Annotated in this window: 212 protein-coding genes, 16 tRNA genes, 1 rRNA gene and 5 pseudogenes; 175 read left to right on the forward strand and 59 right to left on the reverse strand. The window is 38.1% G+C overall.

The window, feature by feature from the left end; all coding sequences use genetic code 11:
* The 17 genes from rrf to BR30_RS0116340 all read left to right on the forward strand — a co-directional run.
* Positions 1-107 (forward strand): 5S ribosomal RNA (gene rrf, locus BR30_RS0116260); the annotation flags it as partial.
* A 19-nt stretch (positions 108-126) separates the two neighbouring features.
* Positions 127-201: transfer RNA gene (locus BR30_RS0116265), tRNA-Asn, on the forward strand.
* 5 nt (positions 202-206) lie between these two features.
* Positions 207-298, forward strand: a tRNA-Ser gene (locus BR30_RS0116270).
* 18 nt (positions 299-316) lie between these two features.
* Positions 317-391 (forward strand) — tRNA-Glu (locus tag BR30_RS0116275).
* 38 nt (positions 392-429) lie between these two features.
* Positions 430-505, forward strand: a tRNA-Val gene (locus tag BR30_RS0116280).
* 18 nt (positions 506-523) lie between these two features.
* Positions 524-597: transfer RNA gene (locus BR30_RS0116285), tRNA-Met, on the forward strand.
* A gap of 2 nt (positions 598-599) precedes the next feature.
* Positions 600-676: transfer RNA gene (locus BR30_RS0116290), tRNA-Asp, on the forward strand.
* A gap of 6 nt (positions 677-682) precedes the next feature.
* A tRNA-Phe gene (locus BR30_RS0116295) sits at positions 683-755 on the forward strand.
* Positions 756-802: 47 nt separating this feature from the next.
* A tRNA-Tyr gene (locus BR30_RS0116300) sits at positions 803-887 on the forward strand.
* Positions 888-892: 5 nt separating this feature from the next.
* Positions 893-966, forward strand: a tRNA-Trp gene (locus BR30_RS0116305).
* An 11-nt stretch (positions 967-977) separates the two neighbouring features.
* Positions 978-1,053: transfer RNA gene (locus tag BR30_RS0116310), tRNA-His, on the forward strand.
* Positions 1,054-1,082: 29 nt separating this feature from the next.
* Positions 1,083-1,157 (forward strand) — tRNA-Gln (locus BR30_RS0116315).
* A 4-nt stretch (positions 1,158-1,161) separates the two neighbouring features.
* Positions 1,162-1,236, forward strand: a tRNA-Gly gene (locus BR30_RS0116320).
* A gap of 8 nt (positions 1,237-1,244) precedes the next feature.
* Positions 1,245-1,318 (forward strand) — tRNA-Cys (locus BR30_RS0116325).
* A gap of 42 nt (positions 1,319-1,360) precedes the next feature.
* Positions 1,361-1,446 (forward strand) — tRNA-Leu (locus BR30_RS0116330).
* A gap of 27 nt (positions 1,447-1,473) precedes the next feature.
* Positions 1,474-1,555 (forward strand) — tRNA-Leu (locus tag BR30_RS0116335).
* Positions 1,556-1,933: 378 nt separating this feature from the next.
* A tRNA-Gly gene (locus BR30_RS0116340) sits at positions 1,934-2,007 on the forward strand.
* 87 nt (positions 2,008-2,094) lie between these two features.
* Here the strand turns inward: BR30_RS0116340 and BR30_RS0116345 are convergent.
* On the reverse strand, positions 2,095-2,766 hold the full coding sequence (locus BR30_RS0116345) for a B3/B4 domain-containing protein (RefSeq protein ID WP_026565890.1): 672 nt from the start codon (positions 2,764-2,766) through the stop codon (positions 2,095-2,097).
* Between the two features lie 110 nt (positions 2,767-2,876).
* Here BR30_RS0116345 and queG point away from each other — a divergent pair, with 110 nt between their 5' ends.
* From queG to yhbH, 6 genes are all read left to right on the forward strand, one after another.
* Positions 2,877-4,007: a tRNA epoxyqueuosine(34) reductase QueG gene (queG, locus tag BR30_RS0116350; protein ID WP_026565891.1), complete on the forward strand. Its 1,131-nt coding sequence runs from the start codon at positions 2,877-2,879 to the stop codon at positions 4,005-4,007.
* An 85-nt stretch (positions 4,008-4,092) separates the two neighbouring features.
* Positions 4,093-4,965 (forward strand): amidase domain-containing protein, encoded by an 873-nt coding sequence (locus BR30_RS0116355; protein ID WP_026565892.1) that lies wholly within the window; start codon positions 4,093-4,095, stop codon positions 4,963-4,965.
* A gap of 73 nt (positions 4,966-5,038) precedes the next feature.
* The gene (gene trmL, locus BR30_RS0116360) at positions 5,039-5,512 is read left to right on the forward strand and encodes a tRNA (uridine(34)/cytosine(34)/5-carboxymethylaminomethyluridine(34)-2'-O)-methyltransferase TrmL (protein ID WP_026565893.1); all 474 of its coding nucleotides are present in this window, start codon (positions 5,039-5,041) and stop codon (positions 5,510-5,512) included.
* 51 nt (positions 5,513-5,563) lie between these two features.
* Positions 5,564-6,313 carry an oxygen-insensitive NADPH nitroreductase gene (gene nfsA, locus BR30_RS0116365; RefSeq protein WP_026565894.1) on the forward strand — a complete coding sequence of 250 codons (750 nt, stop codon included), beginning with the start codon at positions 5,564-5,566 and terminating at the stop codon, positions 6,311-6,313.
* A 323-nt stretch (positions 6,314-6,636) separates the two neighbouring features.
* The gene (locus BR30_RS0116370; protein ID WP_026565895.1) at positions 6,637-8,532 is read left to right on the forward strand and encodes a PrkA family serine protein kinase; all 1,896 of its coding nucleotides are present in this window, start codon (positions 6,637-6,639) and stop codon (positions 8,530-8,532) included.
* Between the two features lie 279 nt (positions 8,533-8,811).
* Complete coding sequence (yhbH, locus tag BR30_RS0116375) at positions 8,812-9,978, forward strand: sporulation protein YhbH (RefSeq protein ID WP_026565896.1); 1,167 nt, start codon at positions 8,812-8,814, stop codon at positions 9,976-9,978.
* A 38-nt stretch (positions 9,979-10,016) separates the two neighbouring features.
* Here yhbH and BR30_RS37990 read toward each other — a convergent pair whose 3' ends face one another.
* Together BR30_RS37990 and nagE are read right to left on the reverse strand one after the other, a co-directional pair.
* On the reverse strand, positions 10,017-10,532 hold the full coding sequence (locus BR30_RS37990; protein WP_331280809.1) for a PTS sugar transporter subunit IIA: 516 nt from the start codon (positions 10,530-10,532) through the stop codon (positions 10,017-10,019).
* Positions 10,533-10,547: 15 nt separating this feature from the next.
* Positions 10,548-11,984: pseudogene (gene nagE / locus BR30_RS0116380) on the reverse strand (N-acetylglucosamine-specific PTS transporter subunit IIBC); the annotation flags it as partial.
* 306 nt (positions 11,985-12,290) lie between these two features.
* Here nagE and nagA point away from each other — a divergent pair.
* The 5 genes from nagA to BR30_RS33770 all read left to right on the forward strand — a co-directional run bounded on the left by nagA (position 12,291) and on the right by BR30_RS33770 (position 16,926).
* A complete protein-coding gene (gene nagA / locus BR30_RS0116385) occupies positions 12,291-13,490 on the forward strand; it encodes an N-acetylglucosamine-6-phosphate deacetylase (protein ID WP_026565898.1) in 1,200 nt (399 codons plus the stop codon).
* Positions 13,487-14,224: a glucosamine-6-phosphate deaminase gene (gene nagB, locus BR30_RS0116390; RefSeq protein ID WP_026565899.1), complete on the forward strand. Its 738-nt coding sequence runs from the start codon at positions 13,487-13,489 to the stop codon at positions 14,222-14,224. Before nagA ends, nagB begins: the two co-directional genes overlap by 4 nt.
* Positions 14,225-14,296: 72 nt before the next feature.
* A complete protein-coding gene (locus tag BR30_RS0116395) occupies positions 14,297-15,019 on the forward strand; it encodes a GntR family transcriptional regulator (protein ID WP_026565900.1) in 723 nt (240 codons plus the stop codon).
* 26 nt (positions 15,020-15,045) lie between these two features.
* Entirely contained in the window at positions 15,046-15,783 is a 738-nt protein-coding gene (locus BR30_RS0116400) for an SIS domain-containing protein (protein ID WP_026565901.1), read from the forward strand.
* Positions 15,784-15,924: 141 nt separating this feature from the next.
* Complete coding sequence (locus tag BR30_RS33770) at positions 15,925-16,926, forward strand: CAP domain-containing protein (RefSeq protein WP_026565902.1); 1,002 nt, start codon at positions 15,925-15,927, stop codon at positions 16,924-16,926.
* A 49-nt stretch (positions 16,927-16,975) separates the two neighbouring features.
* Here BR30_RS33770 and BR30_RS0116410 read toward each other — a convergent pair whose 3' ends face one another.
* The 3 genes from BR30_RS0116410 to BR30_RS0116420 form a co-directional block, all read right to left on the reverse strand.
* Positions 16,976-18,121, reverse strand: coding sequence for a HAMP domain-containing sensor histidine kinase (locus tag BR30_RS0116410; RefSeq protein WP_331280801.1), 1,146 nt, complete (start codon positions 18,119-18,121; stop codon positions 16,976-16,978).
* 250 nt (positions 18,122-18,371) lie between these two features.
* Positions 18,372-19,901 (reverse strand): sensor domain-containing diguanylate cyclase, encoded by a 1,530-nt coding sequence (locus BR30_RS35290; RefSeq protein WP_051633652.1) that lies wholly within the window; start codon positions 19,899-19,901, stop codon positions 18,372-18,374.
* 156 nt (positions 19,902-20,057) lie between these two features.
* A complete protein-coding gene (locus tag BR30_RS0116420) occupies positions 20,058-20,717 on the reverse strand; it encodes an FMN-dependent NADH-azoreductase (protein WP_026565904.1) in 660 nt (219 codons plus the stop codon).
* A 435-nt stretch (positions 20,718-21,152) separates the two neighbouring features.
* Here BR30_RS0116420 and BR30_RS0116425 point away from each other — a divergent pair, with 435 nt between their 5' ends.
* Together BR30_RS0116425 and BR30_RS0116430 are read left to right on the forward strand one after the other, a co-directional pair.
* Positions 21,153-22,562 carry an MFS transporter gene (locus BR30_RS0116425; RefSeq protein ID WP_026565905.1) on the forward strand — a complete coding sequence of 470 codons (1,410 nt, stop codon included), beginning with the start codon at positions 21,153-21,155 and terminating at the stop codon, positions 22,560-22,562.
* A gap of 259 nt (positions 22,563-22,821) precedes the next feature.
* Complete coding sequence (locus BR30_RS0116430; protein ID WP_026565906.1) at positions 22,822-24,201, forward strand: glycoside-pentoside-hexuronide (GPH):cation symporter; 1,380 nt, start codon at positions 22,822-22,824, stop codon at positions 24,199-24,201.
* A 60-nt stretch (positions 24,202-24,261) separates the two neighbouring features.
* On the opposite strand, the gene BR30_RS0116435 is transcribed toward BR30_RS0116430, so the two are convergent.
* Positions 24,262-25,458 (reverse strand): ROK family transcriptional regulator, encoded by a 1,197-nt coding sequence (locus BR30_RS0116435; RefSeq protein WP_026565907.1) that lies wholly within the window; start codon positions 25,456-25,458, stop codon positions 24,262-24,264.
* Positions 25,459-25,716: 258 nt separating this feature from the next.
* Here BR30_RS0116435 and uxaC point away from each other — a divergent pair, with 258 nt between their 5' ends.
* Both uxaC and gndA read left to right on the forward strand, forming a co-directional pair.
* Positions 25,717-27,120, forward strand: coding sequence for a glucuronate isomerase (gene uxaC, locus BR30_RS0116440; protein ID WP_026565908.1), 1,404 nt, complete (start codon positions 25,717-25,719; stop codon positions 27,118-27,120).
* A 155-nt stretch (positions 27,121-27,275) separates the two neighbouring features.
* Positions 27,276-28,688, forward strand: coding sequence for an NADP-dependent phosphogluconate dehydrogenase (gene gndA / locus BR30_RS0116445; RefSeq protein ID WP_026565909.1), 1,413 nt, complete (start codon positions 27,276-27,278; stop codon positions 28,686-28,688).
* Positions 28,689-28,793: 105 nt separating this feature from the next.
* Here the strand turns inward: gndA and BR30_RS35295 are convergent, their stop codons facing one another.
* Positions 28,794-30,050: a helix-turn-helix domain-containing protein gene (locus BR30_RS35295; RefSeq protein WP_026565910.1), complete on the reverse strand. Its 1,257-nt coding sequence runs from the start codon at positions 30,048-30,050 to the stop codon at positions 28,794-28,796.
* A gap of 186 nt (positions 30,051-30,236) precedes the next feature.
* Here BR30_RS35295 and BR30_RS0116455 point away from each other — a divergent pair, with 186 nt between their 5' ends.
* The 4 genes from BR30_RS0116455 (at position 30,237) to BR30_RS0116470 (ending at position 34,223) form a co-directional block, all read left to right on the forward strand.
* Entirely contained in the window at positions 30,237-31,124 is an 888-nt protein-coding gene (locus BR30_RS0116455; RefSeq protein WP_026565911.1) for a sugar phosphate isomerase/epimerase family protein, read from the forward strand.
* A gap of 2 nt (positions 31,125-31,126) precedes the next feature.
* Complete coding sequence (locus BR30_RS0116460; protein ID WP_026565912.1) at positions 31,127-32,287, forward strand: Gfo/Idh/MocA family protein; 1,161 nt, start codon at positions 31,127-31,129, stop codon at positions 32,285-32,287.
* Between the two features lie 68 nt (positions 32,288-32,355).
* Positions 32,356-33,360 (forward strand): Gfo/Idh/MocA family protein, encoded by a 1,005-nt coding sequence (locus BR30_RS0116465; RefSeq protein WP_026565913.1) that lies wholly within the window; start codon positions 32,356-32,358, stop codon positions 33,358-33,360.
* Between the two features lie 2 nt (positions 33,361-33,362).
* A complete protein-coding gene (locus BR30_RS0116470; RefSeq protein WP_026565914.1) occupies positions 33,363-34,223 on the forward strand; it encodes a sugar phosphate isomerase/epimerase family protein in 861 nt (286 codons plus the stop codon).
* 400 nt (positions 34,224-34,623) lie between these two features.
* On the opposite strand, the gene BR30_RS0116480 is transcribed toward BR30_RS0116470, so the two are convergent.
* Positions 34,624-35,805, reverse strand: coding sequence for an ROK family transcriptional regulator (locus BR30_RS0116480; RefSeq protein WP_026565915.1), 1,182 nt, complete (start codon positions 35,803-35,805; stop codon positions 34,624-34,626).
* Positions 35,806-36,041: 236 nt separating this feature from the next.
* On the opposite strand from BR30_RS0116480, the gene BR30_RS0116485 reads away from it, so the two are divergent.
* From BR30_RS0116485 to larC, 7 genes are all read left to right on the forward strand, one after another.
* Positions 36,042-37,310 carry a nickel pincer cofactor-dependent isomerase, group 22 gene (locus tag BR30_RS0116485; protein WP_026565916.1) on the forward strand — a complete coding sequence of 423 codons (1,269 nt, stop codon included), beginning with the start codon at positions 36,042-36,044 and terminating at the stop codon, positions 37,308-37,310.
* 24 nt (positions 37,311-37,334) lie between these two features.
* A complete protein-coding gene (locus tag BR30_RS0116490; protein WP_026565917.1) occupies positions 37,335-38,105 on the forward strand; it encodes an SDR family oxidoreductase in 771 nt (256 codons plus the stop codon).
* 86 nt (positions 38,106-38,191) lie between these two features.
* Positions 38,192-38,992 (forward strand): ATP-dependent sacrificial sulfur transferase LarE, encoded by an 801-nt coding sequence (gene larE / locus BR30_RS0116495; RefSeq protein ID WP_026565918.1) that lies wholly within the window; start codon positions 38,192-38,194, stop codon positions 38,990-38,992.
* Between the two features lie 145 nt (positions 38,993-39,137).
* Positions 39,138-40,610 carry a gluconokinase gene (locus tag BR30_RS0116500; RefSeq protein WP_026565919.1) on the forward strand — a complete coding sequence of 491 codons (1,473 nt, stop codon included), beginning with the start codon at positions 39,138-39,140 and terminating at the stop codon, positions 40,608-40,610.
* 26 nt (positions 40,611-40,636) lie between these two features.
* Entirely contained in the window at positions 40,637-41,395 is a 759-nt protein-coding gene (gene larB / locus BR30_RS0116505; protein WP_026565920.1) for a nickel pincer cofactor biosynthesis protein LarB, read from the forward strand.
* Entirely contained in the window at positions 41,392-42,282 is an 891-nt protein-coding gene (locus BR30_RS38465; RefSeq protein ID WP_026565921.1) for a nickel pincer cofactor biosynthesis protein LarC, read from the forward strand. The genes larB and BR30_RS38465 overlap by 4 nt, the downstream gene beginning before the upstream one ends.
* A 70-nt stretch (positions 42,283-42,352) precedes the next feature.
* Positions 42,353-42,829 carry a nickel pincer cofactor biosynthesis protein LarC2 gene (larC, locus tag BR30_RS38470; RefSeq protein WP_026565922.1) on the forward strand — a complete coding sequence of 159 codons (477 nt, stop codon included), beginning with the start codon at positions 42,353-42,355 and terminating at the stop codon, positions 42,827-42,829.
* Between the two features lie 59 nt (positions 42,830-42,888).
* On the opposite strand, the gene BR30_RS0116520 is transcribed toward larC, so the two are convergent.
* The 3 genes from BR30_RS0116520 to BR30_RS33785 form a co-directional block, all read right to left on the reverse strand.
* Positions 42,889-43,167, reverse strand: a complete 279-nt coding sequence (locus BR30_RS0116520) for a hypothetical protein (protein WP_026565923.1) — start codon at positions 43,165-43,167, stop codon at positions 42,889-42,891.
* 10 nt (positions 43,168-43,177) lie between these two features.
* Positions 43,178-44,458 carry an ArsB/NhaD family transporter gene (locus tag BR30_RS0116525; RefSeq protein ID WP_026565924.1) on the reverse strand — a complete coding sequence of 427 codons (1,281 nt, stop codon included), beginning with the start codon at positions 44,456-44,458 and terminating at the stop codon, positions 43,178-43,180.
* 153 nt (positions 44,459-44,611) lie between these two features.
* Positions 44,612-45,727: a metallophosphoesterase gene (locus BR30_RS33785; protein WP_051633653.1), complete on the reverse strand. Its 1,116-nt coding sequence runs from the start codon at positions 45,725-45,727 to the stop codon at positions 44,612-44,614.
* Between the two features lie 258 nt (positions 45,728-45,985).
* Between BR30_RS33785 and BR30_RS0116535 the strand changes: the two genes are divergently transcribed.
* From BR30_RS0116535 to BR30_RS0116545, 3 genes are all read left to right on the forward strand, one after another.
* The gene (locus tag BR30_RS0116535) at positions 45,986-46,663 is read left to right on the forward strand and encodes a hypothetical protein (RefSeq protein WP_035445709.1); all 678 of its coding nucleotides are present in this window, start codon (positions 45,986-45,988) and stop codon (positions 46,661-46,663) included.
* Between the two features lie 13 nt (positions 46,664-46,676).
* Positions 46,677-46,907, forward strand: a complete 231-nt coding sequence (locus BR30_RS0116540; protein WP_026565926.1) for a 4Fe-4S binding protein — start codon at positions 46,677-46,679, stop codon at positions 46,905-46,907.
* A 176-nt stretch (positions 46,908-47,083) separates the two neighbouring features.
* Positions 47,084-47,425 carry a cupin domain-containing protein gene (locus BR30_RS0116545; RefSeq protein ID WP_026565927.1) on the forward strand — a complete coding sequence of 114 codons (342 nt, stop codon included), beginning with the start codon at positions 47,084-47,086 and terminating at the stop codon, positions 47,423-47,425.
* A 60-nt stretch (positions 47,426-47,485) separates the two neighbouring features.
* Here the strand turns inward: BR30_RS0116545 and BR30_RS0116550 are convergent, their stop codons facing one another.
* Entirely contained in the window at positions 47,486-49,663 is a 2,178-nt protein-coding gene (locus tag BR30_RS0116550) for an MMPL family transporter (RefSeq protein ID WP_026565928.1), read from the reverse strand.
* Positions 49,664-49,850: 187 nt separating this feature from the next.
* On the opposite strand from BR30_RS0116550, the gene BR30_RS0116555 reads away from it, so the two are divergent.
* The 10 genes from BR30_RS0116555 to BR30_RS0116600 all read left to right on the forward strand — a co-directional run bounded on the left by BR30_RS0116555 (position 49,851) and on the right by BR30_RS0116600 (position 60,051).
* The gene (locus tag BR30_RS0116555) at positions 49,851-50,792 is read left to right on the forward strand and encodes a sugar-binding transcriptional regulator (protein WP_026565929.1); all 942 of its coding nucleotides are present in this window, start codon (positions 49,851-49,853) and stop codon (positions 50,790-50,792) included.
* A 150-nt stretch (positions 50,793-50,942) separates the two neighbouring features.
* Positions 50,943-51,617, forward strand: a complete 675-nt coding sequence (gene deoC / locus BR30_RS0116560; protein WP_026565930.1) for a deoxyribose-phosphate aldolase — start codon at positions 50,943-50,945, stop codon at positions 51,615-51,617.
* A 24-nt stretch (positions 51,618-51,641) separates the two neighbouring features.
* Entirely contained in the window at positions 51,642-51,812 is a 171-nt protein-coding gene (locus tag BR30_RS33790) for a DUF1427 family protein (RefSeq protein WP_035445710.1), read from the forward strand.
* 25 nt (positions 51,813-51,837) lie between these two features.
* Positions 51,838-52,236 (forward strand): cytidine deaminase, encoded by a 399-nt coding sequence (locus BR30_RS0116570; protein WP_026565931.1) that lies wholly within the window; start codon positions 51,838-51,840, stop codon positions 52,234-52,236.
* A 120-nt stretch (positions 52,237-52,356) separates the two neighbouring features.
* Positions 52,357-52,869, forward strand: coding sequence for a DUF3189 family protein (locus BR30_RS0116575; protein WP_026565932.1), 513 nt, complete (start codon positions 52,357-52,359; stop codon positions 52,867-52,869).
* A 14-nt stretch (positions 52,870-52,883) separates the two neighbouring features.
* Positions 52,884-53,687 carry a pyrroline-5-carboxylate reductase gene (proC, locus tag BR30_RS0116580; RefSeq protein ID WP_026565933.1) on the forward strand — a complete coding sequence of 268 codons (804 nt, stop codon included), beginning with the start codon at positions 52,884-52,886 and terminating at the stop codon, positions 53,685-53,687.
* Between the two features lie 244 nt (positions 53,688-53,931).
* Positions 53,932-54,354 (forward strand): response regulator transcription factor, encoded by a 423-nt coding sequence (locus BR30_RS0116585; RefSeq protein WP_026565934.1) that lies wholly within the window; start codon positions 53,932-53,934, stop codon positions 54,352-54,354.
* A gap of 1 nt (position 54,355) precedes the next feature.
* The gene (locus BR30_RS0116590) at positions 54,356-55,393 is read left to right on the forward strand and encodes a HEAT repeat domain-containing protein (protein ID WP_026565935.1); all 1,038 of its coding nucleotides are present in this window, start codon (positions 54,356-54,358) and stop codon (positions 55,391-55,393) included.
* Positions 55,394-55,396: 3 nt separating this feature from the next.
* A complete protein-coding gene (locus BR30_RS0116595) occupies positions 55,397-56,809 on the forward strand; it encodes a glycosyltransferase family 2 protein (protein WP_026565936.1) in 1,413 nt (470 codons plus the stop codon).
* A complete protein-coding gene (locus tag BR30_RS0116600) occupies positions 56,806-60,051 on the forward strand; it encodes a hypothetical protein (RefSeq protein WP_155928686.1) in 3,246 nt (1,081 codons plus the stop codon). Before BR30_RS0116595 ends, BR30_RS0116600 begins: the two co-directional genes overlap by 4 nt.
* A 54-nt stretch (positions 60,052-60,105) precedes the next feature.
* On the opposite strand, the gene BR30_RS0116605 is transcribed toward BR30_RS0116600, so the two are convergent.
* The 3 genes from BR30_RS0116605 to BR30_RS0116615 all read right to left on the reverse strand — a co-directional run bounded on the left by BR30_RS0116605 (position 60,106) and on the right by BR30_RS0116615 (position 62,440).
* Positions 60,106-60,693, reverse strand: a complete 588-nt coding sequence (locus BR30_RS0116605) for a YitT family protein (RefSeq protein ID WP_026565938.1) — start codon at positions 60,691-60,693, stop codon at positions 60,106-60,108.
* Positions 60,694-60,803: 110 nt separating this feature from the next.
* Positions 60,804-61,811, reverse strand: coding sequence for an inorganic phosphate transporter (locus tag BR30_RS0116610; RefSeq protein ID WP_026565939.1), 1,008 nt, complete (start codon positions 61,809-61,811; stop codon positions 60,804-60,806).
* A gap of 11 nt (positions 61,812-61,822) precedes the next feature.
* Entirely contained in the window at positions 61,823-62,440 is a 618-nt protein-coding gene (locus tag BR30_RS0116615; protein ID WP_026565940.1) for a DUF47 domain-containing protein, read from the reverse strand.
* 385 nt (positions 62,441-62,825) lie between these two features.
* On the opposite strand from BR30_RS0116615, the gene BR30_RS0116620 reads away from it, so the two are divergent.
* Positions 62,826-63,083: a GlsB/YeaQ/YmgE family stress response membrane protein gene (locus tag BR30_RS0116620; RefSeq protein ID WP_026565941.1), complete on the forward strand. Its 258-nt coding sequence runs from the start codon at positions 62,826-62,828 to the stop codon at positions 63,081-63,083.
* Positions 63,084-63,131: 48 nt separating this feature from the next.
* Here BR30_RS0116620 and BR30_RS0116625 read toward each other — a convergent pair whose 3' ends face one another.
* Positions 63,132-64,055 carry an RluA family pseudouridine synthase gene (locus tag BR30_RS0116625; RefSeq protein WP_026565942.1) on the reverse strand — a complete coding sequence of 308 codons (924 nt, stop codon included), beginning with the start codon at positions 64,053-64,055 and terminating at the stop codon, positions 63,132-63,134.
* Positions 64,056-64,162: 107 nt separating this feature from the next.
* On the opposite strand from BR30_RS0116625, the gene BR30_RS0116630 reads away from it, so the two are divergent.
* From BR30_RS0116630 to BR30_RS0116640, 3 genes are all read left to right on the forward strand, one after another.
* Positions 64,163-64,549 carry a YhcU family protein gene (locus tag BR30_RS0116630; protein WP_026565943.1) on the forward strand — a complete coding sequence of 129 codons (387 nt, stop codon included), beginning with the start codon at positions 64,163-64,165 and terminating at the stop codon, positions 64,547-64,549.
* Positions 64,550-64,742: 193 nt separating this feature from the next.
* Positions 64,743-66,485 carry a phospho-sugar mutase gene (locus BR30_RS0116635; RefSeq protein ID WP_026565944.1) on the forward strand — a complete coding sequence of 581 codons (1,743 nt, stop codon included), beginning with the start codon at positions 64,743-64,745 and terminating at the stop codon, positions 66,483-66,485.
* Positions 66,486-66,532: 47 nt separating this feature from the next.
* Positions 66,533-67,255, forward strand: coding sequence for an SDR family oxidoreductase (locus BR30_RS0116640; protein ID WP_026565945.1), 723 nt, complete (start codon positions 66,533-66,535; stop codon positions 67,253-67,255).
* A gap of 122 nt (positions 67,256-67,377) precedes the next feature.
* Here the strand turns inward: BR30_RS0116640 and BR30_RS0116645 are convergent, their stop codons facing one another.
* A complete protein-coding gene (locus BR30_RS0116645) occupies positions 67,378-67,632 on the reverse strand; it encodes a YhdB family protein (RefSeq protein ID WP_026565946.1) in 255 nt (84 codons plus the stop codon).
* A gap of 137 nt (positions 67,633-67,769) precedes the next feature.
* Here BR30_RS0116645 and BR30_RS0116650 point away from each other — a divergent pair, with 137 nt between their 5' ends.
* From BR30_RS0116650 to BR30_RS0116670, 5 genes are all read left to right on the forward strand, one after another.
* A complete protein-coding gene (locus BR30_RS0116650) occupies positions 67,770-68,756 on the forward strand; it encodes a M14 family zinc carboxypeptidase (protein WP_035445711.1) in 987 nt (328 codons plus the stop codon).
* Positions 68,757-68,847: 91 nt separating this feature from the next.
* Positions 68,848-70,263 carry a SpoVR family protein gene (locus BR30_RS0116655; protein ID WP_026565948.1) on the forward strand — a complete coding sequence of 472 codons (1,416 nt, stop codon included), beginning with the start codon at positions 68,848-68,850 and terminating at the stop codon, positions 70,261-70,263.
* A gap of 131 nt (positions 70,264-70,394) precedes the next feature.
* Positions 70,395-71,147 carry a GTP cyclohydrolase II gene (locus BR30_RS0116660; RefSeq protein WP_035445712.1) on the forward strand — a complete coding sequence of 251 codons (753 nt, stop codon included), beginning with the start codon at positions 70,395-70,397 and terminating at the stop codon, positions 71,145-71,147.
* Positions 71,140-72,246 carry a bifunctional diaminohydroxyphosphoribosylaminopyrimidine deaminase/5-amino-6-(5-phosphoribosylamino)uracil reductase RibD gene (gene ribD, locus BR30_RS0116665; protein ID WP_026565950.1) on the forward strand — a complete coding sequence of 369 codons (1,107 nt, stop codon included), beginning with the start codon at positions 71,140-71,142 and terminating at the stop codon, positions 72,244-72,246. The genes BR30_RS0116660 and ribD overlap by 8 nt, the downstream gene beginning before the upstream one ends.
* Positions 72,246-72,818, forward strand: coding sequence for a 5' nucleotidase, NT5C type (locus BR30_RS0116670; protein ID WP_026565951.1), 573 nt, complete (start codon positions 72,246-72,248; stop codon positions 72,816-72,818). Before ribD ends, BR30_RS0116670 begins: the two co-directional genes overlap by 1 nt.
* A gap of 57 nt (positions 72,819-72,875) precedes the next feature.
* Here BR30_RS0116670 and ald read toward each other — a convergent pair whose 3' ends face one another.
* Both ald and BR30_RS0116680 read right to left on the reverse strand, forming a co-directional pair.
* Complete coding sequence (gene ald / locus BR30_RS0116675) at positions 72,876-74,009, reverse strand: alanine dehydrogenase (protein ID WP_026565952.1); 1,134 nt, start codon at positions 74,007-74,009, stop codon at positions 72,876-72,878.
* Positions 74,010-74,138: 129 nt separating this feature from the next.
* Positions 74,139-75,377, reverse strand: coding sequence for a PucR family transcriptional regulator (locus tag BR30_RS0116680; RefSeq protein WP_026565953.1), 1,239 nt, complete (start codon positions 75,375-75,377; stop codon positions 74,139-74,141).
* 326 nt (positions 75,378-75,703) lie between these two features.
* Between BR30_RS0116680 and alaP the strand changes: the two genes are divergently transcribed.
* Positions 75,704-77,104, forward strand: coding sequence for an alanine permease AlaP (gene alaP, locus BR30_RS0116685; protein ID WP_026565954.1), 1,401 nt, complete (start codon positions 75,704-75,706; stop codon positions 77,102-77,104).
* 253 nt (positions 77,105-77,357) lie between these two features.
* Here the strand turns inward: alaP and BR30_RS35300 are convergent, their stop codons facing one another.
* The gene (locus BR30_RS35300; RefSeq protein WP_231507739.1) at positions 77,358-79,940 is read right to left on the reverse strand and encodes a substrate-binding domain-containing protein; all 2,583 of its coding nucleotides are present in this window, start codon (positions 79,938-79,940) and stop codon (positions 77,358-77,360) included.
* A 255-nt stretch (positions 79,941-80,195) separates the two neighbouring features.
* On the opposite strand from BR30_RS35300, the gene BR30_RS0116695 reads away from it, so the two are divergent.
* From BR30_RS0116695 to BR30_RS33810, 16 genes are all read left to right on the forward strand, one after another.
* Complete coding sequence (locus tag BR30_RS0116695) at positions 80,196-80,909, forward strand: LytR/AlgR family response regulator transcription factor (RefSeq protein ID WP_026565955.1); 714 nt, start codon at positions 80,196-80,198, stop codon at positions 80,907-80,909.
* Positions 80,910-81,038: 129 nt separating this feature from the next.
* Complete coding sequence (locus BR30_RS33800) at positions 81,039-81,983, forward strand: substrate-binding domain-containing protein (protein ID WP_231507740.1); 945 nt, start codon at positions 81,039-81,041, stop codon at positions 81,981-81,983.
* Positions 81,984-82,181: 198 nt separating this feature from the next.
* On the forward strand, positions 82,182-83,351 hold the full coding sequence (locus BR30_RS0116705; RefSeq protein ID WP_026565956.1) for a substrate-binding domain-containing protein: 1,170 nt from the start codon (positions 82,182-82,184) through the stop codon (positions 83,349-83,351).
* Between the two features lie 65 nt (positions 83,352-83,416).
* Positions 83,417-84,913 carry a sugar ABC transporter ATP-binding protein gene (locus BR30_RS0116710; RefSeq protein ID WP_026565957.1) on the forward strand — a complete coding sequence of 499 codons (1,497 nt, stop codon included), beginning with the start codon at positions 83,417-83,419 and terminating at the stop codon, positions 84,911-84,913.
* Complete coding sequence (locus BR30_RS0116715) at positions 84,894-85,874, forward strand: ABC transporter permease (RefSeq protein WP_026565958.1); 981 nt, start codon at positions 84,894-84,896, stop codon at positions 85,872-85,874. The genes BR30_RS0116710 and BR30_RS0116715 overlap by 20 nt, the downstream gene beginning before the upstream one ends.
* 212 nt (positions 85,875-86,086) lie before the next feature.
* Positions 86,087-87,265 carry a Gfo/Idh/MocA family protein gene (locus tag BR30_RS0116720; RefSeq protein ID WP_026565959.1) on the forward strand — a complete coding sequence of 393 codons (1,179 nt, stop codon included), beginning with the start codon at positions 86,087-86,089 and terminating at the stop codon, positions 87,263-87,265.
* A complete protein-coding gene (locus BR30_RS0116725) occupies positions 87,262-88,233 on the forward strand; it encodes a sugar phosphate isomerase/epimerase family protein (RefSeq protein WP_026565960.1) in 972 nt (323 codons plus the stop codon). The genes BR30_RS0116720 and BR30_RS0116725 overlap by 4 nt, the downstream gene beginning before the upstream one ends.
* Before the next feature lie 129 nt (positions 88,234-88,362).
* Positions 88,363-89,397 (forward strand): zinc-dependent alcohol dehydrogenase family protein, encoded by a 1,035-nt coding sequence (locus BR30_RS0116730; RefSeq protein WP_026565961.1) that lies wholly within the window; start codon positions 88,363-88,365, stop codon positions 89,395-89,397.
* Positions 89,398-89,452: 55 nt separating this feature from the next.
* Complete coding sequence (locus BR30_RS0116735) at positions 89,453-90,295, forward strand: sugar phosphate isomerase/epimerase family protein (protein ID WP_026565962.1); 843 nt, start codon at positions 89,453-89,455, stop codon at positions 90,293-90,295.
* A 261-nt stretch (positions 90,296-90,556) separates the two neighbouring features.
* A complete protein-coding gene (locus BR30_RS0116740; RefSeq protein WP_026565963.1) occupies positions 90,557-91,732 on the forward strand; it encodes a substrate-binding domain-containing protein in 1,176 nt (391 codons plus the stop codon).
* A gap of 41 nt (positions 91,733-91,773) precedes the next feature.
* Positions 91,774-92,943, forward strand: a complete 1,170-nt coding sequence (locus tag BR30_RS0116745; RefSeq protein ID WP_026565964.1) for a substrate-binding domain-containing protein — start codon at positions 91,774-91,776, stop codon at positions 92,941-92,943.
* A 131-nt stretch (positions 92,944-93,074) separates the two neighbouring features.
* A complete protein-coding gene (locus BR30_RS0116750; RefSeq protein ID WP_026565965.1) occupies positions 93,075-93,899 on the forward strand; it encodes a sugar phosphate isomerase/epimerase family protein in 825 nt (274 codons plus the stop codon).
* A gap of 1 nt (position 93,900) precedes the next feature.
* Positions 93,901-94,986, forward strand: a complete 1,086-nt coding sequence (locus BR30_RS33805; RefSeq protein WP_051633655.1) for a zinc-dependent alcohol dehydrogenase — start codon at positions 93,901-93,903, stop codon at positions 94,984-94,986.
* A gap of 74 nt (positions 94,987-95,060) precedes the next feature.
* Positions 95,061-95,894 (forward strand): sugar phosphate isomerase/epimerase family protein, encoded by an 834-nt coding sequence (locus BR30_RS0116760; RefSeq protein WP_026565966.1) that lies wholly within the window; start codon positions 95,061-95,063, stop codon positions 95,892-95,894.
* A gap of 32 nt (positions 95,895-95,926) precedes the next feature.
* Positions 95,927-96,226 (forward strand): putative quinol monooxygenase, encoded by a 300-nt coding sequence (locus BR30_RS0116765; protein WP_026565967.1) that lies wholly within the window; start codon positions 95,927-95,929, stop codon positions 96,224-96,226.
* A gap of 430 nt (positions 96,227-96,656) precedes the next feature.
* Positions 96,657-97,910, forward strand: a complete 1,254-nt coding sequence (locus BR30_RS33810) for an MFS transporter (protein ID WP_197032351.1) — start codon at positions 96,657-96,659, stop codon at positions 97,908-97,910.
* A 120-nt stretch (positions 97,911-98,030) separates the two neighbouring features.
* Here the strand turns inward: BR30_RS33810 and BR30_RS0116775 are convergent, their stop codons facing one another.
* Positions 98,031-98,243 carry a hypothetical protein gene (locus BR30_RS0116775; RefSeq protein ID WP_026565968.1) on the reverse strand — a complete coding sequence of 71 codons (213 nt, stop codon included), beginning with the start codon at positions 98,241-98,243 and terminating at the stop codon, positions 98,031-98,033.
* 450 nt (positions 98,244-98,693) lie between these two features.
* Here BR30_RS0116775 and BR30_RS0116780 point away from each other — a divergent pair, with 450 nt between their 5' ends.
* On the forward strand, positions 98,694-98,879 hold the full coding sequence (locus tag BR30_RS0116780; protein ID WP_026565969.1) for a hypothetical protein: 186 nt from the start codon (positions 98,694-98,696) through the stop codon (positions 98,877-98,879).
* 138 nt (positions 98,880-99,017) lie between these two features.
* Entirely contained in the window at positions 99,018-100,004 is a 987-nt protein-coding gene (locus BR30_RS33815) for a LacI family DNA-binding transcriptional regulator (protein WP_231507741.1), read from the forward strand.
* Between the two features lie 518 nt (positions 100,005-100,522).
* On the opposite strand, the gene BR30_RS0116790 is transcribed toward BR30_RS33815, so the two are convergent.
* The 3 genes from BR30_RS0116790 to BR30_RS0116800 form a co-directional block, all read right to left on the reverse strand.
* Positions 100,523-101,701, reverse strand: coding sequence for an NAD(P)/FAD-dependent oxidoreductase (locus BR30_RS0116790; RefSeq protein ID WP_026565970.1), 1,179 nt, complete (start codon positions 101,699-101,701; stop codon positions 100,523-100,525).
* A 40-nt stretch (positions 101,702-101,741) separates the two neighbouring features.
* Entirely contained in the window at positions 101,742-102,200 is a 459-nt protein-coding gene (locus tag BR30_RS0116795; RefSeq protein WP_026565971.1) for a helical membrane plugin domain-containing protein, read from the reverse strand.
* A gap of 290 nt (positions 102,201-102,490) precedes the next feature.
* Entirely contained in the window at positions 102,491-103,663 is a 1,173-nt protein-coding gene (locus BR30_RS0116800) for a M24 family metallopeptidase (protein ID WP_026565972.1), read from the reverse strand.
* Between the two features lie 307 nt (positions 103,664-103,970).
* Between BR30_RS0116800 and BR30_RS0116805 the strand changes: the two genes are divergently transcribed.
* From BR30_RS0116805 to BR30_RS35315, 16 genes and pseudogenes are all read left to right on the forward strand, one after another.
* On the forward strand, positions 103,971-105,005 hold the full coding sequence (locus BR30_RS0116805) for a LacI family DNA-binding transcriptional regulator (protein WP_197032352.1): 1,035 nt from the start codon (positions 103,971-103,973) through the stop codon (positions 105,003-105,005).
* Between the two features lie 17 nt (positions 105,006-105,022).
* Entirely contained in the window at positions 105,023-106,507 is a 1,485-nt protein-coding gene (locus BR30_RS0116810; protein ID WP_026565974.1) for a sugar ABC transporter ATP-binding protein, read from the forward strand.
* Between the two features lie 165 nt (positions 106,508-106,672).
* Positions 106,673-107,509 carry an ABC transporter permease gene (locus BR30_RS33820; protein WP_231507742.1) on the forward strand — a complete coding sequence of 279 codons (837 nt, stop codon included), beginning with the start codon at positions 106,673-106,675 and terminating at the stop codon, positions 107,507-107,509.
* Between the two features lie 115 nt (positions 107,510-107,624).
* A complete protein-coding gene (locus tag BR30_RS33825) occupies positions 107,625-108,719 on the forward strand; it encodes a substrate-binding domain-containing protein (RefSeq protein ID WP_051633658.1) in 1,095 nt (364 codons plus the stop codon).
* Between the two features lie 39 nt (positions 108,720-108,758).
* Positions 108,759-110,249 (forward strand): aldehyde dehydrogenase family protein, encoded by a 1,491-nt coding sequence (locus BR30_RS0116825; protein WP_051633659.1) that lies wholly within the window; start codon positions 108,759-108,761, stop codon positions 110,247-110,249.
* Positions 110,250-110,297: 48 nt separating this feature from the next.
* Positions 110,298-111,512: an iron-containing alcohol dehydrogenase gene (locus tag BR30_RS33830; protein WP_051633660.1), complete on the forward strand. Its 1,215-nt coding sequence runs from the start codon at positions 110,298-110,300 to the stop codon at positions 111,510-111,512.
* Positions 111,513-111,578: 66 nt separating this feature from the next.
* Positions 111,579-112,382, forward strand: a complete 804-nt coding sequence (gene iolB, locus BR30_RS0116835; protein WP_026565976.1) for a 5-deoxy-glucuronate isomerase — start codon at positions 111,579-111,581, stop codon at positions 112,380-112,382.
* Between the two features lie 87 nt (positions 112,383-112,469).
* Positions 112,470-113,972: a UxaA family hydrolase gene (locus tag BR30_RS0116840; protein WP_026565977.1), complete on the forward strand. Its 1,503-nt coding sequence runs from the start codon at positions 112,470-112,472 to the stop codon at positions 113,970-113,972.
* Between the two features lie 30 nt (positions 113,973-114,002).
* A complete protein-coding gene (locus BR30_RS0116845; RefSeq protein ID WP_026565978.1) occupies positions 114,003-115,475 on the forward strand; it encodes a tagaturonate reductase in 1,473 nt (490 codons plus the stop codon).
* A gap of 11 nt (positions 115,476-115,486) precedes the next feature.
* On the forward strand, positions 115,487-116,431 hold the full coding sequence (locus tag BR30_RS0116850) for a sugar kinase (RefSeq protein ID WP_026565979.1): 945 nt from the start codon (positions 115,487-115,489) through the stop codon (positions 116,429-116,431).
* Positions 116,432-116,441: 10 nt separating this feature from the next.
* The gene (locus BR30_RS0116855; RefSeq protein WP_026565980.1) at positions 116,442-117,116 is read left to right on the forward strand and encodes a bifunctional 4-hydroxy-2-oxoglutarate aldolase/2-dehydro-3-deoxy-phosphogluconate aldolase; all 675 of its coding nucleotides are present in this window, start codon (positions 116,442-116,444) and stop codon (positions 117,114-117,116) included.
* 36 nt (positions 117,117-117,152) lie between these two features.
* Positions 117,153-117,608, forward strand: a pseudogene (locus BR30_RS38000) (transposase); the annotation flags it as partial.
* 41 nt (positions 117,609-117,649) lie between these two features.
* Entirely contained in the window at positions 117,650-118,372 is a 723-nt protein-coding gene (locus BR30_RS33840; RefSeq protein WP_231507783.1) for a sugar kinase, read from the forward strand.
* Between the two features lie 773 nt (positions 118,373-119,145).
* Positions 119,146-119,304, forward strand: a complete 159-nt coding sequence (locus BR30_RS36800) for a hypothetical protein (RefSeq protein ID WP_155928692.1) — start codon at positions 119,146-119,148, stop codon at positions 119,302-119,304.
* Positions 119,305-119,496: 192 nt separating this feature from the next.
* Positions 119,497-119,793 carry a hypothetical protein gene (locus BR30_RS35310; RefSeq protein WP_051633662.1) on the forward strand — a complete coding sequence of 99 codons (297 nt, stop codon included), beginning with the start codon at positions 119,497-119,499 and terminating at the stop codon, positions 119,791-119,793.
* Complete coding sequence (locus tag BR30_RS35315) at positions 119,784-120,383, forward strand: ATP-binding cassette domain-containing protein (protein WP_269320632.1); 600 nt, start codon at positions 119,784-119,786, stop codon at positions 120,381-120,383. Before BR30_RS35310 ends, BR30_RS35315 begins: the two co-directional genes overlap by 10 nt.
* A gap of 379 nt (positions 120,384-120,762) precedes the next feature.
* Here the strand turns inward: BR30_RS35315 and BR30_RS0116885 are convergent, their stop codons facing one another.
* The 4 genes from BR30_RS0116885 to BR30_RS0116900 form a co-directional block, all read right to left on the reverse strand.
* A complete protein-coding gene (locus BR30_RS0116885; protein ID WP_026565982.1) occupies positions 120,763-121,800 on the reverse strand; it encodes a TRAP transporter substrate-binding protein in 1,038 nt (345 codons plus the stop codon).
* 48 nt (positions 121,801-121,848) lie between these two features.
* A complete protein-coding gene (locus BR30_RS0116890) occupies positions 121,849-123,144 on the reverse strand; it encodes a TRAP transporter large permease (protein WP_026565983.1) in 1,296 nt (431 codons plus the stop codon).
* Between the two features lies 1 nt (position 123,145).
* A complete protein-coding gene (locus tag BR30_RS0116895) occupies positions 123,146-123,784 on the reverse strand; it encodes a TRAP transporter small permease (protein ID WP_231507743.1) in 639 nt (212 codons plus the stop codon).
* A gap of 172 nt (positions 123,785-123,956) precedes the next feature.
* Positions 123,957-124,961, reverse strand: a complete 1,005-nt coding sequence (locus tag BR30_RS0116900; protein ID WP_026565985.1) for a LacI family DNA-binding transcriptional regulator — start codon at positions 124,959-124,961, stop codon at positions 123,957-123,959.
* A gap of 283 nt (positions 124,962-125,244) precedes the next feature.
* On the opposite strand from BR30_RS0116900, the gene BR30_RS0116905 reads away from it, so the two are divergent.
* The 3 genes and pseudogenes from BR30_RS0116905 to BR30_RS35320 all read left to right on the forward strand — a co-directional run bounded on the left by BR30_RS0116905 (position 125,245) and on the right by BR30_RS35320 (position 127,154).
* The gene (locus tag BR30_RS0116905) at positions 125,245-126,417 is read left to right on the forward strand and encodes a M24 family metallopeptidase (protein WP_026565986.1); all 1,173 of its coding nucleotides are present in this window, start codon (positions 125,245-125,247) and stop codon (positions 126,415-126,417) included.
* An 89-nt stretch (positions 126,418-126,506) separates the two neighbouring features.
* A complete protein-coding gene (locus BR30_RS38475; protein WP_269320620.1) occupies positions 126,507-126,635 on the forward strand; it encodes a hypothetical protein in 129 nt (42 codons plus the stop codon).
* 30 nt (positions 126,636-126,665) lie between these two features.
* Positions 126,666-127,154 (forward strand): annotated as a pseudogene (locus BR30_RS35320) (5-deoxy-glucuronate isomerase).
* Positions 127,155-127,234: 80 nt separating this feature from the next.
* On the opposite strand, the gene BR30_RS0116920 reads toward BR30_RS35320, so the two are convergent.
* On the reverse strand, positions 127,235-128,089 hold the full coding sequence (locus BR30_RS0116920; RefSeq protein ID WP_155928696.1) for a leucine-rich repeat domain-containing protein: 855 nt from the start codon (positions 128,087-128,089) through the stop codon (positions 127,235-127,237).
* A 347-nt stretch (positions 128,090-128,436) separates the two neighbouring features.
* A pseudogene (locus tag BR30_RS0116925) lies at positions 128,437-128,670 on the reverse strand (HAD family hydrolase); the annotation flags it as partial.
* Positions 128,671-128,734: 64 nt separating this feature from the next.
* On the opposite strand from BR30_RS0116925, the gene BR30_RS0116930 reads away from it, so the two are divergent.
* From BR30_RS0116930 to BR30_RS0116945, 3 genes and pseudogenes are all read left to right on the forward strand, one after another.
* Positions 128,735-129,040, forward strand: a complete 306-nt coding sequence (locus BR30_RS0116930; protein ID WP_026565990.1) for an alpha/beta fold hydrolase — start codon at positions 128,735-128,737, stop codon at positions 129,038-129,040.
* Between the two features lie 15 nt (positions 129,041-129,055).
* Positions 129,056-130,096, forward strand: a complete 1,041-nt coding sequence (locus tag BR30_RS0116935) for a 2,5-dihydroxypyridine 5,6-dioxygenase NicX family protein (RefSeq protein ID WP_026565991.1) — start codon at positions 129,056-129,058, stop codon at positions 130,094-130,096.
* 225 nt (positions 130,097-130,321) lie between these two features.
* Positions 130,322-131,476: pseudogene (locus BR30_RS0116945) on the forward strand (purine-cytosine permease family protein).
* Here the strand turns inward: BR30_RS0116945 and BR30_RS36805 are convergent.
* A complete protein-coding gene (locus BR30_RS36805) occupies positions 131,447-131,656 on the reverse strand; it encodes a hypothetical protein (RefSeq protein WP_197032354.1) in 210 nt (69 codons plus the stop codon). The pseudogene BR30_RS0116945 and the gene BR30_RS36805 overlap by 30 nt on opposite strands.
* Before the next feature lie 413 nt (positions 131,657-132,069).
* On the opposite strand from BR30_RS36805, the gene BR30_RS0116955 reads away from it, so the two are divergent.
* From BR30_RS0116955 to BR30_RS0117020, 14 genes are all read left to right on the forward strand, one after another.
* Positions 132,070-133,077 carry a LacI family DNA-binding transcriptional regulator gene (locus BR30_RS0116955; RefSeq protein ID WP_026565994.1) on the forward strand — a complete coding sequence of 336 codons (1,008 nt, stop codon included), beginning with the start codon at positions 132,070-132,072 and terminating at the stop codon, positions 133,075-133,077.
* A gap of 379 nt (positions 133,078-133,456) precedes the next feature.
* On the forward strand, positions 133,457-134,728 hold the full coding sequence (locus BR30_RS0116960; RefSeq protein ID WP_269320633.1) for a Gfo/Idh/MocA family protein: 1,272 nt from the start codon (positions 133,457-133,459) through the stop codon (positions 134,726-134,728).
* A complete protein-coding gene (locus BR30_RS0116965; protein WP_026565996.1) occupies positions 134,725-135,696 on the forward strand; it encodes a sugar phosphate isomerase/epimerase family protein in 972 nt (323 codons plus the stop codon). The genes BR30_RS0116960 and BR30_RS0116965 overlap by 4 nt, the downstream gene beginning before the upstream one ends.
* An 82-nt stretch (positions 135,697-135,778) precedes the next feature.
* On the forward strand, positions 135,779-137,056 hold the full coding sequence (locus BR30_RS0116970; protein WP_026565997.1) for an MFS transporter: 1,278 nt from the start codon (positions 135,779-135,781) through the stop codon (positions 137,054-137,056).
* 39 nt (positions 137,057-137,095) lie between these two features.
* Complete coding sequence (locus tag BR30_RS0116975) at positions 137,096-137,389, forward strand: putative quinol monooxygenase (protein ID WP_026565998.1); 294 nt, start codon at positions 137,096-137,098, stop codon at positions 137,387-137,389.
* Positions 137,390-137,498: 109 nt separating this feature from the next.
* Positions 137,499-138,299, forward strand: a complete 801-nt coding sequence (locus tag BR30_RS0116980; RefSeq protein WP_026565999.1) for an SDR family NAD(P)-dependent oxidoreductase — start codon at positions 137,499-137,501, stop codon at positions 138,297-138,299.
* A gap of 16 nt (positions 138,300-138,315) precedes the next feature.
* Entirely contained in the window at positions 138,316-138,480 is a 165-nt protein-coding gene (locus BR30_RS0116985; RefSeq protein ID WP_155928702.1) for a hypothetical protein, read from the forward strand.
* Positions 138,481-138,835: 355 nt separating this feature from the next.
* On the forward strand, positions 138,836-139,657 hold the full coding sequence (locus BR30_RS0116990) for a sugar phosphate isomerase/epimerase family protein (RefSeq protein WP_026566001.1): 822 nt from the start codon (positions 138,836-138,838) through the stop codon (positions 139,655-139,657).
* A gap of 22 nt (positions 139,658-139,679) precedes the next feature.
* A complete protein-coding gene (locus BR30_RS0116995; protein WP_026566002.1) occupies positions 139,680-140,867 on the forward strand; it encodes a levoglucosan dehydrogenase in 1,188 nt (395 codons plus the stop codon).
* Between the two features lie 145 nt (positions 140,868-141,012).
* Positions 141,013-141,996, forward strand: a complete 984-nt coding sequence (locus tag BR30_RS0117000; RefSeq protein ID WP_026566003.1) for an ROK family glucokinase — start codon at positions 141,013-141,015, stop codon at positions 141,994-141,996.
* 279 nt (positions 141,997-142,275) lie between these two features.
* Entirely contained in the window at positions 142,276-144,141 is a 1,866-nt protein-coding gene (locus BR30_RS35325) for a sigma-54-dependent Fis family transcriptional regulator (protein WP_051633664.1), read from the forward strand.
* A 209-nt stretch (positions 144,142-144,350) separates the two neighbouring features.
* Complete coding sequence (locus tag BR30_RS0117010) at positions 144,351-144,743, forward strand: hypothetical protein (RefSeq protein WP_026566004.1); 393 nt, start codon at positions 144,351-144,353, stop codon at positions 144,741-144,743.
* 15 nt (positions 144,744-144,758) lie between these two features.
* Positions 144,759-145,628 (forward strand): alpha/beta fold hydrolase, encoded by an 870-nt coding sequence (locus BR30_RS0117015; protein ID WP_026566005.1) that lies wholly within the window; start codon positions 144,759-144,761, stop codon positions 145,626-145,628.
* 130 nt (positions 145,629-145,758) lie between these two features.
* Positions 145,759-147,168 (forward strand): NAD-dependent succinate-semialdehyde dehydrogenase, encoded by a 1,410-nt coding sequence (locus BR30_RS0117020; RefSeq protein WP_026566006.1) that lies wholly within the window; start codon positions 145,759-145,761, stop codon positions 147,166-147,168.
* 584 nt (positions 147,169-147,752) lie between these two features.
* On the opposite strand, the gene BR30_RS0117025 is transcribed toward BR30_RS0117020, so the two are convergent.
* Both BR30_RS0117025 and BR30_RS0117030 read right to left on the reverse strand, forming a co-directional pair.
* Positions 147,753-149,924, reverse strand: coding sequence for an MMPL family transporter (locus BR30_RS0117025; RefSeq protein ID WP_051633745.1), 2,172 nt, complete (start codon positions 149,922-149,924; stop codon positions 147,753-147,755).
* A 122-nt stretch (positions 149,925-150,046) separates the two neighbouring features.
* Positions 150,047-150,679, reverse strand: a complete 633-nt coding sequence (locus BR30_RS0117030; protein WP_081825496.1) for a TetR/AcrR family transcriptional regulator — start codon at positions 150,677-150,679, stop codon at positions 150,047-150,049.
* Positions 150,680-150,855: 176 nt separating this feature from the next.
* Here BR30_RS0117030 and BR30_RS0117035 point away from each other — a divergent pair, with 176 nt between their 5' ends.
* Positions 150,856-151,650, forward strand: coding sequence for a 5'-nucleotidase, lipoprotein e(P4) family (locus BR30_RS0117035; protein WP_051633746.1), 795 nt, complete (start codon positions 150,856-150,858; stop codon positions 151,648-151,650).
* 73 nt (positions 151,651-151,723) lie between these two features.
* On the opposite strand, the gene BR30_RS0117040 is transcribed toward BR30_RS0117035, so the two are convergent.
* Entirely contained in the window at positions 151,724-152,089 is a 366-nt protein-coding gene (locus BR30_RS0117040) for a hypothetical protein (protein ID WP_026566010.1), read from the reverse strand.
* A 146-nt stretch (positions 152,090-152,235) separates the two neighbouring features.
* The gene (locus BR30_RS0117045) at positions 152,236-153,495 is read right to left on the reverse strand and encodes a DUF445 domain-containing protein (RefSeq protein ID WP_026566011.1); all 1,260 of its coding nucleotides are present in this window, start codon (positions 153,493-153,495) and stop codon (positions 152,236-152,238) included.
* Positions 153,496-153,693: 198 nt separating this feature from the next.
* On the opposite strand from BR30_RS0117045, the gene BR30_RS33860 reads away from it, so the two are divergent.
* Entirely contained in the window at positions 153,694-154,224 is a 531-nt protein-coding gene (locus BR30_RS33860) for a hypothetical protein (protein WP_051633665.1), read from the forward strand.
* Positions 154,225-154,331: 107 nt separating this feature from the next.
* On the opposite strand, the gene BR30_RS33865 is transcribed toward BR30_RS33860, so the two are convergent.
* The gene (locus BR30_RS33865; protein ID WP_051633666.1) at positions 154,332-154,643 is read right to left on the reverse strand and encodes a HesB/YadR/YfhF family protein; all 312 of its coding nucleotides are present in this window, start codon (positions 154,641-154,643) and stop codon (positions 154,332-154,334) included.
* A 285-nt stretch (positions 154,644-154,928) separates the two neighbouring features.
* Here BR30_RS33865 and BR30_RS33870 point away from each other — a divergent pair, with 285 nt between their 5' ends.
* Complete coding sequence (locus BR30_RS33870; protein WP_051633667.1) at positions 154,929-155,135, forward strand: CGCGG family putative rSAM-modified RiPP protein; 207 nt, start codon at positions 154,929-154,931, stop codon at positions 155,133-155,135.
* 150 nt (positions 155,136-155,285) lie between these two features.
* Positions 155,286-155,582 carry a hypothetical protein gene (locus BR30_RS0117065; protein ID WP_026566012.1) on the forward strand — a complete coding sequence of 99 codons (297 nt, stop codon included), beginning with the start codon at positions 155,286-155,288 and terminating at the stop codon, positions 155,580-155,582.
* Positions 155,583-155,649: 67 nt separating this feature from the next.
* Here the strand turns inward: BR30_RS0117065 and BR30_RS0117070 are convergent, their stop codons facing one another.
* The 4 genes from BR30_RS0117070 to BR30_RS0117085 form a co-directional block, all read right to left on the reverse strand.
* Entirely contained in the window at positions 155,650-157,002 is a 1,353-nt protein-coding gene (locus tag BR30_RS0117070) for a hemolysin family protein (RefSeq protein ID WP_026566013.1), read from the reverse strand.
* Between the two features lie 293 nt (positions 157,003-157,295).
* Positions 157,296-158,624, reverse strand: a complete 1,329-nt coding sequence (locus BR30_RS0117075; RefSeq protein WP_026566014.1) for a hemolysin family protein — start codon at positions 158,622-158,624, stop codon at positions 157,296-157,298.
* Between the two features lie 126 nt (positions 158,625-158,750).
* On the reverse strand, positions 158,751-159,326 hold the full coding sequence (locus tag BR30_RS0117080; RefSeq protein ID WP_026566015.1) for a GNAT family N-acetyltransferase: 576 nt from the start codon (positions 159,324-159,326) through the stop codon (positions 158,751-158,753).
* A 141-nt stretch (positions 159,327-159,467) separates the two neighbouring features.
* A complete protein-coding gene (locus BR30_RS0117085; protein WP_026566016.1) occupies positions 159,468-160,598 on the reverse strand; it encodes a histidine kinase N-terminal domain-containing protein in 1,131 nt (376 codons plus the stop codon).
* Positions 160,599-160,916: 318 nt separating this feature from the next.
* On the opposite strand from BR30_RS0117085, the gene BR30_RS0117090 reads away from it, so the two are divergent.
* The 7 genes from BR30_RS0117090 to BR30_RS0117120 all read left to right on the forward strand — a co-directional run bounded on the left by BR30_RS0117090 (position 160,917) and on the right by BR30_RS0117120 (position 170,269).
* Complete coding sequence (locus BR30_RS0117090) at positions 160,917-161,141, forward strand: FeoA family protein (RefSeq protein WP_026566017.1); 225 nt, start codon at positions 160,917-160,919, stop codon at positions 161,139-161,141.
* Positions 161,141-163,144 (forward strand): ferrous iron transport protein B, encoded by a 2,004-nt coding sequence (feoB, locus tag BR30_RS0117095; protein WP_026566018.1) that lies wholly within the window; start codon positions 161,141-161,143, stop codon positions 163,142-163,144. The genes BR30_RS0117090 and feoB overlap by 1 nt, the downstream gene beginning before the upstream one ends.
* A 21-nt stretch (positions 163,145-163,165) precedes the next feature.
* A complete protein-coding gene (locus BR30_RS36035; protein ID WP_081825497.1) occupies positions 163,166-163,321 on the forward strand; it encodes a FeoB-associated Cys-rich membrane protein in 156 nt (51 codons plus the stop codon).
* 110 nt (positions 163,322-163,431) lie between these two features.
* The gene (locus tag BR30_RS0117100; protein WP_026566019.1) at positions 163,432-163,887 is read left to right on the forward strand and encodes a helix-turn-helix transcriptional regulator; all 456 of its coding nucleotides are present in this window, start codon (positions 163,432-163,434) and stop codon (positions 163,885-163,887) included.
* Between the two features lie 206 nt (positions 163,888-164,093).
* Positions 164,094-166,061: a transglycosylase domain-containing protein gene (locus BR30_RS0117105; protein WP_231507744.1), complete on the forward strand. Its 1,968-nt coding sequence runs from the start codon at positions 164,094-164,096 to the stop codon at positions 166,059-166,061.
* 438 nt (positions 166,062-166,499) lie between these two features.
* Entirely contained in the window at positions 166,500-168,257 is a 1,758-nt protein-coding gene (locus tag BR30_RS0117115; protein ID WP_026566021.1) for an ABC transporter ATP-binding protein, read from the forward strand.
* Positions 168,254-170,269: an ABC transporter ATP-binding protein gene (locus BR30_RS0117120; RefSeq protein WP_026566022.1), complete on the forward strand. Its 2,016-nt coding sequence runs from the start codon at positions 168,254-168,256 to the stop codon at positions 170,267-170,269. Before BR30_RS0117115 ends, BR30_RS0117120 begins: the two co-directional genes overlap by 4 nt.
* Before the next feature lie 224 nt (positions 170,270-170,493).
* Here BR30_RS0117120 and BR30_RS0117125 read toward each other — a convergent pair whose 3' ends face one another.
* Positions 170,494-171,114 (reverse strand): NAD(P)-dependent oxidoreductase, encoded by a 621-nt coding sequence (locus tag BR30_RS0117125; protein ID WP_026566023.1) that lies wholly within the window; start codon positions 171,112-171,114, stop codon positions 170,494-170,496.
* A gap of 620 nt (positions 171,115-171,734) precedes the next feature.
* Here BR30_RS0117125 and BR30_RS0117130 point away from each other — a divergent pair.
* From BR30_RS0117130 to fumC, 21 genes are all read left to right on the forward strand, one after another.
* Positions 171,735-172,532, forward strand: coding sequence for a helix-turn-helix transcriptional regulator (locus BR30_RS0117130; protein WP_035445717.1), 798 nt, complete (start codon positions 171,735-171,737; stop codon positions 172,530-172,532).
* Positions 172,533-172,826: 294 nt separating this feature from the next.
* On the forward strand, positions 172,827-175,121 hold the full coding sequence (locus BR30_RS33875) for a copper amine oxidase (RefSeq protein ID WP_081825548.1): 2,295 nt from the start codon (positions 172,827-172,829) through the stop codon (positions 175,119-175,121).
* Positions 175,122-175,265: 144 nt separating this feature from the next.
* A complete protein-coding gene (locus BR30_RS0117140) occupies positions 175,266-176,735 on the forward strand; it encodes an aldehyde dehydrogenase family protein (protein WP_026566025.1) in 1,470 nt (489 codons plus the stop codon).
* Positions 176,736-177,058: 323 nt separating this feature from the next.
* Positions 177,059-178,384, forward strand: a complete 1,326-nt coding sequence (locus tag BR30_RS0117145; protein WP_026566026.1) for a phenylacetate--CoA ligase family protein — start codon at positions 177,059-177,061, stop codon at positions 178,382-178,384.
* Positions 178,385-178,478: 94 nt separating this feature from the next.
* A complete protein-coding gene (gene paaA / locus BR30_RS0117150) occupies positions 178,479-179,435 on the forward strand; it encodes a 1,2-phenylacetyl-CoA epoxidase subunit PaaA (protein ID WP_026566027.1) in 957 nt (318 codons plus the stop codon).
* Between the two features lie 25 nt (positions 179,436-179,460).
* Entirely contained in the window at positions 179,461-179,814 is a 354-nt protein-coding gene (gene paaB / locus BR30_RS0117155) for a 1,2-phenylacetyl-CoA epoxidase subunit PaaB (protein WP_026566028.1), read from the forward strand.
* Positions 179,811-180,623, forward strand: a complete 813-nt coding sequence (paaC, locus tag BR30_RS0117160) for a 1,2-phenylacetyl-CoA epoxidase subunit PaaC (RefSeq protein WP_026566029.1) — start codon at positions 179,811-179,813, stop codon at positions 180,621-180,623. Before paaB ends, paaC begins: the two co-directional genes overlap by 4 nt.
* A gap of 24 nt (positions 180,624-180,647) precedes the next feature.
* Positions 180,648-181,148 carry a 1,2-phenylacetyl-CoA epoxidase subunit PaaD gene (gene paaD, locus BR30_RS0117165; protein ID WP_026566030.1) on the forward strand — a complete coding sequence of 167 codons (501 nt, stop codon included), beginning with the start codon at positions 180,648-180,650 and terminating at the stop codon, positions 181,146-181,148.
* 15 nt (positions 181,149-181,163) lie between these two features.
* The gene (locus tag BR30_RS0117170; RefSeq protein ID WP_026566031.1) at positions 181,164-181,466 is read left to right on the forward strand and encodes an EthD family reductase; all 303 of its coding nucleotides are present in this window, start codon (positions 181,164-181,166) and stop codon (positions 181,464-181,466) included.
* A complete protein-coding gene (locus BR30_RS0117175; RefSeq protein WP_026566032.1) occupies positions 181,466-182,242 on the forward strand; it encodes an enoyl-CoA hydratase/isomerase family protein in 777 nt (258 codons plus the stop codon). Before BR30_RS0117170 ends, BR30_RS0117175 begins: the two co-directional genes overlap by 1 nt.
* A 15-nt stretch (positions 182,243-182,257) precedes the next feature.
* Positions 182,258-183,031: an enoyl-CoA hydratase-related protein gene (locus BR30_RS0117180; protein WP_026566033.1), complete on the forward strand. Its 774-nt coding sequence runs from the start codon at positions 182,258-182,260 to the stop codon at positions 183,029-183,031.
* Between the two features lie 15 nt (positions 183,032-183,046).
* Positions 183,047-184,564: an aldehyde dehydrogenase family protein gene (locus BR30_RS0117185; RefSeq protein ID WP_026566034.1), complete on the forward strand. Its 1,518-nt coding sequence runs from the start codon at positions 183,047-183,049 to the stop codon at positions 184,562-184,564.
* Between the two features lie 84 nt (positions 184,565-184,648).
* Positions 184,649-185,524, forward strand: a complete 876-nt coding sequence (locus BR30_RS0117190; RefSeq protein ID WP_026566035.1) for a 3-hydroxyacyl-CoA dehydrogenase — start codon at positions 184,649-184,651, stop codon at positions 185,522-185,524.
* Positions 185,521-186,726, forward strand: coding sequence for an acetyl-CoA C-acyltransferase (locus BR30_RS0117195; protein WP_026566036.1), 1,206 nt, complete (start codon positions 185,521-185,523; stop codon positions 186,724-186,726). The genes BR30_RS0117190 and BR30_RS0117195 overlap by 4 nt, the downstream gene beginning before the upstream one ends.
* A 67-nt stretch (positions 186,727-186,793) precedes the next feature.
* On the forward strand, positions 186,794-187,570 hold the full coding sequence (locus BR30_RS0117200; RefSeq protein WP_026566037.1) for an enoyl-CoA hydratase-related protein: 777 nt from the start codon (positions 186,794-186,796) through the stop codon (positions 187,568-187,570).
* A gap of 100 nt (positions 187,571-187,670) precedes the next feature.
* Complete coding sequence (gene paaX / locus BR30_RS0117205) at positions 187,671-188,570, forward strand: phenylacetic acid degradation operon negative regulatory protein PaaX (RefSeq protein ID WP_026566038.1); 900 nt, start codon at positions 187,671-187,673, stop codon at positions 188,568-188,570.
* Positions 188,571-188,716: 146 nt separating this feature from the next.
* Positions 188,717-189,670, forward strand: a complete 954-nt coding sequence (locus BR30_RS0117210; protein WP_026566039.1) for an NAD(P)H-dependent flavin oxidoreductase — start codon at positions 188,717-188,719, stop codon at positions 189,668-189,670.
* Between the two features lie 511 nt (positions 189,671-190,181).
* A complete protein-coding gene (locus BR30_RS33880) occupies positions 190,182-190,532 on the forward strand; it encodes a DUF485 domain-containing protein (protein ID WP_051633668.1) in 351 nt (116 codons plus the stop codon).
* Positions 190,532-192,082, forward strand: coding sequence for a solute symporter family protein (locus tag BR30_RS0117220; protein ID WP_026566041.1), 1,551 nt, complete (start codon positions 190,532-190,534; stop codon positions 192,080-192,082). The genes BR30_RS33880 and BR30_RS0117220 overlap by 1 nt, the downstream gene beginning before the upstream one ends.
* A gap of 149 nt (positions 192,083-192,231) precedes the next feature.
* Positions 192,232-192,693, forward strand: coding sequence for a PaaI family thioesterase (locus tag BR30_RS0117225; RefSeq protein ID WP_035445721.1), 462 nt, complete (start codon positions 192,232-192,234; stop codon positions 192,691-192,693).
* A 135-nt stretch (positions 192,694-192,828) separates the two neighbouring features.
* Positions 192,829-194,211, forward strand: coding sequence for a class II fumarate hydratase (fumC, locus tag BR30_RS0117230; RefSeq protein ID WP_026566043.1), 1,383 nt, complete (start codon positions 192,829-192,831; stop codon positions 194,209-194,211).
* 72 nt (positions 194,212-194,283) lie between these two features.
* Here fumC and BR30_RS0117235 read toward each other — a convergent pair whose 3' ends face one another.
* Positions 194,284-194,487, reverse strand: a complete 204-nt coding sequence (locus tag BR30_RS0117235) for an alpha/beta-type small acid-soluble spore protein (protein WP_026566044.1) — start codon at positions 194,485-194,487, stop codon at positions 194,284-194,286.
* Between the two features lie 357 nt (positions 194,488-194,844).
* Between BR30_RS0117235 and BR30_RS0117240 the strand changes: the two genes are divergently transcribed.
* Positions 194,845-195,087, forward strand: coding sequence for a hypothetical protein (locus BR30_RS0117240; RefSeq protein ID WP_026566045.1), 243 nt, complete (start codon positions 194,845-194,847; stop codon positions 195,085-195,087).
* Positions 195,088-195,124: 37 nt separating this feature from the next.
* Here the strand turns inward: BR30_RS0117240 and BR30_RS0117245 are convergent, their stop codons facing one another.
* The 8 genes from BR30_RS0117245 to BR30_RS0117280 all read right to left on the reverse strand — a co-directional run bounded on the left by BR30_RS0117245 (position 195,125) and on the right by BR30_RS0117280 (position 202,798).
* Entirely contained in the window at positions 195,125-196,225 is a 1,101-nt protein-coding gene (locus tag BR30_RS0117245) for an ABC transporter ATP-binding protein (RefSeq protein WP_026566046.1), read from the reverse strand.
* Between the two features lie 104 nt (positions 196,226-196,329).
* Positions 196,330-197,241 (reverse strand): helix-turn-helix domain-containing protein, encoded by a 912-nt coding sequence (locus BR30_RS0117250; RefSeq protein WP_026566047.1) that lies wholly within the window; start codon positions 197,239-197,241, stop codon positions 196,330-196,332.
* A 126-nt stretch (positions 197,242-197,367) separates the two neighbouring features.
* Positions 197,368-197,559: a hypothetical protein gene (locus BR30_RS0117255; RefSeq protein ID WP_026566048.1), complete on the reverse strand. Its 192-nt coding sequence runs from the start codon at positions 197,557-197,559 to the stop codon at positions 197,368-197,370.
* A gap of 82 nt (positions 197,560-197,641) precedes the next feature.
* Positions 197,642-197,851, reverse strand: coding sequence for a YheE family protein (locus tag BR30_RS0117260; RefSeq protein WP_026566049.1), 210 nt, complete (start codon positions 197,849-197,851; stop codon positions 197,642-197,644).
* A gap of 74 nt (positions 197,852-197,925) precedes the next feature.
* Complete coding sequence (locus BR30_RS33885) at positions 197,926-198,972, reverse strand: YheC/YheD family endospore coat-associated protein (protein WP_035445723.1); 1,047 nt, start codon at positions 198,970-198,972, stop codon at positions 197,926-197,928.
* Positions 198,969-200,333: a YheC/YheD family endospore coat-associated protein gene (locus BR30_RS0117270; RefSeq protein ID WP_026566050.1), complete on the reverse strand. Its 1,365-nt coding sequence runs from the start codon at positions 200,331-200,333 to the stop codon at positions 198,969-198,971. The genes BR30_RS33885 and BR30_RS0117270 overlap by 4 nt, the downstream gene beginning before the upstream one ends.
* Positions 200,311-201,396: a YheC/YheD family endospore coat-associated protein gene (locus tag BR30_RS0117275; protein WP_051633748.1), complete on the reverse strand. Its 1,086-nt coding sequence runs from the start codon at positions 201,394-201,396 to the stop codon at positions 200,311-200,313. The genes BR30_RS0117270 and BR30_RS0117275 overlap by 23 nt, the downstream gene beginning before the upstream one ends.
* A gap of 19 nt (positions 201,397-201,415) precedes the next feature.
* A complete protein-coding gene (locus BR30_RS0117280; RefSeq protein ID WP_026566052.1) occupies positions 201,416-202,798 on the reverse strand; it encodes a YheC/YheD family endospore coat-associated protein in 1,383 nt (460 codons plus the stop codon).
* A 178-nt stretch (positions 202,799-202,976) separates the two neighbouring features.
* Between BR30_RS0117280 and BR30_RS0117285 the strand changes: the two genes are divergently transcribed.
* The 3 genes from BR30_RS0117285 (at position 202,977) to BR30_RS0117295 (ending at position 205,258) form a co-directional block, all read left to right on the forward strand.
* Entirely contained in the window at positions 202,977-203,324 is a 348-nt protein-coding gene (locus tag BR30_RS0117285) for a YlbF/YmcA family competence regulator (protein WP_026566053.1), read from the forward strand.
* Positions 203,325-203,445: 121 nt separating this feature from the next.
* Positions 203,446-204,315, forward strand: a complete 870-nt coding sequence (locus BR30_RS0117290) for a Cof-type HAD-IIB family hydrolase (RefSeq protein ID WP_026566054.1) — start codon at positions 203,446-203,448, stop codon at positions 204,313-204,315.
* Positions 204,316-204,451: 136 nt separating this feature from the next.
* Positions 204,452-205,258, forward strand: a complete 807-nt coding sequence (locus tag BR30_RS0117295) for an enoyl-CoA hydratase (protein ID WP_442852983.1) — start codon at positions 204,452-204,454, stop codon at positions 205,256-205,258.
* Positions 205,259-205,326: 68 nt separating this feature from the next.
* On the opposite strand, the gene BR30_RS0117300 is transcribed toward BR30_RS0117295, so the two are convergent.
* Positions 205,327-205,512, reverse strand: coding sequence for a YhzD family protein (locus BR30_RS0117300; protein ID WP_026566056.1), 186 nt, complete (start codon positions 205,510-205,512; stop codon positions 205,327-205,329).
* A 124-nt stretch (positions 205,513-205,636) separates the two neighbouring features.
* Here BR30_RS0117300 and BR30_RS0117305 point away from each other — a divergent pair, with 124 nt between their 5' ends.
* The 6 genes from BR30_RS0117305 (at position 205,637) to BR30_RS0117330 (ending at position 213,440) form a co-directional block, all read left to right on the forward strand.
* Positions 205,637-206,536 carry an ABC transporter ATP-binding protein gene (locus BR30_RS0117305; RefSeq protein ID WP_026566057.1) on the forward strand — a complete coding sequence of 300 codons (900 nt, stop codon included), beginning with the start codon at positions 205,637-205,639 and terminating at the stop codon, positions 206,534-206,536.
* Positions 206,529-207,782: an ABC transporter permease gene (locus tag BR30_RS0117310; protein WP_026566058.1), complete on the forward strand. Its 1,254-nt coding sequence runs from the start codon at positions 206,529-206,531 to the stop codon at positions 207,780-207,782. The genes BR30_RS0117305 and BR30_RS0117310 overlap by 8 nt, the downstream gene beginning before the upstream one ends.
* 122 nt (positions 207,783-207,904) lie before the next feature.
* Positions 207,905-209,125: a metallophosphoesterase family protein gene (locus tag BR30_RS0117315; RefSeq protein WP_026566059.1), complete on the forward strand. Its 1,221-nt coding sequence runs from the start codon at positions 207,905-207,907 to the stop codon at positions 209,123-209,125.
* Positions 209,126-209,143: 18 nt separating this feature from the next.
* Positions 209,144-212,149, forward strand: a complete 3,006-nt coding sequence (locus BR30_RS0117320; RefSeq protein ID WP_026566060.1) for an ATP-binding protein — start codon at positions 209,144-209,146, stop codon at positions 212,147-212,149.
* 51 nt (positions 212,150-212,200) lie between these two features.
* Entirely contained in the window at positions 212,201-213,145 is a 945-nt protein-coding gene (yhaM, locus tag BR30_RS0117325) for a 3'-5' exoribonuclease YhaM (RefSeq protein ID WP_026566061.1), read from the forward strand.
* Positions 213,146-213,251: 106 nt separating this feature from the next.
* Positions 213,252-213,440, forward strand: coding sequence for a sporulation YhaL family protein (locus BR30_RS0117330; protein ID WP_026566062.1), 189 nt, complete (start codon positions 213,252-213,254; stop codon positions 213,438-213,440).
* Positions 213,441-213,485: 45 nt separating this feature from the next.
* On the opposite strand, the gene BR30_RS0117335 is transcribed toward BR30_RS0117330, so the two are convergent.
* The gene (locus BR30_RS0117335) at positions 213,486-214,358 is read right to left on the reverse strand and encodes a peptidylprolyl isomerase (RefSeq protein ID WP_026566063.1); all 873 of its coding nucleotides are present in this window, start codon (positions 214,356-214,358) and stop codon (positions 213,486-213,488) included.
* Positions 214,359-214,566: 208 nt separating this feature from the next.
* On the opposite strand from BR30_RS0117335, the gene BR30_RS33890 reads away from it, so the two are divergent.
* On the forward strand, positions 214,567-214,656 hold the full coding sequence (locus tag BR30_RS33890; protein ID WP_035445724.1) for a YjcZ family sporulation protein: 90 nt from the start codon (positions 214,567-214,569) through the stop codon (positions 214,654-214,656).
* 39 nt (positions 214,657-214,695) lie between these two features.
* Positions 214,696-214,788, forward strand: coding sequence for a YjcZ family sporulation protein (locus tag BR30_RS0117345; RefSeq protein WP_026566064.1), 93 nt, complete (start codon positions 214,696-214,698; stop codon positions 214,786-214,788).
* A 91-nt stretch (positions 214,789-214,879) separates the two neighbouring features.
* Here the strand turns inward: BR30_RS0117345 and BR30_RS0117350 are convergent, their stop codons facing one another.
* The gene (locus BR30_RS0117350; protein ID WP_026566065.1) at positions 214,880-215,059 is read right to left on the reverse strand and encodes a hypothetical protein; all 180 of its coding nucleotides are present in this window, start codon (positions 215,057-215,059) and stop codon (positions 214,880-214,882) included.
* Between the two features lie 246 nt (positions 215,060-215,305).
* Between BR30_RS0117350 and BR30_RS0117355 the strand changes: the two genes are divergently transcribed.
* Complete coding sequence (locus BR30_RS0117355; RefSeq protein ID WP_026566066.1) at positions 215,306-215,641, forward strand: DUF1878 family protein; 336 nt, start codon at positions 215,306-215,308, stop codon at positions 215,639-215,641.
* Positions 215,642-215,647: 6 nt separating this feature from the next.
* Here BR30_RS0117355 and BR30_RS0117360 read toward each other — a convergent pair whose 3' ends face one another.
* Complete coding sequence (locus BR30_RS0117360) at positions 215,648-216,223, reverse strand: HTH-type transcriptional regulator Hpr (RefSeq protein ID WP_026566067.1); 576 nt, start codon at positions 216,221-216,223, stop codon at positions 215,648-215,650.
* A gap of 322 nt (positions 216,224-216,545) precedes the next feature.
* Between BR30_RS0117360 and BR30_RS0117365 the strand changes: the two genes are divergently transcribed.
* A complete protein-coding gene (locus BR30_RS0117365) occupies positions 216,546-216,737 on the forward strand; it encodes a membrane protein YhzF (RefSeq protein WP_026566068.1) in 192 nt (63 codons plus the stop codon).
* A 56-nt stretch (positions 216,738-216,793) separates the two neighbouring features.
* Here the strand turns inward: BR30_RS0117365 and BR30_RS0117370 are convergent, their stop codons facing one another.
* Positions 216,794-217,321, reverse strand: a complete 528-nt coding sequence (locus tag BR30_RS0117370; protein WP_026566069.1) for a tryptophan transporter — start codon at positions 217,319-217,321, stop codon at positions 216,794-216,796.
* A gap of 147 nt (positions 217,322-217,468) precedes the next feature.
* On the reverse strand, positions 217,469-217,888 hold the full coding sequence (locus BR30_RS0117375; protein WP_026566070.1) for an HIT family protein: 420 nt from the start codon (positions 217,886-217,888) through the stop codon (positions 217,469-217,471).
* 595 nt (positions 217,889-218,483) lie between these two features.
* Between BR30_RS0117375 and BR30_RS0117380 the strand changes: the two genes are divergently transcribed.
* The 3 genes from BR30_RS0117380 (at position 218,484) to BR30_RS0117390 (ending at position 221,250) form a co-directional block, all read left to right on the forward strand.
* On the forward strand, positions 218,484-219,224 hold the full coding sequence (locus tag BR30_RS0117380) for an ABC transporter ATP-binding protein (RefSeq protein ID WP_026566071.1): 741 nt from the start codon (positions 218,484-218,486) through the stop codon (positions 219,222-219,224).
* A complete protein-coding gene (locus BR30_RS0117385; RefSeq protein ID WP_026566072.1) occupies positions 219,217-220,428 on the forward strand; it encodes an ABC transporter permease in 1,212 nt (403 codons plus the stop codon). Before BR30_RS0117380 ends, BR30_RS0117385 begins: the two co-directional genes overlap by 8 nt.
* 96 nt (positions 220,429-220,524) lie before the next feature.
* Positions 220,525-221,250 carry an EcsC family protein gene (locus tag BR30_RS0117390; RefSeq protein ID WP_026566073.1) on the forward strand — a complete coding sequence of 242 codons (726 nt, stop codon included), beginning with the start codon at positions 220,525-220,527 and terminating at the stop codon, positions 221,248-221,250.
* Positions 221,251-221,514: 264 nt separating this feature from the next.
* Here the strand turns inward: BR30_RS0117390 and BR30_RS0117395 are convergent, their stop codons facing one another.
* Positions 221,515-222,717, reverse strand: a complete 1,203-nt coding sequence (locus BR30_RS0117395) for a M20 family metallopeptidase (RefSeq protein WP_026566074.1) — start codon at positions 222,715-222,717, stop codon at positions 221,515-221,517.
* A gap of 148 nt (positions 222,718-222,865) precedes the next feature.
* Between BR30_RS0117395 and BR30_RS35330 the strand changes: the two genes are divergently transcribed.
* Positions 222,866-223,501, forward strand: coding sequence for a phosphatase PAP2 family protein (locus tag BR30_RS35330; protein WP_197032355.1), 636 nt, complete (start codon positions 222,866-222,868; stop codon positions 223,499-223,501).
* Between the two features lie 37 nt (positions 223,502-223,538).
* Here BR30_RS35330 and BR30_RS0117405 read toward each other — a convergent pair whose 3' ends face one another.
* Positions 223,539-224,939 (reverse strand): hypothetical protein, encoded by a 1,401-nt coding sequence (locus BR30_RS0117405; protein ID WP_026566075.1) that lies wholly within the window; start codon positions 224,937-224,939, stop codon positions 223,539-223,541.
* A 301-nt stretch (positions 224,940-225,240) separates the two neighbouring features.
* On the opposite strand from BR30_RS0117405, the gene hemE reads away from it, so the two are divergent.
* From hemE to BR30_RS0117430, 5 genes are all read left to right on the forward strand, one after another.
* Positions 225,241-226,287 carry a uroporphyrinogen decarboxylase gene (gene hemE / locus BR30_RS0117410; RefSeq protein WP_026566076.1) on the forward strand — a complete coding sequence of 349 codons (1,047 nt, stop codon included), beginning with the start codon at positions 225,241-225,243 and terminating at the stop codon, positions 226,285-226,287.
* Between the two features lie 163 nt (positions 226,288-226,450).
* Entirely contained in the window at positions 226,451-227,386 is a 936-nt protein-coding gene (gene hemH, locus BR30_RS0117415) for a ferrochelatase (RefSeq protein WP_026566077.1), read from the forward strand.
* A gap of 34 nt (positions 227,387-227,420) precedes the next feature.
* On the forward strand, positions 227,421-228,845 hold the full coding sequence (gene hemY, locus BR30_RS0117420; RefSeq protein WP_026566078.1) for a protoporphyrinogen oxidase: 1,425 nt from the start codon (positions 227,421-227,423) through the stop codon (positions 228,843-228,845).
* Positions 228,846-228,916: 71 nt separating this feature from the next.
* On the forward strand, positions 228,917-229,651 hold the full coding sequence (locus BR30_RS0117425) for an MBL fold metallo-hydrolase (protein WP_026566079.1): 735 nt from the start codon (positions 228,917-228,919) through the stop codon (positions 229,649-229,651).
* 16 nt (positions 229,652-229,667) lie between these two features.
* Positions 229,668-230,657, forward strand: a complete 990-nt coding sequence (locus BR30_RS0117430; RefSeq protein WP_026566080.1) for a lipoate--protein ligase — start codon at positions 229,668-229,670, stop codon at positions 230,655-230,657.
* Positions 230,658-230,686 lie beyond the last annotated feature (29 nt).

Genomic DNA, 230,686 nt, shown 5'->3' on the forward strand with positions numbered 1-230,686 from the left:
ATGGCGAGAAGGTCACACCCGTTCCCATACCGAACACGGAAGTTAAGCTTCTCAGCGCCGATGGTAGTTGGGACACGCGTCCCTGTGAGAGTAGGACGTTGCCAGGCTGTAATATTATTATATTATTCCGCAGTAGCTCAGTGGTAGAGCTATCGGCTGTTAACCGATCGGTCGTAGGTTCGAGTCCTACCTGCGGAGCCATATATGGAGAGCTGTCCGAGTGGCCGAAGGAGCACGATTGGAAATCGTGTAGGCGGGTAACCCTGTCTCAAGGGTTCAAATCCCTTGCTCTCCGCCATAACTTTTTAAACGATATGGCCCCTTGGTCAAGCGGTTAAGACACCTCCCTTTCACGGAGGTAACACGGGTTCGAGTCCCGTAGGGGTCACCAAATTTTTTCACGCAAATGAAAATAACTTTCATTATTATGGAGGATTAGCTCAGCTGGGAGAGCATCTGCCTTACAAGCAGAGGGTCGGCGGTTCGATCCCGTCATCCTCCACCATATTTACATTATTATTGTCGCGGGGTGGAGCAGTCCGGTAGCTCGTCGGGCTCATAACCCGAAGGTCGCAGGTTCAAATCCTGTCCCCGCAATTGGTCTGGTAGTTCAGTTGGTTAGAATGCCTGCCTGTCACGCAGGAGGTCGCGGGTTCGAGTCCCGTCCAGACCGCCATATGTTGGCTCAGTAGCTCAGTCGGTAGAGCAAAGGACTGAAAATCCTTGTGTCGGCGGTTCGATTCCGTCCTGAGCCACCTTTAGTTTTTGCTTGCACCAGATGAAGCAATATGAATATTATAGTGGAGGGGTAGCGAAGTGGCTAAACGCGGCGGACTGTAAATCCGCTCCCTCCGGGTTCGGCGGTTCGAATCCGTCCCCCTCCACCATTTATAGGGGTATAGTTTAAAGGTAGAACGAAGGTCTCCAAAACCTTTGGTGTGGGTTCAATTCCTACTACCCCTGCCAATTTTATAGTGGCGATTGTGGCGAAGTGGTTAACGCACCTGATTGTGGTTCAGGCATTCGTGGGTTCGATTCCCATCAGTCGCCCCATTATATAAAAATTCTAAATTAGTAAACATTGGGCTATAGCCAAGCGGTAAGGCATCGCACTTTGACTGCGACATGCGTTGGTTCAAATCCAGCTAGCCCAGCCAATTTGCGGAAGTAGTTCAGTGGTAGAACACCACCTTGCCAAGGTGGGGGTCGCGGGTTCGAATCCCGTCTTCCGCTCCAATATTTATGGCGGCATAGCCAAGTGGTAAGGCAGAGGTCTGCAAAACCTTTACCACCGGTTCGAATCCGGTTGCCGCCTCCATATTATTTGCCAAGTATGGATAAGAACAGGTAATAACATTTCGCCGGGGTGGCGGAACTGGCAGACGCACAGGACTTAAAATCCTGCGGTAGGTGACTACCGTACCGGTTCGATTCCGGTCCTCGGCATTGCTTTATCAAAACATTTTAATACGCGCCGGTGTGGCGGAATTGGCAGACGCGCACGACTCAAAATCGTGTTCCGTGAGGAGTATCGGTTCGACCCCGATCACCGGTATCAAATTGTTTTAAAAAAGTTGCTCATATTATTATGAGCAACTTTTTTTTGGCTAGTATTAGTAACGAATAACCCCTAATCGTTCCCTTAATTAAAGAAAAAGGCAGTTTACGGTAACGAATAGATACCAATCCTCAACCGGAACTGTAAAATTCATAAGAGGTAAGGATTAATAATCAGCTAGAAAAAATATTCAGTATAGAAGAAGCGTAATCGATCCATAATTCTGATTGAAGGCTGCTACAAATCAATAACCCTATTCCAATAATTATCCCCTTTATAAGTAATTTCGACAAAATTCGCTTTTTTCCCTTGACTATAGTAAAAATAGTGTGTAATATAATAAGGGTCAGTTGCTGATTCATTAATTCATATAATGCGGGTGTAGTTTACTGGTAAAACCTCAGCCTTCCAAGCTGATGTAGTGGGTTCGATTCCCATCACCCGCTCCATACATATTAACTAACGCAGTTTATCGTTACTTAGAGAACGATGAATTGCGTTTTTTTCTATATAAAAAATAAAGAAAAAAAGATGCCCTATGGACACCTGACTAATTGGAAAGTGGCTTCTCCTCCATGTATTTGAGTAAACATGTTCATCAATGACTCTGTTAGTCTCTTCGAGTTTTCAACATCGGTTGACGGTTGCAAATATATTATCTGCAGGGCATTTTTGGTAGCAAACGTTACTGGTGCTTTATCCGAATCGACGAAGGGACTTCCAAAGGGCCCCAGATTATCTGAAGATACAATCAGACGATTCAAAGAATTTTTCCGTCCATTCAACCCAGTATATTCTTCCCCCTCCGTTCCTAATCGAATGCTTACGGGTCCATTCAAATTAGACTGATCGTAAATTCCAATAGGCACTTGATATTGTAAAGAGAAAAAATTATTTATATCAATTGCACTTTGAATAGATGTAAGATAATTTTGTTTTTGAACTCTTCTGTATAACGCTTCGACTGAGGGGCGATATCGATTCGGGTCTTTCCCATACTTTTTAAAAATCGAACGCCATTCTTGAATGCCAGAGAGTTCGGTAACATTTCTATTTTCTAAATCAAAATAAATAGATTCTTGGAAAAGCTGAAGCCTTCCTCTAATCATTTGCGGCGACTCACCGACATTGATATTTTTATATTCAATTATCCCCACTTTAAAGCTAGGTATTAGCTCGATTATTTCCTCTGATAGTTTAATTTCCAACCATTCCACCTCCAAAAAGCAATGAAAATAGTTTATCATAAATGATGCGGAACTAATAATTTAACTATCCAAAATTTTAATAAATCACTTCAAAGGAAGGAGGGGACCAAATGAAGGTCATGGACTTAAAAGAAGAACTGATTGCTTATAGTAAAGAAATAGGAATTGATAAAATTGGTTTCACCACAGCTGATATGTTCACTGACTTAAAGAATCGATTAATAAGGCAGCAGGCACTTAACTACCAATCAGGATTTGAAGAACCAGATATAGAGAAACGAGTGACCCCTTCTTTATTGCTAGAAGAACCTCGTTCAATCATTTCTATTGCGATTGCTTACCCTTCCAAGATGAATCACCGTGTAGAAAGTAAAAAGGGTGAGCGGAGAGGGATATTCAGCAGGGCATCATGGGGTCTTGATTATCATCATGTGCTGAACGATAGGCTTAAAAAGCTAGAGGACTTTCTCACTAAAAAGGTACCTGAAGCAAGGTTAAAATCAATGGTTGATACTGGAGAGCTCTCAGATCGTGCTGTTGCCGAACGGGCTGGAATTGGTTGGAGTGGAAAAAACTGCGCCATTATTACACCTGAGTATGGGTCATATGTGTATTTGGGTGAAATGATTACAAGTATACCTTTCGAACCCGATACACCAATGGAAGATCAATGCGGATCATGCACCAAGTGTTTGGACGCTTGTCCAACGGGGGCATTGGTCCAAGGTGGACAGATAAATGCGCAGCGCTGTATTTCTTTTTTAACACAAACGAAAACAATCATCCCTGAAGAATTTAGAGATAAGATTGGAAATCGGATTTATGGTTGTGATTCTTGTCAAACTGCGTGTCCGGTTAACAAAGGGAAGAACTTTCATTTTCATGAAGAACTTGAACCGAGTTCGGAAGTTGCGAAACCCTTATTAAAGCCAATCCTAAAGTTAAGCAATCGGGAATTTAAAGCAAAATTTGGATCCGTGGCCGGTTCATGGCGGGGGAAAAGACCGATACAGCGAAATGCGATCATTGCCCTTGCTCATTTTAAGGATGAAACAGCCATTCCAGATTTAGTAGATATTCTAGAGAATGAGGGAAGTTCAGTTTCAAGAGGAACAGCAGCATGGGCCCTTGGCAAAATAGGCGGAAAGACAGCTTTTGTGGCCTTAAAAAAAGCTCAGGAGCATGAAAAGGATCTTGAAGTACAAAATGAAATAGAAAAAGCCTTAAGTTTTTATAGGTAAAAATGAGTGAACTCAATTAGTTCGCTTATTTTTTTTGATTAAACCCTGTCGTCCCTCATATGTATGAATGAAAGGGGTGGAGAATATGCTTCATTTGATACAAGAGTTATTTGAAAAAAGAGTAAATCAATTTGTTAGCGAAAATGGAACTCCTAAATTATTTTTTCCAAAGGCTGATATGAAGCAAAGCGCCTTTGCAAAAAGATCTGCTGAAATTGTAAAAGTAAAAGCTTCGGGCAGAATCATAGAAATAGATAAAGAGGATGAATTTCATAGGGTAAAATATCATGCCCATTATCAATATTTAATCAAGCAAAAGGGTTTACTGTATATGGAAGAAGAAGTTGAAGAAAGATTAGCTAAGTTTTATAAAGAGGCTTTAGTGATGGATGAGGAAATTAGCACTTACGAAGCTCAAGAAACCCATCAGCTACCAACAGAATTGGCTGTAAAGGATCAGGATGAACGATCAAGCTTTCAGTATAACAGATTAAAGGCTGTGCAATATGCTGAAAGGTGGTGGAATAGCTACAACCCTGCATATAAAAAGTTTGAAAATGATTGCACCAATTTCATTTCACAATGCCTTCATAGTGGCGGTGCACCTATGAGAGGCTATCCTAATCGGGCAGCAGGCTGGTGGCTTCAAAAAAGCAATTATAGCTATAGTTGGGCAGTGGCGCACTCTCTAAAGGGATACTTCGCTAATTCGAAAATTGGTTTACGGGCAAGGGAAGTGAACAGTCCGGATCAATTATTATTGGGAGATATAATTTGTTACGATTTTGAAGGAGATGGACGGTTTAATCATAATACGATTGTGACGGGTAAGGATGCAAATGGTATGCCGTTAGTTAATGCCCATACGTATAATAGTCGCATGAGGTATTGGGCATACGAAGATTCATCAGCCTATACCCCAAATATTAAGTACAGATTTTTTTCAATCATCGATTAAGGAGGCTGAATTATTGAAAGGGTCTATGATAATGGTATAATGGCATGTAGAGTTTTTACATGAGGTGAATTCCATGTCAATTAATGTTGTCTTATATCAACCGCAGATTCCTTCTAATACAGGAAATATTGCAAGAACATGTGCAGGAACAGATACAAATTTACATCTTATCCGTCCATTAGGCTTTTCTACGGATGACAAAATGTTAAAAAGAGCAGGACTCGATTATTGGGAACACGTTAATATCTTCTACTATGATTCTCTTGATGACTTTTATGAGAAGAATGCGGGCGGTGAATTTTTTTATATTACAAAATTTGGACAGAAGGCTTTTAGCAGTTTTGATTATAGTCAATCAGGCAAAGATTATTACTTTATTTTTGGGCGTGAAACAACAGGACTTCCGAAAGATGTCATTGAAAATAATAAAGAAGTCAGCTTGCGGATTCCTATGAATGAAAATATTCGTTCTCTAAATCTGTCCAATACAGCCGCCATTCTTATCTATGAAGCGCTAAGACAGCAAAACTATGCGCATCTACAATAATCCGAGGGGGCCTAAAGGGCCTCCTTTTAAGTAATGGAAAGGAAGATTGTTATGAATGAAGTTATCCAAACAATATTAAACCACCGCTCTCTTCGTCAATTTGAGGACAAGCAACTAACTGACGAACAAATTAAAACAATTGTTACTTGTGCTCAATCTGCATCCACATCTAGTTTTATTCAGGCTTACTCTATAATTGGTGTGAAAGACAAAGATAAAAAGAAAAAACTAGCAGAGATTGCAGGGCATCAGGAATATGTTGAAAAAAACGGCCACTTTTTTGTCTTTTGTGCGGATTTATACCGCCATACCATTATTGGGGAGACTGAACAGGTAAATGTAGCCCCTTCGATTGAAAGCACGGAAAAGTTTATGGTAGCCCTCATCGATGCGTCTTTAGCCGCACAAAATGCAGCGATTGCCGCAGAATCGATGGGGTTAGGAATTTGTTACATAGGTGGAATTCGAAATAATTTAGATGAGGTAACAAAGATTTTAAAAACACCAGAGCGGGTTATTCCTTTGTTTGGACTAGCAGTTGGGTTTCCGACTAAACTAAATGAAAAAAAACCGAGGTTGTCATTTGAACATGTTTATCATGAAGACGAATATGAACAAGATACAGAGGCTTACATTAGCCAGCTACAAAATTATGATAACTTAATTTCTAACTACTATGAAGAGCGGACAGGTGGGAAAAGAAAAGACCGTTGGACCGAACAAATGGCTAGGATGCTTGATAGGAAGAGTAGAATGTATATGAAGGAATTTATTCAAAAAAATAAACTGGATCTCCACTAAAAAAGCTGCCAATCGGCAGCTTTTATTTGGTTGAACCTGGTTTGTCATTATAACCTGATGTGAAGATTGCCGCTAAAAACGCGACCATTACTAAACAAACGATGAAAGTGTTCATATTTATGTAATCCTCCTTCGTCATACATTTTTCTATCTTGTCTCACATATAGTTTTATTATAGCCTATCTTATAAAAATGAAAAGAGGAAGATTCTTTTTATTGTAACAAAAAAGATAGACGCTAACCGCAATGGTTACGCATGTTCAATAGCTTATCAGCATAGAGTATATTAAATCGTCTCTGATTAACCTACGGGGGAGGGCCTTATGGATATTCTAAAAAAAATCGAGATGTTTCGCGAAGAAGAAGAAAAACTACGTTGGGAAGGGTCATTCGCAGATTATTTACAGTTGTTGAAAGAGAAGCCATGGGTTGCACAGTCGGCGCATTCACGGGTTTATAATATGCTTAAGGATGCAGGAATTACTGAAGAAAAAGGGACGAAGAAGTATGAATTTTTTAGCAATCAATTATTTGGTTTAGAGGAATCGCTTGAGAGGCTAGTAGAAGAATACTTCCATCCGGCTGCAAAAAGGCTGGATGTAAGGAAACGTATTTTATTATTAATGGGTCCTGTAAGCGGAGGGAAGTCCACTCTTGTTACCATGTTAAAAAGGGGGCTTGAAGCATACTCACTCACGGATCGAGGATCTGTGTTTGCTATTAAAGGATGCCCGATGCATGAGGATCCTCTCCATTTAATTCCACATCATTTACGAAAAGATTTCTATGATGAGTATGGCATTCGCATCGAGGGTAATCTTTCACCTCTAAACATGATGCGTCTAGAACAGGAGTATGGCGGGCGGATCGAAGATGTATTGGTTGAAAGAATCTTTTTCTCCGAAGATAAGCGAACAGGAATTGGTACATTCAGCCCTTCCGATCCGAAATCACAGGATATCGCCGATTTAACAGGCAGTATCGATTTTTCAACGATTGCGGAATATGGTTCTGAATCAGATCCACGAGCCTATCGATTTGATGGTGAGCTTAATAAAGCTAACCGTGGAATGATGGAGTTCCAGGAGATGTTAAAATGTGATGAAAAATTCTTGTGGCACTTACTGTCTCTCACACAGGAAGGAAATTTTAAAGCAGGCCGCTTTGCCCTCATTAGTGCTGATGAGTTGATCGTTGCCCACACGAATGAAACGGAATACAGATCCTTTATCTCCAATAAGAAGAATGAAGCACTCCATTCACGGATTATTGTTATGCCGATACCTTATAACTTAAAGGTGTCCCAAGAAGAAAGAATTTATGAAAAAATGATCAATGAAAGCGATGTTTCTGATGTTCACATCGCACCACATACGTTAAAAGTAGCTGCGATGTTTACCATTCTTACTCGTTTAAAGGAACCGAAAAAAGGCGATATTGATTTACTTAAGAAAATGCGCCTATATGATGGGGAAAGTGTGGAAGGCTTTAATACAGCTGATGTGGATGAACTGAAGAAGGAATATCCTGATGAAGGTATGAGTGGTATCGACCCTCGTTACGTAATTAACCGAATTTCATCGACAATCATTCGTAAAGAAATACCATCTATTAACGCACTTGATGTACTAAGATCATTAAAGGATGGACTCGACCAGCACCCGTCCATCACCGCAGAGTTACGGGAACGTTATATGAATTATATTTCATTAGCTCGGAAAGAGTATGATAATATTGCCAAGAAGGAAGTCCAAAAGGCATTTGTGTATTCGTATGAAGAATCAGCGAAAACCCTTATGGACAATTACCTTGATAACGTAGAGGCCTATTGCAATAAATCCAAACTGCGGGATCCACTCACTGGAGAGGAAATCAATCCAGATGAGAAGTTGATGCGCTCCATTGAAGAACAAATTGGTATTTCTGAAAATGCGAAAAAGGCCTTTAGAGAAGAAGTCCTTATTAGGATTTCAGCCTTTGCGAGAAAAGGAAAACGATTTGACTATAATTCCCATGATCGTCTCCGTGAAGCCATCCAAAAGAAATTGTTTGCCGATCTAAAAGACGTTGTGAAAATTACCACTTCATCCAAAACACCGGATGAACAGCAGCTAAAGAAAATCAATAACGTAGTTGCAAGATTAGTGGATGAACATGGCTATAATACAACGTCAGCTAATGAATTACTTCGTTATGTAGGAAGTCTATTAAATAGATAGGTTGGGGTTAAAATAGCAGGGACTGGCAGAAAGAAATCTGTCAGTCTATTTTTTTCCTTATTCAATTTCACGAAAAATCTGTAATGCTCTCACATTACCACTTGTCCAAATTCATAGGCGAATACACAATTGTCAAAATAATTTGTAAATTATTCTTTATTTCTGCATAGGATAAAGTAATCCATATTTATCTAATTTTTTTTCACTCGCGTTATCATATGTATTGGATGAAAATTTGTGCATTTTGGAACCAATTAAAATAATAAGGAGGGGTTTACATTGTCAACAAACAACCATCAATTTGTCATTTCAAGAGAAGATTGGTCCCTCCACCGTAAAGGCCACGATGACCAGCAAAGGCATCAGGAAAAAGTCCAGGAGGCAATTCGAAACAATCTTCCTGACTTAATTACTGAAGAAAGCATAATCATGTCTAACGGTCGAGATGTCGTAAAAATTCCTATTCGTTCATTGGACGAATATAAAATCCGTTATAATTATGACAAAAACAAACACGTGGGCCAAGGTGATGGTGACAGTCAAGTAGGTGATGTAGTAGCACGTGATGGTTCTAGCGGCCAGAAGGGACCTGGAAAAGGCCAAGGAGCTGGCGACCAAGCAGGTGAAGATTACTTTGAGGCGGAAGTATCATTAATGGAACTAGAGGAAGCATTATTTAAACAATTAGAGCTTCCAAATTTGAAAAGAAAAGAAGAGCAAGAACATCTGGTTGAAAACATTGAATTCAATGATATTCGCAAAACAGGGCTGATGGGGAATATCGATAAGAAACGGACGATGATGTCAGCTTTTAAAAGAAATGCGATGACTGGAAAGCCAGCCTTCCACCCGATTTACAAGGACGATTTAAAATTTAAGACTTGGAATGAAGTAATCAAACCAGATTCTAAAGCAGTAGTTATTGCCATGATGGATACAAGTGGATCGATGGGGATCTGGGAAAAGTATATGGCACGCAGCTTTTTCTTCTGGATGACTCGTTTTTTAAGAACCAAATATGAAACGGTGGAAATTGAATTTATTGCCCACCATACTGAAGCAAAGGTAGTTTCAGAGGAAGATTTCTTTTCAAAGGGTGAAAGTGGTGGAACTATTTGTTCATCCGCATACCGGAAAGCACTTGAAATCATTGATGCCAAATATAATCCACGGAAGTTCAACATCTATCCATTCCATTTTTCAGACGGTGATAATCTCACGTCGGACAACGCCCGCTGCGTGAAGCTAGTTGAAGAATTAATGAAAGTATCTAATATGTTTGGCTACGGTGAAGTAAATCAATATAATCGCCATTCAACGTTAATGTCAGCTTATAAAAACATTAAAGATGACCAATTCCGCTACTATATTCTTAAGCAAAAAGCAGATGTATTTCATGCGATGAAAAGCTTTTTCCAAGCAGAGGAATCGAAATTATTCGCATAACAAAAACGACTGGTGTCAGGCACCAGTCGTTTTTGTTGTTATTCAATTGATAGGATTCCATCTTGACCTTGGGATGAGTGTCCTTGTTTTATTACGTTTAATTTTGTTAAGTTTGTAAAGATAATTGGAGTAACTGTTGATGGTGCTGATTTTTTAATGAAATCTAAATCAAATTTTAGAATCTCCTGTCCTTTTGTAATCTTTTCTCCATCCTTTACAAGCACTGTAAAACCTTCGCCTTTTAAATTCACAGTGTCCATGCCGACATGGATGAGAATTTCATATCCTTGGTTTGACTTGATACCAATAGCATGTTTAGTAGGAAATACGCTCATGACTTCTCCGTCAACAGGTGAAACGACAGAGCCTTTAGATGGAACAATTGCAAAGCCATCGCCCATCATTTTTTGTGAGAAGACTTGATCGGGCACTTCAGTAATCGGGATAATTACCCCTTCGATTGGCATAACAAAATCTTTTTCAGATAGTGGAGAGAGTCCTTTAGATTCCACTGTAGTATAACTATCATTTTTGGTTGTATTAATTTTCTTCATCGCATTTGGATTATTACGAAGTTTTAAAATTTCGTCTGCTACGAATTGTACATTCGTTCCGACAATTACTTGAATGCTTTGCTTCCCAACGATATTAATTCCTGGTACACCAGTCGATTTAATTTTTTGTTGGTCGACTGCGTTCATGTCTTTTACTTCCATTCTTAAACGAGTTACACAATTGTCAACAGAGGTAACGTTGGCATCTCCACCTAATCCTTCATAAATCTGTGCAGCCATAACAGTAAATTTACTTTCACCTGTTGCAATATTGATTTCAGAAGATTCTTCATCATCCTCTTCACGTCCAGGAGTCATCAAGTTGAATTTCGTAATGATAAATCTGAATAAGAAATAATAGATTACCGCAAACACTAAGCCTTGAACCATTAACATGTAAGGATGGTTTGCTAACGGTAATCTAGAACTTAAAATAAAGTCAACTAGACCGGCACTAAAACCAAATCCAGCCGTCCAATGGAATGCAGCTGCAATGGCTAAGGAAATACCTGTTAAAATCGCGTGCACCACATAAAGCATTGGAGCTACAAACATAAAGGCAAATTCAATTGGCTCTGTTACACCAGTAAAGAACGCTGCGAAACCTGCTGCTAACATTAAGGAAGCCACAGCTTTTTTCTTCTTGTCCTTCGCAGTATGGTACATCGCTAATGCTGCTGCTGGTAAACCAAACATCATGACAGGGAAGAATCCTGCTTGATACATACCAGTAACACCTTTTGTTCCTTTACCAGCCCAGAAATTACCGATATCATTAATTCCGGCTACGTCAAACCAGAATACTGAGTTCAAGGCATGGTGCAGACCAGTTGGAATCAATAAACGGTTAAAGAATCCATATAAACCTGCGCCAAAAGCGCCTAAATGAGCAATACCTTTACCAAATGAAACAAGTCCTGTAAAGATAACGGGCCATAAGAAGAATAGTATTGCAGAAACAGCAAGCATAGATACCGCAGTCATGATTGGGACAAGACGCTTACCAGAGAAAAATGCTAAAGCATCCGGTAATTTAACATGGCTAAAGCGATTGTACATCGTGGAAGCAACAATACCAGAAAGAATACCAACAAAAGCATTTCCAATCTTTACAAACGCAGGATCTACCTCTTCTGGTTTAATCCCTTCAAGCAATGCCACTGAGCCTGGTGAAAGCAGGGTTGTCACAACTAAGTAGGCAACCAAACCACTTAACGCGGACGAACCATCTTTCTCTTTCGCCATCCCTAATGCTACCCCAACAGCAAATAGGATAGGGATATTATCAATAATCGATGACCCAGCTTTAATTAGGAAAGCCGCTAGCGGACTATCCGCCCCCCAACCCGTAGGGTCGATCCAATAACCAATACCCATCAAGATAGCTGCAGCCGGTAAAACAGCTACAGGTAACATCAATGAACGACCAATTCTTTGTAAATATTTCTTCATCACATTACCTCCTATAAACTTTTATAAAAAAATTAACTAAAAATGAATTATTCCATCAAAATAATCAATGTTGGTGTAAGCGCTTTTCCATTTCTAACTATATCACCAAATATTTATAGATGTCTATACCAATTTGATTATTTTATTAACAAATCTATTCTTCTAATATATGGAAGTATTAACATAACTTAGGTATTGAATAATAATTGTATTAGAATCTAACAATCACTTCTAAATAAATTGGTATAGACAACTATATAATGGTGATGCTAATATTTAGATATAACCTGAAAGGAAGTATCAAAGATGATTCCAAACGATAATCATATTTTGCTAAGTGGTATACGGGTTTATTCAGAAGAACAAATAATAGAAGATGGATATATAAAAATAAAAAATCAAAAAATCATTGAAATCGGTTCATTACATGAGCTATCTAATAAAGACAACTGCAATGTGATTGAAATTCCTGCCCATTTTAAGGCAGTTCCAGGCTTTATCGATGTTCATATCCACGGTGTAGCAGGTGCCGACACAATGGATGCAACCAAGGAAGCACTGGACACAATGGTAGCAGCATTGCCTGGAGAAGGTACAACTAGCTTTTTAGCTACTACAATGACCCAGGAAGGGAAACAAATTGAAAATGCCTTAATTAATGCTGGAAAATACATCAAAGAACAGCACGCTTCAGGACAATCTGAAATACTTGGCATTCATCTCGAAGGACCATTTGTGAATGGTAAAATGGCGGGGGCGCAGCCGATTCAACATATAATTGATCCTGACCTTGCTTTACTTAAAGAATGGCAAAAGCTCTCCAATGAAACGATTAAACTTGTCACTCTAGCCCCGGAACGGCCGAATGGATTAGACATGATTCGATATTTAAGGACGAATGGAATTGTTGCATCGATTGGTCACTCAGATGCCACCTATAATGAGGTTTGCGAGGCGATTGATGCTGGTGCCAATCACGTAACCCATCTTTTTAATCAAATGAGAGGACTGCATCATCGTGAACCTGGGGTTGTGGGGGCAGCCTTTTTAAGAGAAGAATTAAAAGCGGAGATTATTGTCGATGGCGTGCATAGTCGTCCAGAAATGGTTAAACTAGCTTTCAAGCAAAAACGAAGTGATGGATTGATTTTAATCACTGATTCAATGCGAGCAAAATGTTTGAAAAATGGCAGGTATGAACTTGGAGGTCAAGAGGTCTTCGTAAATGATGGAAAAGCTGTCCTAGAAGATGGAACCCTTGCTGGAAGTATCCTGAAATTGGGAAAAGCCGTTAAAAATATCATTTCTTATTCGGACTGTTCACTGGAGGACGCTATCGAAATGGCTTCAGTAAACCCAGCCAAGCAATTGAACCTTTATGATCGAAAAGGCAGTATTGCAGTTGGAAAAGATGCAGACATAGTTATTTTAGATGAGAATATGGAAGTTTATATGACATTATGTAGGGGAGCTCTTGCATTTAAAAGGGAGGAAAATTCCAAATGAAAATTATTGAAGTCAAAGATTATCAACAAATGAGTAACAAAGCAGCTGAATATATCATAAAAAAAATAGTTCAGGATCCAAATATTAACCTTGGTTTGGCAACAGGCGGGACACCTGTCGGAACATATAAATGCTTAATCGACGACCATCAAAATAATGGGACCTCTTATCAGAAGGTAACCACTTTTAATCTAGATGAGTACATCGGGCTATCAGGTGAAAATAAGAATAGCTACCGGTATTTTATGAATAACCAACTTTTTAATGGTATTGATATCAATAAAGAGAAAACAAATATTCCAAGTGGCACTGCTACAGATTTTCAAGAAGAATGCAATCGTTACGAAGATTTAATTACTAAGCTTGGCGGCATTGATTTACAAATTCTTGGGATTGGCAGTAACGGACATATAGGCTTTAATGAACCAGGAACTTCCTTTGCGTCCAAAACGCATATTGTAGAGTTAGCTTCTTCAACGATTCAAGCAAACGCAAGATTTTTTAACAACATCGAAGAGGTTCCTACTAAAGCCATAACGATGGGGATTTCCACCATTATGGAAAGTAAAGAAATTCTGCTCCTCGTATCAGGTGAAAAGAAAAGAGAAGCACTTTTTAGACTGTTAAATGGGGAGATTAATGAAAGTTTTCCTGCATCTGTGTTGAAAAATCATCCTTGTGTTACAATTATTGCAGATAAGGCGGCAATAGCAGATTTAAAGGTTCAATGCTAAAAGCGTATTGAGAATTCTCTTTCAACATTAAACCATTGTGCCAGTTTTAAGGAAAGGATGAAGCAGGAGGAAATGATTAATAAGAATTCTCCGATTCCAATTTATTACCAAATTGAAGAATATATTAAAGAACTAATTGAAAATGGCGAGTTGCGTCCCGGTGATGCGCTCCCACCAGAAAGAGAATATGCGGAAAAATATCAGATTAGCCGTATGACAGTGAGACAGGCATTTACTCAGTTAGTAAATGAAGGATTGTTATATCGATTGCAAGGAAAGGGAACTTTTGTTGCAGAAAGAAAAATTGAACAGCCCCTTCAAGGATTAACGAGCTTTACAGAAGATATGAGAGCAAGAGGATTCGAACCTGGAAGCCAATTACTTCATTTTGAAATTATTCCTGCAACTAGACAAATAGCAGGGCAACTTTTAATTTCTGAACATGGCCCTGTATATGAAATCAAAAGAATTCGTATGGCAGATAATGTCCCAATGGCGTTAGAAACCAACTATATTTCAGCCAACCTTATTAAAGGACTTACAGAAAGAATTGTAAATGATTCCCTGTATAAATACATTGAAGAGCAATTAGACTTAAAAATTGATAGTGCTTCACAAATCATTGAATCATCAGTGGCCAGTCAAAGCGAAGCTGATTTATTAAAAATCAGTAAGGGTGCGCCAGTTATGTTAATCCAAAGAAACACTTTTTTAAAGGACAATACCCCTGTTGAATTCGTTAAATCGGTATATCGTGCAGACCGCTACAAATTTATGATTCAAATGAAACGTTGAAGTCATAGCAATGGAGGTTATTTAGCATGTTCAATCATTATTTTCATAAGCTTCACGAATTATTAGGCTTAGTTGAAAAGGATGAATCTGATGGCCTCAAAGAAGCTGCTAAAAAGATAGCAGAATGTATCCAAAACGATGGAATTATTCATGTTTTTGGATGCGGGCATTCACATATCCTTGGAGAAGAACTATTTTACCGTGCAGGTGGACTAGTACCTATTAACCCTATCTTAATTGAGGACTTAATGCTTCATAAGGGGGCTGTTCGTTCATCTCAACTAGAAAAGGAAAATGACCTTGCAAAACAATTTCTTACTGGAGTGAAAATTCAACCTCAGGATATTGTTATTGTTGCATCAACCTCTGGCAGGAACCCTGTGCCAATAGATGTTGCGGAGTTTGCTAAAAATAAAGGCGCCTTTGTTATTGCAATCACATCATACGTTTATACAAAGGCCGTGACATCAAGACATAAAAGTGGTAAATATTTGTATCATACTGCTAACCTTGCTATTGATAATCACATTATGGTGGGTGATGCATTAATGGAGCACGAGTCTCTTGCTGTTAGCTTTGGTTCAGGTTCAACAGTCATTGGGACAGCGATTGTTAACGGAATAATGGTGGAGGCCATTAGCATAATGATCAGTAATAACTTTGAACCGCCAATTTTTAAAAGCGGCAATGCTGATGGTGCAGAAGAGCATAATCGTGCGTTGATTAACAAATATAAAGAACGAATTCCAATGTTGGAAAATTGAACGATTTAAACGAAACCGACAGTTACACTAGTTGGTTTTTTTTGTGTGAAAATAAAAATACGTTTATTTTCCACCAATACTTTCTTTGAAAATCTAGAAAAATAAAGGGGTAACATGATTTCTTCAAAGGAGGTATTTCGATTGATAAAAAAATCTTTTGGGTTAGCTTTAACAGCGGTTTTAACAATAGGACTTGCTGCTTGTAATAACAATGATAAAAATGACTTAAATGATCAGGATACTCGTGTTGGGATGAACAATAACATTAGAAATAACACCCCATATATGGATGTCCGTAATGGCAGAGATGATGGGATTGACCACAATGGTCCATTAACTGAGGACTACACGAACAATGATAACAATGATTCAGATCTTGATGTTAATCTATATAATAACAAACGAAAAAATAAGAAAAATTATAACAATAGGGATATGATTTCTGCATATCAGACATCTTTGAACAGTAGCCAATATCCTCATACAAGAGCGGTATTAATCCAAGATGCAAAATATCAGTACATGACTATGGACCCAAGAAACTGGGCGCTTCAACAGATTCAGCCATATCTACAGCAACAAATACCGTCAGGACAGGCACCAACGGGGCAGCAAGCACCAATTCAGCAGCCAGCACCAAAGCAAACAACACCAACACCAGCACCAAAGCAAACAGCGCCAGCGCCGGCACCAAAACAAACAACACCAGCACCAAAACAGCCAGCTACTACACAAAATAATGCACCAGCACCAACCACTGGAAATGTTAGTCAATATGTTCAACAAGTAATTGACTTGACTAATGCACAACGCAGTAAGAATGGTCTTCCAGCACTAAAGGCTGACACAAAACTTAATGGTGTAGCACAGAAAAAATCTCTGGATATGCAGCAGAAGAATTATTTTTCACATACAAGCCCAACATATGGATCTCCATTTGACATGATGAGGGACTTTGGTGTGACTTATAAATCTGCAGGTGAAAATATTGCCCAAGGACAACGTACACCACAAGAAGTAGTAACTGCTTGGATGAATAGTGAAGGCCATCGCAGAAATATCCTAAGTGCTAATTTCACTCATATTGGGGTAGGATATGAAGCTACAGGCAAACATTGGACGCAAATGTTTATCGGAAAATAATAAGATTATTTAAAAGTAACCGACAGTTAATTATCCTGTCGGTTTACTTTTAGTTTGATTCGTTTTTTAATATCATGGGAATGGTTGGGAATTTAAAATAAAAAGTGGTGCCTACTCCGACGTCACTCTCTGCCCAGACAGTACCAGCCATGGCACGGGCAATGCTGTAGACAACCATCATACCTAAACCTGTTCCATTTTTTCCTTTTGTTGAATAAAACGGTTCTCCTAATCGCTCAAGTTGCTCACTCGTCATTCCAATACCAGTATCATTTACAGCTATGGTTACATAATTTTTACTGAATTCAGTAGTAATGGTTAAATATCCGCCATTTGGCATGGCTTCAATTCCATTTTTGATGACATTCACAAAACATTGACGAAACTTCTGTCCATCTCCCTCAATAAAACCAATAACTGAGAAATCAGTAATAATTTCTACTGAATTTTGATTGGCCAAAGGCTGAAGAATATTAATTATTTGTCGCAGTTCACTTTTTACATTTAGTTCCTCGAGCGCTTCCAAGGATGGCTTGGCAAAAGTTAAGTAATCTTGAATAACACGTTCAGCAGAAATTAATTCTTCTTTAACAATCGATAGGTATTCTTTTCTTTTATGCCTTGAAAGATAATCATCTTGCAGGAGTTGGACAAACCCACTGGCAGCCGTTAGTGGATTTCGGATTTCGTGAGAGATAGCAGCTCCCATCTGTTCCACTGCTTTTAATTTTTCTGCTTTAATGAGCTCCTGCTGCATTTCGTTATTTCGTCTGACAAATTCAATCCCATATGAGATAATGCCAATTCCGAGAGAGGGAATAAATAGGAATGCAAACCAAGCATCCAGCCAATATGTATGGGTATTTTCGAAACTCATCCCAATAACCGTGACCACACCAAGAACCACACCTATGCATACCGTAACGAAAATGCGCCGTCCTGGAATTTGTCTTAAAAACCACGGATGTACTCGCCAGAAAATTACTCCCATGGGTACATAAAGTGCGACTGTTTGAAAAAAGCCCAAATCAAAGCCATAGAAGCCCCTTATGACTATAATGGCAACTGTAAGAATGGGTCCGATTCCGATATAAAGAGCCCCTAACACTAAAGGAATAATTCTTAAATCGTATCGGGCAGACGGAACTGGATTGTAAGAGAATTGAATACATAACCATAGCATGGCAATACACATGATAATTAGTGAGGATTTAGAAAGGGTAAATTTTTTTATATTATCGAAAAAAATTAAGCAGAAAAATAATAATATGATAAAAATTGAGAGGTTTAAAAAAAGATGTTTCGTTATGTCCATTAACGTCACCATCCAAAATAAGGCTGTTAGGGAAATTTTACATGTATTTTCCACATTATACAACAATATTTGCGCAATTTAGAAAAAATAAAATAGTGTTTTGAGGATAAAAAATAGGAAGGCTTGTTTGTTACAAACCTTCCAAACTTAATTGAGCAGACGAGATAGTATTTCTCCCTTTTGTCTTAGATACGTACAGGGCCTCATCAGCCATTTGTATTAACTCTTGTGGCATGATAAATCCAGAGGGGACAATGGTGGCAACTCCAATACTAAGTGTAATGATATTGGCGATGTTAGAACTTATATGGGGAATCGCTAGTAACCGAATGGTGTCTTGTATTTGTTTTGCAATTTTCATCCCTTCATCCATACCTGTGGAAGGGGAGATTAGCGCAAACTCTTCTCCCCCATAACGGCAAAAAGTAAAGTCAGAGTTAATGGTAGTAATCTGATTGTCTATGGCCAGAGCAATCGATTGTAAGCAAGCATCTCCTGTTAGATGACCGTAGGTATCATTGTATTTTTTAAAGTAATCAATATCAAACATAATTAAAGTGATTGGAGAATGGGTAGAAGAAGAATTTGAACAGTCTTTCACAAGTGTTTCATCAAAATATCTTCGATTAGCTATTCCGGTTAGACCATCCATATAGGAGAGCCGATTTAGAAGTTCATTGGCCTCTTGTAATTTTTGTTCAGTTAATTTACGTTCTGTTATATTCCTGGATACAATAATGACTTTTTTGCTGCCATCATCTTCAAAATGAACACTTTTGAGAGCAGATTCAATCCAAACATAGTTTCCCATTTTTGTACGAAAGCGGTAGGTCGAATTAGCAGTACCTTCTTCTAAAGCTTTCTCAAACATTTCATTTGTATGTTCAATATCATCAGGATGAATAAACATATACATATTACTATCTAGAAGTTCGGGATACTCATAATGAATAATTTCTTTAACAGCAGGTGAAATATATTTGTATTCTGCATTTTCGTTGTGCATGGTAATCATGTCACTTGAGTATTCAGCAATAAGTCGAAACCGCTCTTCCGTTTCTTTTAATTTCATTAAACTATGTTTTAATTGATTTTGTGCTTCATAAGAGTTGACTACAAAAACAAAGAAATGATAGGCTAAAAAACCGCCAATGAAAGAAATAAAATAATGCATCGCTAATACATTTTTAAGAATTTGAAGATCCTCAATTCTGATGATGAAAATTATGGAAACAAAAAACAAACCAATTAAATTCATGATAAAAGCCTTAAGGGTTCGTGAAATGTTAATATTTGAAATTCCCCCACAGAGTATTCCTGTGAAAAGTGCACCGATTGATCCGAGTATGGATGATTCATTAATTCCAAAAAGAAGAACTCTTCCTGCCGCAATAAGAACCGAAGATAATAAAGCAGGAATCATTCCACCAAAGGAAGCAGCAATAACAATAGCTAAATGGCGTAAATCGGCAATCGTGCTTGCATTTATTTGGATACTAAATGCCATTAGGATATTCCCCAAAATTCCAAAAGAAAGTCCCCAATAAAGTTTTGTTGATCGGGGAGAGTTAGTGTGTATTGGCTTATCTTTAAATAACACTCCCATTATAGAGAAGGAAGCAATTAATATTGCTGCATTTGAGACAAAATCTTTTAGCATGGATAATCTCCTGGCAAAGTGAATGAAGTTTTTGGTACTATTTTACAATAATAAAAAATGCATCTTTCTAATTATACTATGAATTAGATATTAATACCAAAAGTAAACAGTAAAAAAGGCCTCCCTTTAAAAGGGAAACCAAAGTTATTTTATATCTTAAACGGTAACAGGTTTAGGTGCGAAATCTTTAGCTGCAAGTCTGGCATTTTCTTGTCCTTGTTTAAGAATCTCAGGTACCTTTAGTGGATTAATATCAAAACCTTCTGTAATAACTGAATCAGCAACCTCAATCCCCAAGAATCGCAGTGCGATTTTTAAATACCGATCACCGGACTCCAATGCTTCCATTGGGGTCCCTGTGTATTGACCGCCTCTTGTTTGGAGGTGAATCGCCTTTTTATTCATTAAAAGTCCCTTTGGTCCGTTAACTGTATGGGCAAACGTTTTTCCAGCAATAAATAGATTATCGATATATGCTTTTAATATGGCAGGTGAGCTTAAATTCCACATAGGGGAGACAAAAACAAAGTAATCAAAACTGATAAATTCATTAGCGAGATTATGCATTTTTATTATTTTTTCTCTTTCTATGTCTGATAGTTGTTCTAAGGAATACCCGTAACCAGCTAGTTTCCCTCTTGCAGATACCAAATCTGCATCCATTTGCGGGAAATCTAAGGAAAATAAATCCACTTTCTTGATTTCTACATCAGGCCGAACTTGGTGAAAGGACTCAAGAAAAGCCGCCCCAATCTTTAGTCCTTTTGATTTCTCCAGTCCCTTCGGATTGGCAGCTATATAAAGTAACTTTTCCACAATATACACAACCTATCTAAACATATTTTTCACTAATTTTATTATAAAAAAAATACCATTGCTCAATCTTGAACATTAGGTGACGTTAATGAACATTACGTGTCAATCTATTAATTATCGGGTTTCTAGGAAGTACTTCGGATTACCAATAAATCCATCTCCTTGAGTATTAAAGAGGGGGTATAATAATTTGGATTTTTTTATTTAAACGCTTTCAAAAATCTATTGACTGATTATATCCTCGATGATAAGATACATCTATACTAATTAATTAGTTCATTAAACTAATTAATAGAAAATATTAACAGCACTATTTTCATTTTTTTTAAAGGGTTTTGAAAAGGGTTTCATAGTATTGAAGATTCAAAAGATTAATAGTAATTAAAGGTTTAGGGGTAAATTACAAAATACGGGATAGTTAATGGAGGGGTAGAAATGAGTCAATTAGCAAAAAAATCAGCTGTAGAATCAGTATCTGAAAATGGATTAAGAAAGTTTGGAATGAAAGATAAACTCGGTTATATGTTTGGTGACTGGGGGAATGATTTCTTCTTTATTCTAGTAGCCGCATTCTTAATGGTTTTCTATACAGATGTCTTTCATCTTAATCCTGCTGCAGTCGGTGGATTATTCTTCCTTGCCCGTTTATGGGATGCAGTAGCAGACGTTTCATGGGGCCGTTTTATTGATACAAGAAAAGCAGGGAAAAATGGCAAATTCAAGCCTTGGATCTTTAGAATGTCTTTCCCGCTTGTTATTTCTGGTGTTTTAATGTTTGTTCACATTCCAGGAATGTCAGATGGATTTTATCTTGCTTATGCATACGTAACATATATTATTTGGGGAACACTATATAGTACAGTAAATATTCCTTACGGATCAATGGCTTCAGTTATCACCGGCGATCCAGTTGAACGTACTGCTCTATCAAGTTGGAGAACATTAGGTGGAAACTTGGCTGGATTAATTATTAACGTAGTTGGACCGATGATTTTATTTGTTAACAACCGACCAGATGCTAATCGCTTCATTTTTGCTGCATTACTTTTCGGTGCACTTGCACTTGCTTGTTATATGGCTTGTTATAAATTATCGGTTGAACGGATTGTAATGGACGAAACAACTAAACCAAAAATGGACTTAAAACAAACAATGAAAGGTCTTGGAAAAAACAGACCATTAATTTGGTTCCTTATTGCTTCCTTATTGTTCCTTGTTGTCTTTATGTTAATTGGTGCAGTAAACGTATATTTATTTAAAGATTACTTCGGAAATGCTAAAGCATTAAGTATGGTTGGTCTTCTTCAATCCATTGCAGTATTTGTAGGTATGCCATTTGTTAAACCATTGGTTGCGAAATTTGGTAAAAAAGAAGTAGCTTCTGGTGGTCTATTACTTGCTGCTCTTGTATACGGTGTTCTATATTTCCTTCCTAACATAACAGCAACACAATTTATCGGAATTTTATCGGTTGGAATGTTTGGTTATGGTCTTTTCAACCTTGTCATTTGGGCTTTCGTTACTGACGTTATTGATTATCATGAGTATTTAACTGGTTTACGTGAAGATGGAACCGTTTACTCGATTTATTCAATGGCACGTAAAGTTGGTCAAGCAGTTGCCGGCGGTGTTGGCGGTGCAGCAATTGCAGCAGTTGGTTATAATCCAACTCTTAAAGCACAAACAGCGGATACGCTTCAAGGAATTCATACACTAGGTACCCTAGTACCTGCAGTCACACTTGCTGTGGTGTTCCTAATCATTGTATTCTGTTATCCATTAAACAAAAAGCGTACAGCTCAACTTGCAATTGATTTAGCAGAAAAGAGAAAAGGCAAAAATTAATTTATATATCACTTGAAAGAAGATAGCTAAGATCCGCTTAGCTATCTTTTTTTGTTTTGATGATAACCGCTTACAAATTATTATTGACGAAATTTGTCGATGGTGTTATTCTATCGGTGTAGCCAATTAGTTAGTTTACTGAACAAATTAAATAAACACACTTAGTAACCTCAAAATTTCATCCATACATTATTGGTAGTTTTGAAAAGGGTTCCAAGTAAACGCTTTTAAGTAAATAGGAAGGGAAGAGTGAGAAACAATGGAGAAGAATGGCTCAAAGAAATTAACCTTAAAAGAAAAATTTTCTTACGGTTTAGGTGATGTCGGTAATGGATTTATGTTCGATATGGGGCAAATTTATTTGTTAAAATTTTATACCGATGTTTTAGGGATTTCAGCTTATTGGGGAGGGCTGGTATTTTTAATATCGAAGATTTTTGATGCATTTGCAGATTCTGCCGTTGGTGCATTCATAGATAAGCGGAAGGTGGGGAAACGAGGCAAGTTCCGTCCGTTCATTTTATTTGGTTCGATTCCGCTTGCCATTATGACTGTTATTTCTTTCATGGCACCTGATTTTTCAGATTCAGGAAAAATAGCCTTTGCTTTTATTACTTATATGGCATTTGGGTTGTCCTATTCAATTGTAAATATCCCTTACGGATCACTTGCAGCTTCCATGACACAAGATTCTGTGGATCGCGCATCTCTTGGATCCTTCCGAGCGATTGGCAGTCAATTTGCACTGCTTATCTCGGGGATGGTTGTAATCCCAATTGTTTTATATTTTCCAAATGAAAAATTAGGATATATGGTAGGAATCGCTTCGATGGCGTTAGTAGGGGTAATCTTCCATTATATTTGCTACCGAAACACAACTGAAAACATTATTAGAGAGCCTCAAAAAGAAAAAGACAAGGTTCCGATGTCAAAACTATTCAAACTATTACTTAGTAACAGACCGTTAATTGCCCTTTGTTTCGTTTGTTTGTTTATGGTTGCTGGGAGTAACCTGCGCACGGCTGTTCAGTTATATTACTTACAGTATAATTTAAATAATCCGGGTCTTATGTCTTTGCTTTCTTTTACTAGTATTGGAATCGCTGTCATTGGTTCATTTTTTATCCCAGCACTTGTTAAAAGACTAGGAAAAAAGAAAACATTTATAATCGGTCTTTTAATTGGAATTACTGCGGATGTTGCTAACTTTCTTTTACCAGCAAACATACCGACTTTCCTAATATTGCTTACAATTGGAAGTTTGGGTCTTAGCTTTGCACTTGGTTTACCATGGGTAATGGTTGCAGATGCAGTGGACTATCACGAATGGAAAACAGGACAAAGGACAGAAGGGATTGTATACTCAAGTTACAGTTTCTTCCGTAAACTAGCGCAGGCACTTGCTGGTTTTATTCCTGGCGTGGCACTTGGGTTAATTGGTTATGTTCCAAATGCAGAGCAAACTGCTAGCACACTCCTTGGTATTAAAGGGTTAATGTTCCTTGTTCCAGCTGGACTAAACTTAATTGCAGCGATTATCTTAATTGTGCTGTATAATTTAACAGAGGATTTATATAAAAAGATTGTTGATGAACTTAAAAATAAACAAAAAGTTAATGATGGTTTAAAAAGCGCATAATGAGCACATATAAAAACCCCCTTTTAGCAATTGCTAGAAGGGGGTTTTTCGCTGAAAAGTTTATATTGTGAGGGCGCTTCCAACTTCATTGTCTTTTAGATTATATGGTAAATTTAGCATTGGGACATTTAGAAATTGTTTGATAGCAAGTGCACATGCTCCAAGAACACAAGATTTTTTTCCGATAGTAGAAATCATTAGTTCACGGTAATGACTAATTGAAGAATTTAGATTTTTGCTAATTTTATTGAGAGAGTCGGGATACATACGCAACAGTTCACTATCAAGCACGAGCACGTCAGGGTTATACATGTTAATCATATTATTCAATCCAATAGACAGATAAAAAAGAAAATGTTCCATCAATTGGTGTACTTCTTCATCGCCTTCATTAAGCCACTTTTGAATATGTTCGTAAGTTAGATTTTTAATCTGGCGTTTTTCAGATAAATGCTCAAAAATACTCGATTCCGAAGCATATTTTTCCCAACAGCCCTTATTTCCACAATTGCACGGTTTACCTTCTGGTACCACAATCATATGACCTATTTCACCGGCAAATCCGTCATGCCCGCGAAAAAAATCATTTTTCATCATCATGCCCAGGCCGATCCCCGAATAGAGGGTGGCACATAACAGGTTGTCTGTTTCATGGTGCACAAAGACCCTTTCGGCGAAAGAACTTAAATTTGCATTATTTTCAAGGTGAATTGCAATATCAATTTCTCTCTCTATATCACGCTTAAGATTAACTTCATGCCAATCAAACCGTGGAACATAGTGGATTTCTTCGTCTTTAGTAACCAGACCATGTATGGCGATAACAATTCCTACAATACCATAGCGGCTAGAAGTGTACTCTGCTTTAACCATTTTGATTTGTTGAATTAGAATAGGAAGAATCTCCTCATATTTTGTAGTATTTAATGGGATAATACTTGATGAAACAGGACAACCAAGAAGGTCTGATATTGTAAATGATATTTGACCATAATCAAGGTCAATACCAAGTGCATAGCCAGCCTCTCCGTTTAATGAGAGCATAATTGGTTTTCTTCCAACCGAATAATGCTCTAGGTGTGTTTCTATAATTAGCCCTTCTTCTAATAAGTCAGCAACTTGCGCTGAGATCGTTGCTCTTGTCAAATTAGTGGCTTTAGATAGATCTGCTCTTGAAATCATGCCTTCTTTAACAATTTCTCTAATGATTAAAGAGCGATTAATTTTCTTTATATATGCCGCATCACCGGTAACCATTTATATCCTCCATTTCGGGCATTGCTCTGTGTATATTCTTATTATATCAGTTCTTTCATTAAATGGCCGTTAATATTCTATTTATTCCTAAATAGTTAATTGACTAAACATATTAAACATGATAAATTATGTATGTAATTAATTTGTTTAATAAACAAATTAAAGTGAAACTAACTATTAGAGAATATTTATTTCTTTCTGTAACCCCTTACAGAAAGCGCATCTACGTATGAATTTTATTTTAAGGAGATGGATTAGATGAAAAAATTTATGGATCAACACTTTTTGCTAAATTCCGAAACTGCAGTAAAGTTGTATGAAACTGCCGCAGTATCTTCACCAATTTTTGATTTCCATTGTCACTTAGATCCGAAAGAAGTTTGGGAAAACAAGTCATATGAAAATATTACCCAAATTTGGCTTGGTGGAGACCATTACAAGTGGAGAACGATGCGCATGAATGGTGTTGGTGAACGCTATATTACAGGTGACGCTAGTGATTGGGAAAAATTTGAAAAGTGGGCAGAGACGGTCCCTCATTTACTTGGGAATCCTGTTTATCATTGGACACATTTAGAATTAAAAATGTTTTTCGGAATTGATAAAGTATTAAGCCCAGAAACAGCTCGTGAAATTTGGGAAGAATGTAATGAAAAATTACAGACATCAGAATTCAGTGCGAGAGCTTTAATTAAGAGGGCAAATGTAAAGTTTATTGGAACGACCGATGATCCAATCTCTACACTAGAATACCATCAATTTTTGAAAAATGATGACACCTTCGAAACGACAATTGCTCCAACATTCCGACCAGATGGTGCACTCTTTATTGAACGCCCAACTTTTGCGAGCTGGATTGAAAAACTGGAGGATGTTTCCGGGATAAAAACAGATTCCCTAGATGGCTTTTTAACAGCTTTGAAACAAAGAGTCGAGTATTTTCATGAAAATGGAGGCCGTGCCTCCGATCATGACATTCAAAAAATGGAATATGTAGAAACAAGCAAACAAGAAGTTGAAGCAATCTTTAATAAACGTATAAGCGGTGAACAGCTTACACATGATGAATTAATCGCCTATCGTATTTTCCTTTTAAAAGAACTTGGAAAAATGTATGCTGAAAAGCAGTGGGTTATGCAGCTTCACATGGGAGCGATGCGAAACAATAACACAAGAATGAAAGAATTGCTTGGGACAGATGTTGGTTTTGATTCAGTTGGAGAAGCTAATATGACTGAAGGCTTATCGAGATTCCTTGATTCTTTGGATCAAGAAAACGCACTGCCAAGAACAGTATTATTTAACTTGAACCAAAAAGATAACGTGACATTAGCTGGTATGATGGGGAACTTCTATGAAGAAGGTGTTCCTGGTAAGGTTCAATTAGGTTCAGGCTGGTGGTTTGTGGATCATATCGATGGTATGGAGAGACAAATGAAGGATTATGCAAATGTTGGATTACTCAGCCACTTTATCGGTATGCTAACAGACTCGCGCAGCTTCCTGTCTTATGCCCGTCACGATTACTTCCGCCGAATTCTGTGTAACATCCTTGGCGATTGGGCGGAAAAAGGGTTGGTACCAAATGACATGAAGCAAATGGAGCAAATGGTAAGGAATATTTCCTTTAATAATGCTGAAAGATATTTTTTAGAACGCTAAAAAGGACCGCTCTTTACATTTAATATTAAATGAACAAAGGATGGTCAAACTATTGATGTGTAGAATCCCATCTGAAGTTAAAAAGCACTTTTATTGTATTAATGTCAAAAATATGTTTATCTAAATAGGATTATTAATTAAGAAAGAGGGATTGTATGTCTAAACAACAAATTGGTGTAGTTGGTTTAGCTGTTATGGGTAAAAACCTTGCCCTAAATATCGAAAGCCGCGGTAATTCTGTCGCTGTTTTTAATCGTTCTTATGAAAAAACAGAAGAATTCTTAAAGAATGAAGCAGAAGGAAAAAACTTTGTAGGTGCACGTACTGTTGAAGAATTCGTTAATTCTTTAGAAAAGCCTCGTAAAATTTTATTAATGGTTAAAGCTGGTACTGCAACAGATGCTACAATTGACTCCTTGAAGCCATTTCTTGAAGAAGGTGATATCCTAATTGATGGTGGGAACACATTCTTCCAAGATACTATCAGACGTAATAAGGAACTAGAGACAGCAGGATTCCATTTCATCGGAACTGGCGTTTCAGGTGGAGAAGAAGGCGCATTAAAAGGTCCTTCTATCATGCCAGGCGGTAAAGAAGAAGCTTATAACCTTGTTAAACCTATCTTAGAAGCCATTTCTGCAAAAGTAGAGGGCGATCCTTGCTGTACGTATATTGGTCCAAATGGTGCTGGTCACTATGTGAAAATGGTTCATAACGGAATTGAATATGGAGATATGCAGTTAATTTGTGAAGCTTATTTTATTTTGAAAAATGTCCTTGGTTTAGATGCAAAAGAGCTTCATGAGGTCTTTGCTGAATGGAATAAAGGCGAATTAGACAGCTATTTGATTGAAATTACGGCTGATATCTTTACAAAAGTGGATGAAGAAACTGGTAAACCAATGGTAGATTTAATCCTCGATACAGCTGGTCAAAAGGGTACTGGTAAATGGACAAGCCAAAATGCTTTAGACTTAGGTGTTCCACTTCCAATTATCACTGAATCTGTATTTGCCCGCTTTATTTCAGCAATGAAGGATGAGCGTGTTAAGGCAAGTCAGGTTTTAAATGGACCAGAAGTTAAGGCGTTTGAAGGCAATAAAGAAGAATTAATCGAAGCTGTTCGTAAAGCATTATATATGAGTAAAATTGTTTCTTATGCACAAGGTTTTGCACAAATGCGTGCTGCATCAGAAGAATACGATTGGAATCTTCGTTACGGAGATATCGCAATGATTTTCCGCGGCGGCTGTATCATTCGTGCGCAATTCTTACAAAAAATAAAAGATGCGTATGATCGCGATCCTGAACTAAGAAACTTATTGTTAGATCCATACTTCAAAGAAATTGTTGAAAACTATCAACAGCCGTTACGTCAAGTTCTTGCTGTGGCAATTGAGCGTGGAATCCCTGTTCCATCTTTTGCAAGTGCGATTGCATACTATGATAGCTACCGTACAGAAACGCTTCCAGCGAATTTGTTGCAAGCGCAACGTGACTATTTTGGTGCACATACGTACCAACGTATTGATAAAGAAGGTATTTTCCATACAAACTGGATGGAATAATAACAGCAAGCAACAGAAATTAATATATGGCCAAAAGGGCTGTCTCAAAAGTGATAAATCACTCTTGGGACAGCCCTTTTTTTGAACTTAGCACTTCCACTTTTCTTAGTGCCTGACACCATCCAATCCTTTTCGGTATTCAGATGGAGTGATTCCATTGGTTTTTTTAAATACCTTTGTAAAGTAGTTGACGTCGTTAAAGCCTACTAATAAAGCAATGTCTGTGATGGACAGACTTTCATTCTCCATAATTTTTATGGCCTCATTAATCCTGAGTTTATTGATGTACTCTGTTATCGATTTACCCGTCTCTTTTTTAAATTGCCTAGAGAGTTCGTAACTGCTAGATTGGATGGCATTGGATATGGTATCTAGTCTTAAATCTTGATCTAGATTTAATCGAATATACTCGATTGCTTTTCGAATTAAACGATTGAAATTTTTTAGGGAGAGCTTTTTTACAGCATCACAATATTCATAGTACATTCTCATTTGAAGGTCTGAGAGCTGCTGAATGGAAGACGTCTTTTCTATTTGGATAGCAAATTTTTCTGAAATACTGTCGATATATATAGGATGAAGACCGCCTCTTTCAGCTGAGATTCTTAACACTGTATTGTTTACGAAAGCTAAATTCTTCCTGGATCGTAAAGGGTCATTCGGAATGCGATCAGGAATTTTCTCAAAGAGAAACATCTTTTCGTTTAATACTCTATCTAATTTTGCTCGATTTCCACTTTCTACAGCTGACATGAGTTCATTTTGAGTACGATATCTTTCTTCGATAGCAGCAATAGATGGCCTAGCTTTTATTTTAACGGCTTCGGAAATCATAGGATATTCAGAGTGCAACGAATAATTAATTTTACCTATCGTTATCTTTCGGGCGGAAGAATCATTCCGGTTAAAATTTGAGGAAAGATAAGCAAGAAATTCAGCAATTGTTTGTGCTTTGTAGGTACTTATTAAAGGCAGAGATAAATAAAACTGTTCCATTATATGGCTAAGTGAAATGGAGAATTTATTAGTAAAGAGTATGTCATGAATCATTAGGGAAGTAGGTTCCTCAAACAAAAAGGGTCCTACCAAAATACTCCCTATATAGTCCTCCTGGCTATAAAGTTTTGCAGAGATAAAATTAATCTTGTATGAACTAGAGTGAAATAGAACATCTGGTTTAGACGGTAAATCATGTAGATTCAATGAGCTATGAAAATTTCCAAAGTATTCTTCTAGAGGTTCGGGCACTTGATTGTGCCCAAACTCACTTATTATTTGAGATTTGTAATCGATAAAAATGGTATCAATATGGGAAAAACTGAAAGCAAAATTGCATAACTTTTCAAGTTCCTGATGAGGCATGCTAACACTTCCTGATTATCTTTATTATTTTCACTTTTTTATAAATATTTTACTACTATTCGCAAAATATTACGAGACTGAAAAAACGTTTACATTTATGATTAAAGCATAATCATCTAATCCTGATTTGTAGATGATAGCAAAAGGTCTGTTAACAACCTATAGAAATAAGGAGGAACAGTCTAAGTGAAAAATGATTTAATGATTTCGGGGTTTTCGGATGAAATTTCATCTGATTTTGATTCCCAGCTTACGGTTGTCTCAAATTTAGGTATGAAATATATTTCATTACGCGGCATTGATGGGAAAAATATAGGTGACTTTACTCTCGATGAATTTAAAGGGAATGTTCAACCAAGGCTTCAAAGGGCTAGAATAGGTGTTTCTTCTATCGGCTCACCAATTGGTAAAGTCTTCATCAATGATGAAGAAGGCTTTGCAAAGCAAAAGCTAATGTTGGACACACTTTGCCAAATTGCTAATTTATTAGATTGTAAATATATTCGTATATTTAGTTTTTACATTCCAAAGGGTAAAGACCCAGACCAATATAATGAAGAAGTGATTAGCAAATTAAAAGAGTTTGCGGCAATTGCGGAAAAATACAATGTTATCTTATTACATGAAAATGAAAAGGATATTTTTGGTGATATCGGTAGGCGCTGTCATGAGATTTTAACTGAGGTTGGTTCTCCTTACTTCAAAGGAATTTTCGACTTCGCTAATTTTGTACAGTGCGCGGAAGACACAGAGGAGTGTTACGATCTCTTAAAGGATGAGATTGTTTATATACACATTAAGGATGCTGTAACCGCTGAAAGTGAAAACGTTGTCTGTGGAACAGGAGAAGGTAAAATACCGGAAATCCTAGCTCAGTTTATTGAGAGCGGCTACAAAGGATTTTTAACTTTAGAGCCTCATCTCGTGCTATTCGATTCGTTAAAGGATTTGGAACTTGAGGATGCGAAGAAGATCATTAAAGATAACAAAGGGCTCGATGGTGCTGGCGGATATAAACTTCAATATGAAGCACTTCTAGACATTCTTAAAAAAATTGAAAGCGAGGGAATTTAATTATGGCAGATGTTAGATTAGGGATTATTGGATTAGGTGCAGAAGGTGGTATGTACGCTAATTTCATTTCTGAAGGAAAAGTTAAAAATATGGTGATTGGTGCGATTTGTGATAATGATCCTGCTAAAAAACAAGTAGCAGAAGAGAAGTATCCTGGTGTTCCTTTCTACGATAATTATATCGATATGCTTGAAAGTGGTAATGTTGATGCAGTTGTTACAACTGTTCCGCATTATCTCCATCCTGAAATGGGAATCGAATCACTAAAAAGAAACATTCATGCATTAGTGGAAAAACCAGCTGGTGTTTATACAAAACAAGTGAAAGAGTTAAACGACTTTGCAGCAACTAAACCTGAACTTAAGTTTGCAATCTTTTTTAACCAGCGTACAAATCCACTTTATAAAAAAGTAAAAGAACTTATTGATAATGGTGAGATTGGCAGCATTCGCAGTACCAATTGGATTATTACCACCTGGTGGAGACCTCAAGGGTACTACAATCAAAGTGAATGGAGAGCAACTTGGGGCGGAGAAGGCGGCGGTGTCCTTGTAAACCAAGCGCCACACCAAATTGACTTGCTTCAATGGATTTGCGGCATGCCGAAAAAGGTTTATGCAAAATTAAACTATGGCTATCAAAGAGATATTGTGGTTGAAGACGATGTAACTGCAGTATTTGATTATGGAAATGGTGCTACTGGTGTATTTGTAACTAAGACACACGATGTAGTGGGGACAGACCGTTTAGAAATCCATGGTGATAAAGGAAAAATCGTGGTAGACGATAGTAAGAAAGTAACCATCAAGCGCCTGAAACAATCTGAGAATGAAATGAGCAATTCCATGGATATGTCAGATGTTATGAAGCTGTTTATGGGCGGCGGTGCAGGTGATATTTTCACTGAGGAAGTACTTGATTTTGGTAATGTTTGGGGCGAACAGCACATTGCTGTATTAGAAGACTTTGCTTCTGCAATTGTAGAAGGTACCCCATTATTAGCTCCTGGCAGCGATGGAATTAATGGTGTTAGACTTGCAAATGCGATGCACCTATCAAGCTGGTTAGGCAAGGAAATAGAAGTACCATTTGATGAAGATTTATTCCTAGAAGAATTAAATAAACGGATTGCTGAAGAAGGTAAATATCCGGTTAGAAAGTAATCGATCACATGAAACGAACTCGGGCGCTAATGCGCTCCCGAGTTCGTTTCAAAAAAGGGGAGGAGCAAATGCTAAAAGTAGCGGTAATTGGACTTGGAGATATTTCTAAAATTCATATTCCAGCTATACAAGCTAACCCAAATGCCGAGTTGGCGGCAGTTTGTGATATTAATGAATCATTAAAAGATACCGTACCAGGGGTAAATTTTTATACGGATTATAACGAGATGCTTGAAAAAGAAAACCTTGATGTTGTCCATAATTGTCTGGCTCACTATCTCCATTATCCTGTAACAAGAGATTGTGTAGAAGCAGGAGTTCATGTTTTTCAAGAAAAGCCGTTGGGCTTGAACACTGAGGAAGGACAGGCACTTGTAAAACTAGAGGAAGACCATAGTGATGTTAAAATCGGTGTCTGTTTACAAAACCGTTATAATGAGTCGTTTGAAATGCTTATGGATATTGTCAAAGGCGGCGAATATGGCAAGGTCACAGGAGTTAAAGGGTTGGTGGCTTGGTATAGACCCAAAGCTTATTATGATGTGAAACCTTGGCGTGGAAAAATGGCATATGCCGGGGGAGGTTCCATGATCAATCAATCCCTCCATACACTGGATTTAATCCAACTTGTCGGCGGAAAAATAGAATCAATAAGAGGTTCAGTGGACCAATTATTGGATTATGGGATTGAAGTGGAAGATACTGCTTCCGCACATATACTCTTCGAAAACGGTGCTAGAGGATTATTTTTTTCAACCAATGCCAATCAAGAGAACTCCAGTGTGGAGCTTGAAGTATATCTTGAAAAGGGTAAATTCATCATTAAAGACAGCATTCTCACAAGAATAAATGAAGAGGGAAAAAATGAAGAATTGGTAGAAGATGCTAAGCTGCCAGGCACGAAATTCTATTATGGTGCCAGCCATGCGAAAACAATCAATCAATTCTATAACTGTATTTTACAGGGCACTCATGATTATGTTCATGCAAAGGATGCGGTCGTATCTATTCAAATGATTGATGCCATTCGACTTTCTTCAGAGACAAAACAAAGTATTAAGATGGAGGGGTAACCATGAAAAAGGGTAAAATCGGCGTGCAAATGATGATGCTAAAAGGCAAAGTTGAAGAACTTGGTGCCTATGAAACAATGAAAAAAGTAAGTGAGCTTGGCTATCACGCTGTAGAGGTATCACAGATCCCGATGACAGCTGAGAATGTAGCGGAATTAAGGAGTGCTAGTATCGACTTTGATATCAAAATAGTGGCTCTTTCAGCTGCATTAGAGCCCATGCTTCCTGGCGCGCCTGGCGAGACATTAACTAATGATTTTGAAAAAATCGTAAATGATTGTAAGACTCTCGACTGTAATTTTTTACGAATCGGAATGTTGCCGTTAACTTGTATGGGTCACAAAGATAGAATCATGGATTTTATTGAAAAAGCAGAAGCGATGGCCCACAGATTAGCTGAGCATGGAATTGAATTGTATTATCATACACATCACCTCGAATTCCAAAAATATGATGGTGAATATTTATTGGATATCATTAAAAACAACACAACTAAACTAGGTTTTGAGTTAGATGTTCACTGGATTCAAAGAGCAGGCGTAAATCCGGTCGAGTTTGTTAAACAATACGCTGGTCGCATTTCTTTAATTCACCTCAAAGATTACCGAATCGGACAAATGGATTTAAGTGAAGTAGACTTTAGTGATTTATCTAAATTCATGCAAGTCTTTACGAATACAATTGAATTTGCGGAACTTGGGGAGGGAAACCTTGATATCAAGGCAATTACTGAAGCAGGTCTAGAGAGTGGCGCACAATATTTCTTGGTGGAACAAGATGATACCTATGGCCGCGATCCATTCGATTGTTTAGAGATTTCAGCAAAACATTTGAGAAAATTAGGATTTAGTGAATGGTTTTAAATAAAATGGGTGTCAGGCACTAGGATGGTGTCAGGCACCTTTCTTTTATTTAACAAAAAAAACAATTCACATTTTATTTTTGTGAATTGTTTCTGACTGGTTCAGATAGATGAAATGGAATGTATTCACTATGTTTTTCAATTTGTTCAACTACTAAATTAATTAATTTCTTCATTACAATTCCTCCTAGTGATTTAATATTCATATTATCATTCATTATCGATATTTAAACAATCTTGTTGAAAACGGAAACAAACAGCATGAAAACGGGAACATCGGTTATGAAAGTGTTCACATCATCCTTTTTCTTATAATTACATCGATTTTCTCGTCTTTTCATTAATTACAAGTGAAAAAAGAAAAAGCCCACTGGAAGGCTTATAGTTACTTTTTGCTTATTCTATTTATCGAGAAAGCTTTCCTCGCTCAAAGTTAAACAAAGCTCTGAAACTCCTAAAAAGTTTTGAATGGCTAAAGCACAGGCTCCCATAATACATGCCTTTTTGCCAAATTCAGAAATCTGCAATACAGAATAATGGCTAATTGATGAAGAAAGATGGGCTTTTAGTTTATTAACTGTATCTGGAAATAATCGAAGTACTTCACTATTGACCACTAGGATTTCAGGATTATAAAGGTTAATTAAATTATTTAGCCCAATCGAAAGAAAATAAAGAAATTGATCTAGTTCTTCATTAAAAGCAGAATCATGTTCTTTAATCCGATGCTGGATATCTTCAAAGTTAAAAGGCAGATTTTTTTGTTTTTCAGCCATTTTGATAAATAGGCTCATTTCGGAAGCGTATTGCTCCCAGCATCCTAAATTTCCGCAACTGCAGGGCAGGCCATTCGGAACAATAATCATATGCCCAATCTCACCTGCATAGCCGTGGTATCCTTTGAATAATACACCATTAATAATGAAACCAATTCCAATTCCAGAATACAAACTAACTGATAATAAGTTGCTACATTGATGGTGTTTGTACACTTTTTCCGCAATCGAGCATAAGTTGGCATTATTTTCGATGTAAACAATGACTCCAATTTCATTCTCTAAGTCTTTTTTTAAGTTTTTGTTTTGCCAGCCATGTTGAGGGACATAATCAACCATTTCATCTTTATTGACAATTCCATGGATTCCAATCGCAATTCCAACAAGACCGTAATAAGAAGAGGAGAACTTAAGTTTATAACAATTAATTTGTTCAATTAATAACTTCAGAATGACATCATAAGCTGATACTGGCAGTTCAATTATTTCGGTACGAACGGAAGTACCGATTAAATCTGATATGGTAAATGTAATTGAATTTTTATCAAGGTCGATTCCAAGGACAAAACCTGCATCATGGTTAACAGAGAGCATCACTGGCCTTCTCCCTAAACTTTTGTGTTCCTGTTGTGTTTCAATAATTAATTTTTTTTCTAACAAATCTGATACCTGTACTGAGATTGTAGCTTTATTTAATCCCGTAATTTTTGCCAACTCTGCTCTAGATATCATTTTATGCTCAACAATTTTACTTAAGATTAACGATCTGTTCATTTTTTTGATAAATGCTGCATCTCCTGTGAGCATAAAGAACCTCCTTAGTTTTTTTAAAAGGAAAAAGTCTCATATTTATTGACGGAAATTGTCCATAATGTTATTATACAGATAATTAGTTTGTTTGGTAAACAAATTAAATAAAAATACTTTTTTTATACCTCTTTTGTAAGGGATTACAAGGGGATTACTTTTATAAATTTCATAAATACATGGAATAGGATCGAAAGAGGAAAACTTAATAGGTAAAAAAAAGGAGTGAAGCAAATATGGGTATCCTACAAGAATTATTAAAAAATATTCCGGTTCCTAAGATGGCAAAAGTCAAAGTTAATTTTGATAACCAAATGATCGATGACCTTGGTTCAACCCTGATGACGCAATTACAACGAGTAGATATTCAGGAAAAGGTTAAGCCTGGGATGGAAATTGCAATTGCTGTTGGCAGCCGGGGGCTCGATCGCCTCCCTGAAATGACCGCAGTGACAGTCCAGTTTTTAAAAGATTTGGGGGCCAAACCTTTCATTGTACCAAGTATGGGGAGCCACGGGGGAGCGACAGCAGAGGGACAGCGCGAAGTTTTAGCACATCTTGGGGTAACCGAAGAAAGTGTCGGATGCGAAATTCGCTCTTCAATGGAAGTAGTAAAGATAAGTGAGCTGCCGAATGGATTACCTATTTATGTGGATAAGTTTGCTTCAGAAGCAGATGGAATTGTGGTCATCAACCGTATCAAACCACACACAGCTTTTCGTGGTCCTGTTGAAAGTGGAATGATGAAGATGATTAGTATCGGATTAGGAAAGCAAAAAGGTGCAGAAGCTTGCCATCAAATGGGATTTAAGTATATGGCAGAAAATGTTCCAGCCATGGCGAAGATCATTATGGAAAGGACCCCTTTCCTGTTTGGGGTTGCATCCGTTGAAAATGCATTTGATAAAGTAGCCATCATTGAAGTACTTACTTCAGAAGAGATAATAAATAAAGAACCTGAGCTTCAAAAGAAAGCAAAAGAGTTGCTCCCAAAGCTTTTCTTTGATCAATTGGATGTCCTGGTCATTGATGAAATTGGCAAAAATATTAGTGGTGATGGAATGGATCCTAATATTACCGGACGTTATCCAACTCCATATGCTTCTGGTGGACCGGATGTAAACAAAATGGTGGTCCTCGATGTAACACATCAATCCGAGGGAAATGCCAATGGAGTAGGCACGGCAGACTTTACGACACAAAGGCTTGTAGACAAGATGGATAAAGAAGGAACTTATGCCAATGGCTTAACTTCAACCGTTGTTGCTCCAACTAAAATTGCTACAACTTTACCAAACGATAAACAAGCGTTCCAAGCGGCAATCAAAACATGTAATATCTTAGATTTTACAAACGTCAAATTAGTCCGCATTAAAAATACATTAGTATTAAGTGAAATTGAAGTATCGGAGCCTTTACTAGATTATGTGAGGCAGCATCCTAATATGGAACAATGTTCTGATCTTTATGATATTCCTTTCAATGAAAATGGAAATTTATTTTAATCGAAAAAAGGGAGAGAGTAAATAATGGCACAATTATTTGATTTAAGTGGAAAAGTTGCAGTTGCAATTGGTGGAAACGGTGTTTTGGGATCAGCTATGGCAAAAGGCTTGGCTTCCCACGGTGCAAAAGTTGCAATTGTAGGACGTAATCTTGAAAAAGCAGAAGAAGTTGCCAAGGAAATTAATGAGAGTGGCGGGGAAGCCAAGGCATTTTCTGCAGATGTTAGTTCAAAGGATTCCTTAGTTAACGCTGCGAATGAAATTGAACAATGGTCCGGCGGATGGGACATCCTATTAAATGCACCAGGTACAAATAGTGCCACACCATTTTTCGAACTTGGCATGGACGAATGGGACAAAATTATGGATATAAATTTAAAAGGTATTGTGTTAACCTGTCAGATTTTTGCGAAGAAAATGATTGAGCAGGAAAGAAAAGGAAGTATTATTAATATCTCTTCCGTTTCTTCAACAACCCCACTATCAAGAGTGTTTACGTATTCCGTATCAAAAGCTGGCCTTAACAGCGTTACTCAGTTTTTAGCACGTGAATTTGCACCAAATGGTATTCGTGTCAATGCAATTATTCCAGGATTTTTCCCTGCTGAACAAAACCGAAAAATTTTAGATAAAGAGCGAATTGAATCAATCATGAGACATACTCCAATGAATCGTTTTGGTGAGGCGGAAGAGTTACAAGGTGCTACGGTTTGGCTTGCCTCTGAAAAAGCGTCGAGTTTTGTTACAGGAACTCTTATACGAGTAGATGGCGGATTTGGCAGTATGACAATATAAATCCAGTGCACATAATTCTAAAGTCCATTAAATAAATTAACAATGGCTGACTTAAATTAGATATGGGATTGGGGGAGAAACGGACCATGCTAACAGAGAAATACAAAAAATTAACGTCTATTCTCCGAGATATGGAATCAGTAGTAGTTGCATTTTCAGGAGGAGTAGATAGTACTTTTTTATTAAAGGCTGCTGTAGATGCTCTAGGGGCTCGGCATGTACTCGCTGTAACAGCAGACTCTGAAAGCTATCCATCTAGTGAGCTTGAAGAGGCAAGAGTTCTTGCAAATCAAATTGGTGTCAGGCACCAAGTGATTGAAACATCCGAACTCGCTATTCCAGGATATGCGGAAAACAATAAAAATCGATGCTATTTTTGCAAAAGCAGTTTATTTGATCATTTGATTCCAGTCATGGAAGAAAAGGGCTTTCAAAATGTGGTTTATGGTGTCATAGCAGATGATATGAATGAATTTCGACCAGGTATGCAAGCCGCTAAAGAAAAGGGGATACGCGGTCCACTCCTAGAAGCTAATCTGTTTAAACAAGAAATCAGAGAACTCTCGAGAGAATTTGATTTGCCAACATGGGATAAACCATCATTAGCGTGTCTTTCATCAAGAATTGCCTATGGGGAATATATTACAAAAGAAAAGCTGACGAAGGTAGAAAAAGCCGAAGCCTATTTAAAGTCACTAGCTATCCATCAGGTACGGGTGCGAACACATCAGGAGATTGCAAGGATCGAAGTAGAACCTAATGAAATGAAGAAGATTCTTGAAAATCATGACTCAATCGTGAAAGCACTTCAAGGATATGGGTACAAATATATCACACTAGATTTAGTTGGATATCAGAGTGGAAGCATGAATAAGGTGTTGTCATAGAGCTTTCTGCTTTTCCAATGTGGTTTAGGAAAGTACTTTTAATAAAAAGGCTTTGGAATAATCCAGAGCCTTTTAATATAACGATTATAAAAATAGCAATAAATAATAATATTACTTATTGTTATGTGAAAAGGAAGAGGAGAACATGTCAAGAGAAGTTGTAATGGGACTTGATATCGGAACAACAAGTGTTAAAGCATGCGTATTTGACCTTCAAGGTAAATTAGTCGCCGAAGCTGAGAGAATGAACACATTCCATTATCCAAAACAAGGATGGGTCGAACAAAACCCAATGGAGATTGAGCAATCAGCTGTACAAGCAATACAAGAGGCAATACAGAAAGCTGGCATTGAGAAAAATGAGTTGATTTCAATTGGGTTTTCTTCTGCCATGCATTCCCTTATTTGTATAGATGAGAATGGCACTCCAATATCTCCAGCCTTAATTTGGGCGGATGGAAGAAGTTATCTACAAGCAGAATCAGTGATAGAAACAATGGGAAACGAGGTGTATTCAAACACAGGTACACCGGTTCATCCCATGACGCCATTTGTTAAGTTATTATGGATGAAAGAAACGAAATATGAACCTTACTTTCAAGCAAAATACTTTATGTCAATTAAGGAGTATTTACTTCAATGCTGGTTTAATCAGAGGGTTATAGATTATTCGATGGCATCTGCGACAGGGTTATTTAACCCTGACACACATACGTGGAATCGAACATTATTATCTCTAACGGGTATTCATGAAAATCAGCTTTCTAGAATTGTTCCCCCAACTGAGATATTAACAGGGATTAATCCTCTAAAAGCCGATGAAATGGGGATTGATTCTGAACTTCCTTTTGTCATCGGTGCTGCTGATGGCCAATTGGCTAACTTGGGAATTGGAGCGATTCTCCCTGGTGAAGTGGCGGTTTCAGTTGGAACTAGCGGGGCCATTCGGCAATTCACAAGTGGAGTTAAAATGAGTGAAAATCAAGAAACCTTTTGTTATTCTTTTACAAAGGACTTTTCTATCATTGGAGGTCCTACCAATAATGGCGGGAATGCCCTACAATGGTTAAAAGACCTTTTGAACGACTCTAGAGACTTCGCTGATTTCCTTGCAGATGCAGAAAAGGTGCCGCTTGGTGCCGATGGAATCATCTTTCACCCCTATCTAAATGGCGAAAGAGCACCACTTTGGAATCAACGGGCAAAAGGGAATTTCTTTGGATTATCTGTTACGCATAAAAGAGAACATTTTATTCGAGCGGTTCTAGAGGGTATTACTTTTAACCTCTTTCAAATTGGCAAGACTTTAGAGAGTTTAGCCGGGAAACATCAAAAGATTTATGTTAATGGTGGTTTATCCAGATCTCCATTGTGGCTGCAAATGATGGCGGATGTATTCGAGGCGGAAATTTATGTGCCGGAGAGCTACCACAGTGCAGCATGGGGAGCAGCTTGGACAGCATTAGTGGCCACTGATAAAGTTCATTCCTTTGAAGAGATTAAAAAGAATATCCCGATGGGTGAGGCAATCGTTCCAAATAAGGAGAATAGTGAAAAATATAGACTTATTTATGATAAATATGAAAAGTTGGCAAGTGGAATGTCTCAACATTTTTGAAGTTTATATAAATAGGGGGGAAATGAATGCTTGAGGATATTTTAGAGCAGGTTCAAAGAGGAACCCTAAGTGTCAAAGAAGCAAAAGAGCAACTAGCAACATTTGAAAATTTGGGTTTTGCTAAAGTTGACCATCATCGTAAGAAACGTCAAGGCTTCCCAGAGGTCGTATACGGTGAAGGGAAAACGACTGAACAAATTATTTCGATTATTCAAGTGTTAAGAGCTCGAAACAACCAAGTGCTCGTTACGCGTATTACCAAGGAAAAGGCAGAAATTGTCCAACGTTCTTGCCCTGACTTTATTTACAAAGAAGAAGCACAAATTCTTTTTTGGAAAGAGGACACTCTGTTTGAAGGAGAGTCACAAGGATATATTGCCGTAATTTGTGCAGGTACATCGGATTTACGGGTTGCCGAAGAAGCAGCGGTTACTGCCGAAGTATTAGGCAGCACAGTACATCGTATCTATGATGTAGGTGTTGCTGGAATTCATCGCTTGTTAAGTCACGCTGAGGAAATTCAAAATGCCACAGTCTCCGTTGTTGTAGCAGGTATGGAAGGGGCGCTTCCAAGTGTAGTTGGCGGGCTCGTTTCACATCCGGTTATTGCTGTGCCAACGAGTGTGGGGTATGGAGCAAATTTTAATGGATTATCTGCCTTATTAACGATGTTGAATTCATGTGCATCAGGGATTAGTGTTGTGAATATTGATAATGGGTTTGGCGGGGGATATAATGCAGTATTAATTGATCAACTAGCACGAAAAGGGGCCGGGAAATATTGAGAACACTTTATTTTGATTGTTTTTCAGGTATCAGCGGAGATATGGTTATTGGAGCTTTGATTGATGCCGGAGCAGATCCGAATCGTTTAGTAGAAGAATTAAAAAAACTTCATATTGATGATGAGTATATGTTGAAATGGACAAAGTTAGTGAAAAATGGGATTACAAGTACTAAATTTGATGTGATGTTGAAGAATGTTCATTCCCATCACCATCATCACGATCATGTACACGATCATGCACACGATCATGCACACGAACACGATCATGCACATGATCACAATCATGAACACGGTCACGATCATGAACACGACCATGAGCACCATCATGACCATCATAATCATAGCCATGAAAATGACCACCATCATCATCATGAACATCGGGCTTATAAAGATATTGTTGCATTAATTGAGGGTGCTGGTTTTGTTGATCCTGTGAAAAAAACGGCATTAAAAATCTTTAAAAGAATTGGTGAAGCGGAAGGCCATATCCATGGAATTCCCTTAGAAAAGGTCCATTTTCACGAAGTAGGGGCAGTAGATTCGATTATTGACATTATCGGTGCAGCTATCTTAATTCATCAATTAGAAGTAGACGTAATCAAATCATCACCCATTCCAGTGGGAACAGGTCGTATCCATATTGATCATGGTATATATCCTGTACCTGCACCTGCCACTCTTGAAATATTAAAAGGTGTACCAATTGAACAATCTGACATACGCTTCGAGCTCACCACTCCCACGGGGGCGGCGATTGTCGCTGTATTGGCAGAAGAATTTTGCCCGATACCATCCATGATGGTTACATCCATTGGTTATGGTGCTGGAACGAAGACCTTTAAAAATCATCCCAATGTGCTCCGTGTCATCATTGGAGAGGAATAAATAAACCTGAATCAGCGAACGTCCTTATCGATATCTAATGTCTCTTTTTGAAAAGAAAGGAAATGATTTAATGGTTTCTCATCTTCCTCCCAGTAATGAGCATATTGATGATCAGATGGTCAAAATGGAAGTTAATCTCGATGATATTCCTGGAGAATGGCTTGGCTATGTGATGGACTTGCTGTTTGAGGCCGGCGCAAATGATGTCTTCTATACTCCTATTTATATGAAAAAAAATAGACCAGGCGTATTACTTCAACTACTTTGCTCGCAGAAACATATAAATTCAATTAAGGAAATTCTATTTAAGGAAACTACCACACTAGGAATACGCTATTATCCGTTAATGGTACACCGGTTAGAAAGAATGTTTAGGAAGGTTACAACTGAATGGGGTCCTGTGACAGTAAAAGAAGGAATGTATAATGGACAAGTCGTTCAATGTGCTCCGGAGTTTGAGGAATGTAAAAGCATTGCACGACTTCATGACATTCCCGTGAAAAAGGTTTACGAAATGGTTTGGAGGACTTTAGGAAGAGAAGAATAAGCCCCTTAATGATTAAAACTTTAAAAATGGCTGCCATACAGAATAATGGCAGCCATTTTTTAAACCCATTTAATCTCTTCAACTATATGTTGTTTAAACAACTGGATGATAAATTCATTATAAAAGTCTTTTCTTACGATTATTTGAAGCCTATTATTTGGGTGAATATAAAAATGGATATCAGTTAGGATGTTATTTGTATCAAAATACTCACGAATTTCTTCGATTTTTTTCTTCCATTTGTTATCAACAAAAGAAAGTGTGAATTCAAAATCATTGCCGTTAGGGGTTTCCGTTAGTTCGAGAAGCTGTTCGTTATATTTATACTCTACTTTCATCATAACCCTCCTATATTAGATATCTTAAATATATGTAAACCGTACAAATAATAATTGATAAAATCATTAATGGAAAGGCAATCAACATGAATTTTCCAAATGTAATAGGATGGCCTTCCTTTGCGGCAAGACCCGCCACAATCACATTGGCACTGGCTCCAATTAATGTGCCATTCCCGCCAAGACATGCTCCTAGAGATAAACTCCACCAAAGAGGTTCTAAATTAGTAATACCAAGTTCCCCCATATCTTTTATCATTGGAATCATGGTGGCAACAAACGGAATATTATCAATAAACGCCGAGGCAATCGCGCTAACCCAGAGAATTAATATCGATGTGGATGTAACATCCCCTCCAGTTAGGTGTACTGAGTAATCTGCTAAAAGCGAAATTATCCCTGTTTCTATCAATCCTGATACCAATACAAACAGGCCGATAAAGAAGAATATGGTTGTCCATTCTACTTTTAAAAATGCTTTATCTAAATACTTTTCTCCTGTTAATAGAAGCAGGAGGAAGGCACCAGCTAACGCGACGGTAGCAGATTCAATATGAAAAAGCTGATGCAGGAAAAAACCCAAAATCGTTAGCGAGAGAGCAGTTAACGATTTAATTAGTAACTTGGTATCTGTTATTTCTTCCTTTTCATCTAAGTCCATTAAATTGGCCTTAAGATCATCCGTTGTTCGAAGCTGCTTCCGATAAATAAATGCTAAGATCGCTATATTAACAAATAAGATAAAGAATGTTATCGCTGTTAGATTATTAATAAATGCCATAAAGGTAAGCTCTTTTACGGCGCTGCCGAGCATGATATTCGGCGGGTCGCCTATCAGTGTGGAAGTTCCACCAATATTCGAGGCAATTACTTCGGTTATTAAAAAGGGAATCGGATTAACCCGTAATTGTCTCGTGATACTGAAAGTAACTGGAACCATTAATAGTACTGTTGTTACATTATCTAAAAAGGCTGACCCCAAGGCAGTAATAGTTCCGAGCACTAACAATATTTTTAATGGATCACCTTTCACTTTTTTTGCTGACCAAATCGCAATGTATTTGAACAGACCTGTCTCTGAAGTTATGGCAACGATGATCATCATACCGGTCAATAATCCGAGTGTATTGAAGTCGATATGGTGAAGCGCCTTTTCCTGCCCGACAATTCCTAGTAATACCATCATAATTCCGCCGCACATGGCAATGATCGTGCGATGAATCTTTTCAGTGACGATAAAGGCATAGGTAATTAAAAATACACCAAGTGCAATTAATGCTTGAGTTGACATGTAATAACCTCTTCTCCCAAGTTTTTAAATGGTCCATTTTAAAAAATGACAAAAAGGAGCCTGTTTGACAGACTCCCCCCAATAAAAACACCATTTATATTTTTAACTTTATTCTAAATAACTAAACTTTGAATGTAAAGAAAGTTTTAACTATTAAAGCCCTAATTTATCAATAAAATCAACAGTTTCCTGATGCTCTGGTTTAATTAACTGATAAAGACGTTTATCTCTCTTAACAAGGGAGGTCCCCGCATCATTAACAATGGGTCTTGTGAAGGAAGTCCCTTTTAATACGCCCCATTGGCCATTTGTTTTTTCTAGTCTAAGATCAATAATTCCAAGACGATTTCCAAAAGCCCCTGCCATTACGACAGGTTTACCATTAATTTGTCCCGTTTCTATGTTAGTGTCTGGAGAATTTTTATACACAGAACTTGGAAAGACATTATGAGAATGCCCTGCCAAAATGACATCGATGCCAGGAATTTTTGATAAATAATAGACCGCATTTTCCGATTCAGCGCTATATGTTCCGTAGCTGATTCCTGTATGGGCAAGGGCGACAATGATATCCGCTCCTTTTGATTTCATGATTGGGATAAATTCTTTTGCAGTATCAACAATGGGTTTAGCCATAACTTTACCTTCAAGATTTGCCTTATCCCATTTCATAATTTGTGTCGGCATAAATGCTATTACCCCAATTTTTAAACGATGTCTTCTCCCATTCTGATCAACCACTTTTCTTTTCAAAATAACATACGGAGTAAAGTAGGGTTTTTTCTTTTTAACAGAGAAAACATTGGCATTAAGGACGGGCATCTTTGCGCCTTTCACGGCTGCATTTAAGAATCCTAAACCATAGTTAAATTCATGATTACCTATGGCAACGGCATCATAATGTAAATAATTAAAGGCACGATAAACCGGATGAATTTTTCCCTTACGTATTCCTCGAATTCTCGCTAAATATTCTCCAAGAGGATTCCCCTTCAGGTGATCTCCATCGTCAAATAATAAAGAATTTTGTACTTCCTTCCTTGCCTTCCGGATAAGTGTCGCTGTTTTGATTAGGCCAATTCGATTGTCTACTTTTGTTTGATAATAGTCATAATTGACTAAGGATGCGTGCAAATCAGTTGTTTCCATGATACGTAAATCAACGACACCTGGCTGTGTTTGTACAGTTGCGGCCTTAAACGATAAGGCAGGATGAGAGAACTCAAAAAGTGAGAGGATGATAAGAATAATAAGCGTTTTTTTGTTCAATTAGAAAACCTCCTTCATAATCTTGCATTAAAGGTTTTCTTAGTATTCGTTTTCTAACTGGAATTATGATTAGTGATCATGTTACTTTCATTAAATTTATCATAAGTAGTTCTTCATTCTTTTTGATATCAAGTGAATTATGACGTAGATTAACGCAGTTGGCGTTTTATTTATCATATAATTAAGTGACTGATATTGAAGTATTTTTTGAAATTTGGCATTGGAAACGCTTATATGCTTTAAGGAGTGATTCTATTCATGAATCCAAAAAGAAAGATTTCCATTTTGTCTGGTCATTTTGGAAGCGGAAAAACAGAGATTGCTATTAATTTAGCCTTAGCAGAAAGACAAAGACATGAAAAAGTGGCCATTAATGATTTAGACATTATTAATCCTTATTATCGGTCTCGTGATGCAGCAAGTATTTTTTTACAACATGATATTGAATTAATTTCACCCAAGAGCCATCTTGCTACCTCAGATTTGCCAATTGTATCGGGTGAGATTTTTCGAGTATTGCACGATCATAGATACAGATTAATCGTCGATGCTGGTGGTGATAAAGAAGGAGCAACAGCTCTTGGACAATACTATCATGAATGGAAGGATTTTAGCCCAGAACTTCTTTTTGTTTTAAATAAGAATCGTCCGTATGTTAGTACCTTAGATGGGGCGTTGTTTACAGTGGAACAGATTGAAAGAGCCTCTAGGTTAAAAGTAACAGGGATTATCAATAATTCAAATATTGGGATGGAAACGACGATGCAAGATATTTTAAGAGGCTATGAGTTAGCCATTGAACTGGCAGAAAAACTTGAAATTCCATTTTTGTACACAACTATCTCAAAACATTTGAAATCTGAAGCACAAGAATTTATGAACAACCATGAAGGTGTATTCATTGAGAGATATATGAAATTGCCATGGGAAGTGTAGGAGGAGATTATACATGGAAAAAAGGGTCATTTTTAATGAGGATATTTGTAAGTCCTGTAGTCTCTGTGTGCAAGTATGCCCAACGAATGTTATTTTTCTTGCGGATTATTTGAATGGGAAAGGGTACTGGCCTGCATCGGTGATTGACCAAGAGCATTGTATCAGTTGTGCAAAGTGTGCACAAATATGTCCGGATTCTGTTATTGCAGTTTATCGACCAGTTAAAATATTGCAAACTGTGTGATTCGAAGGGAGCGTTATCAAATGGGGAAAGTGTTAATGAAAGGAAATGAATTAAGCTGGCTTTTTACTATTAATTTAAAGGTTTATCACATAATACATAAAGTGATAAGGATCACTTAATTGAAAATCATTTTCAATTACAATAAAAATTGAAGGATAAATTAGGAGGTATTATGAATGGAAAAGAATTCAGTTAAAGCATATATGGAATATAGCGAAGAGAAATTTACAAAAAGGATTATTTATAAAAAAGGTGAAACAACTGCTTTTGTGTTAAATTTTTTACCTAGCCAACAACTGCCCACTCATAAGCATCCAGGAACAGAAGTTTATATTTATGTTGTAACCGGTAATGGCACAATTAGTTTTGATGGGAAAGAATCAGGAGTCTCTGAGGCAGATTTAATCCATGTTCAAAGCGAAGAGGAAATGTCATTTAACAATACCGGGAAAGAACCAGTGAGCTTGTATGTAGTCCTAAGCAAAATACCGTCTGAACTTTATGCAAAGAACATCTAAGCAATGTTAAGAGCTGCTTATTATAGTGACTAAATACAAAAAAGTCAGCCTGTATTTAAATCAGGCTGGCTTTTTTCTGGTCATATCCCGTTTTCTAATTTTGATGCCAAAAAACCACCAGTTCCAATCGCCAAGTAGTTTCATGAGTGCTGGAACTAGCACCATCCTCACTATGGTTGCATCAATAAATATTGCTATAGCAATTCCTACTCCTAACTGCTTAACCGGCATGACGCCGGTAAAGGCAAATGCACCCGTAACGACAATCATAATGGCGGCAGCTGAAGTGATAATTTTACTAGTATAAGTCAATCCAGATATAGTCGCTTCACTATTATCTCCAGTTTTTAAGTAAAATTCCTGAATTCTCGAGATAAGGAACACTTCGTAATCCATCGATAGTCCAAAAACGAGAGTAAAAACAAATACAGGTAAAATTAACGCAATTTCTACAGGTGTGACGCCAAAATGCCCTTGCTGGAAAATCCAGACTAGAATCCCAAAGGTACAGCTCAGGCTTAATATGTTCATTACAATTGCTTTCACTGGTATAAGAATGGATCGGAATGCTGCCATTAAAATGACAAAAGTCGAAAGGACAATCAATAATAATCCATCTGGTGCCTTTTGGTAGATTTCGGAAAATATTTCTTGCTCAAATTTTATCGACCCGCCAAAGAAAGTGTTTAAACCTAAATCCTTATTAGACCAGTCACTTACCCATTGTCTTGCTTTAGCGGAATGTTCGCCAGTATTTAAATATACCTCTAAGAGCATTTTATTATCTCTAATAAAGTAGTCGATAATTGGGGCTGCCTTTGATGTTTTCCCAGAGGTGAGTACTTGATAAAGCTGGTTTACATCCTTTAATCCAGTCGCTGAAAAGGGTGAATGAACGGTATTTACAAGCGCATCGTTTTCAATGTTTTTAATCACGTTATTCACTATTCTTAGATTGTTCAAATCAAGAATGTTACCACTTGATTCAAGAACCACGATGACTTTTTTCTCATCTCGTTTTTCTTTAGCAACAAAATGGTCCTTATAGATTTCTAAGGCAGTTCTTGAAGGGTAATTTGGCGGCAGAGATTCTGTACCAGGGATTGCTAAAATCATTTGTTTAACAGGAATTAATCCTGCTAAAAGAATTGCAAGGGCTGCTACAGTCATAAGAATGGGGCGCTTCATGACAAATTTAGCAAACTTATGCCAAAAACTTTTCGTTTGCTTGTCCACTGCGGGTAAAATACTTAATTTATTAATTTTTGCTCCCAAAACACCAAGCAGTGCAGGAAGAAAGGTTAAGGCACATATGGCAGAAATGAACACAACAGTCATTCCGCCAAGCGCAACATTCTGAAAAATATCGATTCTGATAAACCACAATGCAGATAGACCAATAAAAACACAGAGTCCTGAAAAGATAATCGAACGACCGGCAGTAGAAACCGTTATCTCAAGAGCAGCCTTTATAGACTTTGTTTTCACTTCTTCTTTATATCGATTAATTAATAACAAGGCAAAATCAATACTTAACGCTAACCCAATCATCGGAACAATATTTAAAATAAAGATTGTTAAATCTGCACGATAGCTAAAAAAGTAAACGGTACCCATTGTACATAATATGGAAACTACGCCAATGACAATCGGGAGAGATGCAGCAATGAGTCCACCAAAGGCAAGGATAAGAACAACTAACGCGATCGGCAGACCAATCATTTCCGCTTTTGCTAAATCTTCTTGGCTTGCAGTATTAAGGTCTTGGACAATAATAGGTTCCCCGGTCATAGTGACTTTTAGGCCCTTTTTATTTACTAGTAAAGTCTTTAATTGGTTGATTTCTGAGCCAAGGTTTTCAGCATCCTTGTTAAAAGTGAGAAGCCCATAGGCATAATTCGCTTTTATCATTCCTTCTCGTTCCAAAGGTGAAATTATTTGCTCTGCATCATCAAAGCCCGTTAACCTTTCAAAATTGGCTAAAATGTATTGTCTGAAATCTTCATTACTAATGGCTTTGTCTTTTTCAAAAACAAGAATAATGGAGGATTTTGCATATCCAAATTCTTTTTCGAGAAGGTTGCGTGTTTTATTATATTCCCCGTTATATTCAAAACCATTTCCGCTTAGAACGGTAGGCAGTTTTAATGCAAAAAAACCTAAAAGTACAATAATGAGACCCCAAGTTACCAGAACCCACTTCCGCTTTTCGTAAATAAATCCGCCTAGTGATTGCATAATATCGCCTCCTCTCATAATAATTGTTCCCCATAAAAGAGGCTGAAAATTCATGTTCCTCGCTTAGATTCATATGCAATATATGAAATTATATTCATATTGAATTTTACAAATGTAAAATGAAAGTGATATTGTTTATTTTTTTTGTTACAATAAAGAGAAAATAATAAACGATAAGGTGATAATAGTGGATCGTGAAAAGTTAACGAAAGTAATTGAAGCAGCCAAGCTCTATTATCTGTTGGATTATAATCAAAACGAAATTGCCAAGAAACTAGGTGTTTCCCGTCCCACTGTGTCGCGTTTACTACAACAGGCAAAAAGTGATGGAATTGTCCAGATTAATATAATGGATCCGACGGAAGATGTTGAGAATCTAGCGAGACAACTTGAAAACAAGTTCAACCTGAAGAAGGCGGTTGTCGCTTCAATACCACAATATGAAGACCATATAATAAAAAATTATCTAGGGGAAAAAGCCGCCATTTATCTAAATCAAATTGTTAAGGATGATGACATAATTGGTGTGACATGGGGAACAACCCTTTACCATATTGCCATTGAATTAAAGCAGAAATTTGTAAAAGGGGTAAAAGTTGTCCAACTAAAGGGTGGTGTCAGCCACGCTGAAACTAATACGTATGCATCAGAGATTTTATATCTTTTTGGAAAAGCATTTCATACTACACCACACAATCTTCCACTTCCAGCAATCGTAGACCATGTGGTTGTAAAGCAGGCAATGGAGGCTGATCGACATATCCGAAAAATCCTTGAACTAGGTAGTCAGGCGAATATTGCTCTATTTACGATTGGACCAATTAAAACAGATTCATTACTATTTCAATTAGGATATTTTACAGAGAGTGACTTAGAATCTCTATATGGAAAAGCTGTGGGTGATATTTGCTCCCGTTTCTTTGATGAAAATGGGGAAGTTTGCAACGAGAGTTTGAACGAGAGAACACTTGGAGTAAAGTTGGATGATTTAAAGAAAAAGGATTATTCCATTCTTGTAGCAGGCGGGCCCAATAAAATTGAGGGAATTTACGGGGCATTAAAAGGTGGGTTTGCAAACGTGCTCGTTACGGACCAGTTTACAGCACAATTCTTGCTAGATAAGAACTAAATAAAGACAGTTTTTATAAAGGGTAAAAAAATTTTTTACATTTGTTCATAAAGGTATTTACAAATGTTCATTATATTTGATATAGTTACATTGTGATAATCGACAAAACCATTTTAATATAAAAATTTCATTATAAGGGAGACGAAGAATATGACACAGAATGTAGTAGGAATGATTGACCATACATTATTAAAGGCAGATGCAACTAAAGAAGAAATTGTGAAGTTAGTGGAAGAAGCAAAGGAATATTTATTTGCGTCGGTGTGTGTGAATCCAACTTGGGTTCGTACAGCAGCAGATATGCTGGCTGACACTCCAGAAGTGAAAGTATGTACCGTAATTGGTTTTCCACTTGGGGCAACTACTCCTGAAACTAAAGCATTTGAAACAAAAAATGCGATTGAAAATGGAGCAGATGAAATCGATATGGTTATTAATGTGGGTGCCCTAAAAGATAACCAAGATGACTTGGTGGAAAGAGATATCCGTGCGGTAGTCGAAGCTGCTAAAGGAAAAGCATTGGTAAAGGTAATCATCGAAACTTGTTTGTTAACAAAAGAAGAAAAAATTAGAGCATGCGAAATTTCTGTAAAAGCTGGGGCAGACTATGTAAAAACATCTACAGGTTTTTCAACAGGCGGAGCCACTGTCGAGGATATTCGCTTGATGCGTCAAACCGTGGGGCCAGATATTGGTGTGAAAGCTTCAGGTGGGGTTCGCAGCCGTGAAGATGCATTAGCAATGGTAGAAGCAGGAGCAACTCGTATTGGTGCAAGCTCTGGTGTTTCAATCAGTAAAGGTGAACTATCCTTAAGCAATTACTAATAAATCAATTGTGAGGTTAATTCGATGAGAGACGTAATAATGGCTTTAATTGCCGGTTTAATAGTTGGTATGTTGTTTAAATTTTTAAAGCTTCCATTACCTGCTCCCCCAGTATTCTCAGCAGTTGTCGGTGTTTTCGGGGTGTACTTTGGCGGCGTGCTTCTTGATTGGATTACTAAATTAGTTCAGCATTAAATTTCCTTGGCGGAGCGTGAATATGATGGAGAATAAAGACCTAATCGTTGAAGCAAATAAAGCAAGAGAGCTTGCTTATGTCCCATATTCTAATTTTAAAGTGGGTGCAGCACTTTTATCAAAAGATGGCCAAGTATTTCATGGCTGCAATATAGAAAATGCAGCTTATAGCATGACTAACTGTGCGGAGCGAACTGCTTTGTTTAAGGCCTATTCTGACGGGATTACACAATTTGCTTCACTCGTTGTCGTTGCAGATACTGAAGGGCCGGTTTCCCCTTGTGGGGCTTGTCGTCAGGTTATTTCTGAACTTTGTGATGCAGAAATGGAAGTTGTGCTTACCAATTTAAAAGGCGATATACAAAAAATCCTTGTAAAAGATCTACTACCAGGAGCTTTTTCACCAAAAGATTTAAATAAATAAGTATTCGAGAAGTTTATCCAATTGTGATAGACTTCTTTTTTATTTGGTGTGGGAAATCCCCTTGAATTGGAAAATACAATATTGAACATAATATACATAGCAAAAATAAAGGATGATTCCATGATTTATATCTATAATGATTTTGGCGGAACTCATACAACTTCTTTAGCAGCGGCCTACCATTTAAAACAATTACCACAATCCGAACGAAAACTGACAAAAGAAGAAATTTTAAATGTGAAATATTTCAATAAATTAACAAAAGCAGATTTTGGAAAGATTATTTTCCATGGAATGGATGAAGATGGAAACTCTGTTTATACGATTGGACGGAAAAGAAACAAATATGTGGTTCCTGCATTAAAAGAAATGAGTTTATTGCTGCAAGAAAAATTTAAATTTGATGAAAAAATTGTTTTCTCCAATACTTCACCAACAGTTCCTTTTGCTATGTCCATGGGCGGACTTTTTTCAAGGGGGCTAAAAATTGATTTTATTGGAGTACCGTTATTAGTTATAGGTGCTAAACAATGTTGTGATAATATATACAGGTTGGTGGAAAATACAAAAGAAATAGGGAAAACAACTTTTGCAGAAAACATCATTGTATTGGAGAATGAGATGTATAAATAGGTGGGGAGATTAAAGTGAAAAAGAAAATAGGTTTTATTGGGGCTGGAAAGATGGCTCAGGCAATGATAGAGGGTATGGTTAAATCATCAACTATTCCAAAAGAGAACATTATAGCTAGCGCTAGCACAAAAGAAACGACAAAAATGGTCGAACAAAAATATGAAATATGCACTTCATTAAATAATAGAGATGCAGCCCAATTTGCTGACATCCTTATTATTGCGGTGAAACCTGATCTACATTCAAAGATAATCGAAGAAATAAAGAATGATATAAAACAAGAGGCAATCATTGTAACGATTGCGGCTGGGATTACCTTGAGGAATGTTGAGCAGGCATTTGGCTTCCAAGTAAAGGTGATTAGGACAATGCCTAATACTCCCTCTTTAGTTGGGGAAGGCATGAGTGTGATCTGTGCAAATGATTACCTTACTGAAAATGAAATTGTTGAGGTAGAGCACTTGTTCCAGACCTTTGGAAAGACCGAGAGGCTAGAAGAGAAGCTAATGGATGCCGTTCCTGCTATCAGCGGTTCTTCCCCGGCATATGTGTATATGCTTCTAGAAGCTATGGCAGATGGTGGGGTAAGGCAAGGAATACCAAGGAATCAAGCTTATCGACTAGCTGCTCAAGCTGTTCTTGGTGCTGCAAAAATGGTCCTTGAAACCGGAAAACATCCTGGAGAACTCAAAGATAATGTGTGTACGCCAGGAGGGGCAACAATAGAAGCAGTTGTTACCTTAGAGGAAAAGCAATTTCGGGGATCAATTATGACAGCAATGGACAGTTGTACAAATAAAGTAAAAAAACTATTATAAATAGGAATCTTAGGATCCAGTTTTTGGATCCTTTTTTGTCTTTAGAACTCAAGAGAATTCGACAAGTGTTACTGTTTTTCGACTTTTTCTGCATTTTTCGCGTGACACAAGAATTTATTAATAATAAACTTTAAATACACTAAATCTGTTTAGAAAAAAGGGAATAGTAAAAGCAATGAATCAAAAATAGAGAAGGTCTGTCTATTCTTATTTGAAGGTTCGTCAGTCTGGGAAGTAGGTATTTATGGATTTAAATAATAAATTTATAAAAAAAACATTGTACGTTTCGGTCATTGATGATGATCCAATAATTCGAACTATGTTAATAAGATTACTTAAGGTTATGGATTTAAATCATTTTGAATTAGACATTGACACATTTGAAAATGGTCTTCAATTCTTTGAATCAAAACGCTTAGAGGGGAAGGGAGAACATTTTTTAATACTTGATGGTGTTATGCCTGTTATGGATGGTATCGAAATCCTGCAGAAAGTAAAAAGAATAGAAAATGGAAGAAATATTCATGTTCTTATGTTGACCGGGAGAAAAAGGGAAACGGATATGGAACAGGCATTAAAACTAGGAGCTGATGATTATATGACCAAACCTTTTAGTATTAAAGAACTTCAAGCTAGGATTGAACGGTTAATCAAAAGGATGAATTAGCATGCTGAAAAATGAATTATATTACCTGACAATATTAACGATTACCATTTTAGGCATTTTATTGGTGCTGCTAATATATCTAACAATAAGAAAAGCTATGGATATTAAAAACAGGAAACGGATTGAGCAATTTATTGAAAAATATCATTCCATTCTTTTTACTATGTTAATGGAGGGAGGGTATTCTAGGGGATTAAATCCTAAATCTGTTCTTGAACAAATAGCCATTGAAGAACTTCTAAGCAGATTTAGCAAAATTTTAGAAGGCGAGGATGAAAAGACACGATTAACAGAACTAGCATCAATGTATTTATTGGAGAGGTATCGTAAGAAACTTAAAAGTAAAAGGTGGAGTCAACGGATGAACACCCTCTATCATATTGAGGATTTCAAATTAACTCTCCTGAGGGACGATATCTACTTACTAACAAAGAAAAAAAAGCTTTCTCACGCAGAACTTATTCATTCATTAAGAATCCTTGCTTTATTTCAACACGAATTTTTATTTAATCTGTTAACAACCCACTACCAGAATTTCTCTGAATTTGAGTACCGCACAATATTAATCCGCCTTGAGCAACAACAATTTGAACAATTTATTCTTCATTTTCATAAAGGTAGTCAGCCATTACAAAAAGCAGTCCTAGATGTAATTTCAATAAAAAAGGAATTAAATTATCTTCCTTTTCTTGAGAATATCTTTTCGGTCTATAAAGGGGAAATCAGGCTCCGATCCTTAAAGGCATTATCGATTATGGGCCATGTGAAAGATTCAGAACCCTATTTAGAACTACTTTATTCTAGTAAATGGGAAGAGAGAATGGTTGCAGCAAAACTAATTGGTTCATTAAAAGAAGTCAAAGGAATATCAAGATTAATCGAACTTTTGCATGACCAAACATGGTGGGTTCGTTCTCAAGCAGGGCAAGCCATCCGCCAATTTCCAAATGGGCACCAGATATTGCGGGAAGTATTAGAAACTTCAAAGGATCCATTTGCTAAGGATATGGCATGGGAATGGCTACATAAAGGGGTATAGAAAATGGTGATTTTTGAGTGGGGAAATGTTGTAACGATTTTTGCTTGGTTTATCGCAATATATATGGTAATTGTCATTTCTTTTTACTCTGTTATCTTGGTGATTTCTTTTTTTCAGTTGCGCAAGGAATACCAACTTGACAGAGTTCAAGCCTATGAAGATTATTCGGATGAATTTTATACCAAACCTGTTTCAATTATTGTGCCCGCTTACAATGAAGAAGCAGGTATTATTCAAAGTGTCCGTTCCTTATTAAGCGTAGATTATCCAACCTATGAAGTGATTGTGGTGAACGATGGGTCAACGGACCAAACTCTCGCAAAAGTAATAGATCACTATGATATGCAGGAAATAAAAAAAGCGGTTAGAAAACAAGTGGAAACAAAACCGATTGTCCGGATTTATCAATCAGCAGTACTATCAAATTTGTTTCTTATTGATAAGGCAAATGGGGGAAAGGCAGATGCCCTTAATGTTGGTCTTAATTTCTCTCATTACCCATATTTTTGTTCGTTAGATGGTGATTCCGTTCTTGAGCAGGATGCATTTTTAAAGGTAATGAAGCCCATTATTGATTCAAATGAAGAAGTGATCGCTTCGGGTGGAAGTGTTCGAATTGCGAATGGCTGCCAAATCAAAAACGGCCAAATACAAAGAATCTGTTTATCAAATAAACCTTTGGTAGTTATGCAAATCATCGAATATTTACGTGCCTTTCTCATGGGGAGAATTGGATTGAGCCGGCACAACCTCCTATTAATTATTTCAGGTGCATTTGGCGTTTTTTCAAAACAATGGGTAATTGCTGCAGGTGGATATAAAACAGATACTGTCGGGGAAGATATGGAATTAGTCGTTAGGCTTCATCGACTGTTAAAGGAAAAAAATATCAAGAAAAAGATTGTCTATGTTCCGGATCCGGTTTGTTGGACAGAAGTTCCTGAGGAGATTACATTCCTTCGCAGGCAAAGAAGACGTTGGCATCGAGGGCTGCTTGAAAGTTTGTGGACTCATCGGAAAATCACCCTTAACCCTAAATACGGTTCCATTGGTTTAATATCGTTTCCTTACTTTTGGATTGTTGAATTTTTCGGACCAGTCATTGAGTTTTTAGGATACCTTTTTATGGTCCTTTGTTTATTCCTAGGGGGGATCTATATAGAATTTGCTATTTTGTTATTTCTGCTCTCCTGTTTATATGGGTCTATTTTTTCAATGGTATCGGTTCTATTGGAAGAATGGAGTCTTACAAAATATCCAAAAGTATCAGATATCATGAAGTTATTTGTATATTCTTTAACAGAAACTCTTTGGTACAGACCGATGACCGTATTTTGGAGATGTGAGGGAATATGGCAAATGCTCATCGGTGATCAAAGTTGGGGAGAAATGAAAAGAAAAGGTGTTTCCGAATGATCAAACCAATCAATTTAATTATTTATTCTGTTCTTTTTTTAATTATTATCACCTTTCCCTTTTGGCTATGGAAAATTCAACCCATAAAACAATTAAATGTGTTGATTGTTGATAAAACGGTTCCGAATCCTTCGTATCGGGAACATAAAGGTTTGGTTTGGATATTAAATAATGCAAAATATTTTAAAGATGGGAAAAAACCTTATTCAGTTACGGAGGATTATAAAGGATTTGAACCAAAGGAAGGAAAGAAATATTCGATCACTCCTTTACCCGAGGATTTAAAACCATACGATGTGATTTATTTAACGGATCAATATGGAGTATATAAAGAGGAGTTTTTCGGACAAAATCCATTAGGGAAACACTCTACAAAGATTTATGGCGGACTTCAAACTGATGAAGTCAATCAAATAAAAAAGGAACTAATTAAATCTAAAGGCAAAACATTAATAGCAGAATTTAATACGTTTGCAAGTCCTACATCAGAATCATCGAAAGCCGAGATCTCGAATTTGCTTAATGTAGAATGGACAGGCTGGATTGGTCGCTTTTTTTCCAACCTTAATAGTACTGAGGTACCAGAATGGGTAAAAGAGAATTATGAGAAGCAAAATAAAAAGTGGTCATTTACTGGAAAAGGATTTGTATTTGTCAGTAAAAACAATTATATCGTTGTAATTGGAGAAAAAGACGTTAACGACAAAGGTCTTCTGTTTGAATTGACTAGAAATGGAAAAAAACACTTTACTCAAAGTATTGATGGAAAGTACAGTTATTGGTTCGATATTATTGATGCCAAAGATGAGAAGGAAATATTGGCCGCCTATAAGTTGCCAATCACTAAGCAAGCAAAAGGAACTCTTAAAGGATATGGGATTCCAACTTCTTTTCCAGCCGTCATTTATCACCAAAATGCTAAGTATTCCTCTTATTATTTTTCAGGGGATTTTGCAGACGAAGCTGATGTTCCAGGAATTTATCAAACAAAGGGTTTGGATGCTTGGAAAAAGAGTGTTGGTTCGGGCGGTTCTTTCTATTGGGAAACCTACGTACCAATGATGAAGGATATTTTAAAGCATGGATTACACCATGTAACACCCCAAGAAAAAGTGGATGTAGTCGAACTTAATGGCATTAAATCCAACAGCAAAACTGGAAAATCTTATATTCAGATTCAGAAGGACGGGAAATGGGAAGATCTCTTAATTAAGGGTGTAAACATGGGGATAGGAAAACCTGGTTATTTTCCTGGGGAGACGGCGATTACAAAAGATGAATACTTTCGATGGTTTAAAGAAATTGGTGCAATGAATGCCAATGCGGTCAGAGTCTACACACTCCACCCGCCACAATTTTACGAAGCCTTTTATGAATATAACAAAATTGCTAGTAAGCCGCTATTCTTATTTCATGGGACGTGGGTTAATGAAGAGAATCTAATTCACACTCAAGACGCCTTTGCCAAAATAAATATAGATGATGCAAAACTTGAAATAAAAAATATGATTAATCTTATCCATGGAAAAGCAAACATACCAGACCGGCCTGGCCATGCGTCAGGTGAATATAAGTACGATATTTCGAAGTACGTTCTGGGAATCATTGTTGGCACGGAATGGGACCCTGCTATGGTCACAAACACAAATGAAAAGCATTCAAAAATTAGTCAATTTACAGGGGAGTTCTTTAAAACAGAAGCGGCCAATCCATTTGAAATCTGGCTGGCTGGTTTAATGGATTTTGCTGCGGATTATGAAGCGAAACACTACCAATGGCAGCATTCAATGAGTTTTACGAACTGGGTTACAACAGATATGTTGAAACATCCAACCGAACCACTGGAGAATGAAGATATGGTTTCAGTGAACCCCAATCATATTAAAGCATCTAAGGGGTTATCTTCAGGGTTATTTGCCTCCTATCATATCTATCCTTATTATCCTGATTTTCTTAACTTTGATAAGTCATATCTTAATTATGTAGATGGAAAGGGTAAGAAAAACAATTATGCTGGCTATTTAAATGAGCTCCGTGCTGCCCATCAAATGCCAGTTCTTGTTGCAGAATTTGGTGTTCCGGCTTCGAGAGGATTAACACATAAGAACGCTTATGGGATGAACCAAGGTTTTCATTCAGAAGAAGAACAAGGGTATATTAATAAGCATCTATATGAATCGATTGTTTCAGAAGACTACATGGGGGGACTTGTCTTCACCTGGCAGGATGAATGGTTTAAGCGAACATGGAATACCATGGATTTTGATAATCCCGATCGAAGACCATTTTGGAATAACATGCAAACAAATGAGCAGCACTTTGGCTTATTAGGATTTGAACCTGGGAAAAAGGAAAAAGAAATCATTGTGGATGGGAATGCATTGGATTGGGAGTTAGCGGGAGTCAAAAAGAGTTATTCTAGCAAAGATAAAAAGGACACTTTAAAGGAAGTACGGTTATCCTCTGACAATGGATATTTATATTTCCTTTTAAAATATAATCGTCCAGTTGATTTTCGCAAACAAGGAACCTTCCTGCTGCTTGATTCCATTAAGGAACAGGGACAAACCCAAATTCCATTAAACGATAATCTATCAATCAAAACAGACTTTGGGATTGATTTTTTAGTAAGTCTTACGGGGCCTGAGACTTCAAGTATCATGGTTGATAGTTACTATGACACCTTTTATTATCAATACGCCCATCTTCTAAAGATGATTGCTGAGGAACCGTATGCAAATCAAAAGAATAATGGTGAATTTCATCCCATCAGGCTTGCTCTTAATAAGAAATTAACGATTCCAACTACCAAAGAGGTGATTCCATTTGCTAGTTACGAGACAGGAAAACTAAAGTTTGGGAACGCTAACCCAAATAGTAAAGAATTCGACTCGTTAACAGATGTTAGCATTAGTAATGATAGAAAAGTAATCGAAGGAAGAATTCCATGGCAGCTCTTAAATGTGAAAGACCCTAGTTTAAAGGAAGTAATGGGGAATGTCTGGGAAAGTGGTTTATCTAGCAGTGTTGAAACGAATGGTATTCGGCTAGCCATAGTGACAACAGAACAAGGGAAGGTTATCCAGACATTACCTGAAAAAAAGCATAATATGCTTCATCAACCTGATACATTTTTATACAGTTGGAAGAAGTGGGAGGAACCAACCTTTTATGAACGATTGAAAAAATCCTATGGAATTATGAAAGAAACGTATCGAACAATTGATATAAATGGAAAGTAGTATTAAGGAAAGGAAAACGCTAGTGGTAAACCAGCGTTTTCCTTTCCTTTTGTATTAATAATAGGGAAAATGTTGATTATTGTTTCCTCTTACGGTTAGCGCCGTCATAAAACCAACACAGATGATGGTGAGAAGAGAATAAAAGAACTTCTCCAACCCAACAACCTGAATACCGCCTGTGATGACAAGACCATCTATTAAGAAGATGATAATCCCGATATTAATGGAAGTAAATTTAGTTAATAATTGGGCAAGTAAATCTGTCCCGCCTGTACTGGTTTCATAACGCAGCATAAGACCTATCCCTATCCCGACAAGCAATCCACCAATAATTGTACTTGGTAATATCCCTATTTCGATTTTACCATTAATAAATGATAGAAAATCAATACAAAAGGATGAGATGATAAGTCCATGGAGGCTGTAGTAGAAATAGCGTCTCTCAAAGAACCAGGCTAAAACATATAAAGGAAGACTTAACACAATAATACTTAGTCCAGTCGGCCATCCGTAAAAATAATGAATAATTAGTCCTAACCCGATGACTCCTCCATCAAGTAAATGATAGGGAACTAAAAATCCATTTACTCCAAGGCTTAAGAGCAAACTCCCGAGCAGCATTGCTGCTAATTTTTCCTTCATCATCCATCACTCCAAAACTTGTCCTCTACCATCAAAATATGTACAAGCGGTACATTTAGAAGTGATATAGTCAAAAAAAAACAACCAGAAGAATCTTCTGGTTGTCTTTATTAAAAGAAGATATTAAGGATGAAGTAGATGATACCAGCTAATAATGCAGTAATTGGAAGTGTAATTACCCATGTAACTAACATCCGTTGAGCCGTACCCCATTTTACTCCTTTAAGCCTATGTGCAGAACCTACCCCTAGTATCCCTGAAGAAATGACGTGGGTAGTACTGACTGGCAAATGGATATAAGTGGCTCCAAAGATGATTGCTGCACCCGTTAAATCTGCGGCAACACCATTAATCGGACGAATCTTCATAATTTTCCCGCCGACTGTTTTTATAATCTTCCATCCACCAATTGATGTACCTAATCCCATTGCAATTGCACAAGAGAGCTGTACCCAAAAAGGCACTTCATCCGTATGAAGATAACCATTAGCTAACAGAGCCATGGTGATGATCCCCATCGATTTTTGTGCATCGTTTGTTCCATGTGAATAGGATTGTAACGCGGCAGTAGCAATTTGGATTAAACGAAAGGAACGGTTGGTTTTAGTTAAATTAAAATTTTTAAAAACGACTTTAAAAATGCTGTAAACAATATACCCAACTGTGAAAGCTAAAATCGGTGATAGAATTAATGCTTGAATAATTTTTATAAAACCTTCAGCTTTAATTACTTCAAATCCTTTTGCAGCAATGGCTGCACCCGCAATAGAACCGATAATTGCATGTGATGAACTACTTGGAATACCGTAATACCAAGTGAGTAAGTTCCAAAAAATAGCTGCTAATAGTGCCGCAAAAATAACAATCGATCCAGTATGACCACCAGTAAGTGAGAATGGATCAACAATGTCTTTAGAGATAGTTTTGGCAACCCCAGTAAATGTCAATGCTCCTACAAAATTCATTACGGCTGCTAATATAATTGCTTGTCGTGGTTTAAGAGCTTTTGTGGATACAGAGGTTGCGATTGCATTTGCTGTATCATGGAATCCATTAATAAAGTCAAATGCAAGGGCACCAATGACAATTAAAATCGTTAAAATTAATACAACGCTCATATGTTTGCTCCTTAAGCATTTTTCATGATAATGGTTTCAAGTGTATTGGCAACTGTTTGGCAATAGTCGGCAATATCTTCAAGGTTTTCGTAAATTTCTTTGTATTGGATAATCCGAATCGGGTCTTTTTCGACCGTAAATAAATTTTTAATCGACTGGCGTAAGATATTATCGCAGTTGGATTCAAAATCTTTTATCTTAATGGCATGTTCTCTTATTTGCTGTAACTTTTTATTGGAAAGTAGTTCAACCGCTTTGTCAATTTCATGAACACTACCTTGAATTGCATCCACAAATTTCTTCATGAAATCATCTGCATTGGTAATAGAGTACATTTCAAATAATGCTGCACAACCTTCAAGCCCATCAAGTACATCATCCATACTCATCGCCAGGTGAAGGATGTCTTCCCGTTCAATTGGAGTGATGAAGGCATCATTCAATTCTTTAATTACTTCATGCACATATGTATCACCTTTTGTTTCAAGTTCCTTCATTTTCTCAGAGAAAATTTTCAAATCACTCACATTTTTTAATTTGTATTCAGTAAAGAAATTTGCACTTTCCTTTAAGTTTGCAGAAATATTACTAAGTAATGCTGAGAATTTATCGACTTTTTTAAATGCCATGTGAATACCCCCATTTTCAATTAAACAATTGTTGAATACTGACCTCAGTAATTTTATATGAAAAATGTCGAAAAAAGAAACATATTCTTTATAAATTTACAAAAACTTAACATTAGAATTTTTTGAATCGTTCATTCTATTGGAACATTTTCTATGTATGTTTACAAAATCTTTACATTATATGTTTTAAATAGTTCTTAAATAGAGACATTTTTACTTTTGCCTATATTTATGTATTTATGTACTTAGTTACCGAGTTAAGATTTTTTCTTTTCTGAGTATAAAAAAGAAATTAGGGTACTTTATAAATACAGGTAGCATGAAAATAAGTTACTTTTCCAACTGCCTGAGACAAATAATTGGTTACTAAAAAGGAGTGTACTGAATGAGTTTCATTTGGGCATTAATTATTGGTGGGATTATTGGATGGTTAGCCGGTCTTATCGTTGGAAGAGATATTCCGGGTGGCATTATTGGTAATATCATTGCAGGATTTGTAGGAGCATGGCTTGGAACTGCAATCTTAGGTAATTGGGGACCACATGTTGCTGATTTTGCAATAATTCCTGCAATTATTGGTTCGGCTGTTTTGGTCTTGTTAGTAAGTTTCATTCTTCGATCCTTTAGAAGAACCGATAGATAATATTTCTTACTTTAAAAAAGCCTCCAATGTTGGAGGCTTTTTCATGCTCTATAATGAAAAGATATCAATATCCTTAAAAATTACAAGTCGATCTACAAATGGAGCATGACAGACAATCTTTTCCTGAGTAAACGGATGAATGAATTCAAGTTTTGCCGCATGTAGTGCTTGTCTTTTCACAATAGGTTTTCCCCCATACAATGTATCTCCAACTAATGGATGCCCTAAATAACTTAAATGAACCCTGATTTGATGTGTTCTCCCAGTATCGAGCCAGCATTTTATATATGAAAGTTGTTTCTCTTTGTCCACTTTTACTACGGTGTAATGGGTAAGGGCAGCCTGACCAGTTGGAGAAACTCTCCTTCTTGTTGCATGATGGCGATCCCGGCCAATCGGTTCGTTAATGGACCCTTTTCTCTGTTTTACTAACCCGTGAACCAAAGCAATGTAGGTTCTTTTAATATTTCTCTTAAAAAGCATCTGATCCATAATAGCCCCTGCTAGTGAATGTTTAGCAAGGAGGATGGCACCTGACGTATCGCGATCTAATCGGTGAACTTGCCGGATGTTCCTATTTTCTCCTTTTGCTTGCAAATAAAATTGCACTGCATTAAGCAGTGTATCTTGATCTGTTAGAGGGTCATTTGGATGGCTATTCATGAAGGGTGGTTTGTTAATAACCAAAACATGTTCGTCCTCAAAAAGTACGTCTATATCTATATAATTAGCTGGAATTTCAATCTTTTCGTCCTCAAATAGTTTTAATTGTAACTTGGAACCCTTGACCAGAGGATTAGTCCAGTTCGCGCGTTCCTCATTAACTTTCACCTTATTCTCCATTCTAAAAGTGTGGGTTAATTTTTTAGGGGCTTCCCAGACATGCCGAAAAATATCCTCGATGGTTTTTCCATTCCATTCTAACGGGACGTCTATTTGAAACCATTCTCCCATTCGCATTGTGTTTAGCATTTAATTCTCCTTAAGGTTATAATTACCACCGTCAATACTGGCTTAGTTATGTTATTCTTATCATATACAATACGACAGAAATAAGCGATGGCAAAGGTGGGTTTTAAGTGAAAATTGTATTTGCCTCGACGCCAAGTCAAGAAAAAGAAATTAACGGACTGGTGAGGTACATTTATTCGAATATATTTCCGCTCTATTTTACGGATGAAGAGATTTGTCAGTTTGAGGAATTAAAGGTTCTGCATCCATCTGAAGAGTTCAATACATTAAAAGATGCCTTTCAGGTCATGACGAGTATTCAAACATTAATCTCCATTCTAGAGTCCTCTCAACCTGATGAACAGTATGCCTCATTATTTAATAAGAATGTTGAGACATTAACGGAGTTTGGTTTACTGTTTCCATTTCAATATGAACATTTTGAAGAAGCAAAAAGTATAAGAATTCCCATGCTTAGTATCTATTCTAAAGCGGATAATGAGTTACTAATCTAAGTAAGTAAAAGTCTGCAAATGCAGGCTTTTATTTTTTTTCTACTAATAATAGTGGTTTTTGAGGTAATATAGAAAAAGAACTGAATAAATGTAGTTCTGCGAAAATTGTCGTTTAATTTCATGAGATTTTTAAAGGAGTAACATAGTTGAAATTAGAAACAATAACAGTAGACAGAATTTGGAGGAGAACCCTATGGACTGGAAAAAGACAGCGAAAAGTTGGATGGAATTTGATGGATTGGATACTGAATTACAAGATCAATTAAAACAATTAATGAAGGATGAGAGGCAAGTAGAAGAGGCCTTTTATAAAAATTTGGAATTTGGTACTGGTGGTATGCGTGGAGAAATTGGGGTTGGCACCAACCGAATGAATCTTTATACTGTTCGCAAAGCATCAGCTGGGCTGGCAGCATACATACAAAACCATGGAATGGAAGCAAAACAACGTGGAGTTGTCATTGCGTATGATTCACGCCATAAATCTCCAGAATTTGCGCTGGAGGCTGCAAAAACATTGGCCACAAAGGGTATACAAACATATGTATTTGATGAATTAAGACCTACTCCTGAATTATCTTTTGCCTTAAGATACTTAAATGCTTTTTCAGGCATTGTGATTACCGCAAGCCATAATCCACCTGAGTATAACGGCTATAAAGTTTATGGGTCTGATGGAGGCCAACTGCCACTTGCTGCTGCGGACGAAGTGATTGCAAAGGTAAATGAGATTGAAAATGAATTATTGATTGAGATTGATAGTGAAGAAAAATTAAGAGCAGAAGGATTAATTAAAACAATTGGTTCGGAAATTGACCAAGCCTATACGGAGAAACTAATAACGATATCTGAGAATCCAACCCTTGCTCAAGAAACGGATATCAAAATCGTCTTTACTCCACTACATGGAACCGCTAATAAGCCTGTCCGTGCTGCACTTTTAGCATTGGGATATGAAAATGTAACAATCGTCAAAGAACAAGAACTTCCGGATCCAGAATTCTCAACGGTAAAAAGTCCTAACCCTGAAGAACATGCCGCCTTTGAACTAGCAATTCGAGATGGAAAAAGAATCGGCGCTGACCTATTAATTGCAACAGACCCGGATGCAGATCGATTAGGGATTGCTGTATTAAACCCTGAGGGAGAATATGTAGTTCTCACTGGTAACCAAACAGGGGCTTTATTACTGGATTACATCCTTACCCAGAAAAAAGAAAAAGGAACACTGCCAGAAAATGGAGTGGTATTAAAAACAATCGTAACATCGGAAATAGGCCGGAAGATTGCTGAAGCTTATCAATTAGAAACCGTTGATGTGTTAACAGGGTTTAAATTTATCGCTGAAAAAATCAATCAATATGAGACAGCGGGAAATCGTAAATTTTTATTTGGATATGAGGAATCTTACGGATATTTAATTGGTGATTTTGCACGAGATAAAGATGCGGTACAGGCTGCTCTCTTAGCAACGGAAGTTTGTGCTTTTTATAAGAAACAGGGCATGTCCCTCTATGAAGGGTTGATGCAGGTATTTGAAAAGTATGGATATTACCAAGAAGGCCTACGCTCCCTAACCTTAAAGGGAAAGGAAGGCGCAGAGACGATTCAACAGTTATTGGCGTCTTTCCGTGCAGAGCCAATTACCAGCCTTGGAGCATTGGCTGCATCCACTGCGGAGGATTATTTAACAAGTACTCGTGTAACGGACAAAGGGCAAGAACCAATTGATTTACCAAAATCAAATGTTTTAAAGTATACATTCGAGGATGGTTCATGGGTTTGTTTACGTCCATCTGGCACAGAACCAAAGGTGAAGTTCTATTTTGGTGTCAATAGTAAAAGTTTAGAAGAAAGCAAAGCAAAACTTAAGACTATTGAAAATGATTTTATGGCGTTAGTTGACCATAAAATGAAAATGGTTCAGGAAATTTAATTTCCTTCCTAGCCAACTAAGAACTGCATCATGAAAGGAAGTAAAACATGCTTAGAGATCAAATTGCCATTGTTACAGGCAGCTCTAGAGGAATTGGCAAAGAAATTGCCGTAAAACTAGCGGAGCAAGGAATGAAATTAACGATTGTGGGCAGTTCTTCACAAATTTCAGAGACAGCTGAAGACCTAAAAAAAATGGGCTATGCAAATGTATTGCCTGTTCAGGCGAATGTCTCAATTGAAGATGATATGAAGGCTGTCGTTGAACAGACAATTCAAACATATGGTTCCGTAGATCTTCTAGTTAACAATGCAGGTGTCGGCTTCTTTAAATTAACGGAGGAAGTATCCTTAGAAGAATGGAAAAAGGTATTTGAAGTAAATGTTCAAGGTGTTTTCTTAGCGACAAAGGCTGTATTACCGCATATGAAAAGCCGAAAATCAGGAACGATTATAAACATTTCATCTGACGTAGCCCGTTATACAATTCCGAATGGTGCGGCTTATACGGCAACAAAATATGCTGTTCAAGGATTCTCTGGTTCAGTTGCCCAAGAAGTTCGTGAATATGGAATTCGTGTAGGTACGGTCAATCCAGGAATGGTTGATACGTATTTTGCAGAGTCTACTCAAGGATTGCCTGAGAAAAAGGATTGGCTCAAGGTAGAAGATATTGCAAATGCAGTTGTGTACATGGCATCTGCTCCAAAGTATATGATGATAGATGAAATTATTTTACACCCGTTCGCTCAACAATATCCAATCGCGTAACTAAAATCATAAGACAGTTTTAAAACACGGCTTCCACTAGTGGAAGCCGTGTTTTTTGGTGGTGGAATTCTTTGGTCCGGTAGTAAAAAGTTTCTCAATTTCATTTGCATTCACTTGTTAAATTAGGAAAGACTATACATCGGTATCTCATTTGGGTCAGCTTCTACGGTTTCATTCGCATGGTCAATGTAGCGCAGCAGGTTATACAGTTTTGTTTCAATTACAGTGTAATCACGTTCAAAATTGTAAGCATGCAGGAATTGTTCAATTCTCTTAGATAAAAATTGGTCTTTTGTTCGTACCATTAAAATTAGTAAATTATCCCACTCTGAACGATGTGTATAATACAACGCTCGATCATAATCCATTTTATTCATTTGTTTTTATCTCCTCCTTATTAGGAGTTGAGATTATTGTATGATATTTTGACGATAACTTTCACAGAAAATGTTGGACATTCACTATTTACGCTGTTTTCAACATTTACCTGCATAATTTAACAAGTGGAGGTCATATGGCTAAAATTATAATCTGTATCATCGTTTTTTTAACAATTCAGCAGGAAAATGTGACAAGAGCAAAAATTGTTAAAGACAATAATCGTTATAGTTTTGAGATGTTGGAAGATGACCTTTCAAAAATAAACAAAAAATATAAAGAAAAAATAAAAGTCCAATCAATCGGTACTTCGCACTTTGGTCGTGATATTTGGGCAATCAAGCTTGGAACAGGTAAGAAAAATGTAGTCTTAATTGGTTCTCATCATGGTAGAGAATGGATGACTAGCCTAATGCTAATGAAAATGCTTGAGTCTTATGCATCGACATATAATGAAAGAAATTTTTTTGGTTTCAAGTCCAATCAAATTTTGAATGATGTCTCTATTTGGTTTGTACCTATGTTAAATCCTGATGGTGTAACCATCCAACAGAATGATTTGAAAAGTTTTTCATCTAATTATCAGGAGCTATTGGTAAAGATGAATGATGGATCAAAAGATTTTAAGCGATGGAAGGCTAATGGCAAGGGTATTGACCTAAACAGACAATACCCAGCAGGATGGGAAAGTCTCAATCAAGAACCAGCTTCTCCGTGGTATAAATTCTATAAAGGGAAAGAACCACTGGAATCCAAAGAAGTAAAATCCCTTACAAATTTTATTAAGGAAATTGACCCTACGATTGCCATTGCTTATCACACTGCTGGAAGAGAAATTTTTTGGAAATATAAAAATGGAGAAAATTTGAAACGGGATAGACGGATTGCGAAAAAAATATCGGATCTAACTGGTTATAAATTAGCAGTGCCGAATCAAAATGCTACGGGCGGCGGATTCACCGATTGGTTTATTACCACTTATCATAGACCGGCAATGACAATCGAAATAAGTTACTTAGTTGGTGAAACCAATCCGCCTTTATCTATTTTTCAAAAGGAATGGAAACGAAATCAATATGTAGGTATAAAAATAGCGAAAGAGGCAAAAAAAATATCAAATTAAAGCCATACTTGCCTATTGTTTTTTCTATCTTGTTTCATCATTCTCCTTTTTACTTCATACATTGTGGTAAGAGGAAAAGGGGGAATGGCAAATGAATGTGGAAGGACGTAATGCACTGGAATATGCAATCAGTGAAATTACTGAAATTGCAACCGGGTTTGGATTGGATTTTTATCCCATGCGCTATGAAATCTGCCCTGCTGAAATTATTTATACATTTGGGGCCTATGGTATGCCAACCCGATTTTCACATTGGAGCTTTGGAAAACAATTTCACAAAATGAAACTCCATTATGATTTAGGTCTTAGTAAAATTTACGAACTTGTTATTAACTCCAATCCATGCTATGCTTTTTTGCTTGACTCTAACACCCTTATTCAAAATAAATTAATTGTTGCCCATGTATTAGCACACTGTGACTTCTTTAAAAATAATGTTCGTTTTCAAAATACGAAACGGGATATGGTTGAAAGTATGGCAGCTACGGCTGAAAGGATTCATCAATATGAAATTCAATATGGCAAAAAAGAGGTAGAGACCTTCCTTGACGCAGTATTGGCCATCGATGAACACATTGACCCATCCTTGATGAGACCAAAGTTATCATGGTCCATTGGAGATGAAGAAAGTGATGATGGTCATGAAATTCAGGCGGTCACGCCATATGATGACCTATGGGGCTTGGATGAGAAGGATAAAAAGGAAACGAATCAACCAAGGAAACGGAAATTTCCTCCTAAACCAGAGAAGGACTTATTATTATTTATTGAAACCTACAGCCGTGAGTTAACAGATTGGCAGCGAGATATCTTGACAATGATGCGTGAGGAAATGCTTTACTTCTGGCCGCAGCTTGAAACAAAAATCATGAATGAAGGTTGGGCTTCTTTTTGGCATCAACGGATATTAAGAGAAATGGATTTAACAAGTGGTGAAGCCATCGAATTTGCTAAATTGAATGCAGGTGTGGTGCAGCCTTCCAAAACGGGAATCAATCCATATTACCTTGGAATCAAGATTTTTGAGGATATTGAAGAGCGGTACAATAATCCAACAGAAGATATGATAAAAAGGGGAGTAATACCAGGGTCTGGAAGAGAAAAGATATTTGAAGTTCGAGAAGTAGAGTCTGATATTTCCTTCTTGCGAAACTATCTAAATAAGGACCTGGTCATGCGAGAAGATATGTATCTTTTCCAAAAACAAGGCAGGGACTACAAAATAGTCGATAAACAATGGGAACAAGTTCGCGATCAGCTTGTCAATATGCGCGTAAATGGCGGTTTCCCTTATATTACGGTTAATGATGGAGATTATCTAAAAAATGGTGAACTTTATTTAAAGCATTGGTATGAAGGCGTGGAGCTTGATGTTAAGTATCTCGAAAAAGTACTTCCATATATCCAGCAGCTTTGGGGAAGACCTGTCCATATCGAATCGATGATCGAAGAAAGAAAAATGTTGTTCTCCTATGATGGGAAAGGGGTGCATCGTAAATATTTGTAATTTCTTGAGGCTATCTTGTACTATCAAGGTAGCCTATTTTTTATTTATGGACAATAGAAGACAGGAAAATCATTTCATGAATATATATTGTTTACTGAAGTGAACACTATGCTAAAAAGGGGATATATTTGATGAAACAAACGCTAAGCCCTAATGTGCTTTCTGTTTTAGAAGACAAAATTAAATTAATTAAATCACAAAAAGGAGCGATATACTTAGTCGGTCCGATTCGGCTTCCCGTTAATTTATATGGTGAAACCGTAGTTTTTAACTGGTACTGCTGGCTGAATTGTGATGAAGTAACGGAGGATTTTGAAAGAATTATTGAAAAATTATCTTCGGCTAATTTAGCGGAGTTCCAACAATCAAGTGTGTTGGTATACGGCGATTTTGAATATGAAGATGATGCGATCATAAGATTCCATTCGATATGCCATACAGGTGATATTTTTGGCAGCAAACGGTGTGATTGTGGTTTCCAATTAAAAAAGTCAATGAAGATGATCTCAGAACATGGTACAGGAGCACTTTTCTATTTAGCCAATCATGAAGGAAGAGGGATAGGTTTATTTAGCAAGGCAATGGCCTATGTTCTTCAAGAAAACGGTTATGATACGGTTGAAGCGAATGAAGGTCTCGGTTTTGTAGATGATTCAAGAAATTATGGAGATGCGATTTTAGTTCTTAAAGCATTACGATCAAAACCTGTAACACTTATGACAAACAACCCGAAAAAATTGGAAGCCTTAAAAAGTTCTGGTTTAGAGGTCTCAAGCCGACAGCCTTTGTGGGGAGATGTATCTGAGTATAACGAAAAGTACCTTCAGACAAAAATTAGACGTTCAGGTCATTTAAAAGATAAGGAGACTTGTCCAAATGACTAATCATGAATTCTATATGGATTTGGCTTTAAAAAATGCCAAAGCAATGAAAGGCCAAACCGACCCCAATCCACTTGTTGGAGCCGTAATAGTGAATGATAACCGTGTAGTCGGAATCGGTGCTCATTTAAAAGCAGGAGAGCCGCATGCTGAGATTCACGCACTACGTATGGCTGGTGAAGCGGCAAAGGGAGGGACTATTTATGTCACATTGGAACCATGTTCTCATTATGGCAGGACAGGCCCTTGTGCTGTCGCAATCGTTGAGGCCGGAATTAAAACAGTAGTTATCGCGACACTAGATCCAAATCCTGTCGTTTCAGGGAATGGTGTAAAGATACTAAAAGATGCAGGAATCGAAGTGATTACTGGTGTGCTTCAAGAGGATTCGCAAAAGATGAATGAAGTTTTTAATAAATTCATTGTCGAGAAAAAGCCATTTGTCACTTTAAAATCAGGTGTAACATTAGATGGGAAAATTGCTACCTACGCGTCAAACAGTAAATGGATTACTTCAGCAGAATCAAGAACGGATGTCCATCATCTTCGAAATGAAAATATGGCCATACTTGTAGGAGTAAATACGGTAATAGAAGATAACCCTGAATTAACGACGAGAATCCCAAATGGGAGAAATCCTATTCGGGTAATTCTGGATTCAACTTTAAAGATTCCTTTAGAATCAAAAGTTGTCACCGATAACCTTGCAGAAACTTGGATTTTTACAAGCCAGAATTATGATGAGGGTAAAGAGGAAACATTAAAGTCTTTAGGAATCAAAGTTTTTATCACTAATGGATCGGAAAAAGTAGATCCTAATGAAGTGGTCCAAATATTAGGTGAGAACTTGGTCTCTTCTCTATTAATTGAAGGAGGAGGCACCATTAATGCATCTTTCCTAGAAAATAAATGTATTGATAAAGTAATCCTATACTTTGCACCAAAATTAATTGGCGGAAAGCATGCACCTACTTTCCTTGAAGGAACAGGAATGGAGAAAATGGCTGATGCTGTAGATTTATTGGACACTTCAATCATTAAAATAGGAAAAGACTATAAATTTATTGGCTACCCAAGTTATTCAAAAGAGGGAATTATGTGATGAGATTTGGCTTTGATATTGATGATACATTAATCAATCTACGAGAACATGCTTTTACTATCTATAATAAAAAGTTGAATCAAAATGTTCCAATTGAAATTTTTCATAACCTAAAAAGAGTTGAAATACATGAACCTTTTGGATTGACTGATATACAAGGGAAAGAAATGTGGAAAAATTCATTAGAAGAAATTTATTATACGTCATGTCCAGCCTTTCCTGATGCTGTTGAAACTTTACAACAACTGGTGAAGAATGGGCACGAGATATACTATATAACAGCAAGACCTAAAGATCATGGTGAACGAACTAAGGAATGGATGAGAGAAAATGGCTTTCCTGTCAATGATGAAAGATTTTTTTATGGAATGCAGGATCATGAAAAGGTAGAAATCATTAAGAAGTTACACCTCGATTATTATTTTGATGATAAACCTGAAGTATTAAATACATTATTAAACGAATCCATTAAAATTTTTCTTCGCGATCAATCCTATAATCGTCATTTAAACTTACCACGAATTGTAAATTGGAGTGAACTTGAGGAAATAATAACAGAAAAAGTAAAATAATTGGTTACTTTAACAAAAAGAAGGCAGCTACTAAATAACTGCCTTCTTTTAATACTATTAAATTGAAGCAAGTTCTTTTTCTAATGCCTTTTCTACTGTTACATAATCGTAGCCAAGATCTTTTGCTACTGCATCATACGTAATTTCACCGTTGGCCACGTTAACGCCAAGATATAATGCAGCATTTTCAGAAATGGCTTTAAAAACACCTTTATTAGCGATCTGTAATGCATATGGTACCGTTACATTTGTAAGAGCCATTGTTGAAGTCCTAGGTACAGCACCAGGCATATTTGCAACTGAATAGTGGACAACACCATGTTTGATAAATGTTGGATTATCATGTGTTGTTACATGATCGATTGTTTCAACGATTCCACCTTGGTCAATTGCAACATCGACGATTACTGAACCAGGTTTCATTGATTTAACCATTTCTTCAGTAACCAGCTTAGGTGCTTTGGCACCAGGGATTAATACTGCACCGATAAGAAGATCAGCTTCAGCCACTGCTTCAGCAATATTGAAAGGATTAGACATTAATGTTTTGATTTGATTTCCAAAAATATCATCTAACTGACGAAGGCGATCTGCGCTTAAGTCAATGATTGTCACGTCTGCACCCAACCCGATAGCCATTTTTGCGGCATTGGTTCCTACAATACCTCCGCCGACAATGGTAACTTTTCCGCGGTTTACTCCTGGAACACCTGCAAGCAAAATGCCAAGTCCTCCATTATTCTTTTGTAAGAACTGTGCACCAATTTGTGCAGCCATACGACCAGCCACTTCACTCATTGGGGTAAGCAATGGAAGCGTTCGATTCACAGATACTGTTTCATAGGCAATCGCGATGACGCCTTTATCTTTAAGAGCTTGAGCCAAATCTGGCTCTGCTGCTAAGTGTAAGTACGTAAATAATATTAAACCTTGACGGAAGTACTTATATTCACTTGAAAGAGGCTCTTTTACCTTCATAATCATATCAGCTTTAGTCCATACCTGTTCAGCACTATCTATGATTTCAGCACCAGCTTTAGCATAAGCTTCGTCAGTGAAACCGCTTCCAATTCCTGCGTCCTGTTCAACTAATACTTTGTGGCCAGCATTTAGGAATGAAACCACACCTGCAGGAGTTAGTGCTACACGATTTTCATTATTTTTAATTTCTTTAGGTACGCCAATAAACATATATTTATTTCCTCCCCTAGTTACATGTAAGTGTTTAGCTATGGCTAAAGTATAGAATGTTTCCTAGAGAATTTCTTTGTTCAGAAAAGAGAAAGATTTTCACTCTTTTTGGGGATTTTCACAAAACGTTCAAATCCCCTGATATTTTTCCAGCTTTAAATCTAAGAAGAGAATCATCTTTTGATTAGGATCCCTGAAATTTACATCCCCAATTTCCGTGATACGTTTAAGCCGATAATTTAATGTATTAGCATGGACATTTAGTTCCTTTGCTGCATCATTTATGTTGTTATCTTTATTTAAGAAAACCTCTAATGTTTCGACTAAGTTGCTATTGTGTTTTTGATCATATTCATGAAGCCGTTTTAAGGCATAATTTTCATAGGCTTGGGTTTGTCTTTTTTCTAAAATAAGATCTACTATTTGATAAATTCCAAGCTTTTGATAGTTAAAAATATCCTTAGTCTCTAAAGGGAACTTTTCTTTAATTGCTAATACAGCTAATGTTTCTTTATAGGCCTTGTTTGTTTGTAGAAAGTCCTCATAAATACTGCTATAGCTTGGTTTGATCTCTTTGATTCCATATCTCTCACTCATTTGCAGAACAAAGAATTTTGAAAATTGATCCAGTTCATTGAAAGGGTTCTCAATATTTGTTGTGGATACCATTAGAATGAGTTGATTGCAGTCTATTGTGTAAAGAATAATTTTTATTCTTTGATTTGTTTTTAACAGATATGATATGGATTGCTCTACTTTGTTCGTGATATTCTCCTGAAACTGAAAAACAAGAACCGCAAAAGAAGTGGGTGGTGTTATTTGTAGTGAGTGGAAATGATCGAAAATCTCCTCTTTTACTTTAAGGTGACCTGTTAATAGTTTCCAAAAGAATTCTTGTGAACGTTCTTCTTTTTTGTTTTTTCTCGTCTGAAGCTGTAATAGTTTATTTTTTGCGGAATCTGCGGCTTTCTTTAAAAGAATAAAATCTCCTTCTGTTAAAACCTTATCAATTTCAATTGCCCAAATAAATCCAATCACTTCGTCTTGTTTCCAAATCGAAATGGCGACTCTATTGTTAAGCCCGATATCACTCATATTTTTCACACGAATCGGCTCTTGGGACTTTAGTAAAGCAGGAATTGTTCCTTCTTTCCATAATTGATTAATAACTTTTTCCGGCACCCTTCGTCCAATGATAGTAGAAATTCTCGCTGGATCTGTCCGTTCATCATGTGTACTGTAGGCAAGTAGACGGTGGTTTGCATCCTCAATTGTAATAGGGCACATTAGTACCTGACTAATAAAGTCAGCAAATTCATCTAAGCTTTCGAAGGAAGTCTTAAATGGATCAGGTAGTCTAGTATTCAAAATGATTACCCCCAGATTAATATATAATGATCTATGTCTTATTAAGTTTAAAGATCCCTTTGTTTAATTTTACAAAAAAAATATGATAATTTCATGTATTTTTACAAAATAAATACTATGCTATAATGGTAAAATGATTCCGAGTAATCCAAAAAGAGAAAATATTTTTATAATTACGTATTTGAAAGCGTTACCAATTAGGTCTTAAGGAGGAATAAGTAATAAAAGGCTTAAAAGTGAAGACTAAGATTGCTATAGTAAAAAAGCAAAGATGTTATTTCAATGGGATGAGGGAATTCTAACTTGTATTCATAAGGGGGATTTATATGAGTAAAAACACTCAGGGTAAAGAGCTTCATCGTGGTTTAGAAGAAAGGCATATCACCTTAATGTCTTTAGGGGCAGCCATCGGGGTGGGACTATTTCTTGGTTCTGCAACGGCAATAAAAATGGCGGGGCCAGGTATTTTGGTTGGATACGGGGTTGCCGGACTAATTATGTTTTTTATCATGCGTGCATTGGGCGAAATGGCGATTCAAAAACCTGTTGCAGGTTCTTTTAGTAAATATGCAAGGGATTATTTAGGACCACTTGCTGGTTATATCACAGGCTGGAATTATTGGTTTTTATGGGTTGTAACATGTATGGCTGAAATCACAGCTGTAGGAATTTACATGGAATATTGGTACCCAGATGTTCCACGTTGGATCTGGGCACTCTCAGCACTAGTGATCATGGCAGGAGTCAATTTTCTTGCTGTAAAAGCATATGGTGAATTAGAATTTTGGTTTGCGCTTATAAAAATTGTTACGATTATTGCGATGATTGCCATTGGTCTTGGAATGATTTTCTTTGGAATTGGCAACGGCGGTATTGCTACCGGCATTAAGAATTTATGGGAACATGGCGGTCTTTTCCCGAATGGAATTAAAGGTGTTTTATTATCATTACAAATGGTTATGTTTGCCTATTTAGGAATTGAAATGATTGGTGTTACAGCAGGTGAAGTTAAAAACCCTGAAAAGTCTCTTTCAAGAGCAATAGATTCGGTATTCTGGCGTATTCTTATTTTTTACGTCGGCGCATTATTCGTAATCATGTCCATATATCCATGGGAGGAAATTGGTACAAAAGGCAGTCCATTTGTACTTACCTTTGAACAAATTGGGATTCCGGGAGCAGCAGGTATTATTAACTTTGTCGTACTTACAGCAGCACTGTCATCGTGTAACAGTGGAATTTTTAGTACGGCACGGATGTTATTTAACCTAGCACAGCATGATGAGGCACCGAAGAATTTCGCGAAAGTAAATAAAAGTGGTGTTCCAGGTGTTGCAGTCATAGCTTCTGCAGGTGCATTATTGATTGGTGTTGTCTTAAATTATATTGTTCCTGCAAAAGTTTTTACATGGGTAACGAGCATCGCCACTTTTGGAGCGATTTGGACTTGGGGAGTCATCCTTTTATCGCAAATTCGCTATCGTAAAACTTTAAAGCCAGCTGAGGAGAAGGGTCTAAAATATAAGATGCCGCTTTTCCCTTTTACTTCTTATCTTTCCTTAGCCTTTTTAGCTTTTGTTATTGCTCTAATGGGGTATAATCCGGATACTCGGATTGCACTAATAATTGGACCTTTATTCCTAGTCTTCTTGGTTGCGGTTTACTATAAAAAAGGATTCCATAAGCGAAATTCCGGTCAGGATAAGGCAGAAGAACGAGTAAGTTAAAAAATATCAAAGATTACTATAAGAAAAAGCAGTGGGAGTTCATCCTAAAGGTTTCCGTTTTCGGGAGCACTCTTTTTAAAAGACTCAAGAATTGACGTATGAATTGGCATACGTCTTTTTCTTTATTTATTAAGGTTTCTACGAAATTTCATTGTCAGCATTATTATGTGGACAATGAGTATTGTACAATTAAAAAACTTCTGTCATTTGCAGTGCACTATTATTAAAAAATGAAGGTTGTTTTTTTTCTGTTTCATTTGTTTATTTCATTATTTAAATATCTTTGAATAACATCCGGAGCTTCCTGGTTATAAACTAATTTCCAAACATCAAGAACATTTTCTTTTGTTACCTTTATAGGGGGAACAGCTACATAGGATGGTGCAGGTTTTCCGAGCAGCGCATACCCTGCCAAAATGGCTTCAGCTACTCCTTGATGGAACGGCATCTGGGAACCTAATCCCTTGATAAGTCCATCTTTGGCCATTTCTTCGGCAGCATTGGTACCTAAATCAATCGTCGTGATGACTAAATCTTCTTTTCCTAGCCCACGAGCTGCTGACATAGCTCCAACCGCTAATACATCCCATACGACAAAGATTCCATTCAAATCCCAGTGTTCGGAAAGCATAGAGGCTGCCAGTTTTTCCCCCTCATTTGGACTCGTAAAACCGCTGCGTGCAATGATTTGAATGTCAGAATAGTTTTCTACTATTGTTTTTTCAAATGCTGTTAATCTTTGTTTCGTTACAAAAAAGTCAGCATCATGATAGATGACTCCAATCTTGCCTTTGCCGCCTAGTTTCTCCGCCATAATATCGGCTGCATGGACACCGTTACCATAATTATCAGCTGAAACAACACTTACATAATCCTGCCCATGCTGTAAATTGTTTGGTGTATTGTCCATAAATACAAGCTTTATCCCTAATTGCGCTGCTTTTTGAAAGGCGCTTGCCGTTGATACCGGATCTACAGGAAGACTCACAATGATATCCGGCTTTTTAGTTAAGATGGTTTCGATATCTCCCACTTGCTTTTCCTTATTAAATTGGGCATCTGTTACCGCTACTACCTCAATGCCCATTTTCTTAAAAGTTGTCTCTAATCCTTGGACTTGAGCCCTTGACCAATTATTCCCTGTATAGTGCATCGCGATGGCAGCCGTATAATTTTTTTCCCTTAGCTTTTTCAAGTCCTTCATGGATAACTGCAGTGTTTTGGCTGAAATAGCCTCCTCACCATGTGGGCCTGTACTTAATATTTTTTGTTCGGGAATATTTTGATTGATTGTACTCGTTAGAGTCTCGTTTACAGTTATCAAAAACTCTCTTACATTAATGGGTTTCGTTACATAATTATCAAAACCCTTGTCTACTGTCTGCTGGATGTCCTGAGGCATGGCATTGGCACTGACAGCAATAATCGCTATATCTTTCGTTTTTTCATCCTTTTTTATAAGGTCAAACACCTCATAGCCATGCATATCTGGGAGGTTAAGATCTAGTAGAATTAAATCTACTTTTTCAGTCCTAGCCAGTGCCAATCCTTCTTTTCCGGAACGAGCAGTTAAGATCGTATAGGATGGCTGGGATTTCAGGATGTTCTTCACCAAGTGTAAGTTAGATTCATTATCTTCTACATACAGCAAACCATAGTGATCTGACTTAGCATTCTTTGCTGGTAAATCCATCACTTCTTCCCCCCATTGCATCGCGGTCGTTAAATCATGGGGAAGGGGGAGGCTAAAGCAAAAATCGCTGCCGATTCCTTTTTGGCTCGCAACACTAATTTTTCCACTCATAAGTTGGACAAGTTGCTTTACTAAAGATAATCCAATGCCCGTACCTTCCTCTTGTGTCCCTTCAATCCGATAAAATGGGACAAACACTTTCGGATATTCTTCAACAGAAAGCCCGACTCCTGTATCCGCGATATGAATAACGGCCTCGTTTTGTTTCATATACGAGAAAATCATGACTTTGCCGTCTTCCCGGTTATATTTAATGGAATTATCGAGAAGATTAAGTAGGATTTGTTTCAGGCGAATCGGATCGGCAAGAACGGTTACGGTTTGCGAATGGTCCATTTGATTATGAATTGTAATTCTTTTTTTCATGGCAAGCGGCTGCACGATATTGATACATTCATTGATAATAGTCTGAAGTTCTACCTCCTCTATGGAAACTTTTAAATGGCCCGTATCAATTCTTGAGAGATCTAAGATATCATTAATTAAGCTTAATAGATGCTTTCCTCCGCTTAAAATCTCTTGGACAAAGTCCTGCTGCTCCTCATTTAAGGTTTCATCGATTTCTAATAGCTGTGCGAAACCAAGGATTCCGTTCAATGGTGTCCGGAGTTCATGGCTCATTTTGGACAGAAAGTCTGACTTAGTAAGGTTCGCTTTTTCCGCGGCTTCTTTTGCCTGAATGATCGTTTGTTCCATCTTTATTCGTTCGGTAATATCCGATATGGTCACAAGCGCGGCTTGTTCCCCGTCTTTATGTAATTTAAGTGGTTTTGAAGTAATGGAAAGCCATTTAGTCCCATTATTTCGATCGCTTACTCCCAAGACATAATCATGGAAAGGAATGCCCTGTTCGAGGGTGATAATTCCTGGCAATTCCGAATAGGGTAGGGGGGATCCATCTTCTTTTACATATTCTAATTGGCTTACATTGGATTCTGTTAATAAATCTGATGTAATACCTAATACCTTTTCAACATTTTCGTTAAGCGCAATCATTCTACCCGACTTTTTATGAATAATGACGCATTCAGACATGGTTTGTAAAACTTCTTTATATAAATTTTCGTTAGGGGTGATTTCCATTTTTATACCCTGCCTTCCGAAAGAATAGTCATGCATTTTCCTGAAGCCGTAGCTTTAGTATAGTCCACAGTAATTCTTCTTTAAAACTGCAAAAAACCGCTATACCTATTTAATATTAAAATACTTCCTATCCTGCTTAAACTGCCTTATACTGAGAGTAGTTAGTTTGACAGCGATTTCAAATAGTAGTATGTTATCTATTAATTTTTATATTAATGTTCCACTTAAAAGAAGCTTTTAATATGAGGTGATCTTTTGAAAGTTTTAATTGCAGAGGACCATGCACCATCCAGAAAACTATTGAAGCATCTCATTAAACCTTTGCAGAGTTATGAGATGGTTGGAGAAGCCGTTAATGGTGAGGATTTAATTTGCAAGGTGATGATAGAAAAGCCAGACATCATTTTGGTTGATATTAATATGCCATTGTTGAATGGGATGGAAGCGGTGAAATCTTGTAAAAAAGTAGTCCCGTCATTGCAAGTTATCTTTATCACCGGGCATGATGAGTTTGCCTTAGAAGCTTTTAGTGTAAATGCAATCGATTACATTGTCAAACCTATTGACCGTGACCGTCTTTATGCAGCGTTAGGGCGAGCAGCTGCACTTGCTAAGACTCCAGCCGAAAGCGAGCGCCGAACCGTTAAGAAGGATTTAATGGTTAAACAGTCCAATCAGTTTTCTTTTATACCGTTAGATGACATTATTTTTATTGAACGAGCAGACCGAAAGGCGGTCATCCATACAATCGATCAAAAAATAGAGGTAAATGAAGCATTAACGAATCTTGAAGAACTCCTTGATTCCCGTTTTGTAGCCTCCCATCGTTCCTATATTATTAATTTGCAATATTTAAAGAGGATTGAAACGGCAGGGCAAACGTACAAAGCATATTTTAAAAATTATGAGGAGACAGCAAAAGTTTCCAAGAATAAGTTAGCAGAATTACAAAAAAATAAATCGTTGTGAGGTCCGGGTTTACCGGACCTCAATTTTTTTGTTTTTTTAAAAAATTTATGATTTTATTGTCCGAATGAACGATTATTGCGTCCAAAAGGATAGAAAACGATTTCATTTGGAAAAAAACCTTGTCGGAAGATGATTAGACGACAATTTTGTAATCGATTACAATTCAAATATAGAAACAAGAAAGGACAAATAACAAAGATGGTAGGGATTGTAGATGTAGCAAAGAAGGAAATTGTTTCTGCTAAAACCATTCTAGTTGTTGTGCCTGACATTACAAATCCGTTTTTTTCAAAGGTGTTTAGGGGGATTGAAGCAGTAGCGGTTACAAATGGATATCAAGTTATACTCGGCGATACAGGCAATGATCTGGAACGAGAAAAGTGGTTTTTAAACCTTTTGCATCAAAAAAAAGCAGATGGAATGGCTTTATTAACTGCCCAAACGGATGCAGCAACCGTTGAAGAGGCGGCCCAAAGATTTCCGTTGGTCCTTGCGTGTGAGTACATGGAAGGTTCCAACATCACAACTGTTTCGATTGATAACATAAGCGGTGCCAGAAATGCAACGGAATATTTAATCGATTTGGGACACGAAAGAATTGGCTGCATTATTGGACCTCTCAATAGTGTCTTGAACCGAGACCGTCTCAAAGGATTTTATCAAGCAATGTCAAGCAACAACCTTATCGTGGATCCTGTGTTAGTCCAGGAAGGTGATTTCTCTTTTGAAAGCGGTTTTAACCTTATGATGAAGTTTTTTGCCATTGGTCAACTCCCATCTGCGATTTTCGCTGCAAATGATGAAATGGCAATGGGGGTCATTAAAGCCATTAAATCTAAGGGGCTTAAGGTGCCAGAGGATATTTCGGTTCTCGGTTTTGATAATCTTAAATTCTCGTCCATATTCGAACCAGGTCTGACAACGATTGCCCAGCCCGCGTTTGAAATTGGTGAGAAAGTGGCGGAATTACTATTGAGGCTCATCAACAAAGAGGAAATCAAACACGAGCAAATGTTTTTAGCAAACCAGTTGATTGTAAGACAGTCTTGTCAGCAGTATGTGAAAATTTTTTAGGAAAAAATGTAATCAATTACATTTTTTGGAGTGCGTAGAAGCCTGGTTTTATAACTTAAATGAATGTAATCCATTACTAGTAATATTCTATTAAGCTTACATTTATGAAAAGGGGGTGGTGCCACACTTATAGATTGTAAGGTGGTACCGACAAATAACGAGCTTCAACTAAATAACTACTATAGTGGAGGTAATCAAATGAAAAAGAGTTTTTTTATTACAGTTTTACTGTTACTTGTTTTAAGTGTTTTTCTTGCAGGGTGTGGCGGAAAAAAATCTACTTCTGAACCAGCGAGCACGAAAAAGAATGAAAACTACTCAGAAACAGCTTCAGGACCATTAACGATCAATCCAAAGATTCCTGATTTAGCGGTACAAGATAAAGGGCCGAACGGAGAACAGGCCGTTTCAGCTAAGACATTGCAGCTTACGCAAGATGAGCTAAAGAAGATTAAAGAAGGTCATTATAAAGCGGCGATTGTTATGCACTACTCTGGTACTGACTATATGAATGCCGCAGTTGGTGCGATGAAGGATACATTTAAGAAGATGGGCATCAAGATCGTTGCTGTTACAGATGCACAGTTCAAAGCGGAAAAGCAAGTAAATGATATCGAAACCGTTTTAGCGAAAAAGCCGGACATTATGATTTCTGTTCCAGTTGATGCCGTATCTACCGCACCAGCTTATAAAAAGGCTGTTGCCCAAGGCGTAAAGTTAGTATTCATGGATGGTGCTGCACAAGGTTTAGTTGCAGGTAAAGATTACATCAGTATTGTGTCTGGTGACAACATGGGTAACGGAGCAACCGCAGCAGACATTATGGCTGAAAAACTTGGCGGAAAGGGTAAAGTCGGCATTGTGTATCACGATGTAAACTTCTTTGTAACCAAAAACCGTTCTGATGCTTTTGAAAAAAGAATCAAAGAAAAATATCCAAATATTGAGATTGTCGCAAAAAGTGGGATTACTGGTCCAAATCAGGCAGAAGAAGTAGCATCTGCTATGTTGACAAGACACCATGATATTGATGGTATCTTCGCTCCATGGGATGTACCGGCTGAAGGTGTTATGGCTGCAGCAAGAACGGCTGGCAGGGATGACCTAGTTGTTACAACAGTTGACTTAGGTACAAACGTAGCAATCTCCATTGCACAAGATGGAATTGTTAAAGGTCTTGGAGCACAGCTGCCATATGACCAAGGTGTAGCACAAGCGATCCTTGCCGGCTATGCCCTATTAGGAAAAGAAGCACCACCGTATGTTGCTTCACCATCAATCAAAGTTACGAAAGAGAATGTATTAGATGAATGGAAGTTAATCTACGGAACAGAGGCTCCTGACACAGTAAAAAATGCGATGAAGTAATTTTAAAAAAAGGATAGAGGCTGCTTTTGAAAGCAGCCTCTAACATAAAAAGAAGGTGAACTTGGATGGAACAACCGATTCTCGAAATGAGAGGTATTAATAAAGCTTTTAATGGGATTACCGTTTTAAACGATGTTCATTTTTCCGTCAAAAAAGGTGAAGTTCACGCCTTGATGGGGGGAAATGGTGCCGGGAAATCGACGTTAATGAAAATCCTCACAGGCGTATACTCTGCAGACAGCGGCGAGATTTTAATTGAAGGAAAACCGGTAAGCATTAAAAGTTATGATGATGCTCAAAAGAATAATATATCGATGATTTTCCAAGAGTTTAGTTTAATTCCTACCCTTACCGTCGCCCAAAACATCTATCTTACTCGTGAGAAGAAAACATCATTAGGGCTGCTCGATGATAAGGATTGTGAGAAGAAAACAGAAAAATTGCTAGAAGAATTAGGCGTAGATATTAGACCAAATGATGTAGTTCAAAATTTGGGGGTTGGCTATTGGCAGATGACGGAAATTGCCAAAGCGCTTTCCCAAGAAGCAAAGATTCTGATTATGGATGAGCCAACCTCGTCCTTAACCAAAAATGAAACGGAAGTACTCTTTAGTTTTATTAACAAATTGAAAGCAAAAGGTTATTCCATCATCTATATTTCTCACCGGATGGATGAAATCTTTGAAATATGTGACAGAATCACGATTATGCGTGATGGCCGATATATCACAACAGAAAAATGCAGTGAAACCGATCTTGATACTGTAATTTCACATATTGTCGGTATGCAATTTGACCAAGCGTTTGAATGGAAAGAACGTTCCTACGCAACGGACGTGCCGCCGATTTTTGAAGTAAGAAACTTAAATGCCGAACATGTCCAGGATATTAATCTAAAAATTCAGCCGGGTGAAATCGTCGGAATTGCCGGGTTAATGGGAAGCGGCCGGACGGAATTACTTCGAAATCTCTTTGGGATTGACCCAATTAAGAGTGGAGACATCTACATCAATGGTCAAAAACAATCCATTAAGAATCCAAAGAATGCTATAGAAGCCGGACTTGCACTGATTCCGGAGGACCGCCGGATGCAAGGATTGGTCCTTGAACATAGTGTCAAGGATAATATGATTCTTCCAATTCTTTCGAAGGTGAAAAAAGGAGCTTTTATTGATAGTAAGAAATCCAATGAGATTAGTAATGAATTTGTAAGGAAGTTAAATATTAAAACAGATAATATTTTTAAAAAGGCCGGGTTGTTATCGGGCGGTAATCAGCAAAAAATCGTTCTAGCCAAATGGCTGGCCAACGACCCTACTGTCTTGATGTTGGATGAACCAACAATTGGTGTGGATATAGGTGCAAAAACAGAAATTGTGGAAATTATTCGAGCTATGGCCGAAAACGGCAAGGCGATCCTTGTGGTTTCCTCCGAGCTCCCAGAACTGCTTGCTTTGAGTGACCGTGTGATCGTCATGCATGATGGGAAAATCAAAAAGGAAATGACCCGCAGGGAGATTAAATCAGAGGAGGAATTACAATATGCAATCCAAGGTTTCTAGTATTCAAAAGCCAGCAACTTCTGCGTTGAAAGGATTCGAGTGGCGTAATTATATTGTCTATTTTGCCTTCGTGGGCGTATTAATCTATTTTTCTATCAGCTTAAGTGATGAAGGGTTTTTAACTTCAGGGAACTTATTAAACATTGTTAGACAAACAGCGACGATTTCTTTGATGGCGTTAGCAATGACATTTGTTATTAGTACAGGAGAAATCGACCTTTCTGTCGGTTCCATCGCTGCCCTTTCTTCTCTGGTAGGTGCATTAGCCATCCAAGCTGGTTATGGCATCATTGGTGGACTTATAGGCGGTGTTGGTACAGGTCTTGTGGTTGGATTAATCAATGGTCTGCTTGTAACAAAAGTAGCGATTCCTTCCTTCTTGGTAACACTGGGAACGATGGGAGCCATTAAAGGTGCTGCGATGTGGGTTACAGATACTGCTCCAGTTCCGATTGTAGACGCAAATTTCAATTTCATCTTTGGTTCAGGGGACATTGGTCCGATTCCAGTTTTACTTATTTGGACTCTAGTATTTACAGTGATTGCCCATATATTACTTCGTAAAACATCTTTTGGCCGTCAGGTATTGGCGACAGGTGGTAACGAAAATGCGGCAAGATTCTCTGGCGTAAAGACAATGAAGATCAAGTTAATGGTATTCCTTGCAACTGGTTTAATGGCTGGTTTAGCTGGTCTCCTTTATGCGGGCCGTATGAATGCCGGACGTTTTTCCTTCGGTGAAGGGGATGAGCTTTCTGTTATTGCTGCGGTTATCCTTGGTGGGACAAGCTTGTTTGGCGGTGTAGGAACAATCATCGGAACGATTGTTGGTTCCTTAATGATTGGTACGATCAACAATGGGTTGATTATCATGGGTCTTGATGTCAGCCAGCAAATGATTATCAAAGGAGTTATCATTATCTTGGCGGTGGCTTTCGGTAAGAAAGCGTTGAAGAGGTAATTTTTAATAGAGGTTTCCGCGGAATAATTGCAAAATTCTGCGGAATCCCCCCGGAAATTGATGGAATTAATAAGAAAACTGGCGGAATTTCCTCGGAAATTGCGGAATTAATGATAAAAGCGGCGGAATTCTTTTCAAAAAAAGCGGAATGACCCTATGCGGTGTATAATTTGCATTCTTGAACAACACGATCATGAACAGGAGGAAGAAAGGTGGAGAAGATTAAAGTTGGTATCATTGGTACTGGTTTTATCGGGCCGACTCACATTGAAGCCATCAGAAGGCTTGGCTTTGTTGAAGTAGCTGGTTTGGCGGAAACCAGTCAAGAAATGGCTGAAAAAAAGGCAGCTGAGCTGGGAATTCCGAAGGCATTTGGTGATTACCGAGAAATGCTGAAAGACAGCGAAATCCAGGTCGTGCACAATTGCACACCAAATCATCTTCATTTTGCCATTAATAAAGAGATTATTTTAGTTGGAAAGCATGTTGTCTCAGAGAAACCACTGGCTATGAACAGTGATGAATCAGCAGAATTGTTGGAGTTAGCAGAAAAACAAGGCGTCATCCATGCGGTGAACTTTAATTACAGACAGCATGCGAGTGTACAAAACTTAAAAGCGAAAATCACTGAAGGTGATCTTGGGAAAGTGAACTTGGTTCACGGAAGCTACTTGCAGGACTGGTTATTATATGAAACAGACTACAACTGGCGTTTGGCGCCGGAAGTAGGCGGAAAGTCACGCGCAGTAGCGGACATTGGTTCCCATTGGTGTGATACCGTCCAATTTGTAACAGGCAAAAGGATTGTCGAAGTTTTTGCCGATTTAGCCACTGTTGTTCCAATAAGAAAGAAACCGACAGGAAACGTAGCTACCTTTGGGGCACAGACGTCGGAAGATATGCAATATGAAGATGTACCAATTAATACAGAAGACTATGCATCCGTTCTTGTCCGGTTTGAAGATGGAGCACGAGGAGTCTTTACGGTATCTCAAGTAAGTGCGGGACGGAAAAATAGATTAAGCTTTGAGATTAACGGTAATCAAGCTTCAGTATTTTGGAATCAGGAAGAGCCTGAGAAGCTATGGATTGGGCACCGGGATAAAGCAAATGAAGTTCTATTAGCGGATCCGGCGTTGTTTTCACCAGAGGCAAAGTCTGCTATCCATCATCCAGGAGGGCATAATGAGGGCTGGCCGGATGCTTTGAAAAATATGATGTTGAATTTCTACTCGTTTGTTCGTGACGGCAAAAGCCTGAAAACAGACAAGCCAAATTTTGCGACATTTGCCGATGGACACCTTTCGATGTGTATCACAGACGCAATCTTAGAAAGTAACCAGCAACAGAAATGGGTGAAGGTTCAGGCTAGCAAGGAGGTACTTGCGTGAAATTAGGTGTATTTACCCCCTTGTATCAGAACCTGCCTTTTGAAGAAATGTTGGATAAACTGGCAGCCATGGGTGTGGAGGCTGTTGAATTGGGGACAGGGAATTATCCCGGCAATCATCACTGTAATCCGGATGAATTGCTTGAATCTCCTGAAAAAAGAAAATCATTCCTGAGAGCGCTTGAAACTAGGGGAATAACGATCAGCGGCTTAAGCTGCCACGGTAACCCGCTTCATCCAAATATAAACATTGCTCAAGAGTCACATGACGTTTGGCGAAAAACGGTATTACTTGCAGAACTTTTGGAAGTTCCTGTAATCAATGGCTTCTCCGGCTGTCCGGGTGATCATATAAGTGCAAAAAATCCAAACTGGGTTACATGCTCATGGCCTCCGGAATATTTAGAAGTGCTGAACTGGCAATGGAACGAAGTCGTTATTCCTTATTGGAAAGAGGAAGCAAAATTCGCGAAGTTGCACGGCATTAATCACATAGCTTTTGAGATGCACCCAGGATTTGTCGTTTATAATCCTGAAACTCTATTAAAGTTAAGGGAGCATGCCGGCGAAAACATTGGGGCAAACTTTGATCCGAGCCACCTTGTTTGGCAAGGAATTGACCCGGTCGAGGCCATCAAAAAGCTTGGCAGGGAAAATGCGATTTTCCATTTCCATGCGAAGGACACTTATTTAGATCAAGCAAATATCAAGATTAATGGTGTTTTAGATACAAAGCATTATAGCCAAATTTTAGACCGCTCTTGGACATTTAGATCAATCGGATACGGCTCGGACGAAAAAATGTGGAAAGACATTATCAGTGCCCTAAGAGCGGTGGGATATGATTATGTAGTTTCGATTGAACATGAAGATATGCTGGCTTCCACCGACGAGGGACTAAGCAAAGCTATTACTCTCTTAAAAGGGGCCATGTTCAAGGAGAAAATTACCGAGATGTGGTGGGCTTAATTTTTTGGAAGCATGGGGACGGTTCTCTTGCTTCCAAAGGGAGGGTTTTCCCTCCCGCAGCTCATTTCAAGGAAATATGATGGGATAATTGTTTTTCAAAATTAATGATGAATGATTGGAGGCAGTACGATGACAACAATGAATGCAGTATTTTTTCCAGGAGATAAAAAGGTAGAGATTCGCCAGGTTGAAATTCCAACGCCTGGCCAAGGGGAAGTATTAGTTCAGTTAAAAGCATCAGCGATCTGCAGAAGCGATATGAGCTTATATTATGGAACTTCCGTTTTTGAAGGAACAAAATGCGGATGCACGGTACCAGGGCATGAACCTGCAGGAGTTATCACGGAAGTAGGAGCTGGCGTTTCCAATTACAAAGCGGGTGACAGAGTTGCTGTTTACTTAGCTCTTGGCTGTGGTGAATGTGCACATTGTAAGAGCGGCTACAAAATGTTCTGCAAAGAGTTTAAATGTATCGGCTTTGACTCTCACGGCGGTGACGCAGAGTACATGGTCGTTCCAGCTGAAAACTGTATGAGATTGCCAGATAGCATGAGTTTCGTAACGGCCGCTGTTTCAACCGACGCTGTTGGAACCCTTTATCACGCACAAAAGAGATTAGGAATTTCCGGTAGAGATTATCTCGTTATTTTTGGAATGGGTCCTATGGGCGGTGCGGGTGTGATGATCGCCAAAGGATTAGGCGCAACCGTTATTGCTGTTGATATGCTTGATGAGCGCTTGGAGCTTGCGAAGGAATTGGGTGCGGATTATACCATCAATGGTAAAACAATGAATGTTCAAGAAGAAATCGCTCGTATTACAAAGGGTCTTGGTGCAGATGCTGCGATTGATTGTTCCGGAAGCCCTTACGGTGAGAATGATGCATTAGATTGCGTGAGAGCACATGGACGTGTCGCTTTTATCGGGGAAAGTAAAGAGACAACAATCAAACCAAGTGCGCAATTAATTCGAAAACAGATTTCTGTAATGGGTTCTTGGTACTTCCCAATTCAAGAATTTGATGAAATTGCGGAGTTTATTGTTAGAAAGAATCTGCCTGTAGAAAAATTAGTTACACACCAATTTAAATTAGAAGAAGCAGAAACTGCTTTCCGTATGTTTGACGAAAGAAAGACGGAGAAAGCTGTGTTTGTTTGGGAATAAACGTTAACAAATAATAAAACCTTTTGGTACGTAATTCTTGAGGAGGATCAATAAAATGAAACTTTCATTTAATACTTGGGTTTATAATTCTTTTCCATCCATGTTGCCCTTTTATCCATTAGAAGAAGTGATTAGTCGAATTGCTGCATTTGGATATGATGGAATTGAAATAGGTTGTGCGAGTCCGCATGCATGGCCTGATTATCTATCCACACAAAGACGTAAGGAAATTCTTCAGCATTTAAAAAGAAATAATCTTAATGTAGCTGCAATGCTTCCCGCACCTGGAGGAGGACCTGGAGTGAATCCAAGTTCAGCTTTGAAAGAAGAGCGTGAATTTACGATCAATCATTATAAGGAAGTCATTCGTTTAGCGCATGACTGGGAATGCCCAACTGTGATGTGGCTTGCCGGCTGGTTTGGTTTTGGTATGAACAAACAAGAAGCATGGAAGTATAGCCGCGAAGGTTTGCAAGATGTGGCAAAATATGCGAAAGACCTTGGAATCACATTAGTAGTTGAACCTCAAGCTGCTGATTGTAATTTAATTGAATCGGCAGATGATGCCCTGCAGTTGGCAGAAGAATCAGGTGAATCCAATGTGAAAGTGATGTTTGATACGTTCCATGCCCTATATCGTAATGAAGTACCGAGTGATTATGTTTATAAAATGAAAGATAAGTTGCATCATGTTCATATTTCGGATGACGATCGTTTACCGCCTGGACAAGGAACGGTAAATTGGGATTCCGTATTAAAAGCATTAAAGGAAATCGATTACAAGGGCTACCTCTCAATGGAAATTGGATTTGGTACTAGAAAAGCAGATCCTGATTGGTATGCAAAAACATCCATTGATTACTTGACAGAAAAGTTAAAAGGAATTGGATGTAAGTAATAACCTAATTGAAAAAAATATAATCGGGGCGGATACAGGCGTTTAATTGCAACTGGTTCGCCCAGTAAATCTATTCAAATATTTATAAAATTTAATAGAAAACATAATCACCGTAGAAAAGTAGGAAAAAATCAATTTTTATTAATGAAAAAATGTAATCGATTACACAACTGCAGAGGATGTGATGCATAAATACGGTCCAAATATTTGAGTATTTCAATCGAGGATTAAAAAATAATAAGGACGAAAAGGGGGCAAATCATGAAAAAGTTACTATCTGTTATTACTATGATTCTATTAATCACTAGCATCGCACTCGTCGGCTGCGGCAAGGATAGCACGACTAGCAGCGGTAGCAAAGAAACAGAGAACACAACAACAGAAGAAACAACCGCTAGTTCAGGTCCAATCACCATAAATCAAGAGATTCCCGATCAGGAAATTTTAAGTAAAGGTCCTAGTGGAGAAACCGCTGTTTCAGCAAAAACATTGCAGCTTACTGAAGAAGAGGTGCAAAAGATCAAAGAAGGCAAATACAAAGCGGCCATTGTCATGCACTATGCTGGTAATGACTGGGCAACCGCGCAAATCAATGGATTAAAAGCAACTTTTGCAAAGATGGGAATTAAAGTCGTAGCTGTAACTGATGCCCAGTTTAAGGCTGAGAAACAAGTATCCGACATCGAAACAGTTTTAGCTAAAAAGCCGGATATTATCGTGGGGATACCAGTAGACCCTGTTTCAACTGCATCCGCTTTTAAGAAAGCGGCAGATGCAGGAGTCAAAGTCGTGTTCATGGATAATAAACCAAAAGGGTTAGAAGCCGGCAAGGATTATGTGAGCGTTGTATCTGCAGACAACTATGGCAATGGTGTTCAAGCAGCTGAAATCATGGCGAAACAGCTTGGTGGAAAAGGGAAGATCGGCGTAATCTATCATGATGCTGATTACTTTGTGACCAAGCAGCGTACAGAAGCCTTTGAAAAAACAATCAAAGAAAAATATCCGAAAATCAAAATCGTTGAACGCGGCGGAATCATTGGCCCTAACGATGGGGAAAAAGTAGCATCAGGTATGCTTACCAAAAATCGTGACCTTGATGGAATGTTTGTCGTTTGGGACGTTCCAGCTGAAGGTGCTTTAGCAGCAGCACGTACGGCAGGAAAGAAAGATTTTGTCATTACAACTATTGATTTAGGGACAAACGTTGCCTTAGACATTGCATCAAACGGTTTGATTAAAGGCCTAGGTGCTCAGCTGCCATATGACCAGGGAATTTCAGAAGCGGTTTTAGCTGGTTATTCTTTACTTGGTAAAGAAGCACCTGCCTATGTGGCTGTTCCTGCGTTAAATGTAACGAAAGAAAATGTATTAGATGCATGGAAACTTGTTTACCATCAAGAAGCACCTAAGTCTATCAAAGGGGCAGCTAAATAATAAAACATTATTATTATCTAAATCTATTATTGGGGGTTACTATGAAAAAACTTACTTCACTAATCATTACGATACTCTTAGTCAGTAGTTTGGCGCTTATGGGGTGTGGAAAACAAAGTTCAACTGCTTCAGGTGAGCAAAAAAATGAAAAAGAAGAATCCGCAAAAATTACTTATCCTCTTGCCATTAACCCAGAAATACCAAGCGATCAGAAAATTTTAAGTACGGGTCCAAATGGAGAAACAGCCACACCCGCAGCAACTTTGCAATTATCTGAAGAGGATGTAAAGAAAATTAAAGAGGGTAAATTCAAAGCGGCTATTTCCATGCACTATGCAGGAAATGATTTTTCAACTGCCATCATCAATGGTGTTAAAGAAACTTTTGAAAAAATGGGCATAGACGTTGTGGCCGTTACGGATGCACAATTTAAGCCTGAAAAACAAATTTCAGATATCGAAACCATCATGGCTAAAAAGCCAGATGTTATCGTAGCTTTACCGGTTGATCCAGTTGCTACGGCTCCTGCATTTAAAAAGGCAGCAGAAGCTGGCGTAAAACTAGTCTTCATGGATAATGTGCCAAAAGGTTTTCAAGCTGGAAAAGATTATGTAAGCGTTGTTTCATCGGATAACTATGGAAACGGTATCTTTGCCGGCGAAATTATGGGTGATGAACTAAAAGGAAAAGGAAAGATCGGTGTCATTTTCCACGATGTTAATTTCTTTGTAAATAACCAGCGTAAAGATGCTTTTGAGAAGACCATTAAAGAAAAATATCCAAAAATTAAAATTGTTGCCCATGGTGGAATTATCACTCCTAACGATGCTGAAAAAGTAGCCTCTGGTATGTTAACAAAACATAAAGATTTAGATGGAATTTTTGCGATTTGGGATGTACCAGCGGAAGGAACACTTGCCGCAGCTCGTACAGCAGGGAAAAATGATTTAGTTATCACTACAGTTGATTTAGGAACGAATGTGGCGCTTCAAATTGCTTCTGGAGGGAACGTAAAAGGTCTTGGAGCACAGTTACCATATGAAAACGGAGCTGCCCAGGCTCTTGTTGCCGGATATTCATTACTTGGCAAACAATTAGATCCATACTATGTTGTTCCATCGATGAAAGTTACAAAGGAAAACGTCTTAAAGGTTTGGAAAATGGCTTATCGTCAGGACGCCCCAGAAGTTATCCAAAATGCAGCAAAATAAACATCGCTTAACCAGTAAGAAAAGCAGAGAAATAAAGTGAAATAGTGGCCGCTTTTATATGCGGCCCCTATTTAAAAAATCTGAAATCCAGGAAAGTTACATAGACAAAATAGTGATAAGGAGATGTTCAAATGATTAAGTACTCTTACAACACGCTAGTATATGCAGGAGAAGATATTGAAACTAGTATTGCTAGACTCGCTAAATATGGTTATAACGGTGTGGAATTTGTCGGTGAGCCAGAACAAATGGATGCATACCGCATTAAAGGATTATTGGAAAAATATAAAATTGAAGCTTCCACTATTTGTGCCATTTATAACGCTGAAAGAGATTTAGTTTCCAGTAATGAAAATATTAGAAGAAATGCAGTAGAGTACTTAAAAAGCTGCGTTGATTTTGCCAGCAAAATCGGTGCAAAAGGAATCTCCCTCACTCCAACTGCTTGTATGAAAATTTATGGAGAAGCAGACCGCGAAACAGAATTGAAATGGGCTGAGGAAGGAATACGAGAGGCTGGTATTTATGCTGGAGAACATGGGATTCGTTTGACAGTAGAAGCATGGAACCGATATGAAAACTACTTAATCAATCGATTAGAGCAATCACTTGAGCTGGTCAATCGTGTGAATCTGCCAAGCGTAGGTGTGATGGGTGATACCTACCATATGAATATTGAAGAAGTCGATATTGCGGATACGATCAGAATGGTTGGAGATAAATTATATCACCTTCACATCGCTGATAGTAATCGAGCTGCACCAGGCCGTGGTCATATTGATTTTGAGCCAATCGCTCAGGCTTTACGTGATATTAACTATAGCGGATATTTAACGATGGAGCTACTTCCTCCATTTGCCGATCCATTTAATGGAACAAGATGTGAAGAGTTTTATGATCAATACACTGAAGAGTCAATTACTTTCCTAAAAAACCTATTGAAGGAGGAAAAATAAGATGGCACAAGATACAGTAGTAAACAATGAAAATTTAGAAGCAGGGTTTGACCAAAAAGTAATGAAAGCAGCTGTGTTGTACGGTAAAGAAGATTTAAGATTAGAAGAAGTACCGGTTCCTGAACTTGGAGATACAGATGTATTGATAAGAGTGAAATATACCGCAATCTGTGGTACGGATCCGCATATTTATGAAGGCCGTTTTCCAGCAAAGCTTCCATTAATCTTAGGTCATGAATTTTCCGGTGAAGTGGCAAAGGTTGGTTCTAAAGTGAGCTTTGTACAGCCAGGTGACCGTGTGACTGCCGATATCAATATTAGCTGCGGCACATGTTATTATTGCCGCCATGGCCAAAAATTGCATTGTGAAAAAATTACTCAATTAGGGGTACACATTAACGGAGCATTTGCTGAATTTGTAAGAGTTCAAGAGAGTAATATTCATAAGTTGCCAGATTCTATGTCTTGGATTCATGGAGCCTATATTGAGCCATTAGCATGTGCAATCAGCGGTCAGGATAAAGTCAATGTCCAATACGGTGAAACAGTCGCGATTATTGGCGGAGGTCCAATGGGTATCGCCCATGCCTTACTTGCAAAATTGAAAGGGGCTAGTAAAGTAATCCTTTCCGAACTAAATCCTGCGAGAATTGAATCAGCCAAAAATATTGGTGTTGATTATGTGATCAATGCAGGTGAAGAAGACCCGGTAGAAGCTGTTAAAAGATTAACAGACGGACGCGGTGCTGACGTTGTTATCGAGGCGGTAGGTTCTTCTTATACTTACACGCAAACGTTTAAATTAGTGAGAAAAGGCGGAAAAATACTGGTTTTTGGAGCAGCACCTGCAGATGTAACAATTCCTGTAAGTCCATTTGAAATTTACAGCCGTGAATTAACCATTGTTTCCTCCTATGCAGGAACATATGACACATTCTCTAAAGCGATTGATTTAATCGCAAGCAAGCGCTTTGATCCAACTCCAATCTTCACAAATCATTTTGAATTTGCAGATGTGAAACACGGAATTGAAACGGCCGAGCATAATAAGGATATCCTTAAAACTGTAGTTAAAATCTCAGATTAATATATAGGTAGACAGAGTTCTCTACGGTTTATGTGGGAACTCTGATTTTTTCATAATCTAAGAGGTGAATTCAAATGTTCAAATATAGTGCCACACAATGGATATACGGAAATGAAAGTTTAGAAGATAGCTTAAAAAGGCTGAAGAAATATGGTTATCAAGGTGTCGAACTCGCAGGCGAGCCGTATACCATTGATATTGAGGGAACAAAAGAACTTTTAACAAAGTATGAACTTGAATGCAGTTCTATTTGTGGAATTTTTACCGCTGAAAGGGATCTTTCCTCATCAAACGACGAAATTAGAAAAAAGGCAGTCGAATATGTGAAAAGATCGGTTGATTTAGCGAAGACTTTACATGCATCAACCCTAATTGTCGTTCCTACTTGTGTTGGTAAACTTAGCCCAGAAACGACGCTTGAGGAAGAATGGAATAATGCTATTCAAAGTGTGAAAGAGGCGGGGCTGTATGCCAAGGAACAAGGAATCACCATAGCCATTGAAGCATTAAATCGTTATGAAACCTACTTAGTTAATAACCTCACCTTAGCCTTACGTTTTGTGGAGGAAGTGAATGTAGAAGGTGTAGGGATTATGGCGGATCTGTTCCACATGAGCATAGAAGAACGAGATATGAGGGATTCGATAATGAAGATTTCACGTTATCTAGCCCATGTCCACATCGCTGATAATACAAGGGAGGCAGCGGGACTAGGACAAACGAATTTTGCACCAGTCATTTCACTGCTTAAAGAACTTGGTTATAAGGGTTATATCACGATGGAATTCTTGCCAGCCGTGTCAAACCCATATGTGGCTTCAGGCCTTCAAGGGGAAGCTAATGTTTTTGATGACTTCACAAAGCAATCTATTAAACATATGAAGGAAATTGTTAAGGCACTATCATAAAAGATATTAAGTTTAAAAGGTGGAATTTAGAGATGATTATTATTCATGCGTACTTTAAAGTGGAACCACAACAACGTCAAGTATTCCTGGATCAGGCTAACCTTGTAGCGGAACCATCTCAAGCAGAAGAAGGTAATATTAGCTATGAATATTTTGAAAATCCAAAACAGCCTAATACCTTTGTATTTGTGGAAAAGTGGAAGGATCAAGCTGCGATTGGTGTTCACGAAGCGACCCCTCATTTTCAAAACTTCGTTAATATCGTCCCTGGACTATTAAGTGAACCAATCCAAGTACAACTTTTCGATGCAAGCGAAATAAAAGGTGCCTAACTCTTAGTAGCTGTCCTTGGCGTTATTAGTAACGAAAGAAAATGTATTAGATACATGGTAATTAAAATCACAAAAAATCTTTTCAAGGTGCCGTAAAATGAACAACCAGCTGTAAAAATAAAGAGGCTCGATTTCTAGAGCCTCTTTTACTGTAAATAGCTCCTCAAATAAAGCAGCCGGAGTGTACCTTTGGTCAAAAATGGATTACTTAGAATGCTATTTATAATAAAAGGGGACGTACCAGAGTTGGAAAGACTTTAGACATGGTGTTGGCCTTACAGGTAGTGGAAACACCAGATTTAGGACCTAACAAAGTTTTTGTGAGCGAACCAGGTTCACTTAGCAATTGTAGGCTCTTTTGTTCAGTAGTTGAGGAGAAATTTTAATAACTTTATTAACAGTAATAACTACAGAGAAGGTTGTGATAAATTTGATTAAATCAAAATGGATAAGAATTGCCCTCCCGTTTATGATTGGATTGTTTATTGCTTACTTGGATAGGTCTAATTTATCTGTAGGGATAGAGGGAATGTCTAAAGAACTTGGTTTCTCCGGAACTGACTTTTCAGTTACATCCAGCTGGGCATTAAGCGCTTTTTTAATTGGTTATGGCTTGGCAAACTTTTTTGGCGGTATTTTAACCTATAGGATGAATCCTAAAACGGTTGTAATCTTTGTATATGCATTATGGTCACTTGCTACATTTTTAACCAGTTGGGTTAATTCAGTAGGGCTTTTAATCTTCTTCCGCCTTATTCTAGGAATTGGAGAGGGTATTTATTGGCCTCAACAATCTCGATTTGCGCAAGCGTGGTTTATAAAAAAAGAACTAACCGTAGCTAATACTATCATTCAGCATTATGGTCAATTTTTAGCCCTTGGTTTAGGGTTTTTGATACTTATACCTATAAATGAAAATTGGGGTTGGAAACCACTTTTTATTATTCTAGGAGCCGCAGGTTTGGTTATTGTAGTGCCTCTTTATTTATGGCTGCTTAAAAAAGAACCTGACGTAGTGGAAACCAAGCCTAAAGAGGAACAAAGTTCCAAAGAAAAGTTGACCTTTCGTTCTTTAGGTGGTTCGCGCTTTCTTCTGTTGATAGGTGCTCACTTAGGTCAAAATATGCTTTTTTGGGGAATTACTCTTTGGATTCCACTCGCTGTCAAATCCCTTGGTTTTACTGGATTAATACAAGGACTCCTCAGTGGATTGCCTTACTTGGCTGCCGTTATTTTAACGATTCCGATGTCCATCATCAGTGATCGAACAGGAAAACGTGTCTTAATTGCAACTGTTGGTTTAGTATTTGCAGGTATCTTATTAGTTTCCCTTCCGGTGGTTGATAGCCCTGTTGGAAAAATAGCTCTCATTACGCTCTCTTTAGGAACACTCATTAGCACTTACACAGCCAATTTTTGGGCGATCATTCAATCGAGTGTGTCTCCAAGCTCTGTCGGTCCTGCTATCGGAATTGTTAACGGAATAGGAGTTGGATTCGGTGGAACCATTTCGAGCTTTATTGTCGGTCTATTATTAGAACAAACTGGATCTTACATTCCTGGCTTTACAGTTATCAGCTTCATAGCAATTATTGGTGGGTTCATACTGTACCTCTATGGACGAATTCTTAGTCCAAATAATTCAGGGATGAAAGCTGAAGGGCAGGTTGTATCATTAAAATGAAGTTTTCTGTTTAATAGTGTCAGGGCGTGCGGCTTTAGACTGATTAAAAATCATTACAATATACAATTTGGACTGAGGGTCTACTAAATTTAAAGTGCAAAGGCTTTAAGGATCTAATCCCTAGAGCTTTTTTTTCATATTAACAAAAATATATATCTTTTTAACTTCCATATAAGTATCTTTTGCATGGAAGTGAAAGATGACTTTTTCACTACCATGTTTCTTCATTGCTTCCACCAGATCCATTCCTTGCAAAACTAAGTTGCTTGGATCTATGTTAGCAATAATTTCCCCTGTGTGTATGATTTTCTCAAGATGTTCGACTAATGGCATCAATACTCAAAATTCGATCCTGATGGGTGTAAACATTTAATCCGTTTCCACGGATAACCCTATGCAATTATCATACAAAACCGAGAGCCAGATCGGTCGGAGCAAATTTCTAAAGAATAATTCCAACCCCAATCTTGGCTGCCTTATGCAGCACCTCTGAGGAGGTTCTGCTGCTTAAGCTTATCTTTCAAGTAAATCCGGTTATAAGGCAGTTTGGATACAATTTATCCAAAGGCCTTATACCGGCCATTTTCATCTTTAACAAATGTCTTCTCCATTTCCGTGATAACATAGATATTGGGAACAATTCCTCACCACCACCAACAACAGTTTTAACTGGATATGAAAGTTCTCTGACATATTTTGGTGCTTGCATCTAATATATGTTATTTAGATTTTTTATCCTGAAAAACGCTTCGCAGCAAATCGATTCAGGTTTTCGGAGAAAAAATGAAGGAACATGGTATCGATGCTCTTTTCGTTTATAGTGATGAATATCATCCTGGGTATTCTTTTTATTTTACAAACTTTCGTACCATCAATTGTATCGAGGAATCCGCACACGCGCTGTTTATCCTATTAGAAGATGAAATCGAAGCATTTTTCATAAAAGAGTATTTAGAAAGGTTTATTTAATATATTTCCAGATAATTTCAAAAATTTTTTTGAAACCGGAGTTGACGCCATGACAGTGTAAATGTTAACTTAATTTTGTAACTGTTTGAGAGCGTTCACATAAAAAGGATGATATAAATGGGAAAAAAGCTAACAATTATGGATATTGCACAAATGGCAGGTGTATCTCGCCAGACGGTTTCCAGAGTATTAAATAATAAACCTGAGGTGAATGAAGCCACTCGGAAACAAGTACAGCGACTTATTGAGAAGCATGGATTTCGGCCGAGTCTTCAAGCAAGAAGTATGGTTACAAGAAAAACGAATATGATCGCTTTGTTACTGCCTGATATTGCAAATCCATTCTTTGCGGAAGTTGTACGCGGTATTGAGCGTACTCTTCGAGAAAATAACTTAAATGTCTTTCTTATGACGACAGAAGAAGATGTTGAACAAGAAAATGCGTTTATTCAACTTTCAAAGAATTACAATGTGGATGGAATGATCTTATGCAGTCCAAGACTTGACGATGCGAATCTAAGGAAATTGATACCTGAAATATCACCTGTTGTTTTGCTGAATCGTGATCTTGATGTAGATGGAACTGCTTGTGTTGTGGTTGATGCTACACATGGCGGGTATGTCGCAACTAAATACTTAATTGAACAAGGACATTCCAAAATTGGAATAATTGTGGGTCCCTCGCGAGCTTACAGTAGTAATCAAAGATTGGAAGGATATAAGAAGGCTCTGAAGGACTTTGGTATTCCTTTAGAAAAAGATTTAATCATGCAAGTAGAAGTAGACAACAACGATGTCCATAAAATGACTGAGAAATTGATAAATAATAACGTTACTTCAATTACAACTTTTAACGATTTAGCGGCTGCACATGTTATCCAAGCATGTACAGATTTGAACTTGAAAGTGCCTGAAGATATATCAATAATCGGTTTTGATGGAATAGCTATATCAATGTTTACAAATCCAACTTTAACAACAATGTCATTACCGCTTTTTGAAATGGGCGAAACAATTGCAAATACTTTGGTGAAAATGATAAAAGGAAATGAACCCTTTGAAAGACTAACAATGGTATATCCCATCTTAAAAAAGGGAAATTCAACTAGATCGATTAGTCTCTAATTGAAAATATCCAAGTGGGTTCTGTTGTGGGAAGAAAGTTAAAAGCCATTACTCGGTGTTATGGAAATACGAGGAATCAGTAAACTTTTCTCTGATATTGGTGATCATTAAATGAAGCTTTTTTGCTAAAATCAGAATTAGGATTAATCTACCATAAATTAGTGGGATGCGAGTGTGGATGAGATAAGTTTTGTAAAGTTTAAGCATAAAGCTCTACTTAAGGCGGATTTCCCATAGCATTAAGCTAGTTTGATTTACTAGTTTAAGATTTCAGCATAAGCTTTAAAGAGAGAGTAAAGATTTTATTTGGAGAATGGAGCATGAAAGGATGTCACATCGTAAAAGTACAACAATCCCACATACCTCTTTCGTAAACATCATGTTTTCAGAGGCTCCATCCCAATTCGACTTTGGGTATCACACGATAACAAAGAAAATTTATCTTCGGTCAAAATGATTGACTCGTCAATAGACATTACCAATGAAAAAGGTGTTTTGTTTTTAATTCCTATACTTAATCAATAAGCCAAACTAAATAGACCTTTGATATGAGAAAGATAACGAACATTACCGGCTTCCTTCATTAATATTGCAGGTAAACCTTTCAGCTTGATTTTGTTTTCCCCGATTGTACCAATTGCATCTTTTCGGCCAAGACTACCCAGTGTACCAGAGAATACCGGTACAAACTTTTCCATTGTTCCTCCTTTAATAGCTGCGGAGATATTAAATCCGATTGCTTCTCCCATTTGCCATGCCAGTTGTGCTGTAGGTGGATAAGGGCGTCCTTCAGGCCCCATAACAACTGCACTATCACCGGCTACAAACACGTCTTTATGTGATAAGGATTGTAGAAATTCGTTCACCATAGCACGACCGCGATTCACTTCAATTCCTGAATTGGCCACAACAGCATTACCCTGGACACCACCTGTCCATACCATTGTGTTTGTTTCAATGAGTTGACCATCCTTCAAATAGACTATAGCTTGTTCCATTTGTGTAACAGGCGTACCAGTTATGAACTCTACACCGCGAGCGGATAAGCTTTTTTCGGCGCGTTCTACCAATTCAGCTGGGAATCCAGGCAAAATAGTCGGGGCGGCCTCCACACAATAAAGAGAAATATCATTACTATCGACGGCGTACTTTCGGCACAATTCTGGCAGTAGATCAGCAATTTCACCAACAAGTTCAATACCCGTCAGACCGCCGCCTCCAACTACGAAAGTGACATCACTTTTGTTGTGCGTTTTGCTATATTCGTAGATACGGGTATCAATATGGTTACGTAGATGATTTGCATCATCCACTGACTTAAGAATAAAACTATGTTCTTGTAAACCTGGTATACCAAAGTAGGCTGTTTCACTACCTAGCGCGACAACTAGGTAATCATAACTGATACTTGTACCATCCCCAAGTGTAATCTGGTTATGATCAGGGGAAATCTTTTCGACATTAGCAATCTTTAACTCAATATCTTTGCCTTTTAACAGCTTTTCCAATGGTAGGGCAACTGCCTTTTCAGACAAATTACCCGCCGCTAAACGGTGTAGTTCTGTAATGATTTGATGGGTAGGAAACCGGTTCACGAGCGTAATAGAAGCCTCATTCATTCCTAAATATTGACGGACAGTTAAAGCACTCAGTAAGCCACCGTAGCCGCCGCCTAAAATTATAATTTTTTTCTGCATAATCAATCCTCCGTTCACACTTAATCGAAACTTATCGTTTTTACTGTTCCTTTTGTTTTTCAGCCAGGATATTTAAATAGGCCTGTCCAAAGCGCAACATTTTCTGCACCTGTGGGTCCTTGAGCATTTTTATCAAACCAAATACACCTATTGTCGCTTCCGTGTTATCATCTGCGCGGTCATTTGCTTCAATAGCCGCAGCTGCATATTGCTTCACTTTACCTTCTACCGGTTTTACGAATGCCTGGATACCTGTAACGAAATCATCAACCAACAGGCGATCAGTAAGGACGGACTGTGCGACATCATAGGTTTTTGTGAGAGTGTTAACCATCTCTGTTAGTTTCGGCAAGTTTTCTACGAGCATGGTCAGAGAGTGCTGTACATCTGGTTTCAGCAGTTGATCAAGCAAATCTATTTGCTCTTCCATGGCTCTGGCTTTTTTTTCGGTCCAAACAGCTTCCTCAGCAGGGGAGGATTGAAACGTTAATACTGTCATACAATAAACCTCCTTAGATTTTCATAGTTAAACGAAGGAAAAAAGCAGCCAAGTACTTTTGAATGAGTGCTTGCTGCTTCTTGTTCCTTATTTTAGAAGTAGAAATAGTTTCTATATTTTTTTCACTGATAGGTAAGTGGCAATCTAATTGTGAAAGAATGATTGCTCATCAATTCAGACATAACTATTGTTTGGGGATGGACTCATATTCATAAGTATATATGAGGTAGAGTCTACCAATTTTATGTAGCAACCAATAGAAAGTCCACAATTTGATTAAATTGATAACTTTATTTAAAGTTAGATTCGTATTTAGCTTTCATTCCTCTGAGGTCGTTCACTGGCTCTGCACCATTTTCAGTAATGATTACTGTAGGTTCAACTCGAACACCGCCAAACGGGAATCCGTGAAGGTCAAATTTAATTCCAAAACACATATTCGGTTCGAAAACGAATTCGCTGTTAGGTCCTAAGTCTGGTGTTTCTACTACTTCTAGACCAACTCCATGACCAATTGCTCTCATTCCCTTTGTATATGGAAGGAAGTAGTCAGCTAAACCAGCATTTTCACAGAGGCGAAGGGTTTCCTGGAACAATTGTTTACCAGTCATTCCCGGCTTAATGAACTCAACCATACGTTGATTTGTATCATAGGCGAAATTCATGATTCTGATCTGTTCATCTGTAGCACCCTCCATGGCGACTGTAATACCGGTATCGGAACAGTATCCCTCAACCATAGGATTAAAATCGAACCACACATACTCCCCACGTTCAATTTTACGCTCCATTGGTCTCCAAGTCGGTAGATTCGTATGGTCAGGACCTGATACAACTAAATAAGCAGAACCAATTTCACCGCCGCGGGAACGTGTTACATATTCACCGATTGCAGATAGTTCGATCTCTGTTCTTCCGATTTCTAGTTTCTCGAGCGCAGCTAGGATACTGTCATCAGCCAATTTTCCTGCCTTACGGATTAAATCTAATTCAGCTTTACTTTTATATAATCTTTCCTGTACTACAATATGACCTGCATCTACAATGTTAATGCCATCTTTTACAAACGCTTTTTCCATTTCACGGTATAAAGAGATCGGGAATAATTCTTCACCAACGACTCCAACTGTTTTGACTTCATATGGAAGCTCACTCACATATTTAGGTAAAAGCGCTTCCATTTCATAGATATTATTAACATTCTTAATCCAAGAGAAACGTTTTGCAGCGAAACGGTTTAGGTTTCCTAAGAATGCTTGGATTTCACCTTCTAAAGGAATGAAAAGGGCATGTGCAGATTCTTCAATACAGTTAATGGTACGGAAACCTGTATAATAGAAAGAATAACCTGGGTGGTATTCATCACTATATACGAAGAGAACGTCGATCCCCTGCTTCTTCATTTGTTCCCTTGTACGTGCTAACCTTGTTTCAAATTCTGTTGTTAGTACTCCAACTGTCATCACTAATTCCTCCATTCATTTTGTCCACTAAGACGAAAATTGTATTTAATAAAAGATGATTTCACTCTTATGTGAGCGTTCACAATTTAACCTTATTTGATTTACCAGGGTAAAGTCAACATGTTTTTTAAAAATTTATAAAAAAATAAATATTCCAAAAATTAATATTGACACTTCAAAAGGTTTAGTGTTAATTTTATTCCATACCCTATGTGAACGCTCACATAAATTAATATTTTTAATGCTATTTTTAAAGGTTATTATGATTGAAATTTATGATAACGCTCACATAAAAGGAATTGATAATATGGGAAAGAAATTAACGATTAATGACATTGCAAGGATCGCTGGTGTTTCACGACAAACAATTTCTAGGGTCTTAAACAATAAACAGGAGGTGAACGAAGTTACCAGGCACCATGTTCAGCGAATTATAGAGAAACATGGTTTTCGACCCAGCCTTCAAGCAAGAAGCATGGTAACAAGGCAAACTAATATGGTTGCTGTGTTACTGCCTGATATTGCAAATCCGTTCTTCGGAGAAATAGTACGCGGTATCGAGCGAACACTTCGAGCAAATAACCTGAATGTATTCCTAATGACAACAGAAGAGGATGCTGGACTAGAAAACTCATATATCCAGCTATCGCAAAACTACAATGTTGATGGAATGATTCTTTGCAGCCCGAGACTCGATGAAGCGAACCTGAGGAGGATGATCTCTAAGATATCACCGGTTGTACTTTTGAACCGTGATGTTGACACAGATGGAGCTGCTTGCGTCGTTGTTGATGCAAATTATGGAGGCTACACGGCAACCAAGTATTTGATAGAACAGGGCCATACTAAAATTGGAATCATTGTCGGTCCCCCACGTGCTTACAGTAGTATCCAGAGATTAGAAGGCTATAAGAAGGCTTTGCAGGAATTTAATATTCCATTAGAAAGAGATTTAATCATGCAGGTAGAGGCTGATAACAAAGGCGTCCATCAAATTACAGAGCAGCTGGTCAAGAAACAGGTGACTGCTAATACAACCTATATCGATTTGGCGGCCGCACATGTAATCCAAGCATGTACTGATTTAAAGAAAAGCGTCCCTGATGACATTTCCGTGATCGGTTTTGATGGGATTGAGATTTCGCAGTTTATGAATCCCACCTTAACTACCATGTCCTTACCGCTATTTGAATTGGGGCAGACAATCGCGAATATTTTAATCAAGATGATTAAAGGAAATGAAACCTTCGATAAGATCACGACGGTATATCCGATCTTAAAGGAAGGAAGGTCTACAACATCCTTTAAGGCTCTTGGAAAAAAACTTAGAGCAAGTAAGTAAATAAGGGGGGGATTAACATGACAGACTCTCATGAATTACTTTTAGAAATGCATGGTATAGGAAAAAACTTTCCAGGCGTAAAGGCACTAAGTAATGTTGACTTTTCGATTCGTAAAGGCGAAATAATCGCTCTTTGTGGGGAAAATGGTGCTGGAAAATCTACGATGATGAAGATTTTATCGGGAATTTATAAGCCGGATGCGGGAGAAATTGTCTTTGAAGGTGAAACTGTTCACATCACGAAACCAGACGTAGCCCAAAAACTTGGTATCGCGATTATTCATCAGGAGTTAAGTTTAGTTCCTGAATTAACGGTTGCGGAAAATATTTTCATTGGGGATTATCCCCAAAAGTTTCCTGGTGTAGTGGATTGGCGAAAGATGAGGAAGAACGCTGAAGCTGTTTTGAAAGAAATGGGTTTTCAAATGGATGTAGACCAGCGCGTTGGAGATCTTGGAATTGCTAAACAACAAATTGTAGAAATAGCCAAGGCTCTTCATAAGAAGGCGAAAGTGGTCATTTTAGATGAGCCAACGGCCCCACTCGCCAATCAGGATGTTGATCGACTAATTGATTTAGTACTTAAATTGCGTAATGAAGGTCTTGGGATTGTATACATATCACATCGACTTCCAGAAGTTTTTCAAATCTCAGACCGAATAACGGTTCTCAAGGATGGTCAGGTTGTATCCACGAGAGATACTAAAGATTTGGATCGTGACCAATTAATAAAATTAATGGTTGGCCGTGATGTTTTAAAAATGCGGATGGGATCCATCACCAACAAGAAAAGTAAAGTTTTATCGGTCAATAATTTAAATACTCCTAAACTCCTGAAGGATATAAATTTTGACTTATTCGAAGGTGAAGTTTTAGGAATTGCAGGACTGGTCGGAAGTGGAAGGACCGAATTGGTCAGGGCCATTTTTGGGGCAGATCGGTGTACCGCAAAGATGGAGTTATTCGGTAAACCCTTTCATGTGAAGTCTCCCCGGGATGCCATAAGGCATGGGATTGCGTTATTACCGGAAGACCGCAAACACCAGGGTTTGGTATTAGGAATGTCTGCCCTAGAGAATATGACAATTTCTGGTTTAGATAATATTTCCAAATTCGGAGTAGTAAATCGAAGCAAAGAGCAAGAAGATGGAAATACGTTAGTTAAAAAACTTCAAGTCCGTGTAAGCGGTTTAGATCAGGAAACTAGAACGCTGAGTGGTGGGAATCAGCAAAAATTGATTATTGCTCGCTGGTTATTTAAGAACGTTAAGATTCTCATTTTTGATGAACCAACACGGGGAATAGACGTGGGGGCGAAAGCTGAAATTTATAACCTTATCAATCAATTTGTTAAGGAGGGTGGTTCTGTAATAGTTATTTCCTCTGAACTTCCTGAAGTTCTCATGTGTGACCGGGTGTTAGTTATGGCGGGAGGAAAAATAGTAAAACAGCTTTCACACGAGGAAAGCTCTGAGGAAAATGTAATCCAATATATGCTATAAGGGGTGAATGGATTGAAGGCAAATTATGAAACATTAAGTACGCCGGTCTTTAAATCAAAATACTCATTTTTCAAAGTGCTTATAAAAAATTACTTATTTATTTTTCTGTGTTTACTTGTTCTTTTCTGCTCGTTTTTATCGTCTAAGTTCCTAACATTCGATAATTTGAGTAACATTCTTCTTCAGAACTCAGTTATTTCTATTTTAGCATTAGGACAATTGATGGTTGTAATAACCGGGGGAATTGACCTCTCAGTGGGTTCAATTGCAGCTCTAGCCAGTGTGTTATCTGCCTCACTTTTAGGGGCGGGGTTTGATCCTATTTTAACCATCATTTTAGTAATGGCGCTTATGGCAATTGCAGGATTAGGAAATGGTCTAGCTGTCACTTATGGTAAAATAACTCCATTTGTTGTGACACTTGCAACGTTAACGATTTATAGAGGATTGGCGTATATTTTCCAGGTGGGATCTTTAGTTACGATAGAAAACAACACATTTCTAGCTATTTTGGCAGGTAAGACAGAAGTTGGAGGAATTTACACTCCTATCATCATTCTCTTTTTAACCCTAGGTATATTTATCTTCATTCTGAAGATGACGACATTTGGAAGAAGGCTTTATGCAATCGGTGGAAATTCAGAGGCTGCAAGATTGGCCGGCGCACCAATCAACCGAGATATTGTAATTGCATATGCCATTAGTGGTGCATTAGCAGGGCTTGGCGGGTTGATGACGACAGCAAGATTAAGTACAGGCAGTGCCTTATATGGACAAGGGTATGAACTTGACGCTATCGCTGCCGTTGTGGTAGGGGGAGCTTCACTCATAGGCGGTAAGGGCTTTGCTCTAAATGCTGTTCTCGGAGCTTTTTTAATCGGGATTATTCGAAATATACTGAACCTTACTGGTGTGGCGTCATACCCGCAAATGGTGATCCAAGGGTTAATTATTCTAGTAGCAGTTTTACTAACAACACTGGCAGCAAGGAAGAAGGCCTGAAAGAATACCAGTTTAGAACTTAGCACTCTATGATTTTTTTCTTATCAAAATGATAGATGTACAGATTTTGTTAATTCTTGTTATTACTACTTCTAAATGTGTGGGGTGAGGAACTATGAAAGGTAGAACAATTTCTGGAATGAAAATGACGGCTCTGTTTCTTTTGTTAATCGTATTTTCTCTCACAGGTTGTGTCCCAATGAATGGGTCTACCACTACTGTGGCTAAGCAAGGAACTAATAAGAATACTAACAAAGAATCAACCTCCCAAAAAATTGAGCCCGCAAGAAAGAAAAATGGCGACAAAATTGTAATCGGTTTCTCACAAAGGCGGGTAGCTGGTAGTGATTGGTATACCAACCTAATTAGAGGAGCCGAAGAGGAAGCAAAAAGACAGGATGTAAAGTTGGTCGTATTAGATGCCCAAGGTGATGTAGCAAAACAAGTATCTGGTGTTGAGGATTTAATTGCACAAAGTGTCGATGCAGTTATCATGAACCCTCAAGATCCTTCGGGTGTTATACCTGCAACTAACCAGTTAGCACAAAAAAAGATTCCATTAATCGCGGTTAACAGTAACGTTGACCCTAAAGCGAATCCTGTCTCCTTTGTTTCTGACGATCCGAGAGACACTGGATATAAAGCAGGTTGGGAACTAGCTAAAGCTGCTTCAGAAAAATTTGGCGATAAAATAATAAAAGCGGCCATGGTTAGTGGATATCCGAAAGAATTGGTATCCCAATATCGTCGGAATGGTATGATTTCAGGTTGGACAGATTTCATGTTAGAAAAATACGGGAAATCTAACTTGGAGTTAGTTGCAGAACGTTTTGGTAACTGGGTACCTGATAAGGCTCTTCCGGAAATGCAGGACATTGCAACATCCCAGCCTGATTTACAAGTAGTATTTTGTATGAGTGATGTTATGTTGCCTGGTATTTTTACAGCATTGAAAAATACGGGTCTGAGCGAGAAAGTGCTTATTGGATCTATCGATGGTACAAAGGAGGCGATTAAAAAAGTTGCAGATCCCAAATCAGGTTTAGTCGTAACAGTTAGTAATGATCCGAGGGTCCAGGGAGCCGATGCTGTAAAAATGGCCATTCAGGTGGTACAAGGGAAACAAATTCCTTCCCTTCATTATATTGCGAATCCGGTTATTAATCGGGTGAATGCAGAGAAAATGTATGATCCAAATTCCTCTTACTAAAATATAATCCTTCAATTTGAGGGTGAAAAGGGTGATTTTATGACAACAACACAATTAGTGAAAAGTTATCAGTTATTTATTAATGGAGAATGGTCCAACTCTGCTAACGGGGAGACTTTCGTTAGAAGGAATCCGGCAAATGGCGAGATTGTCGCTGAACTGGCAAAAGCTGGAGTGGAGGATGCCAAATTGGCGATTTCAGCAGCGCGCCAGGCATTCGATAAAGGCGAATGGCCGAAGATGTCAGGCAGTGAGCGATCCGCGCTTCTATATCAAGCCTATTTAAAAATCGTAGAAAAGACAGACGAAATCGCTGAACTTCTAAGTAAAGAAATGGGTAAACCATTATCTGAAGCTAAAGGGGAGGTTGGTGCTGCTGCAAATATCTTAAACTACTATGCAGGATTGGCCAGATCTATTTATGGCCAGACTTCGAACCAAGTCCAAGACGGCCTGCTTGGTCTGACACTGCGGATTCCGGTTGGTGTTGTTGGGATCATTACACCATGGAATTTCCCTTTAGGCACTTTGATGCAAAAACTTCCTGCAGCACTAGCTGCTGGTTGTACAGTAATCATTAAGCCCGCAAGTGCGACGCCTATTACGACTGTAGAGTTCGCAAAAATCTTTGATGAGGTTGGTTTCCCTAAAGGTGTAGTGAACGTCATCACCGGACCAGGCGGAGCAGCAGGCCAAGAGCTTGCAACCAATCCAGACGTTGATAAAATTGCGTTCACCGGGTCCACTGAAATTGGACAGGAACTAATGAGATTGTCATCAAATACATTGAAAAAGCTGTCCATGGAATTAGGCGGAAAGTCTCCTAATATCGTTTTTGCAGATGCAGATTTAGACGATGCTCTAGATGGTGCACTGTTTGGCAGTTTCTTCAATCAAGGAGAGGTGTGTACCTCTGGATCTCGCTTATTAGTACAGGATGAAATTTATGATGAGTTTGTTGGAAGATTAGTTGCTAGAGCAAACGAAATTAAAGTTGGAAATCCTTTGGACGCTGATACCGAAATGGGAGCTCTTATAACAGAATCACATTTAAACACTGTTCTTGGCTATGTTGAAAAAGGAATTTCCGAAGGAGCTAAGCTGCTTACTGGTGGTAAACGTTTGACTGGAGGTATATATGATCAAGGGTTCTTCATGGAACCAACTATATTTGGGGATGTATCTCCTGATATGACGATTTCAAGAGAAGAAATTTTTGGTCCTGTGTTGTCAGTCATTCGCTTTAAGGACTTTGATGAGGCGATGGAAATTGCGAACGATACAATCTTTGGTCTTGCTGGAGCAGTTTGGACAAAGGATATCGATAAAGCATTACTTGCAGCTCAAACGATTAAAGCGGGCACGCTATGGGTGAACCACTACATGGAAGCCCACTCCGAATTGCCGTTTGGCGGATTTAAGCAAAGTGGTTTCGGAAAAGAGCTTGGCACACTTGGCTTAGATGGATTCTCTGAAGTGAAGACAGTACAAATTCATGTTGGCAAAAGAAATAATTTCTATAAGTGGTAAAACAAACAAACTATTAAAAAACAAAAACTTATTAAGGAGAGGTTCATTATGTTAGAAAATTCTCAATTTCTTTGCGCTACTAAAATCGTTTTCGGTAAGAATGCATCACTACAGGCTGGTGAAGTATTAGCTTCAAGAAATCATAAGAAAGCCATGATCGTTACAGATAAGGGAATCATTAATGCTGGCTTATTAAAAGGGATTCTTGAGTCCTTAACTAGTAATAATATCGAATACATCATCTTTGACGAAGTTCCACCGAACCCACCATCTGCAACAGTGGTAAAAGGTGTGGAGGTTTTCCGCTCTAACGGATGTGACTCCTTCATTGCCGTTGGGGGAGGCAGTGCAATGGATGCTTGTAAAACAATCAGTATGATGACGGTTAACGAAGGCGATATCAACGATTATGATATCGGCGGAAAAGAGTTCACTAAAAAAGGTCCAGATGTCATTACAATTCCTACTACTTCTGGTACTGGAAGCGAAGTTACTCAATGGGCTGTTATTACAAATGAAGCCAAGAATTGGAAGTCTAGTATTGGCAGCCCTTTGATGGCACCAGTAGTTGCTTTGGTGGATCCTGCCATGACTCTCGGTTTACCACCGGCCATTACTGCAGCCACTGGGGTAGATGCTCTTACACACGCTATCGAAGCCTATACCACTAGAGATGCTCTAAATGGTGCCTCTCCACTCGCTGATGTTCTTAATCTAGAGGCAGTGCGCTTAATTGGTGCGAACCTTCGTGAAGCCTATGCTCGCGGCGAAAACTATGAAGCTAGAGAAAAGGTAATGCTAGGCAGCACGATGGCTGGCGTAGGATTTCCACAAGTAGGTCTAGGTAACGCGCACGCGCTGGCGCATCCACTTGGTGGGCATTATGATATCCCACATGGTGTTGCCAATGCGATTTTGTTACCGTATGTCATGAAATTTAATTTAATCGCTTGTCCAGGTCGATTCGCGGACATTGCTGTTGCTATGGGTGAAAACATTGACGGTTTATCTCCGATGGAAGCTGCTGAGAAGGCAGTTGTAGCGGTACAAAGATTGGTGAAGGATACAAATATTCCATCACTAAGATCATTTAACATTAAAGATTCTGACTGGAGCATTTTAGCTGATGATGCGTCAAAGGATATGAACAGCCAAACAAATCCAAGAAAAACAAGCTACCAAGATCTTCTTAACCTGTTCCATGAGGCAAATAATGCAGGGGTTACAGAAGAACAGAAAACTCCTGTCGCTCAAACTGTATAATAATACCAAACACGGTTTGGTCATTTACTCGGCAGCAAGTAGCATAAGTGGAAGGAGAATTCATTGATGGAACGTTTTTATAAAGCGAAGGAAATCAAAGGCTATCAAGAAATCTTCCAGGAAGATAGCCCACTTTTAAAATATTTAGCCTTCGGAAAAATAGTGTTAAAAGCAGGTCAGGAATACACAAGTGGAACGAACGATTTTGAAACCGCCCTTGTTCTTTTAAAGGGTACTGCCACCATATCTTGTGAAAGTCAGACATGGGAGGAGTTAGGCGGACGCGAGAATGTTTTCAGCGGCAAAGCAACAACTGCCTATATCCCTTGTCATTCAGAGTATGTAATCAAAGCAGAAACGGATTTGGATGTTGCTGTTTGTAAAGTTAAGGCAGAAGAAAAATTCGAGCCTTTTGTCGTCAGACCAGACGATGTCGTTATTCATCAGCGTGGAAAAAACAATTGGAAACGCGAAGTTCACGACATTATCGCTGACAATGCGAATGGCAGAGTCCAGCGAATGATCTTAGGCGAAACATTTAATTATGCAGGAGAATGGTCCAGTTATCCACCTCACAAGCATGATGGCGAGCATTATCCTGAAGAGCCAAACTTAGAGGAAATCTATCATTATCAAGCGAATCCAGAGCAAGGATTCGGTGTGCAGCTTCATTATACAAAAGATGGCAGCATTGATGACGCTTATATCATTCGTAATGGCGACAGCTTCGCGATCGATAAGGGGTATCACCCCGTAAATGCTGCGGGAGGTTACCAGGTTTACTATTTGTGGTTCATGGCTGGAGAAGAAGGAAGAACCTTGAAGCCATATGATGACCCAGATCACAAGTGGGTTCATTCTCTAAATTAAATATTTAGGAAATTAGACAATAGACATAGCTAGACTTATCAGGCTATGTCTATTGATTGTCCAAATTCTATCAAAAAGGGTGTAATCATGAAAGATAAAGCTACGTATCTACTTATTCATCCAGATGATTCAGTGTGTGTCGCTTTGAGCGATTTACCTGCAGGTGAAGAAATTTTAATCAATAGTAAAAAAATTACCCTGAAAACAGATGTTTCTTTTGGTCATAAGATTGCCATCAAAAAAATTTCAATTACGGAAAACATCCTAAAGTTTGGATACCCCATTGGCTCGGCCAAATCAGATATTGAGGAAGGAGAATGGGTTCATACCCATAATGTTCAAACCAATTTAGGCGAGAAATTAGATTATCAATACAATCAGAGATCAAGCGAAGAAGTCAAAGTGCTGGCTTCAGACTGCACCTTTAAGGGATATGTGCGAAATAACGGCGAGGTAGGCATTCGAAATGAAATTTGGATAATCAATACAGTAGGCTGCATTAACAAAACAGCTGAGCTTCTCGCGAAAATGGGTACTGAAACCCATAAAGACCGTGACATTGACGGAGTGTTTCATTTTCCTCATCCGTTCGGCTGTTCCCAGCTTGGAGATGACTTGGTCAATACACAAAAAATACTGGCCAATCTTGTAAATCATCCGAATGCTGCGGGAATTCTCGTATTAGGCCTTGGATGTGAAAACAATTATGTGGACCTATTTAAACAGTCCATTGGTGAATATGAGAGTGAACGTGTAAAATTTTTAGAAGTCCAAAAAGCGGACGACGAATTGGAAGAAGGACTGACTCTTATTAGTGAATTGGTCGATTATGCGGAAGGATTTAAACGCCAGCCGGTTCCAGTTTCTAAGCTTAAGGTAGGTCTAAAGTGCGGAGGATCAGACGGTTTTTCAGGGATAACCGGTAATCCGCTTGTCGGGGCTTTTTCTGATCTGTTAGTGGAACGAGGGGGAACGACGATCATGACGGAAGTTCCTGAGATGTTTGGGGCAGAATCCATACTCATGAACCGGGCTACGAATGAAGATGTATTTTTGAAAACAGTGGATTTAGTTAATGACTTTAAGGAATATTTCATCCGCCATGACCAGGTGATTTACGAAAACCCATCTCCAGGAAATAAAGCAGGCGGTATTACAACCTTGGAGGAAAAATCGCTAGGCTGTGTTCAAAAAGGCGGATTTAGTGAAGTAGTGGATGTTTTACCTTATGGAGAACGGGTTACCAAAACAGGATTGAATCTGGTGGAAGGACCTGGGAATGATTTGGTATCTGTTACGGCATTAGCAGCATCTGGGGCCCATATCGTATTGTTTACTACGGGCAGAGGGACTCCCTTTGGCGGTCCGGTCCCAACTGTAAAAATTTCTACCAATACTGCACTTTTCGAGAAAAAGAAAAATTGGATTGACTATAATGCTGGGCAGCTTATTGAGGGCACGGATATGGATAGCCTGAAACATGATTTCTTTGAATATATCGTTAAGCTGGCTTCTGGTGATACCCGAACCAAAAATGAGCAGTATGGGTTTAAGGAAATTGCCATCTTCAAAGATGGTGTCATACTCTAAGTTAAAAGATTCGGGGGAGAGTGTTTTCTCATGAAAAGACTAAGTAAACAATGGTTTACTGAACATAAACACATGGATCAATTACCAGAACGTATCATTCAGTTTGGGGAAGGGAATTTCTTGCGTGGTTTTATCGACTGGATGGTCCACGAAATGAACAAACAATGTTTGTTTAACGGGAAAATAGTTGCCATTCAACCAACTCCACACGGGAAAGTGGTTCCGAAGCTGAATGATCAAGATGGTCTGTATACGGTAGCACTTAGGGGAATGGAAAACGGAGAAATTATCGATAAAGTTGAAGTAGTTTCTTCTATTAGTAGAGGGATCAACCCTTATAACGATTGGCAGGAAGTATTGAAGGTAGCTGAAAATAAGGATATCCGTTTCGTTTTTTCCAATACCACCGAAGCAGGCTTAAGCTATTCCGCAGAGGAATACAATTCAGAAAAATCACCGCTTTCGTTTCCAGGAAAATTGACAGCTTTTCTCTACCATCGTTACCAGGTGATGAATGGTGCAGCAGAGGCAGGACTTGTGATATTACCTTGTGAATTACTAGAAGATAATGGGAATCTATTAAGAGAAATTGTCCTGCGCATAGCGAACGATTGGAAGCTGCCAGATTCATTCATTGATTGGGTTCAAGCAAGTAATAAATTTTGTAATACACTTGTCGATCGCATCGTTACAGGTTATCCCAAAAATGATATTGATGAATATCAAGCTAGATTAGGATATGAAGATGAATTGATTACGGTAGGGGAGCCTTATCATTTGTTTGCAATTGAAGCAGATGAAGAGACAGCCGAAGCCATTCCTTTTCACAAGGCAGGATTGAATGTGGTCTGGTCAGATGTGAAACCTTTTCGTGATATCAAGGTTAGGATTTTAAATGGCGCACATACGATGATGTTTGCAGCAGGGTATCTTTCTGGAAAAAGGACAGTGCTCGAGACAATGGACGATCAACTGTTACGTGAATACGTCGAACGTGGGATTTATTCGGAAATTCTTCCGGTAATCACTATGAATGAGTTTCAAACAAAAGCGTTTGCGGATTCGGTTATTGAACGTTTCTCCAACCCGTTTAATCAGCATTTTCTCAGTGATATCGGTTTAAATTCGATATTTAAATTTAAGAGCAGACTGCTTCCTACACTGGAGGATTGGACAAATCAAAAGAATAAACTGCCTGAAATCGTATCGTTCTCGCTTGCGGCTCTGTTCGCCTATTACCAGCCAGAAAGAATACAGGGTAGTAGCCGGGTCATCCGTGACGAACCAGAAGTGATGGAATTATTCATACATATCTGGAGTCAATATAGCAAAGGAAATACAAGTTTAGAAAATATGGTTAAGACAATCTTATCGAATCAATCCCTATGGGAAAGAGATTTAAATAAAATCAATGAATTACCCGAAACAGTATGTCGTTACCTGACTGGGATTGTGGAGTCAGGAATGGAAAATGCCATAGCAATACTAATAGAAAAGGGATAGGGGTTAAGAGTATGGATGTCGTAACATTTGGGGAAACGATGGTATTGTTCGTACCTACAAAGGTTGGTCCGCTCCGGTTTACAAATGAATTTGAAAAAACGATTGGCGGTGCGGAAGCAAATGTAGCAATCTCTTTAGCTAGACTTGGTCATCAGGTTAGTTGGATAAGCCGCCTTGGTAACGATGAGTTTGGTTTATATGTCCGTAACTTTATTCGTGGGGAAGGAGTGGACACCTCACAGGTGAAATTCGATGATGATAATCCGACCGCAGTCTTCTTTAAAGAAAGGCAGGTTATGCATGATCCAAAAATCTATTACTACCGCAAGGGATCTGCAGCCAGCTATATGTCACCCAATGATCTGGATGAAACGGTTATTACTAAAGCAAAATTCCTGCATATCACTGGCATTACACCAGCATTAAGCCATTCGTGCAGGGAAACGGTACATCATGCCATTACATTAGCGAAAAAAAACAAAGTGACCGTAGTCTTTGATCCTAATATTCGTTTGAAGCTTTGGAGAAAGCAAGAAGCACGGGAAGAGCTGATGGACATTGCTAGTAAATGTGATATCGTGTTGCCGGGGATCGAAGAAGGGGAAATTCTCACAGGGGAAACGGTACCAGAAAGAATAGCTGCCCGTCTTCTGGATAATGGTGCCAGTGTGGTCGTGGTTAAACTTGGAGAAAGAGGAGCCTTTTATGGAACGTCTGCAAAAGGAGAATATATTGAGGGCTTCCCGGTTCAACAAGTCGTTGATACCGTAGGGGCCGGTGATGGTTTTGCCGCAGGATTTTTATCTGGCCTAATCCGTGGTTGGTCGTATGCCGATGCTGTTAAACTTGGAAATCGTGTTGGAGCATATGCCCTAACAGTTACCGGTGATGTGGAAGGGGATCCATACTGGTCTCAAATTACACCGGATAAAATCAAACATGAAATTTTACGATAGGAGGCCTATCATGCTGCCAAAAGTAAGATTAATAGAAAAATTATTGGATTGTGGTGTTATAGCGGTAATTCGAGGCATCCCAGATGAGAAAATGGTGGAGGTTGCAGAAAGTCTAATCGAAGGTGGCGTAACAGCACTTGAAGTGACAATTGACACGCCAGGATCCTTCAGATCTATTAACAGACTCTCGAATCTATTTAAAGACCGGGCTATCATAGGTGCAGGGACAGTGCTAGATAGTGTGGGAGCGCGACTAGCCATAGATAGTGGAGCGGATTTTGTCCTAAGTCCGAGTCTTCATGAGGATGTCATCCGTACAACATTGAGGCATGGAAAAATTGCTATCCCGGGAGTGATGACACCCACTGAAATGATTAGTGCAATCCAATCGGGAGCCGATCTTGTAAAAGTGTTTCCGGCAACAGGATTAGGGGTGCAATATATTAAAGATGTAAAAGGGCCTTTTTCTCATGTCCCGATTATTCCAACTGGCGGTATTAATCTGGATAATGTTGCTTCATTTATTAAGGCAGGAGTGGCTGCAGTAGGAATAGGCGGGAATCTTGTAGACCGTAAAGCAATCACAGCCTCTGACTTCACAAAAATTACCTGTACAGCCAGAGAGTATGTATCAATTATCAAGAATGTACGAGCTGATAAATATTATGTAGCGGAGAAGTGCTAGGAGGCAATTTACTCTGAACTTTTGGGGTTTATTTCTGTGTCAAAAGCAGTTTATATCGCTACGGCCATTACGGAAAACAATGCACGAGAAATCCTTGGTTTAAAAGTGAATCACTCTGAAAGTTATGCTGCTTGGAAGGAATTTTTTCAATACCTACAATCATGAGGCCTACAATCGCCAAAGTTACTCATAACGGATGCTCATAAAGGTTTAAAGAAATCCATCAAAGAGGTGTTTGTTGGTACAGTTTGGCAACGCTGCACGGTTCATCTCAAACGAAATATCTTTAATTTAATGCCGAAGAAAGGTATTGAAGACGAGAAAATCGGTCTAAAAAGAATTTTTGAAGCTGTTAAAGTTGAGGATGCAAGAAAATTTAAAGATGAATTTCTAGAACGTTTTGGTGATAATCCTAAACTAGAAAAAGCCATAAAGACATTGGAAGAAGGCTTCGAAGATGCCATTCAATATTTAAATGAGCCTATTAAATTTCAACAACGAACGTTATTCGGGACCCATTATTTCCAACCGGAATTTTTTTCAAAGAAAGGAAGTTCGGCGGAGATCCCAATATTTATTATTATCGAAAAGGTTCTGCCGCAAGTCAGTTGACCGAAGAAGAAATCAGCGACGCATGGTTTAAAGATGCTAGGCACCTTCATGTAACGGGGATTACTCCTGCGTTGGGACTCAGTACGCAGAATTCCATTAGAGTCGTTATGCGTAAAGCCCGAGAAAAGGGATTGACGGTGTCCTTCGACCCGAACTTGCGTCGGAAGATTTGGACGGAACTGGAGGCAAGGGAGACCCTATTGTCACTCGTCCCTTTATGCGACCTATTCCTGCCTGGGATAGAAGAAGCCGAATTCCTACTCGGCTCGAATACAGTGGAAGCCCTTGGCAGTGAATTTTTGAAAATGGGACCTAAGGTAGTAGCTATTAAGTTAGGTTCCGAGGGCTCAATTGCTTTCACCTCGGAAGGGAAAGTATCTGCAGCACCCTATCCTGTCTCCCGAGTTGTCAATTCCGTCGGCGCAGGAGACGCTTTTGCGGCAGGATTTTTGTCCGTTCTATTTGAGGCTGTTGAAAAGATTTGTGCACCCTTCGAGACCTCATTGGAACGGCTGCAGATCGCACTTGACCGGGGCAACTTGATGGGCTCGCTGGCTACGCAATTTCGTGGTGACTGGGAGGGGCTGCCGAAACTTGCTGAATTGGAGCAAATCTATTCGGGAATACAATTTATCACGCGCTAAAAAATGGCTAATTCAGCAAAATCCAAAAGTCATTCAATGAACGAAAAGATATCAATATCAAATTAAATGAATTCAACGCTAACCTTTCCTTTTTTATGAAAAAGATTCATTCCACTTCACTCGGAACAAAAGTGAAAACCAATTTATGGATGCGTGGATCAATCGCGGTTTGATATTACTTACTTTAACCATTCATCTATATTCAAGGTGATGAAATCCTGCGAATGAGAGAGCATATATGAGAATCCTCCCTTAAATCCGAGTGCCTGGTGTCAATTGAAAAATACGTAAAATCCTCATTATGAAAAAATGAATAAGCATTTTTTAATTTGGTGCTAAACACAGAATCATTTACTATAAATCTCGGTTCCAAAAAAGTAGGCAATTGGAATTGATATTAGTGGGAGCCGTCTTTGAGGAGCAGACGACTCCTTTTTATAGTTATTTGGATGAATCATAAATCTAAGCCTAAAAAGCTCAGTGGTTTTTAGACATGAAAAAAAAGCCCCTCCCTAATCTTGAATAAGTTAAGTGCGACCAAAACTTCAGAGATAATGACGGTGACTCCCTTTGCTTATTCTACGACAAGGAAGCCTTTTTGACATACAAGATTAATATGATTTAGAACCTACTTAACGATTTTAAGCATCTTTGAACATTGAATTTTTGCTCCTTCAAATCTCCAAAAAGACGATTTATGGAGTACCGACAGAGTTAAACTACGTTGCAATAATTTATGCTATGGCAGCCCGGATTTGGATTCCCCGCCTCTAGTGCTAACTTCTAGGTCAGCTAGCAGCGATTCTTCAAAGGGTAAGGAAAAGGAAATTACAAATGGATTTTCTTTTGGTATGAACTTAGTTAAGCACTGGGAAACAGAGGTAAAAGGTGCTGGAATGGCAGCAAAAGATAATGGCGCAAAACTTGTTTAGAAAAGTGCCGATTTAAATGAACAATCTCAGGTCGCTGGCGTCGAAAATATGGTACAGACCGGCGTTGATGCTTAAATCGTAGCACCAGCTAACTCACAGGGGATTGTTCCAACTGTAAACGAAGTAAAAGATAAAGGTATTCCTGTATTATCTGTTGATATCGGTGTAAACGGAACGGACGTTATATCACATGTGGGTAATTTAACGGCTGCACAACGGCAATCAGTAGAAATTGCGAAAAGTCTTTCGCACAATGGTAGAATTCTCATTCTTGATAAGCCAACATCAAGTTTAAGTGAAAGAGAAGTACGCACCTTATTTACGATTATTGCTGAGTTAAAGGCCCAGGGAGTCAGTATTGAGGTATTACTGGAAGTAGAAGGGCTATTGAATAAAGAACTTTTAAAAGATATTTCTTTTTCTGTACGAGAGGGCGAAATTCTTGGAATTGCCGGATTAGTCGGAGCAGGGAGAACGGAATTAGCTTAACATCTCTATGGGTTAATGAAGCCGGAATGATAAAGCTGAGAGGCAAGGACGTTTCCATTGATTCACCTTCAAAAGCCATGTCTTTGGGCATTGGATTAGTACCTGAAGACCGAAAGGAAATGGGGCTTTTTCTTAATATGCCCATTCAAACAAACGTCTCCATGTCGAATCTAAAATCCATTCGCCGTCGCGGGTTAATGCATTCGAAAGTGGAAAGGAATAAAGCATTGCAGTACATTAAAGACTTTAATATTCGTACATCCGGACCTGAAAAGAAAGTAGTAGAGCTTAGTGGGGGAAATCAACAAAAAGTTATATTAGCGAGAACCGTGGATACCAAACCGCAGCTATTAATTTTTGATGAACCAACAAGGGGTGTGGATGTTGGTGCTAAATCGGAGATTTATAAACTGATGTATAAACTAGCTTCAACAGGCGTCGCGATTATTATGATATCTTCTGAGTTACCTGAAGTATTAGGGGTTTGTGATCGAATTCTTGTAATGCGAGGCGGTACAATTGCAGGGGAAGTAACAAGAGAAGATGCAACTTCAGAATTAGTCATGCAATATGCCACTGGGCAGAAATAATCAAAAGCTCTTCCTATGGGCGGTGACAGACACTTGCCATCGTCCTTTCTTCTTAAAAGGGGGGCATTTGCCGTACAAAAATCCCTATTATACTAGATACTCCTCGATTTATCCATCCAAGAATCCTAGAGTGTTTAAAAAACAGACTGATTATGACTATACAGAGATTATTCCTGTCCGAATGAATCAGATTCCCTTCAGTAAAAATTAAAGAATAAATCCGTTCGAAAAACAACAATCTTTCAAAAACAGCCTACTCGAAAGAAAAAGAAAGTTGTGGTTATGGAGAAGAAGAGGCGTTATTAGTGGAGTTAAGGGTATTAAATAGGGAGGCTTTGTGTGCCTCCCTAAACTTTGCCTATATACAAACTAAAATAAATTACTGCTTCTCTTTTTCAATCGCATCTAATATGTCCTTATAATCTTTGCGATATTTATCAATGACAGGTTCCACCGCTTTTTTCCATGGTTTATAATCGGTAACCTGTGTCACAGTAAGTCCTGCATCCTTTACTTTCTTTTGAGCATCCTGCTCAAACTTATCAAATAATTCTCTTTGTGTTTTCACGGAGTCTAGAGCAGCCTGCTTGATAATTTTACGGTCTGCTTCAGATAGCTTATCCCAAGTGACTTTGCTGATGACCAGAACTTCAGGTACGCGTTGGTGCTGATCCTCTAGCACATACTTAACTTCCTGATAATGGTTAGATGTAACGAAGTTCGGATAGTTATTTTCTGCTGCGTCAATTACACCTGTCTGCAGCGCACTAAAGACTTCACCGTAAGGCATCGGTGTTGCATTTCCTCCCAATGCTTTAATCAAATCCATATTAACCTCGTTTTGAATTACGCGAATTTTTTGACCTTTTAAATCAGAAATATTCTTGAGAGGCTTAGATGAATAGAAGTGGCGTGCTCCTGAGCTGTAGTAAGTCAGCCCTTTCATTCTTGATGATTCTAAACTGTCCAGAAGCTTGGTGCCGCCTTCGCTTCCAAGAAATCTCCATTGATGGGCATCATCTTCAAAAATATACGGTAAACTAAAGACTTCAAAGGACTTGCTAAATCCAGCCAAGGCACCAGCACCAGTACGAACAAAATCAATCGATCCAAGCTGAACCTGTTCAAGGGTTGCCTTTTCTTCACCCAATTGAGAAGAAGGGAAGACTTTAATTTGAATACGGCCGTTCGTGCGTTCGTTCACTAGCTCAGCAAATTTGTTGACTCCACCGGCGACAGTGGGATGATCTGGAGCAAGCGTATCCGACAAGCGGAACGTATACTTAGGCCCCTCGGTATTTTTTCCGGATGATGTTCCTTGCTGCTTGCTCGTTTCTTCCAATCCGCAGCCTGCCAATGCCACACTGGCAATAACCATACCTGCCAGCAGTTTTTTAGTAAAAAGCTTTCTATTCATCATTTACAATCTCCCCTTTGTCATGATTTGATTTTTACCTTTCTTTACCTATTTCTGAACCAAATGCGGCAGCCAGAGCACCAGTTCAGGAATGTAAGTAAGAACCATCAGGATGACGCACATCGCATAAAAGAATGGCATCATTGCTTTCGTTCCTTTTTCAAGCGATATATTGCCCAGGGCACAACCGACAAACAAGACCGTGCCGACCGGTGGTGTCAATAGTCCAAGACCAAGGTTCAGCATCAGGATAATGCCAAAATGAACAGGATCCATACCAATCGCCGTTGCTACTGGTAAAAGAATCGGAGTCATGATAAGAATCAGTGGAGTCATGTCCATCGGAGCCCCAAGAATTAGCAGTAAGATATTAATAATCAATAAAATGATGATAGGGTTATCAGAAATATTCAGCATCATATCCGTTATCATTGCAGGAATTTGAAGGTAGGCCAACACCCAGCCAAATGATGCGGATGAAGCGATCAGAAACAATACCATTGATACGGTACGGAAGGTTTTCCTTAAAATTACCGACATACGGGAAATTGGAATATCACGATAGACAATAAAGGTCAAAATAAAAGAGTATAGGCAAGCAATAGCTCCAGCTTCAGTTGCGGTAAACCATCCAGTAAAAATTCCTCCCAGGATAATGACCGCTGTCAATACGGAAAATAAACCATCTCTTATGATTCCTGGAATCTCTTTTTTGTCAACAGGTTCTCCTTTTTGATATCCGCGCTTTACTGCAATGAAATAACTCGTTATCATAAGGGTCGTACAGAGCAGAATGCCAGGAACAATTCCCGCTAAAAATAAGCTGGCAATCGATATTCCCCCGCCAGCAGCAAGAGAGTAGAGAACAAGATTGTGGCTTGGCGGCACCACTACCCCCTGGATGGCAGAGGATACGGTAACTCCCACTGCATAATCATTATCAAAGCCTTTTTTCTTCATCATCGGAATCATTACCGATCCTATAGAGGAAACATCTGCTACCGCCGATCCGGAAATGTTGCCAAAAAACATACAGGCTACACTGTTTACTAGCGCCAATCCGCCGCGGACCCGGCCGACGAGAAGCTGCGCCAAATTGACCAGACGAAGGGCCATTTTCCCTTCACCCATGATCTGACCCGCAAGTATGAAGAAGGGGATGGCAAGCAGCGAATAGGAGTTAATTCCCTGAACCATCATTTGGCCAATCGTTACTAGAGGCATTTTTAAAGTAAGTAACGTTAGAATTGATGATCCTGCGAGTGCCAGTGATATCGGAAATCTAAGCAAAACCAAAAGGGTAAAACTGACACCTAAAATGATGCTTGATGTTGTTGTATCCAAACTAATGACCTCCTCCATCCATTCCATGATGCCTCTTCGTTTCAATACCAAAGAATTGGACTAATGAATATGCGCACGTCATGACACCCGTAATCGGCATAACGACATATGTAATGCTGTTGGGAAGCCCTGTAGCAGGCAATATCGATGAATGCATCATTTTTGTAAAATTCCAACCATAGAAAACCAAATAAAATCCAAATAAAAAGATACTGGTGAAGATGATTTTGTCGAGTATCCAATTGATTGGTTTTGGAAATAAATTTGTGAATGAATCCATTCCCAAGTGCAGTTTTTCCCGGAATCCAATTGCAATCCCCATAAATGAAAACCATATTAATAGAAGTAGAGTGACTTCTTCCGACCAGAAAAAGACAAAGTTAAACAATTTTCTTGTTATGACCTGCATGGTAACAATGAGGATCATCGATACCAAAGCCAGCAGGGCAAATCCCTCCAGTGCCCGATCGATAACAAGCAGAATTCGGACAAATCTGCTATTCTTGCTTCTATCACCGTGGATATTTTTTACTATCTCTTCATTAGGAATAGCTGAAATATTCCCAGCCTCCTCAGTGTCGATGGTGTTCTGAGAAAATACTGTGTTTTGTAAACTTTTAATGTTGTCCGCCTCCTCCAATATTTGATTAAGTAGTTTGCGGTACTTTGAAATCGATTACATAATCTGGGGTTACCAAAGCTCTACTGAAGCCTGTTTATTGGAAACACAGATTAAATACAGATTAAACACAAAGCTCCAGCAGAAACGTATGGCTGATCATCAATAACGGAACGAGCCTAAAGAAAGCTTATCAACTTAAAGAACGAGTGGATTTTCCTTCCTTTAAGATAGGGTAAACAGTAGTAAGCCGTTCAAATGGTTCATTTTCTTTCATCATTTTGATCAATGTATATGCAATGGTTTCACCCATTTCAAAAAGAGGTAAAGACATGGTCGTTAACGTTGGATTGGTAAACTGTGACATTTCGATCCCGTCAAACCCAATGACTGAAATATCTTCAGGAACTTTTAAATTCAGGTCGGTACATGCCTGTATCACATGGGCAGCAGCTAAATCGTTATAGGTTGTGATTGCTGTCACTTGTTTCTTTACCAATTCCTCCGTAAATTTATGGACTCCTGTATTATCAACTTCTACATACTTAATTAACTCCTCATCGATCGGAATACGAAATTCATTCAAGGCCTTCTTATAACCTTGTGACCTTTGAATATTACTATGAGCACTCGATGGGCCAACAATGATGCCGATTTTGGAGTGCCCCTTTTTAATAAGATGCTTTGCAGCCTTATATCCTCCAAAGTGTGCATCCACAACCACACAAGCAGCGCCATTTACATCTAAATCACGGTTCAATAGAACAACAGGTGATATTCGAGGGATTAATTTCATTAAATTCGGCTCATCAAGTCTTGGACTACATAAAATCATTCCATCTACATTGTAGTTTTGAGACAGTTGAATAAACGAGTTTTCAAGTTCGATCTCCTCTTCCGTTGTCATGAGAAACATATTTAACTGGTTTGCTCGAAGAGTCCGTTCAATTCCTTTGACAATTTGCGCAAAGAACGGATTGGCAATATCAGGTAAAAGAACAGCAACCATATTGGTTTTTCTTGTAACCATACTTCTTGCTTGAAGACTTGGTTGAAATCCATGTTTCTCAATAATTCGTAGTACTTGTTTTCGGGTTGTTTCGTTGACTTCAGGTTTATTATTTAGAACCCTGGAAATCGTTTGCCGTGATACCCCGGCTAATTTGGCAATGTCATTAATCGTTAATTTTTTTCCCATTTCATTCATATCCTCTTGTGAACGCTCTTATTTTTTTACATTCACATTACCACATATTTTGTACCATGTGAACGGTAACAATTTATTAAAACTAACATTAACACCTGTTATATATGGCCGTCAACCTATTTTTAGAAAATTATATTTTTTTAAAAAAATTCTTGAAAGCGCTTGACGAAACCTTTTTGTTTAACTTATCTTGGAATTGTGAACGATAACAATTTTCAATTTAATTTTTGCAGGAAGATCTTAGGCTCTCACAAAACGAATGGAGGAATTACAGATGACAGTTGGAGTATTAACGACAGAATTTGAGACAAGATTAGCACGTACAAGGGAACAAATGAAGCAGCAGGGGATCGACGTTCTCTTTGTCTATAGTGATGAGTACCATCCAGGGTATTCCTTTTATTATACAGGTTTCCGTACGATTAACTGTATTGAAGAATCTGCACATGCCCTTTTTATCCCTTTAGAAGGTGAAATCCAGGCATTCTTAGGAAACCTGAATCGTTTCGCTGCTAAACGTTTCTCATATATAAAGAATGTTAATAACATCTATGAAATGGAGAAGCTTTTACCGAAGTACGTAAGTGAGCTGCCTTATGAAGTGAAAACTGTTGGGGTAGTTGGGGAAGAATTATTCCCAATCTCTTTATACCGTGAGATGGAAAAAGCATTTGTAAAAGAAGGCATAAAAATTGTAGATGCAGCTCACATTGTTGTAAAGGAGAGATTATACAAGAGTAAGGCTGAATTGGATTTAATCCGTAAGGCAGGAAAATTGGCTGATGATAGTATTCTTGCGGCACTTGAGAAAGTAGACATCGGAAAAACGGAAATCGAACTATCTGCTATCGGTGAATATGTCACACGATCCCGCGGTGGGGAAATTGGTTCCGCTTATTTAGTGGTTTCTGGTCCTGAACATACGAATCTGCCTACTTGGAGACCGATGGAGCGTAAAATTGAACGCGGTGATTATGTATGGTTTGATTTTAATCCTATGGTTGAGGGATACTGTTCCGATACTGGCATTACAGTTGCCATGGAGGGTGCTACAGCAGAACAAATCAGAATCATGAATTTCGCCTATGACACCAATCAACGGATGGTTGAATTCATAAAGCCGGGAATGACAGGTAAACAATTGTTCCAGGAAACACTTCGCCTCTGTGAAAACGCCGGACTTGCTGACTACTTCCTTCCATATACAAAAGGAATGAGAGCGATTGGCCATGGAGTTGGTCTGGAAGTCGTGGAAACACCAGATTTAGGACCGAACAGCGATTTCGTTTTCGAGCCAACTATGTGTTTTGGAATTAAATTCGACCTTCATGGCTTCGATTTTGGCGGTGTCCGAGTAGAACCAACCGTCATCATTACTGAAAACGGTGCAGAACCTGTGAACGACCTCAGAGGAATGAGAGCAAAATACGAAGCTAACCGCAGATAAAAAGAAAAATCATGAAAGTGTATGCAGACTGTTATGGATGTAACAGTCTGCATGTGTATAAGAGCGTTTTGGAAAGGAGAAACCATAAAATGGATCGATTTTATAAAGCAAAAGAAAGCAATGGCTATCAGGACATTTTCCCTGAAGATAGTCCTTTATTAAAATACTTAGCCTTTGGAAAAATTTCTTTAAAGGAAGGCCAGGAATACACGAGCTAGACCCATGGCTTTGAAACCGCACTTGTTCTGATAAAGGGCAGGGCAACGGTATCGTGTGAGGGTCAAACATGGGAACATCTTGGTGGAAGAGAAAATGTATTTCATGAGAAGGCCACAACCGTTTATATCCCTTGTCAATCAGAGTATGTAATTCGAGCGCAAACGGAATCGGATGATCCTGGGCGAAACTTTTAATCATCCAGGACAATGGTCGAGCTATCCACCCCATAAGCATGACGGGGAGCATTATCCAGAAGAACCAAACCTTGAGGAAATCTATCATTATCAAGCGAATCCTGAACAAGGATTTGGCGTGCAGCTAAACTACACAAAAGGCGGCTCCATTGATGATGCCTATATCATTCGGAATGGAGACAGTTTTGCCATCGATAAGGGCTACCATCCAGTAAATGCTGCGGGGGATATCAAATCTATTATTTGTGGTTTATGGCTGGACAGGGGAGGACCTTGAGACCATATGATGACCCTGACCATAAATGGGTTCATTCTTTAACCTAGATAACGATGGGAAATAGACATAGCCAGTTTTATCCTGCTATGTCTATTATGGCTGTTGTTGAGTTTACAAAAAAGCAAAGTTATCTAGTTTGTTTTACCCAATGATCAAAACTTTTCCATTTATGTGAGTAATGCTTTTTGCTATCGAAATAAACATAGTCAATATGAAAACATGGAGTAACGTCTCCATTTACCACATTGGTTTTTGCAAAAACAAAATGCTTTAAATGAGGGAGACTCTGAACAAATTCTATTGAAGGAATGTCACCGCATTTAAGAAGGAAAAGGGTTTCTAGTGATGATAAATATTGAAGTGGTGACAAATTCACGATTTTTTTGCACGAGTCTATTTCTAATCGTGTTAACGAGGAATGTAACTGTTCTATATCCCCTAAGTCTGTTAATCGATTTAAATAGCTTAATTCCAGTTCCTTTAAACTTTGCAGGCTGCCAATTCCTCTAAGTGAGTATACATTTGATTTTGTGATCATCAGGGATTTGAGACTTTGAAAGCTGGTCAGTTCCTGTAGATTTCCCAGCTTAGGAGTATACTGCCACAGACTTAATTCTTTTAGATTGGGAAGATGACTAAGTCCTTTAATTCTTTCGCTCCAATATAAGGAAAGAAATTCAAGATGTGGAAATCGGCTTAAATCGATCTCTTTGTTTCCAATGGCAGCTGTCAATTCAGTTAGACTTAATCCTTTAAGGTCTTTTAAATAATATAAGCCCGCTATATCTTTTAAATAACGGCTATCAAGAGTTATGTAATCAACGGTTGGACATTCACATAAAAAATTCAAATCTTTCCCTGTATAATGGGAATCCGTTATATCTAGTTGAGTAATTTGGTGATCATTAATATATTTTATCTGTTCATTAATATTATCCTTAACTGCTAAAACTACTTTCCCTTTTTCTGTTTGTATTTTCATATCACTCACCCACATAAGAATAGTTTTCAAAAATTGTAGTCGTTTACCCTGGATACAATTGCAATCGATTACATTTACCTATTTGACTTTGCCATTTCTGCTTTTACAAACTCAGTATAATAACTTATATAATATTCTGATTTTTATGTCCAACTCATGCTAAACGAATTTTTCTTTCATTCGAAATCGACTTTCTTCCTTTGAGAACCCCATTTAATACTTTTAGACAAGCCCGTCATAATTTTTTTGTTTTTTGTGTGAAAGAAAGCCGACAGATACAATTGTCCTGTCGGCTTATTGAAATTAGACCATAGATATGGACTGTTTTTTGAGGTTAAACACCTTATTTAAAGCCAAGATAACCCCATCATGATCTTATCCTCTGTCACGAATTCAGCACTTTCCTTCACACATTCAGGCGCATTCCCCATTGCAATCCCAAGTCCCGCTGCTTCTAACATCCCAATGTCATTTGCGCCGTTACCAATCGTTACGACTTCTTCAGGGGATATCCCCAGGTGGGTGATGACTGGTAAAATCCCGGTCAATTTTGATCCCTTCGGAAATACCTCCAAGCGCTGCTGCGTCCTTTGCTGTTTCCTGCAAAATGACCCGCTGCTTCTGGTTTACATAAAGTACTAACCGATGTGCATCGCTGAAAGAGAGGAAGAAGATCGAAATAATAGTTTGCAAGCGATTATTGAATCCTACCAATCTCTGTTATTGGAGCCTTTTCAAGTATATATCAAAATGCTTTCAGTCCCTGCATTCCTATTAGCGGCAGAACATGGAGATACCATTCGTGAAAACGAACTTCGGGTTTTGAAAACGATCAACCCTTCGATGCAGGTTGAAAGGGTTAAAGGAGTAAGCCACATGGTGTATAAAGATGCACCAGAACAAACAGTTGATTATATTGTTTCATTTATAGAAGGAATTACAAAAAAATAAACGAGGTGTTAATAAATGACTGTTGAATTTCAAGAAATGGTTTCTCTGTTTAAAAAACAACTTGAATTGTGTAAATTAAAGCGGTCTGAAACGATGGCGGTATTAACCTCGGGCGAGATTAGAGCAGATTATGCGAAAGCGTTCCTGACGGCAGCTTCCGAGATCGGGGCGAACGCCTTTGAATTGAAACTGCCGCCAGCTAAACAAGGAGCTTCTGGTTCGTTTGGCATTACACCGTTAACCGATAACCGAGTCGCAGTTGAATGCTTGAAGAAGGCCGACCTTGTTATTGACTTAGTTCTCCTCCTTTTTTCTAAAGAACAATTGGAACTGCAGGATGCAGGAGTAAGAATTCTGTTGGTTGTCGAACCTTTCGATGTAATTAAAAGAATGTTTCCAAAGGAAAGCGACAAAGAGAGAGTTCTATATGCAACCCAATTATTAAGGAATGCAAAAGAATTAAGATTCACCAATAAGGCGGGCAGCGATGTTACCTATCAGCTAGGTCAATATCCAATCCTTACGGAATACGGTTTTGCTGATGAACCAGGCAGATGGGACCACTTGCCAAGTTGTTTTTCTGCTGCCACATCTAATGATGGCGGAGTTGACGGGGTAGTAGTTTTGGATAAAGGGGACATATTTTTCCCGTTTAACCGATATTTTCAAGACCAAGTAAAGTTAACGATAAAAGGTGGATTTGTTACGGGCATTGAAGGCGGTTTTGACGCCATGCTGATGCGGGATTATATCGAAAGTTTTAATGACCCGCGAGCTTACGCGATATCCCACATTGGCTGGGGACTTAACGAAAGGGCACAATGGCATAGTCTCGCTTTCGATGATCAAGTGTTTGGCATGGATGGGCGTGCCTTTTATGGAAATGTCTTATTCTCCTTGGGGCCAAACTCTGAATTAGGGGGGAACAACGATACCCCATGCCATCTTGATTTACCAATGAAAAATTGTACGTTATACCTGGACGGCAAGTTAATTGTTAAAGATGGAGACATTGTGATCGATGAAATGAAAGCTGCTAAACCACAGCTGGCTTGATTGACTAAACTAAATATTCCCTTGTGGTAAAAGGATGATTTTGTATCACTGAATATGGAAAAAACTGAATAAAGATGGAATCACTCTACTGCAATTTAATACAACTTCTTTGCGAGAGATGGTACTTTTTAAAGAAATTATGAACATTAAACGGAGGTATGTATTTTGAGCAACCAAACGGTTAAGATGAAAGAACATTCTTCAATTGAAATACGCGGTGTCGATATGATTCCGGAGAATGAGCGGAATTCAAAGGCATCCAATGTGTTCTACGTCCTATGTGGTTCGCAGTTTGCTTTTGGCATTATGGCAATCGGTTCATTACCGATTGTGTTCGGACTTGGCTGGTGGGCAGCATTCTGGGCAATGACGGTGGGGCTTGCGTTTGGCTCCATTGCAATCGGACCAATTTCCATTTTGTCACAGAGAACAGGTACGAATGGAGCACTAGCAAGTGGAGCACATTTTGGGGTAAAGGGCCTTATTATTGGTTCGTTTCTTAATATTGTAATAGCGATTGGTTTCTAAGCTCTTATGGTTTGGACAGGGGCTCAAGCCTTCGTCGCGGGAGGTCACCGGTTGTTTGGCTGGTCAGAAGGAACCGGTACATTATTGATAGGGTGTATCATCGTCAGTGTCATAACCGCAATAGTAGCAATAATGGGTCATAAAGTAGTAGTTTTGTTTGAAAAAATAGGAACCTACCTGGTAGGAAGTATTGTCATTATGTCTATGTTTATATTTGCTTCAAAGTTCAACGTTAGTTACGAAGGTGGTCATTATGTATTAGGTGGTTTTTGGCCGACTTGGGCACTCGCCATGCTGGTAATCGCTTCGGTTCCTATTTCGTATGCACCATTTGTTGGGGATTATAGCCGATATATTCCCAATAGTCATAGTTCGACGAAATTGGCAGGGGCCACATCCCTGGGAATGTTTGTCGGGTGTTGGTTAGCAATGGTACCTGCAGCATTTATGATGTCAACGGTGAAGGATTTATCTACCCCATTCGTAAAAGGAATTATTGGGGGGCTCCATCATGGTATCGCTCCAATTACAATTGCAGGGATATTTGGTGCTCTGCCGTTGTGTTTATACAGTGCCGGACTTTCTCTCGAATCCCTCGGATGGACGCTTAAACGGGTAACACCCACCATAATTATGGAAATTGTCGGTTTTCTCTTGGTATTTATCGGAGTTCAAGATGTGTCCAATATGATACACCTAATCGACGGGTTTGTTATTATTATTATTATCGTGGGTGTGTCACCTTGGTTAGCGATCAATCTTGTCGGACATTACTTGGTAAAAGGGCGGTATAAACCATTAGTTTTACACAATAGTTCTACGTCAAGCAGCTATTGGTACTCTAGGATTTAACATACCTGCTATTATTTCATGGACGATTGGATTGATTGTGGGATTGTTGTTTACAAGTACCAGCATTTTCACCGGTCCATTCGTATCTGTCGTCGGCGGCATTGATTTAAGTTTTACTTCATCTGCGCTTGTTGGGGCGATTGTACTACGCTTTAACGAATTTGTTTCCATATCGTTCAAGAGAAGTATCTAGTGAAGTTGCTGAGAATATAGTTCCTTAAATTATTTCGGGAAGTCATTAATTTTATGATGGTAGACGAACTTCTTTTTAAAAGGAGTTCGTTTTTATTAGGGATGATTCTGTTTTTTATTGGAATATTTTCAAGGGGGTAAAGCGAATGGGAAAAACATTACATTTGGGGCCGCAAAAAATTTCAAAAGTCCCTGCACCAGTCCAATTCCATAGGTGGCCAATCTGGCGCTGCTGCGGGGAATACTCAAACCTATTTTAAAGGGTTTTTGTGTTATTCAATTTTCTAGGAATGAGACAGTTTGTATACAATGTCCTTTTTTTCATTTACGTAAAGTTATTGTATTTATTCATGTAATCGATTACAATAAATGTAAACGAACACTGAAGGGGAAAGCAATACATGGTCAGAATTGCGGATGTTGCAAAAATGGCAAATGTTTCAACGGCCACAGTATCCCGAGTCATAAGTAATGCAGGGACTGTAAAAAAAGAAACAGCTGAGAAAGTTTTAGAAGCCATAAAAGAATTAAATTACCAGCCTAATATGCTGGCAAGACAATTAAGAAGATCTGAAACCAAAACAATTCTTGTGGTGGTTCCTGATATAACCAATACTTTCTTTTCTGCGGTGCTGCGCGGAATTGAATCCGTTGCCATCGAAAACGGATATCAAGTACTTCTAGGAGATGCGCGAAACGATGTCGAAAGCGAAACTAGTTTTTTAACGATATTAGGTCAGAAAAAAGCAGATGGGTTGATATTATTAACGGCAAGGACCGATCAAAAAATATTAGAAGATTTATCCAGGGACTACCCTGTAGTATTGGCGTGTGAATACTATGAGGGTTCCAAGCTTCCTACGGTCTCCATTGATAATGTTAGCAGTGCAAGAAAGGCAACTGAATATTTAATTAGCTTAAACCACAAGAGAATTGGACATATTTCCGGACCCTTGAATATTGTCGTTGGACGAGATCGATGTAGGGGGTTTCATCAAGCAATGGCGCAACACGGCCTGTCTGTGGATCCAAGTTTGGTACAGGAAGGCGAATTCTCTTTTGAAAGTGGATTTAATTTAATGATGAAATTTTTGTCACTAGAGAATCCTCCTACAGCCCTTTTTGCCGGTAATGATGAAATGGCTATGGGTGCCATTAAAGCCGCTAAATCTAAAGGTTTAAGAGTTCCAGAAGATTTATCTGTTGTTGGCTTTGATGATATTCAATTTGCATCGATTTTTGAACCTGCTCTAACAACCGTGGCACAACCAACGTTTGATATGGGTCAAAAAGCGATGCGTTTACTGTTAAAATTAATTAAAGATGAAGAAATAGAGAAAGATCAATTTATTCTTCCTGATAAACTCATTGTCCGTGAATCTTGCAAAGAACTTACCGTAGAAGAGTAGTTTAGCCTATTCCTGTTAGAATTAAAATAATGAAAAACAAAAGGGGAGTGAACTTAATAATGGTTCACTCCCTATTTATCATTATTAGGGGATCAGCGATTCTATTGGTTCCAGAACAGTTTTTATCATTCTGATTAAAAAAGAATCGAGGAAGTTTAAAAAAAATATTGAATTCTGAACTGTAATCGATTACAATGAGGGTGTCGAAAAAAAGAGTAAAATATTTTAGTGTCAAGTGAGAGAGTATTTTATTCTGAAAGGTTATTTCTTAATTTAAAGTATGAATAAGTTCAAATTTTTTTCGACGAAAATGTAATCCATTACATTTATAGAAGTTTGAAGGATAGGTAAATTATTTATTTACTAGGACTAAACACATATTTTTTTTGCAAGTCAGTGTAATCGATTACACCAAATTAATTCTACTCATTCTTGGGTGAATAGAAAAGTTCGATTGGAGGACGGAAAACAAATGGAAAAAATAAAAGTAGGAATCATCGGGACAGGTTTCATTGGCCCGACACATATTGAAGCAATCAGAAGACTTGGATTCGTGGAAGTCGTAGCATTAGCCGAGACGAGTCAAGAACAAGCGGAAAGAAAGGCAGCTGAACTTGGAATTCCGAAAGCATACGGAGATTACCTTGAAATGCTGCGTGACAGCGAAATTCAGGTAGTTCATAATTGTACCCCAAACCATGTGCACTTTGCGATTAATAAAGAAATTATTTTAGCAGGTAAACATGTGATCTCAGAGAAACCGCTTGCGATGAATAGTGAAGAATCAGCGGAATTGTTGGCATTGGCTCAAAAACAGGGTGTTGTACATGGTGTGAACTTTAATTACAGACAGCATGCGAGTGTGCAAAACCTGCGAGCTAAAATTGCTAATGGTGACCTTGGGAAAGTGAATTTGGTTCACGGAAGCTATTTGCAGGATTGGTTACTATATGAAACGGATTTTAACTGGCGTTTAGCACCGGAAGTCGGCGGAAAATCTCGCGCAGTAGCAGATATCGGGTCTCATTGGTGTGACACCGTTCAATTTGTTACCGGTAAAAAGATTGTAGAAGTATTTGCTGATTTAGCAACGGTCATTCCAGTTAGAAAGAAAGCAATTGGAAGTGTGGCCACTTTCAGCACACAAAGTACTGAAGATGTAGAATATGAAGATGTTTCAATCAATACAGAAGACTATGCATCCGTACTAGTTCGTTTTGAAGATGGATCAAGAGGAGTCTTCACTGTTTCACAAGTAAGTGCAGGCCGAAAAAATCGTTTAAGCTTTGAAATCGATGGCAGCAAGAGCTCTGCTTACTGGAATCAAGAAGAGCCAGAAAAATTATGGATGGGGCACAGGGATAAGCCGAATGAGATCCTTCTTGCCGATCCGGCACTGTTCGCACCTGAAGCAAGATCAGCGATTCATCATCCAGGAGGTCATAACGAAGGCTGGCCGGATGCACTGAAAAATATGATGTTAAATTATTATACGTTCATTCGTGATGGTAAAGATCCTTTAAAGGATCAAGCTAATTTTGCTACATTCGAAGACGGTCATATTTCGATGGCTATTACCGATGCCATTTTAGAAAGCCATGAACAGCAAAAATGGGTCAAAGTTCAGGCGGAAAAGGAGGTTTTAGTATGAAACTAGGTGTGTTTACAGTTCTATATCAAAATCTTCCTTTCGAAGCCATGCTCGATAAATTAGCCGAAATGGGAGTAGAGGCGGTGGAGATAGGGACCGGTAACTATCCCGGAAACAATCATTGTAATCCGGAAGAATTGTTAGGGAATCCGGATAAAATCAGATCGTTCAAACGGGCGATTGAATGCAGGGGATTAACCATCAGCGGACTAAGCTGTCATGGCAACCCTCTACATCCTAATGTAAAGGCTGCCAAAGAGGCGCATGATGTATGGAGAAAAACGGTTTTACTGGCTGAACAGTTAGAGGTACCAGTTATCAATGGTTTTGCTGGATGTCCAGGGGATCATCCGGGTGCCAAGTTTCCGAATTGGGTGACCTGCTCTTGGCCTCCAGAATATGCAGAAGTCTTAGAATGGCAATGGAATGATATCGTTATTCCGTACTGGAAAGAAGAAGCGAAATTCGCTGAATTGCATGGGATTCATCAAATTGCTTTCGAAATGCATCCGGGATTTGTTGTCTATAATCCGGAAACACTACTAAAGCTAAGAGAACAAGCAGGAGTGAACATCGGAGCCAACTTCGATCCAAGCCATTTGGTATGGCAAGGAATCGACCCAGTCGAAGCTATTAAAAAATTAGGCAGGGAAAATGCAATCTTCCATTTCCATGCGAAAGATACGTATTTAGACCAGGCAAATATTAAGGTGAATGGTGTTCTTGATACCAAGCATTACAGTAAAGTGTTGGATCGCTCTTGGACATTCCGCTCTGTCGGCTATGGCCATAATGAAAAAATGTGGAAGGACATCATCAGTACACTGCGTGCTGTAGGATATGATTACGTCGTTTCCATTGAACATGAGGATATGCTTGCGTCTACCGATGAAGGTTTAATGAAAGCCATCACACTGTTAAAAGGAACGTTGTTTAAAGAGCAAGTATCGGAAATGTGGTGGGCTTAAGGAAGCACAGGGACGGTTCTCATGCTTCCGAAGCATGAGAACCGTCCCCCGCACCCAATTAATAAAAATAGAGGTGTTGAAAATGAAAACGCTTGTAGGTCAAGAACGTACTTTAGGCGGACTTCCAATGGGAGTCGTTTGGGGATTTGTTGCAACGTTAATTTTTATGGCCGGTGACGGTCTCGAGCACGCATGGTTGTCTCCCTATCTGATTGAAAAGGGATTGACCGTTCAACAATCAGCTACTCTTTTTGCGGTTTATGGAGCGATCTTAGCTATCGCATCTTATTTTTCTGGTGTACTCACCGAGATGTGGGGACCAAGGAAGGTAATGGTTATTGGTCTTGTTACTTGGTTAATCGGTCAGGTACTATTCATTGAATATGGTTTAAAGTTAAACAATTACGCTATTATGCTCCCGACTTATGGGATTCGTGGTTTAGGTTATCCTTTATTCTGCTACTCTTTCTTAGTGTGGGTTACTTATCGCAGTCCAGAGCGGATTCTGGCAACAGCTATAGGATTGTTCTGGGCAGCGTGGAGCGGCGGACTTTATGTTGTAGGAAGTTATTTCCCAGCTTACATGCTTCCGAAGATCGGATATATCGGGTTATTGTGGAGTGCTGTAGCTTGGGTGTTAGTCGGAGGAATTGTTGGTCTTTTTGTAGTAAAAGGTGATGTAAAAAAGGAACAAAAGGGAGATCCAAAGGAAAAGCTAAAGAGCTTAATGAGTGGATTTACCATTTGTGTCGAACAGCCGAAAGTGGCGATCGGCGGCGTGGTTCGGATTATCAATTCAACAGGGATCGGTTCACTGCCAATCTTTTTCCCGATGTACTTGAAGTCCAATTACGGATTCACAACTGAACAGTTTTTACAAATGTGGGGAACGATGTGGTTTGCAAATATAATCTTTAACCTAATCATTCCTTACATCAGTGATAAATGGTTGGGCTGGCAAAAAACGATTCAATGGCTTGGCAGCTTCGGTATGGGCGTTATGTTACTCGTCTTGCTTTACACACCTGAAGTATTTGGCAGCAGTTTCTTGGCTTTAAATATTGCTGGCATTTTTATGGGAATTGTGCTCTGTGGTTTCGTTCCGCTTTCTGCATTGGTAGCATCGCTTGCTCCGGAGAAAAAAGGATCGGCGATGGCGATTGTAAGCTTTGGTGCAGGAATGTCCTACTTTATCGCCCCGGCAATCGTTGGGTTATTTATTGGACTTATCGGTGCAAAAGGGGTTATTTGGATTTTCGCAGGTACGTATTTCCTTGGTGCCTATCTAATGAAGTTTATGAAGCTTCCTTCCGAAGAAAATAAGAAAAACGAAATCGTATTAGAAAAACACGCAGGTTAGTTTTTAAGAAATGCCATCAACAATTAAGGGGGATGTACCATGATTATCATTCACGCAAAAATGAAGGTAAAGGCGTCTTATCGTGAAATATTCTTGGAAGAGGCAAGGCTTGTAACAAAACCGTCTCAAGCGGAGTCCGGAAATAGTGGTTATCAATATTATGAAAATCCAGAAGAGGCGAACAGCTTTATCTTTGTTGAGAAATGGAAGGATGAAGAAGCGATTCAACTGCATGAGGAAACCCCACACTTTAAAAGATTCATAAAAGCTGTTGAACCCATAGTTTCTGAACCTATCCATGCAGAATTATTTGAGGCTTCAGTGAAAAATTAATATTGGACAAAAATAAGGATTAACTCCGAGCTGTGTATCAGCTTAGAGTTAATCTTTATTTGGTAACTACAATCTTATCAGGTTAGTATAGAAAGGGATGGATGAAAAAATGAATCTGGAATTAAAAAATAAAACCGCACTTGTGACTGGCAGCAGTAAAGGTATTGGGAAAGCAATTGCCATGGCGTTTGCGGAAGAAGGTGCCAACGTTGTAATTTGTGCACGCGGCGCGGAAGCGTTAAATGAGGCGTCGGCTGAAATCGAAAAAAACGGAGGACGTGTTCTTGCTATTCAAGCCGATTTAACCAAACAAGCAGACGTCGACCATCTTGTTGCTTCTGCTATTAATCGTTTTAAAACCGTCGACATCCTCGTTAATAATGCGGGGATTGCTAGTGGATTTGATGACTTTGAATCATTAGATATAGACGAGTGGCAGCATATTTTTGACGTCAATCTTTTTGGGACTGTACGTGTAACTAAAGCAATTATTCCTTTTATGAAAAGAACAGGATTTGGCCGCATTATTAACATTTCATCTGAATCCGGCATTCAACCAGACGCATTCATGCCTCATTACAATGCCTCTAAAGCAGCACTGATTAATTTTACAAAAAGCTTATCCAAGGCATATGCTGCAGAAGGAATACTCGTCAATACGGTATCGCCCGCGTTTATCATGACACCTATGCTGGAGAACTTGTTAAAAGATAACGCAGCGAAGCTGAATATAAGTTATGAGGAAGCAATTCAGGAATTTTTAAAGGAAAATCGTCCGCATGTCGAAGTGAAACGGCCAAGGACGGTCGAGGAAGTTGCTTCAGCTGTTGTGTACCTTGCATCCGCAAAGGCTTCTTTTATTAATGGTGTAAACCTTCGAGTTGATGGTGGCTCCGTTGCAAGCCTCTAATCTGAATGCTTTAACTATGAATCATCGTCAACATCTTGAAGAGCTGGCAGTAGGTATCGCTCGCGAAATTCGTAACCAATTGAAGGTTGTAAAGGGATTTATTCATGTTGATAGTATAAAAGGAAAGGGAACAACTTTTACGATTTCCTTTCCTCCTAAGCTTATGGTGAACAAATTGTGACTTTTTGTGACAATTTAAAATAATAGGTTGCATATTTAGGTGTAATCGATTACAATAATTCATGTAAGCGATACAACATCTATTATTCTTGTCTGATGATAGTATTGACTAGAAATAAATAGAGATTAATTCATTACTTCCTTTTAAAAAACGGCAGTTCATCTGCACACAAAAATGTAATGGATTACATTATGCTAAACCGTAAATAATGGATTAAATCTTAATATTATTGAAAGTTTAGAGAAATTTTTAAAAAGAAAATGTAATCGATTACTATCTTTGAAGGTGAGTTTGCTTCGGTTTTTATAGGATGAAATATGGCACACTAAATTCCAAAAGATATGGAGGTAATCACATGAAATTAGGTTATCAAACAAATACTTGGGGCGGCGTAGTTGGTCATCCAGCGGGTGTTACTTCTGTTAAGGATTCTTACTACCTTGCTTACGGATCATCAGAAGAGGCATTAAAGGATATTTCCGAAGCAGGCTATGATGGCTTTGAAATCTTTGATGGCAACTTGATGGAATACAAAGATAAAAAAGATGAGTTTTTAAAATTGATGAACGAGCATTCATTAACTTTGGTTGGTGTTTATACAGGCGGGAACTTTATTTTCCCTGATATTTTAGAAGAAGAATTAATAAAAATCGAAAGTGTCGCACAATTCGCATCAGAAGTAGGTGCAATCCACCTGGTAATCGGCGGTGGAGCGGTGCGTGCAAACGGCATTCTTGAAAGCGATTATACGGCTCTTGGTAATGCGCTTAATAAAGTAGTTGAAATTGCTGAAAAATATAATCTGATTGCAAGTTATCATCCGCATTTAGGAACGAACGTTCAGGCTCCTGAACAATTAGATAAACTAATGCCATTAACAAAGATTAACCTTTGCCCAGATACAGCTCACATTGAAGCTGGCGGTGGAGATCCTGTGGCTGTCATCAAAAAATATGTGGACCGCATCAAATATGTTCACTTTAAAGATTATGCCAATGGAGAGTTTTTACCGTTAGGGGAAGGTCATCAGAAATTCGATGAAATGGTTAAAGTATTAGAAGAAGCAAACTATGATGGCTGGATTACGGTTGAGTTAGACAGCTACCCAGATCCAAAACAAGGGGCTAAAATCAGCCGCAGCTATTTAAATCAATTTGATAAAGTAAATCAAGCATAGATAATAGTGGGAGGATACTAAAATGAAAAAATTAAACGTAGGTATGATAGGCGGAGGATTTATGGGTAAGGCGCATTCACTTGCATATGCAGGTATGCCAATGTTTTTCTGGCCAGCACCAGCAATTCCTCATCGTCACACAGTAGTAGACGTTAACGAAGGATTAGCTAAAGATGCAGCAGCAAGATTAGGCTTTGACAACTATGCTACCGATTGGAGAGAAGTTGTTAACAACCCAGAAATCGATGTGATTGATATCGTAACTCCAAATAATACCCACGCAGAGATTGCGATTGCAGCTGCAAAAGCTGGAAAGCATATTATTTGTGAAAAGCCATTAGCATTAGGTGCTGAACAAGCGAAAGAAATGTTAGAAGCAGTAAAAGCAGCAGGTGTAAAACACGCGGTTGCTTTCAACTACAGAAGAACACCAGCTGTTGCGCTTGCGAAAAAATATATTGAAGAAGGAAGAATTGGTAAAGTTCTAAGCTTCCGTGGAACGTACTTACAAGACTGGTCAGCTGATCCGAACTCTCCATTATCATGGCGCTTCCAAAAGAAAATCGCTGGGTCAGGTGCACTAGGTGATATTGGTACACACGTAGTTGATTATGCTCGTTACCTTGTTGGCGAAATCACAGATGTAAATGCGATCACAAAAACATGGATTCCTGAAAGACCGATTCAAACTGGCGGCATCGACAAGTTAGGTACAGTAAAAGCCGGTGGCGACGATGTACCTAAAGCAGCTGTAGATGTGGATGATGAATTTATTACGATGGTTAAGTTTGATAATGGTGCAATCGGAACGATTGAAGCAACACGTAATGCACATGGCCGCAACAACTTCCTAACTTTTGAAATTCATGGTGAAAAAGGTTCATTATACTTTAACTATGAGCGCCGTGACGAACTTCAAGTTTGCTTCGCAGATGATCCAAGTGATGCAAAAGGCTTCAGAACCGTTTATACAGGACCTGCTACTCCTTACGGCGAAGGATTATGGCCAATTCCTGCTCTAGGTATTGGTTACGGCGAAACAAAGATCATTGAAACATATGATTTCTTTAAAGCAATCAGTGAGGGTACTGAATTCTCACCTAACTTCAATGATGGCTACCAGATTGAATTGATTGCTGATGCGATTCTTGAATCTGCTGAAAAAGGTCAATGGGTTAATCTTGAAAAAACAGCTGCGGCTGTAAAATAATGAGAAGGTAGAAGCGCACGTTAGTCACTTGGCGTTGGAGCAAGACAATTCTCAACCTTAACAAGAGGCTTCTCAATCGAGGAGCCTCTTTTGTAAAAATGGCGCTTTTCGGAGGGGAAAACATGAAGGAAATGAGTGAATGGTTATGGAAGAAAGATGGTTAGTTGGTGTTGATATAGGCGGGACCACGATTAAATTAGCTTTTATCAGTTTGCAGGGTGACATCATTTATAGCTGGGAGATCGATACTGATATAAGTAATAAGGGCAAACACATACCTGAATCGATTGCAAGATCGATTGATCAAAAGTTAGAAGAATTAAATCAAACAAAAAATCAGTTAGTTGCAATCGGAGTTGGTGCGCCAGGCCCAGTGAACGAGGAGGACGGCTCCGTTGAAGTGGCTGTGAACCTGGGCTGGGAACGATTCCAATTACAAACTATCCTTGAGAGGGAAACATCTCTGCCGGTTGTGGTCGACAACGATGCAAATATAGCAGCAATCGGTGAAATGTGGAAAGGTGCGGGTAAAGGGGCTAAAAACTTAATTTGTGTTACTTTAGGAACAGGTGTTGGTGGCGGAATTATCGTTAATGGCGAGGTTGTACATGGGGTAAATGGAGCCGGTGGTGAAATCGGTCATATAACATCCGTTCCTAGAGATGGATCACCTTGTAATTGTGGGAAATCAGGATGTCTGGAAACGGTAGCATCCGCAACAGGAGTTGTCCGTTTGGCAATGGAGGAATTAGCTTCTACCAACGAGACTAGTATATTGCGAGATTATTATGATGGACAGTTCCTGTCTGCCAAGCGGGTTTTTGACGCTGCAACCGAAGGGGATAATCTCGCCAACAGAGTCATAGGTGAGGTTGCCTACCGTTTAGGATTGGCCCTAGCTAATTTAGCCAATGGCTTAAATCCTGAAAAAATCGTTATTGGAGGCGGAGTCTCAAAAGCTGGTGATACATTGCTGAGACCTCTGAAAGAGGAATTTATTCAATTCGCTTTTCCGAGAGTTGCTCATGGTGTCAAGATTGTTATTGCCACACTAGGCAATAACGCAGGGGTCATTGGAGGAGCTTGGCTGGCGAAAGAGAAGCTAATTAATAAGTTAGTACTTCAATAATGTACAATAGGTTTTTTCTAATTCAAAAAAGATTAAAGGCGAAAAACTACTGTTTTTCGCCTTTGTCCTTTTTAGGCTGTATCATTGTTTCTTCACGTGAGAGATATTATATGAAGTGGTGCAACTCACACAATTATTGAATAGCAAATTATTTGGAGATTAAAAAAAGCAAACAAGAAACTTTTTTATTGAGCCTTATCAAGGCTATTGGATCTGGTAAAAATATACATTGACTGTAACAGGATATAAAAAAATTCAGTTTTGCGGAGAGGAATATATATGACAATGGCAGATGAGAATTGGACACAGTTTGTTCTTGAGGGAACTACTAATATCAACGTAAGAAAAGAAATTTTAGATTCGTGGAATAGGTGTAAGCATTTGGGCGTTTCCTATGAAAAGGAAGAAATTTTCTCACATATTAAACAAAGTGATTTTGTAAGCAGACAACAAAAAAATTTCGACCTGATTAACGCCGCAGTACCAGTTATGGAGGAATTTTGTAAACGCTTAAAAGGGGGAGGATACCTTCTTTTGCTTGCGGATGCAGATGGATATTTATTAGAAGTGATGGGCGATCATAAATCACAAAAATTAGCTGACCAGTGCGGAATATGTCCTGGGGCACGATGGACAGAAGAAAATGTTGGTTCTACAGGATTATCAATTGCGCTTAGAACACGGACTGCTATGGCTACTTCAGGGAATGAGCATTACTGTTTAGCTCTTCGGGGCTGGGATTGTTCTGCATGTCCTATTTTTGTTGATGGAGTTTATATAGGAACATTTGACGTTTGCCGCATAGGTCCCAAAAATGATTTGAAAGAGTTATATACACTGGCAGGTGCCGGTGCTCGTGCCGTTACGGAAAGATACCAGTTTAATAAAACGAAAATCAAAGAACAGGTTTTATCAAGTGTATTAACCGACTACGTTCATAAGTTGAACGAAAAAACAGGTATTATTTCGTTTGATAAAAATGGTATTGAGTTATTCAAAAATAAGCCGGCTCAAGACTTTTTAATGTTGTTTGAAAAAAACAAATTTGATTTGAAATCAAAAGAAAAAAAAATATTTAGTAGTTTTGATAATGGTTCGGTATTGAATGAAATTGAAGTGGATGGGAAGAAATTTGCTATCGATTCAGAAGTAATATTGAGTAAAGACAAACAGTTAGCTACCGTCATATTTATACATCCCAAATCAAAGTTAATTTTACCCAATACTATAGTAACCCCCGATTATTTTGCCTTTAATACTAAAAATGCAGCTTTTGAGAAGACCATACAAATGGCTGTAAAGGTTTCAAAAAGTGATGCAAGCATTCTAATACAAGGGGAAAGTGGAGTAGGAAAGGATTATATGGCTCGTTTTATTCACAATCAAAGCAAAAGAAGGGACTATCCTTATACCGCAATTAATTGTGCAGCATTGCCGCGGGAACTAATTAGTACAGAGCTGTTTGGTTATGAAGCCGGTGCCTTTACAGGTGCTAAACTCAAAGGGAATCAAGGAAAAATTGAAGCGTCTAACAAAGGCACAATATTCTTAGATGAAATAGCAGATTTGCCATTAGATTTACAAGCTACTCTTCTTAGAACTTTGGAAGAGAAACAAGTCATAAGGGTTGGCGGTACTACACCAATTCCAGTTAGTGTACGTTTTTTAGCTGCTACAAATAAAAATATGAAAGAACTAGTTGAAAAAGGGGAATTTCGAGAAGATCTTTACTATCGCTTAAACGTGTTTAATATAAAGATCCCTTCTTTAAGAGAACGAATCGAAGATTTAGAAAGTATTTTTAATACCATGTTGTCCAAAGCTTGCGAAAAAGCGCAACGAAAAAAAATCTCCCTCACTGCAAAAGCAATTAGTTTATTTCAACAACATACATGGCCGGGGAATTTAAGGGAACTCAGAAATGTAATTGAACGAATTGTTTATCTACACGATGAAGATACGTTCGATTCATTTCATGCACATGAGTTTTTAAGAGCAGACCAATCAGCTGAAAAAACTAGTGAGCGTGAATATATCACATACATTCTCCACAAAACGAATGGCAATCGTACTGAGGCTGCAAAGGAAATGGGTATATCTCGCAGTGCTTTGTATCGGAAAATCCAAAAATATAGTATCGAATAAATGGTATATATACTGTTCACTCGTCCGAACATAGACCGGTCAAATATACATGATATGAAGGCGGAATCTTGTATTAAAAAATGAACAGGACTGTTCTAATCTGCGTTTTCCCTCTATTTTGAATACTATAATTAATTGGCATGGTAATTGCATTAATAAATAGTGTAGCCGCTTATAAGGCTAACAATTTCATAAGGGGGACAAGCAATATGCATGTTGGAACAAAAGAATGGATGGGTCAGTTCCAGAAAACGGTAAACAATGACCAGGAACTCAATGTTATTGGAAAGTACTTCACTACAAAATTCCTTTGGCAGATTGGCCCAGAGAGTTACGTGATTGAAGTTTTAGAAGGAAAAATTAAGAATATTATTTCAAATCCAACTCCACTGGAACCTTGGAAATTTGCAATCCGTGGAACAGTAGACGCTTGGAGGAAGTTTACTCAGCCGACTCCACCTCCGATGTATCACGAATTATTTGCTGCCATGTTCCAAGGTAACTTACAGATAGATGGCGATATCAAGGAGTTAATGGCAAACCTACGTGCAATGACTCGCCTTCTGGATGTAACAAGAGAAGTTCAACTTACAGTAGCATAAAAAGGAGGATAAAAAATGAGTAAATTATCTACGGTTAAAGGTCGTTATGTTTACGTAAATGTACAAGATGTTGAATACAAGGTTTACTTTGAGGAAAATGGCCAAGGTATCCCTCTTGTTTGTCAACATACGGCAGGTTCTGATAACCGCCAGTGGCGCGGACTTTTAGAGGATGGAAACATAACCAAAAATTTCAGGGTTATTGCTTATGATTTACCACGTCATGGAAAATCAGATCCTCCACATGCTGTTGAGTGGTGGAAGGAAGAATATAAACTTACCACCCAGTGGTTTCTTCAATTTGTTAGAAGTTTTTGTGAGGAGCTTGAACTTGAAAATCCTGTATTCATGGGAAGTTCATTTGGTGGAAATGTAGCCTTGCAACTCGCTCTTGAATATCCGGATTACTTTAGAGCAACCATTCCTGTCGAAGGAGCCGATTATACTCCAGGCTATTTTGTGGATTGGTGGAACCATCCTCATACGCATGGCGGAGAGGTTTGTGCATCTGGGACTTGGGGTCTTATGGCGCCACAAAGCCCTGAAAAAGATCGTCGTCTAACATGGTGGTATTATAGCCAAGGAGCACCAGGTGTTTTTAAGGGGGATCTTTATTTCTATAGTGTTGATCATGACCTTCGTGGAAAACTACACCTAATCGATGCTGAAAAATGCCCTGTATATTTAATGACAGGTGAATATGATTACCTATCTACTCCTGCGGATTCAAAACATACTGCCGATCAGATCTCCGGAGCAAAATTTGTGGAAATGAAGGGAATCGGGCATTTTCCAATGAGTGAAAATTATGAGGTATTTGTTAAATACTTGGAAGAAGTTCTTCAAGATATCTTAATGAAAGAAAAAGCATTAGTAATAAAATAGACCGTCAAGTTTTGTTTGATATCATACAGGGGAGGCGCTAAGTCGTCTCGTCTGTTATTTTTTATCCTTTTATAACAGATGACAAGTATATAAGTAAAAAGGAGACGAAAGAAGGATGAAACATTACAACATGTACATAAACGGCGAGTGGTTTAACACCCGTAACGTATTAGAAGTGGAAAATCCCGCCACAAAAGAAATCATTGCGTCAGTTCCAAATGGTGGGAGTGACGAAGCAAAAATTGCAGTAAATGCGGCACATGCAGCATTTTCTACGTGGTCGAAAACAACGGCATATGAACGCAGTGAATACTTAAAAAATTGGTTTACTCTCATCGAGCATAATCAAGAAGAAATTGCTAAAACGATGACGATGGAACAAGGAAAACCATTAAAAGAAGCACTAAGTGAAGTGCAGTATGCCAATAGTTTTTTATCATGGTATGCTGAGGAAGCTAAGCGTGTATATGGGGAAACGATTCCAGCTTCTCATTCACATAAACGCCTGCTTATTCAAAAACAGCCAGTTGGCGTTGTCGCAGCGATTACGCCTTGGAACTTCCCTGCGGCCATGATTACAAGAAAAGTAGCTCCGGCATTAGCGGCTGGTTGTACGATTGTTGTTAAACCAGCAGAATCTACTCCGTTAACCGCTTTGCTATTAGCGAACTTCGCACACGAAGCAGGCATCCCCAAAGGGGTTATCAATGTGGTTACAGGAGATCCGAAAGAAATCGGAAACGTTTGGCTAGATGATCCACGTGTAAAGAAGATTACCTTTACGGGTTCCACGGAAGTGGGTAAATATTTGATGAGGCGTGCAGCAGATACGGTGAAAAAGGTTTCGCTTGAATTGGGCGGTCATGCTCCGTTCATTGTTATGTCTGATGCCAATATCAAAAAAGCGGTCGAGGGCGTTATTCAATCAAAATTCCGAAATGCCGGTCAAACATGTATATGTACAAATCGTATTTATGTGCAAGAAGGCATCGCCGCATCATTTATACAAGAGTTCGCTGCAGCAGCTGCGTTATTAAAAGTCGGTAGCGGCTTTGAAGAAGGTACTGACATCGGTCCGCTCATTAACTACAATGCAATAGAAAAAGTGAAAAGCCATATCTCTGATGCAGTCGATAAAGGCGCTGAAGTATTAGTAGGGGGCAATCAGCTTATTGCAAAGAACGGCTATTATTTTGAACCAACGTTGTTAAGTGGGGTAACAGATGAAATGGATTGTATGAAAGAAGAAACATTTGGACCGCTTGCACCGATTACGACCTTTAAAACGGAAGAAGAAGTGATTGAGCGTGCAAATAACTCTCCTTATGGATTAGCTGCATATGTATATACTGAAAATCTTGGATGTTCGATTCGTGTAAGTGAGGGCTTGGAATTTGGAATCGTTGGTGTGAATGACAGTATTCCATCTGTTTCACAGGCACCATTTGGTGGATTAAAAGAAAGCGGCTTAGGACGTGAAGGCGGCCATTACGGTATTGAGGAATTTTTGGAAGTAAAATACATTTCAATAGGCATATAATCTGAGCGAAAAAAATGGTCTTAAATGTGCCCGCTGTGCGCCTTAGTTCTCAAAACGTTAATTGTGGCGTTTTAAAGGCTCTCAACCGATTTGGTTGGGGGTCTTTTTTATGACTTAACACTGTTTTTGACCAGCTAAAGTTTGTTTTTTCAATAAATCTAAGAATATCATTTTTAGGGACTGATTGTGTTTTTCTTTTGGTACTAGACGTGAAAATGGGAGATTTTGCTTTGCATAAACGGAAAATCTCCCCTTATTTACCTCGAAACGAGCTCCATTCTACATTTAACCGGAAAATCTCCGCTTATTTTACTTTTGCTGGTTACTCGATTAAGGAGAAGACATTTTATTTAAAAAGGAGTGAGTATTATCTCAAAATCCAAGAGAACCTCATTTTGATGTATTACGGTGAGGTAGTATATAAAAAGGGTTTTTGTACTCCTTATAAAGAAACTTGCCTCATTTTTATATACCAATAACGATGCCAAGACGACTGTCATTTCATTTCAGCACGTATTTTAAGAAAAGCACCTCAAAACGGAAGCCTTTAAGCTCATCTCCGCGCTTTTTTCTATTGAAAAATATTAATTAGTTGAATTTTCTTTTACAGCTGCCATGTCCCTTTTTGACGGCCAGAAAGCCCATTTTCCCAGTATGACTGTGATTGATGGTACAAGTAATGGCCGTACGATGAATGTGTCCAATAAAACTCCGATGGCAGTAATTGTTCCAAAGTGTACAAGGACTTGAATAGGTAAGGTTGTTAATATCGCAAATGTTCCTGCTAGAATTAAACCAGCAGAAGTGATGACTGAGCCAGATTCAGCGACGCCTTCTTTAATGGCTTGTAGCAGTGGCAAATGCCTGCTTTTTTTCCATATACTCGAAATCATAAAGATATTATAATCTTCCCCTAATGCGACGATAAATACAAAGGCATATAGAGGAATAAATCCTTGGATCGCTTCAATTCCAAAAACATAATGAAGAAGTACCCAGCCGAGTCCAAGTGCACTAAAGTATGATAATAGAACCGTTCCAATTAAATAAGCTGTTGCTGTAATTGAACGAAGATAAACAAGCAGCAATACAGCGATGATACTGATAACAATCGGAATAATAATGCTGCTATCATGATTGGTTGTCTGTTTGGTATCATACTGTTCAGCTGTTAGACCCCCAATCCAAACATGATCAGATGTATGAACAATTCCAGCATTTTTTAAACTGTTTTCTACAGTTTTGCGAAGGTCTGGAATATGACTCATTGCTTTATTTGAATAGGGGTTAACATTCATTTCTACATTATAGCTAATTATATTTGTATTTTTTGCTCCCTGTTTCCCTTCAGAAACTAATTCTATGAATGTGAGTTTCTCTAAATCTTCTTTTACAGCGTTTGATTTCCCCTCAGTTTGCACGATCACTTGAACAGGTGCTAGTTCACCTGGATTAAAGTGATCTGAAATGATCTTGAAACCTTCTCTTGATGGCATATCTTTTGGAAAAGAAGATAAGGTATCGTAAGTATAAACAATTTTGGATGAAAAAAATGCAAAAATACCTAAAAATAATAACGTTATTACCATTAACTCAATTGGCTTTTTCACGATAAGTTTTCCTAGCCGTGTACCAAAACCCTCTTTATCATTTTGAGGAGGTAGAGTTTTTCCTTTCTTTTGGGCTCGTCCTTCTTGCATGGACCTAGTCAATGGCAAGAACGGATAAAAGGAGGCTCTGCCAATAATACTTAAGAGTGCCGGTATTAACGTTAGACTGGCCGCCATCATGATTAGAATAGAAAGGCTAAATGGAATGGCAAAGCGGTGGATTGCACCGTATTTAGAAAGTAATAACACTAGTAACGAGAAAACAACTGTTAGCCCGCTCATTGCGATAGCACCAGATGCACCTTTTAATGAGAGTTTCATAGCGGTAAGCTTATCGTTTTCTTCAAGTAAATTACTTCTAAATCGGGAAATGAGAAATAAACAATAATCAGTTCCTGCACCGAAAAGAAGTACCGTCATAATCGAAAGGGCTTGTGAGTCCAGTTCAACCCATCCAGCCTTTGCAATTCCACCTAGAATGGGACTTATGACACCATAGGCAATCCCAACCCCTAATAATGGGATCAAGGCTAAAATAGGAGAACGATAAATTAGTAGTAATAAGACGAGAACAATTGCAACCGTTCCAAATAGTAATGAAAGGTCACCTTGACTAAATAAAGCTGTTGCATCTGTTGAAACGCCTGCAGGTCCAGTAATTCGTAAAAGTATTCGATCCTTATCACTAATTTCTGCTTTATTTGGATTCTGTGGAAAAATAGAAGCAGCTCTTTCTTTGAATGCTAATATGCCATCTGCAATTTGCTCCTTGTCTGCATCCTTTTTAAATGTAACAGGTAAAATTACGGTTGTACCATCCTCTGAAAGCTGCTGTTTAAGCGCTGGGAGTGGGAATTGATAAAAAGGTACAACAGAATCCTGTGAGTCTACTGGATTTTTGTCTAAGTCCTTGGAATACGTTTGAATAAGTGAAAGATCCACTTCGGTAATTCCAGTTGATTTATACCAAGTTAACAGGGCTGGAGTACCTGAAGTTGTCGGGAATTCTTTCTCTGCAACGATTTTCGCTTGTTGTGAAGGCGTTGTTGATTCTAGATTTCTTGCCATTTCATTCTTTTGGGAATTTGCTTGTGGCAGAGTGGCATTTAAAACAGCTGCTAGAATCAGCCATGTAATAAGAACCATCCATCTGCCTTTCTTCCCACTTACAGCATTACCATACTTCTTAAACCATTGTTTCTCCAATTTGTTCACTCCAATCTTATTTCCTTATCATTTGATAAGTCTTGGGTAAAAAAAATATTAGATTACGCTCTAATTCCATTAATAAAAATTTCAACCATTAATTTGGCTTTTTCTTCGGCCTTTTTTTGTCGTTCCTCTGTAGAGATTCTGGTAGTATTTTCTGGCTCTAGAATGGATTTAATAATATTTAATATCAAATAGGCTAATTCAGTGGTATTTGTATTCATCAATGCAGGTTTCTTAATTTCTCCTATTGAAACCCCATCACTAATCATTTTTTCAAAAGGTGTTAAAAAAGCCTTGCTCCACGATTGATATAGGTGCTGTTGTTCGTTCGGATGCAGCTCATGTGAAATGTCGTGAAACATTTGTGCCAGATCCATTTCAAAATGCTCCGTCATATAAAGCGCAATTTGAGTAAGCCTTTCTTGAAAGGTAGTGAACTGTGATAAGAGTGTATTTAAGTCAAGTTCAGTTTGGTGAAGGGTTTGCTGCATCACAGCAACATACAGTGTTTGCTTGTTCTTAAAATGATGATATATAGCAGGCTGTGTCACACCACAAATTTGAGCGATTTGCCTTGTGGATACGGAGCGATAACCTAGCTCCATAAATAAGCTCCTCGCAGTATGAATAATTAATTGGTAGGTTTCCTTGGAATCTATTGCTTTAGCTTGCATGTTCATCTTGCTCATATAATGTTGGTCCTTTCGTTATTCTTTCCTTATCAGTTGATAAGTAAAATATAACGAAACCGGAGAAAGAAGTAAAGTGGCAAAAAAGAAGAATCCTAATTGATGATTGGAATTATTACAATTTCACATACTAATAATAAAAATTAAATGAGGGATTGGTGTTGGTTTTGAATAGAATGCTTACGTTATTCACTGCAACATTTTTTATTATTTCTTTAACGAATTTTCGCGCTCATGCAGAAACAATGGCTAGTTTGTCAGAACAAAATACGATGTCTGTGCTTTGGTTTCAAAAAGCTGGGGAAGTCAAAGGATTATATTATCAAGGATATAACATTGGAAAAATGAGATTGAACGAAATCTTGAGTAAAAAAAGGGGCAGGAATGCCTTGAAACCAGCAATTGTCCTTGATATCGATGAGACCATATTAGATAACAGTCCGCACCAAGCATGGTATGTTTTGGCAGGAAGAAAAATTCCTTTTAATTGGAATGAATGGTTTAAGCGTGCTGAAGCAAAACCACTACCGGGAGCCATCGAATTTTTGCAGTATGCAAAATCTTTAGGAGTGGAGATTTATTACATTTCCAACCGTTATGAATCACAAAAAGATGCTACTATTAAAAATTTGCAAAGAGTGGGTGCGCCACAAGCAGATGTTGACCATGTATTATTAATTCAACCTGGTGAAGTTGGGAAAGAAACACGCCGCTGTCAAGTGGCGAAAACACATGAAATTCTATTATTATTTGGTGATAACCTCGGGGACTTCAGTGAATTTGATAAATTATCTGTTACAAAAAGAAATCAGGCGATCGATAAGTATAGGGAGGAATTCGGTAAAAAACTAATACTCTTTCCAAACCCAATGTATGGAGATTGGGAAGAGGCCATTTATAACTATAATTACAAGATATCAGATGAAGAAAAAATCAAACTTAGAAGAAAATTATTAGAAACGTATCGCTAGAAATTAAAAGACGCCCAAAAAAGGCGTCTTTTGTTGTACAAGTAAAAAATATATAAAATACAAAAAGTACAGCTTAACTCCTTACATTTTTAAGGATATTAATCGCAAAGACAATGATTCCTAAAACCATCAATGTACCGCCAGTGGCTACTGCAGGTGCAGCACTCTCGGTTCCAGATACTAAAAAGGCGAGTCCTATCATCATAATGGGCAGAGAAATATTATGAATCCAGAAGTGAACCTTGGCGAGCGTTGTTTCTGCAGCACTTGGAAAACCAACGTAGATGAGACCCGCAACAGCCATAGTCAGCCAACCTAATAGGTTAATATGGGCATGAACAGGGGTGAAGTCAAAACTTTCCGTCATAGACATATACATACCCATGCAAACCCCAATGACAAAATACACCACAGAAATTTTAATCAACCTTATTGCCATTTTTCAGCCTCCTTTTTTACATTAGAAGTCATGACTACAGTAGTAAATATGTAGAATTTTTCTGAAAAAGAACTTTGATTTTAAGAGGACAAAATAAGAAATTCAATAGAAAAAAGCTGCATACTCTGCAGCTTTTTGGAAGGGAATTAAAAAATCGCTTTAATACCAACTAAGACAAGCCCTATTAAGAATCCACAGACAGCACCATTCACTCGGATCCATTGAAGGTCTTTTCCAACGTTTGTTTCAACCATTTTAATAAGTGTTTTATCATCCAGTTTTTCTAAATTCTCTTTGACAAGTATGCCAATTTTAGAATGATTATTATCAACAAAGCTAGAAATATGGTTCTTAATCCAGGCCTCAATAGTAAGTACTTTTTCTGGATTTGTTTTGATTCCACCAATTCCATTTTTTACAATCGGTAGGAGAAAGTCATTATAAAAATTTGGTTTATCGATAAAATCATAAGCTTTTTGCTCTATCTGATTTAATAATCCAGTAATTTGTTCTTGCAGATTCCATTTTTCAACAAGTTGTGTTTTAAGATTATTAAGTTCATCGTAGACCTTCTGATCATTTTTTAATGATTGCAGCTTATGATCAATATGAATTATTAATGTTTGGCGATTTTGATTTAGCGGGTCTTTGAAGCTAGCTACCCCTTTTAAAATAAGGCTTTGGATCATACTTCCTAATTTCTCTTCGTTAACCAAATTACTAAACGATTTTAAGGCGAATTGCATAAAACCATCAGCTTTGATATTTTCGACCGCATCGACCGCCAGCCCGCCGAGTTTATACTTTGTACTTTCCTTTCTTGCCCATTCATCAACTTCTTTAAGCAAGTAATCCAGGGCTTTTTCATCATATTTTCTGATCTTAACTTGGTCTATCAGCAAAGGAAGTAGATTCTTACTATCGATTTCGTGGATACGAGCTTTTATTTCTTCTTCTAACAGCGGAGCGAATCTTTTTATATCAAAGATTTTTAGCAAATGTTTAGCCATCATGATAAAATTCTTTTGGACTGCTGGAGAAGGTAATTCATTGTCGATGATGTCAAATAGTTTATCTGTAAAATTAATAGTATCAATTTTTTTACGGATACTCTCTTTTGTGAGCCATTCATTTTCTAACATGGAAATGATTCCAGCGATAATTCTATGACGATTTTTAGGAAGCAGGGCGGTATGTGGTATAGGAATACCTAGTGGATGCCGAAATAATGCTGTTACGGCAAACCAATCGGCTAGTCCTCCTACCAGACCAGCTTCAAATCCGCCCTGCAGGATAATCCCCCAGATTGACTCTTTTATTGGAATAGTGGCTAGAAAGCCGATTCCCATCACAGCAAGAAAAATTGTTGCTAAATGCTGTGTTTTTTTATTCTTACTTTTTACCATCTTTGAAACCCCTCATTTTTGAGAATTATTATTGTCTATTGCTATTATCTCAATTTTACTAAAAAAAAAGCAAAAAAAATTACTTATAATTGGATTATTTGCTAAATCTTGTGACGGAAACACTTAATGCTTTTTTAATATAATAAAATGTTGTAAAATGAACAAGGTTCAAAAATAGCAAATTAGGGAGAAATGGAAATGAAAAAGTTCTTGTTATTTGTGTCAGCGATTACGATGGCTATTGGCCTAACTGCTTGCTCAAGCAATGATGAAGCAAAAACAGACAAGAAGGAAACATCGGAAGAGACTGCATCTAAAGTGGATGTTAAAAAGGAATTAGTCAGATTTTATATGGATCTTAGTAATAAAATTAACGTAAAAGATGCTGATTTAAATGCATATGTTGCAAAGGCAACTAAGGAAGATGCAACACCTGAGGAATTACCAACTGCTGAAGATCGAGCGAAAGCAAGTGAATCGGCAGCTTCGGTTGCGGACGAATTAAATACTTATCAAGTTCCTGCATCATTAAAAGATAAAAAAGCAGACCTTGATGCGGCGATTAAGGATTTTTCGGCTTCATACCAAGCTAAAGCAGATGAATTAAAAAAGGAAACACCTAATTTTGATGCAGCTACTGCAACCTTCACACAAGGTGAAGAAAAACTTGGGAAAGTATTTGAAAGTGAAAAATTATTTCCGCCAAGCGTCGATAAACAAGTGAATTAAAATCCAATCCAAACTCATCGATAAGAAAATAAGCCAGATAAACATAAAAAGTACCCGATAATGTAGACATATAAAAAAGTCTACCTATCGGGTACTTTTTTGTCTAATTAATTTACCGCTAGGCTTGGGAGTTCCTGGTATGTGACCATAATTTCATCTAGGTAGTTATCCATAGTTAAGGATGTTTCAGTATTTTCAAAGAACCAAACATCATTGTCTTCAACAAAGAAGGTAATCCCATTAATTTCTTTAGAATATCCAGCATGAACAGGGGGTTCCGATGAAAAAGCAAGGCTAAAACCTTTATGCTTTATTCCAAAACCAGCGTATTGAGGAAACATCCGAATGCAAAATGGTTTGTTAAATTCGAATTCATTTGTGAACCATGTGGCAGCTCTTTCATCGATAGAAATGAACATCTAAATGCACCAACCTTTTCCTATTAGGTATTGATTCATAAAGGAAAGAAATGGATGTCTGGGTTAAAGCTCAATAAAGTCTGTTTCCATTTCCCTATATTGAAAGATTAAAACTTTTAAATAGTTTTGCATGTGATTTTATTCACGGACTGGTCCTTCGATATTATGATTTTTTAAAATGTTCATTTTTTTTTCTTAAAACGTTCACTTGTGTGCAATGGATCACAACTTTTTTTTCAAAAAAGGTTTTAATAACTAATAAATCTTACTTTTATGGAGGAATATATGGATAAAGATTGGACGAAGGATTTAGAACATGATGAATATGAACTAGATATTGACCTGATTATGACTGATGCACTTCAAGCTGTAGAAGAAACAGAAAAGGGGTGCTATGTAAACTTGGTGACCGCGCCTGCGTTTGGTAATCCTGTTGTTTATTTACAGCCGTTATTAGAGGAGTTGTACGACAAAAGAGTAAAAATTAAATAGATTGATCAGTGTGGATGCGGGGGATATGTACTAAGGGTTTGGAAAATATAAATCATTGTTTACTTCCGATCTAGTGTTGCTGATATTGTAACATATTTATAGTGAAAATAATGATAAGATGATAGCAAGAACGAAGGAGGGGGTCTTCCGATGGTACAAGAAATCGATAAGCTAACAGATAATGTTAATGACATAAAAAGTTTATTCCATACCTTAAATGAAACATTAAAAAGTATTGAAAAACGATTATCCCGGCTTGAGAAAATGGATAGCATTGAACACCGTGTAGAAGTAAATCAAATTGACCTTTCTGATATAAAAGAATCGCTTCAAAGGATTGAAGATACACACAATAATGAAATTCAGCATATCAACCGACGTCTTGATTCTCATTTAGTTAAAATTGCTAAAATAGAAGAGGAAATGATTATAATTAAATCTAGATAATCATTTTATTAAGGAGTTAATTCAGATAAAAAACCAGACGGGTAAAAATCCGTCTGGTTAGGAATGTTTAAGAAAGCACTTCTGAATTGGATATTGAAACTTGTTGACTAACATTCTCGTCATTATTGGCGTTTTTCGAGACCTCAATATAACGAATATGATGCTCTTCCATATCAAGAATTTTAAAGGAATAGGTTTCATGAAGGAGGATATCGCCTTCTTTTGCTTCGTAATTTTCGGTTAGAATCCAACCCCCAATTGTATCCACATCTTCATCGTCAATTTCTACTCCCAAAAGATCATTGACCTCACTAACTAAAACTTTAGAGTCAATAATATAATGGTTTTCTTTAATTTTTCGTATCTCTGGAATTTCGTCCATATCGAATTCGTCACGAATTTCCCCAACAATTTCTTCAAGGATATCTTCAACTGTTACAAGTCCCGAAGTACCCCCATATTCGTCCATTAATATTGCCATGTGAACGCGGTCTTTTTGCATTTTTACTAATAAGTCATGGATGGGAATCGTCTCTATTACTCTAATAATTGGACGAGTATAGTTTTCTAGAGTCCGTTCTGCTAGTTTTTCATTACCAATTAAATCCGTCATTACTTCTTTTATATTGATTAGCCCAATTATATGATCCTTATCCCCATCGATGATGGGATACCGTGTGAATTTTTCTTCACGTAATACCTGAAGAAAAGTCTCTAATGTATCTTCCTTAGATAAGGACACAATTTCTGTTCTTGGAACCATAACTTCTTTAGCAATACGGTTATCAAATTCAAATATTTTATTTACATACTTAAACTCAGATTGGTTAATTTCACCACTTTTGTAGCTTTCAGAAAGGATAATTCGAAGTTCTTCCTCTGTATGAGCAATTTCATTTTCAGATACAGGCTTAAGACCGAAAAATTTAGTCGTAATTCGTGCTGAGCCATTAAGCAACCAAATAACAGGGTACATTATCTTGTAAAATAGTATAAGCGGACGTGACACCACCAAAGTAATCCATTCTGCCTTCTGAATTGCCAATGTTTTAGGAGCAAGTTCCCCCACTACTACGTGTAAAAAGGTAATTGCTGCAAATGCAAAGCCAACAGATAATACATGGTTAAAGCTTTCTGGAATGTTCAGTCTTTCGAACAATGGATGCAAAATCTTTTCAAAAGTTGATTCACCTAGCCAACCTAAACCAAGGGCAGTGATGGTTATTCCCAACTGACAGGCTGATAGGTATTCATCCAGATTTGAAATCACTCTTTTAGAAGTCACAGCACTCGAATTTCCTTCTTCAATTAACTGATCAATTCTTGAGCTCCTAATTCGGATAATAGCAAATTCTGAAGCAACAAAAAAAGCAGTTAACGCAATTAAAATGGCTATAATAACCAAGTTAAATATGTCCAAATAAGTTCCCTTATCCTGTTTTTTAGACAGGTAAGGAGTCACCTCCCAGTTTGATAAAAAAATTGGCTCCTATTTCCTTGAATTTATTTCTAGTTTTCTCCTAATCTCGTCTAATGGTCATCATACCACCTCGACAATTTAATAAATTAACAATAATTATAAAGAATTTGAACTATACAGTCAAACGTTCTGGTTAGTATATTAGTTGATAACTATATTTTATGGAGAATCATAGTGAATATGAACAATAAAGACGAAATATTACAAAAATTTATATAAAAAACAAGCAGATCCTACTCAGGGGCAGCATCTGCTTGTTTTTCATCTAATTCGGTTTTATAAACCTCAATGTACAAGATATGGTGTCCTTCAATTTCATTAATTTGGAATACAAAATCTTCATGTTCAATAGAGTCACCTTTATGTACATCAAACTTTTGTGTTAAAAACCAGCCGCCAATTGTATCGACATCTTCCTCATCCAGTGTTGTACCGAGAAGGTCGTTTACTTCGCTGATTAAAACTTTACCATCTAAAATAAAATGACCATCGGCTTCTTTCTGGATGAGAGGAAGTTCATCCAAGTCAAATTCATCGCGTATTTCACCAACAATTTCTTCAAGTATGTCTTCAACCGTGACAATTCCTGCTGTCCCGCCATATTCATCAGATAAAACGGCCATATGTGAACGATTCTTTTGCAGTTTGAGCAGAAGTTCCTGGATCGGTATGGTTTCAATGACATGAATGACGGGCTTTAGATAGGGAAGCAACGGTCGATCGCCAGTACATTTTTGTTGGATACAATCAGTTAAAACTTCTTTAATATTAATAACCCCTAAAATATTATCTTTGTCCCCATCAATAAGGGGATATCTTGTATATTTTTCTTCCTTAACTATTTCAATAATTTCCTCCATGGATGCATCTTTTGAAAGTGTTACGAGTTCAGTTCTTGGAACCATAATTTCTTTAGCAATCCGATTATCAAATTCAAATATTCGATTCATATATCGATATTCGGATTGGTTTATTTCACCACTTTCGTAACTTTGCGAAAGAATTAACCTTAATTCTTCCTCGGAAAGGACGATATCGTGCTCGGATGCGGGTTGTACTCCAAAGAGTCCAGTCACAAACCGTGCCGACCGATTTAGAATCCATATAAATGGGTACATCAATTTATAAAACAAGATTAATGGACGAGAAAAAAATAAGATAATCTCTTCTGCTTTTTGTATGGCAATCGTTTTCGGTGTTAATTCTCCAATGACAACATGGAAAAAAGTAATGACAATGAAAGCAAATATAAACGAAATAATGTGTTTAAGTGATAAAGGGATGTGAATCAGGTCAAAAACTGGATTGAGCAGTTCTCGAATAGTGGGCTCACCAAGCCAGCCTAAAATAAGGGAGATAATCGTAATCCCAACCTGGGTGGCAGATAAATAACCATCCAAATTAGATATTACCTTCTTAGCTGCTTCTGCTTTTGGATTACCTTCTGATAATAATTGATCAATTCTTGTGGATCGAACCTTTACCATCGCAAATTCTGAAGCGACAAAAAGGGCGGTAAAGGCTATTAGGAAAACAATAATCATTACATTCATCCAAATCATCTATCACCTTACAAGTGTAAGGTATGCCACCTCACTTACGTTGGTTTCTAAACATTATTTCAAAAAAATAATCTATTAGCAAATCGAACAGAAAAAATGCTGCCAATCAGGCAGCATCCTTTAGAGTTAGATAGTCAGTTTTGTGTCTAAATATGGAACTCGTTTATTCCAGTCGCTGGCAAGCATACTGTAAATAAAGAGGTCATGGAAGCGGCCATATAATTGTTCGCCCTCTCTAATAATCCCTTCCTTAATAAAACCGAGTTTTTCAGGAATAGCGCGGCTTTTTTTGTTTTTGATACCGCAGCGAATTTCAACACGATTTAATCCTAATTGGAAGAATGCGTAGTTTAGCAAGGATTGAACCGACCGGGTCATGATGCCATGACCTTCAGCCTTTTTTGAAAGGTAATAACCGATACTTGTCATTCGGTTGTGCCAATCTATTTGTTGTAAACTAATGGAGCCGACAAGTTTGCTTTTATAGAGTATCCCTGCGTTAAAACCGCTATTTTCTGCAAATTGATTTAGCCATATCGGAATAATGGATTCAAACTGATATGGGGAGTTCATGCTATCCACCCATGGCAGCCATTCACGCAGATGTTCACGGTTCTCTTCCACCATTTGATAAAGTCTTGAGGCGTGATGCTGTTGTAATAGCTGGAGTTCAATTTCATTATCAACCTTTAATGTAAACATTGGTCTAATCTCCCGATAAAAAATTTTTAGTTCATCATATGCATGACGGGTTGATAGCGGGAAGATTTTAAGACAAAAAAATCCCTGCTTTAAATAAAGTGGGATTGGTCATGCGAACTATGAAATTTCTTGTTTATTAGTTTAAGGGGTTAGGGCTTCAACAGGTAAGAGAATCGAGAATGTAGTTTTATCTGGAGATGAATCACATTCTAAATTTCCCTTATGTTTTTCAATAATTTCTTTGCATACAAACAAGCCAAGACCTGTACCTAGTTTCTTTGTCGTAAAAAATGGTTCGAAAATGGATTTTCTTAGTTCAGCGGGAATCACAGGTCCATTGTTGGAAATATTGATTTTGATGAACTGATCTTCTAGACTGCTATTGATCTCGATTGTTGGATTCGGATTCTCATCATGATTCAATACATCAATTGCATTAAAGATGATATTAATTAATACCTGTCTAATTTCATCTGCATACCCATTAAGAGTAATATCTTCACGTAGATCTTTTCTTATTTTTACTTTTCCGTCAAGTATACTTGGATAAAGGAAGTTTAATACTTCTTCCACTAATGTATTTAAATTGAAGTTATCCTTTTCTTTACCAATCAACTCCTTCTTTGACAAAAGGAGGAATTGTGATATACGAAAATTAAGTTGATCCAATTCACTTGAAATGATATCTAAATATTTCATCTCCGGATAATCAGCTTTAAGCAATTGGATAAATCCTTGAACAGACGTCAAGGGGTTTCTAAACTCATGAATAAAGCTAGAGGTCATTTGCCCAAGCAATGTTAATCGATCCTGATGTGTAGAATCGATGTGCATTGTTTTTTCTTCAATAATTTTGTTTTTTGCTTCAGAGTAATGGGAAACAGCATAGTATAAAAATTTATCGAAACAAAAATTTACTTTATTTAATGCTTCCTGCAGGGCTGTCCATGGGATCCCAGTAGTACTTAATTGGCTGTATAAAACGGTTCTGCCAAGATTAACGTTATAAACAAAATCACCAAGGTTAATATCAGCCAAAACTCTTTCTTCCGATACTTCAATAGCAAGTTTTTCAATTATGTCTAAAAGTTCTTTTTCCGTCATTTTATGCATATTAAGTAAAACTTCGAGTAGAGCCTCGCCGTTTTCGTGAATTTTTAATTTAAAAGGATCCGTATTAGTGGTAACAATGGCATTTTCCCAATCTTGAATTATTTTCTGTTTATTTTGATTGAAAAAATCAATTAAATCTGTTTGGTTTTCCGTGAACATGCCGTTTTCCCCCTATGTTATTGACAAAAAACTGCTTATAGTATCTATTCGAGGTTTAAATAGAAAATCCTCCTTTATTTTAAAATAAAAATCTTGAATTTTATCCTAATATCTCAATTACTGATTCTATTAGGTATTTATAAAGACAAGAATGGAAAAGGGCCTCAAGCTCTTTTCTTTTTTTTTGTATAGTGCTTGTCGTTGGTTCTTGAAAATTCTTCAAAGTTTTGACAAATTTAATAAGCTTTTTAACTAAAAAAAAGTGTTAAAATACAAGAAAGATAATCATTCTCAATTAGTGGAGATAGGGTGATATATATGTTTGGTTCTTTAAAAGCAGGAGATAAAGGGAAAATTATTGATATTTCTCTTGTAGGTCACCTGGTACAAAGACGTTTACTTGACTTAGGGATCACTGAAGGCTCAGAAGTGTGTGTGAAGTGTGTCATGCCATTTGGCGGTCCAGTAATGATTGAATCTTGCGGACAATGTGTAGGTATTCGCCGCAGAGAAGCAGTTCGAATTGAAGTGGAGAGAATATAATGGAAATCGCTCTTATTGGAAATCCCAATACAGGGAAAACTTCATTGTTTAATAATCTTACAGGTTCCTATGAGTATGTTGGTAACTGGAGCGGTGTAACCGTTGAAAAAAAAGTTGGGGTTTTTAAAAATAATATTGGTCATTTAATTGATTTACCGGGTGTGTATACACTTAATCCGTTATCGAAGGATGAAGGGGTGGTTACATCCTTTTTTCTTAATGAATCAGTGGATCACTTGCTAAATATATTAGATGCTTCACAATTAGAACGAAATTTACATCTGACCTTGCAATTGCTAGAGTTTGAAAAACCAGCACTTATTGGACTTAATATGGCCGATGTAGCAAATAAACGCGGGATTCAGATAGATGCATCTAAACTTTCAAACCTTCTCGGAGTGCCAGTTGTTCCTGTTGTGGCAAGAAGTGGTAAGGGCTGTGATAAATTAGTTGATGTCATATCAACTCAATCAATTCAGCCTGCTAAAAAAAGCCTTGTTTACTATGGTAAGGAGGTAGAAGCAGCAATTGTCGCTTTGACAGCAGAGATTAATGGCAAAACCGGCCTTTCTGGACGATTTCTAGCTATTCAATATTTTGAAGGAAATGAATATGTTAGAAACTATGTAAATAGTATTGTTGGAGTACAAAAGCTTAATGATCTAATGGTTAACTTGGAGTCAACCTTACAAACACTTTTTAATGTAAAATCATTAGCAAACTATATTTATCAAAAAAGAAAAGAAGTAATAGAAAAAATCGTCGTCGAAGTGGCTAAAAAAAGTAACTTTGACATTCCACTCTCTGAAAAAATTGATATGATCGTTACCAATCGTTTTTTAGGAATGCCCATTTTCTTACTGCTTATGTATGTCATGTTTATGCTGACTTTTGATTGGCTCGGAACACCATTATCTGACGTTCTGGACGGATTTTTAACAGGACCAATTACTAAAGGATTTGAGTCGGTTTTAACCGCTATTCATGCTTCAAGTTTTATTCATGCATTAATTATTGATGGGCTAGTTGCTGGGGTAGGCGGTGTACTCGTATTTGTACCACAAATCTTCATCCTATTTTTCTTTATTTCTTTATTAGAAGATTCCGGGTACATGGCTCGTGTTGCATTGGTAATGGACCGAATCATGGAGTCAGTTGGATTAAATGGGAAGGCGTTTATCCCGATGATGATTGGCTTCGGCTGTAATGTACCAGGAATAATGGCAGCAAGAACAATAGAGACACCACGGGAAAGGCTGGTAACCATATTGCTTACCCCGTTAATGTCCTGTTCAGCACGATTGCCAGTGTATGCGTTATTTGTAGGAGCTTTTTTTGCAGGAAATAAGGCGTTAGTTGTTCTAAGCCTATATGTCCTTGGGATTGTGGTTGCATTGGTCTTGGCAAAAGTCTTTTCGTCTACATTACTAAAATCGGAAACTTCATTATTTGTTATAGAACTGCCCCCTTACCGTCTTCCCCAGTTTCAATCACTGTGGAGGAGTACTTGGGATAAAGGAAAGGGGTTTGTTAGAAAAGCTGGAACATTTATTTTTGCGGGTTCTGTCTTTATCTGGTTATTATCTTATGCTGGCCCCAATGGTTTAAAGGTTGACATGGATGAAAGTTATTTAGCCTCGATTGGGAATGTAATCGCCCCAATTTTTGATCCAATTGGATTTGGAACATGGCAGGCATCCGCCTCGTTAATTACTGGGTTCTTGGCAAAAGAGGCCATTATTTCTACCATGAATATTATTTATTTTGTTCCGAAAGATGTAAGTTTGCAAGGATTATTGGCGGACTATTATACCCCGCTTGCTGCCTATAGTTTCATGGTTTTCATTTTGTTATACATCCCATGCCTAGCGACGGTTGCAACTATCTATAAAGAAACAAATTCAAGGAAATGGACAGCTTTTTCTATGATATATGCATTTGCAATTGCTTATGTGCTTTCTTTGATTATCTATCAAGGTGGCAAATTGATAGGACTTGTTTAATTCTAGAAAGAGGTGGAGCAAATGATTGCCAATATTTTAATTGGAGCAGCTATTTTTGGATACGCATCATGGGCTTTAGTTAGGTTTATAAATAAATCAAAAAAGGGAAAATGCGGGGCATGCGATTTGAAAAATTCATGTTCCAGCAATTGTGGAATACCGCCCAAATCCTTATAAATTATTGAAACTGCTATCTATAAAGGTAGCAGTTTTTTGATGCTAGGATTTGAAGAATTGAGTAAACTAGTGTAAAATTACACTAGTTGTAATTGAAGGAAGGGCTTAACTTGACCAGAGATGAAATTATAATGCAGGTTTCTGAAAAGCTTCGCCTCATACGGACGGAAGTCGGCTATACACAGGATAAAATGGCGGACATTATTGGTGTCTCAAAGAAAACACTGGTTCAAATTGAGAAAGGTAGAGTTTTAGCCAACTGGTCTACTGTAGTTTCGATTTGTGCACTATTTCGTGAAACTGAAACAGTCCAATTTTTATTTGGGAATGAGCCGCTCGAGGTGTTAGAAACGGTTGCCCGCGAAGGAATAGATATTCGGAAGTCAAAAACACTCGGCGGCCGGATTTGGTGGAGAGTTGTTTCGAAAAAGAACGGGTATATTCTTCAACAAAATATTCTTAGTAAACATTTTCGGATTTTGGATGAAGAAAATTATCGGATTTTTAGCAGTATTGATGAAAAGGTATCGAAACAACGTTTTAAAGAATTGGCCAAAAATGAATAAATGACATGAAAAAGATGGAAATCCGCCATCTTTTTTCTTTTTTTTGGAATACTAATATCGTCATAAAAACTTTCCCTATCTTCGAAAATTTTACCCATGATAGATTACAGATAAAGGATGTTTTTCATTTGGTATCAAAAGAGAAAATGAAGGCCATATTCAATAACTTGAAAAAGTGGCACTTGCTCCAAATCATAGTGCTTTCTATGTTAAGCATCATCTTAAGTTTTTTTGGACTACTTTATTATTTTTCCAAGGATGCAGATATATCTGGACTTAAGAACGAGCTGCCACAGGCTACCGTGTTTTATGATGTGAATGAGGAAGTAGCAAGTAAAGTGTCGTCGAATAAAAATGAAGGTGTCTCTATTAAGCAAGTTCCAGATTCAATGAAAAACGCGATTGTTGCTATTGAGGATCGTCGATTTTATCAACATGGCGGTGTGGATTTAATTGGAACATCAAGGGCGCTCATCCGTGACCTAAAAGCTAGAGGAATGGTTGAAGGAGGCAGCACCATAACTCAACAATTAACGAAGAATACACTTCTCACCTCACAAAAAACCTTAAATAGGAAGATGGAGGAAGTTTTTTTAGCACTACAGATTGAGCGGGAATATTCAAAACCAGAAATTTTGCAAATGTATTTAAATCAAATTTATTTTGGAAATGGTGCTTGGGGGATTAAAACGGCTGCGAGCAAATATTTTGCCAAAGAGGTTAATGACCTGTCAATCAGTGAATCTGCATTACTCGCAGGACTAATTAAAGCACCTTCCGCACTGAATCCTTATGAACATATGGAATTGGCGACAAAAAGGAGAAATCTAGTATTAGTACAAATGAAGAAACAAGGGTATATTTCCGATTCTCAGTATGAAAAAGCTATGCATGAAAAAGTAATATTGAATGATAAGGGCGGTGACCCGTTCCGAGGCAAATTTCCATACTATGTTGATCAGGTTTTAGAAGAGGCTATAAAACTATATGGATTATCACAGGATGAATTACTAACGGGCGGCTATCAAATTTTTACAGAACTTGAACCAGAAATGCAAACATCCATGGAAGAGACTTATCAAAATGAATCCTTATTTCAAGAAGGAAAAGATAATACCCTAGTTCAAAGCGGTGGTGTCCTCTTAGATCCCAAGACAGGTGGAATTAAGGCGATTGTTGGAGGCAGAGGGAAACATTCGTTTAGAGGCTATAATCGAGCTTCGCAATTAAAGGCTCAACCTGGTTCGTCCTTTAAGCCATTAGCGGTATATACACCTGCACTTGAAGAAGGTTGGAAAATCACTGATATGTTAAAAGATGAGCCAATGACATTTGGGAGTTATCAACCAAGTAATTACGATGATCAATATGCTGGTCAGGTGCCCATGTATGAAGCTGTAAAAGAATCTAAAAACGTTTCTGCTGTGTGGTTGCTGAACGAACTTGGGATTGAAAAAGGATTAGATTCAATTAAGCGGTTTGGAATTTCATTGGATAAAAATGACCGGAATTTATCCCTTGCCCTAGGTGGTTTGCACAAAGGTGTCTCTCCTTTGAACATGGCTGAAGCCTTTTCCGTTTTTCCGAATAACGGTGTAAGAACGAAGGCCCATACGATAAAGAAAATTGTTGATGCTGACGGAAAGGTTGTCGCTGTCTGGAAAGCAAAAAAAGAAAGAGTCACAACCAAGGCCGTAACCGACAATATGACGACCATGCTCCTTGGTGTTGTCGAACAAGGTACAGGTCAGGCTGCACAAATACCTGGCCGAGAAACAGCTGGAAAAACTGGTTCAACTCAGGTTCCGATAGAAGGGATAAATGGCTTGAAGGATCAATGGTTTGTGGGGTATACCACACAACTGGTCGGGGCGATTTGGGTTGGCTATGATAAAACAGACAAGGATCATTATATCAAGCCTGTCAGCAATAAGGGTTCAGCAGTTGTTTTTCGGGAAGTTATGATGAAGGCATTAACGAATGAGCCTGCTGAAAGCTTTAATGTCCCGCATATCTCCACATTGATTGAAAAGAAAAAGCAGGAAGATGCTGCTAAGAATCGTTTTAATTTTCAAGAGAATTTTAATAACGAAGTTCAGAAATGGGAAGAGAAATGGAATAAACAAAAGGAAAAGTGGGGAAAAAAATGGAATGATAAGGGAAAAGGGCATTAATGTTCCTCTATGTGACGAAAGATATTTGAAACAATTCAGAAAAATGGGAATTGACTTTTAAAAGAACTGGTGATAACCTACAAAGGAAGTAAAAAAAGGAAAGGGAGGGTTACAAAAATGACTAATTTCAATCATGTTTCTTTAACAATTAAATATTTGAATGTAACCTGTCCTGAAGAAATTTCCTGTTAATTTATCAATGTGAAGAAATTGATTACTGATAAAAACACAGGTTACGTTTTCTTTAATACGTGACGTGTGTTTTTTTGTCCCTTTTTTTAAAAGGAGGCATACTGCACTGTTGCGGTATGTCTTTTTTTATAGTTCAAAACCAATTTGAAGGAGGAAATATGGATGAGATATTTGGATGGGTCTTGGACAGGAAATACAGCAGGGGCAATAGATGGCGGATAGTAAAACATAAGGGGGAAGTTAGTTATGTTTGCGGTGTTAAAAAAATTAAGTTGGTTCTTTAAAGAAAATTGGCAGCGATATGTCATCGCAATTACACTATTAATTTTAGTCGGTATATTGGATGTGATTCCGCCTAAATTAATCGGATTGGCGATCGATGATATTCATGAAGGCAGTATAAATAATAAGAAAATAATACAATACCTTGGAATTCTTTTGGCAATCATGGTTTCATCTTATGCAATAACCTATATCTGGATGTATCGATTGTTTGGAGGAGCCTTTCTCGTTGAAAGGAAGCTTAGGTCCAGATTCGTTGCTCACTTACTAAAAATGACTCCAATATTCTATGAAAAAAATAGGACTGGAGATTTAATGGCGCGTGCCACCAATGATTTAAAGGCCATTTCAATCACAGCAGGTTTTGGGATCCTGACACTCGTAGATTCAAGTGTATGGATGCTGACACTATTGTTAACGATGGGAATTTTAATTAGTTGGAAGTTAACACTAGCGGCAATAATTCCGCTGCCAATTATGGCGATTTTAATGCAAATGTATGGAAAAAGAATTCATACCCGCTTCATGGAAGCCCAAGATGCGTTTGGTGAATTGAATGACCGAGTACTTGAATCAGTTGCAGGAGTTAGAGTCATCCGTGCTTTTGTTCAAGAATCCGCAGATAGCAAGCGCTTTCATCAACTTACGGAAGATGTCTATCACAAGAACATAAACGTTGCAAAAATTGACGCATTATTTGACCCAACGATTAAAGTGCTTGTAGGTATTAGTTACTTAATTGGCCTCGGGTATGGTGCCTATTTAGTTTTCCATCAATCGATAACATTGGGCAATCTTGTTTCGTTTAATGTGTATCTAGGGATGCTAATCTGGCCCATGTTCGCAATAGGCGAGTTGATCAATGTGATGCAGAGGGGGAATGCTTCACTTGACCGCGTTAATGAAACACTTAGCTATGAGGAAGAAGTCGTCAGTCCTCTAGACCCAGTTTCCATACAGCGTGCAGATCGAATTGATTATCAAAAAGTAACTTTCCGTTATCCCTCTTCGAAGAATGATAACCTAAATCAGGTTGATGTTATGCTGCTACATGGGCAGACATTGGGTATTGTTGGTAAAACAGGCTCAGGAAAGACCACCTTTATTAAGCAGTTATTAAGACAATATCCACTAGGCGATGGAGAAGTAACCATATCTGGGGTATCTTTAGAAGAGCAAACCATAAATCAAGTTCGCGACTGGATTGGTTATGTGCCTCAGGATCATGTGCTGTTTTCTCGAAGTGTGAAAGAGAATATCCTTTTTGGCAGGAAAGATGCAAGCGATGAAGAATTAGAAGAGGCCATTGATTTAGCTGCATTTCGAAAAGATCTTGCCCTTCTTCCAGAAGGATTAAGTACGCTCGTTGGAGAAAAGGGTGTGGCCTTATCAGGAGGGCAAAAACAACGAATCTCAATTGCGCGCGCACTGATCAAAAATCCAGAAATCCTAATCCTCGATGATTCCTTGTCGGCAGTTGATGCCAAAACAGAAAAACGAATCATTGATAATATTAGAAAGGTAAGAAATGACAAGACCACAATCATTACCACACATCGAATGTCCGCTGTCCAACATGCCGACCATATTATTGTTTTAGATGATGGCAGAATTGTCGAAGAAGGGACACATGAGGATCTTCTTGAACATGATGGGTGGTATAAAGAACAATTTATTCGCCAGCAGATTGCAGGGAAGATAGAGGAAGAGGTGCAAGCATGACAACAGGGAAACGATTAGCTAAATACGCCTTGGCGTATAAAAAAATTATTTTCGCAGCATTGGTCATGCTGACCATTTCTGTCGTAACCGATCTCGCTGGCCCGTTTATTGCTAAAAATATCATTGATCAGCATATTTTAGGAATTGAATCTGTTTGGTATGAAACATCAAGCGGCAAAAAAGCAGTAAATTATGAAGGGAAATTTTATAAAAGAGAAAAGTATGTATCTAGTAGTGAAACAAGGGGAAAGCAAATCCAAATTTTGCAAGTTGGATCCAAGTTTGTTTTCATCGATCAAAAGCTGGAATTTGATGGGAAGCGAACTTTAAATGATGGAATATTGGAGATAAAAAATGGTGTTAGAAAGGTTGAGTATCAGGCCAAAATCTTGAGGCTATCTGAAATTTTAGCCTTTTACCAGCCTGAGATTCCCTCTATCGTTCAACTTTTAGCCATTTATTTTGGACTCTTGGTAGTTTCAGCTATGTTCCAGTACGGTGAACGTTTCTTATTGCAAAAATCAGCTAACCGCATTATTCAAAAAATGCGTGAAGATGTGTATGAACAAATACAACGTCTGCCAATTAATTATTTTGATAACCTGCCAGCTGGGAAAGTAGTCGCAAGAATTACGAATGATACAGAGGCAATCCGTGAGTTATATGTTACGGTTCTTGCAACCTTTTTTACAAGTTCCATTTATATTACAGGCATTTATGTGGCTTTGTTTATTTTAAATGTAAAGCTTGCAGCGATATGTTTATTGTTATTGCCGATTCTTTATGTATGGATGTTGATTTACCGTAAGTATGCTTCAAAATACAACCGTGAGATTCGGTCCAGGAATAGCGAAATAAATGCCATGATTAATGAGTCAATCCAAGGGATGAGTATTATCCAAGCGTTCAGTCGTGAAAAAGAAACAAAAGCAGATTTTGAGAAACTTAACCATGAGCATTTTACGTTCCAGAATAAATTATTAAGTCTCAATTCATTGACCTCGCACAACCTAGTCGGTGTCTTAAGAAATCTTATTTTTGTAGCTTTTATTTGGTATTTCGGCGGTCAGGCACTCAATACTTCTACAATCCTTTCACTAGGGATGCTATATGCCTTTGTTGATTATATCAACCGGCTTTTCCAACCGGTTCAGGGGATAGTCAATCAATTGGCCAATCTAGAACTTGCTCTTGTGGCAGGAGAACGCGTATTCAAACTGATGGATGAACCGGGGGAAAATGTAAGTAGTGAGCGAATTGCCCGTTTTAAAGGAAATGTAACATTTGATCATGTATCATTTGGTTATAAAGAAGGGGAATACGTTTTAAAGAATATTGATTTTGAAGCAAAGCATGGTGAAACAGTCGCCCTAGTTGGCCACACGGGATCTGGAAAAAGTTCAATTATGAATTTACTTTTCCGTTTTTATGATTGTCAAAAGGGAAAAATTACGATTGATGGAAGAGATATTGAAACGATTTCACGTCAATCTATCCGTAACCATATGGGAATTGTTTTGCAGGATCCCTATTTATTTACAGGAACAATAGCCTCAAATGTAAGTCTTAATGATCCTGTGATAACCAAAGAAAAAGTAGAGAAAGCATTAAGGGATGTAGGGGCTGACAAGGTATTCAAGAATTTAGAAAATGGTTATGATGAGCCAGTACTTGAGAAAGGCAGTACCCTCTCAAGTGGGCAGCGGCAGATAATTTCCTTTGCACGTGCGCTGGCATTCAATCCAGCTATACTTATACTCGACGAAGCTACCTCAAGTATTGATACTGAAACGGAAACTGTGATTCAAGAGGCAATGGAAGTTCTGAAAAAAGGACGGACCACCTTTATCATTGCCCACCGGTTATCAACGATTCGTAACGCTGACCAAATCATTGTTTTAGACCGTGGAATGATTGTTGAAAAGGGCACACATGATGAATTAATGGAGAGAAAAGGTAAATATTATCAAATGTATGAACTTCAGCAGGGCAACACAGATTTGGCCGGATAGAAGGGACCCCCTTAACAAAGTTAAGGGGATTTTTTTTAATAATAAGAAAGTATAAGTTTTTGAACCTAGTTTACTGTCTAGCTCCAGCGCCCTAGCGGCTAGTGTCCTTCGCTCTCCGCCCTACGATAAGTCAAGCACGAATGCGCCTCCGGCTCTTCGTGTTTCCTTTATCTCAGTTGGAGCGCTCCAGGCCATACGCCGCTGACCAGGGCGCTTGCTCTTTTCTAATAAGTAAGCCCTACTCGTGAACCGATAAATTCATTGCTAAATAGCTGATTATAGGCAAAATCCGCTGTATCGTAAATAGAGATGGAAGAAGAATCATCAGGAAGAAAGTCTTTTTCATATCTGTAATTTCCTAATCTCTCTCCAATAGGTAAATAAGTCGGGCAAACAATCGTCCAATCGAGCCCAGAATCTTTTAATAATAAATATGCCCGTAAATGTTCTTCAGCATCTCGTGTGCTTTTCCGTTTTGATTCAGACGATTGAAATCGATATAAATGGGGTGCAGACCGAGCCTGGAGAATTCCAGCCGTTCCAATCGTAATAATCCGGTGTATTCCTTGGGCTTTCATATGTTTAATGATAAAGGGCATCGAGTCAGACAGTACCGTGGTACCAGCTGTATTTAGAGAACTAATCACTGCATCCGATCCAGTTAAACTACTCGCAATGTCCGTTTCATTTAGCACATTACCTTCCTTAACAAGAAGGCCATCTCTTTTAATGTTTAGTTTACTGCTATCTCTCACCAGAGCACGGACGGAGTGGTGATTGGATAAAACATTTTCTAATATAACCGACCCAACTCTGCCTGTTGCTCCAAAAATGGTAATGTTCACAAAAAGTTCACCTCCTGGTCAATAAAGTGTAATATTCGTCACTTGCCAACCCGACAGCTTATGATATTTTAAAAATGTTTAAGTATTTACTATTATAGGGGTGGGATGTATATGTCAGAGTATTCGGTAGTACTATTGATCGGTAGTTTTTTAATCCTTTCTTATTATATCGGATATACAATCATTAAACATTAATTTAACTTCAGATAAGTGTCTGAATCAGACTGTCGACAAATTCGAATATAATCGGATTTATCGACAGTCTTTTTTTATGATTATTGAAATAATGGAATTTTATAGCTTAGCTTAGTTTCCTCTATTATAAATACTCTCCAAATTCTTCTGGCTTCTAGGCATGAATCGCATGGCGCTCTTTTTCCCCACACTTATTACCAGGGATGTAAATAATACCATTAGGGAGAAAGGTCTTGTAAAGGACTTAATTAAGTGATAATATTCTGAATATTAAAATTGATAGGATTATGACCAAAAACAAAAGGCACGAGTTCCTCACAATTTAGGATTTTGCTAGAATGTCAAACAGGTTAATTATGACCTTCATACTAATGTGGTATAAAGCCGTTGCAGAGTGAAAATCCATGGAAAAGGAGAGTAGGGAAATGAGTTTAAAGTTAATAGACAACAGGTTTATACCTATACAGCCAGAATTAGAACAAAACGCGGATTACTATCTCGAAAAAAAAGAGTTAGATATAATAAACCAAACAACTATACTGTATTATCAATTTCAATTGAATAAAGATTTAAACAAGTCTATTTTGATTGAACCAGATGGTTGTATTGATATCATGTTTTGGTGTAATGACATTTCCCCTCGTGCAATTGTGTATGGAAGTCGACTACAGAAAGTACCTATTATCTTTCAAGCTGGATATGAATATTTTGGAATCAGATTTATTCCTAATCTAGATTCAAGAAATTTTAATTATTCCATGAAAGAAATTGCAGACAGAGACATACTTTTAGATGACTTACTTACATTAGATCCTAATATTATAGAAATATTGATAAATGAAAATGACTTTTATGAGAGAATTAAATTATATAAAGAATTGATTGGAAATAAGATACTTACAGATTGTTCATCACAAAGGGTTATTAATTATGCGATAAATAATATCTATTCTTCAAAAGGAAATATTAATATTAATAATCTAGCAGCAGAGATAGGGTATTCACCAAGATATTTACGTAAGCTGTTTGAAGAGCGAATTGGGCTTTCACCAAAGTTATTTAGTCAAATAACAAGATATCAGTATTCTTTAAGTATGTTATTAAACCATAATTCTTTATGGGATGTTATTAATCAAAGTGGATATTATGATCAAGCACACATCATTAATGAATTTAAAAAATTTGGGGGAGTAACACCGAAACAGTTAGTGATGAAACTTTGAAACTTTGAAAATTTATAATTTTCTTATTTACATATTTAGAAAAGACCGAAATCAATTCAATTGATTTCGGTCTTTTCTTTATTTTCTTAATAAATCTGCTCTAATAAATTTAAGTTTATGTTCCGCTTTCTCCAATAATTTATTAACTCACCTAGATACAATGATAATGTTATTATCTTTTAAATATAAAAGGGGGAAAGAAAAGACAATTCGAATTGTGAATGGTTTTAGAAGATAAGTCTATTATTTATTTTTTGAATTATCAAAAATGAAAGGGGTTACATAATAAAAATGATGAAAAAATTTCTTAAACACGTAATCATTTACACTACTGTTTTATTAATTGCTTTTGTTCCTTTCTCATTACTAGACAATAAGAGAGCATATGCCCATGGTGGTGAAGTGGAATTAATTAAGCTAGACACAGCATTAGAAGGTACTGGTGCAGCTATTAAATCCAGTTTTTGGAGTTTTTTTACAAATACAATTACCATCGAAAAAGATGATACGGTCATAAAAATAAAACCTGATTCAAATAAAGCAACTGTTAATGGAGAGGAAATTGAATTAGAAACAGCGGTAACAGAAAAAAAGGGGAAGATTTATGTATCCCATCACTTTGTTAACGAAGTTTTTCCTGAACTTGAACAAACCTTTCAATTAGAAAAAGTGGATCATCCACTTGATCCACTAACATCAAAAGAAATTGAAGAAACTGTTAGCGTATTGAAAAAGGAAGGGAAATATAAGGAAAGTCTTCGTTTTACAGAAATAACGTTAAAACTGCCTGATAAAAAGAGAGTTTGGGAATGGACTTTTAATGATAAGGAGAAACAAACATTCACCAGAAAAGCAGAATTTATTGCCTTAGATGGAAAACAAGTCATTGAGGGGGAAGTTGATCTATCAACTAATAAATTAATCTCTTGGAATACAATTGATGGTGTCCATGGAATGGTTATAATCGATGATTTCGCTACTGTCCAAACTGCCATCGAATCAAGTAAGGAGTTTATAAAAGCGCTAAAAAAACGTGACATTAAAGACGTGAAAAAAGTTGTATCGACCCCATTAACAGTAGGATATTTTGATGGGGAAGATGGTCTGGAGCATGACAAGCGTTTACTAAAGGTTGTTTCCTATTTAAATACTGGAGACGGGAATTTTTGGGCTCATCCAATTGAAAACTTAGTCGCTACAGTTGACCTTGAAAAGAAGAAAGTGATTAAAGTGGAAGATGAAGGGGTCATACCGGTTCCAATGCAATTAAATGCTTATGATGGCAGAGACTATAAAGATAAAGTTGATGTTAAACCTCTTAATATTAAAGAACCAGAAGATAAGAACTATGAAATTAAAGGAAATACAATTAGCTGGCAAGAATGGAATTTCCACTTGCGTTTGGATACACGTGTTGGTCCTGTATTATCAACAGTTACTTATGATGACCAGGGTGAAAAGAGAAAAATTATGTATGAGGGATCACTAGGTGGAATGATTGTTCCATACGGGGATCCAGATGTTGGTTGGTACTTTAAATCCTATTTAGATGCTGGTGACTATGGAATGGGGCAATTAACTTCACCACTTGAATTGGGAACGGATGTACCTGAAAATGCAGTACTCCTTGATGCAACAATTGCGGATAATTCAGGAAATCCTTATATAATTAAAAATGCTATTGCCGTATTCGAGCAGTATGCTGGTCCGGAATATAAGCATGCTGATCTTGCAACTTTTACAGAAGAAAACCAAAGTCGGGAACGCCGTGAATTAGTTATACGTTGGGTAAGTACAATAGGAAACTATGATTATATTTTTGATTGGGTATTATCACAAAATGGTACGATAAAAATTGATGTAGGAGCATCTGGCATTGAAGCTGTAAAGGGTGTTAAGACAGAAACAATGCATGATGAAACAGCTAAAGATGATACAAAATATGGTACGTTACTTGATAATAACATTGTTGGGACAACTCACCAGCATATTTATAATTTCAGACTTGATTTAGATGTCGATGGAGAGAACAATACGTTAACAGAAATCAATCCAAAAGTAGAAGCAAATAAAGATGGTGGACCTCGAAAAAGTGTCATGGTTACTGAGCAAAAAAAGGTAACAACTGAACAGGAAGCTATTCAAAAGTTTGATCCTTCAACTATTCGCTTGTTAAGTAATTACAATATAGAAAATAAAGTGGGAAATCCAGTATCTTATCAAATTATACCTTTTGCCGGAGGAACTCATCCTATTGCCAAAGGTGCATTATTTAGTAAAGATGATTGGCTTTTTAACCGTGTAAACTTTATGGATAAACAATTATGGGTAACGAATTATGACCCAAATGAACGATACCCTGAAGGTAAATATCCTAACCGAAGTAAAACAGATACTGGATTGAAACATTTTACAGCTGACAATAGTTCTATTGAAAATACGGACAATGTTGTATGGATGACAACAGGGGCAACTCATGTAGCACGTGCTGAAGAATGGCCAATGATGCCAACAGAATGGGTACATGCTATGTTAAAACCTTGGAATTTCTTTGATCGAACACCAACATTGGATTTACCAAAAAAATAATAAGATTCAGTACTCTCTTGCATAAGGCCTTTGTGATATTTCTACTTCTTATTATGTTGTTATTTTTGAACCTAAGGTCTTACTAAAATTCATAACAGATACTATGGCAATATATATAAATCGAATATTAAGGAGAAAATAAATATGAAACATTATCAATTATTTATTAATGGAAAATGGGTTGATGCACTTTCCGGGAAAACTTTTGAGTCTTTAAATCCTGCAACAGGTGAAGTGAATGCATTAGTTGCGGAGGCTGGTCCTGAAGATGTAAATTTAGCCGTTGAAGCAGCCCGAAAAGCATTTGAAACCGGTCCGTGGGCTAATATGGCCCCAGGGGATAGAGGGAGATTACTTTATAAAGTAGCCCAAGCTCTTTGGGAAAAAGCAGACATGCTTGCTGAAGTTGAAACGCGGGATAATGGACTGCCAATTAATGAAACAAAATTTATTGCCATGCCTGCAATGATTGATGTTCTAGAATTCTATGCAGGACTTGCAAATAAAGTCCAAGGCAGTACTTTAGCATCACCAAACAATCGCTTTAATTACACATTAAAAGAACCAATTGGAGTTGTTGGTGCAATTGTACCTTGGAATTTTCCACTCATGCTTACAATGTGGAAGCTGGCTCCTGCTTTAGCAGCCGGAAATACAATTGTCATCAAGCCAGCAGAACAAACTCCTGTTAGTATTCTTGAATTGGTTAAAATCTTTCATGAAGTAGGCATTCCAGATGGAGTTATTAACGTTGTACCAGGTTTCGGAAAAACCGCAGGTGATGCACTTTCATCTCATCCAGATATAGATAAAATTGCATTTACAGGCTCAACAAACACTGGTCGATTAATAATGCAAGCAGCAAGTAAAAATCTAAAACCAATTAGTCTCGAATTAGGTGGAAAATCACCAAATATCGTGTTTGATGATGCAAACATTGAAAATGCTGTGAATGGATCGATGTTCGGTATCTTCTTTGCTCAAGGTCAAGTTTGTGCATCAGGTACAAGGCTATTTGTTCAAGATGGTATTTATGATAAGTTTATGGACTCTTTCGTAAAGAAAGCAAAATCCATACGTGTAGGAAATCCTTTAGAACAAACGACACAAATGGGACCTCAAGTTTCACTACAGCAATTAGAAAGAATTCAACAGTATGTGTCTGTCGGAATTGAAGAAGGTGCTAATCTTGTCATTGGTGGTCAAAGAAACAATGACGCAGGGAACGGATACTTTTTTACACCAACAGTCTTCGAAAATGTTACAAATGAAATGACGATTGCCCGTGAAGAAATCTTTGGTCCTGTTTTGTCAGTTATTCGTTTTAAAGATGAAGAGGACGCGTTAAAAAAAGCAAATGATACATTGTATGGATTAGCTTCAGGATTATGGACAAATGATTTAAAACGAGCACATCGTATGGCAAAGGGGTTAAAAGCAGGTACAGTTTATGTAAATACATTTAGTATGTTAGACAGTGCTGCGCCATTTGGTGGTAGAAAACAAAGTGGATTTGGAAGAGAACTAGGTATTCAAGCGATGGATATGTATACTGAGACAAAAAATGTATGGATTGATTTGAGTGAAGAAGGCTTGAATTGGTATGGTATATAAGGCTATGTTCAGTTGAAAACTTATCTTTATAAAATCTCAAACTTCGCTGAGCGAAGTTTGAGATTTTATGTAGTAATATATAATTTTAGATTATTGGTAGAAACGGTTTTGGTGTAAAAACTTCAAGAATTTCAATTTATGAAATATAAAAAAGAAAAAGAAATATCTGAATATATTTACAATGATTTCAACATGTGATACGTTATTAATATAAAGTGTAACAAAAATCACAGCAATAACAAAAAGTTTGTTATATAAATTCTCAACATAATAAACTTTTGTAAGCGATTAAATGGGAGAAATCGGATAAAGGGGATGAAGAAATGATAATTCATGAGGTTGAAACATACTCAAAAAAGGAAATGGAAGCGCTACAACTGGCTCGATTAAAGGAAACAATAAGAAGAGTAGCTGATAAAGTACCTTTTTATCAAGAAAAGTTTAAGGATCTTAATATAACAGTAGAGGATATCCAAACTATTGAGGACGTGCGTAAACTGCCCTTTACAAAAAAAGAAGCTTTGCGTGAAAATTACCCTTTCAACTTATTTGCGGCTGACATGAAAGACATCATTCGTATTCATGCTTCTTCTGGTACCAGCGGAAAGCCAACGGTAGTGGGCTATACGAAGAACGATATTGATAATTGGGCAGATATGGTTGCCCGCGCCATTGCTATAGCTGGTGGAGAGCCAGATGGAGTATTTCAGAATGCGTACGGATATGGATTATTTACAGGTGGATTAGGTATTCATTATGGAGCAGAAAGACTTGGCATGGCAACAGTTCCGATATCCGGGGGGAATACAGAGCGTCAAATTACTGTCATTGAAGACTTTAAGCCAACAGTAATTGCTGGAACACCTTCCTATATTCTGAAAGTTGCTGAAGAAATGGAAGATATGGGGAAAAATCCAAAAAACAGCTCTTTAAAATTTGGTATCTTTGGGGCGGAGCCATGGTCGGAAGAAATGCGTAAAGTTTTAGAAGCCAAGTTGGGGATTAAAGCCTGTGATATCTATGGCCTGAGTGAAGTAATGGGGCCGGGAGTAGCGATGGAATGTCATGAAGCGCAAGATGGATTACATATTGCGGAGGATCATTTTATCGTGGAAGTCATCAATCCGGATACCCTTGAACCTGTAACCGATGGTGAAGAAGGCGAATTGGTTTTCACTAGCTTAACGAAAGAGGCATTTCCTGTTATACGTTATCGTACAGGAGATATCGCTTCTATTACGAGAGAAAAATGCAAATGCGGCAGAACAACAACAAGAATGTCACGTGTGAAGGGCCGTATCGATGATATGCTCATTATACGAGGAGTAAATGTCTTCCCGTCTGAGATTGAACATTTTTTAATTCAAATCGAAGATCTTGCGCCGCATTACCAGGTGCGCCTGCGTCGCGAAGGAACGTTGGATGTGGTGGAATTACATGTGGAAGTTACTGAAGAGATTTACCAACAAGTAAATAACGACATGCAGCATGAGCATATTCAATTTGTTATGAAAAAAGTACAGCATTCGATGAAGAATCACTGTTTGGTGAGCATGAAGGTAAGAGTGCTTGCTCCAAGAAGTATTCCTAGATCTGAAGGCAAAGCAGTCCGCATTGTGGATGAGCGGAAAGTTGCCGCTACTGTATAAAATATTAAATTTTTATAAAATTGTTTGATTTTTAATGTAACGATAATTTATAATATCGTTATAGAAGTGTTATACTAAAGGGAGGGAATAGACGATGTCTAATCTCACAGAAACATTTACTGAGGTGGAAAAGTTAGAACAATTTATGAAGCGCATCGAAGCGGGGGAGAAGATCGAAGTAGACGATTGGATGCCTGATGAATATAGGACAGCACTTATTAAATTAATTTCTATGCATGGAATGAGCGAAATAATGGGAGCGCTTCCGGAAAAAGAATGGGTACCGAAAGCACCTTCTCTTCGTCGGAAACTCGGTATTATGGCAAAAGTTCAGGATGAAATGGGACACGGCCAATTATTGCTGCGTGTAGCAGAAGACCTGCTAAAGCCTTACGGAAAAACAAGAGGCGACTTAATGGAAGACTTATTTCAAGGAAAACTTAAGTTTCACAACGTGTTTCATATGCCAGCGCCAACTTGGGGAGATGCAGGATTAATCGGCTGGCTTGTAGACGGAGCGGCGATTATCACTCAAACGGATATGCTAGGCGCTTCCTACGGCCCATATGCAAGAGCACTCCAGCGCATTTGTGCAGAAGAAGTGTTCCATGCTCAGCACGGAGAATCCATCATCATCGCTTTGGCGGAAGGAACAGAAGAGCAAAAAGCGCAGATCCAAGAGGCACTAAACCGTTGGTGGGAGGCTTTGCTCATATTCTTTGGACCTGCCAGCAGCACTACGATGGGTAGCTCGAAACAAGACGTGACTATCAAATACAAGATTCGTACAAAAAACAATGAAGAACTACGTCAAGCCTTCTTTACGAAATATATTCCGCGAATCTTATCATTAGGATTAACGATTCCGGATCCAACGCTCCATTACGATGAGGAAAAGCAACAGTGGGTATATGCACAGCCCGATTGGAATGAGTTAAAGAAAATCAGCAAAAACCAAGGTCCGCGATCTCAAGCTCGTCTGAACCTTCGCCGAACATCTTACGAAAGTAACGCTTGGGTACGAGAAGCATTAAGCGCAGCGATTAGCTGAGAAGCAGAAGGGAGTAGACGGAAAAATGGAAAATAATAATAAAACATTTTATCAAGAGTTTGAAGTGTTTAGTAAGCGTACACCTAGCTCTGCGTTCCAGCATCAATTCAGCTTGCTCGCTCCAAACGCAGAAATGGCTATGATTATGGCTCAAGAAAATTTCATGCGCCGTGAACCGGTTGCTGACATTTGGGTGGTTAACAGATCAGACATTCGAGCATTAGCGCCTGAAGAAAAGCAAATATTAAATCGTTTAGATAATAAAGATTACCGTACAACAAAAGGATACGGATATTTAAAGAAAAAATGGCGTCATTACGAACAGAAAATGTTTGATGAAAAAGAGATTTTGTCGTGGGCAGGGGGAAAAGACAAATGAGTGAAACAGCAAAAACATTAAGCCCAGAATTTAAAGAGGCATTGGTTGAATTATTATTTCAGCTGGCAGATGATGATTTCTTTTTTGCTTACCGCGGTTCTGAATGGCTTGGATTAGCTCCGCATATTGAAGAGGATGTGGCTTCTTCCTCCATCAGCCAGGACAGCATGGGGCACGCGGCAATGTTCTATACCCTGTTAGAAGAATTAGGATTAGGGAAAGCAGACGATTTAGCGCATGCCCGTCCTACGCATGAAAGAAAGAATAGTATTTTAGTAGAACGTGTAAACGGCCCGGGGCATTATATGGAAGATGCACAATATGATTGGGCTTATGCGGTAGTGAGAAACTGTTTCTACACACTAGCGAAAAAAGTGAAAATAGACTCGTTGAAACAAAGCGCATACGGTCCGCTGGCAGAAGTAGCTGTGAAAGTAAATATGGAACTTTACTATCACTTGCTTCATTGGAAAACTTGGTTTGTCCAGCTTTTAAGTACAACGGAAGAAGCGAAAGAGCGAATGATGCAGGCGATGGACAAAGTTATGAGTGACTTTGATGATGTATTTTCATTAGGGCATCATGCAGAACAAATGAAGCAGTTTGGCTTGATTGAAGAAGAAAGCGTTTTAAAAGAAAAATGGACTGTTGCTTTGGCACCTATATTTGAATCGCTAGATTTAGAAATTCCTAGAAAAGTAAATCCTCAAAGCCAAAATGGACGCAACGGAGAGCACACGAAAGAATTAGATGATGCACTTACCACACTAGGGGAAGTATACAACCTCGATCCTGTTGCGCCTTGGTAATCAATCAGAAAAGAGGTGTGAATAATGATAGCACCCTTGCAGATAACACAGGAAGACGTGTTAAGCATATTGGAAAATGTAAAAGATCCCGAGATTGATACAGTAAGTATTATCGATTTAGGGATGGTGGAAGAGGTTTCCATCCAAAATTGTGATATATCGATTAAAATTTTGCCGACCTTTTTAGGCTGTCCGGCATTAGAGATTATTAAAAACAATATTGTTCGTGCGGTGAAGGGGCTTCCGACTGCTGAAGAAGTTTCGGTGGAGTTTATACAATCCCCGCCATGGACATCAGACCGTATTTCAGAAAAAGGACAACAGGGGCTAAAGGCGTTCGGAATAGCCCCTCCTCCAAAACAGATGGAGGAAGACGGCTCCTGGCATGTAGACTGTCCGTACTGTGGTTCTACTTATGTAACATTGGAAAATATTTTTGGCCCGACTGCATGCAGAAGCATTTTGTATTGCAAAAGCTGCAAAAATCCATTTGAGGCAATGAAGCCGATTTCAAATTTAATGTAAAGCGAGGAAACAACCATGGTAAAAATGATCGCATTATATAAACATCCTGAAAATAAAGAAGCATTTGACGAGCATTACTTTAATGTTCACGGTCCAATTACAGAGAAGATTCCGGGCCTTCGTAAAATGGAAGTAACCAAAATCGTCGGATCTCCAATGGGTGGTGAGGGAGAGTACTACTTAATGTGTGAAATGTATTACGACGATCATGAAGCGCTTAAGCAAGGCATGCGTTCTGCAGAGGGCAAGGCTTCTGGAAAAGATTTAATGGGCTTTGCTGGAGAACTCGTAACATTAATGATTGGTGAAGAAGTGTAATGAACAGTTTCCAATTTATCGAAACTTCTATTATAGACGGGGTAGGATTAATTGAACTAAACCGCCCTAAGCAATACAATGCGTTAAACCGCAGAATGGTAAGAGAAATTGTCGAAGCAATGGAATCATTTGATCAGCTGGATGAAGTGGTCACGATATTAATCACCGGAAAAGGACGTGCTTTTTCAGCCGGTGCTGATATTGATGAAATGGCAAATGATGATTCGATCCGTTTAGAGCTGTTAAATCAGTTTGCCGATTGGGATCGTCTCGCTCTTATCAAAAAACCGATAATAGGAGCGGTGAAAGGATTTGTGTTGGGCGGGGGTTTTGAGCTAGCGCTTTGCTGCGATATGTTAATTGCAGCAAGCGGCACTGAATTTTCATTCCCAGAAGTCAATATTGGTGTAATGCCAGGAGCCGGAGGCACACAACGTTTAACGAAACTTGCTGGAAGAACAAAAGCGCTGGAATGGCTTTGGACCGGGGATAGAATTTCGGTAGAACAAGCGCTGGAGCACGGAATCGTCAATCGGATTGTTGCGGAAGAATTATTGATGGAAGAAGCGATGAAGTTTGCCGTTAAGCTAGCAAAACAACCTCCTTTATCATTGCGTCTTATTAAAGATTCGGTAAATAAAGCGGTGGACCATTCCTTATACGAAGGGATGCAGTATGAACGAAAGAATTTTTACTTATTATTCTCTTCACAAGATCAAAAAGAAGGAATGCAGGCTTTCATAGAAAGAAGAAAACCGCACTTCAAAGGAAGATAAGGAGGCGGAAGGGATATGTTTGAAACGATTCGCTACAACGTACAAGATGGCGTAGCGTGGCTGCGAATGAATAGACCGGATAAGCTGAATGCTTTTATCGCTCAGATGAACCGTGAAATAAAAGAGGCGGTAAGAGAAGCCTCATTAGATGAAAAGGTGCGATGTATTGTCATAACTGGTGAGGGGCGTGCGTTTTGCTCCGGACAAGACTTAGCGGAAGTTAATGAGGAAATGGATCATGGCCAAGTTCTCAGAGATCATTACGCCCCCATGGTGAAACAAATTGTGAAATGTGAGAAGCCTATTATTGCCGCCGTAAACGGTGTAGCAGCAGGGGCTGGATTCAGTTTAGCACTTGCTTGCGATTTTAGAATAGCTTCAGAAAAAGCAAGCTTTCTTAATGCCTTTGTCCATATCGGATTAATTCCAGATTCAGGTAATATTTATTTCCTATCTAAATTAATCGGAAGCGCGAAAGCAGCAGAGCTGTCTATTTTGGGAGAAAAGGTTAGTGCTGAGAAGGCTTTTGACCTCGGGCTAGTGACAAAAGTGATTCCGATGGATACATGGGAACAAGAAGTCGAGGAGTTTGCTGTGAAGCTTGCTCAAATGCCAACGAAAGCAATCGGCTTAATCAAACGTTATTTAACCTTGGCTAACAACATTTCTTTTGACTCTTATTTAGAGAAAGAAGCTGAGGGTCAACGTATTGCAGGATTGACGCAAGATTCTCGTGAAGGCGTCAACGCATTTTTAGAAAAACGCAAACCTGTTTTTACAGGAAAATAAAAGGAGTGGGATAATATGTCAACAGTTCAAGAAATCAAAACAGAAAAACCTGCTATGAAACGTGAATTCTATCATATAATCATCAATGGCGAAAAAGTAGAAAGCAGCAACGGCGCTACGTTTAAAACATATAATCCTGCTACTGGCGAAGTCATTGCGGAGGTAGCGAAAGCGACAAAAGAAGATACAGAAAAAGCAATTCAAGCAGCTCGCAATGCATTTGATTTTGGCAAATGGAAAAAATCACCGGTTAATAAACGTTCTCGTGTATTAAATAAAATCGCTTCGATCATGCGTTCAAGATTTAATGAATTAGTAGAGTTAGAGATTTTAGATACTGGCAAATCCCTGCATGCAGCACAAGGTCAAGTGATGCAGGCAATCGAAGACTTCGAATTTTATGCAGGTGCCATCGTAGGACATGGCGGTACGGTGAACCCTGTGCCTGGACAATTCCACAACTATACTGAAAAAGAACCTGTGGGAGTTTGTGCGCAAATCATTCCTTGGAATTACCCATTAATGATGGCTGCGTGGAAGATTGCTCCTGCCATCGCTGTCGGATGTTCGGTTGTTGTAAAACCGGCTAGTTTAACACCGCTTACAGCTATTATTCTTGGAGAAATTTGTTTTGAGGCTGGAGTACCTGAAGGTGTCGTAAACATCGTTCCTGGTTCAGGCGCAGAAGTTGGAAACTACTTAGTGGAGCATACAAAAGTAGATAAAGTAGCCTTCACTGGTTCTACACCAATCGGTAAAGATATCATGGCAAGAGCGTCTAAAACGTTAAAGCGTGTTACGTTAGAGCTAGGCGGTAAATCACCTAATATCGTATTTGCTGATGCTGATATCGATGCAGCGGTAGACGGTTCGTTATTCGGTATCTTCTATAATACAGGTCAGTCTTGTGAAGCGCGTTCCCGCTTATACGTACATGAAGATATTTATGATGAGTTTGTTAGTAAATTTGTAGAAAAGACAAAAAAATTAAAACTAGGAAATCCATTTGATAAAGAAACACACCTTGGTGCGATTATTGATCAAAGCCAATGGGATGTAGTGGACAGCTATGTGAAGTCTGCAATTGAAGACGGAGCTGAAATTTTAGCCGGTGGTAAAGGGGCAAAAGTAGAAGGATTTGAAAATGGATTCTGGTACGAGCCAACTGTTATCGCCAATGTCAATCATGATATGAAAGTAGTTAAAGAAGAAATCTTTGGACCAGTTGTTGTCATCATGAAATTCAAAGATGAAAAAGAAGCAATCAAATTATCTAATGATACTGAATTTGGATTAGGTTCAGCTGTTTGGACAAAAGACGGAGGCCGTGCTACTCGTGTAGCCAATCAAATTCAAGCTGGTATCGTAATGGTGAACTGCCCGTTCTCAGCCATGCCTGGAACACCGTTTGGCGGTTATAAACAATCCGGTTTTGGCCGTGAGCTATGCATTGAGACGCTTGATCTGTATACGGAAACAAAAAGCATCATTTCTTACTATGGCAGCCGTCCATTAAATCCATTTGGTGTGTAATTCTATGATGAGTACGGATAGAGCTCCTAATGAGTTTTATTCGTACTTATTTGCATAAGTGTGTGTTGAAAAAGGAGGACAACCATGATAAATAACATTGTTGTAGTAGGTTCAGGTGTAATGGGAAGAGGCATTGCGTATGTAGGAGCAGTCGGCGGATACTCGGTTACCTTAGTGGATGTGAATGAAGCGGCATTAGAAAATGCCAAAAAGGAATTGAACAGCATTTTTGAAAAAGGATTATCCCGCGGAAAAATATCTGCTGAAACAGTAGAATTGTCCAAGAAAAATCTTTACTACGCTACTAGTTTACAAGAAGCGGCCAGTGAAGCGGATTTAGTGATTGAGGCTGTGCCTGAAAAAGCTGAAATCAAAAAAGCGGTATTTGAAACGATTGAAAAATATGCACCAGCTCATTGTTTCTTTGCGACGAACACATCAACGATGAGTCCAACGGAAATTGCTTCATACGGAAACCGTACGGAAAAAACAATTGCGATGCACTTTTTTAATCCTGTTCATAAAATGCCGCTTGTTGAAATTATTCGCGGCTTGGAAACAAGTGATGAAACGGCACAAGTGATTAAAGAAGTTGCGGAAAAGATGGGAAAAGAGACGGTTGTGATTAATGAGTTCCCTGGATTTGTAACAAGCCGCATTAGCGCCTTGGTCGGTAATGAAGCTTTTTACATGCTTCAAGAAGGGCTGGGTACACCTGAGGAGATTGATAAAGCCATTAAATTAGGATTGAATTACCCAATGGGTCCGTTTGAACTTGTAGACTTAGTAGGGTTAGATGCCCGTTTAAATAATTTAAAGTATTTGCACGAGAAGCTTGGTGAAAAATATCGTCCGGCTCCGTTATTAGAGCAATATGTTAAGGCAGGACGTTTAGGTCGAAAATCAGGCAAGGGAGTATATGATTATACTACCAAAGAAAAAGAGGCGGTTAAAAAATGAGAGAAGTTGTAATCGTAGATGCTGTTCGAACACCAATTGGCAGATATAACGGGGCTTTAAAAAGTGTACGTCCAGATGATTTAGGTGCGGTTGTCATCAAGGCGCTTGTAGAACGCAATCCGGCTCTTCCGGCTGATGAAATTGAAGAAGTGATTTTTGGAAACGCAAACCAGGCAGGTGAAGACAATCGTAACGTAGCAAGAATGTCTGCTTTACTGGCGGGTCTCCCCGTTAGCGTTGCGGGTACAACAGTAAACCGTTTATGTGGCTCCGGATTAGATGCTGTCATGTATGCAGCTAGAGCGATTGCGATTGGAGAAGGGGACATATACATTGCCGGCGGTACGGAAAGCATGACACGTGCGCCATTCGTTATGGCAAAGCCTGATAAAGAATTCCCTCGCGGTGGTATGGAGCTTCAAGACACGACGATTGGCTGGCGCTTCACAAATAAAAAGTTAGAAGAAATGTACGGCGTAGACACAATGCCGAAAACAGCTGAAAATGTAGCTCAGCGCTTTAATGTTTCACGCAGTGATCAGGATCAGTTCGCTTTTGAGAGTCAGCAGCGAGCGAAAAAAGCGATGGAAGAAAATCGTTTTGCACAAGAGATTGTCCCAGTCGTATATAAAGATCGAAAAGGAAATGAAATTGTCGTCGATAAGGATGAGCATCCTCGTCCGGATACAACATTAGATAAACTCGGAAAATTAAAGCCTCTGTTTGAAGGAGGAACGGTTACGGCGGGTAATGCTTCAGGTGTCAATGACGGAGCTTCAGCGTTATTAATCATGAGTGCCGATAAGGCGAAGGAATTAGGATTGAAGCCTCTAGTGAAGTATGTAGTAGGAGCAACAGCAGGATTAGAGCCGGCTATCATGGGATTAGGACCGATTTTTGCTACAAGAAAAGCGCTGCAACGTTCCAATTTAACGGTCGAAGATATCGGGTTAATTGAATTAAATGAGGCATTTGCTTCTCAAGCTTTAGAATGCATCCGTCAATTGGAGCTGGATACAAATAAAGTGAATGTAAACGGAGGCGCTATTGCGTATGGCCATCCGCTTGGGGCAAGCGGAGCCCGTATCTTAACAACCCTTATATACGAAATGAAGAAACGCGATGCAAAATTCGGCCTTGCGACGATGTGTGTAGGCGTTGGGCAAGGAATAGCGGCGATCGTTGAGAGTGTAACAGAATAACGTGAGGGCCCTTATTTGACGAAATGCCAAGTAAGGGTTTTTTAGCAAATAAAATGAGGTGTAGAAAATGTCTAATGTTTTGTATAAAATAGAAGATAGTATAGGGTATGTAACAATAAATCGTCCTGACGTGTTAAATTGTTTTGATTATGAGACATTAAAGCAGTTACAAGAAGTGGTAGATTCTATTGAGCTAGATCCAGAAGTGAGAGTAGTCATTTTCACTGGAGCAGGTGAGAAAGCCTTTAGTGCAGGTGCTGATTTAAAAGAGCGTAAAACTTTAACCGATGTGCAAGTAAGAAGAAACGTAAAAGCCATACGGGATGTATTCAACAGCATAGCATCTCTTCCACATCCAACCATTGCGGCGGTAAACGGCTATGCGTTTGGCGGTGGGTTTGAATTAATGTTGGCCTGTGATTTTTCCATTGCAGTAGAGGAAGCGAAGCTGGGACTTACAGAGACCAGTTGGGCTATTATTCCCGGAGCTGGCGGTACGCAGCGTTTACCGCGGTTAATTGGCGAAGCAAAAGCTAAAGAGCTGATTTTTACAGCCCGAAAAATCTCTGCTTCAGATGCTTATGGATACGGAATACTAACGAGAGTTGTAAAGCGAGAAGAACTAATGAAGTCTTGTGAAGAGTTTGCAGCAGAAATGATGAAAAATGGTCCCATTGCTTTAAAGCAAGCGAAATATGCGATTAATCAAGGGATGAATGCAGATTTGCAAACTGGAATGGCGATTGAGTCGAAAGCTTATGAAATAACGATTCCTTCTGAAGACCGATTAGAGGCTTTACGAGCTTTTAGCGAGCGTAGAACGCCTGATTTCACTGGAAAATAATAGCTGCAATAATCAGCATAGAATAATAATAGATTCTTTAGTGCTCCACTTCTTTAAAACAAAACATATACAGGCGGTGCAAACAGAAAGAGTGAGATAAATGAGCACTGCAAATACGCAGTCCATGATTTTTACGATTTATGGCGATTACTTACGCCATTATGGAAATAAGATTTGGATTGGAAGTTTAATACGCTTATTAAAAGAATTTGGACATAACGAACAGGCTGTTCGTGTAGCTGTTTCGCGTATGTTGAAACAAGGGTGGATACAGTCAGAGAAAAAGGGGAATAAAAGTTATTATTTTCTAACCTCTCGCGGTGATAACCGCATGGAAGAAGCTGCGGGAAGAATTTTCAAGCTGAATCCTCATGAATGGGATGGAAAGTGGAGAATCCTAATGTATACCATTCCCGAAGAAAAAAGACAAATTCGCGATGAATTCAGAAAAGAATTACTATGGAGTGGCTTTGGAAGTTTTGCCAGCGGCTGCTGGATATCTCCCAATGCCTTAGATAAGGAAGCTGAGCTCCTAATCGACAAATATGATATTAGGCCATACGTTGATTTCTTTTTATCAGAATATAAGGGGCCGAAGGAAAGCCAATCGCTTGTAGAGAGAAGCTGGCCTTTATCTGAGATTGAAGAAAAGTATGAGCAATTTATCTCGGATTACAGCAGGAAATACATTGTGCATCAAAGTATCATGCAAAGAGGCGAGATGACAGATGCGGAATGTTTTGTCGAGAGAACGAATCTAGTTCACGAGTATCGGAAATTTTTATTCACTGATCCAGGATTGCCGAAGGAGCTTTTACCTGCGCGCTGGAGCGGTAACCATGCGGCCTTGTTGTTTAGTCAATATTATAAAATGTTGGCTGAGCCGGCTAACCGCTTCTTTGAAGAGGTCTTCCAGGAAGATAATGATTTAAGGCGCAAAGATCAATCATATGATGCTTCTGACCATCTGTTAATCAGCGAACAAATAAAAAACTCCTAGCGGCTCTAGGAGTTTTTTATTTGTCGAGGATTTCTCTATATTCGTATCCTTTTTGTAAAATAAGTATATTATATCCCCCTTTGTATGATTATGATTGTGTTTAAGTTGATTCTATTATAACATTATTTATAAGGGGAGTGGTAAAAGTGAAATATATAACTGAACAATTGCATATTAAATACCCTATCATTCAAGGAGGCATGGGAAACATCAGTAACGCGCCCCTTACGGCGGCTGTATCAGAAGCGGGAGGATTAGGGACAATTGGATGCGGTACCATGGCGCCGGACGAAGTAGAAAACATTATTCAAGAAACGAAAAAGAGAACAAATAAGCCTTTCGCTTTAAACATTGCCATTACTGTTACACCTTTTGTGCAGGAACTAGTAGAGTTGGTTATAAAACATCATATTCCAGTTGTATCATTATCTGCAGGGAATCCTGCTCCCATTATTCCGGTTCTTCACGAGCATGGTGTAAAAGTAATCTGTGTTGTCGCTTCTGTAAAGCATGCGCAAAAAGCAGAAGCGGCAGGAGCGGATATATTAGTAGCGGAAGGATTTGAAGCAGCTGGGATTAACTCCAATCTTGAACTGACAACGTTCACACTCATTCCGCAAATTGCTCAATCTGTGGGCATTCCGGTACTTGCTGCTGGGGGGATTGGGGATGGAAAAGGTCTAGCGGCGTCGTTGATGCTCGGGGCCAGCGGTGTCCAGATCGGTACACGGCTGATTGCTACGAAAGAGGCTCCATTTCATAACACGTATAAACAAAATTTGGTTCACGCAAGTGACACCGACACGGTCATTGTAGGGCGTTCTGTGGGGCGTGTAAGAAGAATGTTAAAGACCCCATACGCACACAAATTGCTTAATATAGAAGAGCAAGGGATGACTTTAGAACAATATAATGAGATGACGACCGAAAAACAGCATGTAACGGGAGCGATAGCAGGAGACTTAGAAAATGGATTTATTAATAGTGGACAAGTAGCAGGATTGATTTCTGGCATCCCTAGCGTGAAAGAGCTGTTGGACAGCATGATGGAAGAAGCGAGCAGACAAATTAATAGAGTAGCAATGGACTTTGTGAAATAAACAAAAAACACCTTTGTTAAATTAATTATGTATAAGAGTTTGAGAACCTTCTTTAACGTTTATTCCTGAATGCAAAACCTTTATTGCGCCCAAAGGAAGTTTCCTTTGGGCTTATTGGCGTGCCAAGTCTAGCCGCAATAAATCAAATCCTCCTATTTGATACTGCGTTAACTGGCAGTAAAACCCTCGCAGATGGAAGTTTCCTTTATATAAAACGAGAGAAAAAATAAATACATATTTGTTCAGAAATGTCTAAATTTTATTTACAAATGTGCAACCCTATGGTATTTTTATCAAGTAATAGTATAACAGATTTTTAATCGTCGTTTATAATTTGTTTGTTAAATAAACGTTGTGTTTTTAAATCTACAGGAGAGTGATAGGTAGAAAAATTGCCATTTAATATTTATTTTTAAGGGGTTCGAGAGGAAGTTTTCGATTTGGGGAATTTAATTATATAACAAATGTTTATAGTTACTTAATTGCATTTGTTATAAAAGGAGGAGCATGTATGGGAGTGCAATTTCAAGAACAGAAACTACACACGCAGAAATTACACGAGGATTCTTACACATCACTGATACAAACGAATGATTTTCAAACGCTGTTAAAGCAAAAGAAATCATTTATTTTGCCAATGGTCGTTTTTTTCGGTTTATTCTATTTTGCCTTACCTATTTTAGCTGCTTATACGAAAGTATTAAACTATCAGGCTATTGGCCATATGACATGGGCATGGGTTTATGCATTACTGCAATTTGTTCTCGTATGGGTATGCGGTTTCGTCTACATTAAAAAGTCTGAAAAATTCGATAAATTAGCGGCGGCTATCTTAGCGAAACATAAGGAGGAATTATATTAATGAGTCTATTGGCATTATCCTTATTCCTGGGAATCATCGCTTTAACATTGGTCATCACATATTTTTCATCTAAAAGAACAAAAAATGCGAGTGATTTTTACACAGCCGGAGGCGGATTGACAGCATGGCAAAACGGTTTGGCGGTAGCCGGAGATTTTATGTCTGCCGCTTCGTTCTTGGGGATTACAGGAGCGATCGCTTTAGTGGGGTTTGATGGATTTTACATGAGTATTGGAAATCTAGTTGCCTTTTTATTTTTGCTCTATTTGGTTTCTGAGCCACTTCGAAATCTAGGAAAGTACACAATGGCCGACATGATTACGGCTCGCTTCAATTCCAAAAAAGTTCGAGGAGTAGCTGCCGTTAACACGCTGGTTATCTCCATCTTTTATATGATTGCTCAGCTTGTTGGGGCAGGCGGACTTATTAAGTTGCTGCTTGGAATCGATTATGCGACATCCGTTTTACTTGTAGGTATCCTGATGACGATTTACGTTATTTTTGGCGGAATGACAGCTACCAGCTGGGTGCAAATTACAAAAGCTGTTTTATTGCTTATCGGATCATTTGTTATAACGTTTATTGTGTTTGCTAAATTTGACTTCAGTGTTATGAATATGTTTCAGCATGTAAAATCCGCAACGCCATTTGGAGAAGAGTTCTTGAATCCAGGAAACAAATACAAAGATGGGTTGGATATGATTTCCTTTAATATGGCACTTGTCTTAGGAGCAGCAGGTTTACCGCATCTTCTTGTTCGTTTCTTTACAGTAAAAGATGCAGCGACGGCACGTAAATCAGTCGTTTATTCAACATGGTTCATTGGGGTATTTTTCATTATGACCATTTTTTTAGGCTTCGGTGCAGCGGCATTTGTAGGATTTGAAAATATTGTTGCTGCGAATCCTGCTGGAAACATGGCAGCACCATTGTTGGCGAAAACGATGGGCGGAGATTTTTTATTTGCCTTTGTTTCAGCAGTTGCTTTTGCTACCATTCTTGCGGTAGTTTCAGGTCTTGTGCTCACATCCGCATCTGCGTTTGCTCATGATATTTATGGAGAAATCATTAAAGGTGGAAAAGTAACAGAAAAGCAGCAAGTATTTGTAGCACGTATTGCTTCCATCGGAGTAGCTGTTGTTTCCATTTTACTTGCATTGTCTGCCCAAAAATTAAATGTCGCTTTCTTGTCTGTATTGGCTCTTGGTATTGCTGCCAGTGCAAATCTTCCTGTAATATTATGCACAATTTATTGGAAGCGCTTTAATTCAACAGGGGCTATTACAGGGATGCTGATTGGATTAATCAGCTCTGTTGTCCTTGTGTTATTGAGCCCGAATGTATGGAGTCCAACGCCGGGAGCCGCCATTTTTACCGGGGAACCTATTTTCCCGATGCTAAATCCAACTATTTACACGGTGCCGCTAGGTTTCCTTGGCGCATATTTAGGAACAGTTCTGTCTAGAGGAAAATCGAATGCAGAAAGCTTTGCAGAAGTTTTATATAAATCAAACACGGGGTATGGTATTAGTGCTGCGAAAGATCATTGATTGAAAGCTTGAGATTACTTGAACACCATGGGGCTTGAATATCACTAATAAGTGAAAAAGGTAAATCATTGAACAGGGGCGCTCTTTGCTCATGTTCAATGATTTATGTGGTTATTAATCCTACAAATAAAAATACAGGAGGAATCAATATGAAATCCAGTATGACAGAACAGGAAGTCCACAAAAGATATTACAAGCAAATTTTCGAAACGCTCGAACAAGAGCCTTATGCCCAGTTTCTCGGGATGAAATTAATAGAGATGGGAGAAGGGACTGCAACTGCTGAGTTAGACGTAAAGGACCATATGTTGAATTCGCACGGTACAGTTCATGGAGCTATTATCTTTTCTTTAGCTGACTATGTCTTTGCGGCAGCCAGTAATTCTTATGGGAAAACTTCTGTTGGATTATCAACAAATGTTAATTTTATGTCTCCTGGCCGGAAAGGATCCCGTCTAAGGGCTATAGCTGTAGAAGAAAAGCGAAACAACCGTACGGCATGGTATAAAATCCATGTAGAAAGTGATGGAGAACTTTTAGCTACCATGGAAGCATTGGTTTACCGTAAAAGCCACTATTTTGTCCCAGTAGAAGAGAATGAAAGTAATTAATTCCTAAAGCTCTACACTCTGAACTGCAGACAAGTGTCTGCAGTTTTTTTTGATTATCGCCTTACTTACTTTAATAAAATAGATAGGAATGGGTATATATATTGAAGTATATGAATTTGTGAGGTGTGCTGATAAGTGGAGAATTATCGAATTGAAAAGGATACTCTTGGTGAGGTTCGTGTGCCCATTGATAAATATTGGGGTGCTCAAACACAACGGAGCAAGGACAATTTTAAAATTGGCTCAGAGAAAATGCCGTTGGAATTAATATATGGTTTGGTTTTTATTAAAAAGGCCGCAGCAATAGTAAATTTCCAATTAGGCAAGCTCAGTGAAAATAAAATGAAGGCGATTCAAAAAGTATGTGATTCTATTCATGCCGGAGATATGGATGAACATTTCCCACTTGTGGTTTGGCAGACAGGTAGCGGGACTCAATCCAACATGAACGTAAATGAAGTGATAGCCAACAAGGCAAATGAATATTTAAAGGATCTGGGTGCTGCACATGAAAAAATCCATCCAAATGATGATGTCAATATGTCGCAAAGTTCCAACGATACCTTTCCAACAGCCATGCATATTGCTGCATATCAAAAAATCGTAGTAGAACTTCTTCCTGCAATATCAGAACTTAAAAATACTCTCCTGCAAAAGGAAAAGGATTTCTCTAAAATCATTAAAATCGGAAGAACACATTTACAGGATGCAACACCACTGACACTGGGACAAGAGATTAGTGGATGGCGGTGGATGCTTGAAAAATGTGAAATGATGATAAATGAGGCAAGCCAATATCTGCTTGATTTGGCAATCGGAGGAACGGCAGTTGGTACAGGAATCAACGCACCACCTTTTTTTGGTGACATGGTCGCTGAGCAAATTTCCATATTTACTGGATATCCATTTCGGTCCTCAGAAAATAAATTTCATGCTTTAACAAGTCACGATGAGATTGTGCATATTCATGGTTCGCTTAAAGCTTTGGCCGCTGATTTAATGAAAATTGCTAATGACATCCGTTGGCTGGCAAGTGGGCCTCGCAGTGGGATTGGAGAGATTAATATCCCGGCGAATGAGCCTGGCAGTTCAATTATGCCCGGAAAGGTAAATCCCACTCAAAGTGAAGCATTGACAATGATAACGTGCCAAATATATGGAAATGACGCTGCTATCGCTTTTGCGGCGAGTCAAGGAAATTTCGAGTTAAATGTATTCAAACCAGTTATTATTAATAATTTTATCCAATCGGTTAGACTTCTTTCAGATGGCATAAGATCCTTTAATAAAAATTGTGCCGTAGGTATTCAGGCCAATGACGAGATTCTTAAAGAACATTTGAATCACTCATTGATGCTTGTTACAGCATTAAATCCTCATATTGGCTATGAAAAGGCAGCGGAAATTGCCAAATTAGCTTTCAAAGAAAATTGTTCTCTAAAGGAAGCAGCGATAAAATTAGATTATGTTACTGAAGACCAGTTTTCTAAATGGGTTAAGCCAGAAAATATGATATGAAATTGAAAGCCCCTTCCAAATGGAAGGGGCTTAGCCATAATATTTATTTGTATTTACTTGGATTACTAAATATTAGCGTTGGAATCCGCCAAGTTGAGACTCAGCCATTGCTACTAGACGTTTTGTAATTTCTCCACCAACAGATCCGTTGGCACGTGAAGTAGTGTCTGCACCAAGATTTACACCAAATTCTGAAGCAATTTCATACTTCATTTGACTAAGAGCTTGCTCGACGCCTGGTACTAGAAGTTGATTAGAGTTGTTGTTACTTGCCATAGTTGAATAACACTCCTCTTAATAAGTTTGGGGTCAGTATGGAGTTGAACCATAATGGAGATTAAACCATTGCCGCCTAGGCCTAACCCATATTATCAATATTACTTTGATAAGCTTTCTACAAATTGGAGATTCATTTATAAAACTTTGGTTTGGCTGGATGAGTCGGACTTGCACCGGCTAATACCCTTTTTGGTTTCATCCATCGTGTTGTTGAATGGTTGCTTGCTTTGTAATACTTATTATGATTAAAACGGAAAGACTTATTCGAGAAATTAATTAGTAATTTATTCCATTACATATGGCATGTAAGTTAACACAAACTAAGGTTATCAAATAAACAAAAGGGTGAATGGAATGTCTGAATGCCCAGTATGTAATGGTTTTCGTGAAGCCTATTTATTATGTACAAATTGCGGGGAGCCTATGATGGAAAGTGGTCGTCTAATGGATTTTTATGATGATTATAGTCCATATATGGAGATTGACTTAATGAAAATGGAAGATGGATATCCTGATACAAATTCAGGTCATAAGTGTCCCCATGTGTATCGATGTCCTGCTTGTCATCTAGAAGAAGTATTTTTTATAAAAGAATAAGCCCTGCTAAGAAGCAGGGCTTATTGGTCCATATTTATTAAGGGCGGATTCTTGATTCTGTTTCTTCATCAAAGAAATGTGCTTTATTCATATCAAATGCTAGTTCTAATGTATCGCCTGGATGGATATCACCACGAGAATCAACGCGAGCTACAAAATCTTGACCGCCAATACTTGAATATATCATTAATTCTGCACCAGTTAACTCGGCAACATCTACTTGAGCTTTAATTTTTGATCCAGCCGATGCATCAATGAAAACTGGCTCATCATGAATATCTTCTGGTCGTGTACCTAGGATAATTGATTTTCCAACATATCCTTGCTCGCGTAAATATTTCATTTTTCCTTCTGGAACAGCAAGCGCAGTATTTCCAATTACGAATTTTCCATCCTCTAGTTTTCCGTTGAAGAAGTTCATCGCAGGAGATCCGATAAAGCCGCCGACGAAGACATTCTCAGGCTTTTCATAAACTTCTTTAGGCGAACCTACTTGCTGAATGATTCCATCTTTCATAACGACTAGTCGTGTAGCCATTGTCATCGCTTCGGTTTGGTCATGTGTAACATAGATTGTAGTAGTATCTAAGCGGCGGTGAAGTTTAGCAATTTCAGCACGCATTTGAACACGAAGTTTTGCATCTAGGTTTGATAATGGTTCATCCATTAAGAATACTTTTGCATCACGTACAATCGCACGGCCTAATGCCACACGCTGGCGTTGCCCACCTGAAAGAGCTTTAGGTTTACGAGTTAAGTAAGCCTCTAAACCAAGAATCTTTGCTGCGTCTTTTACCCGGCGGTCAATTTCATCTTTTGGGAATTTACGAAGTTTTAAGCCAAATGCCATGTTATCATATACTGTCATGTGTGGATAAAGGGCATAGTTTTGGAAAACCATCGCGATATCACGATCTTTTGGAGCTACATCGTTTACTCTTTTACCATCAATGTAGAAATCTCCTTTTGAAATATCTTCCAGACCAGCAATCATTCGAAGTGTCGTAGATTTTCCGCACCCTGATGGTCCTACAAACACGATAAATTCTTTATCTTCAATATGTAAATTGAAGTCTTGTACAGCTGTTACTTTATTATCATAAATTTTATAAATATGATCTAATTTTAACTCTGCCATTGTAATTCCTCCCTTTATCTTGTTAGTAATAGTTTACAAGTAGCAGAAGAAAATAGGTATGGACAGACTGCACAAAGAATGAAAACGCTTTTTTGGGCACTTTGTTATCTCTTTTGATTTTGTTCAAATAGAAGGCAAGCTAAAAAGACTGTAAAGGCTCCATAAAAATCCTTTAATTGGATTCCAGACCTATCGATAAATTTATCAATTCGATATTGGAGTGTATTTCGATGGATGTATAATTTTTTTGCCGTCAAACTGGCATTTAAATTATTCTCAAGAAAAACTTTAATGGTCGAATACATCTCAGGATCATCATTAAAAATTTCGAATATTCCTTGATGGATCTTTGGTTTTAAATCCATCGGCAAGTGATAAGCCACATATGCAGGAAGAACCCGTTCAAATGTAAAAATATTCATAAGGGAAACAAGATTGGTCAGGCCAAAGGAAAAATATTCTTTCTCAAGCAGGAACTTTGACCGAAGTTGGTCGTTAAAGGAATTAAACTTTCCAATAAAAAAAGCGATTTTGACATAAAAGTCACTTTCTAAGGTTTCTGACATGGAAATCAATTCTTCTTCCGTAAGTAAGACTATGGTGTCCTCTTCAATAATAATTCCTCGTCTTTTGTTCTCCCAGATGATGATGACTCCTTCAGTAAAGAACCCTTTTAATGCTGACTCAATCTCAAGTTGATTCGTATCATCTCCGTTAATTTGAAATTGAATGAACCGAAGATTTGTCTCAGCATTATAAGAGGGGGGAGGACCATCCTCTAATAAATACGCATCCCATCCCTTGGTTACAGAATTTTGGACAATTGATGGATTCTCAACTAATTGATAAATCACTTGAAGGAGGGTTAATTCCTTTTCAGTTACCTCAGATTTAGGAATGCCAATCCATTCTTTTTCCATCTCGCTGAAAAATACATAATACTGTTCTGAATGCGTAATAGGTTGATCGGGAAACAAAATGGAATTTTCATAAATAGACAATAATTTTCTAAGCATTTTTGATTTCCCCATTATAAAAAATTTTTAGTGTCTTCTAACATTATATCAGTAGTTACTGAACCTATAAAATAATAAAGGCTAGCCAAGGTTAATTCGGCTAGCCAGTTCTTTGGGTATTTATTATCAATCGCATTCATAGGGGGGTTGTTCTTCTTGTAGGTCACGGGCTTCTTCGATATTAGTTGACTCCTGACGGGAATGAACTGCCCCACCGGACATTCCTTCGTTAATCATTCGGTCAACATCCATAGACACTTTATCTCTGCCTTCATATGCAGATTCTGCATCAGTTCCCATGTTTTTTCCTTTGTCCATCCTTATCATTCCTTTCCCAAAACTATATTTAGTTTTGCTGAAAAGGCAAGTTTTCATGCACGATGGTCATTCAAATTTTAGATTATTCATATACATGGTAAAGCATGAGTTCATGGATTTGGCTCGATAATGCCTCAATCTCATCCTGTTCAGGCACATTTGTTGTCCATTCTATTTTCCCTGTTTGGTGATAAATTCCCGTCACCCGTTGCTTTTTATGATAAAAGGAAAAATTCCAGCCAGGTATATTTTTATTTTCAAATAATGGTTTAAATTGAAAGTGCAAGATCATCGCGAAATCCTCCTTTTAATATTCTTACTTATAGCTTAACTGGTTTGGGAAAATATTTAAATATGAATTTTCTGTCAGTTTTCATAACCGGAAAGTTGGAAGAAAATACGGCAAAGTTGCTCAATCTTCTTTTCTTCAATTTCCTCTTCATCAAATCTCATTGGTTTGGAATTTACCTCGTAAATATAGTAATGGCCAGTCATACTTACCCCGGCATCAATAGAAAACTCTCCGAAATAGCCAAATCGATCAGACAGTGCCATCCCTATTTCTGGAACAATCGCATCAATAAAACGATCATGCTCCTTGGTTTGTAAAATTTCATAGGGCAGGAGTCTACCGCCGGATGGAATATGGGTTGTAATATCTTGTGTCTGAGATTGCCGAATTCCAACTCCTGTTACAGTGTAACCACCGTCTTCTCCGTGGGCGAGGATACGAAAATCGAAGCGATTTCCCTTATACTTGGCTGATTTGATTTCAGCTTGTGCTAAATAGTTTTTTGCCAACAATTCCACACCGTGTTTTTCCCAAAAATGATCAAAGGATTTAAAAAGTTCATGCTGGTGTATCCCGTCTAATTGAAGACCGGTAGCACTAGTTAGCCTTAAGCGAAGAATCCCTTTTCCTTTGGAAGATTGAGCAGGTTTTAAATAAAGGCTTTTATGCTCCTTTTGAAACAAGAACAAGTCCTTCTTCCCGTGGATAAGGATGGTTTCTGGCAGGAACGATTTCAGAAAGGGATGTTTTTTAAACACCTCATAGAGCTCATATTTATCAATAAAACATGGATTGAAATAAGGGATATTCTTCTCCTTTAAAATAGAAAAAAAATGCTGGCATTGTTCGTTTTGTTCTGACTTTCGGAAGGGTATCCGGTTATATACAATGTCTGGATAGCGAAATTTTTCTTTTATCCAGTGATTTTGTTCAGGTAAAAATGTATAGCCCGTAATATGGTCTTTACCAGCATCCTCTGGTATAAAAACAAAGCTTATTCCATTGTGTGAAATAAGCTTTTTTTGTAATGCTATAAAAAGCGGGCCATTACCAGCAATAGAACCATCTGCTTTTCTTGCTGACAGAATTCCAACCTGAGGACCTGGATAATTGATTTTCATTGGATTAACTCCTCTAGGTGTAATAAGGATTGTTCGGTAAGAAAGACGGCAAATGCAATTGATAATTTTCGGGTTAGCAAATCAAATTCTTTTAATTCAGGATGAATAAAGATGGATCTTCCAGGTTTGGAATTTGCTTCGAAGAGCCAAACTTCTCCATTTCGGTCGATACCTAAATCAAATCCAATCTCACCAATTATTCCTTCTACATGCCGATCCATTGCGCTGCTTAAAAGCAAGGCGGCGTTGGAGAGTTTCTGTGAATATAGTGAACATTCCTCATTGGAAAAAATCTCTTCCATTGTCTTAATATCTCCACCGCTTCTTGAATGGGTGGTCACGCTGCCAGGTCCTGCTATCTTCGCTGCAATCGCAGATACATGCCAATTTCCCATATCATCTTTATTGGTGTGGACTCTAAAATCAATGGAACGGGATTCGGTTCGGAGTAGATTAATCCCTTGCTGTACTAGCATTTTTTCAAGGGATTGATTGGCAAATACGTTTCCCATCAAGCTTTCTAAACTTGAAAATTTCCTCAGACGGTTTACATTGCTTTTATCTTGGTATCGACAGTAATAATCATCGCTGTGTTTGTCGTAAATAATTTGGTGAACGCCTAAGCCGAGACTGCCATTTTTAGGTTTGATAAAAACATGGCCATAGGTGGAAAGCATCGTTTCGATTGAGGAGAAGGATGTAAACGGCAATGTATCTGGAAGGAAATTAGACACGGTTTCATCTTGAATAAGTCTTTCATGAATTTCAAGTTTGTTAAAAAATCCAGGATTGTACCAAGGGATAAGATATTCTTTTTGCAATCGCTCTCTCACTTTTATTAATCTTGGGTTATTTTCACTTCTTCGGTTGGGAAGTCGATCATAAATAACATTTGGAAAGGGAATATCAACCGTTTCCCAACTGTTATTATGATAAAAGTGCCCTTCAATGGTTCCTCGATGCCAATCAATATGCTGTTCTCCAAACACAAATGGTAAGGCACCCACCATTTTATTAACGGAAAGGAGTTTTGAGAAAAACTGTGTTCGATCGCCAATCGGTTCCAATGGCAAGGAAGTAAATCCTGCTGTAAAAATACCTACAAGTGGACCGATAATTAGACTTTGGTTAGATAAGAAAACATGAAGTGGAATGTTGAAACTAGGAAATTGAAGTGCTTGTTGAATTTCCCGGCTGATTGAAATCCGATCATCTTGATCAGGATGTGGGATAAAATCTACTTCTATCGATCTTGAACCAAAGGAAATTCGTGATAACTCTTTTTCTCTAATTATTTCAGGCGGACAGAAAACTACTAATTGATCATTTTGAGCAACTTCAATGAGATAATGTTTTCTCATAATAGCTCTTCCTTTCTTTTAGATCCATTTGACTTAGGTGCTTCCCATAAAGCAAAGGGGCAAGGGTTAAAGTCTCCTTTATATCTGGCTGTGTATGAAGGAGGACCTTTCGACCAGGCTTCGAATTGATATCCAGAATCCAAATTGATTCATCTTTTGCAATTCCGATATCAATGCCAATCTCAAATAATGGTAAAAAGGCATTTTCTAGTATAGGTGGAAGATTAGAAAGAATGTAATCTAATTCCTGATGGATGTACTCCTTTTTAGCAGGTAAAAAAGAGGTTGACCAATCCAAATAAGGAATAATCGAACCACCAGCACTTAAATTGGAAAGGATTCCCCCAGTACTCCCGACTCGAATACCTCTGCCCATTTCTCCCCATTTTCCATCAATCCCTTTCTGTAGGAGGATCCGAATGTCAAATGGCTGTAGGTCATCATTGGATAATTCTAAATATGGCTGCATAAGGTAGGGACGCTTGCTAATAAGTGGGTGCAGCCATTTATTTAGTTTGGTTTCATTTGGAAAGATTCGTGAGATAATATTCTTGTTTTTTTCTGTTTTAACATGAAAGGATTTGTTGTTTTTTTTCAAATAGTAAATACCATTTCCTTGAGAGCCATTAATTGGCTTTAAAATCATTCTTTTCTTGGCAGTTAATTCATTTAACACGATGCTAGAATTGGAAACCGCCTGAGTCAGGGGCAAATAAGCTGATAAAACTGTACTTTTTAATACGTCATAGAGTTCGAGTTTATTAGGCAGTCCATATCCTAAAAAGGTTATTTCGGGTCTGTTCTTTAGCCAAGATACAATCGGAATGCACTGCTTGGAGTAGTCATCATCCCCGTAAAAACAACGATCATAAATAAGAGTTGGAATGGGAAACTCCTTGTCTGCCCAAGATTTTGATTGTGAAATGAATTTTTTTCCTTTTACTTGTAATGTAAGTGGATTTACATTGGCAGGGGAGAAGCGATAGCATTCCACTCCACAGGGTTCTGCAAAGTTTGCAATGTCGTTGATATAGGTCTGCTCACTGTCCAAATTTATGGTCATTATTCCAAAGGCAATCAATTTACTGGTCCTCCTTTACAAAAGTCGAATCGAATGCAAGCAGCGTACAAAATTGAATGAGAGCCTTCGCAGATGGTCTGATTTTGCCTAATCCATCTTCAAAGTTTTTCGAGGGTTTAGAGTTTACTTCAATGATCCACGGCTTTCCGTCTTGGTCTACGCCAATGTCGATGCCAAGTTCACCAGTTATCCCTGTTTGAGAGTTACTAATAATGGATGCTGTTTCGACTGCTAATTCTTTCATATGTGTAAGCACCTCTAAAGCGTTCTTAGGTCCAAGACAAGTTCGCAGAACCTCTAACGGTCTAAGCATCTTTCCACCTCTTGCAATGTTGGAAACGAACTCATCTTTTGCAGCTATCCTTGCCACAATTGAGGTAACTTGCCAATGGTTGTTCAGATTTTTGTGACATAGTACCCTAAAGTCCATGGAACATGAGTCATACGCCACTAATTCAATACCTTGTTGAATAATATAAAATCGATTATGGAGAATAGGCTTGATTAGGTTGTGTATTTCGTCTAAGGAGTATTGGTAGCTAGAGTTGTCGTTAAGTAATGCAATCGAGGTTTGTAAAGTGTAGTGGATTTCATCTTCTTTTTTCAACTTGATAATATTTCTTCCTTGGCTGCCATTAACCGGCTTTATAAATACCGTTTCACATTCGTCGGTAAGTTCATACAAATGCTCTTTTGTGTAGATTTTTGTTTTTGGTAAGAAGGGGAGGAGGTGTTTTTCTTGAAATATTTGATTATATACTTCCCATTTTGAAAGGAAACGTTCATTAAACAAAGGAATCATCATGGTTTCAAGTCTTTTACGAAATTGCTTAAATGGGACAGATTGTTCAAGTTTACGGGAATGTATACGATTATAAATCACATCCGGTATTGGATGTTCAAACGATCTCCATTTCCCATTTAACAGGTAATAGCCTTGATTTAAAAATTCCTCATAGGAAAAAACATAAAAAAAGCCACCAATTTCAGTAATTCCTTGATGAAGTTCCTCGCAAAAAGCATGAATAGAACGAAAGTGTGGTTCTTCCTGTTTAGTGGAAGGGAAATCAATTACTAGTCCAATCACAGGTCCGAGTTCGAGTGTTCGAAGAGCTTCCCGATAGATGGCTTGAAATTTAAAACTCTGGGTGGGTAGGCAAAAATTCTTGAGAATATTTTCAGGAATAAGCATCAAATTTTGGGGGTCCAGGTCTACTGGTTGAACCGCTGTTTGTATTGCCTTTTTTCCTAACTTAATATTTAATTGAAGGTTCTTGTTTAATCCTAAACTAGTAAACAAATGGTTGGATATTTGTACCATGCTGTCATTCGTATTTTTAGGTTTTCTTGCTTTAATGGTAACCTGAGTTAATGGAAAAGACATAAACATTCCTCGATTTCTATCTATATTGGAACCATTATTCCTTATGGGCATTAGTTGATATAGTAATGTATGTAACACTAATCGAGATGGTGATTTTAACATTCTCGCATTTTGGTGAATAGTTTGTTATAGTTGATTCGAATTAGAAAAGCGTTTGATTAAAAAGGAGTGGATACCAATGGCAGTTAATCTATATGATTCCGCCTATGCGTTAGAAACAGCTATTCGTCAAAGTGATGAATACACACAACTACAACAAGCCTATAAAGAAGTAAATGCGGACCCAGCAGCAAAACAAATGTTTGATCAGTTCCGCAAAATCCAAATGGACTTGCAACAGAAACAGATGATGGGGCAGGATATCTCTGAACAAGAAATTGCGCAAGCACAATCAACTGTAGGAGTTGTTCAGCAAAATGAAAAGATTGCTAGGTTAATGCAAGCAGAACAACGGATGAGCATGGTTATTGGCGAGTTAAACAAAGTAATTATGAAACCTCTAGAAGACCTATACGGAAAAATGTAAATTACAATGCGAGCTTTCGGTATAAACCGAAGGCTTTTTCTTTTTTGCTCTGTTCTACAAATGCCTAAAAAATCATAAAAGTGTTATAAAGGCTATTTCACCAAGAACAGGGGGCAACGGAATGATTTATCGCTTGCTTGCTTTAAATATTGATGGCACACTTCTCCAAACAAACGGAAAAATCCATAAATCAACTAAAGAGGCTATTGATTATGTTCAGCAAAAAGGAATTTATGTCACGCTTGTCACATCGCGGAGCTTTCCTTCCACAAGAAAAGTAGCCAAGGCATTAAAAATAAAATCACCCCTCATTACCCATCAAGGTGCATTTATTGCAAGTTCTGAGGACAAACCAATTTTTGTGAAAAGGATTGGTGAACAAATTTCCTATGATACAGTCAGCTTTTTAGAGGCACTGCCATGTCAAATTCGTCTTGTCCACGAACAATTTTCATTAGCAAATAAATTAAAATTGAATAATAATTTGTTGGCAAAAACCGTTTTTACCTCAGGTGATCCGGTCTTTTATTCGCAGCAATTCGTGTCGTCACTAACAGAGTATCTACATGACCAGCCAGTGAGCCCTCCGAAGATAGAAGTTTATTTTGAAGAAGAAAGTGACCTTCAGGATGCGAAAAAGGCACTTCAAAAAATGTATACAGAGATTGAATTAATCCAACTGGATTCATTAAGGTTGGATATTGTGCCTGCAGGTGTTTCAAAGTTATCAGGATTATCATACCTTGCAAGCCAATTAGGGATTCAAAGACAAGAAATCGTCTATATTGGTGATGGAATCGATGATATTCCATTGCTTGAAGCTGTAGGTCTTGGTGTATCGATGTGGAATGCAAATTTCGATGTGAAGAAAGCATCAGATTGGGTGACACGGTCACAGAACGAACAAGGTGTCGCTTATATGGTAAAAGAACACTTTAGAAAACAACAGCCAATTGAGTTTTTAAGAAAGATGAATATTATTAAAAAATAGCCTAAAAAAGATATCAACGGTGAATGGCCGTTGATGTCTTTTTTTTGAAACAACTGAATAGAAAATTCACTATTTTTAAAAAACTTACCTATATTTATGTCCTAATTTCCATATATAATGGAATTGATTCAAATGGATGGGAGGGTTTCACGTGTCGATAAACTTTATAACAGATAAGGTGAATGTAAAAGTTATAGGGCGTGTGGCGACAATAGAAATGAACAGACCTGAGTCATTAAATGCCTTGGACTTAGAAATGATTAGGGGGCTAGTCTGTAAGCTAAAGGAAATTAGCGAATCGGATGAAATCGATATTGTCGTTCTAACGGGAAAAGGAAGAGCCTTTTCAGCAGGAGGCGATATTAAATCCATGCTTTCAAACATGAACGAAAGCGATTTCTATCCAGTTATGGACAGTATTAGTGAACTAATTGTTACTCTTTACAGCATGCCTAAACTAACTATTAGTGCCGTTACAGGTTCAGCGGCTGGCTTGGGATTCAGCCTTGCGCTAGCAACTGACCATATTATTGCTGAAAAAAATAGTAAGCTAGCAATGAATTTTATCGGGATTGGTCTGATTCCAGATGGAGGGGCTCATTTCTTCTTAGAGAAAAAATTAGGAGAGACAAAAGCGAAACAGGTAATCTGGGACGGGAAAATGATGGATGCTGATGAAGCGTTTGCGTTAGGGTTAATCGAAGAAGTAGCGGCAGCCAATCTTCAGGAGACATTAGATGCTAGAATTTCAGATTGGTTAAGCAAACCCGTTCAAGCGATGATTAAAACGAAAAAGATATTAGCTGATATGCATCGTCCTTACTTATTAAAAATCTTAGAATTAGAAAAACATTCACAGCAAAAAATGCGCGAAACCATTGACCACCAAGAAGGAATAAGGGCATTTATCGAAAAAAGACAACCCAGATTTATCGGTAAATAAACAAAGAAGCCCGCGGCTTCTTTGTTTATTGATTTTTAAGCCTATCCCTATTTACAGCGCTTTCATTTTTAAGAATGAAAGAGTAATAGCTTACCACTTGGTGAGGAGCATCGATGTGTACGTTCTAATAAGTTTTTTTCTGCTAACAATTTTTGGCCTAATTCTTTTGCCGCATCATCATGTTCAGCCTGGAAGGATTCATCTAAAATTTTTTCCCCAGTGCTTTCAAAAGCAGTTAATTTATACGTTTTCATTTCAACAACCCCTTAAAAGAATCTTGTTATTTATCTATTTTCACATAATTAATAAAATTGCGCAAAAATAAAATGAAACCAAAATTTGTTAAATTCGTATGAAGGATGGAGAGGAGTGTGTGAAATGGTTCTGAAACTTGAACATGTCACGAAACGATTCGGGAAATTTACAGCTGTGGATGACTTATCTTTAGTGATTCCTGAAAAAGAAATGTTTGGCTTTTTAGGGGCTAATGGTGCAGGGAAAACAACGACCTTCCGAATGATCTTAGGGTTACTGGACACTAGCGGTGGAAAGATTACTTGGGACGGGAAGCCGATTGACTATTCCGCCAGTCATTTGGTCGGCTATCTCCCTGAAGAGAGAGGTTTGTATCCGAAATTAAAGGTTCGTGACCAAATCGTCTATTTAGCCAGATTAAGAGGGATGCAAAAATCTCAAGCACTTACGGAACTAAAATCATGGCTTGAGCGCTTCAAAATTCCTGAGTATGAAAATAAAAAAGTTGAGGAGCTTTCCAAAGGTAATCAACAAAAAATCCAATTCATTGCTGCCGTCGTCCATAAACCAAAATTACTAATCTTGGATGAGCCATTTAGCGGGCTTGACCCAGTAAATGTGGAAATGCTAAAGGAGGCTGTGCTATCTCTGAAAGAAGATGGGGCGACTATCGTTTTCTCGAGCCATAGAATGGAGCATGTCGAGGAAATGTGTGAACATCTTTGTATCTTGCACAAGGGAAGCCCTGTCGTCCATGGTTCATTAAAAGACATCAAGCGTTCCTTTGGGAAAAAGAACCTCGTTATCCATGCCGATTTTCCAATAGATTTCTTGAAAAATTATCCTGGAGTCGTAAAGGCAAAACCAACTATGGAAGGAATTCACCTGCAAATCGAGGGGGAGTACATAGCTGAAAAAATACTTAAGGAGATAGTAAACCAAGGATTTATCAGGAAATTTGCCCTTGAAGAACCATCATTAAATGATATTTTTATTGAAAAAGTAGGTGATTCATATGAATAGTTTTTGGATTATTTTGTTCCACACCTATATAAACAAATTAAAAACAAAATCCTTCATCATCACAACCCTTTTAACAGTCGTTATTGTCTTGGTCTTAACTAACTTAACTAATATCATTGATATCTTCGATAAAAATGATGGAAAAGAAAATGTGGCTGTGCTTGATGAAACAGGTCAACTGTTTGATCCATTCAAAAAACAAGTTAGTACAATTAACAAAGAGATTAACTTAACACTTTTTCGAGGCAGTGAAGCAGAGGCAGAAAAAGCAGTTGAAAAAGGAACGTACCAAGGAATTGTTCAGCTTGGTTTAAATGATGAAAAACTTCCGTTGGCTACTTATAAAGCAAGGAGTATTGCTGATTCAGCCTTGTATACTGACCTTCAAACGAGTCTTCAGCAAGTAAAAACCATGCTGGCAGCTTCACAAATTCAGTTGACTCCTGTTCAGCTCGAAAAGCTTTATGAACCAGTATCTTTTAAGAAAATTGCTCTAGAGAAGAATGCAAAAACGGAAGAGGAACTGGATCAGGCACGTGGACTTGTTTATGTCTTGCTCTTTATCATATATTTTTCAGTAATTATGTACGCCAATATGATTGCGATGGAAGTAGCAACAGAAAAGTCGTCTAGAGTAATGGAAATATTAATTTCAAGTGTCTCTCCGATTAAACAAATGTTTGCAAAAATAATTGGAATCGGTTTATTAAGTCTGACACAGCTCGCTGTATTTCTGTCCGTAGGTTATTTCTCTCTTATACAAAATATGGAATCTTTAAAAGAAGGATTTTTCGGTGTTTATGGTTTTGGTGATATTCCTCTAGGAACGATTATTTATGCGGTTGTTTTCTTTATTCTTGGCTATTTTCTTTATGCCACACTTGCAGCATTTCTCGGTTCACTTGTCAGCAGAATTGAAGATGTTCAACAAATGATTACACCAATGACTATGCTCGTAGTCGCTGGGTTTATGATTGCTATGTTTGGCTTAGGAAAGCCTGATGCTCCGTTCATAACGGTGACATCTTTCATACCGTTCTTTACACCAATGATCATGTTCCTGCGGGTAGGAATGTTGACAATTCCAGTCTGGGAAGCAGTTGTAGGAATTGCTATCTTAGTAGCAACGATTGTTTTCTTAGCTATATTTGGCGCTCGAGTCTATCGTGGTGGTGTCTTAATGTATGGACAATCGAATTCCTTTAAAGATATAAAAAAAGCACTACAACTGACAAAAAACGAATAAGGAAGCAAAAGAGTATTTACCAATCGGTAAATGCTCTTTTTTTTCAATAAATAACTGACAAGAACGTGCATTCGTATTTCTGTGGTGCTACAATGAAGTAAAGAAGTGGAAAGGAATGACTTATGAAAAGAATATCATTCATTCATGCAGCGGACCTGCACCTGGACAGCCCAATGGTCGGATTAAAGTACTTACCACAAGACATCTTTAGCCGAGTTAAAGAGAGCACTTTTACGGCTTTAAAAAAGGTAACGGAGGCCGCAATTCATCATCAGGTCGACTTTGTTATTTTAGCAGGCGATTTATTCGACGGTGAAGATCGCAGCCTGCGTGCACAATCTCGATTTCGGACAGAGATGCTTAAGTTAGCAGAAAACGAGATTCATGTTTATGTCATCCACGGCAATCACGACCATTTAAACGGATCATGGGTACACCTTAATATGCCTGAAAATGTTCATGTGTTTAAAAGCGAGGTTGAAACCAAAGTTTTACATACAAAGAACGGTGAAATCGTCCATCTTTATGGTTTCAGTTATCCAACACGACATGTCTATGATAGAAAGATAGATGATTATAGGAAGAAAGATGGCGCCGACTTTCATATTGGGATACTCCATGGAAATGAAAGCGGAGGGGTTGAACATGATAACTATGCCCCTTTCTCAATTAGTGATTTACATAAGAAAGAATTTGATTACTGGGCTTTAGGACATATTCATAAACGTGCTGTCCTATCAGAATCTCCGCCGATTATTTATCCAGGTAATATTCAAGGCAGGAATAAGAAAGAAACAGGTATGAAAGGAATTTATCATGTAACATTGACTGATCTTGATAAGAAGATAAATTTTTTAGAAACAGCCGATATTATTTGGGAAGAAACAGTAATTGATGCTGCTTCAGCCAAAAACTTCCTTGATGTTTTACAATTATGCCAAACAACCATCAATAGTTTTCGGAGGGAACAAAAAGGAACGTTATTATCACTTTCCTTGAAAAATATTGTACTAGCAGATGAGCGTGAACAGAGAAGCTTGAATGGCGAGATGTTAGAACTCCTATTGGAGAATGAAAAAGAAGAGGAATCCTTCGTATGGATTGTTGACCTAACTGTTATTGAAGGTCAGCAAATAGATAAGGAACAGTTGAAAAGAGACGCAAACTTTTATGCTGAACTTTTTGAAACAATTGAACACTACCCAGATGTAGATCAAGCCTTAGCCCCCTTATTCGAACATCAATTAGGGAGAAAATATATCGGTCAGTTATCAACTGCCGATCAAGAAGAACTAATCAACAAAGCAGAGAAATTGCTGCTCGAATTACTTTATCAATCATAGAGGAAGGAGTGTGGAGATTTGAAAATTCTCGAAATGCATATATATGGGTTTGGCCAATTAGAGAATGTTGAAATTACCGACCTTCATGATTTTCAAGTTTTCTATGGAGAGAATGAAGCTGGGAAGTCCACGATTATGGCCTTTATCCATGCAATTATTTTCGGCTTCCCTACAAAACAACAAACAACCGAACTCCGTTACGAGCCTAAACACAGTACTAAATATGGTGGTAAAATCCGAATTTTCCATGAAAAGCATGGCGGTGCTGTAATCGAACGAGTAAAGGGAAAAGCTGCAGGTGATGTTAAGGTCTTTATGGACAATGGCAAGATGGGCGGCGAAGAACTTCTTAAGGAAATAACAGCAAACTTTGATAAAAGCCTATTTCAATCTATTTTTTCTTTTAATTTGCAGGGTTTACAAAACATTCATCAGATGAAAAGTGAAGAGATTGGTAAATTCCTGTTTTCCGCGGGGACATTAGGGACAGAAAGGTTGTCAAAAACAGAAGCTGTTCTTCAGAAAGAGCTCGATGCTCGCTTTAAGCCATCAGGGAAGAAACCCTTATTGAATGAAAAGTTACAAGCACTACATGAAATAAATAAAGAATTGAAAGCAGCAGAAGCCAAAAATAGAGATTATACAAACTTAGTAGAAAAGAAAGAAATGCTCGAAAAGGAAATGAAGGCAGTAAACCGTTCGTTGCAGGAGATAAAAGAGAAAATAGAAAAACTTAATGAATGGAAAAGAATCGAATCCATTGTCAAAGATGAAAAGTGGACAAAGAAAGAGCTGAATGAATTAGGAAAAGTCGAATTCCCTGTACGTGGGATTGAAAGAATCGAAAAGATAAATCAACTCATCCACCCCTATAAGGCTGAGATAAATAGTATTTCCGAAAGAATTGAAAATTTGAGAGAGGAAGCGGCCGAGATTCAACCCAATCTTTCGTTTCTTAAAAATGAGCCTGCTCTCTTAGCTTTGCTGGATCAAGTTCCTCTTTACGACCAATTAAAGCAGGAAAGACTGCAATATGAAACAAAACTTTTAGCCTTTGAAGAAGAGTTGTCGATTACTAGGGAAAAACTTCATTTAAATATAGATGAAGAAGAAATCTTTGCTCTAAATACAAATATTTATATGAAAAACCAGGTTGAAGTAGTATCACAGAAAATCCAAAAGTTAAAAGAAGTTAAGGAAGAGTTAGAGAATCATTATCAAGAAGAAAAAGGCAGATTAGAGGAAATCGAAAAAGAGGTCCGGTCTTCAGAGAGACAGGTTCTCACAAAACAGGAACGGCTAGCACTGGAAGATAAGGTAAATTCGAGAAATGATAAAGAGAGCATAGAAAGGGAATTAAGAAACTTAGGAGACAAAATAGACTTTTATCAACAGTTCAATGAACGTGATAAAGCCGCAGTTGAAAGAGAAGGGAAGCAAAAGAAACTTCAGTATGTACTTTTTGAGGTTATTTTAATTGCCCTAACAGTTTATGGGGGGGCTACGAAGCAGTGGTTTTTATTCACGATAGGGATTCTCGGGTGTATGTTACTAGTCATCCTGATGACAAAAAAGAAGAAACAGCCGAAAGATGCAGAGCTAAATCAAACGTTAACTGGATTAAAAGAAAAGAAAGAAGAGTTAAAGCGAAAACTGCAATCAGCCCAATATATTGAAATCTCAAAGCTAGAAGAACAATTAGCCTTGGATAATCAGCGGAGAGCAGAGCTTCAGTCCGTAAAAATTAAGTTAAAACATCAACATTCTCAATATGAAAAGATAATTGCTAAATTTGAACAATGGGAGTTGGAGACAGCCCAAACGAATGAAAAGCTTGCTTCCATTAGTCGTGAACTAAGAATACCTGAGTATATTGCAGAGTCCTTTTTACTAGAAGCTTACAAACTGATTGAACAGTTTAAGTTGATTAGTAGAGAGAAAAAACAATATCACTTAAGACTTCAACAAATAGAACAACAACTAGAAAAAATAGTAAAAGGTTTGAACCATTTTTCAAATCTTTATTTAAATGAAAAGGGCTTGGACTTGTATAACGCAGCCTATTTACTGCGCAATAAGTTGAAAGAGGAGCATGCTAAGCAAATCGTGAGTCAAGAGCGAAAGGTGAAACTTAGCGACTTCGAAGCCGATTTAAGGCAAAAAGTACAAGCATTTAATCATCTCCAAACAGAATTTCATAACCTTATCTCATCAGCAAAAGTGGAAACAGAGCAACAATTTTACGAAATTGGTGCAAAAGCAGAAAAAAATGGTCAACTGTTAGAAAAACTCAAATCACTGCAGAGTCAACTGCAATACTCAAATCTCTCAGAAGAAGAGAGAGAAACTTTTCTCCAAATGCGTCAAAGCACAGAATTAGTGGCTGAATGTAACCAGCAGGTTCATAATTGGGAAGCTAAACTAAAGGAACTTCAAGAGGAGCAGGCTTCCATTAAATACGAGATACAAATATTAGAAGAGGGCGGCGTGTACTCAGATATACTCCATCACTATAAGCAGAAAAAATTTGAACTAGAAGAGGCCGCAAAGGAGTGGTCAGTCTACTGTGTAGCGCAAGATATCCTCTCCAATACGATTGAAAAGTATAAGAACATACATTTACCAAGAATGATTTCAAAAGCGGAAGAATATTTGATGTTTCTCACCGATGGAAACTATCAAAGAATCCATTTACAAAATTCTGGTTCAGGATTCTTAGTTGAGCGAAAGGATCATACCATATTTGAAGCAAATGAACTAAGTCAAGCAACAACCGAACAGTTATACGTTGCCATTCGGCTTGCCTTTGCTGTCACAGTGTATGAAAAATATCAGTTCCCAATTATTATCGATGATAGTTTTGTTAATTTTGATGCGAAAAGGACGGAAAAAGTGTTAGCGTTACTAAAAGGGATGAAAAGAAATCAACTATTATTTTTTACATGCCATAAGCATTTGCTGACCTCTTTTCAAAGGGAAAATGTTCTTTTTTTAGAAAAAGGTGCTGTTCAGATAATTTCATAGAGTAATATTAGGATATGTTATACTCTTACTAGTGGGAAGGACGTGAAAAAGATGGGTAAAGGAATATTAAAGCATGAAATTGGAGAGCAGGTAGAATTATTTCTACTAATAAAAAATTCGACAAAAGGGATTGCAAGCAACGGCAAACCTTTTTTAACACTGATTCTTCAGGATAAAAGCGGGGAAATTGAAGCAAAACTTTGGGATGTTAATGAAGAGGATGAAAAGAGTTATGCTCCACAAAGTATTGTAAAAATACTGGGCGAGGTACAAAATTATCGGGGGAAAAGTCAATTGAAAATTCGTCAAATTCGACGAACAGGCCCATCTGACGGCGTAAAGTTGGATGACTTTTTGGAGACCGCCCCAGTAAGCCAAGAAGAAATGGCTGGCAAACTTACACAATATATTTTTGATATGAAAAATCCCAATATCCAAAGAATAACACGCCATTTAATTAAAAAGCATCAGAAGGCTTTTTTAGAGTTTCCTGCTGCAACAAAAAATCACCACGAGTTTGTATCGGGACTTGCCTTTCATGTAGTGAGTATGCTTGATTTGGCTAAATCAATCGCAAGCCTATATCCGAGTCTTGATAAAGATTTGCTCTATGCAGGGGTTATATTGCACGATATGGGGAAAGTACTGGAACTTTCAGGACCGATTTCAACGGTATATACTATTGAAGGAAATTTACTTGGGCATATTACGATTATGGTTAACGAAATTGGTAAAGCAGCGGAAGAACTAGGTATTTCTGGTGAAGAAGTACTAATTCTTCAACATCTTGTGCTGAGTCATCATGGAAAAGCGGAATGGGGAAGTCCAAAACCGCCAATGATTAAAGAAGCAGAAATTCTCCATTATATCGATAATCTTGATGCGAAAATGAATATGCTCGATCGTGCCTTGGAAAGAGTGAAGCCAGGTGAATTCTCAGAAAGAATTTTTGCGTTGGAAAATCGTTCCTTTTATAAGCCGGTGTTTCATAAGTAAAATAACCTCTGTTTGAGGTTATTTTTTTTGTAACAGTTCATAATTTCCAATTAAACGAATATGATTTAGTAAAAGTGGACAACCACTATGAAAGGAGCAAGATAAATTGACTATTCCTATTTGGGTATATGCAGTTGTGGTTGGTATTGTGATAAGTGCGCTAATGGCGATAAAAACGGGAAGAGAAGAGCGGCAATTAGAAATGGAAAACATTGAGCAGGAAGGCGAAATCTATATGAAACGCCTTGAACGAGAAAAAGAAAAACGGGAAGAACTTGGAGCAACAGGGGAATAAAAAAAGCGGAAGCGCCTTTAAGGGCGTTTCCGCTTTTTGTTCTGTTTACTGTGCAGCAGCTTCTGTTCCGGTTTGAGGATTAAGCGCGTCCTTTAAGTCCTTGTCGCTAACTTTAACATCTGCAGCTTTAAGTTCACGCTTCATCGCTTTATTAATTTCTTCTGTAGTTAATTTTGAAGTTTTTACTTGAGTTTCGATTTCGTCCTTCATTTCAGCATATGGTTTCTTCTCTTTTTTGTCAGTTAATTGGATGATATGATAACCAAATTGTGACTTAACTGGACCGCTAATTTCATTTACTTTTAGAGCATATGCAGCTTTTTCAAAGTCAGGATCCATCTTTCCAGTACCAAACCAGCCTAAATCACCGCCATTAGCCTTAGAACCTTCATCTGTTGAATATTTCTTTGCAACATCTTCAAATTTTTCGCCCTTATCAAGCTTGCTCTTCACTTCTTTTGCTGTTTTTTCGTCCGCAACAAGAATGTGACGAGCTTTAATTTCAGGCTGGTACGTATCATAGTAGTCCTTTAATTCCTTTTCAGTTACCTTAACGCCCTTCAAGGCAGCTTTTTCCTGCATCATGCCTAACTTCATTGTTTTCTTCAAATCATCTTCGCTTTTATAACCATATTGTGCGAGGGTAGTTTCAAAATTTGCACCTAGATCAGTTTTTAATTGATCAATTTTTGCATTTAATTCCTTATCTGTCACCTTGTATTTCTTAGATAGAACTTTTTCATATACTAGTTGCTGAAGGGCTTGATCACCATACTTATCCTTCATTGTATTGTAGAGTTCTTCTTGTGTAACATTACCCACTTTGCTCTCTGCCACTGTATCAGAACCACTTTGGTTACATGCACTTAATGCAAGTACTCCACCGGCTATTGTAAGGGCTAATATCCATTTTTTCATGATGAAATCTCTCCTAAATAGTATATTCTTGTCCACAATCTCTACTATAACATAAATGGTAACTACTGCAAAAATAATAACTATGTTTATTTTTTGAAATTTTCCACAAAAGGAAAATTGAACTTTTCAAAAAAAATTGGGAAGTGCCTAAACGAAATGAATACTCGTTGAATAGAATATCGTAGAAAATGAAAAAGGAGGTATTACGATGAGCCATGGATATGGAGCGGGCTTTGCTCTAATTGTAGTACTTTTCATCCTATTAATTATTGTTGGAGCTTCTTGGTGTTGGTGTTAATATGCACAAAAAAGACCATTAATGAATGGAGGTAAATATATGTCTGGTGGAGCAGGTTACGGCGCAGGATTTGCGTTAGTGGTTGTCCTTTTCATCTTATTAATCATCATCGGCGCTTCTTGGGTTTATTAATAAGGTCACAAACTAAAAGCGATGAGAAATACTCTCATCGCTTCTATGTGTTAATTATACATATCCTTTTTCGCTCGGCGTTCTAGTTGGATTATGTATATAAAATTTCCAAGTATGATGATATCAGAAGAATCGTAATGAGGATATTAATGGTACGAAATACCTTATGTTGGTTTTCTTCAGGGATTTCTTTTTGCATACAAAGTGAATTGGTCATTTTATTTACATAAAACAAGATGAAAATAGCGAAGACAATAAAAATGGAGATCATCAATGATTCCCTCCCTGTTGTTCGTGTTATGTTTAATACAATATCAAAAATTACAAAAAAAAGATAGTCATAAAGAATGGAAGAGTTTTAGGCTTTAAGGGGTTACCTTGAACCTAATTTATTTATGAAGGAAATTTCCTTCTAAAAAAATTTTCTCTGTTTTAAGTTAAAATGGTTTACCCCATCTTTTAAAAGGTTAATAATAAATATATATAAATGTAATAGTTCTGAAAAGAGGCCTAGTGAATGACTGAAAATGAATTGATGGACAGAATAAACCTCCTTGAATATCATCAAAAGCTATTATTAAAGTTAATCAACAATCCGAAGCTCGAATTATATAAACTTATAATTGAAAATGGAATTACAGAACAGGAAGCAGGACAGTTTTTTTCTTTATGTGACAAAATGAACTTAAAATTGGAAGAACAAAAAGCGGAAGGGTACGTGAACTTCCATCCGCTTTTTCATGAATTATCATCATCTTTACCGTCAACTTTAAAGATTAAAGAAGTTATAAATGCTTGTTTAAAACAAAAGGTTTGCCTGTCCCTTTTTCAAGAGTTGGAAAAATACTTATAAAACAGATTAAACCAGCTCTTGCTCAGGATTTTGTGATTTTTTTAGTTTCCCATCTTCTTCAACGAAGCGGCTTTCAATATTATGAAAAGAACGCTCGAAGATTTCCATAAAATCTTCACCATAAATATTACGGACGATTGCCATCATTTCAACAATTTCTGGAAACTTACCATATAATTCACGAAGGGGCAAAGCACCAGAAAAAACAGCATTGCCATTTGGCTCATAGGTTTCCATTAGTTGAAGTAAAATACTTTCTCCCGCTTCAGTAAGCTGAATATACGTATTACGTTTATCATTTTCCTTTTTGGAAAACTGCAGCAAACCTCGTTCTTCTAACTTTTTTGAAAAATTAAATGCTGTTGAAACGTGCATGACGCCAAACTTAGCCACATCCGAAATGGAAGCACCGTTTAAGTGATAGGCAATCCATAAAATATGGTGTTCGTTAATATTTAAATCAAAAGGCTTAATCCATTGCTGCCAGTCTTTCTCAATCGCTTTCCACAAGGCTTTGCTTAGTTGAGCAACTCTCTGGGTAAAAATCATCGCTTCTTTCATTGAATATTGTTTCTCAGTCATCCCCATTTTCACCTACTTTTATATTTCTCTATTTTCATTATGCCAATAAAATAAAAATTAATAAAGAAAAAATTCACAAATTTCTTAAAAATTTGAACAATAATCTATCGAAATTTTTTTAAAAAAGTGAAATTTGTTATAAATCAACTCTTTTACTTTTGATATCCACTGAATAATAACAACTTTTAGAAAATTAAATTTAAAAAAAATCGTTTGATCTCCCTAATTACATTTAGACCTGCTCATAGGTATGCGCTGGTAAACATATAAATAGTTACAACGTTCAGTCGAACTTTTGAAACAAAATAGGGGGACAAGGAAGATGAAAATTGCTGCCATTATTTTTTTTATCTTAAGTGCTATCCTTTTATTGGGTGCAATTAAATATTTAATCGAATTAACAAGACCAGGTGTTTATCCACCTAGACAAATTTTAAGAAAAAAAGCTGCTGCACTAATTGGAGGTGGAGGGATTTTTCTATTAATTGCTGTATTAATCTCAAAACTTATATAGAGGTATATTAAGAAAAGAACCCCGCTGGGTTCTTTTCTTAATAAGGATCCCGTCGATTATTTTTGAATGACGGAAGGTGTTGTTATTTTAGTTCGCTTCACTATGGATAGGGCTACAGGATACAAAATAATCATAATAACGGTATTCAGTGCGATAGCCGGCAGAACTCCTGCAGCAAAAAGTGCAGTGAATGATGCAGGTAAACCCACTAGAAAGAATGCTGCTGTTAAAAAGATTGTACCTGAAACAAGAGTTCCAATGGCAGTTAAAACACCAACACTAACAATCGAATTTCGGTATTTTTTTAAAGCTAAAAATAAACCAAGGAAAACTAAAGCAGTGATGGGTTTATCAATGATATTTGGAATTTGTCCGCCTGGAAACCCTGTGGTTAACGCTGACAATAATCCAGTTACAATGGCTAAAAGCATAACACTCTTTAACTCAGGAATAAGGATAATCCCTAAAAACATCATTGCAAGCATCATGTCAGGTTTAATTCCAAGAAAACTAGGCATTACCGTATGCAAAACTACCCCAATCCCAGCTAATAGTGCTAAAACTACAATGTTCTTCGTATTCATTTCTATTCTCTCCTCTGCTATACTAATCTATTTGTTTCTCCTGCAGTGCACTCATTGCCTGCAGCGAAAAACCTGCTTTCATTATAACATAATAATTTAATAATAATAAAGATATAATTTTCAGATAATTGAAAATTTCATATAAAACTATACTTGTTTATTAATATTTTCAGCCATTTCCTGTAATAATTCAAAAGAATACTCACTTTGATTACTTTTCCATACTGCTCCAAAACCATCTCCCTTTCCATAACGCGGAATTAAATGCATATGAAAATGAAAGACAGATTGCCCCGCATGTTCACCATTATTATTTACAGAATTTAATCCAATTGGATTAAATTCTCTTTTTAAGGCATTAGCAATGGCAGGAACCACTTCAAAAATATTTCTTGCAATTTCTGGTGTTAATTCAAATACGTTTTCCTTATGTACTTTTGGAATAACCAAAGTATGTCCCTTTGTTACTTGGGTAATATCTAAAAAAGCCAAAACGTGTTCATTCTCGAAAACCTTGGCAGAAGGAATTTCTCCATTAACAATTTTACAAAAAATACAATCGCTCATATACACTGTCCCCTCTATATCGTTTGTATTATTTTACCATACAAACTAAAAAAAGAAAAAGGCAGGATCCGCATGGAATCCTGCCCTCTCGAAGGGGAATTGCTTCAAAAGGTACGTTCATTAGGAGTGTTCTTTGATAAACACCTCATTTTTTCGTAGAGTGTTTTTATAAAGAAACATTATTGTTCAAGCTGACCATCCCCTATGGTGTTTTTATATGTTTTCCCAACTTATAAAAACAGGTAGCGATCTGCGGTAAACACCTCATTTAATGTTTATTTTTTTAAGATAAACAGTTACTTGGTGTTACTAGAACTCAAAATGGTTACTGTGCACGCTGTACAAAACAACCATCCCCTTATCTGAAACGAATTGGAAGCTCACTTATTTGAAATGTTAATTGTCTTTGACAGACACCTCATCTCAAGTTTTAATGAATCGCTTCATTGAAGTAAGTTGTTTTCCCCTTCGAATATTATGATAACCAATCTGAAAAGTAATATACAAAAAAACTGATAAAAATTTGAAAACTATTTTTATCAACAACATTTTGTTAAAATAAAAAGATAATCCTGCTTAGGAAGGACGTTTGCAAATGTCTTTATTATTAATTGAAAATCTGGTTGGGGGATATACCAGAAACCCTGTCCTAAAAGATATTTCTTTTGAAGTAAATGAAAAAGAACTGGTCGGTCTCATTGGGTTAAATGGGGCAGGCAAGAGTACCACAATAAAACACATAATTGGCCTGATGGAGCCGCACAAGGGTGCAGTAAAAATAAAAGGACAAACCTTCACAGAAGATAAAGAAGCCTATCGTAAATTGTTTACGTTTGTTCCGGAAACCCCGGTCTTGTATGAAGAATTGACACTCGAGGAACATTTAAGGCTTACAGCGATGGCATACGGCCTAGATGAATCCAAGTATAAAGAAAGAGTAAGTCCGTTACTGAAAGAATTTCGAATGGAAAAGCGGTTAAAGTGGTTTCCTGCTCATTTTTCAAAAGGCATGAAACAAAAAGTAATGATTATGTGTGCCTTTTTAATTCAGCCATCCTTATACATTGTTGATGAACCTTTTGTTGGTCTTGATCCACTGGGAATTCAATCTTTGCTTGATTTGATGAAAAAAATGAAAGATAACGGTGCAGGCATCTTAATGTCTACTCATATTCTTGCGACAGCTGAAAAATATTGTGATCGATTTGTGATCTTGCATGAAGGGCAAATTCGAGCAAAAGGAACATTAGAAGAGTTGAGGGAGCAGTTTTCAATGCCTGCTGCTTCTTTAGATGATCTGTATATTCAATTAACAAAGGAAGAAAATTATGTTTGATGAAAAAAAGCTTTGGAAGGAACGAGCAAGCGGTCGTGTTAAGGATTTAGGAAGGTATTTGCGCTATATTTTTAATGGGCATCTTGTTGTTGTCTTATTGTTCTTAATTGGGACAGCTTCATATTATTACCAACAGTGGATTGAAAATCTGCCTGATGGCTTTCCTGTTGAAATAATAATTGCAGCTGTCCTTGGATTTTTACTTACCTACAGCCCAGTTTATAATTTTCTACTTGATGCAGATCAGATATTTATCCTTCCCCTTGAGGATAAATTAAAAGGGTATTTCCTTCGTTCTGGGGTTGCCAGTCTTATTTTTCAGGGATACCTAATGCTCATGGTTTTAGCTGTATTAATGCCAATGTATGCACATATAAGCAATCATGGGTTTCAATCATTTCTGCCTTTTTTTGTGATTCTTCTTTTTATAAAAGCATGGAATTTAGCAGCAAGTTGGCGGATTGATTATTTTGTCCAGTCAGCAGTCCATAGGTGGGACTTGATTGTCCGCTATTTTATTAATGCCACTTTTACTTTTTTATTATTTAAACAGGCGAGCTTGTATATGTTGGTAATCATTGCGGTGGTTTGTGCACTTTATTATCGCACTTTTTATGTTCAGACAAAGAACATGGGGCTTAAATGGGATAGACTAATTAATCAAGAAGAGAAAAGAATGGCTTCATTTTATCGACTTGCTAATATGTTTACGGATGTTCCTAACTTAAGGGATACGGTCAAAAGAAGAAAATGGCTGGATGTATTTCTTAACCGAATCGCATTCTCGCGAAAAAATACATATCTTTATTTGTTTTCGAGAGCTTTCTTACGTTCATCCGATTATCTGGGACTCTTTATCCGTTTAACTGTTATTGGCGCCCTTGCAATATATTTTATTTCATTTGGCATGGGTCAAATTTTACTAGGAATTTTATTCCTATATTTAACTGGTTTTCAACTTCTTCCGCTTTGGAATCATCATCAAAACAAACTATGGGTGGATTTATATCCAGTGGAAAAAAGATTTAAAACAGCAGCTTTTTCCTCTTTATTAATGACTATCTTAACGATCCAATCGGTAGTCTATACTCTGCTTATTCTGGTAAAAGGAGAGTTATTGAATTCCTTGCTGAATATACTTGCTGGCCTTGTATTTACCTATATATTTGTTCATATTTACTCAAAAAAACGATTAAAAGCATAAACTCCAAAATCCCCTTTTGCATGAAAGGGGATTTTCTTGAAACCAATGGGCGGAAATTTCGTATATATGCATAAAATTATTGTGGAGGGGTGGCATATGAACGAGTATGAGTTAAAGGTGTATGAGGAGATCGAAGAGTGGAAGCGAAAATTAACTAGACGCTCGGGGATGATGAACCGCATATCGAAAAAAGCTCAAGGAAAAATTAATGAATTAATACCTGACAAAGTTCATGAGGTAATGACAGAGAGTATTAAAGCCATGGTCAAAGCCACTTTATTTGGATCGCAGATGACAACGAATAAGGACCAGGCGCGAGGGTTAAGTTTAGCAGAAAGAGATGAATTGGCCGTTAAAAAGATTGCTGCTTTTCAGAAGACAGCGATGATTGAAGGAGCAGGGACAGGGGCAGGTGGAATTTTGCTTGGACTGGCTGACTTTCCTCTTCTCCTTTCGATTAAGATGAAATTTCTATTTGAAGCAGCTTCCATCTATGGTTTTAATACAAAGGAGTATGCCGAGAGACTATTTATCCTTCATGTTTTTCAACTAGCGTTTTCGAGTGAAGATATTCGTAAGAATACATTAGCAGAAATTGAAAATTGGGAAAAACGCAAAGAGACCCTCGTTGAAATGGATTGGCGCAAATTCCAGCAGGAGTACCGGGACTATATCGACCTTGCAAAAATGCTCCAGCTTGTGCCAGGAATTGGTGCGTTTGTCGGTGCATATGCCAATAACAACCTTCTCAAGCATCTAGGAGAAACAGCCATGAACGCCTATCGATTAAGAATGCTGCAAAAATCCCCTGACCCAATTTGAGGCCAGGGGATTTTCTTATTGTATAGGAAATTATAAAATAATTAATTGTGGATAAATAGAAATAGTTCTCTGAATCCAGCTCCAGCGCCCAGCGGCTAGTGTACTTCGCTCTCCGCCCTACGATAAGTCAACATCGAATCGCTGTCGCTCTTCGTGATGTCTAGCTACAGCGCCTAGGGGCTCGGGGTCATAAGCCCCTGGGCAAGGCGCTTCCGCTTTTCTGCTTTCCTTTATCTCGGTTGGAGCGCTCCAGTCCATACGCCACTAAACGGGCGCTTGCGCCTTTTGTTCTTCATTTCTATGGACGGTAATTGCTGCGACACCTAGTGTTTTCGCGGCAATTAACATGGCTTTTTCATCTATATCAAATTTAGGATGATGGTGCGGGTAGCCTGCCTCGGTACTAATAGGTTTTGCTCCAGTAAAGAAGAAGGTGCCAGGCACGTTTTGCAAATAATAAGCGAAATCTTCTCCGCCCATTTGCGGCTCGGTTTCTTCAATGTTTATTACTTCAGCCACTTGCTCTGCACAGGATGTCAAAAATGTTGTTTCATTTGCATGATTGACTACCGCTGGATAGCCTCGCTCATAACTAAAATGATAAGAACTTCCCGTCATAGCACATGTGCCTGAGATAATTCTGTCCATTTCATCTTCTATAAATTGGCGGACGTCATCATTGAAGGTACGAACAGTGCCAATGAGTTGGGCTTTGTCCGCGATAATGTTAAATGCATTTTGAGCTGTGAAAGAGCCGACAGTGACAACAGCAGAATCAATCGGGTTCACCCTTCGACTGACAATCTGCTGTAGATTTAAGACAAGCTGGGATGCTATAACGATGGCGTCCTGGGTTTTATGTGGCTGCGCACCGTGCCCGCCTTTACCTTGAATATCGATTTCAAATCGGTCTGCTGCCGCCATGATCGGTCCGGTACGATATTGTATAGTTCCGGTTGGTTCACTTGCCCATAAATGAGTCCCAAAAATCACATCTACACCCTCTAAGCAGCCATCTTCAATCATTGAAATCGCACCACCTGGGGCGTACTCCTCTGCATGCTGATGGATAAAGACATAAGTGCCTTCTAATTCCTCTTTTAACTCATTTAATATTTTTGCAAGGACGAGAAGAGTCGCTGTATGGCCATCATGGCCACAAGCGTGCATAACCCCAGGTACTAATGACTTATAGGGAACATCCTTCTCGTCCTGAATAGGCAGAGCATCAAAATCTGCCCTTAATGCCACGGTTTTACCTGGTTTTTTTCCATAAACCTTCGCAACCACACCATTTCCTCCAACATTACCCTTAACTTCAATTTGGAGTTTTTCATAAAATGATTGAATGTACTTTGCCGTATTATATTCTTGAAAAGATAATTCCGGGTGCTGGTGCAAATAACGGCGGATAGCAACCATTTCTTCATAGGAACCTTCAAGTGCAGTAAACAGTTTGTTTAACATATCTAATCCTCCAAACATTTCAGAAATGAAGAAAGTATTTTCAAACTATTTTAACACTTTTATTTTATTAAGTAGATTTTTATATTCTTTTTATTTATACTTTTTAATAGAATTTTTATTAGATGAGAAAGAAGAAAGGGTTTGGAGGATGGAGCGAAAGAACAAAAAAAGTTTTACCTTTCTATTTTTTTTGTTTGCTGTTTTATGTGCAGTGTTTACATGCATTAAAGTGGCAATGAGGAGTCCTTTTTGGATAGATAATAAAGTTGCAGGGATATTTTCACATGTACCTGATTCCTTAATTCCGTTTTTTATTAAGATTACCGAATTGGGGGATAAAAAAGGGATAGGAATAGCAGCCTTACTTGCCCTTGCCTGGCTCTTAGTTAAAAAGAAAAATTATGTTGGTGCCGCGGCTCTGGCTTTATCCGTGGCAATTGGAAATGAAGTAAGTAAGCTAATAAAAGATGTTTTTCAACGCCCACGTCCAGACCTTGAACATCTTGTTCAGGTAAAAAGTTATAGCTTCCCGAGCGGACATGCCATGGTGGGGATGATTGTTTATTTTATGATTGCATATCTGCTTTTGGAAGAGACGAGATCTAGGGCAGGGAAAATTATCATTACGGTAATCACAGCTATCTTACTTTTATTAATTGGTGCAAGCCGCATTATTTTACAAGTACATTACCCTTCGGATGTACTTGGCGGCTATGCATTAGGTTATCTTTGGGTTGTTGTGTGGATTCTACTATACAACTATTTTAAAAAACGAGTAAAATAAGCAAAGAGGCTGGTCAGAGATCAGCCTCTTTGCTTCGTTATATTAAGAACATCGCTACTATGGTAGTCACAACGAGACCAATTACGACTGGCAGGAGATTTCGCCTTGCCAGTTCAAATGGGTCCACATTACAAATGGCCGCTGCTGGGATTAAAGCCCATGGTACAAGAGTTCCTCCTCCTACCCAGATGGCCGCAATTTGCCCGAGGGCTGTCAATGTAGCAGCACCTTTGCCGATGGCAACTGCAAATAGACTTGCAACCGATCCGGCAAGAGAAATTCCTGAAAAGCCTGAACCATCTAAACCAGTGATGGCCCCAACTGTAGTCAGGGTAATCGCCCCAACTTCTTTACTTAACGGTACAATATTAGCAAGGGACACGCCTAAGTCATTAACAATACCTTGCGACGCTTTCGGTAAAAAGTCCCCAATGATTTTGCCAAATCCGGCATCACCCAAGTAGAAAAACGCAGCTATTGGAATAACAGGACCGAAAACCTTAAATCCAAATTGGAATCCTTCGATTAGATATTGAGTTGTTTTTTCTAAACCTTTATTTTTGTGGCTGGTTAGAGTTATTAACAGAAGAATTAGAATGGAGGTACCACCGATTAATGCGGTGGCATCCCCACCAGCTAAATCAAGGATTGACATAGCTGCAACATCCGCAGCAAACAATAATGGCACTAAAAAAGCAAAGAAGCGTTTTTGGGCAAGTGATAAAAGCGTAGGTTGTTCGGTGGTTCCTTCAGCTGGAGAATCTGCGCTGACTGAGGTTGAAACAGTGAGTACACCGCGCTTCATATCCCTTCTTAAGAAGTAGAAGGCCGTAACGGTTGTAACAAGACCCATAATAAACACTAATGGAATGCTTGCATCAATGACATCTTGAATGGGAATACCAGCTGCATCAGAGGTTAACTTAGGAGCAGCTTGAATGACAAAGTCACCGGATAAAGCGATTCCATGACCAAACAAGTTCATTGCCATGGCAACACCAAGGGCGGGCAGACCTGCACGATATGCAACAGGAAGAAGAACTGCACCCAAGAGTGCAACAGCAGGGGAAGGCCAGAAAAACCAAGAAATCACCATCATTAATATCCCAATGGTCCAATACGCTAGAGTTGGGTTGCGTATTAACTTTCGAAAAGGTGAAATCATAACATCATTTATTCCAGTTACGGTTAATGTGTTGCTCATTGCAACAATTATTGAAATAACAAGAATGGTAGATAATAATTCTGTAATGGCATAACTAAAACTGTTAAAAATGCTGCTAATTGAATGACTTAACGAACCTGTTGCGGTAATAGCAATTAGGAAAATACCGACAATACATATAATCGACGTGTCCCTTCTCATGACCATAAATCCGATAATAAGGACAATAAACGTCACATAGATCCAATGAAGAGCAGTAAGCTCGACAATCATACTATTCCCTCCTTTCATTCACCCAGGGGGCTATAGCCCTGTTGGATGTAATACAGGATATGAAAATCGCCCTAAGTGGTGAGAGGAAAAAGTGAAAAAATATTGCGAAGCATCCTGTCGAATTTAACAAATTTTAAGACGTAAAAACGACTTTTTTTTGACAGTTAATATCGTTAGCTATACACAAATAGGATTAATAGATATAGTAAATACAGTTTAGTAAGAATCAGTAAGTTTTAAATTCATGCTATATATATTAAAATGGACAACAGACACGTGTTTTGAAAGGTGGACTATAGTAATGACAAGAACAATTAATGAAACATTTTTAAAAGCAGCAAGGGGAGAGAAGATTGATCATGTACCAGTTTGGTATATGCGTCAGGCAGGCAGATCGCAGCCAGAGTATAGAGCGATTAAAGAAAAGTACTCTCTTTTTGAAATCACCCACCAGCCTGAGTTATGTGCGTATGTAACGCGCTTGCCTGTTGAACAATATAACGTTGATGCGGCAATTCTATATAAAGATATCATGACACCGCTTCCTGCGATTGGCATGGAGGTAGAAATAAAGGGAGGAATTGGACCAGTTATTGACAATCCCATTCGTTCTTTAGCAGATGTGGAAAAACTAGGGGAAATTAATCCAGAAGAAGACGTTCCTTATGTGTTGGACACAATAAAGTTATTAACGCAAGAGCAGTTATCCGTGCCATTAATCGGTTTTTCTGGCGCACCTTTTACACTTGCAAGTTATATGATCGAAGGCGGCCCTTCTAAAAACTATAATAAGACCAAAGCTTTTATGTACACGGAGCCGAAGGCCTGGTTTGCATTAATGGACAAACTTGGAGATATGATTATTACATACGTAAAGTCGCAAATCAAAGCTGGTGCAAGGGCAATCCAGATTTTTGATTCATGGGTGGGAGCGTTAAATGTGGAGGATTATCGTTACTTCATTAAGCCTATCATGAACCGGATCTTTACTTCATTAAAAGAGGAGAATGTTCCGTTAATTATGTTCGGTGTGGGTGCAAGTCATCTTGCATTAGAATGGAATGACCTCCCGCTTGATGTAGTAGGTCTAGATTGGCGTTTACCAATACGCCAAGCAAGAGAACTGGGTATCAATAAGACTGTTCAAGGTAACCTTGATCCAGCAATTTTGTTAGCCCCGTGGGAAGTTATTGAAGAAAGAGCAAAGGCCATTTTAGACCAAGGAATGGCACGTGATGGCTATATCTTTAATTTAGGTCACGGAGTATTCCCTTCGGTAAATCCAGAAACGTTGAAAAAATTAACTTCATTTGTCCATGAATATTCTGCATCAAAATTAAATCGATAAAATCCCATTTTAAGGATTAAAATTGGTAAGGAGTCCAATTTTTTGGCACAATAATATGGGCTGCTTTATAATGGGTCATTAGGGGAATCACAGCTTTTTAGTGGCCCACCCCAAACATTTTGAATGGGAAAAAGCGAACAGATTTAATAAATGAGGTGCGAAGATGACAAAAAAGAAAATGGGTCTACTTGTAATGGCTTACGGTACCCCATATACATTAGATGATTTAGAGGGATACTATACCCACATTCGACACGGCCGGAAGCCCACTCCAGAAATGATTGAAGAACTTCGAAGCCGGTATGAGGCCATTGGAGGGATTTCCCCTTTAGCTAAGATTACCCTTTTACAAGCAGAAAAGCTGGAAGAACATTTAAATAGTGTTCAACAGAACATAGAATTCAAAATGTATCTTGGGTTAAAACACATTACCCCCTTTATTGAAGATGCAGTGAAACAAATGCATGATGACGGAATCGAAGAAGCTATTAGTATCGTTCTTGCTCCTCATTATTCAACTTTCAGCATAAAATCCTATAATGGAAGAGCCATAGAAGAAGCAGAAAAATTAGGCGGAAAGCTAAAAATTAGAGCCATTGACAGCTGGTATCAGGAACCAAAGTTTATTGATTATTGGGTTGATAAGGTAAAGGAAGTATTTGCAGGAATGCCTCAAGATGAGAAGGATCAATCTGTTCTGATTGTTTCCGCACATAGTCTTCCTGAAAAGATTCTCCAGTTTGGAGATCCATACCCAAGCCAGCTTCAAGAAACTGCAGAACTTATTGCAAAACAGGCAGGAATAAAAAATTATGTGGTAGGATGGCAAAGTGCTGGGCAAACTCCAGAACCATGGCTTGGTCCAGATGTTCAGGATTTAACTAGGGATTTATACCATGTCCATCATTATAAAGCATTTGTATATGCACCAGTAGGGTTTGTATGTGAACACCTTGAAGTGCTGTACGATAATGATTTTGAATGTAGAAAAGTGACGGAAGAATTAGGTGTTAGTTATTATCGCCCGGAAATGCCTAATGCTAAAGAAGAATTTATTGATGCATTATCGACCGTCGTCCTTAAAATGACTGCAGAATAAGCTTTATAATGTGTGTTGAAGGAAGGTGACCACCGTGGCGGAAGAAAAACAAAAAATTATCATCATTGGGGGAGGTATTGCTGGGCTTACCTCAGCTTTCTATCTTCAAAAAGCAATTCAGGAAGAGAATCTCCCTATTGAGTTCAAACTTATCGAAGCATCACATCGTCTCGGCGGCAAAATGCAAACTGTTATCAGAGACGGTTTTACAATTGAGAGAGGGCCGGATTCATTTTTAGCCCGGAAGTTGAGTATAAGCAGGCTTGCAAAGGAAGTAGGGATGGAAGATCAATTAGTCCATAATTCCACAGGTAAATCATACGTATTAGTTAATGAGAAACTTCACTCAATGCCCGGTGGTTCGATTATGGGAATACCAACCGAAGTTGGACCTTTTCTCACGACTGGTCTTTTTTCCATTCCTGGGAAATTAAGAGCTGCAGCGGATTTCATTCTACCAAAATCAGAAAGTGGAAAAGACCAATCCTTAGGTGAATTCTTCAGAAGAAGACTTGGGGATGAAGTTGTTGAAAACTTAATTGAACCGTTATTGTCTGGGATATATGCGGGAGATATTGATCAATTAAGCCTCATGTCTACTTTTCCACAGTTTTATGAAGTAGAACAGAAATACAGAAGCCTGATCATGGGTATGAAAAAATCCACTCCTTCCCAACCGAAATCGCCTGTTAGTAAGGAAAAAGCGAAAGGTGCGTTCTTAACCTTTAAAACAGGATTACAATCGTTCGCTGAAGCCATAGAAGCAAAAATAGATTCAAAAACCATCTTAAAAGGTCATCGAGTTGATAAAATTACTAAGGATGGTAATAAATATGATGTATACCTCAATAATGGAGAAACATTAGTGGCGGATAGCATTATCGCAGCTACTCCTCATAAGATAACACAGTCAATGTTTGCGGATTATCACTTTTTTGATCCTTTTAAAGCAGTCCCTTCTACATCAGTAGCCACCGTGGCTTTAGCTTTTCCTGAAGAAGCTGTAAGAAATGATATTGATGGAACAGGTTTCGTCGTTGCTAGAAACAGTGATTATTCAATTACTGCTTGTACTTGGACACACAAAAAGTGGGATCATTCAACACCTAAAGGGAAAGTACTTTTACGTTGTTATGTGGGACGAGCAGGAGAAGAAACAATCGTCGACCTCTCTGATGACAGAATTATCAAGATTGTTTTGGATGACTTGAAAAAGACCATGGATATCACGATGAATCCTGATTTTTCAATTGTTTCACGCTGGAAAAATTCTATGCCTCAATATACCGTGGGACATAAACAACGTTTAACGGACATCTTAAAGCATATGAATGCTGAGCTGCCTGGGGTATTTTTAGCAGGTGCTTCTTATGGCGGTGTCGGACTCCCTGATTGCATTGATCAAGGTGAGGCAGCCGTCCAAAATGTATTAAATTATTTAAAAAAAGAAAATTTCTAAAACGAAGCTGTACATTGCTGGCAGCTTCTTTCTTCTGCTTGCAATTTACACTATGAAGTGGAGGCGTTATTTTGAAACTTACGGTTATTGGTTATTGGGGTGGATATCCGAAACAGAATGAAGCTAGTTCTGGTTATCTGCTTGAACATGATGGCTTTCAATTATTAATGGATTGTGGAAGCGGGGTACTTTCTAAGATACAAAATGTTACCCAGCCTCAGGAACTAGATGCGGTAATCCTTTCGCATTACCATCCCGACCACATCGCAGATATTGGCGTCTTGCAGCATGCAAGATTAATCCAAGGCTTTTTAGGAAAGAAGACTCAAACATTGCCTCTATATGGCCATGATTTGGACCTTTATGAATTTAGCAAATTAACCTATAAAGATATAACCAAAGGAGTTGCCTATAATCCTAGTGAGGTTCTCACAATCGGTCCATTTCATGTTTCTTTTCTAAGAACAGATCACCCCGCACCGTGCTATGCGATGAGAATAGAAGCAGATGGAACAGCAATTGTCTATACTGGTGACAGTTCGTATAAAGAGGAGTTTATTGAGTTCAGTCGCAATGCTGATTTACTGCTTTGTGAATGTAACTTTTATGGACACCAAAATGGAAAATCAGCTGGACACATGAACAGTATTGACGCAGGAAAGTTTGCACAAAAAGCAGAAGTGAAGCAATTAATTTTAACACATTTGCCTCACTATGGGTCCTTACCTCAGTTAATTAGTGAAGCATCAAGTGAGTTTACGGGTATAATTAGGCTTGCAGAAGAGTTTCAATCTATTTCACTATAAGAAGGGGCCAAAAACTATGTTATTTATTGATAATAAAGGAGTCACTGATCCACAGATAAATTTGGCAATTGAGGAATACGCGCTGAAAAATCTTGATATCAATGAAACGTATTTATTATTTTACATAAATGAACCGTCTATCATAATCGGCAAGAACCAAAATACCATTGAAGAAATTAATACAGAGTATGTGGAAGGTAACGGCATTAAAGTTGTCCGCAGACTGTCCGGCGGCGGTGCGGTCTATCATGATCTTGGTAATTTAAACTTTAGTTTTATCACAAAGGATGACGGGGAGAGTTTTCATAATTTCCGTAAATTTACCGAACCGGTTGTGAATGCATTAAAAAAATTAGGGGTAAACGCCGAATTAAGCGGCAGAAATGACATTGAGGTTGGAGGCCGAAAAATTTCTGGAAATGCCCAATTTTCAACCAAGGGTAGAATGTTTAGCCATGGGACATTAATGCTGAATTCAGAAATAGAAAATGTCGTCTCAGCGTTAAAAGTTAAAAAAGATAAAATCGAATCCAAAGGAATTAAATCTGTCCGCAGCCGGGTTGCCAATATTTCTGAGTTTCTTTCTGAAAAGATGGAAATTGGTGAATTCAGATCTTTACTGTTAAAGAATATTTTTGAGGGGCAAGAAGAAATTCCAGAATATATTCTTACGGAAGAGGATTGGGAAAAAATTCACCAACTTTCAAAAGAACGCTACCAAAACTGGGATTGGAACTATGGAAGATCGCCTAAGTTCAATTTACAACATTCTCACCGCTTCCCTGTAGGCAGTATTGATGTTCGTTTAGAGGTCAATAAGGGGGTCATTGAAAATTGTAAAATCTATGGCGACTTTTTTGGTGTGGGTGATGTAAGTGAAATTGAGGCGAAGTTAACGGGCGCGCGATATGAAAAAAATGAAATCGAAAAGGCACTTGCAGATATTGACACCACCCATTACTTTGGAAATATTGCCAAGAAAGATTTTTTAAATTTATTATATTAAGAAGGGAGGCACAGCATTTTCAAATGCTG

The organism is Bacillus sp. UNC41MFS5 (assembly GCF_000686805.1).

Coding starts and splice junctions, on each gene's coding strand:
- BR30_RS0116500 (WP_026565919.1), top strand. CDS start 39,138: ATGTCAAGAGAAGTTGTAATGGGACTTGATATCGGAACAACAAGTGTT.
- BR30_RS0116575 (WP_026565932.1), top strand. CDS start 52,357: ATGATTTATATCTATAATGATTTTGGCGGAACTCATACAACTTCTTTA.
- BR30_RS0117355 (WP_026566066.1), top strand. CDS start 215,306: ATGACTGAAAATGAATTGATGGACAGAATAAACCTCCTTGAATATCAT.
- BR30_RS0117430 (WP_026566080.1), top strand. CDS start 229,668: ATGTTATTTATTGATAATAAAGGAGTCACTGATCCACAGATAAATTTG.
- BR30_RS0117255 (WP_026566048.1), bottom strand. CDS start 197,559: ATGGACAAAGGAAAAAACATGGGAACTGATGCAGAATCTGCATATGAA.
- BR30_RS0116620 (WP_026565941.1), top strand. CDS start 62,826: ATGAGTTTCATTTGGGCATTAATTATTGGTGGGATTATTGGATGGTTA.
- BR30_RS0117305 (WP_026566057.1), top strand. CDS start 205,637: ATGGTTCTGAAACTTGAACATGTCACGAAACGATTCGGGAAATTTACA.
- BR30_RS0117405 (WP_026566075.1), bottom strand. CDS start 224,939: ATGATTGTCGAGCTTACTGCTCTTCATTGGATCTATGTGACGTTTATT.
- BR30_RS0117130 (WP_035445717.1), top strand. CDS start 171,735: ATGAGTTTAAAGTTAATAGACAACAGGTTTATACCTATACAGCCAGAA.
- iolB (WP_026565976.1), top strand. CDS start 111,579: ATGGAACGTTTTTATAAAGCGAAGGAAATCAAAGGCTATCAAGAAATC.
- BR30_RS0116615 (WP_026565940.1), bottom strand. CDS start 62,440: ATGGCATTTAAAAAAGTCGATAAATTCTCAGCATTACTTAGTAATATT.
- BR30_RS0116980 (WP_026565999.1), top strand. CDS start 137,499: ATGAATCTGGAATTAAAAAATAAAACCGCACTTGTGACTGGCAGCAGT.
- BR30_RS33870 (WP_051633667.1), top strand. CDS start 154,929: ATGGATAAAGATTGGACGAAGGATTTAGAACATGATGAATATGAACTA.
- BR30_RS0117235 (WP_026566044.1), bottom strand. CDS start 194,487: ATGGCAAGTAACAACAACTCTAATCAACTTCTAGTACCAGGCGTCGAG.
- paaC (WP_026566029.1), top strand. CDS start 179,811: ATGAGTGAAACAGCAAAAACATTAAGCCCAGAATTTAAAGAGGCATTG.
- BR30_RS38475 (WP_269320620.1), top strand. CDS start 126,507: ATGGATCGATTTTATAAAGCAAAAGAAAGCAATGGCTATCAGGACATT.
- BR30_RS33860 (WP_051633665.1), top strand. CDS start 153,694: ATGAAAAAGTTCTTGTTATTTGTGTCAGCGATTACGATGGCTATTGGC.
- BR30_RS0117345 (WP_026566064.1), top strand. CDS start 214,696: ATGTCTGGTGGAGCAGGTTACGGCGCAGGATTTGCGTTAGTGGTTGTC.
- BR30_RS0117170 (WP_026566031.1), top strand. CDS start 181,164: ATGGTAAAAATGATCGCATTATATAAACATCCTGAAAATAAAGAAGCA.
- paaB (WP_026566028.1), top strand. CDS start 179,461: ATGGAAAATAATAATAAAACATTTTATCAAGAGTTTGAAGTGTTTAGT.
- BR30_RS0117180 (WP_026566033.1), top strand. CDS start 182,258: ATGTTTGAAACGATTCGCTACAACGTACAAGATGGCGTAGCGTGGCTG.
- BR30_RS0116795 (WP_026565971.1), bottom strand. CDS start 102,200: ATGACAGTATTAACGTTTCAATCCTCCCCTGCTGAGGAAGCTGTTTGG.
- BR30_RS33865 (WP_051633666.1), bottom strand. CDS start 154,643: ATGTTCATTTCTATCGATGAAAGAGCTGCCACATGGTTCACAAATGAA.
- BR30_RS0116905 (WP_026565986.1), top strand. CDS start 125,245: ATGACAGTTGGAGTATTAACGACAGAATTTGAGACAAGATTAGCACGT.
- BR30_RS0117260 (WP_026566049.1), bottom strand. CDS start 197,851: ATGATCTTGCACTTTCAATTTAAACCATTATTTGAAAATAAAAATATA.
- BR30_RS0116790 (WP_026565970.1), bottom strand. CDS start 101,701: ATGCAGAAAAAAATTATAATTTTAGGCGGCGGCTACGGTGGCTTACTG.
- BR30_RS0116990 (WP_026566001.1), top strand. CDS start 138,836: ATGAAATTAGGTTATCAAACAAATACTTGGGGCGGCGTAGTTGGTCAT.
- BR30_RS35325 (WP_051633664.1), top strand. CDS start 142,276: ATGACAATGGCAGATGAGAATTGGACACAGTTTGTTCTTGAGGGAACT.
- BR30_RS35300 (WP_231507739.1), bottom strand. CDS start 79,940: ATGGAAATCACCCCTAACGAAAATTTATATAAAGAAGTTTTACAAACC.
- BR30_RS0116805 (WP_197032352.1), top strand. CDS start 103,971: ATGGGAAAGAAATTAACGATTAATGACATTGCAAGGATCGCTGGTGTT.
- BR30_RS0117015 (WP_026566005.1), top strand. CDS start 144,759: ATGAGTAAATTATCTACGGTTAAAGGTCGTTATGTTTACGTAAATGTA.
- BR30_RS0116745 (WP_026565964.1), top strand. CDS start 91,774: ATGAAAAAACTTACTTCACTAATCATTACGATACTCTTAGTCAGTAGT.
- BR30_RS0116775 (WP_026565968.1), bottom strand. CDS start 98,243: ATGCCATTAGTCGAACATCTTGAGAAAATCATACACACAGGGGAAATT.
- BR30_RS0117065 (WP_026566012.1), top strand. CDS start 155,286: ATGGTACAAGAAATCGATAAGCTAACAGATAATGTTAATGACATAAAA.
- BR30_RS0117040 (WP_026566010.1), bottom strand. CDS start 152,089: ATGGCAATAAGGTTGATTAAAATTTCTGTGGTGTATTTTGTCATTGGG.
- BR30_RS0117310 (WP_026566058.1), top strand. CDS start 206,529: ATGAATAGTTTTTGGATTATTTTGTTCCACACCTATATAAACAAATTA.
- BR30_RS0116670 (WP_026565951.1), top strand. CDS start 72,246: ATGAGATTTGGCTTTGATATTGATGATACATTAATCAATCTACGAGAA.
- BR30_RS0116845 (WP_026565978.1), top strand. CDS start 114,003: ATGAAAAGACTAAGTAAACAATGGTTTACTGAACATAAACACATGGAT.
- BR30_RS0116635 (WP_026565944.1), top strand. CDS start 64,743: ATGGACTGGAAAAAGACAGCGAAAAGTTGGATGGAATTTGATGGATTG.
- BR30_RS0116930 (WP_026565990.1), top strand. CDS start 128,735: ATGTGCATCGCTGAAAGAGAGGAAGAAGATCGAAATAATAGTTTGCAA.
- BR30_RS0116355 (WP_026565892.1), top strand. CDS start 4,093: ATGCTTCATTTGATACAAGAGTTATTTGAAAAAAGAGTAAATCAATTT.
- BR30_RS0117030 (WP_081825496.1), bottom strand. CDS start 150,679: ATGAGCAAGATGAACATGCAAGCTAAAGCAATAGATTCCAAGGAAACC.
- BR30_RS35330 (WP_197032355.1), top strand. CDS start 222,866: ATGGAGCGAAAGAACAAAAAAAGTTTTACCTTTCTATTTTTTTTGTTT.
- BR30_RS0116370 (WP_026565895.1), top strand. CDS start 6,637: ATGGATATTCTAAAAAAAATCGAGATGTTTCGCGAAGAAGAAGAAAAA.
- BR30_RS33875 (WP_081825548.1), top strand. CDS start 172,827: ATGAAAAAATTTCTTAAACACGTAATCATTTACACTACTGTTTTATTA.
- BR30_RS0116825 (WP_051633659.1), top strand. CDS start 108,759: ATGACAACAACACAATTAGTGAAAAGTTATCAGTTATTTATTAATGGA.
- BR30_RS0116705 (WP_026565956.1), top strand. CDS start 82,182: ATGAAAAAGAGTTTTTTTATTACAGTTTTACTGTTACTTGTTTTAAGT.
- BR30_RS0116600 (WP_155928686.1), top strand. CDS start 56,806: ATGATCAAACCAATCAATTTAATTATTTATTCTGTTCTTTTTTTAATT.
- BR30_RS0117090 (WP_026566017.1), top strand. CDS start 160,917: ATGTTTGGTTCTTTAAAAGCAGGAGATAAAGGGAAAATTATTGATATT.
- BR30_RS0117280 (WP_026566052.1), bottom strand. CDS start 202,798: ATGTCTTTTCCATTAACTCAGGTTACCATTAAAGCAAGAAAACCTAAA.
- BR30_RS0116570 (WP_026565931.1), top strand. CDS start 51,838: ATGGAGAATAAAGACCTAATCGTTGAAGCAAATAAAGCAAGAGAGCTT.
- BR30_RS0117360 (WP_026566067.1), bottom strand. CDS start 216,223: ATGACTGAGAAACAATATTCAATGAAAGAAGCGATGATTTTTACCCAG.
- BR30_RS0116470 (WP_026565914.1), top strand. CDS start 33,363: ATGAAAAAGGGTAAAATCGGCGTGCAAATGATGATGCTAAAAGGCAAA.
- hemH (WP_026566077.1), top strand. CDS start 226,451: ATGACAAAAAAGAAAATGGGTCTACTTGTAATGGCTTACGGTACCCCA.
- BR30_RS0116730 (WP_026565961.1), top strand. CDS start 88,363: ATGACAACAATGAATGCAGTATTTTTTCCAGGAGATAAAAAGGTAGAG.
- BR30_RS0117370 (WP_026566069.1), bottom strand. CDS start 217,321: ATGAATACGAAGAACATTGTAGTTTTAGCACTATTAGCTGGGATTGGG.
- BR30_RS0117175 (WP_026566032.1), top strand. CDS start 181,466: ATGAACAGTTTCCAATTTATCGAAACTTCTATTATAGACGGGGTAGGA.
- BR30_RS0117120 (WP_026566022.1), top strand. CDS start 168,254: ATGACAACAGGGAAACGATTAGCTAAATACGCCTTGGCGTATAAAAAA.
- BR30_RS0117365 (WP_026566068.1), top strand. CDS start 216,546: ATGAAAATTGCTGCCATTATTTTTTTTATCTTAAGTGCTATCCTTTTA.
- BR30_RS0117315 (WP_026566059.1), top strand. CDS start 207,905: ATGAAAAGAATATCATTCATTCATGCAGCGGACCTGCACCTGGACAGC.
- BR30_RS0116425 (WP_026565905.1), top strand. CDS start 21,153: ATGAGTCAATTAGCAAAAAAATCAGCTGTAGAATCAGTATCTGAAAAT.
- BR30_RS0117225 (WP_035445721.1), top strand. CDS start 192,232: ATGAAATCCAGTATGACAGAACAGGAAGTCCACAAAAGATATTACAAG.
- paaD (WP_026566030.1), top strand. CDS start 180,648: ATGATAGCACCCTTGCAGATAACACAGGAAGACGTGTTAAGCATATTG.
- BR30_RS0117010 (WP_026566004.1), top strand. CDS start 144,351: ATGCATGTTGGAACAAAAGAATGGATGGGTCAGTTCCAGAAAACGGTA.
- BR30_RS0116535 (WP_035445709.1), top strand. CDS start 45,986: ATGAATCCAAAAAGAAAGATTTCCATTTTGTCTGGTCATTTTGGAAGC.
- larB (WP_026565920.1), top strand. CDS start 40,637: ATGCTTGAGGATATTTTAGAGCAGGTTCAAAGAGGAACCCTAAGTGTC.
- BR30_RS0117025 (WP_051633745.1), bottom strand. CDS start 149,924: ATGGTTCTTATTACATGGCTGATTCTAGCAGCTGTTTTAAATGCCACT.
- BR30_RS0117375 (WP_026566070.1), bottom strand. CDS start 217,888: ATGAGCGATTGTATTTTTTGTAAAATTGTTAATGGAGAAATTCCTTCT.
- BR30_RS0117295 (WP_442852983.1), top strand. CDS start 204,452: ATGGGAGGGTTTCACGTGTCGATAAACTTTATAACAGATAAGGTGAAT.
- BR30_RS0117000 (WP_026566003.1), top strand. CDS start 141,013: ATGGAAGAAAGATGGTTAGTTGGTGTTGATATAGGCGGGACCACGATT.
- BR30_RS0116605 (WP_026565938.1), bottom strand. CDS start 60,693: ATGAAGGAAAAATTAGCAGCAATGCTGCTCGGGAGTTTGCTCTTAAGC.
- BR30_RS0116855 (WP_026565980.1), top strand. CDS start 116,442: ATGCTGCCAAAAGTAAGATTAATAGAAAAATTATTGGATTGTGGTGTT.
- BR30_RS0117020 (WP_026566006.1), top strand. CDS start 145,759: ATGTACATAAACGGCGAGTGGTTTAACACCCGTAACGTATTAGAAGTG.
- yhaM (WP_026566061.1), top strand. CDS start 212,201: ATGGGTAAAGGAATATTAAAGCATGAAATTGGAGAGCAGGTAGAATTA.
- BR30_RS0117350 (WP_026566065.1), bottom strand. CDS start 215,059: ATGATCTCCATTTTTATTGTCTTCGCTATTTTCATCTTGTTTTATGTA.
- feoB (WP_026566018.1), top strand. CDS start 161,141: ATGGAAATCGCTCTTATTGGAAATCCCAATACAGGGAAAACTTCATTG.
- nagA (WP_026565898.1), top strand. CDS start 12,291: ATGATTCCAAACGATAATCATATTTTGCTAAGTGGTATACGGGTTTAT.
- BR30_RS0117200 (WP_026566037.1), top strand. CDS start 186,794: ATGTCTAATGTTTTGTATAAAATAGAAGATAGTATAGGGTATGTAACA.
- hemE (WP_026566076.1), top strand. CDS start 225,241: ATGACAAGAACAATTAATGAAACATTTTTAAAAGCAGCAAGGGGAGAG.
- BR30_RS0117190 (WP_026566035.1), top strand. CDS start 184,649: ATGATAAATAACATTGTTGTAGTAGGTTCAGGTGTAATGGGAAGAGGC.
- BR30_RS0117290 (WP_026566054.1), top strand. CDS start 203,446: ATGATTTATCGCTTGCTTGCTTTAAATATTGATGGCACACTTCTCCAA.
- BR30_RS0117075 (WP_026566014.1), bottom strand. CDS start 158,624: ATGATTTGGATGAATGTAATGATTATTGTTTTCCTAATAGCCTTTACC.
- BR30_RS0116610 (WP_026565939.1), bottom strand. CDS start 61,811: ATGAGCGTTGTATTAATTTTAACGATTTTAATTGTCATTGGTGCCCTT.
- BR30_RS0116550 (WP_026565928.1), bottom strand. CDS start 49,663: ATGCAATCACTAGGCGGATTTATTTACGAAAAGCGGAAGTGGGTTCTG.
- BR30_RS33800 (WP_231507740.1), top strand. CDS start 81,039: ATGATTAGACGACAATTTTGTAATCGATTACAATTCAAATATAGAAAC.
- BR30_RS0117220 (WP_026566041.1), top strand. CDS start 190,532: ATGAGTCTATTGGCATTATCCTTATTCCTGGGAATCATCGCTTTAACA.
- BR30_RS0117335 (WP_026566063.1), bottom strand. CDS start 214,358: ATGAAAAAATGGATATTAGCCCTTACAATAGCCGGTGGAGTACTTGCA.
- nfsA (WP_026565894.1), top strand. CDS start 5,564: ATGAATGAAGTTATCCAAACAATATTAAACCACCGCTCTCTTCGTCAA.
- alaP (WP_026565954.1), top strand. CDS start 75,704: ATGAGTAAAAACACTCAGGGTAAAGAGCTTCATCGTGGTTTAGAAGAA.
- BR30_RS0117085 (WP_026566016.1), bottom strand. CDS start 160,598: ATGTTCACGGAAAACCAAACAGATTTAATTGATTTTTTCAATCAAAAT.
- BR30_RS0116435 (WP_026565907.1), bottom strand. CDS start 25,458: ATGGTTACCGGTGATGCGGCATATATAAAGAAAATTAATCGCTCTTTA.
- BR30_RS0116640 (WP_026565945.1), top strand. CDS start 66,533: ATGCTTAGAGATCAAATTGCCATTGTTACAGGCAGCTCTAGAGGAATT.
- BR30_RS0116780 (WP_026565969.1), top strand. CDS start 98,694: ATGAAGGAACATGGTATCGATGCTCTTTTCGTTTATAGTGATGAATAT.
- BR30_RS0117390 (WP_026566073.1), top strand. CDS start 220,525: ATGAACGAGTATGAGTTAAAGGTGTATGAGGAGATCGAAGAGTGGAAG.
- BR30_RS0116430 (WP_026565906.1), top strand. CDS start 22,822: ATGGAGAAGAATGGCTCAAAGAAATTAACCTTAAAAGAAAAATTTTCT.
- BR30_RS0116975 (WP_026565998.1), top strand. CDS start 137,096: ATGATTATCATTCACGCAAAAATGAAGGTAAAGGCGTCTTATCGTGAA.
- BR30_RS0116900 (WP_026565985.1), bottom strand. CDS start 124,961: ATGGGAAAAAAATTAACGATTAATGACATTGCCAAATTAGCCGGGGTA.
- BR30_RS0116655 (WP_026565948.1), top strand. CDS start 68,848: ATGAATGTGGAAGGACGTAATGCACTGGAATATGCAATCAGTGAAATT.
- BR30_RS0116645 (WP_026565946.1), bottom strand. CDS start 67,632: ATGAATAAAATGGATTATGATCGAGCGTTGTATTATACACATCGTTCA.
- BR30_RS0117285 (WP_026566053.1), top strand. CDS start 202,977: ATGGCAGTTAATCTATATGATTCCGCCTATGCGTTAGAAACAGCTATT.
- BR30_RS0116410 (WP_331280801.1), bottom strand. CDS start 18,121: ATGTGTATTGCCATGCTATGGTTATGTATTCAATTCTCTTACAATCCA.
- BR30_RS0117250 (WP_026566047.1), bottom strand. CDS start 197,241: ATGCTTAGAAAATTATTGTCTATTTATGAAAATTCCATTTTGTTTCCC.
- ald (WP_026565952.1), bottom strand. CDS start 74,009: ATGTTTATTGGCGTACCTAAAGAAATTAAAAATAATGAAAATCGTGTA.
- BR30_RS0116735 (WP_026565962.1), top strand. CDS start 89,453: ATGAAACTTTCATTTAATACTTGGGTTTATAATTCTTTTCCATCCATG.
- BR30_RS0117385 (WP_026566072.1), top strand. CDS start 219,217: ATGTTTGATGAAAAAAAGCTTTGGAAGGAACGAGCAAGCGGTCGTGTT.
- gndA (WP_026565909.1), top strand. CDS start 27,276: ATGTCTAAACAACAAATTGGTGTAGTTGGTTTAGCTGTTATGGGTAAA.
- BR30_RS0116765 (WP_026565967.1), top strand. CDS start 95,927: ATGATTATTATTCATGCGTACTTTAAAGTGGAACCACAACAACGTCAA.
- BR30_RS0117115 (WP_026566021.1), top strand. CDS start 166,500: ATGTTTGCGGTGTTAAAAAAATTAAGTTGGTTCTTTAAAGAAAATTGG.
- ribD (WP_026565950.1), top strand. CDS start 71,140: ATGACTAATCATGAATTCTATATGGATTTGGCTTTAAAAAATGCCAAA.
- BR30_RS0117270 (WP_026566050.1), bottom strand. CDS start 200,333: ATGAGAAAACATTATCTCATTGAAGTTGCTCAAAATGATCAATTAGTA.
- BR30_RS0117145 (WP_026566026.1), top strand. CDS start 177,059: ATGATAATTCATGAGGTTGAAACATACTCAAAAAAGGAAATGGAAGCG.
- paaA (WP_026566027.1), top strand. CDS start 178,479: ATGTCTAATCTCACAGAAACATTTACTGAGGTGGAAAAGTTAGAACAA.
- BR30_RS0116810 (WP_026565974.1), top strand. CDS start 105,023: ATGACAGACTCTCATGAATTACTTTTAGAAATGCATGGTATAGGAAAA.
- BR30_RS0116760 (WP_026565966.1), top strand. CDS start 95,061: ATGTTCAAATATAGTGCCACACAATGGATATACGGAAATGAAAGTTTA.
- BR30_RS36035 (WP_081825497.1), top strand. CDS start 163,166: ATGATTGCCAATATTTTAATTGGAGCAGCTATTTTTGGATACGCATCA.
- nagB (WP_026565899.1), top strand. CDS start 13,487: ATGAAAATTATTGAAGTCAAAGATTATCAACAAATGAGTAACAAAGCA.
- BR30_RS0117300 (WP_026566056.1), bottom strand. CDS start 205,512: ATGAAAACGTATAAATTAACTGCTTTTGAAAGCACTGGGGAAAAAATT.
- BR30_RS33890 (WP_035445724.1), top strand. CDS start 214,567: ATGAGCCATGGATATGGAGCGGGCTTTGCTCTAATTGTAGTACTTTTC.
- BR30_RS0117245 (WP_026566046.1), bottom strand. CDS start 196,225: ATGGCAGAGTTAAAATTAGATCATATTTATAAAATTTATGATAATAAA.
- BR30_RS0116525 (WP_026565924.1), bottom strand. CDS start 44,458: ATGTCAACTCAAGCATTAATTGCACTTGGTGTATTTTTAATTACCTAT.
- BR30_RS0117080 (WP_026566015.1), bottom strand. CDS start 159,326: ATGTTTACATTAAAGGTTGATAATGAAATTGAACTCCAGCTATTACAA.
- BR30_RS33885 (WP_035445723.1), bottom strand. CDS start 198,972: ATGAAAATCAATTATCCAGGTCCTCAGGTTGGAATTCTGTCAGCAAGA.
- BR30_RS0116520 (WP_026565923.1), bottom strand. CDS start 43,167: ATGAAAGTAGAGTATAAATATAACGAACAGCTTCTCGAACTAACGGAA.
- BR30_RS0117105 (WP_231507744.1), top strand. CDS start 164,094: ATGTTAAGCATCATCTTAAGTTTTTTTGGACTACTTTATTATTTTTCC.
- larE (WP_026565918.1), top strand. CDS start 38,192: ATGCTAACAGAGAAATACAAAAAATTAACGTCTATTCTCCGAGATATG.
- BR30_RS33805 (WP_051633655.1), top strand. CDS start 93,901: ATGGCACAAGATACAGTAGTAAACAATGAAAATTTAGAAGCAGGGTTT.
- BR30_RS35295 (WP_026565910.1), bottom strand. CDS start 30,050: ATGCCTCATCAGGAACTTGAAAAGTTATGCAATTTTGCTTTCAGTTTT.
- BR30_RS33880 (WP_051633668.1), top strand. CDS start 190,182: ATGGGAGTGCAATTTCAAGAACAGAAACTACACACGCAGAAATTACAC.
- BR30_RS0116480 (WP_026565915.1), bottom strand. CDS start 35,805: ATGCTCACAGGAGATGCAGCATTTATCAAAAAAATGAACAGATCGTTA.
- BR30_RS0116400 (WP_026565901.1), top strand. CDS start 15,046: ATGTTCAATCATTATTTTCATAAGCTTCACGAATTATTAGGCTTAGTT.
- BR30_RS0117395 (WP_026566074.1), bottom strand. CDS start 222,717: ATGTTAAACAAACTGTTTACTGCACTTGAAGGTTCCTATGAAGAAATG.
- BR30_RS0116395 (WP_026565900.1), top strand. CDS start 14,297: ATGATTAATAAGAATTCTCCGATTCCAATTTATTACCAAATTGAAGAA.
- BR30_RS0116840 (WP_026565977.1), top strand. CDS start 112,470: ATGAAAGATAAAGCTACGTATCTACTTATTCATCCAGATGATTCAGTG.
- BR30_RS33790 (WP_035445710.1), top strand. CDS start 51,642: ATGAGAGACGTAATAATGGCTTTAATTGCCGGTTTAATAGTTGGTATG.
- larC (WP_026565922.1), top strand. CDS start 42,353: ATGGTTTCTCATCTTCCTCCCAGTAATGAGCATATTGATGATCAGATG.
- BR30_RS0116590 (WP_026565935.1), top strand. CDS start 54,356: ATGCTGAAAAATGAATTATATTACCTGACAATATTAACGATTACCATT.
- BR30_RS33830 (WP_051633660.1), top strand. CDS start 110,298: ATGTTAGAAAATTCTCAATTTCTTTGCGCTACTAAAATCGTTTTCGGT.
- BR30_RS0116460 (WP_026565912.1), top strand. CDS start 31,127: ATGGCAGATGTTAGATTAGGGATTATTGGATTAGGTGCAGAAGGTGGT.
- BR30_RS0116490 (WP_026565917.1), top strand. CDS start 37,335: ATGGCACAATTATTTGATTTAAGTGGAAAAGTTGCAGTTGCAATTGGT.
- BR30_RS0116465 (WP_026565913.1), top strand. CDS start 32,356: ATGCTAAAAGTAGCGGTAATTGGACTTGGAGATATTTCTAAAATTCAT.
- BR30_RS0116595 (WP_026565936.1), top strand. CDS start 55,397: ATGGTGATTTTTGAGTGGGGAAATGTTGTAACGATTTTTGCTTGGTTT.
- queG (WP_026565891.1), top strand. CDS start 2,877: ATGAAGGTCATGGACTTAAAAGAAGAACTGATTGCTTATAGTAAAGAA.
- BR30_RS0116585 (WP_026565934.1), top strand. CDS start 53,932: ATGGATTTAAATAATAAATTTATAAAAAAAACATTGTACGTTTCGGTC.
- BR30_RS0116920 (WP_155928696.1), bottom strand. CDS start 128,089: ATGAAAATACAAACAGAAAAAGGGAAAGTAGTTTTAGCAGTTAAGGAT.
- BR30_RS0117140 (WP_026566025.1), top strand. CDS start 175,266: ATGAAACATTATCAATTATTTATTAATGGAAAATGGGTTGATGCACTT.
- BR30_RS0116850 (WP_026565979.1), top strand. CDS start 115,487: ATGGATGTCGTAACATTTGGGGAAACGATGGTATTGTTCGTACCTACA.
- BR30_RS0116485 (WP_026565916.1), top strand. CDS start 36,042: ATGGGTATCCTACAAGAATTATTAAAAAATATTCCGGTTCCTAAGATG.
- BR30_RS0116970 (WP_026565997.1), top strand. CDS start 135,779: ATGAAAACGCTTGTAGGTCAAGAACGTACTTTAGGCGGACTTCCAATG.
- BR30_RS0116660 (WP_035445712.1), top strand. CDS start 70,395: ATGAAACAAACGCTAAGCCCTAATGTGCTTTCTGTTTTAGAAGACAAA.
- BR30_RS0116750 (WP_026565965.1), top strand. CDS start 93,075: ATGATTAAGTACTCTTACAACACGCTAGTATATGCAGGAGAAGATATT.
- BR30_RS0116985 (WP_155928702.1), top strand. CDS start 138,316: ATGAATCATCGTCAACATCTTGAAGAGCTGGCAGTAGGTATCGCTCGC.
- paaX (WP_026566038.1), top strand. CDS start 187,671: ATGAGCACTGCAAATACGCAGTCCATGATTTTTACGATTTATGGCGAT.
- BR30_RS0116740 (WP_026565963.1), top strand. CDS start 90,557: ATGAAAAAGTTACTATCTGTTATTACTATGATTCTATTAATCACTAGC.
- BR30_RS0116545 (WP_026565927.1), top strand. CDS start 47,084: ATGGAAAAGAATTCAGTTAAAGCATATATGGAATATAGCGAAGAGAAA.
- BR30_RS0117195 (WP_026566036.1), top strand. CDS start 185,521: ATGAGAGAAGTTGTAATCGTAGATGCTGTTCGAACACCAATTGGCAGA.
- BR30_RS0116710 (WP_026565957.1), top strand. CDS start 83,417: ATGGAACAACCGATTCTCGAAATGAGAGGTATTAATAAAGCTTTTAAT.
- BR30_RS0116650 (WP_035445711.1), top strand. CDS start 67,770: ATGGCTAAAATTATAATCTGTATCATCGTTTTTTTAACAATTCAGCAG.
- BR30_RS0116965 (WP_026565996.1), top strand. CDS start 134,725: ATGAAACTAGGTGTGTTTACAGTTCTATATCAAAATCTTCCTTTCGAA.
- BR30_RS0117240 (WP_026566045.1), top strand. CDS start 194,845: ATGTCTGAATGCCCAGTATGTAATGGTTTTCGTGAAGCCTATTTATTA.
- BR30_RS0117185 (WP_026566034.1), top strand. CDS start 183,047: ATGTCAACAGTTCAAGAAATCAAAACAGAAAAACCTGCTATGAAACGT.
- BR30_RS37990 (WP_331280809.1), bottom strand. CDS start 10,532: ATGAAGAAAATTAATACAACCAAAAATGATAGTTATACTACAGTGGAA.
- BR30_RS0116715 (WP_026565958.1), top strand. CDS start 84,894: ATGCAATCCAAGGTTTCTAGTATTCAAAAGCCAGCAACTTCTGCGTTG.
- BR30_RS0117035 (WP_051633746.1), top strand. CDS start 150,856: ATGCTTACGTTATTCACTGCAACATTTTTTATTATTTCTTTAACGAAT.
- BR30_RS0117045 (WP_026566011.1), bottom strand. CDS start 153,495: ATGGTAAAAAGTAAGAATAAAAAAACACAGCATTTAGCAACAATTTTT.
- BR30_RS33825 (WP_051633658.1), top strand. CDS start 107,625: ATGAAAGGTAGAACAATTTCTGGAATGAAAATGACGGCTCTGTTTCTT.
- uxaC (WP_026565908.1), top strand. CDS start 25,717: ATGAAAAAATTTATGGATCAACACTTTTTGCTAAATTCCGAAACTGCA.
- BR30_RS0116625 (WP_026565942.1), bottom strand. CDS start 64,055: ATGCTAAACACAATGCGAATGGGAGAATGGTTTCAAATAGACGTCCCG.
- trmL (WP_026565893.1), top strand. CDS start 5,039: ATGTCAATTAATGTTGTCTTATATCAACCGCAGATTCCTTCTAATACA.
- BR30_RS0116935 (WP_026565991.1), top strand. CDS start 129,056: ATGACTGTTGAATTTCAAGAAATGGTTTCTCTGTTTAAAAAACAACTT.
- BR30_RS33815 (WP_231507741.1), top strand. CDS start 99,018: ATGGATATTGCACAAATGGCAGGTGTATCTCGCCAGACGGTTTCCAGA.
- BR30_RS0117380 (WP_026566071.1), top strand. CDS start 218,484: ATGTCTTTATTATTAATTGAAAATCTGGTTGGGGGATATACCAGAAAC.
- BR30_RS35290 (WP_051633652.1), bottom strand. CDS start 19,901: ATGCTAAAAGATTTTGTCTCAAATGCAGCAATATTAATTGCTTCCTTC.
- BR30_RS0117275 (WP_051633748.1), bottom strand. CDS start 201,396: ATGACCATAAATTTGGACAGTGAGCAGACCTATATCAACGACATTGCA.
- BR30_RS0116885 (WP_026565982.1), bottom strand. CDS start 121,800: ATGAATAGAAAGCTTTTTACTAAAAAACTGCTGGCAGGTATGGTTATT.
- BR30_RS0116800 (WP_026565972.1), bottom strand. CDS start 103,663: ATGACAGTTGGAGTACTAACAACAGAATTTGAAACAAGGTTAGCACGT.
- BR30_RS0116955 (WP_026565994.1), top strand. CDS start 132,070: ATGGTCAGAATTGCGGATGTTGCAAAAATGGCAAATGTTTCAACGGCC.
- BR30_RS0116540 (WP_026565926.1), top strand. CDS start 46,677: ATGGAAAAAAGGGTCATTTTTAATGAGGATATTTGTAAGTCCTGTAGT.
- deoC (WP_026565930.1), top strand. CDS start 50,943: ATGACACAGAATGTAGTAGGAATGATTGACCATACATTATTAAAGGCA.
- BR30_RS0116995 (WP_026566002.1), top strand. CDS start 139,680: ATGAAAAAATTAAACGTAGGTATGATAGGCGGAGGATTTATGGGTAAG.